Origin of the sequence: Paracidovorax avenae ATCC 19860 (genome assembly GCF_000176855.2) — a bacterium.
GTDB lineage: Bacteria > Pseudomonadota > Gammaproteobacteria > Burkholderiales > Burkholderiaceae_C > Paracidovorax > Paracidovorax avenae.
Genome location: NC_015138.1, coordinates 1 through 223,759, shown reverse-complemented (window position 1 = coordinate 223,759; position 223,759 = coordinate 1). Strand labels below are relative to the sequence as shown.

Below are 223,759 nucleotides of genomic sequence, written 5' to 3'. Positions count from 1 at the left end.
GGGCGACACCGTGCCCGTGCTGCAGCGCACCGGCATCCGCGAGCTCGACCGCATCGTGGACGGCTTCAACAGCTTCGGCGCCCGGCTGCAGGAAGCGCGCGAGCGCCTGCGCGAAGCGCTCGCCCAGCAGCACCGCGACATGCGCCTCACGGCCCTGGGCCGCATGACGGCATCGGTGGCGCACGAGATCCGCAACCCCATCGCCGCCATGCGGCTGAAGGCCGACAACGCGCTGGCGGCGCCCCCCGCCCGCCATGCCGACGCACTGGCCGCCATCGGCACGCAGATCGACCGGCTGGAAGGCCTGGTGCAGAGCCTGCTGACCCTGGTGCAGCCCCTGCAGCTCGAGCCCCACCCGGTGGACCTGTCCGCCTGGCTGCAGGAACGGCTGGACACCGCCCGGGCCGCGGCCGATGCCCGGGGCGTGCGCCTGTCGCTGCGCGGCGACGCGCCGGCCACGGCCGTCTTCGATCCCGTGCACGCGGCGCGCGCCATCGACAACCTGCTGGACAACGCCGTGCGCCATGCGCCGCAGGGAGGCGAAGCCGTGCTCTCGGCCCAGGTGGATGCCGCCCGTTCCCTGTGCGTGATCTCTGTGGAGGACGACGGCCCGGGCGTGCCCGAGGCGTTGCGCGCCCAGCTCTTCGAGCCCTTCGCCACCGGCCGCACCGACGGCAACGGCCTGGGCCTGGCCCTGGCGCGCGAGGTGGCGCTGGCGCACGGGGGCGACCTGCATTACGCGCCGCGCGAAGGCGGCGGCGCCCGCTTCCTCCTGGAGCTGCCATGGCACGCATCCTAGCCGTCGACGACGACGCGGCCTTCCGCGAATCGCTGGTCGAAACCCTGCAGGGCCTGGGGCACGAGGTGCATGAGGCCGCCAGCGGCGACGAAGCGCTGCGGCAGGCCGGGCGCCACCGCTACGCCGCCATCTTCCTGGACCACCGCATGCCCGGCATGGATGGGCTGGAAACCCTTGCCGCGCTCGCCGCCCGCGTGCCCGAACTGCCCCCGGTGGTGGTGCTCACGGCCTACGCCAGCGGCTCCGGCACCATCGAGGCGATGCGCCTGGGCGCCTTCGACCACCTGACCAAGCCGGTGGGCCGTGCCGCGGTGATCGAGGTGCTGGAGCGCGCCCTGCGCTCCCGCGCCGAGGCGGATGCCACCCCGCCCGCCCCCGCCGCACGCGCCGGCACGGACGAGGCGGACGGCGAACTCATCGGCGTGAGCGAAGCCATGCGCGAAGTCCACAAGCGCATCGGGCTGGCTGCCGCGAGCGAGGCACCCGTGCTCGTGCAGGGCGAGACCGGCACGGGCAAGGAACTGGTGGCGCGCGCGCTGCACCGGCACTCGGCCCGCAGCGCCGGCCCGTTCGTGGCGCTCAATTGCGCGGCCATTCCGAAGGAACTGCTGGAAAGCGAGCTGTTCGGCCACGTGAAGGGCGCCTTCACCGGCGCCGCCACCGACCGGCCCGGGTGCTTCCGCGCGGCCGACGGCGGCGTGCTGCTGCTCGACGAGATCGGCGACATGGCGCCGGACGTGCAGGCCAAGCTGCTGCGCGCGCTGCAGGAGGGCGAGGTCACGCCCCTGGGCAGCCACCGGCCGGTGAAGGTCGATGTGCGCGTGGTGGCCGCCACGCACCGCGACCTGGCCGCCGCCGTGCGCGAGGGGCGATTCCGCGAGGACCTGCGCTACCGGCTCGACGTGCTGCAGATCGCGCTGCCCCCGCTGCGCGAGCGGCTGGCCGACATCGTGCCGCTGGCCGAGCACTTCCTGCGCCGCGCCGCGGCGCCGCAGCCGGCCAAGCGCCTGGCGCCGGATGCGGCACGCGCCCTGCTCGCCCACGGCTGGCCTGGCAACGTGCGCGAACTGCGCAACGCCATGGAGCGCGTGCAGGCCCTGCAGCGCGGCCCCGTGGTGGGCGCGGCCGACCTCGACCTGGGCCCGCCCACGGGCTCGGCAACAGCGTCAGGCCCCGCCGACGGCGCCCTGCCGCAGGACTGGCTCGACGTGCCGCTGCCCGAGGCCGTGGAGCGGCTGGAGCGCCGGCTGATCGCCCACGCGCTCGAGCAGGCCCGCGGCAACCGCTCGCTCGCCGCCCGGCGCCTGGGCATCCACCGCCAGCTGCTCTACAGCAAGCTGGCCCAGTACGGAATGGAATGAGACGGATGGAGGCACCAGCGATGTCGGGAATCCGGACAGGGTGTCTTCGCGCCATCCAGGCATGGGCGGCAACCTGCAACGCAAGTCATTGATTCATAAGGCATTCCATGCTGGCACGTCTCTTGAGATACCAGGGCTCCACCACCTGAAGGAGTTCTGCCATGCGACCCAACACCCTGACCCGCGCCGGCCTCGCCGCCCTCCTGCTTGTCTGCGCCGGAGCACAAGCCCAGCCCGCGCCCCCGGCCCCGGGCGCCGTTCCTCCGCCCCCCGTGGCAGGCCAGCCGCCCGGCCCGATCGGCCAGCCCGCCGCCGTGGAGCAGGCCTCGCACAGCGGCGCCGTGCAGCGCTGGCTGCTCAACCCCAACGGCGAGGCCGACGGCCTGCTGCTGCAGGACGGCACGCAGGTGGCCTTCCCGCCGCACCTGTCCGATACCCTGACATCCTGGCTGCGCGCCGGTGATGCCGTGGACGTGGCCGGCTGGCACTATTCCGGCGTGCCCGTGCTGCGCATCAGCGCGATCAGCTCGCAGGGCCGCACCGTCCAGGACACGCCTCCGTCCCCGGGCCAGATGCCCCCTGCCCCGCCGCAGCGCCCGGCCCTGGTCGAGCTGCAGACCGACGGGCGCGTGGCCGCCGTCCTGCTCAACACCCGCGGCGACGCCCATGGCCTGCTGCTCGACAACGGCGTGATCGTCCGCTTCCCGCCGCACGTGGCCGCCTCCATCGGCAACCTGCTGCAGACCGGCGCCACCGTGTCGGCCCGCGGCTGGGGCACGCGCAACGCGCTGGGCACGGCGCTGGAGGCCACGCAGCTGGGCTCCTCCGCCAGCACGCTGCAGGAAGTCTTCCGCGGCCCGGCCGGCGGCCCGCCGCGCATGCCCTGATCCCCTTTCCTTTCACCCCCTCACCCACAGGAAACCCGTATGACCCAACCCCAGGAAACCGTGGAAGTCTGGTCCCTCGAGGGCCGCTTCCAGCACCTGCTCCACAGCCCGCGCGGCGAGGTGGAAGGCGTGCTCATCGACGTGGACGGCGTTACCGCGCAGTTCACCTTCGGCAAGCATGACGAGCGCGCCGTGCGCGCCGCCGAAACCCTGAAGCCCGGCCAGGCCGTCGTGTTCGAAGGCAGCGTGGCGGCGCCCCCGCGGCACGGCGAGGCCGCGCACGAGGTCTATGTCTTCGAGCGGCTCGTGTCGATCGACGGCGAGCCTGCCGCGCCCGAAGAGGCCGTGCGGCGCGCCGAAGGCCGCGTGGCCCGCATCCACCATACGCGCCACGGCGAGCCCAACGGCGTGGTGCTCGACACCGGCGACTTCATCCACCTGCGCCCCGACGGCTATGCGGCGCTGCAGCTGCAGCCCGGCGACGCGGTCGAGGCCAGCGGCCCCGCCCGCCCGCTGCGCGGCGCGCAGGGCCATGTGATCGAGGCCCGCACCGTCAACGGCAAGCCCCTCCCCGCCCAACCCCACCACGGGTGACACCATGACCACCGCCGCGCATCCCGCCATCGCAGACACCGCCCCCTCCCCGCTGTTCGGAGGCCCGGCACCCCAGGAAAAACGGTCTGCCGGCGGGAACGCGCCGGTGGCCGCCGGGGCCTCCCTCACGGCCCTGGCCTGGATGGCGTTCTTCATGTCGGACGTGCGCGACGGGCTCGGTCCTTTCCTCGCCACCTACCTGCAGACCCAGCGCATCGACCAGACCATGATCGGCGTCGTGATGTCGGCCGGTGGCCTGGCCGGCATGCTGGCCACGCCCCTGGCCGGCGCCTGGGCGGACCGCGTCCGTGCCAAGCGGATGCTGGTCGCCATCGCCGCGGTGGCCATCCTGGCCGCGAGCGCGATCGCCTTCGGCACCCGGTCGCCGGGCATGCTGGTGCTGTCGCAGGTGCTCACCGGCGTGGCCGGCGCGCTGCTGGCCGCCGGGCTCGCGGCGCTCACGCTGGGCCTGGCACGCAGCCAGGGCCTGCGCCATCAGACCGGCCGCAACGAGGCCTACAGCCATGCCGGCAACATCGTTTCCGCGCTGGGCGCGGCGGCCTTCGCGCACTGGCTGGGCGCGCCCTGGATGCTGGTCGTCATGACGGCCATGGCCGTGGGCGCCCTGGCCTGCCTGATGGCCATCCGCGACCGCGACATCGACCATGTGGCGGCCCGCGGCGGCGAGCCGGCCCCGGAGGCCGCGCGCATGGACACGGCCCCGGCCGCCCCCGAGGGCTGGCGCGCCTTCCTGTCGCACCGCGCGCTCTGGCTGTTCGGGCTGGCGTGTGCGCTCTTCCACCTGGGCAATGCAGCCATGCTGCCGCTGCTCAACCAGCGGCTGGCGGCCACGGTGCCCGATTCCGCGCCGCTGCTGTGGACCGGCATCGCCATCGTCGTCGCGCAGCTCACCATGGTGCCGGTGGCGCTGTGGGTGTCGCGCAGCCGCCGCCTCGACCTGCAGGTCTTCATCTACATCGCCATCCTGGCGCTGCCCGTGCGCGGCATCCTGGCCTGGGCGATTCCCGATGCCTGGGCCAACATCCCCGTGCAGATCCTCGACGGCCTCGCGGCCGGCGCCCTGGGCGTGGCCACCCCCCTGATGGTGGAGCGCTACGTGCGCGGCAGCGGCCGCTACAACACCGCCCTCGGGCTGGTCATGACCCTGCAGGGCGTCGGTGCCTCGCTGAGCCCGGCCATCGCCAACAGCGTGGTGGGGGCGCAGGGCCACTTCGGGCTGGCCTTCGCCGTGCTCGCGGGCTGCGCGGTGCTGGCGCTGCCGGTCTTCTGGCTCGCACAGCGGCAGGCCGCCCTGCACCCGGCACCGGCCACCGCCTGACGGCGGCGGCCACGGGCCCGCCTCCCCATACTGCCGAGCAGCGCCATAATGGCCGCGTTGCCCACGGCCACGGGCAATACGAGGTCCGCATGCCCTTCCTGCCACGATCGATGCGCCGCTGCGCCCTGCTCCTTCCCCTGGGTGCACTGCTGGCGGCCCTGCTGGCCGCGGGCCCGGCCGGCGCTGCCGCCCCCCTGCCCGAGCCCGACACGCAGGTGCTGCACCTGGCCATCGACGGCCGCGAGGTGGACGTGGCGACCCAGGTCTTCCGCCCCGGCGGGCCCGGCCCCTTTCCCCTGGTGATCTTCTCGCACGGCCGCTCGGCCGATCCCGCCGTGCGCGCCGCGCTGCAATATCCCGTGCCCCTGGGCCACGTGGCCTACTGGCTGCGCCAGGGCGTGGCCGTGGTCGCGCCGATCCGGCCCGGCTACGGCGCCACGGGGGGCCCGGACCGCGAGAATTCCGGCGCCCGCTGGCCGGCCGGCGCCACCGGCTGCACGGGCCTGCCCGATTACGCCCAGGTGGCGGGGCACGCCGCGGCCGCCGTCCAGGCCGTGCACGGCTGGGCCCTGCAGCAACCCTGGGTGCGGCGCGACCGCATCCTGCTCGAAGGTCAGTCCGTGGGCGGCATGGCCACCATCGCCGCGGCAGCGGGCCGCCTGCCCGGCGTGGTCGGCGCGGTCAACTTCTCCGGCGGCGCGGGCGGCAAGCCCGACACCGCCCCCGGCCACAGCTGCCGGCCCGATGTGCTCACCGGGCTCTACCGCCAGCTGGGCACGCAGGTGCGCGTACCCACCCTGTGGCTGTATGCCGAAAACGACCAGTACTGGGGCCCGGACATGCCGCGCCAGTGGTTCGGCGCCTTCCGCGAAGGCGGCGACGATGCGCAGTTCATCGCGGCACCCGCGCTGGAAGGTGCGGACGGGCACAACCTGCTGCGGGTAGGAGGCCGCTACTGGCGGAATCCGCTGAACGGATTCGTCGCGAAAACCGGACTGCTGGCGCCCTGACACTTGCGGGCACTCCGGGCCTGAATGTGGCCGCCGGCGATGCGAATACCCCACACCTTTCCCGGGGCCTCCCTGCCGGATGGACTCGGCACGCCCCTTCGAATTACAAAAAGTCTCCTTTTGTTTCGTTTCGCATTATTCTGAGTCACGTAACGGGGCCGGCTTTCCCGGCGCTGCCTCCCATCGACAACCCTCACCAGAAGCCTGCCATGGACGAAACGAAACGACGCCGCGATCTCTCTCCGAGCGCCCAGCAGGCCCTGCAGGCCATCGGCTGCCGGGCGGACGGCCTGCTGCTCGCCATCTGCGTCCTCGGCGCGATCGTCGCGCTGTGGCTCGGTTTCATGTACGGCCGGCCCGGCACCGCCGCCATCTGGGGCGGCAGCCTGCTGGCGCTGGCCGCATGGGCCTATCTGGCGGTGCGCGGCAGCCTGCTGGGCCGGCTGGCGCTCGTGACGGCCGGCATCGGCATGGTGGCCCTGCACATCCAGCTCAGCCTGGGTGCCACCGAAATGCATTTCGGCGTCTTCGTCTTCCTGGCCTTCGTGCTGGCCTACCGCGACTGGCGGCCCGTCGTCTTCGCGGCAGCGCTGATCGCCGTGCACCATATCGCGTTCGATCGCCTGCAACTGGCCGGGGGCCCGGTGTACTGCCTCACCGAACCCGACTTCGGGCGCATCCTGGTGCACGCCGCGTTCGTGGTCGTGCAGACCGCCGTGGAGGTGGCCATCACCTTCCGCACCCGCGCCGATGCGATCGAATCGGCGGAACTCCAGTACCTCTGCCGCCCCCAGCAGGACGGCCAGCTCTCGCTGGACGTGCGCGGCGTGCCGGTGAACAGCACCGCGGCCCGGGCCCTGCAGGCCGCATTGCTGCGGCTCAACGGGGTGGTGACCGATGTCCACCAGGCTGCTGCGGGCCTGGCGGCGGCGGCGGGCGAGATCGCCACGGGCAACCGCGACCTCAGCCAGCGCACCGAGCGCACCGCGTCCCACCTGCAGGACGCAGCGGCATCGATGGGCCAGCTGGACGGCGCCGTCCAGCACAGCGTGCAGGAGGCCGTGGCGGCCCGCCGGCTGACGCAGGAAGCCACCCAGGTGGCCGAGCACTGCGGCAGCGTGGTGACCGAGGTCGTCGCCACCGTGCAGGACATCCACTCCAGCGCCGGACGCATCGCCGACATCGTGGGCGTGATCGACGGCATCGCCTTCCAGACGAACATCCTGGCGCTGAACGCCGCGGTGGAGGCGGCCCGCGCCGGCGAACAGGGCCGGGGTTTCGCGGTGGTGGCGAGCGAGGTGCGCTCGCTGGCCGGACGCAGCGCCGAAGCCGCCCGCGAAGTCCGCGCGCTGATCGCCGCCTCCGTGGAAAAAGCCGAGCGCGGCAGCCGGCTGGCGACCGATGCCGGCGAACACATGCAGAACGTGGTGGACTGCGCACGCCGCGCCTCCGAAGTGGTGGGCGCCATCAGCACGTCGGTCGAAGGGCAATCGGGCGAACTGGGCCGCGTCAACGCCTCGGTGACCGAACTCGACCACATGACCCAGCAGAACGCGGCGCTGGTGGAGCAATCCTCGGCCGCCGCGGCCAGCCTGCTGGAGCAGGCCGGCCGGCTCAGGAGCGTGGTGGACGGCTTCCAGTTCCAGCCCGAACGCCTGCTCGCTGCAGCACGCTGAATCCATGCCGGACCGCGGTGCCACGGCCCGGCCCGGTCCGGCTCAGGCCCCTTCGATCTGCAGGAACACCCTGCCCTGCTCGATACGCACGGGGTAGGTGCGCAGGCCCTGCGTGAGCGGCGCGCACAGCGCACTGCCGTCGCGCACGTCGAAGCGGCCCTGGTGCAGCGGGCACTCGATCTCGTGCCCCTCCAGGAAGCCGTCGCACAGCCGCGCGTTGCCGTGGGTGCAGAGGTTGTCGGTGGCGAACACCTCACCCTCCACCGAATAGAGCGCCACGTCGCGCCCGGCGACGTTCACGCCCACCACGTCGTCCTGGGGCACGTCGTCCAGCGCGGCGGCTTCGGTCCATGGGGTATCGATGGCGGTCATGGGGTGTCTCCTCGGGTCAGATGGGGTAGATGATGGAATTCAGGATCATTTCGCTGTCGTAGATGCATTCCTTGCGGGCGAAGCGCAGCCCATCGGGCGTGCGCACCACCACATCGAGGTAGCGGCCCACGTTGAACACCGTGGAAGGCTCCGACAGCTTGGTGCGCAGCACGGCGTAGTTCGCCTCGCACTCCCAGCGGCCCTCGCCGGCCGCACGCACACGAGGCGTGCCGATCACGTGGCGCTGGTAGTAGGGGTCGTGGAACAGCGTCTCGCGGATGCCGTAGACGCGGTCCTTCAGCATGCCCTGGCTGTCGAACGACAGCGTGGCCAGCGGCAGGCCGCGCTCGTGGTTCTCGCGCGGCTGCAGGCGGTACACACAGTCCTCGGTGAAGAAGCCCGGCCAGCGGTCCCAGTCGGCGGCATCCAGCGCCGAGGCGTAGTCGGCATAGAGCTGCTGCAGCGCGAAGAAATCGGCGAAGTCGATGGAGGGCGTGCCGGTGGTGCCGGCCGCGATGGCGGTGTTCGTAGTGGTCGTGTCCATGGCATCAGTCCTCCTTCTCCATCACGCCGCGCCAGTACTCGTACATGCCGCGGATCAGCGTCTCGGTCACCATGTGGTCGGTATCGCCCACCCCGTGGCCGCCCAGCTCCACCAGCGCGCGGTGGAACGGCTTCTGCTCGAAGCCCTGCTGCGAAAACTCGATCACCTCGCCGTCGTCGGCGGAGACGAAGCCCGCCGGGCCGAACAGGTTGGACTGGCGCAGGCGGCGCTCGGTCATCTCGTCGGTATCGTCCTCGTAGCCGAAATGCGTCCACACGAAATCGAACGCGTCGTGGCCCACGGGCTGGATGTGGCGCGTGGAGACGCTGTTGACCTGCTGCTGCAGGATCACGCTCGGGAACAGCGTGGTCATCACCGCCGTCGGCCCGCCCCACCAGGGCTCGGGCACGATGTCGAGAAAGCGCGGGTCTTCCAGTTGCATGCCGGCCTTGAAGCTGGAGACGTTGGACACGTCCGACGCCTGCTTCTTCGCCTCGCCGCGCGTGGAGACCATGGCCGCGTGGCGGTGGCGCGCGTCCATCTTCAATTCGGACTTGTTGTCCGCCCGCCAGAGGCCGAAGGTGACGAACCAGGTGTGCAGCAGGCCGGGGTGGTATGGGTCCTTGATGTTCTCCTGCATCAGCTTCCAGTTGCCCGGAATGCGCTGGCGGTTGTAGCCGAGAATCTTCAGCTTGCGCCCGTTGAACATGCGGTCGAAATAGCCCAGGATCACCGGGCCCATGAAGTCCTCCAGCGATTCCACGTCGTGGTCGAACGAGGCGAACACCACCCCGCCGCGCACGGCCACCTTGAGGCGCGTGAGGCTGTGCTCTTCGAGCTTGAAGTCCGCCGGCATGCCGCCGTGCACCTTGCCGTCCTGCTTCACGCCGCGCCGGAACGGCACGCCCTGCAGCGCGCCGTCGAGCTTGTAGTTCCACTGGTGGTAGGGGCAGACGAATTCCTTGCGGTTGCCGTGCCGCTCGCGGCAGAACCGCATGCCGCGGTGCGCGCAGACGTTCTCCACCACGTGCAGCTGCATGTCCTCGCCGCGCGTGAGGATCACCGAGCGCTCGCCGATCGCCGTGCGCTTGAAGTCGCCGGGGTTCGGCACCTCGGCCTCCAGGCCCACGTAGCACCAGTGGCCGCGGTAGAAAAACCGCTCCAGCTCGCGGCGGTAGATCTCCTCGCTGGTATAGGCCGCGAACGGCACGCGGTGGGTGCCAGGGCTCTCCCAGACGGGCTGCAATGGAAAGACGGGGTGGGGCGTACTCATGTCGTTGTCTCCTTGGAATTCGTATCAGGGCGTGCTGGCGTAGAAAGCATCGGCGTACAGGTGCTCGGGGGCGATGCCGCGCTGGCGCGCCAGCAGCGACACGGCCTCCACCATCGGCGGCGATCCGCACAGGTAGGCGCGCCAGCCTTCCAGCGAGGGCCAGTCCTGCGCAATGGCATCGGTCACCAGGCCCGTGCGCTGCCCCGGCGCCGCATCGGCCGCGGCCACCACCGCATGCACCTGCAACTGCGGATGCCGCTGCTGCAGGTCGGCCAGCCACTGCAGGCCATAGACGTCGCGCGCAGACCGCGCGCCGGCATAAACGTGGATCGGATTGGGCATGCCGGCTTCCAGCGCGCCGCGCACGATGGACAGGATCGGCGCCAGCCCCGTGCCGCCCGCCACGCAGAGCATCGGCCCTTCATACTTGCGGCGCAGGTAGGCCGAACCCAGCGGCCCGCTCACGCGCACCGCATCGCCCACGGCCAGCACATTGGCGACGTGGGTAGACACCAGCCCGCCTTCGACCAGCCGCACATGGAATTCGAGTTCGCCGTCATGCGGCAGCCCGGCCATCGAATACGGCCGCACCAGGCCCGGTCCGAACTGCAATTGCGCGTACTGCCCCGGTGAGAAATCCAGCGGCTTGGCCGGCTTCAGAAGCAGGCGGCGGATGTCGTGCGTGAGCGTTTCCACGGCCGTCACCGTGGCCTTGAGTGTGCGGGCGGTGTGGACCACCACCTCGTCGGGCTCGGGGATCTCGATGGTGCAGGACTCGCTCAGCACCGTCTGGCAGGCCATCACGTACTGCGCCTCGCCATCGCCGCCCAGCGGCGGCATGCGCAGCGCCTGGCCGGAATCCAGCACCTCGCCCGCGACCACCTTGCAGCGGCAGGTGCCGCAGCGCCCGGCCATGCAGCTGTACGACACGGGAATCTGGTGCGCGCGCAGCACTTCCAGCAGATTGGCGCCGGGCGCCACGGGCAGGACGCGGCCCAGCGGCTCGATATGCAATTCCATCGGGGACTGTCTCCAGGTTTTCGTTATGACCCCGATCATTCCCGCGAATGACCCATCAGCCAATAGAATGGCATGAATACATCGCATCACTCCGATGAATAAAGGTGCAGCGTGGAACTGGAAGACATCGACCTGAACCTGCTGGTGGTCTTCCAGCAGCTGCTGGTCACGCGCAAGGTGTCGCAGGCCGCCGAGAACCTGGGCCTGACGCAGCCGGCCGTCAGCAATTCCCTGGCGCGGCTGCGGCGCCTGCTGGGCGACGAACTGTTCCTGCGCACGGCCCACGGCATGCAGCCCACGCCCTACGCCGACCAGCTCGCGGAATCCGTGTCGTACGCGCTCGCGATGATCCACGGCGCCCTGAACCACAAGCTGGGGTTCGAGCCCGCCACCAGCCGGCGCGTGTTCAAGGTGGGCATGACGGACATCGGCGAGATCTACTTCCTGCCGCGCCTGCTGGAGCGCCTGGCCCAGGTGGCGCCCGGCGTGCGCCTGACCACTGTGCGCAATTCAGCGACCGACCTGAAAGACGCCATGGAGGCCGGCAAGGTGGACCTGGCCGTGGGCCTGCTGCCGCAATTGAAGGCCGGCTTCTTCCAGCGCCGCCTCTTCCGCCAGCCCTATGTGTGCCTGTTCCGCCAGGACCACCCGCTGCACAAGCGCCGCCGCATCGGGCTGGACGACTTCGCCAAGGCGCAGCACGTGGTCGTCGTCTCCGAAGGCACGGGCCACGGCAAGGTGGACGAACTGCTGGAGCGCATGGGCGTGGCCCGCGACGTGCGCCTCACGGTGCCGCATTTCGTCGCCATCGGCCACATCCTGCAGGCCACCCAGATGGTCGCCACCGTGCCCGAAAAGATGGCCCAGAGCATGGCCGAACCCTTCGGGCTGGCGTATGCGCCCCACCCCGCCAAACTGCCGCATGTGGCGATCAATCTGTTCTGGCACACCAAGTACCACCGGGATCCGGGGAACCAGTGGCTGCGGGGGGTGATGGTGGAGATGTTTGCGGAAGGGGAGTGAGGGAGGCGCGCGGCGGCACCGTCGTTTCGGCCATCGGGATTCGGGAGCTATTGGGGCGCTACTTTTTCCATGAAGCATGGGCGCTTATCAATGTCGCCTATAGGCTGGTAGCTGTCATTCGACAAGGTGGGACTGAGCGGCAACTTCCATCCCTGAAACGTCATCCAACTTCCAAATCTCTACGTCTCGAAGCGGTCCGTCAGGTCGCTGCGCTCCCTGGCGGCTCCTGTTGTGTTGTCACATCTTCAGAGCTTTCATCTGCTTCGTTGGCGAGGGGCAGCATCACTGCCTGACTGCTGCCCAACGTGGTCGTACCACCTGCGGCTTGAAAGTCTTTTCCTCGCGCCGCGTCCACTTGCTGGATAGATGGCTCGACTGGATCCCTCGCCTCACCATCGAATGTGAGATACGGAGGTTGCATACACTTCAACGCACGCAGCTTGATTGCGCGTCGACGCGGCGGTGAACTGGCGAGCCGGTCGGCGGCCTCAACCTCCTCCCCGAGAATCTTGGCGTAGACACGCATGCGTGCCTGCCTGCAGCCCTCAGCAAGGGCGTACGGTATGAAGGTACCGTTGCTCTTGATTGCTATGTCGCATGCAAAGTCCAGCGCGACCTTCAAGAGTCCTTCCTGATTGCAGTGCGGATGGCGAAGGCCCGCTTCGACGATGTGACCCATGAGTTCCGCAAACGCCTTGAACTGAGTGGGGTGCTGCGCTTGCAGTTCGAGGAACTCGAACGCAACAGAAACCGCCGACACGAGCTCTGTGGAACTGGAGGCCAAGTAGTCCTTGAACCGCTGAAGCCCCTCGGTTAACGCGTAGCCTCCTTGCAAGCACATGAACACCAAGTCGTACGAGCCTAGCGAGACAAAGCTGCGATTCCGCAAAAACATCCGAACGACAGCGTAGGTGTATTGCTGGGGCGTCAGCTTCCCTCTTTCTACGGCGTACCGGAGAACCTCCTGCGGCCACACCGACTTGAGCTTCGCCGATGCAAGGCCGAACTGGGCGAGTCGCCCGTCAACGGTGAACAGGGCCGCGTTCTTCTCCGCAGTCAGTAGTAGTGCAGCGAGTTCCTCGTCTTCGAGAACGTCCTGCGCTCGCTCCAGGTCTGCCGGAATCTCTTCCGGACCATAAGCAGGAGCAATCACACAGTGCTGTCGGACCGCGTCAACCATGCTTTGAATGAACGAAGTCTGCCGCTCCCTGTCCTGGTTCGTGTACTCAACAAACCGCATCGTGCCGTTGTCATCAAACATCTGCCCGCCGGAGCGTTCGATCTTCGCCTCTTCGAGTCGAGCTTCGAGAGTTTCAATGGCCTTCGTAGAGATGTAGACGCGAGGTAGCGCCGCCAGCGCGGCAAGACAGTCAAGTGCCGCCAGCTCGGCAACGGTCGCAGCGTCAACAACATACTCGGCGTCATGCCGTTGGAGTAGTTCGACAGCAGCCTCCCGTTGCTCCTTGGTACCCGCGCACACGAACAAGGGAGGCGCGTCAGACGGCCACCCCAAGACTATGTCGACCACGCTTCGCCCGAGCAGCTTGCCCAGAATTCCCAGCGTGATGGGGCTGTCCGCGTAGCCTTGAAGCGCTCGCCGTGAGTGCTCGAATTGCCGCTTCAGCATGGCGTGCACGTGGCTGAAGTCGACGCCTTTTTCTGTTTCCGGGACAGGCACTGACATCACCGGCAGGTTCGAAGCAACGGGCGAGTTGACCCGTGCCTGCGCGATGTGAAGCAGCCTCCGGAAGGTACTTGTCACTCCTTCGACAACGAAGCGCAGTTCGGTTCCGAAGGGTCCGGGTAGAGAGACTTGCTGGCCCACGGCCACGCCCAGTAGGCTGCGGGCTACATCATCGGACGGAGCAAGCATGCCTTCGCGAACTGGGAGTCCCGACAGACCTGCCGGGTCCAGCGAAAGTGTCACCGTTTCGCCCAATTCGTTCTTGAGCGTCACGGCTGTCCCAGGCTGAACTTCCGTCAGTTCCTCTTCCATAAATGGGAGCTCTTGAGGCCCGGCAATGATGGCGATCAAGTAGGCTGATGCTACATCTACATCGTCGAAGTTGCGACGAAACATGCCGTACAGCCGCAGCATGCCGATCTCTTTGCGGCCAAAGCGGAGCTCAAGAGACGCAACCTGAGAAAGGAGTCTTGGTGGCCCGGACAAGTCAGCCGGAACCGACTCAAGCACATGGTGGAATCGGGCCATCTTGCGCATCTTGAGGTCGAGCGCGAGACGTAGCAGCCAGCCGCCGGCCTCCTGGGGGCGCCGCTCGCAATGCAACTCAGCGAGGGGAACCAAAAATTCCCAGTCCGATGCCTGCTGTCCTAGGTCAATTGCGAGACTCAATGCTCGTTCGTCGCTTGTCCAGTTGTCTGGGAACGACAAGATCAGTTCCTTCGCCTTGCGGAGTGCGCCCGTGCGCACATAGCAGCGAAGCAGCCGATTGTGGAGCTCGGAGTGCTTGCCGCGTGGAGCAAGTAGCTCGTACTGACGGGCGGCAAACTCCAGCTTATCCGTGGCGAAGAGCAGGTCCGCGAGCAAGAGTCGCTCTGCCGGACCAGTGTCCTTTGACACCAGGGTGCAGGCCTTCTCAATCGCGGCATCGGCTGCCAACTCGTCTTTACCCGCATGCAGTATTCGGGCGCCGCCACATATGACGGCGAGGCTGTCTGAGTTCGCAACATCCGCTGCCTTGACCTCCTTCACTGCTTGCAGCTTGCCGGTGCCCGAGCGCCAAAGAGCGACCCACCGCATAGCGCTCAGCAAGTGCGGCACCTCTGCCTGCTGGTAGCCCTTTTTCGTCACCAACGCCTGCACGGCCTCGACTAGCTGAACATCACCCACACCTGAAGCATATTCCGCGACCAGTATCAACGCCTCTTCCTCGAGGTCTTCCAGCCACTCCCGACCAAGTTGGCCCAACTCGTCTGAGCGGTCTAGTCGACGATAGGCTTCTAATGCGACGCGCTTCAGCCGAGAGGTCAGCACGCCGGCGTGCCGGGCCTCCTCGATAAGGGCCAGAGTCTCACCAGGCGCACCCAGCACAAGGTAACTGTAGCCAAGATGCTCCAGCGTGTCTTGGACTGAGCCCGGCGATTGCACCGCCCAAACCTGGTCTTTTCGCGGTGTGAGCGCCTCGACTGCCTGCCTAAGCGCGGCGATTTCTGCTTCGCCCACCAGACCATGCGCGACCTTTACGGGGTCGCAGGCAGCAGCCTCGAGTGCCAGCACCAGCGCCGTGTTCCTGACAAAGAACGCAGCGTTCGGTTTGGCCAGTGCTTTAGCGCTCAGCTCGACGGCGCCAGCTAGGTCTCCAGCCTTCTTCCGCGACCACGCAAGGAGCTGCAGCACATCGCAGTCGTCGCGCATCGCGGCCGGTGCATCGGCGAGCGCCAGGGTTTGGCCCTTGACCATCCTGGCATTGGCATGGGCAATCCAGACGTGGACTGATACGGGATACCTTGCGAGTGCCTCCCCCCCTGCGGCCAGTGCCTCGTCAACCTTGTCAGTGAAGAGGAGGCCTCTGACCTTCGCCGCTACGATTTTCTCGTCGTCGGGATACAGCTCGGAGGCGCGAAGGAAGTCAGGGGCAGCAGCAGCGCCGGTCTCCAGATGCCACATGCAGACGCCCCGCTGCACGTACCAGCGTGCCTGCTGGTGAACATCGAAAAGCGACATGTCGGCGCCGATACGCTGCAAGTCTTCAAAGGCATCCTTGAACCTTGCGGCTCGAAGCACGTCGTTGACAGCGTCAAGTTGCGAAGTAATGAACTTGTTGACCGAGTCGGCACGGCCGCTGGGCAGGCCCGTCAAAACTTCCAGCTTGGAGTTGATGCTGAGCAGGTTCGCCTCAATCCCTGAGTTCTGTTCATCTAAGCGGTGAAAGACGGCGCCAGGTGCATTTGGAGCGTAGTCGTTCTGGAGCTTCGAACTGCCGCGAATGTGCCGGCAGAGGTCCTGCCAGAACTCAATCTTGACCGGATACTGCCCATTAGCTACCCTGGCATCGGACAGGTCCTGCACTTCCCGCAAGAGCACCGCATTACTCGTGGCAGTAGTAGCTACGATGAGACGCACGATTGGGGTGTTCGCCTTGTCGGCTTCTGAGACCTCATGCTCTACGTGCTTGAACTTCAGGGCACCGTCTGCGTATTTCTTGCATTGAATGCCTAGCCGGCCTTCTGGTGCATCGATGAACACATCGATGCCGCCTTGTTTCTGACCCCGGCGCCCGTTAGTCTGCGGCAGTGGGTCATTGAAGACAGTCCCGTAAATTCGGGCGCACATGTCTTCGAAGGCCCCGTCGTCAGTGGGTTTCGTGATCTCGAACTGCACGTTGTGCATCTTCCTCCCAGCGGGGTAAAAACTGGTCCAGCCAGGCTCGGTGAGCCAACGGCTAGTGGAATCATACGTATGCAAGCCGCCAGAGTGGTCCGATGCTGCCACCGGCAACACTCCTCGGGATTGAACCTGTTTGGCAGACTTCCTTGATGCGGTCTTTCGCAGGTGCCCGCTCTTAGCTGAGTCCTGTCTTTGGGATGTATAAGGCCAACGGCCGCAATCGCTGCAAAGCAGCCATCGAAACCCCGTTCATAGCAACGAACCCCGCACACCGCGTCCGTTAACAGCACCCACGACCCAGAAAGCAAAAGGACGCATCGGAGCCTCTTCCGATACGCCTTTGTCCAATGTCTTAGCCAAGGCCGAAGCTAACCCCGCCCCAGACTGACCGCTACCGCCCCATCCTACTCCCCCCGAAAAACAATATCCAACGACACCAGCGCATCCCCGCCCCCCCCCCTTGCCTGGCAATGGAAGCGGCGCACGGCCGAGCGCACGGTGCGGTAGTACTCGCTGGGGCTGGCCACCGGGTTCACCTCCACCACCGCGCCGTCCCGCACGCGGAATTCCACCTTCACGGTGCCGGCGATGCCCACGCGCTCGTAGGCGCCGGCCAAGCTGGATTGCAGCGACTGCTGGTAGCCGGGGCAGGCCACGCCGGCCTCCAGCCGGCCGCCCGAGGGGGCGAGCGGGGCCGCAGCGCTGCGGAGGACTCAGAACCTGTAGCTCACCCCCGCCGTCACCACCAGCGGATCCAGCCGCACCTTCGCATGCGCAGGCGCCCCGCCCAGCACCGGCAGCGTGCCCGTCGCGGTCGTCTTGAGCCAGATCTTCTTCGCATCGACGAAGAAGCTCCAGCGCTGGTCGATCGGCACCTCGAAGCCGGCCTGCAGCACCGGGCCCACGCCGTTTTTCACATCCAGGTTCGACACGAAACCATCGCGGGATTCGAGCACCAGGGTGTAGTTGATGCCCGCGCCGATGTAGGGGCGCACGGGGCCGCCTTCCCACAGGTGGCGGCGCACGGAGAGCACGGCGGGGCCGTATTTCACCTTGCCGAGCGTGCCTGCGCCGGCCAGGGTGCCGGTGCCCTTGAGGGCGGTAGTGGGCGGCAGGCCCAGGGCGATTTCGGCGCTCCAGCCCGGGTGGAAGTCATAGATGGCGCCGAAGCCGAGGCTGTTGTTGGCGTCGGCCTTGGCGTCGGCACCGGGCACCAGCTGCCCGCCGGCACGCACTTCGGCCGAGGTGCTGAAACCGATGTGCGCGGCACCGGCGTAGAGGCGCCAGGGGGATGGCGCAGACCAGTCCGTCGATGGCGTGCGCGCTGCAGCGGGCGGTGCGGATTGTTGCTGCTGCGACTGCGTCTGTGCCTGGGCGGGCAGCGCGGCGATGAGGCTGCCGACGGCGGCTGCGGTGGCAAAGGCAGCGGCGGCGCGTGAGTGGCGGGCGATGGCTTGCATGGTGTCGTCTCCTGAATGATGTCCGTGTACTGCTGGTGCGGATCAATCCCGCCCCGCGCGCTCGATGCCCCGCGCGAAGCCTTCGGGATCGGTGAACAGCGCCTCGTGGCTGCCGCCCGCCTCCACGTAGCGGAACAGGCCGAGCCGCTCCGACAGGCGCGGGTGCCAGGGCAGGCTCTGCGGCAGCGCGGTGTCTTCGCGGCAGTTCAGGTACGACTTGCCCAGCGCCAGCGCGGCGGTGGGCTGCGAGAGGGTGATGGGGTCGGTCAGGCAGCGCAGCGGCTGCGGGTGCAGCAACGCATAGGTGGTGCGCGCCAGCTCCGCATCCGCATCGTTGATGAAGCTTTCGCGCCAGACCTCGTAGGGCAGTTGCACCCCACCGCCGTTGGCGGCGGCGATGTTTTCGAACATGGCGCGGTAGTAGGGCGGCGCCATGTCGGCCAGGGATTCGCCGGGCAGCGGCACGAAGGCGTTCACGTACACCAGCCGCCGGATGCGCCCGGGCACGCGATCGGCCGCGCCGGAGAGCAGCATGCCGCCGTAGCTGTGGCCGACCAGGCGCACGTCCTTCAGGTCGTTCGATTCCAGGAACTGCACCAGCCCGTCGATCGCGTCCTGCAGGCCCAGCGGGGCCGTGCCGTCGCCGGGGCGGTTGCCCGGCAGCGTGGGGCAATGCACGGTGTGGCCGCGCGCGCGCAGGTACTTCGCAGTCGCCGCCAGGGTCTCGCCGGTATGCCAGGCGCCGTGGACCAGTACGTAGGTGTCCGCCATGTCGTTGTCTCCTTGTGTGGTGGGAGACCCATGGTGGCCCGGCGGCGGGGCCGCGGATGGCCGCTGCGTGCCAGGCCGGCGGACGGAAGGTGCCAGCCGGCTACCGGATGTCGTTGTACACCGTGGCCCGGGACACGCCCAGGTGCTGGGCCACCGTGTCCATGGAGCGCTTGATCTCCAGGAAGCCTTCGCCCTTGAGCGTCTGCAGCAGTTCGCGCCGCTGCTCGGTGCGCAGCGCGCGGGGCGTGGTGGCGAGCGTCATCGCGAAGCGGTCGATGCGGTCGCGCAGGGCCTCGGCATTGCCCGTGTCGAGCGTCTCCTTGCGGCCGTCTTCGCCGATGGCGGAGAACTGCTCGATCATGGTGGCGATCCCGCGGAAGACCGTCATGTCCACGTTCAGGCACAGCGCGGCGAAGTAGTGCCCTTCGGAGTCCTTGATGCCGATCGAGGTGCTCTTGGCGCGGCGGCCGTCGGCGAACTGGTTGGCGTAGTTGGCCAGCACCTGGGGGTACTGGTCGTCCGCGATGCGGGCCAGGCCCAGTTCCGTCGCGGGATCGCCGACCTGCCGGCCCGACAGGTTGTTGTGGATCGCCAGGATCGCGTGCTTGGGGGATCGCAGGTCGTGCAGCACGACCTCGGTGAAGGGCGCGAACGTCTCTCCCAGCGCGGAGGCGATGTGCTGGACCTGCTCGAGGATGGCCTGCTGCTCCGCGGTGTGCGCCTTCTTTTTCATCTGGACATTTTATCCAGCATTGGTCAGTTGATCGGGCCTCTCTCCTGGAGGCCATGGACAGCTTTTGTCCAAAACCAAACATATTGTCTAGTTTTGGATTTATCATCCAACCCTGACCACAGCGCGCGGCCCGGCTGCGGCACGCCAGCATTGAAAGCAGGAACCCGAGACATGACGACTTCGCTCTACATCGACCCGGCCAGCGGCCGGACCTACCCCCTGGACGTGCCGCGGTGGTGCTCCGACGACCGCAAGCCGCTGCTGATCACGCCGCAGCCCGGCATCTCGCGCGATGACATCGACCGCACGTGCCGCTCGCAGTGGCGCTACCGGGCATCGCTGCCGCTGGACGTCGCGCGCCCGATCTCCATGGGCGAGGGCTGCACGCCCCTCGTGCAGAAGGAATGGGGCGCCCACCGGCCGTACTTCAAGCTGGAATGGTTCCACCCGACCAGCAGCTTCAAGGACCGCGGCACCACGGTGATGCTCTCCGTGCTGCGCCAGCAGGGCGTCGATGCGGTGCTGGAGGACAGCTCGGGCAACGGCGGCGCGTCGGTGTCCGCGTACGGCGCCGCGGGCGGCATGCGCGTCAAGATCCTCGCGCCGGCCTATGCGTCGAAACCGAAGATCGCGCAGATGCGTGCCTACGGGGCGGAGGTGCAACTGGTCGAGGGGCCGCGGCAGGCCTGCGAGGACGAGGCGGTGCGGCAATCGGAGCACATCTTCTATTCGAGCCACAACTGGCAGCCGTTCTTCCTCGAGGGCACGAAGGCGATCGGCTACGAGATCTGGGAAGACCTGAACTTCCGCGCGCCGGACAACATCGTCATGCCGGCCGGCGCCGGCAGCAATGTGCTGGGGTGCTTCATGGCGTTTTCCGAGCTGCTGCGTGCGGGCCAGATCGCGAAGATGCCGCGCCTGTTCGTCTGCCAGCCGCTGAACTGCTCACCGATCGACGCGAGCTTCCAGGCGGGCGTAACGACGCCGGTGGCCCGCGAGGTGCGCAAGACGGTGGCCGAGGGCACGGCGATCACGCACCCCCTGCGGCTGCGGGAGCTCGTCTCGGCGGTGCAGGCCACCGGCGGCGTCACCGTGGCGCTGCAGGAGCAGGCCATCGTCGGCGCGCTCAAGAAAGTGGCGCGCACGGGCCTGCTGCCCGAACTCACGTCTGCCACGGCGATTGCCGGACTCGACCACCTGATCCAGGCCGGTACGGTCCGCGAGAGCGAGGAGACGGTGGTGATCCTGACGGCCACCGGCATCAAGAATGCCGATGCCATCGCGGAGATGTTCGCATGACAGCCTCCACCACCCGAGATGCGCGGCTGCTGCTGCTCACCAGGGACCATGTGGAACAGCTGCTGCAGCCGGAGGGCGTGCTGGCCGCCGTGCGCGAGGCCTTCGTTCTGCACAGCGAGCGGGCAGGCCGGGTGTTCCCGGTGGTGCGCGAGCGCCTGGAGACGGGCGGCATCTTCGGCATCAAGTCCGGCGACGTGCCCTCGCAGGGCCTGCTCGGTTTCAAGGCGGCGGGGTTCTGGCCGTCCAACCGCGCGCTCGGCGGCGAGCCGCACCAGGCCACGATCCTGCTGATCGATCCCGCCACCGGCCGGCCCACCTGCCTGATCGACGGCAACGCGATCACCACGGCGCGCACCGGTGCCGCGGGCGGCCACGGCCTGGCGCTGCTGGCCCGCCCGGACAGCCAGCGGCTGTGCCTGTTCGGGACGGGCGTGCAGGCGGGCGTGCAGCTCACCTACGCCCTGCGGCTGCTGCCGCAGCTGCGGGACGTGCGGTACGTGACGGCCGATGGCCGTCCCGACGCGGCGTTCGAGCAGCGGTTCGCGGGGCAATGCCTGCTGCGCCATTCCACCGACCGCAATGCGGACGTGGCCGCGAGCGACGTGGTGATCACCGCCACGCCGGGCGGCGGCCCGCTTTTCGAGCTGGACGCCGTGCGCCCCGGCACGCACCTGAACTGCGTGGGCGCGGACACCCGCGGCAAGCGGGAGGCACCGCAAGGCCTGCTGGACAAGGCCCGGATCTATGTCGATGACGAGGCCCAGGCGCGCCAGATCGGCGAGATGCAATGGGTGCCCGGGGCCGCATGCACGGAAATCGGCGATGTGCTGCGGGGCAGTGCCTGCGTCGACCGGCAGCCCGAAGACATCACGCTGTTCGACATGACGGGCCTGGCCCTGCAGGACCTCACCGTGGCCCGGCTGGTGCAGCAGCAGGCCGCTGCCGCCGGTCTCGGGTTGCCGGTGGACTGGCCCTGGTGACGGTCCCATTCATGCGGCCCGGGCGCGCTCCTGTGCTGGCGTCCTGCCGCACCACTGCCGGCAGGCGCGCGCGAAATGCGAGGGGTCCAGGAAGCCCGCGCGCCGTCCGATCTCGGCGACGGTCAAATGCCGGTGCGAGGGCGCGTGCAGCATGCGCTGCGCCACGGCCATGCGCTCGCGCATGAGCAGCACCGCGAAGGTGGTCCCTCCCGACGACAGCGCGCGGTGCAGCGTGCGCAGCGACACGCCCACGTCGTCTGCCACGTCGGCGGCGGTGAGGCCGGGCTCGCAGAAGCGCTGCCGCACGCAGTGTTCTATGCGCTGCAGCAGGCCGGGGCGCGGCGGCTCTTCGAGCGCGGCGCCGCAGGCCAGCGACAGCAGGCCGCCCAGGTGCTCGGCCTGCAGCGCGCCCAGGCGTTCCGGCCGCTCGGCGCGCAGCTGACCCACGTAGGCGCTCAGCACCCGGCCCCAGCCGGCGGTGCCGTCCACGCGGCGGCCCAGCCAGCGGTCGGCGGCGGGCAGCCAGGTGTCCAGCCAGCCGATGGGGATCTGGATGGAGACGGTGTCCACTGCGTCCGGGAACTCCAGCAGGTAGCGGCGCCGCGAGTCGATCAGCGCCAGGTCACCCGGCAACAGGCGCGCGGCTCCGGCATCGTCCTGCGCGACATGGCAGGGCACGGCCTCCTTGCAGAGCAGGTAGTAGAAGTTGTCTCCATCGCCGCGGCGGATGGCCTGCTGCGTGCGGCGCACGCGCTGCGCCCCGCCGCTCACGCGGTTGACGCGCAGCCCCCCGCAGGGCATGGAGGTGAGCGTGGCTGAGAACGCGTGGCGCTGGCCGGGCTGCACCTCCATGTCGAGGAAGCAGTCGCAGACGGCGCCGACCCAGTAGTCGGCCCGCTGCGCGGGGGGAACGGAATCGGTGGTCCAGGTGCGAAGGCCGTCGTCCATGGGCTGCCTTTCGTGGGTGCTTGTCTCCAGCCGCGATGCTATGCCGGCCCGGCAGTGGGCGGGCCCGGGCAATCCCTGTCAGGCGCCGCGCCGCACGCGCCCCAGCAGCACCACCGCCACGGCCGCCAGCACCGCCGGCACGGCAGCCACGAGGATGATGGACGACGGCGTCCATGCCGCGGCCAGCAGCGCGCCGCCCGCCAGCGGGCCGACGATGGCGCCGATGCGCCCCACGCCCAGCGCCCAGCCCACGCCGGTGGCGCGGATGTGGGTGGGGTAGATGGCGGCGGCCAGCGCGTTGCAGCCGATCTGCGCCCCCACCACGCCGAATCCGGAGAGTGCGGCGCCCGCCAGCAGGCCCGTGAGGTTCTGCCCGCTGAAGGCGATCAGCGCGATGAAGCCGGCCGATGCTGCATAGGCCGCGCCCAGCACCGTGTAGGCGCTGAAGCGGTCGATCAGCCGTCCCAGCGCGAGCGCGCCCACCACGCCGCCCAGGTTGAGCATGGCGGTGGAGAGGATGGCTTTTTCCAGCGGCAGGCCGGCGCTCTTGAGCAGCGTGGGCAGCCAGTTGACCAGGAAGTACATGACCAGCAGGTTCATGAAGAAGGCCAGCCACAGCAGCACGGTGGTGGGCAGGCGGCCGTGGCGGAACAGCTCGAACACCGAGAAGCCGGACTGCACGCCCGCGGCCTCGCCGCGCAGGCCGGCCATCACCGTGGCCGGGTCTTCGCCGGGGTAGGCGTTCTTCACGATCGGCTCGTAGCGCGCGGGCGCGGCGCCGCTGGCGGCCAGGTAGCGCAGCGATTCGGGCAGCAGCAGCGCGAGCACGGGCAACAGCAGCAGCGGCAGCACGCCGCCCAGCACGAACACCGAGTGCCAGTCGAAATGCGCGATGAGCCAGCTGGAGATCAGCCCGCCCAGCGTGGAGCCCAGCGGAAATCCGCAGAACATCACCGTGACCAGCGTGGCCCGCAGGCGCTGCGGCGCGTATTCGCTGGTGAGCGCGATGATGTTGGGCATGGCCGCGCCCAGGCCCACGCCGGTGATGAAGCGGTAGGCCAGCAGTTCGTTCATGCTCGTCGCCCACGCGGTGAGCAGCGCGAACAGGCCGAAGATGAAGGTGGACAGCAGGATCACCTTCTTGCGGCCCCAGCGGTCAGCCGCCGGGCTCAGCAAAAAGGCGCCGGCCATCAGGCCGAACAGGCCCGCCGCGAAGATGGGGCCGAACTCCGAGGCCTTCAGGCCCCAGTCTTCCGCGATGCGCGGCGCCACGTAGGCGATGGACTGGGTGTCGAAGCCATCGAGCATGGCGACGATGGCGCACAGCAGCGTCACGCGCAGCTGCAGCGGCCCGAAAGCGGCGCGGTCTGCCGCCGGAATGCCGGCGGCCATGGATGGGGTCATTTTTGTCTCGCTCCGTTCTTATGGATGGAAGCCCGGCCTGTGGCCTGGGCCCGTGGGGTGGCGGCCTGTCAACTCATGGCTGGTAGTCCGGCTGCGCCTGCGGCCGCGCCGCGATGAAGGCGGGGTGCTGCTCCGCATGCGCGTGCACTGCCAGCACGCGCGTGTAGGGCGCGAGATCGCAGCCTGCGCGCAGGGCGTTCGCCACCTGCGGCACCAGGCACACGTCGGCCAGCGTGGGCGCGTCGCCGAAGCACCAGGGCCCTTCGCCGCCATGCCGCGCCAGCAACTGCTCCACGGCGGCGAAGCCCTCCGCGGCCCAGTGGGCGTACCAGGCGTCCTTCTGCGCGGCGCTCAGGGCCAGCGGGCCCTGCAGGTATTTCAGGATGCGCAGGTTGTTCACCGGGTGCATGTCGCAGGCGATCACATTCGCCAGCTCCAGCACGCGGGCGCGCAGGCGGGGTTCGAGCGGGACCAGCCGGGGCTCGGGATGGCGCTGCTCCAGGTAGTCCAGGATGGCCATCGATTGGCCCAGCGCGAAATCGCCGTCCACCAGCGTGGGCACCACGCGCGCGGCGTTCAGTTCGGCATAGTCCGCCGCGCGGTGCTCGCCAACGCGGATGTTCACGCCGTGGTAGTCGGCCGGCAGCCCCTTGAGCGCCAGCGCGATGCGCACCCGGTACGAGGTGGAGCTGTTGAAGAAGCTGTAGAGCTGCATGGTGTAGCTATCGCTTCAGACCACGTCCACCGCCAGTTCGCCCAGGCGCTCCACGCCCACCACCATGCGGTCGCCGCGCACCACCGGGCCCACGCCTTCGGGCGTGCCGGTGTAGATCAGGTCGCCGGGCTCCAGGCGGAAATACGTGGAGAGGTCGGCGATGGTTTCGGCCACCGACCAGATCAGGTGCGAGACATCGCTGCGCTGGCGGTCGGCGCCATTCACGGTGAGCCAGAGGCCGGCCTGCTCGAAGTGGCCCACGTCGCTCGCGCGGTGGATCGGGCCGATGGGCGCGGAGGCGTCGAAGGCCTTGCCGATCTCCCAGGGGCGGCCCATCTGGCGCATCTCCATCTGACGGTCGCGGCGGGTCATGTCCAGGCCCACGGCATAGCCCCAGGCGTGCTCCAGCGCCTGCTCGCGCGGGATGTCGCTGCCGGCCTTGCCGATGGCGACGACCAGCTCCGCTTCATAGTGGAAGTTGTCGGTGCGCACCGGATACGGCAGCCGCAGCGTCTCGCCATAGGCCACCGGAATGACCGCATCGGCCGGCTTGCAGAAGAAGAACGGCGGCTCGCGGTCCGGATCGAACCCCATCTCCCGCGCATGGGCCGCGTAGTTGCGCCCCACGCAGTACACGCGGCGCACGGCGAAAGCGTCAGAGCTGCCCACGACAGGCACGGCGACGGTAGGAGGAACAGGAAACACGAAAGCCATGATGGTTTTTCTTTCTAAGGAAATCAGTCGTTCAAAGGGGAAGACGGGTCACGCTCGTGAGCGGTCCACAGAGCCTCTATGGCAAGGCGCCGCATCGCAGACAGTGGCAGCGCCACGGCAAGATGCGGCAACGCCGCCAGGGAGGCTCTGTGGACCGCGCCCCGTCACATGCGGAGTTCGCGGTGGAGGTTGAGGGCTATCTGCACGGGGCGGTCGGAATAGCTGAACAGCACCGCGTCCTGCGTGGCCGCCAATTGCACCGGCACCCACGACGGCGCGACGAAGGTGTCGCGCGGCCCGAACTGGAAGGTGCTGCCGCCGATGCGCGCCGTGCCCTGGCCCTCGACCACGCTGAACACGGTGGCATCGGTGGCGCGGTAGGTGCGCCCCTGGAAGCCCGCGGGCAGGAACTGCAGGAAGGTGGCCATGGTGGGCATGGGCCAGCCGCCGGTGGCGGGGTTCACGTAGCGCAGCTTCACGCCGTCCCAGGCGTCCAGCTCGCCCTGTCGGAAGAGCTGGTCCAGCGCCTCGCGGCTGCGGTCGTAGGGGTAGCTGAAGATCGGCGAGGTCGGGTCCGCCGCGCGGTGGCGCACGGGTGCCATGTTGTGGCCGAAGGTGGCGAAGCTGTGGCCTTCGGCGCGGTTCACCGGCTGCACGGCCTCGGGGTAGTTCTCGGCGAAGCCCGCGTCCAGGTGGCCGATGAGCGGAATGTCCAGGCCGTCCAGCCACACCACGGGCTCGCCGCCCTCGTCCGCCGCGGGGTTGCCGTGGTCGTGCCAGGTCCACGACGGGGTGATGATGAAGTCGCCCGGGTGCATGGTGGTGCGCTCGCCGTTGACGGCCGTATAGGCCCCCTTGCCTTCCACGATGAAGCGCAGCGCCGACTGCGTGTGGCGGTGGCTGGGCGCCACCTCGCCGGGCAGGATCAGCTGCAGGCCCGCGTACAGGGTGGACGTGATGCTGGCGCGGCCTGGCAGGCCGGGGTTCTCCAGGATCAGCACGCGGCGCACCGCCTCTTCGGCGCTGATGAGCTCGCCGGCCTGCATGACCAGCGGGCGCACGTCTTCATAGCGCCAGAAGGCAGGCACGGCCTGCGGGCGCGGCTCGCGCGGCACGAGGCTGTGCAGCGACTCCCACAAAGGCGCCATGCCATGGCGGGCAATGCGGTCGTAGTAGGCCTGGCGTGCGGACGTCTGGGCGCCTTCCGCGGCGGGCCGGGCGAGGGTGGTCGTGTCCATGCGTTGTCTCCTGTATTTGCGGAAATTATTCGGCGCCAGCGATAGTCCGTAAAATCATTTATTGGTCTTATTCATAATCTTTTGGATATACCTCGACACCAAGGACCGCGCCATGGACTGGACCCACCGATTGCGGCTGCGCCAGCTGCAGATGCTCCTGAGCCTCGCGCAGACCGGCAACATGAGCCAGTCGGCCCAGCAGCTGCATACCGCGCAGCCCGCCCTCTCCAAGTGGCTCAAGGAACTGGAGGACGACCTGGGGCTGGTGCTGTTCGAGCGCCATGCGCGCGGCCTGCGCCCCACCCCGCAGGGCGAGGCGCTGATCGCCCATGCCCGCCGCATCGAGGCCCACCTGGACAGCGCCCGCGACGACATGCAGGCCCTGCGCGACGGTGGCAGCGGCCTGGTGGTGGTGGGCACCTCGGGCGCATCCGCCTCCGACGTGGTGCCCATGGCCGTGCTGCGCCTGCTGGAATGGCTGCCGCGCGCGCAGATCCGGCTGGCCGAAAGCACCATGAATGTGCTCATGCAGCAACTGGCCAACGGCGAGCTGGACGTGGTGGTGGGCCGCTCCGCCCCGGAGCTGCACGACACCCACATCCACGCCGAGACGCTCTACATGGAGCCCATCCACCTGGTGGCACGCCCGCAGCACCCGCTGCTGCAGCGCCCGGACAGCCCGCCCGGCTGGCCCGACCTGATGGACTACCGCTGGCTGGTGTGGCCGCGCGGCACGCCCATCCGCAACGCGCTGGAGAACGCGCTCGTCGCCGCCGGCCACGCGCTGCCGCCGGGCAGCGTGGAATCCAACTCCGTCACGCTCAACCTCACCCTGCTGGGCCACAGCGACATGATCGGACTGGCATCGCACCGGGCGGCGCTGCGCTTCTCGCACATGGGCGCGCTGCGCGTGCTGCCGGTGCGGCTGTCGGGCTTCGGCTCGGTATCGATGTACTGGCGCGAGAACACGACCGACCGCACGGCCGTGGCCACCATGCTGCGCGCCTTGCGCGAAGTGTCGTCCTCGCCCGTGTCCTGAAGGCGCGTGCATGCACGGGCGAGTGCGGGCACCATGCGGGTTCTGGCGCACGCCGCCGCATCCCTGTGGAGGAGACACCCATGGCCCAGGCCACCCACGAGGTTTTCAACCAATACGCCGAGCTGGCCGACTACGACCTGCTCGCCACCGACGCCGCGCTGCAGGAGGCGCTGCAGCGCGCGGGCGCCGGCCATGCACTGCCCGCGCTGGGCGAATACGCCCGCCGGCTCGGCAGCGCCGAAACCCAGGCCCTGGCCCAGCTGGCCAACCGCCACACGCCCACGCTGCACCGCTTCGACAGCCGGGGCCGGCGCATCGACCGGGTGGAGTTCCATCCCGCCTGGGACGCGCTCATGGCGCTCTACCGCGGCCAGGGGCTGGTCTCCATGCCTTTCGACAGCGACCGGGCCGGCCGCTGGGCCGCCTGGGCCGCGGGCTTCTACCTGCACGGGCAGGTGGAACAGGGCACGCTCTGCCCCGCCACAATGACGCAGGCCGCGATTCCGCTGCTGCGCAAGGAGCCCGCGCTCTGGGCACAGCTGGGCGACCGGCTCCACAGCCGCACCCATGACCCGCGCGAGCTGCCCGCGCATGAAAAAGCCGGCATCTGGCTGGGCATGGGCATGACGGAAAAACAGGGCGGCTCCGACGTGCGCGCCAACACCACCGTGGCCATGCCCCTGGGCGCAGGCGGGCGCGGCGGCGAATACCGGCTGCGGGGCCACAAGTGGTTCTTCTCCACCCCGCAGAGCGATGCACACCTCGTGGTGGCGCGCACGGGCGAAGGCGGCCCCTTCGCCTGCTTCTACGTGCCGCGCCGCCTTCCGGACGGCACGCTCAACGGCGTGCACGTGCAACGCCTCAAGGACAAGGTGGGCAACCGCAGCAACGCCAGCGGCGAGGTCGAGTTCGACGATGCCTGGGGCGTGCTCATGGGCGAAGAGGGCCGCGGCATTCCCACCATCATCGAGATGGCCACGTATACCCGCCTCAACTGCGTGGCGGGCAGCGCCGCCATCCTGCGGCAGGCCACGGTGCAGGCCATCGCGTACGCGCGCCGGCGCCATGCCTTCGGCAAGGCCCTGGCCGCGCAGCCCCTGATGCGCACCGTGCTCGCCGACCTGGCGCTGGAGAGCGAGGCCGCGCTCGCCCTGCTGATGCGCCTGGCCGAAGCCTTCGAGCGCGACGACGGCGGCACCGCCAGCCCGGCCGACCGCGCCTGGAAGCGCGTGATGACGCCGGCCGCCAAGTTCTGGGTCTGCAAGCGCGGCGTGGAGATGTCGGGCGAGGCGATGGAAGTGTTCGGCGGCAACGGCTACGTGCAGGAGGGCGTGATGGCCCGCCTCTTCCTCGAAGCGCCCGTCAACTCCATCTGGGAGGGGTCGGGCAATGTGATGTGCCTGGACGTGCTGCGGGCGCTGGCCCGCGACCCCGAGGCCGCCCATGCCCTGCTGGAAGAGTTGGCTCCCGCCGCACAGGGCGAACCGCGCATCGCAGTTGCCCTGCGCGAACTGCAGGCGCTGCTGGCCCGGCCCCCGGAAGCCCTCGAGGCCCTGGGCCGCCTGCTGGTGCAGCGGCTGGTGCTGCTGGCCCAGGCCTGCCTGCTGCGCCGGCATGCGCCCGCAGCTGTGGCCGACGCGTTCATCGCCACGCGGCTGAGCGATCCCGGTGCAGGGCGCACTGTCGGAGCGATCGATCTGCGCGCGGCGGAGACCGGGCAGGTCCTGGCGCGAGCTTTCCCGGACTGAGGCCGTCGCAGGTGGCGCCGCGATGCCTAACCCGCCAGCGAGGAAAGGGCGTTCTGGTATCTGCCGAGGACCGCCATCGCTTCCTCCTGCGATGCCGCGCCGGCCGCCAGCAGAGGTAACACCTGATCGGGAATGCCGTGCTGGCGCAAGGCGTCGGCGAACCGCGCCACCGTCTCGCTGCCGCGTGTTTCCGCCACGGCCTGCCGCACCTCTGCCGCGAATGCCAGCGCAGGCGCAGGAATCTGTTCCAGCGAAAGGGTGTAGCCCAAAGCGTTCAGGAACGGCCCTGGCCCCTGGTGGTGCAAGTGGTCGCCCAGTACCCGGGCTGCGGCGGCACGCGTGGCGTCTCCCAGCGTCGGCCCGGTCATCGCCCCCATCAGTTGATCTATCCCCTGGGCTGCCTCGCTGCGCACCCAGCCGGCCGGCGCCACCACCTGTGCACCCGACTGCAGCCGCGCCGTCTGCACCGCCAGCCACAGCGCTGTCGTGCTGGTTGCATCCACCGGCGAGCCCCCATGGAGCCGATGAAGAATCTGGGCCTCCACCGCATTGCGCTGCGCGACGGTCATCGCTTTCACCTGCTGCAATTGCGACTGCGGAGTGGCGCTCAGCAGTTGCCGGGAAAGCTCCGTCTCCGCACGCCGACTGAAAGCATGCGGCAGGGCGCGCCGGGGGCTTTCGGAGCGCGTGCGTGCGGTGGCGGAATCGACCGTGGCCGCCCGGCCACGGATGGCACCGTGCAGGGGCGAGGCCGCATGCCGGGTGGAGCGCCGTGCCGGCGAGGCACCACCGCTCGACGACGGAAGGCAGGCAAGCTCCGGAGGAAGGCTCAGGGTGCGGCGCAGCGACGCGGATGTCGGAATGCTGGATGTCATGGCGTGGCCTCGAGATAGACGATGGCCGCCATGCTGGCAAGCCGCGGTGCAGGGCGGCGGGCCGGCACGAACCGCTTTGCCCCTGTGCGAAGCCCGTGCCTGCTGCACGTGCCTGACAGGCGCTGCGCCGGCCACGGTGGCGGCGCTCACCTCGAGGGCGGGCCCTGACTCCCCTTCGTGCCATCGCGCGGGGCTTCGCGGGCCTTGCCACCGCATGGGCGGCACGGCCCCACCATGGGTGGCAGACCAGCCATCGGCCGCATCGCCGGCGTTCTCCCTGTTCCATGCTCCCCGTCCCTGCACGCACCCTCTCACCTCCAGCACGGCCGGATGCCGCCAGCGCCGTCCCGCCGCAAGGGACACCACGCGGTGCCCGCTCGCCCTCGCCCTCGTCCCGCCAGGCACCAGGTGGCCTGGCCTCCCGTTCTTCACCGCCCGCGCCGGACAGCTCGATGCCCCCCGGCGCCCGTCGCCTTCCGCTTCCACGGCCCATGAACGGCTGCAGGCGATGCTGATGCAACGGGCTGGGGAAACGGTCGATCCGGAGCCCGCAGGGATGGACCAGGACCCGGACACCGACTGGGACTCGGACACGGATTCCGAGGCCAGCTTCGATGTCATCGTGGACGACGGCCCGATCCAGGCCGCGCGCCGGGCACGGATCTCGGGCATCACGCAGGCACTGGCCAGCGCACGCACGCCCGAGGCCCTGGATGCCATGGTGGCCCAGGCCACGGAATTGGCCCGGGCAGCCCAGGGCAGCACACTGCCCACCGGGGAGGAAATATCCCAAGCCCTGCGGCCCACCTACAACCATCGGTCCAATGGCTTCATGCAAGTGAAGCAGGCTTTGGGGCATATCGAGGCCGCCGCAATCGCCTGGGAAGCCGCAGCGGAGCACCATGAGGCCGCGCTGTCCGCACGCGAAATGCTGCTGCCCCACGCAGGCCCCGACCTGCTCGACCAGCAACTCTGGCAGCTGCAGACCGTGGCCTGCCGCCTGCGTGCGCAGGAAACGACCCTGAAGGGACTGCTCCTTCTGCGGCAGGCCCCCTACGCTGGCGCGGCAGGCAAAAGCCGGACACACGAAGAAGCCGCAGCCCGCCTGCGCGAGGCCTGCGGCCTGCGGAGGTACGAAACGCTGGCAGGCCTGCCAGCCGCCGTCCTGGACATCGACGCAGCGCTCCACCAGGAGCTGGCCGGTATCGGCCCGCGGATGAAAGACCTGCTGGATGCGATCGGCCCGGACGGCAAGTTGCCCGGAATCCCGTCGCGCCTGCCCCCGCCGGGCAACGATGCCCGCGAAGCCGGCGCCATCGAGGAAGCCTGGCTCACGGCCTACGCGCACTCCTGCGCCGCGCTGGAAGACGCTGCGCGCGCCTTGCTCGAGGCCTGGTCGCATCCGCCCGATGGCGCCGGCCCCGAGGCTGCCATGAAGGCAAGCGCCCTGACCCACCCCGAAGCCCGGGAAAGCCGCGCCACTTTGCGGCGTGAAGCGGAACTGCACAAAACCATGGCTCCCCTGCTGGCCGGCCTGCAGCCACCGCAGGAAGGTGCCGCCGCACGGAAAGGCACGCGACAGGACACGCAGCCCCAGGCGCCCTGGCGGCAGGCGCTGGAAGCGTTCAGCGAACAGAACCTCGCCCTGCAGCGCGTGGAGAACGCCGGCCGCACGCTCGAGGCCCACACCGCGCCGTGGAGCCCCGAGCAGCACGAGGCCTCGCGCGATGCCATCGGCAGCCTGCAGGCGCGCATTGCCGCCGCGCAAGCGACCGCATCGGACCGGGGCCGGGCAGTGGTCCTGCAATTGCTGGGCCACCTGGCCAGGCAAGGCCTCCACGCAGCGCAGGCAATGCCCCATGGTGACCCGGCCACGGCCCGGCACGCGCTGGCCGGCGCGGCCGAGGCCGCCCGGCATGCCCGGGATGCACTGGAACGATCAGGAATGCATGCGAGCATGGCCCCGCTCACCTTGGAGCGGTGCAGTGCGGTATGCGCCGCCGTCGCCCAGGCATGCGAAGACATGATGCACGCCCCCCGCACGGCGGCGGAGGCGAGAGACCACGCGGCACGCCTGCAGGCCGCCGGACAACAGGCCCGGGCGGCGGCCTGGGGAGACATGGCCCCGGCCATGCACCAGCTGGCATACCTCTGCGGCACGGCCTGCGACGGCGCGCTGCGCAGCGCCGCGGAAATGGACGCGGAGATCGCAGGCCAGGCCCGCGCCCGGAGGGAAAGCGCGCTGCAGGCCGCAGTGGAGGCTGCGTTCCCGACGACGGAGCAGCCACTTCGGCCGGCCGTCGCCACCGGCGATGGGCAGAACCTGCCATCGGTGCCATGGCGACGGCCCGGCGACCTGGTCGGACAGCTGCGCCAGGGGCTGGACGCCGTGCAGCAGGCGCAGTCCATGCTCGGCGAGCACCTCGTCGGCTGGACCGTGGCGCAGCGCCAGGAATCCAGCGGAACCATCGGCGCGCTGCAGGCACGCATCGACACGGCCCGTACCGCCACGCTCGAGACCGCCCTCTCGGCACTGGAACAGTCCTTCGAAAAGATCTGGAGGGCCGCCGTGCCTGTGCTGTCCGCAGATACCGCGCAACAGCCGCTGCCTTCCGGCATCGAACACCTGGCAGCCCAGGCCTTGGCCGCAGCCGGGGAATTCCACCGGTCGCTCCATGGCATCGATGGGCCGGAACTGCCCGAGCGTGCACACATCGCTGCCATCGCCGGGGCATTCGCTGCCTTGTCCACGACCGGCGACGCCCTGCGCATGCCGCTGGACACCCCCGCGCAAGCCCTGGCCCGTGCCGACGCTCTGGACAGGGCGGCCCGGCAGGCCCGTGAAGCCGCTCCTTCCGCCTTCAAGATCCCATTGCAGCATTGGGTGCGCTGGTGCGACGGCCTGCGGACGGATGCCATCAGCTTCGCCCTGCTGCACGGCATGAAGGCCATCGACAGCCTGCGCGAGGCCAGCGAGGCAGACCTCCAGGCCGCAACGTCCCAACTCAGCGACCGGATGCTGTCCATCCATGAACTGGCCTTCGACCTGCCGCTGCATTTCACGAACGATGGGTCGGTCGCGCCATCGGCACAGGCCTCGCCCGCCCCGGCAGTCCCGCCCGAAGACCTGGAGTTGGCAGCGCGCGTGGCAGCCATCGCGCAACGCGCCACCGACCTGCGCGCCACCCTGCTGCCGGTGCTGCCGCCCGGCACCTTGCCGGAGATGGCGCAGGACTACCAGACCTCCCGCAACAGCCTCAGCGAGACGGCCTATGCCGCACGGGTCACCTCCGGCCTGCTGCAGCTCTTCCACGAAGCCTCGCAGGCCATCGCCCAGGCGCCGGCAGACCAGCAGCCGCGGGTCGCACGGCAGTTCGCCAGAAAAGCGCTCACCTATCAGCAGGACGCGGCCGGTGCCCTGGGCGACTACCTGGAGGCCAGCATGCGGCTGTCGTCCCGCAGCGGCCGCCAGGCCGCCATGATCGACGGCGCGAACATCCGCCAGAGCGAACGACTGGTGACCCTGATGCAGCGGAGCCTGGATGGCCTGGGCCACCTCCTGGAGTGCCGGTCGATCGCGATCGGCGTCCACGCCCGGGAGGCCACCCGGCCCCGCGACGTCCGGGATGGCCTGATGACCATCGCAGACCGCTATGAGCGCGCGACCCAGAAAATCGATGACAGCCTGGAGCACATGGCGCAGCGGCTGGACGCGGAGAGCCGGCTCCCGGGCTATGCGGACATCGCGCAGGCCGAGAAGGCGAACATGGAAGGCGCATTCGGCATGCTGATGTGGCGCGGCAAATTCGAAAGCACCATCGTCCAGGCCCAGGTGGCCGCGCACTGGCTCGCCAGGTTCCTGGGCCCGGACGTGCAGCGGCGCACGGCGAAAGACCTGGAAGCCTGCACCGAACTCATCGATTTACTCCACAACGACCTCTCCGAGAAGAACCGGTTCGCCCTCCGCGAACTGCGCGATGACGGCAATGCCCACCTGGTCAGGAAGATGCTCAAGGCGTCGCTGGAGTGCATGCAGCGGCTCAAGGCGTTCGAAGTCACGGTCACCACCCGTGGGCAGGAACTCGCCGCCGCGGCTGCAGCCGCCTCGTCCAGCACGGCACCGCCTCCCGCCAAGACGCGCCACCGCCGCAGGCGCTGAAGGCGCGCCGCAGGGCCGACCGGAATGCCGGCCCCGTGCCTGCCGGCGGCACGCGGTCCGGCACGCGCGACAATGGCGCCCATGCTCACCCTCCCCGACATCCAGGCCGCCGCCGCCCGCCTCCAGGGCCAGGTGCTCGACACCCCCTGCGTCGAATCGCGCACGCTCTCGCAGATCGTGGGCGCGCAGGTGTTCCTCAAGTTCGAGAACCTGCAGTTCACCGCCTCCTTCAAGGAGCGCGGCGCCTGCAACAAGCTGAGCCAGCTTTCGCCCGAGGAGCAGCGGCGCGGCGTCATCGCCATGAGCGCCGGCAACCACGCCCAGGGCGTGGCCTACCATGCGCAGCGCCTGGGCCTCGTGGCCGTGATCGTCATGCCGCGCTTCACGCCCGGCGTGAAGGTGGAGCGCACGCGCGGCTTCAGCGCCGAGGTCGTGCTGCACGGAGACACCCTGGAGGAAGCACGCGCGCATGCCTATGCCCTGGCCGAGGAGCGGGGGCTCACTTTCGTGCATCCCTATGACGATGAAGCCGTCGCCGCGGGCCAGGGCACGGTCGGCCTGGAAATGCTGCAGGCAGTGCCGGACCTGGACTGCCTGGCCATCGCCGTGGGCGGGGGCGGCCTCATCGCCGGCATCGCCACCGCCGCCAAGGCCCTGAAGCCCGGCATCGAGATCATCGGCGTGCAGACCTCGCGCTTCCCGGCCATGGTGAACGCCGTGAAAGGCACGCAGCACCCGCAGGGCACCTCCACCATCGCCGAGGGGATCGCCGTGGGCACGCCCGGCCAGATCACCCGCGAGGTGATCACGCGGCTGGTGGACGACCTGCTGCTCGTGGACGAAGGCGACATCGAGCAGGCGGTGCTGATGCTGCTGGAAATCGAGAAGACCCTCGTCGAGGGCGCCGGAGCCGCCGGCCTGGCGGCGCTGCTGCGGCACCCGGAGCGCTTCCGCGGCAAGCGCGTGGGCCTGGTGCTGTGCGGCGGCAACATCGATCCGCTGCTGCTGGCGGCCATCATCGAGCGCGGCATGGTGCGCTCCGGGCGCCTGGCGCGCGTCAAGGTGAGCGCGCGCGACATACCGGGCGTGCTCGCGCGCATCACTGCCACAGTGGCCGAAGCGGGCGCCAACATCGAGGAAGTCCACCACCAGCGCGCCTTCACCATGCTGGCCGCCCAGAACGTGGAGATCGAACTCGTGCTGCAGACGCGCGGCCGCGAGCATGTGCAGCAGGTGCTGGCCCGCCTGCGCGCAGCGTCCATGGAAGCCGATCTCCTGTGATCCTTCGCCCCGCCGCGCTGTAGGACTGGAGCGGCTTTTGCGGTCAATGCCCACAGAGTCACACGGCGTTGCATCACCGCCGCGTCGTTTTCGGCACACTGCTGCCCCATGCAGAAACCCAAACGACGCCATTTCCTCCGCACCCTCGGCCACGGCGCCGCGCTGGCCACCGCAGGTGGCCTGGGCCTGAACTGGACCCAAGCCTTCGCCGCCCTCAAGCCCCTGGGCGAAGCCCAGCCCTTCGACTTCGCGGCACTCAAGGGCCAGGCCCGCGCCCTGGCGGCCAAGGCCTACGAGCCGCCCAAGGACACCATCCCCCCCTCGGTGTCCAAGCTCGACTGGGACCAGTACCAGTCCATCCAGTTCCGGGGCGACCACGCCCTCTGGGCCGACGAGAAACTGCGCTTCCAGGCCAAGTTCTTCCACCTGGGCCTGTTCTTCAAGAAGCCGGTGCGCATGTTCGAACTGGCCGACGGCAAGGCCCAGGAACTGGCCTACGACCCCGAGATGTTCAACTACGGCAAGAGCGGCCTCAAGCCCGGCGACCTGCCGCCGGACCTGGGCTTCGCGGGCTTCCGGCTCAACTTCCACACCGACCCGGTGCGCGACGTGGCCGCCTTCCTGGGCGCCAGCTACTTCCGTGCCGTGGGCGGCGAATGGCAGTACGGCCTCTCCGCCCGGGGCCTGGCCATCGATACCGGCATGCAGCGCCCGGAGGAATTCCCGGACTTCACCGCCTTCTACCTGGAGCGCCCCGCGCCCGGCTCCAACACCGTCGTCGTGCTGGCCCTGCTGGATTCGCCCAGCATCGCCGGCGCCTACCGCTTCGCGATCACGCCGGGCGACACGCAGGTGATGGAGATCGATGCCGCCCTCTACCCGCGCAAGGCCATCGAGCGCCTGGGGATCGCCCCCTGCACCAGCATGTTCCAGCACGGCGAGAACGACCGCCGCATGGCCAACGACTGGCGCCCCGAGATCCACGACTCCGACGGCCTGCAGATGTGGCGCGGCAACGGCGAATGGGTATGGCGGCCGCTCACGAACCCGCCGGCGCTGCAGTTCAACGCCTTCGCCGACCAGGGCCCGCGCGGCTTCGGCCTCGTGCAGCGCGACCGCAATTTCGACCACTACCAGGACGACGGCGTCTTCTACGAACGCCGGCCCTCGCTGTGGGTGGAGCCGAAGTCCGACTGGGGCGCGGGCTCCATCCAGCTCGTGGAGATCCCCACCATCGACGAGACCTTCGACAACATCGTCGCCTTCTGGAACCCCGACCGCAAGCCGCAGCCCGGCGAGGAACTGCTGATCGGCTACCGCCTGTTCTGGGGCGCCCATCCGCCGGCCCAGTCCCCGCTGGCGCGCTGCGTGGCCACCTGGACGGGCCTGGGCGGCGTGGTCGGCCAGCCGCGCAAGTACTTCTCCTGGCGTTTCGCGGTCGATTTCGCCGGGGAGAACCTCGTGGCGCTGGGCCGCGGCGCCAAGGTCGAGCCCGTGATCACCGCGAGCCGCGGCAAGATCGAGATCACCTCGGCCCGGCCGCAGGACGCCATCCAGGGCTGGCGCGCCATGTTCGACATCAAGCCCGAGGACGACAGCACCGCGCCCATCACCATCCGCATGTTCCTGCGCGGCGAGAACGGCGCGCCGCTCACCGAGACATGGCTCTACCAGTGGGTGCCGCCCGCCCCGGCGGACCGCCGCCTTTCCTGACCGGCCACGCGCCGCCCGGCACGGATACTGAGGTTTTTACCGAGGAAACCGCGGCCCGGGCGCCGCGGGGCTGTGGCTAGAATGGGCCATCCCATCCGCAACCCCGTCCCAAGGAGACTGCCATGGCCCACGACACCACCACCACACCGCACGCAGGAGAGCAGCACGCCCCCGACGGCGTGGAGGCCGTGGTGCCCTACATGCCCATCGTGCTGCCCATCGCGGGCGGCATCCTGATGCTGCTGCTGGCGTTCATCGCCATCTACATGGCCTGAAACCACTCCGGACCGCCCCGCCAGCCGGCCCCGCGCATGCGGGGCTTTTTCTTTTCGCCCCCACCTTTCTTTTTCCACAAGGACCCATCCCATGCGAGCCGGCCACGCCCTCGTCCTCTTCTCCGGTGGCCAGGACTCCACCACCTGCCTGGCCTGGGCGCTCGAGCGCTTCGAACGGGTGGAGACCATCGGCTTCGACTACGGCCAGCGCCACCATGTGGAGCTGGAGGCCCGCACCGCCGTGCTGGCCGCGCTGCGCGAGCGCTTTCCACGGTGGCGCGAGCGATTGGGCGAAGACCACATGGTCGACCTCGCCGTGCTCGGCCAGATCAGCGACACGGCGCTCACCCGCGACACCGCCATCCAGATGACGGAAGCCGGCCTGCCCAACACCTTCGTGCCCGGCCGCAACCTGCTGTTCTTCCAGCTGGCCGCCGCCGTGGGCTACCGGCGCGGGCTGCACACCCTCGTGGGCGGCATGTGCGAGACCGACTTCTCCGGCTACCCCGACTGCCGCGACGACACGCTCAAGGCGCTGCAGGTGGCACTCTCGCTGGGCATGGGCCAGCGCTTCACCATCGAGACGCCGCTCATGTGGATCGACAAGGCCGCCACCTGGGAAATGGCCCGGCAACTCGGCGGCGACGAACTCGTGCGGCTCATCGTGGAAGACACGCACACCTGCTACCACGGTGTGCGCGGCGCCCTGCACGCCTGGGGACACGGCTGCGGCGAATGTCCGGCCTGCGCGCTGCGGCGCGCCGGGTACGAGCGGTGGACCGGGCACGCCACGCAGGGCTGACCATTCGCACCGCCCGAAGGGAAAGTCCATGCCTCACTTCCTTCCGCCCACCTGCCCGCCGACGCCGGGCCTGCTGGCCGGCCGCCTGGCGCTCGTCACGGGTGCGGCCAGCGGCATCGGCCGTGCGGTGGCCGTGGCCTTCGCCCATGCCGGGGCCCGCGTCATCGTGACCGATCTGCAGGCCGGGCGCTGCAAGGACACGCTGCGCGCAGTCCGCGACGCAGGCGCCCAGGGCTGGGCCTGCACACTCGACGTCACCGACGCCCAGGCCTGCCTCGACCTCGCCGCCGAGGTGGCGGAAACCGCCGGTGACGTGGACACGCTCGTCAACAACGCCGGCGTGATCATCCGCGAGGGCATCGACAGCCCGCGCGCGGCGAACAACCTGCGCCGCACGATGGACGTGAACCTGTTCGGCGTGTTCCACACCGTGCATGCCTGGCTGCCTGCGCTGCGGCGCACGCGCGGCTGCATCATCAACGTGGCCTCGGGCGCGGCATTCATTGCGCAGGGCAATGCCCTCGGCTATTCGCCGTCGAAGGCAGCCGTCAGGATGTTCACGCAGACCCTGGCGCTCGACCTGGCGCCCGACGGCATACGCGTCAATGCGCTGGCGCCGGGTGTGATCGAAACCCCGATGACCGAGGCCACGCGTGCCAACCCGGAGCGGCTCGAACACTTCATGCAGCGCATTCCCGCCGGCCGCCTGGGCCAGCCGCACGAACTGGCCGGCCCCGCGGTGTTCCTGGCCTCGGACCTGGCGAGCTTCGTCACCGGAGCGACGCTGCCTGTGGACGGCGGCACGCTGGCCGTTTAGAACAAACATAACCCCATGCATTTTTTGCATGGATTTCCCCCCTGTCTGACAGACAGGAATAGGGGCTATTCATAAAATCGTCATCCCAGCCGACCTGCGGACGACGCAACCGCCCCTGGCGAACCGCCCTTCCCGCGCGTTCGTCCGCCCGCCGACTGAGCCGCAAGACGTTTTCTCAAAGACAGCGCTCAGGATCCAGCGCGGCCTTGCCGCATTCCCGGCCGCTTCCTTTGAAAAACCGTTTTTCAACTTCAGGAAGCCCGCGATGAACGCACCCACCATGCAAGGCCTCGACCTCCAGGCCCCCGCATACGTCAAGAACGCCCGCCTGCTCGCCTGGGTGGCCGACATGGCCGCCCTCTGCAAGCCCGCCAGGATCCACTGGTGCGACGGCTCGCAGGAAGAGTACGACCGCCTCTGCCAGCAACTGGTGGACGCCGGCACCTTCAAGAAGCTCAACCCCGCCAAGCGCCCCGGCAGCTACCTGGCCTGGTCCGACCCGTCGGACGTGGCCCGCGTGGAAGACCGCACCTACATCTGCTGCGAGAAGAAGGAAGACGCCGGCCCCACCAACAACTGGATGGCCCCGGCCGAGATGCGCGCCACGCTGCAGCCCCTGTTCGACGGCTGCATGCAAGGCCGCACGATGTACGTCGTGCCCTTCAGCATGGGCCCGCTGGGTTCGCCCATCGCCCACATCGGCATCGAGCTCTCCGACAGCCCCTACGTGGCCGTCAACATGAAGATCATGACCCGCATGGGCAAGGCGGTGTACGACGTGCTGGGCGTGGAAGGCGACTTCGTGCCCTGCGTGCACACCGTGGGCGCCCCGCTGCAGGCCGGCGAAAAGGACGTGTCCTGGCCCTGCAACAAGACCAAGTACATCGTGCACTACCCCGAGACGCGCGAGATCTGGTCGTACGGCTCCGGCTACGGCGGCAACGCGCTGCTGGGCAAGAAGTGCTTCGCGCTGCGCATCGCCTCCACCATGGGCCGTGACCAGGGCTGGCTGGCAGAGCACATGCTGATCCTGGGCGTCAGCAACCCCGAGGGCAAGAAGTACCACGTGGCCGCCGCCTTCCCCAGCGCCTGCGGCAAGACCAACTTCTCCATGCTGGTGCCCCCGAAGGCCTTCGAAGGCTGGAAGGTCACCACCATCGGCGACGACATCGCCTGGATCAAGCCCCAGGCCGACGGCTCGCTGCGCGCCATCAACCCCGAGGCCGGCTACTTCGGCGTGGCCCCGGGCACCAACTACCACACCAACCCCAACTGCATGGCCAGCCTCGACAAGGACGTGATCTTCACGAACGTCGCGCTGACCGACGACGGCGACGTGTGGTGGGAAGGCATGGAAAAGGACACCGGCAAGCTGCCGGACCACCTGATCGACTGGCAGGGCAAGGACTGGACGCCCCAGATCGCCAAGGAAACCGGCGCCAAGGCCGCCCACCCCAACGCCCGCTTCACCGTGGCCGCCACCAACAACCCGGCGCTGGACCCGGCCTGGGACGATCCGAAGGGCGTGAAGATCGACGCCTTCATCTTCGGTGGCCGCCGCTCCACCACCGTGCCGCTGGTGACCGAGGCCCGCGACTGGCAGGAGGGCGTGTACATGGCCGCCACCATGGGCTCCGAGACCACCGCCGCCGCCTTCGGCGCGCAGGGCGTGGTGCGCCGCGACCCGTTCGCCATGCTGCCCTTCATGGGCTACAACATGAGCGACTACTTCCAGCACTGGCTGGACCTGGGCGAAAAGCTCGCCGCCTCGGGCGCCACGCTGCCGCGCATCTACACGACCAACTGGTTCCGCAAGGATGCCGATGGCAAGTTCGTCTGGCCCGGCTACGGCGAGAACATGCGCGTGCTCAAGTGGATGATCGACCGCATCGAAGGCCGCGCCACCGGCCAGGAAACCGCCTTCGGCGTGGCGCCGCAATACGGCGAGATCAACTGGACGGGCCTGGACTTCTCGGGCGAGCAGTTCGACACCGTGACCCGCATCGACAAGGCCGCCTGGGCCGACGAGCTGAAGCTGCACACCGCGCACTTCGACCAGCTGGCCTACCACCTGCCGGCGCAGATGCTCAAGACCAAGTCCGCACTGGAAGAACGCCTGGGCGCCTGACCCCGCCCGGAGCCCCCGCCCGCCGGGGCGGGCAAGCCCCCTGGAAGCCCCGTACCACGCCCGTGGCCGGGGCTTTTTGCTGCGCAGCCCTACCTGGAAAGTACGGCCGGTTTTGCGCGCCCACGAAAAAGGGCACCTCGCGGTGCCCTGAAAATGTGCCGGGTCGTGGCCCCGGCCGGCCGGTCCGGACGATGGCCCGGAGCCTGATCAGTAGTAGCGGCGGATGTTGTCCACTGCGATACCGTTCATGGCTCGGCTCAGATCGGCCATGATGCGGGCATCGTGCAGGGCGGCATTCCAGGTCTTTTCGTCTTCGGCTTCACGGCGGCGGGCTTCCTTCCAGGCGTGGAAGCCGGCGCGCAGCATGGAAGCAGCACGGCGGACGGGGCCGGCCAGCAGGGCCAGGGCGGCGAAGGCGATCAGCCAGAGCACCATCCAGGCGGTGAGGGTGTGGCCTTCGCTCCAGGTGTCGATGATCTGGTTGGCCACCACCAGCACGGCAGCCACGACGGCGGCCAGGAGCAGCGAGGAGGCGCCGCGTGCGCCGTCGAAGGCGCTCTTCAGGGTGGCGGCGGCCTGTTCGGCACGGGCCACGCCAGGGTGTTCGGTACGGTAGTCGATGTGGACGAAGCTGGTCATGATGTGTTCCCTTTCGGTCGCTTGTGGCGAAGTTGCCGGGCGAATGCAGGTATCTTAGGGTTTACCCCAGGGTTCTTCCACTTTATATTTTGAATTCCAGTCATTCACATCTGTGATGATTAGACGATGGCGCCGATCAATTTCCGCTCGCTCGACCTGAACCTGCTGCGGGTGTTCGACGAAATCATGGCCGAGCGCAACCTCACGCGCGCGGCCGCCAAGCTCGCCATTACCCAGCCGGCGGTCAGCAATGCCCTGCGCCGGCTGCGCGAGGTGCTGGGCGACGACCTCGTGGTGCGCAGCGGCCAGGGCGTGGAGCCGACGCCGCGCGCGCTCGCCCTCTGGCCGCCCGTGCGGCAGGCGCTCGCGCAGCTGCAGCAGTCGCTGGCACCCGGGGCGTTCGACCCCGCCTCGGCCAACTCCACCTTCGTGCTCGCGCTGGCCGACGCCACGGGCGCCACGCTGATCCCCCCGCTCGTGGAGATCGTGGAGCGCGAGGCGCCCGGCGTGTCGCTGCGCGTGGTGCCGCTCACCACGCGCGATCCGCGCGGCCTGCTGGACGACGGCTCGACCGACATGGCCGTGGGCTACTTCCCCGCGGTGATGGCCGACCTCACGGCCCGCGCCCAGACCGACAGCGTGGTCGCCTACGAAAGCCTGCGGCTCTACGACGGCGAGTACGTCTGCGTGATGCGCCAGGACCATCCGCTGGCGGCCGAGCCGCTGACGCTGGACCAGTACTGCGCGGCGCGCCACCTGCTCGTGAGCTTCTCGGGCAAGCCCTACGGCTTCATCGACGAGGCGCTCACCGCCCTCGGCCGCGAGCGGCGCATCGTGCTCACCGTGAACCAGTTCTTCACGGCGGGCCGCGTGGTGGCCACCACCGACCTGCTCACGGTGCTGCCGCGCCACTTCGTGGGGGTGGCGAGCCTGGGCGGCGAACTCGTCTGGCGCGCCCTGCCGATGCCGCTGCCCACGGTGCACGTCGATGCGCTCTGGCACCGCAACAAGGGCCACGACGCCGCCCACCGCTGGCTGCGCGGCGCCATGGCGCGCTCGGCCCTGCACACCACGGCGCGCCCTCCGGCAGCCGCGCCGCCGCCCGCACCGGACAATCCGGGCCCATGAAGATCCAACTGCTGTCCGACCTGCACCTGGAGGCCCATCCCGCGTTCCAGCCGAGCCCCGCCCCGGACGCCGACCTGCTCGTGCTCGCGGGGGACATCGGCTCCTACCAGAGCGGCTCGCGCCTCGCCGACGACGATTTCGGGCTGGCGCGCTTCTCGCCGTTGCCGCAGCATGCGGGCTGGCCCGTGCCGGTGCTGTTCGTGCCCGGCAACCACGAGTACGACATGCAGGATTTCGATGCGGGGCGCGAGCGGCTGCGCGCCACCTGCGACCGGCTGGGCCTGCAGTGGCTCGACCGAGAGACGGTGGTGCTGCAGGGCGTGCGCTTCGTGGGCACCACGCTCTGGAGCGACTTCGACGCGCTGGCCCTGGACAAGAGCGACGGGGGCGCCGACATGGCCCGGCTGCTGCGCCACCGGGACAAGGCCTTCCGCGCCGCCAACTTCTACCTGCGCAAGACCGGAGGCACGCGCGGCGGCGAACCCTTCCTGGCCGAGACGATGCGCGAGGAAGCGCTGCGCTGCCAGGACTGGCTGCGCGGCGCCCTGCAGGCCCCCTTCGACGGACCCACGGTAGCGGTCACCCACTTCGCCCCCAGCCTGCGCAGCGCCGACCCCCGTTACGGGCTGGTGCCCGGCACCGCGGGGTTCTGCAACGCGCTGGACGACCTGCTGCCGCTGGCACGGGTCTGGATGCACGGCCACCTGCATGCCCCCAGCGACTACACCGCCCAGGGCACCCGCCCGGACGGCAGCGCCTGGGCCTGCCGCGTGGTCGCCAACCCGCTCGGCTATGCGGGCAAGGGCGAGCAGGAGACCTTCCAGCCGCATTTCACCGTGACCGTATGATGGCGCCAGGGGGAACCCGCCCCGCCCGCACGCGCACGGCAGCACAAAGATGACCCAGGTCAAGACAACAGGCACAGGCGCGCTTTAGTCTTCCTTCATCCTTTCGTGAAAGCCTTTCCACCATGAAGATCCTCCTGGCCGTCGACGGCAGCGCCTATACCAAGAAGATGCTGGCCTACCTCGCCACGCATGACGAACTGCTCGCCGGCGGCACGCACGACGTGACTGCCATCACCGTGCAGTCGCCGCTGCCGCCCCGGGCCCGTGCCGCACTGGGCAAGGACGTGGTCGAGAAATACTACGCCGACGAAGCCGAGAAGGTCATCGACCCCGTCGCCAAATTCCTCGCCCGCCACGGCATCACCGCCAAGCGCCTCGTGAAGACCGGTCCCGTGGGCGAAACCATCGCCAAGGCCGCCGATGCAGGCAAATTCGACCTGCTGGTCATGGGCTCCCACGGCCACGGCGCGCTGGGCCAGCTCGTCATGGGCTCGGTCAGCACCCAGGTGCTGGCCAGCAGCCGCGTGCCCGTGCTGCTGGTGCGCTGAGCGTCGAAAGCGGCGGAAGCGTCCTCCTTCGCGTTCGCTCCTCCACGCCTGGAGATCAGGGCCCGGCCGGCAGATCTCTCATGATGTACGTGCTGGACACCAATGTGCTGTCCGAGTTACGCAAGGTGCGCCTGGGCAAGGCCGATGCGAACGTGGGGGCCTGGGCGGAAAGCGTCGATGCCGCCGACCTCTTCATATCGGCCATCTCCGTCATGGAACTGGAGCTCGGTGTCCTGTCGATCGAGCGCAGGGACGCTGCCCAGGGAAGGATGCTGCGCTCGTGGCTGGAGCAGCAGGTACTGCCTGAGTTCTCCGAACGCACGCTGCCCGTCGATACCGTCGTGGCCCAGCGTTGCGCCCGGCTGCAGGTGCCTGACAGGCGCGGCGAGCGCGATGCGCTCATCCCTGCGACGGCCATGGTGAACGGCATGGCGGTGGTCACGCGCAACGTGGCGGACTTCCAGCCCACCGGCGTGACCATCGTCAATCCGTGGGAATGGATGCCTGCCTAGACTTCAATCCGTCGAAGCAGGTCTGCACTGCCCAGTCCACGATCTGCTCATCGGTATAGCCGCCCTGCTCCCGCAGCATGGACAGCAGCGGATCGGCGCTGCGGGCGTAGATGGAATAGAGGATCACCTCGGCCGGCAGCACCCGGCTCAGCAGGCCTTGGCCCTGCGCAGCGGTGATCCATTCCATGACCCGGGCGCTCACGCATTGCAGGGCGCTCTGGTAGGCCGCGCATTCCTTGAGGGGCCGCTGCAGGCCCGAGTTGCGGCTGAGCAGCAGCGGCAGCTCGTCGGTGAGCTGCAGGGACAGCAGCCAGCGCAGCAGCCGCTGGAGGCATTCCAGTGGCGGAAGGCCCGGTGGCAGTCCTTCGAGGAACTCGCTCAGGCGCTCGACCGCGCGCGCCATGGCCGTCGCACAGAGGTCTTCCTTGCCGGCGAAATGCTTGTAGAGGCTGGCCTTGGCCACCCCTACCTGGGCAGCGACCTCGTCGAGCGTCATGGCCTCGAAGCCCTTTTCGCCCAGCAACCGGCCTGCGGCGGCGACGATGGCCTGGGCGCGGGCCTCGTGCATCTGTGCCCTGAAGGAGCGGCGGGGTGGCGGGGAAGGCGTATTCATGTACACATCTTAGGGCCTGCGTCAAGGACCCACTGTCACGGCCGAGTTGCAAGTCACGCGGCAGCGAGCGAACGTGCGGCGGTAGCCGTCAGGGCCTCGGTGAGCGAGTCCAGCACCTCGGACTCCAGGTTCCAGCAATGCCAGTAGAGCTGGATCGGCAGGGCGTGGCCGGGCGCGAGGTCCACCAGCGCCCCGCTGGCCAGCGCGGGACGCGCGAGCAATTCGGGCACGACCCCGGCACCCCAGCCGGCGATCACCGCGCGGACCTGGCCCTCCGAGCTGGGCACGAAGAGGTGGTGCAGCGCCACGCGCTTGAGGCCGAACGTGCGCATGATGAATTCCGACTGCATGTCGTCCTTGCGGTTGAACGACAGGAACGGCACATCGCGGAAGTTGTGGGGCGTCAGGCCCTGGGGCAGGTGCCGGGCAGCCAGGCCCGGGGATGCCACCGCCACGTAGCGCATAGCCCCCAGCGGCACGACCTTGCAGCCCCGCAGCGCCTGCTTGAGCGTAGTGACGCAGCCCAGCACCTGGCCCGAGCGCAGCCACTCCTGGGTGAAGTCCTGGTCGTCCACGATGATTTCGATGGGCAGGCGCTGGCGGGCCAGGTCGTGCAGCGCGTCCAGCGCCCAGGTGGCGATGCTGTCGGCATTGATGGCGATGGCGATGCGCTCGTCCTCGCGGGCGCCGCCGGGCGCGCTGGGTGCGAGCTCCTGCAGGTCGCGCTCCAGGTCGGCGCGCAGCAGGCGCAGCTGCTTGGTGTGCTTGAGCAGCAGCTGGCCCGCGCTGGTGGGCTTGAGCGGCCGGCTGCGCACGATCAGCACGGAACCCACCTGCGCCTCCAGCGCCCGCAGGCGCTGCGAGACGGCCGACTGGGTCACGTTCAGGCGCTGCGCCGCGCGCTCGAAGCCCCCCTCTTCCACGATGGCGGCCAGGCATTCCAGGGCGGCGGGATCGAAGGTGCTCATGGCGGTCTGCGCATTAGATGAACTGATGAATTTGGAGGAAGTTTAATTCCTCTTCAAAAAAAACGGGCGCCGCCGCACACTGCGGAGCCATGAAAACCATCGTCCTCGGAGCCGGCATCATCGGCATCAGCACCGCGTGGCACCTGCTCGAGCGCGGACATGAAGTGGTCGTCGTCGATCGCCAGCCCGACGCATCGCTGGAGACCAGCTACGCCAATGCGGCGCAGATCTCGGTGAGCTATTGCGAGCCCTGGGCGAACCGCGAGGCGCCCTGGAAGGCGCTCAAGTGGATGTTCGACAAGGAGGCCCCGCTGCTGTTCCGCCCCCAGCTGGACTGGGACCAGTGGCGCTGGAGCCTGAAGTTCCTCGCTCAGTGCAACGACGCCGCCTTCGCCCGCAACGTGCAGCAGATCGTGGCGCTGGGGGCCTACAGCCATGCCGCGCTCAAGGACATGGTGCGCGCGACCGGCATCGATTACCACCGGCTCGAGCGCGGCATCGCCCACTTCTACACCGACCAGAAATCCTTCGACGCGGCCGGCAAGGCCGTGGACCTGATGCGCCAGTACGGCGTGCAGCGCCGCATCGTGAGCCGCGACGAACTGCTGCAGATCGAGCCGGCGTTCCGCGCCTATGGCGACCGCATCACCGGCGGCACCTACACCAGCACCGACGAGAGCGGCGACGCCCGGGTGTTCACCCAGGCGCTGGCCCGCCGCTGCGCGGAGCGGGGTGCGCAATTCCTCTTCGGGCACGACGTGCTGCGGCTGCAGCGCACCGGCGACGCCATCGACGCCGTCACCGTGCGCTCCCGCGAGCCCGGCTCGGCCACGCAGGAATTGCGCGCCGATGCTTTCGTGGTGGCCTGCGGCTCCTATACGGCGCCGCTGCTGCGCACGGTGGGCGTGGACCTGCCCATCTACCCCGGCAAGGGCTACAGCGCCACGTTCCCGCTGCTCAAGCCCGAGGGCGCGCCGATGGTCTCCACCATCGACGACGGCAAGAAGATCGCGATGAGCCGCCTGGGCAACTTCCTGCGCGTGGCCGGCACGATCGAGCTGGGGGGCTATGACCTCTCCCTGGACAGCCCCGTGGCCCGCGCGCGCTGCCACATGCTCTCGCGCCGCATCGCCGAAATTCTTCCCGGCGTGTGCGACACGCGCACGCCCGAGGAAGGCGGCAATCCGCAGTACTGGACCGGGTTGCGCCCCGCCACGCCGACCAACATCCCGTTCATCGGCCGCACCCGCGTGGGCAGGCTCTGGGTGAATGCGGGGCATGGCACGCTGGGCTGGACGCACGGCGCAGGATCGGGCAAGGCGATGGCCGAGCTGCTGAGCGGCGAGCGGCCCGCGATGGACTTCGGCTTCCTGGGCTTCGGCGCGCAGGGCCGCCAGGCGAGCGGCACCCCCGTCGCCGCCTGACACGGGCAGTTCCCCCGGGGCACGGCTGGCGGACGTGCAGCGCTACCATCTTGCGCATGCCGTCCTCTTCCCACCTTCTCTTCCTGAACGCCTCCACCCGCGAGCCGGGCCATGTCGGCAACACCGAATGGCTGGCCCGGCAGGCCGCGGCCGCGCTGCCCGCGGACACCGCCGTGAACTGGCTGCACCTCGCCCGCCTGGATCTTCCGCCGTTCGTGGACCTGCGCCACACCACCGGCACGTACCCTGCGCCCGAAGGCGATCTGCGCACGCTGCTGGACGCCACGCTCGCGGTCTCCGAAATCGTGTTCGTGTCGCCCGTGTACTGGTTCAGCATTCCTTCGACGCTCAAGACCTACCTGGACCACTGGAGCGCCTGGATGCGCGTGCCGGGCCTGGAGTTCAAGGAGCGCATGGCCGGCAAGGCGCTCAGCCTGGTCACGACCAGCGGCGACCGCGCCAAGGCCCAGCCGATGATCGATTCGGTGCAGCTGTGCGCTCAGTTCCTGGGCATGCGCTTCCGGGGCGCGCTCTGGGGCAAGGGCGGGCCTCCGGGCGCGGTGCAGGCGGATGCGGCGGCCGTGCGGGAGGCCGAGGGCTTCCTGGCGGCGCCGCTCCCCTGAAGAGCCCGGGGCAGATGCCCCCGCCCGCGCCCGAACCTATCGCGCAGGGGTGCCGGCGGCCGGCGTATCGGTGGCGGCGAGGTGGGTATCCATCCACCGCAGCAGGTCCACCCACATCTGGCGCACCTGGCTGTCTTCGGGCATGCGCAATTCGTGCTGCAGCTCGATGGTGACGACGGGCATGCCCTGGCGCACGCTGCCATAGTGGCCGAGCGAGCCCGGGAAGATGCCGAGCTGGTCGAGCCGCAGGCGGCCCAGGCGGCTGGGCGGCGGCAGCGGGCCGTCATAGTCGAGCACGCCATAGGGCGCGTGGATGCTCACCACCAGGTCGGGCCGGAAGCCTTCCATCTGCTCGTGCAGGAAGCGCGACTCGGGCTCGGACAAAGGCTCGGGCCCCGGCCAGCGGCGAGGATCGCGGCGGGTGCGCTTTTCCCAGTACACCGGGGCATCGCGTTCCCAATTCGGCGTGGGGAAGTTGCGGTTCAGGTCCACGCCCCGTGCATTCACGCGCGTCGCCGGGCGGGCCAGCATGCCGTCGGGATTGAGCGCCGGGATGAAGCGCCAGTGCACGCGCTGCCGCAACGCCGGCTGCGGCTGCGCCGCGAAAGCGATCCAGCGCATGGCCAGCGATGCAGACGTAGGCTCGTCGCCGTGGATGGCCCCCAGCACCAGCACGCGCAGCGGCTCCGGTCCCGCGGCCCCGCCCGCCGCAGGAACTGGAGGCACGTCGCGCCAGTAGATCGGCAACCCCTTGCGGGAATGCGCGCCGCTTTCGGACAGGCGCGTGGATTCGCAGAGCGGCCGGTCCACCGTGGGCAGGCGCGGCAGCAGCAGCTTGCAGGCAGCCACCGATTCCGCCGCACCGGGCGGCGGCAAGGGGACGGGGACCTGGGCGGGCGCCAGGGCACGGGGAGCCATCGCGCGGGACGCGGACGCCGCGGCGCCATCGCTGCGGCCTGCAGCGGATGCGGCGCCTCTCCGCGGCAGGGCCGCGCTGGACGCGCCGGACGCACGGGGCGCCACCGGGAAGGCCGCGGTATCTCCGGAACGTTCGGCGGGCGCGCCGAGCACGACCACCGAGTGGTATCCCTCGCTGCGCTCCCCTGTGCCCAGGTGCCCCCGGCCAAGGGCGACCACCGCATCGGAGGCAGTGCCTGCGCCGGCCTGTCCACCGGACTGGAAGGCGCGGGAATCCCAGACGGAGGCGCCGAACAGCGCCAGCGCCAGCGCGGCCGCCGGGGGCAGCAGCCAGGGGGACAGGGGGCCCGGCGGCCGCGGGACGGCTGGCACTCCGGAGGTGCCGTTCGTGCGCGCCGCCATCAGTGGATGGTCCGCGGGGCGGTGGAGCCGAGGAAGTCCAGCAGCGCTCCATCGAAGCCGTCCGGGTCTTCCAGTTGCGGCCAGTGCCCCACGTTCGGCAGGCTCAGGTGACGCGCGTCGGGCAGCACGTGGGCCAGGGCCTGAAGGGCCTCGGCCGGCATGCAGCGGTCCTGGCCCCCGCTCACGAGCAGGGTGGGCATGGAGAGGTGGGCGAGGTCCGCGGCATCGCGCGCGAACGCCGGCAGCAGCTCCAGCGCGCGGCGGAAGGCGGAACGGTGGACCTGTCCCATGGCATGACCGGCCAGGCGCGCGCCTTCGGGCAGCGCCCCGGTACCGGTCTGGCGCGGCACCAGCAGCTCGGCCACGCCCTCCATGGCCTGGCCGTCCTCCAGCGCCGCGACGCGGGGTGCCACCCAGGTGTCCAGGCCTTCGCCGTCCAGGGCCGGGCCGCCCGCGCACAGTACCAGCCGGCCCACGCGGCGGGGCGCCCGCAAGGCGACCTCGACCGCCACCATGGCACCCAGGCCATGGCCGACGAGGGTGGTGCCCTGCATGCACTGCAGGGCATCGAGCAGGGCGATGCAGCTCTGCGCCAGTCCCTTGAAGCTGTAGGGCTCGATGGGCGCGCTGCGGCCGTAGCCCGGCATGTCCCAGGCCACGGCACGGTAGCCGGCGCCTGCGAGGGTCTCGACCTGGGGAGCGAAAGTCAGGTGGCCGCCGTCCGCATCGTGCAACATGAGCACGGTGGGGCCGGCGCCGAGGGTGGTGAAAGTGGGAAGCAGGGCCATGGAAGGGAGGGGCAACGACAACGTGCCCGGTGGGGATTCGGCCCCGGTCGGCGGAGGGGGCGCGGGCACCGGACCATAATAGCCGACCCCTTCCTCCGCCTGGCGCGCGCCGCGCCTTCGCCTTCCGTGACACGTCCCCTGCCCCGGCCCGCGCTGGCCACCCCGCCGAGCTTTTCCCCCCGCGAGTTCCGCGATGCGCTCGGCATGTTCGCCACCGGCGTGACCATCGTCACCGCGCAGGATGCCTCCGGCGGCCTGGTGGGCCTCACGGCCAGTTCGTTCAATTCGGTGTCGCTCGCGCCGCCGCTGGTGCTCTGGAGCCTGGGCCGCACCGCCGGTTCGATGAACGCGCTGGCCGCCGGCTCGCACTATGCGATCAACGTGCTGGCCGCCGACCAGAAGGCACTGGCCGAGCGTTTCGCCAGCCGCGGCGTGGACCGCTTCGCAGGCGTGGCCTACACGTTGGGCGTGGCGGGCGCGCCGCTGATCGAGGGTGCAGTGGCCACGTTCGAATGCTTCAACCGCAGCCGCTACGACGAAGGGGACCACGTCATCTTCGTCGGAGAGGTGGAGCGCTGCGCGCACCGGCCGGGCGTGCCGCCGCTGCTCTACCACGGCGGGCGCTTCTATACGGAGCATCCGCTCTGAGAGGTCCGCGGCCACGGACAGCGGGCCGCGGCCGGCCGCTCAGCGCACGGTGTCGGGCAGCTCGATCTTGACCTCGAGCACCTCGAGGTTGTCCTGGCGCTCCAGCTGCACCTTCAGGTCCTCGGGGCTGATCTTGACGTACTTGGAGATCACGGCGACGAGTTCACGCTGGAGCGCGGGCAGGTAGTCCGGCTCGGCGGCGTTGCGGCCATTGCGCTCGTGCGCGAGGATGATCTGCAGCCGTTCCTTGGCGACGCTGGCGGTCTTCTTCTTTTCGCCGAGCAGGAATGAGAGAAAGGATGCCATGCGTTACCTCCCGCCGAAGATGCGCTTGAAGAAGCCGGGCTTCTGCGCGTCGATGAAGCGCAGGGGCTTGTCCTCGCCCAGGAAGCGCGCCACCACGTCCTTGTAGGCCTCGGACACGTCCGTGCCCTGCAGGTGGACGGCGGGCGTGCCCTGGTTGGACGCCTGCAGCACGCTTTCGGACTCGGGCACGACGCCGATGAGTTCGATGCGCAGGATGTCCTGGATGTCCTCCAGGCTCAGCATCTGCCCGTCCTGCACGCGGCCGGGGTTGTAGCGTGTGATCAGCAGGTGCTCCTTCACGGGCTCCTTGCCTTCGATGGCGCGCTTCGTCTTGCTGCCCAGCATGCCCAGGATGCGGTCGGAGTCGCGCACCGAGGACACCTCGGGGTTGGTCACCAGCAGCGCTTCGTCGGCGAAGTGCATGGCCATGAGCGCGCCGCTCTCGATGCCGGCGGGCGAGTCGCAGACGATGTATTCGAAGTCCATCGCGGCGAGGTCGTTCAGCACCTTCTCGACGCCCTCCTGCGTGAGCGCGTCCTTGTCGCGCGTCTGGCTGGCGGCCAGCACGAACAGGTTCTCGCACTGTTTGTCCTTGATGAGGGCCTGGTTCAGGTTGGCCTCGCCATGGATCACGTTGATGAGGTCATAGACCACGCGGCGCTCGCAGCCCATGATGAGGTCGAGGTTGCGCAGGCCGACGTCGAAGTCGATCACCGCGGTCTTGTGGCCACGCAGCGCGAGGCCCGATGCGAAGCTCGCGCTGGTGGTGGTCTTTCCCACGCCTCCCTTGCCGGAGGTCACGACGACGATTTTGGCCATTTCTGCAAATTCCTTGGGGCGTTGGTCTGGTGTTCTGGGTCAGGCGAGCGGCTCGATGATCAGCTTCTCGCCGTCGAGCCGCACCTGCGCGGGCTTGCCGCGCACGTTGTCGGGCAGTTCGGTGTCGGTGGTGCGGTAGATGCCGGCCACCGAGACGAGCTGAGGTTCCAGGCAGGTGCTGAAGATGCGGGCGGAGGTGTCGCCGCGCGCACCGGCGATGGCCCGGCCGCGCAGCGGCGCATAGACGTGGATGTTGCCGTCGGCGATGACTTCGGCGCCGAAGCTCACGACGGCCATCACCACGAGGTCGGAGCCGCGCGCATAGACCTGCTGGCCCGAGCGCAGCGGTTTGTCCACCACGACGGTGCCGGGCGCGGGAGCGGGCACTTCGCGCACCACCTCGACCTCGCGCACGACTTCGCGGACGACCTCCCGCGCGGGCGCGTCGGCCGCGGCAGGCGGCTGTGCGGTGCGCGCGGGCGGGGCTTCCGGCGCGGCCACGAGTCCGGCGGCGAGCGCGGCCTCCATCTGCGCGGGGCTGCCGCCGCGCACGGCCACGGGCTGTGTGCGGTGCTGGCGCAGCAGGGCCATGAGGGCGGGAAAATCGATGGGCGCAGCCTCTTCGCGCACGGCGGCGAGGTCGATCAGCACTGGATCGTTGTCGAAGAACCCCGGATCCTCCCCGAGGCGCGCGGCCAGGTCGGCAGCGAACGCGTCGGCGTCGGTGGTCCGCAGCGCCACGGCCACCACGGGCAGCTGGGCGCTCTTGAGGTCAAAGCTGGTGCGGGCCTGGCCCACCGTGTCAACGGCCATGGAAGGAAGGAGTGCGAACGACGCGGCTCAAAGCGGCGGAGTTTACCGTTACCGGGACCAGCGCACGTTTCCGCGGGGATTGCGCCGGTGAAACGCGCCGGCCCTCCACGCCATCGCAGAGCGTCCCCAATCAGGGGGCCGCGGAGCAGGCCACGCCAGCAGACGCCGTGGAACCGGCTTCGCCGGGCCACTGGCGTCGTCCCCCTTGGGGGGGAAGGCGCCGAAGGCGACTCAGGGGGGGTCAGAATTTCGGTATGCGGATCCGGCTGATCATGAGCGAGCCCGACACCGCGAACAGCAGCACGAAGGGGTGCAGCGTGAAGCCACCCACCAGCAGCTTGCCGAACCACAGGTTCTCGCGCACGGCGCCGAGCGATGCGGCCAGCGCCATGAGCCCCACGAGCACGATGGACGTGGGGATCGGCGTTCCCTCGAAGTACTTCACCTTGCCCGAGCCTTCGGAGAGCGTTTCCGCCGTGACGTTGTAGCGCGCCAGGCGCGAGACGCCGCAGGCCACGAAGAAGGCCAGGACGATGCGGTCGTAGAGCCCCTGCATGCCGCAGGCGTAGGCGATGATGGCCGGCGCCACGCCGAAGGAGATCACGTCGGCCAGCGAATCCAGCTCGCGGCCCATGGCGGAGGACTTCTGCCGCCAGCGCGCGACGCGGCCGTCGAGCACGTCGAAGACCAGCGCCGCCAATACCAGCGCGGCCGCGAAATACACGTGGCGCACATCGCCCGTCTCCATGAACGTCATGGAGGAGAACAGCGCCCCCACGCCGCACACGGCGTTGCCCAGCGTGAACCAGTCGGCCAGGTGGAACTCGCGGATCATCGAAAAACGCTTGGGGGCTTGCGGGGTCATGGGCGGTCTGTCCTTCCTGGCGATTCCTGCGGATGCTGCGGCGCGGGGCCGTCGGCCGATTATGGGACGGGGCCGGGGCCGGCCTCGTCAGGCATGTCCTACCGGCGAGCGCCCGGAGCCTGCTGGGGCGGCGCGCGCAGGGTTTCCAGGTGGATGCTCGTTTCCGTATTGCGGATGCCCTTGATGAGCCGAATGCGCTCCAGCGCCTGGGCCAGCTCGGCCAGGGAAGCGACCTGCAGTTCGGCCAGCAGATCCCATTGGCCATTGGTGGCGTGCAGGGACAAAACGCTCGGCTCGCCCAGCAGGGAGGCAGTGACGCGGCGCGCGTCGTTGCCCTCGATGGAAATGCTCATCCAGGCCTGCAGCCCGCCGGTCTCGCCCTCCGGCCGCAAGCGCACGGTGTAGCCGACGATGGTTCCCGCGTCCTCCAGCTTGCGGATGCGGTTGGTGACCGTGCCGCGCGACACGCCCAGGCGCGTTGCCAGCGTCGCCACGCTGGCGCGGGCGTTGTGGCGCAGGGCGGCGATGAGTTGCTGGTCGATGTTGTCCATAGTGGCAACAGATGCTGCCATAACGGCAGCTTTCTGCGCAATTGCGGTCAATCCTGGCGATCTGGATTGATGCACGCCTGTGGGAACCTCGTATACCAGCACCGAAGAGGCATGCCATGGACCGCACCCATACCTTCCGCCCCGCCCTGCGCCGCGCCGGCTCCACCGATTTCCTCGATGCGCCGCGTGCCGCCGAACTGGTGGGACGCACGGGCGTCATCGCCTGCCTGCATGCCATCGCCCAGGCCATCGAGGCCGACTTCGCGCGGTGGAACGATTTCGACAAAAGCGCCCGCACGGCCGCCCATTCGCCGCGCGGCGTGATCGAGCTCATGCCCGTGGCCGACACCCGGCCCGGCGGCGGCTATGCCTTCAAGTACGTCAACGGCCACCCGGCCAACACGCAGGACGGGCTGCCCACGGTGATGGCCTTCGGCGCCCTGGCAGACGTGGACACCGGCCTGCCGGTGTTCCTGAGTGAACTCACACTGACCACCGCGCTGCGCACGGCCGCCACCTCGGCCGTGGCCGCCCGGCGGCTGGCCCGGCCGGACAGCCGCAGCATGGCGCTGATCGGCAACGGCTCGCAGGCCGAGTTCCAGGCGCTGGCGTTCTTCGGGCTGCTGGGCGTGCGCGAACTGCGGCTGTACGACACCGACCCCGCGGCCACGCGCAAGCTCGTGCGCAACCTCGGGCCCTATGCCCGCGAGGGACTGCGCTGCGTGCCCTGCGCGAGCGCGCGCGAAGCGGTGCGCGGCGCCGACATCGTGACCACGGCGACGGCCGACAAGACCCGCGCCACGATCGTGCAGGCCGACATGCTGGAGCCGGGCATGCACCTGAACGCCGTGGGCGGCGACTGCCCGGGCAAGACCGAACTGGCGCCGGAGGTGCTGCGGGCCGCCGCGGTCTTCGTGGAATACGAGCCGCAGACCCGCATCGAGGGTGACCTGCAGCAGATGCCGGCGGATTTCCCCGCCACCGAGCTCTGGCGCGTGCTGGCGGGTACGGCGCCGGGGCGCATGTCGCCCGGGCAGGTGACGGCGTTCGATTCGGTGGGCTTCGCGCTGGAGGATTACTCCGCCCTGCGCACCATGCGGGCCCTGGGCCAGGCGGCCGGGCTGCTGGACCGCATCGCCCTGGTACCAGACCTGGCCGACCCGAAGGACCTGTACGCGCAATTGCGGCCCTGGCTGCCCGAGGGCACTGCCGGCGCGGCCGCTTCGGCGCCGCTTGCGCCCACCTTCGTGCACGAGGCGGCCTGATCTCCGACGCCCGCACACCGGGCCCGCACCGCACAATGCCCTCAACAGGAGAGCCGCCCACCATGGACAACGTCCCCTTTCCACGCCCGGTCACGCTGATCGGTGTTCCCACGGATGTCGGCGCCGCACGCCTGGGCGCGGCCATGGGCCCCGACGCATTGCGTGTCGCACAGCTCGGCCCGGCGCTCGAACGGCTGGGCCTGGAGGTGCAGGACCAGGGTAACCTGCACGGCCCACCGAATCCGCGCGGCGAGCGCACGGCCGAGGGCCTGCGCAACCTCGCCGAATGCGAGGCCTGGAACCGGTCCACCCACGATGCGGTGTTCGCCCAGCTGCAGGCCGGGCGCCTGCCGGTGATGCTGGGCGGCGATCACAACCTCGCCATCGGCTCGGTCAGCGCCGTGGCGCGCCACTGCCGGGAGACCGGCAAGCGGCTGCGCGTGCTCTGGCTGGACGCGCATTCCGACAGCAACACGCCGGAGATCTCGCCCAGCGGCAACGTGCACGGCGTGCCGGTGGCCAGCCTCTGCGGGCTGGGCCCGCCCGCGCTCGCAGAGCTCGGTGGCCCCGGGCCGGCACTGCGCGGCGCGCAGATGTGCCAGATCGGGCTGCGCAGCGTGGATGCGGCCGAGAAGCGCATGATCCACGAGCTCGGGCTGGAGGTGTACGACATGCGCGCGATCGACGAACTGGGCATGCGCGAAGTCATGCACCGTGCGCTCGCGGGGCTGGAGGACGACGCCGACGCGCACCTGCACCTGAGCTTCGACGTGGATTTTCTCGATCCGGAGATCGCCCCCGGCACGGGCACCACGGTGCGCGGCGGGCCGAACTACCGCGAGGCCCAGCTGTGCATGGAGATGATCGCGGACACGGGACGCCTCGCCTCGCTCGACATCGTCGAACTCAACCCCGCGCTCGACATCCGCAACCAGACCGCCGAGCTCGTGGTGGACCTGGTGGAAAGCCTGTTCGGCAAGAGCACGCTGGTGCGCACGCCGGCCCCCGCCGGGCGGCGCTAGGCGCGGTTCACGCCTCCGGGGCGGTGGCGATGGCCGCAGTGCGCGCCAAGTGCCTCCGCGCGAAATCCTCGTACCAGGGAAGGCAGCCCGGGTTGGCCATGGCGTCGCGGTTCACCACCTTCTCCAGCGGCTGGCCGAGCAGCAGCTTCTTGATGGGCAGTTCCTGCTTCTTGCCCGTGAGGGTGCGCGGCACCTCGGCCACCTGCACGATCTCGTCGGGCACGAAGCGTGGCGAGAGCGCGGTGCGGATGGCACCCGCGATGCGCTCGCGCAGCGCGTCGTCCAGCACGGCACCTTCGCGCAGCGCCACGAAGAGCGGCATGTGGCTTTCGCGGCCCAGGTATTCCAGGTCCACCACCAGGCTGTCGAGCACCTCGGGCAAGGCCTCCACTGCGCGGTAGAGCTCGCTGGTGCCCATGCGCAGGCCGTGGCGGTTGATGGTGGCGTCGCTACGGCCATAGATCACGCATCGGCCTTCCGGGCCGACACGCAGCCAGTCGCCATGGCGCCAGACCGCGCCCATGGAGGCCGGGCCGTCGCCGCCGCCGGGACGGCGGCCGTGGCCGGGCGGATACATGTCGAAGTAGCTCGCGAGGTAGCGCGGGCCTTGCGGATCGCCGGGCAGTGCCGGCCCCCCCGCCGGTGCATCGCCCCAGAAGTAGAGCGGCATGGAGGGAATGGGCTGCGTGCAGACCAGCTCGCCCACCGCGCCGGTGACGGGCCGGCCCTCCTCGTCCCAGGCTTCGACGGCCGCGCCCAGCATGCGGCACTGCATCTCGCCAGGCACCTGGGGCAGCTCGCGGTGGCCGCCGATGAAGGCACCGCAGAAATCGGTGCCGCCGGAGATGTTGTCCCACCAGACCGGTTCGCCGCCGCCAGCGCCTCCGGCCTGGGCCCGGATGCGCGCGAACTGCGCCGTGCCCCACTCCTGCACCTCCGGAGAGAGCGGCGATCCGGTGGTGCCCAGGGCGCGGATGCGAGACAGGTCGCCGCAGGCCGACAGATCGAGCCCCGCTTTCATGCAGTTGGCATAGAAGGCGGCGCCCGCGCCGAAGAAGGTCACGCCGGTCTCGGCGGCGAAGCGCCAGAGCGTGCCCCAGTCGGGGCGCTCGCGGCTGCCGCCCGGGTTGCCGTCGTAGATCACGCAGGTGGTGCCCGAGAGCAGGCCGCTGGCCTGCGCGTTCCACATCACCCAGCCGGTGGAGCTGTACCAGTGGTAGCGCTCGCCGAAGGAGTTGGGCGCGTGGCTCGGACCGATGTCGTTGTGCAGGCCCTTGAGCAGCAGCGCCACCAGCACCATGCCGCCATGGCCGTGCACGATGGGCTTGGGCAGGCCGGTGGTGCCGCTGGAATACACAATCCAGAGCGGGTGGTCGAACGGCAGCCAGAGCGGCTCGAACGACGCCACCGCGGCATCGTCCCGCGCGGTGGCCTGGGCGTACTCCACGCAGCCGGGGATGGTGCCCGCGGTGCCGAGCTGGTCCACGACGACCACGTGCTCCAGCGTGGGCAGGGCCGCGCGCAGCTCGGCCAGCACGCCGCGGCGGTCGAGGTCGCGGCCGCCGTAGGTCACGCCGTCCACGGCGATCAGCGCCTTGGGCTCGATCTGCCGGAAGCGGTCCAGCACCGCGGCCGTGCCCATGTCGGGCGCGCACACGCTCCAGATGGCGCCCAGGCTGGCCGTGGCCAGCAGGGCCACCATGGCCTCGGGGATGTTGGGCAGGTAGGCCGCGACGCGGTCGCCCGGCCCCACGCCCTGCGCGCGCAGGTGCAGTGCCAGCGCGGCCACCTGCCGGCGCAGTTCGGGCCAGGACATTTCGCGGTGCTCGCCGCGCTCGTTGCGGCTGATGATGGCCGGCTGCCCGGCCGCGTGCGCGGCGTCGGTGTGCCGCAGCGCCTGGTGCGCGTAATTCACCTGGGCACCGGTGAACCATTCGGCACCCGGCATGGCGTTGCGGGCCAGCACGGCCGTGTGCGGCGTGGGTGATTCGAGACCGAAGTAATCCCAGATGCTCTGCCAGAAGGCGTCCAGGTCGGTCACGGACCAGCGCCAGAGGGCGTCGTAGTCGTCGAACTGCAGGCCGCGCGTGTCGCGCAGCCAGTCCTGGTAGAGCCGTATCTGGGGAATGAAGGGAGCGAGCCCTTCGGCGGCCGCATTGCGCGGCGGGGGGGTGGTTGTCTCCATGGCCACGCAGCGTACTGCGTGCGGCCCCGGCGTGTCACCGCCGGGGCGTCCCGGGCTTGACAGGCAGGCGCCCGGGTCAGTCTTCCTTGAGTTCCTTCACGCTGGTGATCGCGTAGCGCTTCTCGCTCAGCTGCCGGGCCGGTTCGGGAATACCGTAGTCGTTCCAGTGCGCGGCGCTCTCGTCCAGCTCGTGGCCCCGCTCCTGGCAGCTCCAGTCGGTGTTGATGGCCTCCTGCGGGATGGGACGGCCTTCGGGAACCACGAGATAGGAATGCTTGCCGTCAGCTTCGGGCCGGCGGTAGATGTCGACGCGCATGGGAGGGATCCTTTGCTGTGGGGAGAGAAGCCCCCACTCTAGCCAACGCTCCGCGGCACTCCCGTAGGAAAAACCCCCCGCCCCAGGCGGGAACGGAGGGAGGTCTCCGAAGCGCGCTTACTTCGCGGCCATGTCGCGCATGCGATCGGCGCGGCCGGCCGGATCGGGATGGGAGGACAGCATTTCGTCGAGTGCGCCGCCCTTTCCGCCGCTCTGGGCCGCCAGCTTGCGGAAGGCCGATTCCATCGCGCTCACCTTGTACTTGTGCTTCTTCATGAAGGCCAGGCCGTAGTCGTCGGCGGCCGTCTCCTGGCTCTGCGAGAACTGGCTGTTGACCAGCTTTTCCCCCAGAGCGCCCAGGTCGCTGTCGGCCAGGGCGCCGACGCCGCCCGCGGCGGAAGCGGCCTTGCGGCCCGCGGAGGCGAGATAGGCGGTGCGCATGGCGGCCATGGAGTGCTGCAGCTTGACGTGGCCGATCTCGTGCCCGATGACGCCCAGCAGTTCCTGGTCGTTCATCATGTCCATCAGGCCGCTGTACACGCGGATCGAGCCGTCGGCCGTCGCGTCGGCGTTGACCTCGCTGGCGAGATAGACCTTGAAGTTGAGCTGCATGCCGTCTTCGTTGACGTGCTTTTTCGTGAGGCGGGCCAGGCGCTGCGCGTACTTGTTGTTGGCCGGCGCGACCTTTTCCGTGCGCTCCTCGTAGGCGCGCAGTTGCTGCGATACGGACTTGAGCTCGGCATCCGACACCGTCACTGCCTTGAACACGTCCGCGGCCGCGCCGATCTTGCTGTCGGTGCTGGAGCCGGTGCCGCCCGAGCCCGCGGCTCCCAGCACGGAGCCGAGCGCGGAGCCGGCGGATGAAGATCCCGTGGAGCCATTGGTGGCGCAGCCGGCCAGGATCAGGGAGAGCGCAAGCGCGCCCAGGCGGAACGTGTTCATGGTTTTATTACCCTCGTTGGAATGATGCGCCGCCCGGAGAGGGCCGGGCGCGGCCCGGGCCCGGCACCGGCGCGAGGCTGCGGCGGTGGGACGGCGGGCGGATTCTCTCCAGGGATGGGGCACCGGGGTGGAGTGGCAGGCGCGCACTTGCATCCATTTGTATTTCACACTTCAAGCGGGTAACACACCGCATTTCCCGGGAACTTTTGGTCATTCCGCCGCGCATGCCCACGCCACAAGAGGCACATCTTGTTGCAAAAAACCGCCGATTCAGAGCGGCAGCGCGAACAGGCGGCCGGACAACGGCGCGTTCGTGAGCATGTCCAGCGCCACGGGCTGGCGCGCGGTCGTCACGAACAGGATGTTGCCGTCCGGCCCGCCGACGGCCACATCGGTCGGACAGGGCACGGGCAGTGCGGCCACGCGGTCGAGCCCGCCGTCCGGCAGGAAGCGCACCACGCTCCAGCCGTCGCGCAGCGCGGTCCACACGCCGCCCTCGGCGTCGAAGGCGAGCCCGCTCACGCGCCCCGAGCCCTTGGGCACGGTGACCAGCCTCCGCACCACGCCGGGGCTGTCCGGGTGCATGTGCAGGATCGCGCCGGTGTCGGGCGCCGTGGCCAGCAGGGCGCCGTCCCCGGCACGCCAGCGCAGGCACTGCAGGGCTTCGGCCAGCCGCCAGAGCACCTCGACGTGCCCCGCGGCGTGCAGGCGCCCAACCGCACTGCCACCCTCGGCGGTCTCCACGGCCACCCAGACGCCGCTGCCGGCGCCATCGGTCCCGCCCAGGCACATGGCCTGGACGGTGGTGCCGTCCGGCCAGGCGGGCCAGGGCTCGGGCTGCGCGGCGCCCGGACGCCAGCGCACGGCCCCCCGCGCCCCGACCAGCGACACATCCTGCGGGCCGTGCACGAGCACGCCGGCAATGGGCTCTTCGCATTCCGCCAGGGCCTGGTCGGTGCCGGCCGGCAGGGCCGCCGCCCCGGTTTCTCGCGCCTCACCCTCCGGGCCAGCCTGCGGCGACCAGGCGCGCAGCGCCGGGGCCAGGCTGTCCGCCCAGTACAGCAGGCCGGCCTCGGTGCACCAGTGGGGGTGGGCACCATGGAACGCCCAGGGCCCCGCCAGGGCGCATGCCACGGTGTCGGCCACCGGGGCGCGGGTGCGCCCGAGCTGGGCACCCACCCGGCGGGCGGCCTCGGCCACTTCCGGCCCGAGCAGTTCCAGCCGCTCGGGCGTGAGGCGCCAGGCCGGGCCGGCCACGCTGAGCGCCCCGCGCACCTGGCCCTGGCCGTCCACGATGGGGGCGCCGACGCAGCGCACGCCGGGCACGATCTCCTCGTCGTCGATGGCGTAGCCGCGCGCCGCCGTCACGCGCAGCTCCGCCTGCAGCCGGCGCCGGTCGGTGATGGTGCGCGGCGTGGCGGCCTTCAGGGAGAGCCCCTTCAGCAGGGTGTCCCGCTCGGGCTCGCGCAGCGCCGAGAGGATGGCCTTGCCCTGGCTGGTGCAATGCACCGGCTTGCGCTGGCCCAGCGCGCTGGAGGAACGCTCGCTGTGCGCCCCGTCGCAGCGCTCGAGCGATACGACTTCCCGGCCGTCGAGGGCCGCGAGGTAGGAGGTTTCACCCGTCAGGTCGCGCAGCGCCCGCAGCTCCAGCGCCGCCGCCGCAGCCAGGTCGGGCATGGCGTAGGCCTGCCGGGCCATCTCGAAGCAGCGCATGCCCAGGCAATAGACCTTGCGCAGCGGATCGCGCCGCAGCAGCCCGCGCGCCACCAGGGCGGCGAGCAGGCGGTAGGCGGTGGTGCGCGGCAGCCCGAAGCGTTCGGCCAGCTCGGCCTGACTCAGTCCATCGGGTGCGGCGCCGACCGCCTCCAGGAGATCGAGGGCCTTTTCAAGGGCCGCGGTGCCTTCGCTGGAAGACGAGGCCATGGTTTGTCTCAGATAGTGGTACTTCCCGCGACTGTAGCGACCCTTCCGGATGCCGGTGTCACAGGTGCTCGCTACGATCTGCCCGGCAGGACGCCGCAGGCCGAACTTCCGCATCGGCTTTCCATCTTTTGAGACAGCCCTGGCCCCCTTTCCCAGGAGACATTCCATGACCACGCCCGACACCCTGCAATCCATCGACGCGCGCACCGGCCAGCCCCAGGGCGATGCCTGGAACGCCTCCACGCCGGCCGCCATCGACTCCGCCGTGGCCGCCGCCGCACAGGCGGCAGACGCCTTCGCCGCCTGCAGCGCCGCCGACCGCGCGGGCCTGCTGCGCGCCCTGGCCGACGCCCTGGAATCGCAGCGCGAGGCCCTGGTGCCCCTCGCCGACCGCGAGACCGCCCTGGGCCCGGTCCGCCTGAACGGCGAGCTGGACCGCACCGCCTTCCAGCTGCGCGGCTTCGCCGCCGAGCTGGAACGGGGGGCAGCGCACGCGGTGGTGGACGACCCCGCGGTGGCCGGCGCTCCGCCGGCCGGCCGGCCGCACCTCACCCGCGTGCGCGTGCCCGTGGGACCGGTCGCCATGTTCTCGGCCAGCAATTTCCCGTTCGCGTTCTCGGTGCTGGGCGGGGACACCGCTTCGGCGCTGGCGGCCGGCTGCCCGGTGGTCGTGAAGGCGCACCCGGCCCATCCGGAGCTGTCCCGCCGGACGGCACACCTCGCGCAGCAGGTCGTGGCGGCGCAGGGCCTGCCCGGAGGGGTCTTCCAGTTCGTGGAGGGCGGATCGGTGGCCACCGGCGTGCAGCTCGTGCAGGCGCCGGCCATCGCCGCCGTGGCCTTCACCGGCTCGTTCAAGGGCGGCACCGCCCTGGCCCGGGTGGCGGCGGAACGCCCCCGGCCGATTCCCTTCTACGGCGAGCTGGGCTCGGTGAATCCCCTCATCGCCCTGCCCGCGGCACTGCAGGCCCAGGGCGCCGCGCTGGCGGAAACCCTGGCCGGCTCGATCTGCCTCGGCGCGGGCCAGTTCTGTACCAGCCCCGGCGTGATCGTGGTCCGCCGGGATGCCTCGGGCGATGCGTTCGTGCAGGCGCTGGCGGACAAGCTCCAGGCGCTCGCGCCGCACGCCATGCTTTCGGCGGGCATCCGTGCGCACTTCGACCACGGGGTGAATGCATGGAGGGCCCACGGCAAGGTCAGGCCGCTGGTGGACGGCACGGCCGCGCCCGGCGCCACGCCGCGCCCCTTCCTGGCAGAGGTGCAGGCGGCGGATTTCATCGCCGACGCTGCGCTGCACGATGAAGTCTTCGGATCCGCCGCGCTGGTGGTGCGCACGGGCTCGGCCCAGGAAACGATCGACGTGTTGCGCGCCGTCGGCGGCTCCCTCACGGTCACGCTCTGGGGTGCGGACGACGACACGGAGGACAACCGCGCACTGGTGCGCGCCGCCACCCAGGTGGCGGGCCGCGTGCTCTTCGCCGGCGTCCCCACCGGCGTGGCCGTCACGGCCGCCCAGCACCATGGCGGCCCCTACCCCGCCAGCACCGCGCCCTTCACCACGTCGGTGGGCTACGCGGCGATGGACCGCTTCCTGCGCCCCGTGGCGCTGCAGGATGCCCCCGGGTGGCTGGCCGCGCGCAACGGCGTTCCCTGCTGAGAGGGAACAGGAGCGGCACCGACAGACGGCCCAAGGCACGGGAGCGGGATCAGGACGGGCCGCTGCCGGCGCGGATGGCTGCATTTCTTCCACACGCCAGGGCCGCGGCAGCCAGCACCACGGCGGGAATGCCGTAGAGCCAGGGCGTCGGAAGCACAGGCAGCCACAATCCGGCGGCCAATGGCCCGAGCCCTGCACCGATATCCCGCCAGACGGACCTGGCCGCCAGGGCACGGACGCGATCGGCCCCGGGATGGCGCATGGCGACGATGGGTGCGAGCAGCGGCAGCTGAAGGGCCCGCAGCAACACGATGGCCGCGGCACAGGTCCACAGCCACCCTGTTCCGAACCCGACCAGGGCCACGGCTGTCATGAGCGAGAAGACGACGAGCAGCCGTTCCGCCCCCCACCGGTCGGCCCAGCGGCCACCAACCGGGCCGAGAACGATCTCGGAGCCATACCGGACGGCCAGCAGCACGGCAGCGGCCGTCAGCGCACTGGAAGGCCACAACGCCTGGCCCAGCACGGTCAGGCCGATGAGAAACAGGCCGTCCAGCGCGAATCCCTCCACGAAAGACCAGGTGTCCAGGGCGTTCGGACGCGACGGCCGGGTGCGCACCCCATCCATGCCCGGGTGGGGCCGGGCGGGAAGCATGCGGGCGGCCCACAAGCCGCCCAGGGCCACGAAGGTCAGTGCGCCCAGGACCCAGCGGGGTCCTGCCAGCTCGCTCAACACGGCGGCCGCCGGCAAGGCGATCACGGGCCCCAGGGCGATGAAGGCGCGCGATCTTCCGGACCGCGCCGATGCACCGGCTGCCGACGAAGTGGCCAGTACCTGCGTGGAGAGGTTCAGCGCAGCGAACGCCATGCCCCAGAGCAATCGCAGCGGCAGCAGCAGCCAGAAGCCGCCGAGGGTGGCATTGCCCAATGCACAGGCGGCAGCCGCTGCGACCGCCAGGGTGCAGACCCTGCGGTCTCCGTACCGGGCATACATGCGTGCGACCCAGCCGTACCCGGCAATGCGCACGAGGCGGTTCGCTGCCAGCAGCATCCCCGCCTCCACCAGCGTGATGCCCCATGCAGCGCCGTGCACGGGAAACAGCAGATACAGCACCACGTCCGAAGGCAGCGTGGTGGCCAGTGCTATGGCAGCGTTTCTGGATTCGCGGTCAGCGGCCTCTGGAGTGGGGAGATCCGCACCTGCCGCTCTGGTCGTTTGCATGGCCCGCATCGTGGGCCCTGCGGAGGGAGGCGACAAACGAGTTTGTTGGGGCCACATGTGTGCAAAAATCTCACACATGACCATGGTGCTCCCCCCTCTCAATGCGGTACGGGCCTTCGTGGCCGCGGCCAGGCACCAGAGTTTTTCGCGGGCGGCGCAGGAACTCCATGTGACCCACGGCGCCGTGAGCCGGCAGATCAAGGGGCTTGAGGACGACCTTGGCGTTGCCCTCTTCGAACGCCGGGTGCGGCAGGTGGTGCTCACGGTGGAAGGCCAGGCTTTCTACGCGCAGGCCGAGGCGGGTCTCGCCCTGATCGGCAATGCGGCCACCGCTCTCCGGGGAGGGGTGGCGAGCCGGGCCGTGCGGATCAACGTGAGGCCGTCGTTCGCTGTGCGCTGGCTGATTCCCAGACTGCCGGACTTCGTGGCCAGGCACCCCGGCATCGAGCCGGAGGTCATCACCAGCATCGCTGCCCCTTCCCACGCCGCAGAGGGATTCGATGTGGCCGTGCGGCGCGGGCTCCAGGGGTGGCCGGCGTCGTTGCAGGTGGCACCGTTCCTGGAAGACGAGGCATTGGCGGTGGCATCGCCGGCCTTGCTGCAGAGCGCCAGCCGCCCTGTCGAATCTCCGCGCGACCTGGCGGCGTTCGTGTGGCTCTGCGCCCGTTCCAGGAAGGGGGATTGGGACGACTGGTGCCGGCAGGCAGGCACAGGCCGGCTGAAGGCCGCCGGGCGGCTGCACCTGGACCACCTGCACCTGATTCTCCAGGCCGCCGTCGATGGACTGGGCGTGGCCATGGCGCCGCGGTCGTTGTGGGGCAACGATCTCCGGCAGAAACGGCTGGTGCCGCTGCTTCCCCGCCACACCCTGCCGCTGGAGCGCTACTACTACGGCATTGCACCGGCTGCCTCCGAAGAAGCCCGCTGCTTCGTGGCGTGGCTGGAGGAAGCGCAGCGGCTCCAGAGCGCTGTCGGCAGCGGCGAACACATCGCTTGATGCACGGCAATGGCAGCCCCGGGCCGCCGCGCCCACAATGGGCAGGCTCCCACTTTTGCGCGCCCTGCGCGTTTCCGCCCGCCATGCCCGAGATGTCCGCGCCTGCTTCCGACCCCGTCTCCCTGCCGCAGCAGGCCACGACGGCAGTCGCGCACGACTGCGACGTCCTGGTCGTGGGCGGCGGCCCCGCCGGCCTTTCGCTCGCAGTCTCGCTGGCGCAGGCCGGTTTCACGGCCACGGTGGTGGAGCGCCAGCCGGATGCCGCGCTGGCCGAACCGGCGCCGGACGGCCGGGAGATCGCGCTCACCCACCCCAGCGCGGACACGCTGCGGCGCCTGGGCTCCTGGCAGCGCCTGCTGCCGCACGAGATCGGGCGCATCCACGCAGCACAGGTGCACGATGGTCCCGTGGGCGGCGCGCAGCCGCTGCGCCTGCAGACCGGGCGAGGCCCGGGCCACCTGGGCTGGATCGTCCCCAACCACGCCCTGCGGCGCACGGCGCACGCCGCGGCCCTGGCCACGCCGGGCGTACGGCTGCTGGCCGGCCGGCAGGTGGCTCACGTGGCCGTGTCGCAGGACGCGGCGGAACTGGAATGCGCGCCTGCCGGCGACGGACCGGATGGCGCCGCGCCCCTGCGGCTGCGCGCGCGCCTGCTGGTGGCGGCGGACAGCCGCTTCTCCGGCACGCGGCGGCAACTCGGGATCGGCGCGGCGAGCACCGATTTCGGGCGCACGGTCATCGTCTGCCGCATGCACCACGCGCTGGCGGGGGACGGCATCGCGCACGAGTGCTTCGGCTATGCCCGCACGCTGGCCATCCTGCCGCTGCCACCCGACCCGGGCACGGGCGAACCCCTGTGCTCGGTGGTGGTCACCACCCGCACCGACGACGCTGCCGCGCTGCTCGCGTTGCCACCGGCCGATTTCGCCGCCCAGGTGCAGGCCCAGTTCGGCGACCGCCTCGGCGCGATGCGCCTGGCTGGCGAACGCCATGCCTATCCGCTGGTGGCCGTCTATGCACGGCGCTTCAGCGGGCACCGCTGCGCGTTGCTGGGCGATGCCGCCGTGGGCATGCATCCGGTGACCGCGCATGGCTACAACCTGGGCCTCGCGGGCGTGGAGCGGCTCACCGCCGCGCTGGCGCATGCGCACGACATGGGCCGCGACATCGGTGATGCCCATCTGCTGGAACGGCACTACGCCCGGGCGCACCACCGCCATGCCTGGCCGCTGTACGAGGGCACGAATGCCATCGTGCGGCTCTACACCGATGACCGCCCCCTGCCGCGCCTGCTGCGGCGCGTGGTGCTGCAGGGCGCCCGCCGGCTCGCCCCCGTGCAGGCGGCGATCGTGGGGCAGTTGATGGGAACGGCGCCCGAGGCCGGCGCCCGGGCACCCGGCCCCGCGGGGCACTGAACTTTCCCGCTTCGGCGGACTCCGCCATGCCGCCCTCGCGCGGCATTTCGCGTGCGGCGGCGGCATGGCACGGCCTTTTGTCACGAGGACCGGCTACCCTATGCGCCCTTTCCGTTTCCGCACACCATGAAAAACCAAGCGTCCCGCGAATTCTTTCCACGCCAGGTCGTGGATGCCGGCCCCAACCGCTGGGACTGGGCCCTGCTGCCGCTGGTGCTGGCGGGCGTGGTGCTGCTGGCGTATGGCGCGGCGCAGATGGCCCGGCCCTTCGAGATGGGCGACGTGATCCCGCTCTCGCTGGACCCCTGGCAGCTGCCGTATTACCTGCTGCGCACCACGCTGCGCATGTTCATCGCGCTGGGCGCATCGCTCATCTTCGCCTGCGTGTTCGCGGTGCTGGCGGCCAAGTACCGGCTGGCCGAGCGGGTGCTGGTGCCCCTGCTGGACATCCTGCAGTCCATTCCCATCCTGGGATTCCTGTCCATCACCGTGACAGGCTTCATCGCCCTCTTCCCGGGCAGCCTGCTGGGCGTGGAATGCGCGGCCATCTTCGCCATCTTCACCTCGCAGGCGTGGAACATGGCGTTCAGCCTGTACCAGTCGCTGCGCACCGTGCCGGCGGAGCTGCAGGAGGCCGCGCGGGTGTTCCAGCTCTCGGGCTGGCAGCGCTTCTGGCGGCTGGAACTGCCCTTCGCGATGCCCGGCCTGCTGTGGAACATGATGATGTCGATGTCCGGCGGCTGGTTCTTCGTGGTGGCCTCGGAGGCGATTTCCGTCTCGCACCAGGACATCAAGCTGCCCGGCGTGGGCTCGTACATCGCCATGGCCATCGAGGCGCGCGACCTGCCGGCGATCGGCTGGGCCATCGCCTGCATGCTGGTGGCCATCCTGCTGTACGACCAACTGCTCTTCCGCCCGCTGGTCGCCTGGGCCGACAAGTTCCGCTTCGAGGAAGGCAGCTCCGATGCGGCCCCCCGCTCCTGGCTGCTGGACTGGCTGCGCCGCGCCCGCGCCACGCAGACCGTCGCCGGCTGGTGCCAGCGGCAGCTGGGCCGCACGCTCACGCTGTTCAAGCGCAGCCACGACGGCACCTCGATCCGCGCCCGCCCACCCGCGCCCTCGGCCCGCGCCGAAAGGGTATGGGACGCGGTGCTGGCCGCGGGGGTGCTCTTCGCCATCGCGCGGCTGGTGCAGTTCGTCCACACGGAGGTGGGCTGGCACGAGGTGGTGCACGTGTTCACCCTGGGCGGCTACACCCTGGTGCGCGTGATGGTGCTGATCGCGCTGGCGGCCGTGGTGTGGGTGCCCATCGGCGTGTGGATCGGCATGAATCCGCGCTGGGCGGGCCGGCTGCAGGCGGTGGCGCAGTTCCTGGCCGCCTTCCCGGCCAACCTGTTCTTTCCCGTGGCCGTGATGCTGGTGGTGCACTGGAAGCTGAACCCGGACGTGTGGCTGTCGCCCCTGATGATCCTGGGCACGCAGTGGTACATCCTCTTCAACGTGATCGCGGGTGCCTCCAGCATCCCCAACGAACTGCGCCTGGCCGCGCAGAACCTGGGCCTGTCGGGCTGGCTCAAGTGGAAGCGCTACCTGCTGCCCGCCGTGTTCCCCAGCTTCGTGACCGGCGCCATCACCGCCAGCGGCGGCTCGTGGAACGCCAGCATCGTGGCCGAGTACGTGACATGGGGCGACACCACGCTGCAGGCCCGGGGCCTGGGCAGCTATATCGCGCAGATGACGGCCACCGGCGACTTCCCGCGCATCGCGCTGGGCATCGGCGCGATGGTGGTCTTCGTGATGGGGCTGAACCACTTCCTGTGGCGACGCCTCTACCGTCTCGCAGAAGACCGCATGCATTTCTGACCCGCCCCGAACGCTGAACCCAACGCACCGCTGCCATGACGCAATCCATCATCGAACTCCACGGCGTGGGCAAGACCTTCCGCTCTTCCGACGGCCGCGAGCGCCCCGTGCTGCAGAACGTCGATTTCACGCTGCGCGAGGGCGAGATCGTCGCCCTGCTGGGGCAGTCCGGCTCGGGCAAGAGCACGCTGCTGCGCATCATGGCGGGCCTGGTGCCGGCCGACGAGGGCGACGTGCGCTACCGTGGCCAGCCGCTGCACGGGCCGGCGCGCGCGATCAGCATGGTGTTCCAGTCGTTCGCGCTCTTTCCCTGGCTGACGGTGCAGCAGAACGTGGAACTGGGCCTGGAGGCGCGCGGCGTGCCGCAGGCCGAGCGCGCCGCGCGGGCCGAGGCCGCCATCGAACTCATCGGGCTGGCGGGCTTCGAAGGGGCGCTGCCGCGCGAGCTCTCGGGCGGCATGCGCCAGCGCGTGGGCATCGCCCGCGCCCTGGTCACCCAGCCCGACGTGCTGCTGATGGACGAGGCCTTTTCCGCGCTGGACGTGCTGACCGGCGAGCGCCTGCGCGAGGACATCCTGCAGCTGTGGCGCAGCGGCAGCATGCCCACCAAGGCCATGCTGGTGGTCTCGCACAACATCGAGGAGGCCGTGATGATGGCCGACCGCGTGCTGATCTTCGCCAGCGATCCGGGCCGCATCCGCTGCCAGCTGTCGATCCAGCTGCCGCGCCCCCGCGATCCGGACAGCCACCACGTGCGCGCGCTGATCGACGAGGTCTATGCGCTCATGACGGCCGGCGCCACGCGCCACGCGTCCACGGCCGGTGGTGCGGCGGCCGAGCCGGCGCCGGCCACGCTCACCGATCGCCTGCCCGCCGCCGACGTGGCGCGCATGGACGGCCTGCTGGAACTGCTGGCCGAGCCCCCCTTCGACGGCCGCGCCGACCTGCCCCGGCTGGCGGAGGAAACCAGCCTCACCGACGCCGAACTGCTGCCGGTGGCCCATGCGGTGTCCCAGCTGGGCCTGGCGGCGCTGGCGAGCGGCGACCTGCAGATCACCCCGCTCGGGCGGCGCTATGTGGAAGGAGCCCACGGCCTGCGGCAGCAAATCTTCGGCCAGCAATTGCTGGCCCATGTGCCGCTGGTAGCGCACATCCGCCACAGCCTGGAGCAGGAGCCGGCGGGCGAACTGCCGGACGCCCCCTTCCTGCGCCTGCTGAGCGAGCAGCTCGACGCCCAGGAGGCCGAGAGCGTGCTGCGCACGGCCATCACCTGGGCGCGGCATGGCGAGGTGTTCGAGTACGACTTCCGCACCGGAGTGATGCGGCTGCCTACAGGGGAAGAGTCCCCCCCCTGAGTCGCCTTCGGCGCCTTCCCCCCAGGGGGACGACGCTGGTGGCCCGGCAAAGCCGGTTCCACGGCGTCTGCTGGCATGGCCTGCTCCGCGGCCCTCTGACCGGAGGTACCACCGGCTTCAGCGTAGCGCTCAAGAGCCAGTGCTTGCCAGTTCCTGAATGGCAGCCACGCCAGGCGGCGTGGATTGGACGGACCTCGCCTGGGCGGATCGATCCGGTATCGCGCCGACGGTAGGCGCAGGGTGGCCGGACGCGGCAAGGCGCACGGGAGGCCTCCCGCTGCCGGCCGGCGCGGGGTGGCCGTACAGGAGGCGCCGGATGGAGATGACGCGGCTGAGCATGGTCGATGGTCTCCGGTCGGTCAGGAAGCGGCGGGCGCCGCGGCATCGCGCCACCAGGGTTGGGTGGCGGCGGGGGAGCGGATGTCCACGCGCTCGCCCATGGCGGGCGTCAGCAGCGGCACGCCGCATGCGGCGGCCAGCGCGCCGATGCGCTCGAAGGGCTCGGTCCAGGCATGGAAGGACAGGTCGAACGTGCCGTTGTGGATGGGCAGGCAGTGGCGCCCCCGCACATCCAGGTGCGCCTGCAGGCTCTGCTCGGGCTGCATGTGCACGTCGGGCCAGTCGGTGTTGTAGGCGCCGGTTTCCATCAGCGTCAGGTTGAACGGGCCGTAGCGCTCGCCGATGGCGCGGAAGCCGTCGAAGTAGCCGGAATCACCGCTGAAGAAGACCCGGGTGCTGCCCGCGATCAGCACCCACGATGCCCAGAGCGTGCGGTTGCCGTCGGACAGGCCCCGCCCCGAGAAATGCTGCGCCGGCGTGCAGACCAGCTGCACGCCGGCGAAGGTGGTGCCCTGCCACCAGTCGAACTGCCGCACCTTGTCTGCCGGCACGCCCCAGCCCACCAGGCGGTCGCCCACGCCCAGCGGGGCCATGAACTGCTCCACCTTCGGCACCAGCGCGAGGATGGCCGCACGGTCCAGGTGGTCGTAGTGGTCATGCGAGAGCACCACGCCCCGCAGCGGCGGCAGGTCTTCGATCCGCAGGGGCGGCGCGTGGAAGCGCCGGGGCCCTGCGAACGGCACGGGAGAGGCGCGCTCCGAGAACACCGGGTCCGTCAGCCAGAAGCCGCCCTGCAGCTTCAGCAGCACCGTGGAATGGCCCAGCCGCCACAGCGACATGTCGGGCGCGGACAGCAGCGCCTCCCGCGTGAGCGCCCGCACCGGCACGGGGCGGTCGGGCACCGTATCTGCCGGCTTGCCGAATGCCATGCGCAGCATGACCTGCAGGCCTTTGAGCCAGCCCATGCGGCGAGGCCGGGCCGCGTTGCGAAATCGGCCGTCGGCCGATGCCGGAAGCCGCAGGGGGGACGGTTCGATCGGGGCGGCGTGGCTGTAGGCGGAAGGACGGGCCATGGCAGTGGAGGAAGAATGGGAAAAAGACGCACTACGAAGTGCACTGCACAGTGTAGTGTTGTTCCGGGAAAAGTAAACCGTGCGGTGTAAAATTTCCGTATGACAGCTACCGACGTGCTCCCCCGCCTGACCGACCGCAAGCGCGAAGCCATCGTGCAGGCGGCCATCGCGGAGTTCCGCGAAAGCGGTTTCTCCGGCACCAGCATGGACCGCGTGGCCGCCGCCGCCGGTGTATCGAAACGCACGGTCTACAACCATTTCCCCAGCAAGGACGAGCTGTTCTCCGCCATCCTCGACCAGCTGTGGAACCGCAGCCACGCGCTGCCCGACCTGCGCCACGACGCCGGCCGGCCGCTGCGGCAGCAGCTGCTGGAGCTGATCGGCGGCAAGATGCAGCTCTTCAACGATCCGAGCTTCATGGACCTCTCTCGCGTGGTGATGGCCGAGATGCTGCACACGCCCGGACGCGCCAAGGCGATGGCCGAGCGCCTGTCCTCGAGGGAAGAAGGCCTGCCCGCCTGGATACGCGACGCGCAGGAGGCGGGCCGCCTGCGCGCCGATGCCGATCCGCTGTATGCCGCGCACCTGCTCATGGGCCAGCTCAAGACCCATGCCTTCTGGCCGCAACTCCTGCTCGGCCAGCCGCCGCTGGACGCGGATCAACAGGCCCAGGTGCTGGCCGACGCGGTGGACATGTTCCTGGGTTTCTACGCCCGCGGCTGAGGCGGCGGCGCGGGGCCCAGCACGCGGCGCGCCGCCTCCATCGCACTGCGGGCCAGGCGCTCCAGCCGCGGCGGCTGCTGCCGCCAGCCGTGCCAGAACAGGGCGAGATCGATGGCGGCGTCCGGCAGCACATCCACCAGTTCCCCCCGTTCCACGGCCCCCGGAATCTGCAGCTCGGGCACCATGCCGTAGCCCAGCCCGCAGCGCACCGCGGCCACGAAAGGCTCGGATGCCGGCACGTAGTGGCTGGGGCATGCACTGGCCTGCAGGCCGAAGGCCTGGCGCAGGACCTGTGCCTGCAGGGCATCCTTGCGGTTGAAGACCACGACCGGCGCCCGGCGCGCCGAGGAGCGCGTGATGCCGCGCGGGAACCACTGCGCCGCGAACGCGGGCGACGCCACCAGCCGATAGCGCATCGTTCCCAGCGGTTCGGCCACGCAGCCGCGCATGGCCTCCGGCTGCACGGAAACGCAGGCATGCACCAGCCCGGCCTCCAGCAGCGCATGCGTGTGCTCCTGGTCGTCCACCATCAACTCCAGGGCGATGCGCTCGCGCTGCAGGGCGGGCGCCAGCGACGGCAGGAGCCAGGTGGCCAGCGAATCCGCATTCACGGCCAGCGCGACGGGAGAAAACGCCGCATCCCCGCCATCACCGGCCAGGTCCGCCAGCAACTCACGCTCCATGGCCCGCGCGCGCTGCAGGTGCTGCAGCAGTTGCCGCCCGGCCCGCGTGGCGCGGCAGGGGCGGCCACGCACCAGCAGCGGCTGGCCGAGACGGGTTTCCAGCGCACGCACCCGCAGCGACACCGCCGAGGGCGTCAGGTGCAGCGCGCCGGCGGCCTGCTCGAAACTGCCGGCCTCGGCCACGGCGAGGAAGGCTTCACACTGTCTTGAATCGAGGTTCATGGCGGCTTGGGACGGCTTTATTGAGGAATTCTCGGCCTGGCCGATGAATAAGCAAGTCTGGCTCAATTTTGGCAATACGCCCGCAGAATTCCGGCATGTGGTGGACAACTTCCTTCCTGCAGGGCCTGGGTACCGGCGCGGGCCTCATCATCGCGATCGGGGCGCAGAACGTGCACGTGCTGCGCACGGGCCTGCAGCGCCGGCACGTGGCGCTCACGGCATGGACCTGCATCGCCGTCGATGCCGTGGCAATCGCTGCCGGCGTGGCGGGCATGGGCCTGCTGATCCAGGGGCAGCCCCTGCTGATCGGCGCGGCCCGCTGGGGCGGTACGGCCTTTCTCGCCTGGTACGGCCTGGCTGCGGCGCGGCGTGCCCTGCGGGGCGGCGCCCGGGTGGCGGACGGCGCAGGCCGGGACGGCATCGGCCCGGCCCGGCGCACGGGCACGCGGCAGGCCCTTGCCGCCGTGCTGGCGGTGTCGCTGCTCAATCCGCACATGTATCTGGATACGGTCGTGCTGCTCGGCGCGCTGGGCGGACAACGGCCGCCACCCGAGCGCGCGGCGTTCGCGGCCGGGGCGATCGCCGCCTCCACCGCATGGTTCCTCTCGCTGGGCTTCGGGGCCCGGCTCCTGTCGCCCTGGTTCGCCCGGCCTTCGGCCTGGCGCGCGCTCGACGCCTTCGTGGCGGCCGTGATGCTGTCTCTGGCCGCCTTCCTCGCCTTCACGCCCCTCCCCTCCGCACCATGACCCGTCCCCGCATCACCCTCGCCCCCCTCCCCTCGCGCTACGCGGTGGCGCGCCTCGCACCCTCGTCGGCATTCCCGGACTGGGCGGACGGCGATGGCTTCGTCTCGGTCACGCGCACCTCCGAGGAGCTGTCGGTGGTCTGCCTGCAGGAGCGGGTGCCCGCCCACGTGCAGGCCGAGCGGGACTGGAAGGCGTTCCGTTTCGTCGGCCCGTTCGCCTTCGGCGCCACGGGGATCGTGCTGTCGGTGATACAGCCGCTTTCGGAAGCGGGCATCGGCGTGTTCGTGGTCTCGACCTTCGACGGCGACCACCTCCTGCTGCAGGAGCGTGATGCCGCCGCCGGCCAGGCCCTGCTGCTGGCAGCGGGCCATACCGTCCTGCGGGAAACCTGAGCCCCCGGCTGCGGCGCGGCCCGGCGTGCCTTACGCTCCGGGCCACGCCCTTCGTTTGCCGGCCCCGGCCGTTTTCAGCCCATGCCTCTTTCCCCCTATCTCGACGCCACGCCCACGACGGACGAAGGCGTGTTCATCCATGCCTCGGCCCAGGTGATCGGCGACGTGCACCTGGGGCGGGACGCCTCCGTCTGGTGCAACGCCGTGCTGCGCGGCGACGTGCACCGCATCTCCGTGGGCGAGGGCTCCAACGTGCAGGACCTGAGCATGGGCCATGTGTCCCACCGCCACCCGGGCAAGCCGGACGGCTCGCCCCTGGTCATCGGCAGCCACGTGACCATCGGACACTCGGCCATCCTGCACGGCTGCCGCATCGGCGACGAGTGCCTCATCGGCATGGGCAGCATCGTGATGGACGATGCGGTCATCGGCGACCAGGTGATGCTCGGCGCCGGCAGCCTGGTGCCGCCGGGCAAGATGCTGGAGCACGGCTCTCTCTACATCGGCCGGCCCGCCGTGCGCCAGCGTGCGTTGACTCCGCAGGAGATCGCCTACCTGCGCTACTCCGCGGAACACTACATCCGGGTCAAGAACAATTACCTGGCCACGCCGCCACGGGGCTGAGCGCTCGACAGGCCCATGCGGATCATCTAACCTCCGCCCCGCATGACACCCCTCCTCGAGCAACTGTCCGGCTCGGTCTCCACGGCGCGCACCCTGGAGGACCTCACGCGCCCGCTGCTGGAGATGCTGTCGATGGTGACGGGGCTGGAATCCACCTACCTGACGTCCATCGACGAGGCACAAGGCACCCTCCGGATCCTGCACGCGCGCAATTCCGGCACGCTGCAGATCCCCGAAGGCCTGGTCACCTCCTGGGACCAGACGCCCTGCAAGCGGGCGCTGGACGAGGGCCTGCGCTACGCCAGCGACATTTCGAGCCGCTGGGCGGACCTGGCGGCCGTGCGCGACCTGGGCCTGCGGGCCTATGCCAGCATGCCCGTGCGCACTGCGGACGGCCGGCTGTGCGGCACGCTGTGCGCGGCCAGCACGCGGGCCCGGCCGTCCACGCCCGAAACCGAGCACATCCTCACCCTCTTCGCCCACCTGATCGGCCAGCAGATCGAACGCGAGCGGCTGATCGGGGAACTGGTCTGCGCCAACGAACGGCTGGCCCGATACGCCGCGACCGACGCACTGACGGGACTGCAGAACCGCCGGGCGCTCATCGAGTCGCTCACGCGGCTGCTGTCGCAGGGCCGGCGCCGGCACGTGGAGGTGCTGGTGGCCTTCATCGACCTGGACCGCTTCAAGTCGATCAACGACCGCCACGGGCACGAGGTGGGCGACCAGTTCCTGGTGGCCATCGCGCAGCGGCTGCGGGCGGTGCTGCGCGAGGAAGACGTGGTGGCCCGCATGGGGGGTGACGAATTCGTCGTGGCAGCCCTCGGCACGCAAGCCGGAGATGCGGTGCACTGCCCGCAGGAGTCCTTCCGAGAGCGCGTCGCCCAGGCCACGCAGGGACGATTCGTCCTTCCGGACGCCACGCTCGATTACGAAGGTGCCAGCGTGGGCGCCATCGCCGTGCCGCCGGAGCAGCCGCTCACGGCCGAGCAGGCCCTGGACCGGGCCGACCGGCAGATGTACGAGGTCAAGCAGGCCCGGCGGCTGGCACGGCAGGCCCCGGTACCGGCCGGTGAAGGACCGGCCCCCGGCCCCTGAGCCCCGACCTCCACCACCCGGTGGAGATGCCGCAGTGCCCCCTGGCCGGCACGCCGCGCGGCACGCCGGGATAATCGGGGCCCCCTGTCCCACGTTTTCCATGCCCGATTCCGCCTGCCGTGTTCTGGCCGTCATCCCGCCGATGACGCAGCTCAACACGCCCTACCCCTCCACCGCCTACCTCACGGGCTTTTTGCGCTCGCGCGGCATCGCGGCCTTCCAGGAAGACCTGGCGCTGGCCCTGGTGCTGCGCCTGCTCTCGCCCGAAGGACTGAAGGAGGTGGCAGAGCGGGTGCAGGCGATTCCCCCGAAGCGGCGCAGCCCCGCCGTGCAGTCCTTCGCCAGCCAGCAGGACCGGTATCTGGCCACCATCGGCCCGGCCATCGCGTTCCTGCAGGGGCGGGACAGCACGCTGGCGCACCGCGTCGCCGGGCGCCACTACCTGCCCGAAGGGCCGCGCTTCGCCTCGCTCGATGTCTATGTCGATGACGAAGGCGGCGATCCGCTGGGCTGGGCCTTCGGCGCCCTGGGCCTGCAGGACAAGGCCAAGCACCTGGCCACGCTCTACCTGAACGACCTGGCCGACGTGCTGCGCGATGCGGTGGACGAACGCTTCGAGTTCGTACGCTATGCCGAATCGCTGGCCGGCAGCCAGCCCACCTTCGACCCGCTGGCCGATGCCCTGGGCGCCCCTCCCACGCTGGTGGACGACCTGCTCGCACAGCTCACGCACGAGGCCATCGGGCGCCACCAGCCCACGGTGGTGCTGCTCTCGGTGCCGTTCCCGGGCTCGGTCTATGCGGCCTTCCGCATCGCCCAGGCCATCAAGGCGCGGCATCCGCACATCGCCACCGTGCTGGGCGGCGGCTTCGTGAACACCGAGCTGCGCGAGCTGTCCGATCCGCGCGTGTTCGACTTCTTCGACTACGTCACGCTCGATGCCGGCGAGCGCCCGCTGCTGGCGCTGCTGGAACACCTGGAAGGCCGCCGCGGCAGGCAGCGCCTCGTTCGCACTTTCGTGCGCGATGATGCCGGCGCGGTGCAGTACGTGAACATGATGGAAGCCGACGTCGCCTTCGCCGAGGTCGGCACCCCCACCTGGGACGGCCTGCCGCTGGACCGCTACCTGTCGCTGCTGGACATGCTCAACCCCATGCACCGGCTCTGGAGCGACGGCCGCTGGAACAAGCTCACCGTGGCGCATGGCTGCTACTGGAAGAAGTGCAGCTTCTGCGATGTGGGCCTGGACTACATCGGCCGCTACGAAGGCGCCAGCGCCCAGGTGCTGGCCGACCGCATCCAGGCCATCGTCGCCGAAACCGGACAGACGGGCTTCCACTTCGTGGACGAGGCCGCGCCCCCGAAGGCGCTCAAGGCGCTGGCCACCGAACTCATCGAGCGCAATGCCGGCATCAGCTGGTGGGGCAACGTGCGCTTCGAGAAGACCTTCACGCCCGAGCTGGCCGGGCTGCTGGCCGATTCGGGCTGCATCGCCATCTCCGGCGGGCTGGAGGTGGCGTCGGACCGGCTGCTGCAGCTGATGAAGAAAGGCGTCTCCGTGGACCAGGTGGCGCGCGTGACCCGCGCCTTCAGCGACGCCGGCATCCTTGTGCACGCCTACCTGATGTACGGTTTCCCCACCCAGACCGTGCAGGACACGGTGGACGCGCTGGAATACGTGCGCCAGCTGTTCGCCAACGGCTGCATCCAGAGCGGCTTCTTCCACCGCTTCGCCTGCACCGTGCATTCGCCCGTGGGGAAGAATCCGGCGGAATATGGCGTGACGCTCGCCCCCTTGCCGCCCGGCGGCTTCGCGAAGAACGACGTGGCCTTCATCGATCCGACGGGGGTGGACCATGATGCGCTGGGCGCGGGGTTGAAGAAGGCGATCTACAACTACATGCACGGCATCGGGCTGGAAGAGGACGTGCGAACGTGGTTCCCGTTCCACGTCCCGAAAACCACCGTGAACCGGCGCCGGATCGAGCGCGCGCTAGCTGGCAGCCAGGCCTGATTCCATCGTTCCGGCCGATGCGCACACACGTCAGGTGCGCCCATTGCCCCGGAAGCTGCGGGCCCACTGCAATGGCGCCCTGCAGACCGTTGCGTTTTGTCACATACTCCCGGAATGTCATGGCTCCGCGCGAAAATGCGTGTCTGCGCCGGTTTCCACCTGGCCGAGTCCCCGCCCCGAACTGAAAGTTCCCCTATGCAATTCCTCCGCCGTCTCACCCTGGGATACCGGCTGGCCCTGGGCTTCGGCCTGCTGCTGCTGCTGCTGGCCATCGTCACCGGAATGGGCATTGCCCGCATGTCTTCGCTCGACCACACGTCACAGCAGCTCACGTCCGAGTACTACGCCAAGGCGAGTGCCAGCCAGCGCATGAGCTACCTGGTGCTGGACATCGCCCGCGCCGCACGGAACATCATCATCCTGGAGGATGAGGCGCAGATGGCGAGCAACAAGGCCGTCATCGACAAAAGTACCGCCGAGTTCGCCGACACGATCGCCCGGCTGCGGCAGATGGAAACATCGCCCGCAACCCGCAGCCTGATCGACACCACCGAAGCATCGAGCAAGGAATACCTGGCGTTCACCGCCGACGTGACCAGGCTGGGGCTCAGCAACCAGAACATCGAAGGGCAGAAACTGCTTTTCGGCCCGCGCTACAAGATCCAGGGCGAACTGCTCGGCCACCTGGCACAGCTCGTGAAGCAGTACGAAGGCGAAATGCAGCAGGCCAGCGTTCAGGCCCATGCCACTTTCGTGCAGTCCGCCACCATCCTCGGCGTGGTCGCCGTGATCGCCGTGCTGGTGGGCGTGGTGGGCGCCATCCTGATCACGCGTTCCATCACCGGGCCGATGTCCCAGGCCGTGGGCCTGGCCCAGGCCGTGGCCGAGGGCGACCTGACCCGCACGATGGACGATACCGGCCGCGACGAGGCCGCCCTGCTGCTGCACTCCCTGCAGACCATGAACGGAAACCTCACGCGCGTGGTGCACCAGATCCGGCAGGCGAGCGACTCCATCGCCACCGGCTCCTCGCAGATCGCCAGCGGCAACGCAGACCTCTCCCAGCGCACCGAGTCGCAGGCCTCCAGCCTGCAGCAGACGGCTGCCTCCATGGAGGAAATGAGCGCCACCATCCGCCAGAACGCGGATACGGCACGCACGGCCAGCCAGCTCGCCTCCACCGCCAGCCAGGCCGCGAGCCGGGGCGGCGATGTCATGGGCCAGGTGGTCGCGACCATGCAGGACATCTCGGGCAGCTCCAACAAGATCGCCGACATCATCGGCGTGATCGACGGCATCGCCTTCCAGACCAACATCCTGGCGCTGAACGCGGCCGTGGAAGCCGCCCGTGCCGGTGAACAGGGCCGCGGCTTCGCGGTCGTGGCCAGCGAAGTGCGCGCGCTCGCGGGGCGCAGCGCCGAGGCGGCCAAGGAAATCAAGAACCTCATCGGCCAGAGCGTGGAGAAGGTCGGCACGGGCACGCGCCTGGTGGACGAAGCCGGCGCCACCATGTCCGACATCGTGCAGCAGGTGCAGCGCGTGAGCGACCTGATCGCCGAGATCGACGCCGCCACGCGCGAGCAGAGCGAGGGCATCGGCCAGGTGAATTCGGCCGTGTCCCAGCTCGACCAGGCCACGCAGCAGAACGCCGCGCTGGTGGAGGAATCCGCCGCCGCAGCCGGCAGCCTGCAGCAGCAGGCCGTGCGCCTGACCGAGGCGGTGGGCGTGTTCCGGCTCTCGGGCATGGCCGAGCGCGCTGCGCCTGCGCCAGCCCCCGTCCACGCCGCTGCTGCCACGCCCCAGGCCATTCCGGCACGCCCGGCAGCACGGCCTGCACCGGCCGCCTCCCCGGCCCTGGGTGCCCGCAAGGCACCGGCTGCGCAACTGGGCAGCACGCCTGCGCCCCCGGCCAGGCCCGCACAGCCGGTGCAGCGCGCGTCCAAGGCGCCCGCCGGCCCGGCCGCGGCGGCGCCCAAGGCACCGGCCCTGCCGGCAGCGGCACCCAAGCCCGCCGCGAAGCCGGCCGCACACAGCAACGCCGACGACGACTGGACCACGTTCTGAGTTCCCCCTGGACCAGCCAGCGATGATGGGGCGCCTTCGGGCGCCCTTTCTTTTTTCTAGTCCGGATCCCGCCGTACCGGCGGCAGGCGGCGTGGTGCCGGCGGCTCCTGCCTGTCTTCTCCGCCGAAGATGCGCCGCACGGTTTCGCCGATGCGCGCGCCCAGGGCCGTGCCCACGCCGGGGGCAACCACCGTGCCCACCGCGGCGCCAGCCAGTGCGGCGGGCGGCAGGCTGAGCGTGGGGTCCTTCACCGTGCCGCCGAATTCCAGCGGTACGCCCACGACGCCATCCACCAGGTCCACCGCCACGTGGCCGCTCACGCGCTGGTTCTGGACCACGGCATCGCCGGTGGCGGTAAGCACCCCGGAAGTCGCCTTCAGGTCGCTGTAGCGCACGATGGTGCCGCCGGCATCGGCCTCGGTGCGCACGATGCCCGTCAGGCTGTCGAGTTGTGTCGTGCCGCCCTTGTCGCTGCCGGCGCTGCGGATGGCGGCCTCGAGGTCGAAGGTCAACAGTTTCGCCCGGGCCACCGTGAAGGACGTGCGCGTCTGGAGCGCCCGCATCGCTGCGGCCGGGTCGTCGCCTTCGGCGATCAGGTCGGTATGACCGCTGGCCTGGCCCGACACGATCGATCGACGCTCGAAGGCATCCATGACCCCCACCACATCCACCCCGGAGAAATCGAGCGAGCCGGTCACCCGGTAACGCTCGCCGAATTCCTGCAGCCGCAGTTCGCCGCGCTCGGTGCGCCCGCCGGCCGTCACGTCGGCGCGCCAGCGGTCTTCGCTGCCCTCGCGTTCGATGGCCAGGCGCGCGGGCGGCGACGCGCCCTCGCGCTCCAGCAGCCCGTGCGCGGGCCGCCATGCGGCCCCGAAATCCACGGAGCCGCCGTAGGCCAGGTCGCGCCCCTGCCGGCCGATCCAGCGCACGCCCTGCCATTCGGCGCGCTCCACCGGCACCTCGGCGAGCGTGAAGGGCCCGAAGCTGGCCGGGCCGTCCTGCCCGGCATCGCGCACCTTGAACTGCGAGAGCGACAGTTGCGGAACGGCCGCGCCCTCCAGCCGCAGCCGCGCCAGGGCGAGCCGCAGGCGCAGCAGGTCGGACCAGCGCGCATCGGCCACGATGCGGTCCGCCGAGACGGGTGCCTCCTGCTCGGTGTGCACGCCGTGCAGCACCAACCGGGGCGAGGGCAGCAGATGCCATTCGAGCCGGTCCACCACCACGGGCACGCCCAGCAGATCGCCAGCGCCGTCACCGGCGCGCCGGGCGAGTTCCTCGTCGGACGGCAGCCACCACCACAGCGCGGCTCCCGCCGCCAGCACGATGACGCCCGCGACGGCCACGCCGCCCAGCGTCCATCGCAGGGCCCGGCCCCAGGCCGGACGGGCGCCGGGGCGCGGGCCGCCGCCCGGTGCGGCCCGGGCAGCGGGCACAGGGGCGTCGGCCGGAGCGGCGGACGAAGGGGAAGAGGAGGACGTGGGCACGCTGCGCGATCCAGATGGCAGGTCACCTTACCGCAGCCATTGCGTGGCACGGGTCGTCCCATTCCTACGCCCGCGTGGGCGGGCGTCGCCAGCGCCTACACTCGCCACGCTTCCCTGCCCGCCCGGAACACCAGCACGCCAGCCCCCAACGTCCAAGGAGTCCATCACCGTGTCCACCCCCTCTTCTTCGTACTTCACCCGCTGGCGGCTGGCGTCGCCCGCCGAGGGCGCCGTGGTCGCCCCCGACGAGCGCCTGCCCTGGGGGCAGACCGCCGCCATGGGCGTGCAGCACGTGATCGCCATGTTCGGGGCCACCGTGCTCGCACCCATCCTCATGGGCTTCGATCCCAACGTGGCCATCCTGATGAGCGGCCTGGGCACGCTGATCTTCTTCCTGGTTACGGGCGGCCGCGTGCCGAGCTACCTGGGTTCGAGCTTCGCCTTCATCGGGGTGGTGATCGCCGCCACGGGCTACACCGGCCCGGGCCCGAACGCCAACATGGCCCTGGCGCTGGGCGGCATCATCGCCTGCGGCCTGCTCTACACCGTGATCGGCGCCATCGTGCAGGCCGTGGGCACGGGCTGGATCGAGCGCTGCATGCCGCCCGTGGTGACGGGTGCGGTGGTCGCGGTGATCGGGCTCAACCTCGCGCAGGTGCCCATCAAGAACATGGCGGCCAACAATTTCGAGAGCTGGATGCAGGCCGCCACCTTCGTGTGCGTGGGCCTGGTCGCCGTGCTCACGCGCGGCATGCTGCAGCGGCTGCTCATCCTCGTGGGCCTGATCGCCGCCAGCGTGCTGTACGCGCTGCTCACCAACGGCCTGGGCCTGGGCAAGCCGATGGACCTCTCCGGCGTGCTGGCCGCGCCCTGGCTGGGCCTGCCGCACTTCGCCGCGCCTGCCTTCAGTGCGCCGGCCATGCTGCTGATCGCGCCCGTGGCCGTCATTCTGGTGGCCGAGAACCTCGGCCACGTGAAGGCCGTCACCGCCATGACCGGCCGCAACCTCGACCGCTACATGGGCCGCGCCTTCATCGGCGACGGCATCGCCACCATGGCGAGCGGCGCGGTGGGCGGCACGGGCGTGACCACGTATGCCGAGAACATCGGCGTGATGGCCGCCACCAAGATCTACTCCACCGCCGTGTTCCTCGTGGCCGGCCTGATCGCGCTGGTGCTGGGCTTCTCGCCGAAGTTCGGCGCGCTGATCCAGGCGATCCCGCTGCCGGTGATGGGCGGTGTCTCGATCGTGGTGTTCGGCCTCATCGCCGTGGCCGGCGCCAAGATCTGGGTGGACAACCGCGTGGACTTCTCCGACAACAAGAACCTCATCGTGGCGGCGATCACGCTGATCATCGGCACGGGCGATTTCACGCTGAAGTTCGGCGACTTCGCGCTGGGCGGCATCGGTACCGCCACCTTCGGGGCGATCGGGCTCTACGCGCTGCTGAACCTGCGGCGCGGCCGCTGATCCGGGCCTGCAGCCGCTCAGCGCTTCAGCAGCGACCAGACCAGATCCACCCCGGCCGAGAGCAGGTCGAACCCCTCGGAGGCGGAGGATGAGGTGAACGCCTCGCGCTGGCGTTCCCGGCGCTCCCGTTCACGCTCGCGTTCCATCGCGATGAGCGCGTCGGCCAGGGCCTCGGGCCGGGCGGGCTCGGATACCGCCTGCGCGGCGCGGGCATGGCGCTCCTGCGCCTTGTCCACCGCCCGCGGATCGAGCAGCGACAGGGCCGAGCGGCAGTACGGGCATGCATGGTCGTTGCGGATATCCACCGCGCCGCCGCAGGCCGTGCACGCGATGGTGCCCACACGCTCGGCCAGGGCATCGATTTCCAGCGGCGAGAGGTGGCGCACGAAGCCCTTCTCCACCATGAAGGAGCCGAAGGTGCTGAACCGGCCGTGGCGCGCCGCGCAGCGGTAGGTGCGGTAGCGCCCGCCCTGGCCCAGGTCGAACCCCGGCTCCAGCGCCTTCGCGCAGCGCGGGCACTGCATGCGATCGGCGAGCGGGCGGTGCGCGTCGCCGCGGTGCCGGTGCAGCAGCTCGAACAGCTCCAGCACCGCGCCCGGCGCGAGCCGCGTGTTTTCCCGCGGATCGAACCACAGGCCCTGGCAGGCGAAGCACAGGTCGATGTGCAGGTCTCCGCCGTCGCGCGCGGCGAAGCGGTGGTTCTCGGCGGGCTGGCGGCAGGAGGGGCAGGGGCTGGGCGAGGGCATCGCGGTGCATGTTACGGCACGGCCGGTCCGTCCTCGCACCCCGACCCGGCCTCGCGCCGACCGGTGCCTGCACGCCCGCTGCCGCGCACGCAATGTCGGCCGCGTCACGCTGCGGTGCCCCGGGCCGCCCGGCCTGCAGCTCGGCCGTGCCAGGACGCTAAGATTTTTGCATCCGCCTCCTCCCGGCTTTCCACGCGGCCTCGCGCCCGGCTCTTCCATGTCTTCCTTCGATACTTCCCGCATCCAATGCCCCGTCCTGCGGGACAAGCTCATGACGGCCGAGCAGGCCGCCGCCCTGATCCCGAACGGCGCGCGCGTCGGCATGAGCGGCTTCACCGGCGCCGGCTACCCCAAGGCGATCCCGCCTGCGCTCGCCGCCCGCATCGAGACGCTGCACGCCGCAGGCGAACCCTTCAGCATCGGCCTGTGGACAGGCGCCTCCACGGCTCCGGAGCTCGACGGCGCGCTCGCCAAGGTGGGCGGCGTGAACATGCGCATGCCCTACCAGTCCGACCCGACCTGCCGCGCGCAGATCAACGCGGGCAAGATGCAGTACGTGGACGCCCACCTGTCCCACGTGGCGCCCTACGTCTGGTTCGGCTTCTGGGGCCGGCTCGACGTGGCCGTGATCGAGGTGGCCGGCGTGCTGCCCGACGGGCGGCTGATCCCGTCGTCCTCCGTGGGCAACAACAAGACCTGGCTCGACCAGGCCGACAGGATCATCCTGGAAGTGAACGCCTGGCAGCCCGAAGGGCTGGACGGCATGCACGACATCTACTACGGCACCGACCTGCCACCCAACCGCGTGCCGATCCCGCTGGTGCACCCCGGCGACCGCATCGGCGAGCCCTACCTGCGCTGCGACCCGGCCAAGGTGGTGGCCGTGGTGCCCACCCATTCGCCCGACCGCAACTCCGTCTTCAACCCGCCGGACGATACCTCGCAGCGCATCGCGGGCCACATCATCGAGTTCCTGCAACACGAAGTGCGGCACGGCCGGCTGCCGCCCACGCTGCTGCCGCTGCAGTCGGGCGTGGGCAACATCGCCAACGCCGTGCTGGCAGGGCTGGACGCCGGCCCCTTCCAGCACCTCACGGCCTACACCGAGGTGCTGCAGGACGGCATGCTGGACATGCTGCGCTCCGGCACGCTGGACAGCGCCTCGGCCACCGCCCTGTCGCTGAGCCCTGCGGCCACCGAGGAGTTCACGCGCAACATCGGCTTCTACCGCGAACGCATCGTGCTGCGCCCGCAGGAGATCAGCAATCACCCCGAGCTGATCCGCCGGCTGGGCCTCATCTCGATGAACGGCATGATCGAGGCCGACATCTACGGCAACGTGAACTCCACGCACGTGATGGGCTCGTCGATCATGAACGGCATCGGCGGCTCGGGCGACTACGCGCGCAACGCCTACCTTTCGATCTTCATGACGCCCTCGCTCGCCAAGGGCGGCAGCATCTCGTGCATCGTGCCCATGGCCTCGCACGTGGACCACACCGAGCACGATGTGCAGATCCTCGTCACCGAGCAGGGCCTGGCGGACCTGCGCGGCCTCTCGCCCTCGCAGCGCTCGGAGGTGGTGATCGAACGCTGTGCGCACCCCGACTTCCGCCCTGCCCTGCACGACTACGTGGCACGGGCCCGCGCGAGCGGCTGCGGCCTGCACACGCCGCACCTGCTGGGCGAGGCGCTGTCGTGGCACGAGCGCTACCTGCGCACCGGCACCATGCGCGCCTGAAAGGACACGGACGGTCCGGCGGGCCCGGGGCGCCCTGTCCCGGGCGGGCCTGCAGGAAAAGCCGGCGCCTCCCATAATCACCGGATCGCACCTGAAGGAGACATCGCCCATGCCGATCTGGAAGCAGCCCATCGACCTGCACAACCTGAACCACCCGGCCACGCCGAACGCGGTGACCCACCTGGGCATCGAGTTCATCGAGATCGGCGACGATTTCCTGCGTGCCCGCGTGCCGGTGGACGAGCGCACCAAGCAGCCCTTCGGCCTGCTGCATGGCGGCGTGAGCGTGGTGCTGGCCGAGACGCTGGGTTCCGTGGGGGCGTTCTACGCCTCGCCCGAGGGATGCCGCGCGGTGGGCCTGGACATCAACGCCAACCACCTGCGATCCGCCACCGAGGGCTGGGTGACCGGCACCGCCCGTCCCATCCACATCGGACGCACCACGCACGTGTGGCAGATCGACATGGCCAACGAGGCTGGCGACCTCACCTGCGTCTCGCGCCTGACCATGGCGATCCTCGCGCCGCGCTGATCAGTCCGCCCGGCCTTCGCGGCAGGCGACGGACTCCGTCGCCGCAGCCCACACCCCCAGGCGGAAATCCGCGTCCACCGTGTCCACTACGCGGTGTAATGCCATCGCGCTGTCCAGCCGCGCATGCGCCGCATCGCCGCCGAGGGCGCATCCATCGATCGGCCGGCGCCAGTGGCATGCCGCGACCACGCCTTCGGGCGCAAGCGAGGCGCGCACGCGCTGCGCCAGGCGGTCGATGCCGGCGGGGGCCAGGTAGTACACGAACTCACTGAGAACAATCAGGTCGAAGGCGCCTTCAGGCCATTCGTCCGGCACCCACATGCGCCGCAGCGTCACGTGGGGATGCGAACCCAGGCGCTGGCCGGCGATGGACAACGCCCCCGCGGCGCCGTCGGTGGCGAGCAGCCGGCCGCAGCGCGGGGCCAGGTCGGCCGTGAGCATGCCCGAGGCACAGCCGGGCTCGAAGGCGCGGGCATAGTGCTCGTGGGGCAGCGCCGCCAGCAGCATGCGGCGCTTGCGGGCTTCATACCAGCTGCCGTCGAAGTGCCAGGGATCGTCGCTGCCAGCGTACATCGCCTCGAAATGCTGCAACGGGACCGCGCCTCCATCCGCGCAAGGAAGGACATCCGACGGCATGGTCATGCCCCCGGAAGGAAGAAGTATTCGAGCGGCCAGCGGGCACGCTCCAGGATCGCGCCGTCCAGCACGGGCGCCAGGCCCTGGCCGCGCTCGGAAAGCTGCGACCGGTGGCGTGCGAGCGCCGCCTGCTTGGCCGCCGCGGCCCCGGCCGGGGGTTGGAAGGCACAGAGCCGGTGCCACGGTACCTTCGGATGCTCCGGCTCCGCCCAGTGCCACATCCACACGGGCGCCTCCCACAGCAGTGCGCCGGCCCTGCGCGCCGCGCCGGCGGCAGCCAGGCCGCAGGCCTCGTGGTCCGGGTGCCCGTCGAGGCACCACGTGGTCACTACGGCATCGTCCGGGCGCAACAGCGTGCCCAATGCCTGCTCGAGATCACCAACGCGCTCCTGGAGAGCGCCGTCCGGCAGGCCGAGCAGCAGCAGGTCGGCCGTGCCGGCGCCCAGCGCATCCAGGCCCTCCACGCGCTCCCGGCGGCGCATGGCGGCGGTATCCGGTGCGGACCAGCCCGGTACGTCGCGGTGGCTGGCTTCGCCGTCGGTCACGCCGATGATCAGGACATCGCCACCCCGGCGGGCATGGGCGTGCACCAGCATGCCGCAGGCCAGCAGTTCGTCGTCGGGATGCGGCGCCAGCACCACGAGGCGCTGGGCAGCGCCGACCATGGCCGAGACGGGCATGCAGGCGCCGCTGCGGCGGGACAGCTGCTCCTGCCAAGCCTGTGACGTGCAGCGCGGGCGGCCGATATCGATCTGCCGTTCGACCGCGCGGTCTGCCGTCAGATCGACCATGGTGCCTCCTGCGACTGCGCCAGGCATTCGCCCATGGCGGCATCGTCGCGTTCCGCATGGCTCTGGCGGATGAAGACCGGCAGGTCCGCCGCCCTGCGCGCGAATCCGGCATCGCGGCACCAGGGCGTGGCCCCCAGTGCCCGGCCCACCTCGTCGAGCACGCACCGCGCGCCCGCCTCCGCCGCCTGCCGCACCCGCAGGGCCGCCAGCCGCGCGTCGCCTCGTGGATGCGCGTCGATCCAGCCGGCCGCCTCGCGCAGCAGCGCCGCCGAGCCGGCCAGCACCCGATCCACCCTGCCCAGGGCCGCGAGCCGGAAGGCCGTGCGCTGCGCCTCGGGAGCCTGCGCGACGGCCGCGTGCAGCGCGCGCGCCAGGGCCACCGCACCGCCATGCCAGCACGCCGCGACGCCAGCGCCACCGTGCCAGAACCCGGGCCGCCGCAGATAGTCGCCCACCGCGCCCACGGGAACGGCCGCAACGCCGTCGAACAGCACATCGACGCTGGCGCTGGCGGCCATGCCCACGGCATGCCAGTCGTCGCCGGAGAACGACACGCCCGGCTGTCGCATGTCCACCGCCACGAGCTGCGGCCCCTGGCCGCCGGGATGCCAGGCAGTCAGCAATCCGTGGCTCACATGCTGCGCGCCCGAGCACCAGGCCTTGCGTCCGCGCAGGAGCACCGACCCATCCGGGCCGGCATGCACGGTCGTGCGTGCGCCGGGCGCCTCCGCGGCCCAGGTGCCCCATGTCGATGCAGGGGTGCTGCCCGCGATGCCCGCCGCAGCGCCCAGTTCGCGCAGGATGGCGAGCGCGTCGGTATGGCCTTCGTAGAGTTTCACGAGCGGGAGGTCGTGCGCAGCCACCTCGCCCAGCGCGCGCCAGCGGTCCGCCGTAGCGCCCCCACCGGGCGCCGGAAGGTCCGCGCAGCCCGCATCCACCAATGTCCGCAGGCCGTCCGCCGGACCGGTATCCGTGCCGAGGCCTGCCAGCACGGATCGCAGCGTGGGCAGCAGCGCCGCGCCGTGTCCGGGATCGCGCATGGTCATGCCACGCCTCCCGCAGCGGCCGAAGCCATGGCCGCCGGCCCCGACAGGCCCGCGAGGCCTGCCAGGTAGGCGCCGAAGCCGTCCGGCGCGCGCCAGCGGCGCCGTGCGCTGGTCACCACGCGCGGCAGGTCGGTCCACGCGATGGAGGCGCCCGCCGCCTCGAGCGCGCGTACCAGGGCCACGTCCTCGCCCGTGCACAGCTCGGGAAAGCCCCCGGCCTGCACATAGGCGCCCGACGCCACGCCGAGGTTGGCGCCATGGATGTGCCGGTGTCCCGGTGCGTCGGAATAGGCGGCCAGGTAGCGCTGCTGCACATCACCGGAATACCCGGTCCAGTCGCGCACTTCGACGGTGCCGCAGACGACGTCGCTCGCCATGGCCAGCTGGCTGGCGATCCAGTCGGGGGCCACGGTGCTGTCGGCATCGGTGAAGCCCAGCCAGCGGGCGCCCGCATCCAGGGCCGCGCGGGCGCCTGCCGCGCGGGCCGCGCCCACGTTGCGGCGCTCCAGCGCCAGCGCCGTCACCCTGTGGCGCCTCGCGATATCGGCCGAGCGGTCGGAACAGGCGTCGAGCGCGACCACGATCTCCACGCCCTCGCCACGCAGCCGGGGATGGGCCGCGGCCACGCGCAGGGCGCGAAGGCACTCGTCGAGGCATTCCTCCTCGTCATGGACCGGAACGACGATGCCGATCATCGCGGCCACCTCGCGGCACACGGGCCGGGCACTGCTCTGTCCGTACTGCCGGGCTGCCGGCGGCCCGCCTTTTCACCGCACTCCATCGATGTCCTGCTTTCCTTTTGTTGCCAGAGGAAAGTAATGCATGGGTTCTCCCATCAGCCGTAGGAGAACAGGCCCATCTGCGGAGCGCTGCCGGCTATCCGGCGTCGGGACCTTCGTCCTGCGCGGCAGCGCGCGCCATGCGGTCGCTGCGCCAGTACACGTCGTCGCCCCCTTCCATGCGGTTGAGCACGCGGGCGAGCACGAAGAACAGGTCGGACAGGCGGTTCAGGTACTGCCGGGGTGCGGGCCGCAGGCCCTCGGCCTCGCCCAGGGCCACCACGGCGCGCTCCGCACGGCGCGCCACGGTGCGGCAGATATGCGCCTGCGACGCGGCACGCGTGCCGGCGGGCAGGATGAACTCCTGCAGGCGCGGCAGCGTGGCGTTGTAGCGCGCCAGGGCCGCGTCCAATTGCGCGAGGGCACCCTCCTTGAGCAGCTCGAAGCCCGGGATGGAAAGTTCGCCGCCCAGGTCGAACAACTGGTGCTGCACGTCGCCCAGCAGCGTGCGCACGTCCTCCGGCAGCGGCTCGCAGAGCAGCAGGCCGATGTGGGAGTTGAGCTCGTCCACGTCGCCCATGGCGTGCGGCCGGGCGCTGTGCTTGGAGACGCGGGAGTTGTCGCCCAGGCCGGTGCGCCCGTCGTCGCCCGTGCGCGTGGCAATCTGTGTCAATCGGTTGCCCATGGGAGCCTTCCGGAGGGATTGGGGAGAAGAGGCGCCATTTTCCGTTACATCCCGGGCGCGAATGTGTACTCGGGCAACAGCGGGCAAAAGCGCTGGCATGGCAGGGCATGCTGCGGTGGAATGAAGGCCTGTTCAACTTCTACGGAGCCTGACATCCATGCCAGCTACGCAGCAACGACGACCCACCCTCTCCTTCGATGCCCGCAGCGTGATGCTCTTCGCGGCCATCGCCGTGGGAAGCGCCGCGGCGCATGCACAGACCTCCCCCACCACGCCCTCGGCGGGAACGCACTCCACGCCATCGCATTCCGGCGCCACCTCCATGGGCGCCCAGGGCCTCTCCGCTGCGGGCAGCAACCGCGCCACCTTCGGGGGCACCTCTCCCACCATGTCGGCCAGCGCCTCGTTCGACCGTGCGGACGCCGACAAGGACGGAAAGCTGAGCGCCCAGGAGGCCGCTCGCCTGCCCGCCATCAGCCAGCATTTCAAGGAACTGGACACCAACCATGACGGTGCCCTGTCCCGTACCGAATTCGAGGCAGGCGCCAAATCCTGACGGCCCGCCTCCAGCGTCCTGCTGACGTTCTGTGATTGCGCAACTACCACGAGAACTCCAGCGGATTACATCTCCCCGACCCGACCCGCATGGCAGGAGGCATGCGGGTTTCGGTGCGTCTGGATATGCTCGACGCTTTGTCGCTTGGTCACGAGAGTTGTCGTGAAGCGCACTTACGAAGTTCCCGCCATATGAAGAACAGCGTTACCGCCCGAGCGCTCCGGCACGCAGGCACCTATGGCTTGGCCGCGCTCGTTACAGGGCTGCTGCTTACGCCGCTGTCTTACCTGGCCATCGGCATGCTCGGTGAATTTTCTGCGGCATTCGCCCTTCTCTTCGTTCCACCGTTGATCGCCTGCGAGGGGTTCCTGCTCCACCAACTGCTGTCACGCGCACCGGATGGGGGACTTTCGAAAGCAAAAGCCGCCGCGGCGATGGCGTCGTGGGCCTATGTCGCGTTCTTCGCGGTGGTCATCTCCGGCGCGAGGCTGCAGGTCGGCTGGGCTCGGCTCGGCGGGTGGTGCATGCTGTGGCTGGTCTGCAGCGCTCTGGCATATCCGATGCTCGCACTCTGGTGTCGCAATGCCTCGCTGGTGCGACGCACTGCGGGCTGGAGGCATGCGCCGTGGGTATTCCTGTGCGTCTTCTCGATGGCCGCCGGGATGTGTCTGCACTATCTGGTCACACCCCAGCGGTTTCCCTGAACCGCCCCCTGCCTTCCAAGGGGGACACGCCGCCAGCAGACAGGGTGCCTAGAATGGATCTTCCCCAGGAGACACCCGCCATGAACGCCCCCACCGCCACCGCCCACCTGTTGCCCGAGATCCGACTGCGCCCCGTGCCGCAGGCCTTCATGGATGCGCTGCAGGCGCGATTCGGCACCCAGTGCTCTCTGGCCCAGGCGGTGCGCGAGCAGCACGGACGCGATGAAGGCTCGATGCAGGCGCCGCCGCCCTCGGCCGTGGTCTTCGCCGAGAGCACGCAGGACGTGGCCGATGCCGTGCGCCTGGCCGCGCAGCACGACGTTCCCGTCATTCCGTATGGCGCGGGCTCGTCGCTCGAAGGCCACCTGCTCGCCATCCAGGGCGGCATCAGCATCGACGTCTCGCGCATGAACCGCCTGCTGAGCGTGGACGCCGACGACCTCACCGTGACCGTGCAGCCCGGCATCACGCGCAAGCAGCTCAACGAGGCCATCAAGGACACGGGCCTGTTCTTCCCGATCGATCCGGGCGCGGACGCCAGTATCGGCGGCATGGCCGCCACGCGCGCCAGCGGCACCAACGCCGTGCGCTACGGCACCATGCGCGAGAACGTGCTCGCGCTCGAAGTGGTGACGGCATCGGGCGAGACCATTCGCACCGGCACCCGCGCCAAGAAAAGCGCCGCCGGCTACGACCTGACGCGCCTGCTGGTGGGCAGCGAAGGCACGCTGGGCGTCATCACCGAAGTCACGCTGCGCCTCTACCCATTGCCCGAGGCCGTGAGCGCCGCCATCTGCTCCTTTCCGAGCATCGAGGCCGCCGTGCGTACCGTCATCCAGACCATCCAGCTGGGCGTGCCCATTGCCCGCGTGGAACTGATCGACGCCAACACCGTGCGCATGGTCAACGCCCACAGCAAGCTCGGCCTGCGCGAGGAACCGATGCTGCTGATGGAGTTCCACGGATCGCCCGCCGGCGTGCAGGAACAGGCCGAGACGGTGCAGTCCATCGCACAGGACTGGAACGGCAACGCCTTCGAATGGGCCACCACGCCCGAAGAGCGCACGCGCCTCTGGACCGCGCGGCACAACGCGTATTTCGCGGCCGTGCAGAGTCGCCCCGGCTGCCGCGCGATCAGCACCGACACCTGCGTGCCCATCAGCCGCCTGGCCGACTGCCTGCTCGACTCCGTGACCGAGGCCGACGCCAGCGGCATCCCTTACTTCCTCGTCGGCCACGTGGGCGATGGCAACTTCCACTTCGGCTACCTGATCGACCCGGACAGCGACGACGAGCGCATGGTGGCCGAACGGCTCAACCACCAGCTCGTCGCCCGGGCCCTGGCCATGGGCGGCACCTGCACGGGCGAGCACGGCGTGGGCATCCACAAGATGGGTTTCCTGCTGGACGAGACCGGGCCGGGAGCCGTGGGGATGATGCGGGCGATCAAGCAGGCGCTGGACCCGAAGAACATCCTGAATCCGGGCAAGATTTTCGAGATGTGACCAGCCAGAAGCGCATCGCCCTATGCTTTTCGCCGTCCTCTTCACTGACAGGCCCGACCAGGGTGACGTGCGGGCCGCACATCTTCAGGCGCACATTGCTTGGTTGGAGCAGCACAAGGAAATCATTCCGGTCGGGGGCTCGCTGCGACAGGAGATGGGGCAGACGCCGAAAGGCGGATTGTGGGTGGCCGAGGCTGATTCGAAAGAGCAGATCGAAGAGCTGTTGAAGTCGGATCCCTTCTTCATTGCCGGGCTCAGGCAGAGCCATGAAATCCTGCATTGGTGCAAGGCCAATGCCGATCGCAAGGCGCTTATCTGATGTCGGTGCGCTTCGAAGGCGCCATCCACGCCTGGAACGACGAACGCGACTTCGGCTTCATTCAGCCCACGCAAGGCGGGCCTCGGCCGGCATAAGCGCCACCGGCAGACGCTGTGGCCGCTTGGCCTGTACCACCTCTTCCAACCAAAGCAGCTCCATCCCTAAAACTTGCTTGTACAAATACAGGATCGCCGCCTTGGCTTGGTTCTGGTGGATGCCGATAGCTGTCTTTCCACCGCCAAATGGCTCAGGAACGCTTCGACCTAGCCCGCGCCCCTATCCTGCGGATGGCGTTTGCCGTGAAAGAGAATGAAATGGAGCGACGCGCCCAGTCGATATAAGCTTGTTCGGTGCGAATGCTGTAGTGCCGCGTCGAAGATTGATGCGCATTCGCTCCAGCAGCTTGGGCTGACGAGCTTCAGCGAGCGATTCAGACTCTGGAACCAGAAAGGGTTCATCCGGGAAATTCCAGGTTTACCTAAACAGGTTGGCGCTAGGGTTTGCCTGGGGATGCAACGAAGAGTGTTGTGTTGGCCGACTACGGTTGGTAGGATCAGCGTCGTCTAAATCTGTTTAGGCCACACAGTTGACCCACTGATTTTTAAAGGGAGAGAGAAGCATGTCGTCGTATTCCAATGAATCCGTCCTCAAAGAAATCGTGCCGTCCAAAACATGGTGGACGACGATTTACAACCCCGCTGACACAGTACCCGTCTCTGGCATCTATCGTTGCTTGGGATGCAATCGGGAGATCACCTCGAATGAGAGCGACCATTTTCCTCCACAGAACCACCACCAGCACACGTCGGCGCAAGGAAAGATTCGTTGGAAGCTGAATGTGCGTACCAACACAACAGGCGAGCTGTAGGCAGGCGCGCTACCGACAGGACTAGCGCAAACGTGCAATGCAAGTCTTGCTTCTATTCTAGGTAGTAGCCTAACTGGCTGGTCAAGCGGACGCCAACAAGGGCCATGCCTACTCCATTATCATGGCTCTTACTAGTGCCCTATGTACCTTCGGCGCTCCGGCGCCGCTTACCTTAGGCGTTAGCCGCTTCGTATTCCGTTTTATGCAGTCCCGCATTTTCTCCAGCGCCGCGCCCTCGCCCCAGGTTGCATCTTTGGGCTTTAGGTTCTGTGCCAAGTGTCCCCTGACTGCGTTGCGCCAGTTTTCAGCCTTCTTGGCCTCTGGCGCTTATAAATGTATCGCTAGCGGCTATCATTCTTGCAGCGCTTCGCCGCTTCCTTGGCGCAGTGTTTTTCTTGGGCTGCGCCCGTCTTTAATTCTGCGCGCTCCCTTTTGGCCTTATGGTCTAACATTTCGGTCAATCCGACCCGCCTTCGGCAGTCGGCCTACCTCCGCCGTTAGTTTGCACATGCCTCAATACCCATCAAACATCACTTCAGCCCTCAGTGATAGCGCATCTGACTTTATAGAAATCGTATGGCCAGCAATTTCACCGCACATTGGAGGCGGAAGACTACTGCCTGTTGAAGCAGTTTCTCCTGAAGATTTTGCAAGTGAGCTCGACCTTATGGCAGGTATTGATGCTTGGCAAATTGTTAAAAACAATCAAGGTATGAGAGGTATAGCAAGCCGCGTTCAGTGGGGAAGTAACTATCAATCTTTCTCTATACGTTATTCAACCCCAACGGGAGCGGAAACCGAATATCAAAAAAGACTGCGAGCTATAAAAAATCCAAATGAAGGATATCTCTCGCCGCACATGACAATACAAGCCTTCCTAGACAGTAAAAAGGGTGAACTACTGGCAGTAGCTGCTATTCCCACAAGGCATTTAATTGAGCAGGCAGAACGTTTAATTGGCTGGGGGCAAATAAAGGGGGGTGAAGACTCTCGATATGGCATAAGAAAATCCCCTGATGGCCGAGAATTTATTTATCTTTCATGGCAATATATAAATAATAGCCAAATCAAAGATCATCTTATTTGGTTGATAAAAAACTAACCTGTCGCTCAAGCCGTCCCGCCGCCGCCGGCGGTTGGCTTATCTTGTTCGTTAGGGAAGGTCTGCAAAACCCCGCCGCTGACTGGCGCGTAAAGTGAGCCGCAGGCAAGATGGCGAGCATTGGCTCCATGCTGCTTACCAAGAGAACTTTTGCGTAAATGGCAGGGCGCACTCGCAACACATCGGACAGGTCCGTGAAATCACCACTTTTCTGTTTTTCTCCCTCGATTGTTGGAAGTCAGCTCTCTGCAGAAGAAATTAACCCCCATGGAAGGCCAGTCGGTCCAGCCAGCCGGATACCATGCACAGCTCCACCGCCTTGCGATATGACACCGACCGGTCACCACGCCATGCTGCTGCCACACGACGATGCCATGCAATTCATCAAGGCATATGAAGCCGTCCTTATTCAGGTCCTGATCAACGAAGGCAAGGAGCCGACAAGGAGCGTGATCAAGGATCTCGCCAAAGCCAGAAACTTGGTGAAGGCCGACATGGGTCGTCTTCACCGAGCCATGGCAATGGTGAAGTCCACGGGTGACGGGTTGGTACCGCAGATCGAGAACGCGCTCCCGACAGTGCGCGCCGGGCGATGGTTCTACCTGCGGAGTACGACCCGGTATGCACTCATGCTGGATGCCGATTTGAAGAATGCATACGCCGTGAAAGGCCTGACCACGCCACTGCATGAGCTGCTGGGCGGCACGACCGTGGTGGTCGAGATGGCAATCTTTGAATTCAAAGGCGAATTCGTGTGCGACGGGATCATTGCTGATCCGGTGTACATCGGGCCAGGCATTCGCGCCGACCTGAACGCCACCTACGCCACCATCAAGGCCGAGGGGCGCTTTCACAGGCGCTGTGCTGGCTGACGAGAACGAACCTTCACATGCCTGGACAGCGAGGCCGGAGGTAAGCGCGCCGCAAGCATGCGGTTGGCCGCATGGAAAGTGAGCCCAGGCGCCGTTTATGGCGATGCAAAGCTTTGGGTACTGCTCACCATCCATGTCTCGGAACAGAATGGCCTGCGCTTGCCGACCCGAACGGCAGAGCAAAAACTACAGGGAGGGAAACCCATGCATCTTCACGCACCCCAGGCGGCATTCCTCGTGGGCCTGCTGGCCTACCAGGCCATCCGCATCGTCTATCAGCGCCGCGCACGCGCTGCCGGCCCGTCCAGGGCGAGCTATTCCAGCCGCCAGGACAAGGCGCTGATCGCGCTGGTGGCGATCGGGCAGATGGTGCTGCCGCTGGCGTACATCTTCACGCCCTGGCTCGATGGAGCCTCGCATGATGTAGCCCCCGACGTGCTGCCGTATGCCGGTGCGCTGGTCTGGGCCGCGGGCCTGTGGCTGTTCTGGCGCGCCCACGCGGAGCTGGGCACGTGGTGGTCGATCACGCTGGAGATCCGGCACGACCACCAGCTGGTCCAGCGTGGCGTGTACCGCGTGGTGCGGCATCCGATGTATGCCGCGTTCCTGCTGTTCGGCGTGGCGCAGGCCCTGCTGCTGCCCAATGCCATCGCGGGGCCTGCGGCCCTGGTCGCGGTGGCGATTCTCTGCATCGTGCGCATCCCCCGCGAGGAGGCCATGATGTGCGACGTGTTCGGGCAGGCGTACCGCGACTACATGCGGAGCACGGGCGCGGTCATTCCGCGGCTGGTGCCACGGCGCCGCATCGCCTGACCGCAGCCCCCTTCCGGATACCCGTACGTCACCACGCATGCACACGACCCGCTCTCCCGACGGCACGCACCGCGCAGCCCTGCACTTCGAGGGCGAGATCCGCTTCGGCCCGGAGTATTTCCGGCTGGCCATCGATGGCCGCGAGGTGCCGCACCGGATCTTCGGCAAGCCGCTGTGCTGGTCTCCCGATGCGCGCGTGGTCGTGGCCCAGGAGTGGCTCACCACCGACTATGGCGAGGGCCCAGTCACCTGCGCCGCGCTGATCGATGTGCAGGCCTGGGCGATCGCCCGGCTGGAGGTGGCGGTGAAGGGGTTCGCGGAGGACTTCCGGTTCGACGCCCAGACGCTGCGTTATCGCTTGCGCTTTCCTGCCATGGGCGAGGTGTTCGATGTGGCGGTGGAGACGGATGCGGTGCATGCGTGGACGGGCATCGATGTGCAGCCCCGGACGCAGGCGCCGGATCCGCCTCACCCTCTAAGACCTCTCTAAGTCTGCAGTCCTAGGATGAAACCGTCGTTGAAAGCCCTGGCGATTTCACTGTCGCGAGGTGCGGACGACACGGTACCGGCATGCCGCCGCCGATGCGGCCCATGCACCGGAGCCCATCATCATTCGATCGAGGAGTGACACCATGAGAGTTCTTGCCCGCCTGTCCGTCCTGACCCTTTCTTCCCTGGCCGCCGCCGCGGCCATGGCGCAGACGCCGAGCCCCGCGGCACCATCGGCAGCGGCCACGAACCCGGCGGCCGCCACGGCACCGGCGCCGGCAGCGAAGGCCCGCAAGCCGCTGGTGAAGACCACGTGCTCCGACTATGTCGGCATGGACGAAACGATCAAGCCCAAGTTCATCTACTACGCCGTGGGCCACACGCAGGGCGGCAAGAAGGAAGCGGTGTTCGAGGAGGACGCCATCGAGAAGATCAAGCCCGAGCTGGACCAGTACTGCTCGGTGCACCTGACGAAGTCCGCCTATGCGAAGGTGATGGCCAGCAGCATGGCGTCCGAGGGGACTGCGGCGCACGGGCATTCGAAGGCCAAGTGACGGGGTGGTCGCGGCGGGGCTTCCTGCCCTGCCACCGGCTGCCATGCGATAGTGGCGCCTCCAAAGCCACAACCAACCGGCGGCAAGCAGCCTGCCGCCGATGCACTCCATGGCACTCGTGGAACGCCACACGGATATTGCCGCGCCCGCCGATGTCGTCTATCGCGTGTCGCAGGACTATGCAGTCCGCTATGACTGGGATCCTTTTCCGGAGAACATTGCCGTGGTCTCCGGCCCTCCGGGCGGCCCATCGGTCGGCACCCGGGTCCACATCCGCTCCAGGCTGGGCATGGACATGCTGGTCGAATTCGTCCAGGTGATGCCGCCCCACCGGGCGGCCGTGAAGATGGTCGATGGCCCCTGGTTCCTGGCTCGGTTCGCGGGTTCCTGGATATTCCAGGAGATCAACCCGCACGCCACCACGGCGCGCTTCCGCTACACCATCGTCGCGCGGCCCGCGGTGCTGCGCTTCGTGATCGAGACCGCTGCTGCGTGGTATTTTTCACGCGTGGTCGAGAAGCGGCTGGCAGGCCTCAAGGCGTACTGCGAGCGCGATGGGCGAACACCGGCATGAAGGGGCAATGCATGGTGGGAAACAGTTTGACCGGGGTATCGACAACAGGCACCTGCGTGCTGGGAATCGCCGCAGGCCTGTATGGCGCATGGTAGGTTTCCTGGCTCGCGCACGCCCTGTATCTGGAAAGAGCCGGCAGCTTCGATGCACTCAATACGGTGATGCTCGCGAGCTTTCTGATGGCCGCAGCGGTGCTGTGCCCGTTGTTCTGTGGGTTGTTGCTGAAAGTCTTGCGACGCTGGACAGCGCGGAGGAAGGCAAGCCGCCGAGGCGGTGGTGGTCCGGCCCGGGCATGCCTGGCCCCACCGCGGAGAACATCAGTGCATCGTCTGCACGGTGAAATTTCTCAGAATGTGCCCGTTGGGATGCTTGTAGCGGTTGCCCAGGCTCTGCAGCAAGTCCTCCACGCTGCGTGAAGAGGCCTCCAACTCTCCGTAGTTCGGATCGAAGAGCGTCGTTCGACCCGCCGATGCCGATGTCGCAACGGTGTGGGCCATTCCATCCGTGAAATACAGTCCAAGCAGGTGCCGCGTCCCATTGCGGGAAATCGCGCGAGCCACGTCGGCCAACGCATGGGGCCGGTAGCTTTCCTGGCTGCCTGCAGGGCGCAGGCCCGTCGCGCGCAGCATGTCGTTCTGCGACCTCAGGTCGGCATCGATGGCATTCATTCCCTGCACACGCAGGGCATCCTTACCCTGCTGGTATTGCTGCTGCTGCCATGCCGCCTGGGCGTGGCTTTGGGTGCCTTGCGCAAGGGCAGCCATGCGATCGGAAGGGCTTCGCTCAGTTCGAAGAAGCCATTGCGCGACGAGACCAACGCAAATACCGTCCCTGTTGGCCTGCTCCAGTTCGGCTGTCCGGTAATTGAACAGGGACGTGCTGTGCCGCGGCGGGGATTCGATGCCGGAACTGGAACTGGATGCACTGGACGTCGGGCTGGTGGCGCTGGAGTAGCTGGGGGAACCAGGGTGCGCAGGGTTCTTGCCGGCGCAGGCGCCTTTCCTGTCGGGCCAGGCGGGCGGCAGGGATGCGCGGGGCGCGAACATTTGCACAGAGAGCGAAGGCTGCGGCACACGTCCTGGAGCAGGCGGCTGGCAGCCGGCTCCATGCGCATGCGAGCCACGGCGCCCTGATGGAGAGGCTGGGCGGTGGGGCCCGGTGGCCGTCCCTCCATGGGACAGCGTGTGCGAAGTGGTTCTCTGGATACGATTTTCCATGGGTTTTTTAATTTTCCAAAAACCGCGATTCCAGACAAATCCCGGCAACAGCGCCTGTCCAGTGCGAAGCCATGGGGCCGAATGAGAAAGAAATACCCGAGCCGTGCAATAGTGGAGCAACGACACACTCCACCCGGCGAAGAAGAGCGGGAGACTCCCATGAAATGCTTCGTACACCATGACTCGGATGCCGTCGGCACCTGCCGCGCCTGCAACAAGGGACTGTGCCCGGCCTGCGCGACCGACCTGGGCCATTCCATCTGCTGCGCTGGCGAGTGCGAGACCAAGGCCCGCACGCTGCATTCGCAGGTGCAGCAGAGCGCAGTCGTGCTCACGGCGCAGCGGCGCAACCGGTTCCTCGCGCCCATCTTCTTCATCGGGGCCGGGGCCATCTTCATCGTGTTTTCCAGCCAGGGGCGCGGGCCATGGCCCAGCTTCGCGGATGCGATCGGCCTGGGGTTCATCGTGTTCGGGATCATCCTGGGCTTCGTCAGCCAGCGCTACGCGCGGGAACTGGAACGCAAGGCCTGACGGCCAGGCAGATCACGCGGACCGGTTCCACCCTCCCAGCGCCACCTTCGCGGCCAGCCACGCGATCAGCGTGCACAGCGCTGCCAGCGCCGCGGTGAACACCAGCTGGATGGCGAACGGACCCGGCGCGGCGCTCCAGTCGTAGTGCCGCGCCCCACCCGCCCGGGGGTGAACGACGAGGTGGCCGGTCTGCACGGCGCCGGCGACCTGCCACGCCAGCCAGGCCGCGAACAGGGCTGCCAGCGCGGCGCCTGCGGCCGCCATGCAGCGGCCGGGCAGGCGCAGCCGGGGCGTGTCCACGGGGGGTTCGGCCACTTTCGGCAGGCTGCGCACCTGCCGCCTGAGGGCGGCCGACCGCGGCGGGAGCGGTTCCCCCTCCAGCGCCACGGGTACGCCCAGGAATCCACCGGCCGCGCGGGCCGCTGCGTCCAGGCGAGAGGCGGCGCCGGCCCGGGGCAGGACCACCCAGGCCAGCACGCGGGGGCCGCCGTGCACGCAGCGCAGGACCAGTTCTTCGCGCCGCAGCCCTCCGCGGCCATGCGGGACGCGGCGCAGCCAGATGGCGTCGATGTGCGAGAGGATGACGCCCATGTCGCGCACGCTGGGCGCTCCCCGGAAATGGCGCAGGGCTTCGCCGGTACCCTCCAGGCGGGACAGCCGGGCTTCGCGGCTGCGTGGCGCGAAACGCAAGAGGGCGACGCCTGCGCCGCAGAGCAGCACGCCCCACAGGGCCAGCACCGCCACGGCCCACGGAGCTTCCGACGCGAGGCGTGCACGGGCCTGCGGATCACCCACCCACAGCGCCGCCACGATCCAGGGAAGTGCCGCCAGCAGGCCTCCGGCCAGCAGCATGGCTGCCGCCCGCAGGCGCGGCCGCACGCAGATGCGCAGGCACTCCCCGCCGTGCAGCTGTTCGATCAGCACGCCCGGCAATGCGCGGCGCCCCCTCTGGATGCGGATGCGGTGGAGCGGCCGCTCATGCCGCGGCCATGCGCTGCGCGCGCGCCCGGGCCGCGACGCCGATGCCCACGACGCCCGCCGAGGCCACGCCCAGCACCAGGGCAGCGGCCGAGCCGTAGAAGATGCCCGAGGTCATGCCCGCGTCCAGCATGGCGCCGAACACCGGCGCGGCCACGCAGAAGCCGAGATCCAGGCCCGAGTACACCGTGCCATAGACGCGGCCGGTGGCGCCGGGGGGCGCGGCGCGCTTGATGAGCATGTCGCGCGAGGGGCCGGCCAGGCCGGTGCCCACGCCCGCCAGCGCCACGAAGACCATGGCGGCCATGCCCGGCAGCAGGCCGGTGCCCGCGGCGACCAGCAGCACGGCCGTGGCCAGCAGGCAGACGGTGATGGTGCGCTCCAGCCGGGCCACGCGGCCGGCCAGGAAGCCGCCGACCACCATGCCGGCGGCACCGCACAGCATGTAGCCGGTGACGACCATGGACGTGACGGACAGCGGCAGGCCGTACATCTTCTGCAGCGTGGGACCGGCGAAGCTCTGGATGACGCTCAGCGAGCAGGTGGTCCAGAAGAAGAACGAGAAGCACAGCCACACGGAGGGCAGCCTCAGGAAGGCCATGGGGTGTTCGGCCGGGGCACCGGCTGGCGCGGCGGCCGCACCGGGCTTGCCTGCGGCGGGTGCGGCCGTGCCCCGGCGGTCGTCGAGCGCGTCGCGGTTCAGGACCATGATGGACAGGATGACCAGCGCCAGCAGGCCGCCGCAGAGACAGGCCGCCCGCCACGAGCCGGTGGCCGCGGTGATGCCGGCCATGAAGACGGGCGCGGTGGCCCAGCCCAGGTTGCCGGAGATGCCGTGCACCGAGAAGCCGTGGCCCAGGCGCTGGGGCGACACGCGCTTGTTGAGGATGGTGAAGTCCACCGGATGGAAGGGGGCGTTGCCCAGGCCCGCCAGCGCCGCGGCCGCCATCAGCCCGGCATAGCCGGTGGCGATGCTGGCCACGAGGCCGGAGAGGACGAAGCTCGACAGCGCGAAGAACATCACCGGACGCGCGCCGACCCGGTCCACGATGAAGCCCGACAGCGCCTGGCCCAAGCCGGAGATCACGAAGAACACCGACACCAGCAGGCCCAGCTCGGAATAGCTGTAGCCGAACTCCGCGATGAGGAACGGGAACAGCGGCGGCAGCAGCAGGTGGAAGAAGTGCGAGGAGCCGTGCGCCAGGCCGATGAGGCCGATGGTGCGGGCGTCTTCGCGCAGCGTGGCGTGAGCGGTCGCCGCGGCGGGCGCATGGGTCGATGTCATGCCGGTGATCTTAGGCAGGCGGTGCGCGTCTGAATTACGATAGTCTGCCAATCGCTGTCGAGAACATGCCAAACTCCCCCAAGCCGCCGGCCACCGTGCCTGCCGGGCGCACCGCACCGCCCCTGCCACGCGCCCCACAGCGGCGCATGGTGGCTTTCGTGCCCTCGCTCACGCCGCACCTCTTCGTGCCCAGCGCAGCACGGCCGATGCGCGCCAAGCACCGCCAGCTGAAGGCCGGTACGCAGGTGATGCCGCACTGCCACCCCTGGGCGCAGGTGGCCGTATCGACCACGGGCGTGATCCGCCTGACGGTGGCCGAAGGCACCTACACCGTGCCGCCGTCGCGCGCGGTGTGGATCCCCCCGGGCGTGGAGCATGCGGTGACCGTGGTGGAAGACGCGGACATGCGCACGCTGTACCTGCACCAGGCGCGCGGGCGCTGCGGCCCGGGCGTGGCCCGCGCCGAAGAGCCGCATTGGCGCCAGTGCCGCGTGCTGGAGATGTCCGAGCTGCTGCGCGCGCTGGTGTGCGAGATGCCCACCGGGAGCGACGACGCGCCCCCGCTTGCGCCGGAGGTCCTGCGCCGCGAACGCCTTCTGAGTGCTCTGATCCGCGAAGAACTGTGCAGCGCCAGCGCCGTGCGCCTGGGCGTGCAGCTGCCGCGCGACAAGCGCCTGCGCCATCTGTGCGAGGCAGTACTGGCCGACCCCACGCGCCACGAGAAGCTGGCGGACTGGGCGCGCGACACCGGTGCCAGTCCGCGCACGGTGGCACGGCTCTTCCGGCAGGACCTGTCCACCACCTTCACGCAGTGGCGCCAGCAGGTGCTGCTGGCCCAGGCCGTGGCGCTGGCGGCGGGGCGCCGGCCCGTGAACCAGATCGCCGCAGAACTGGGCTACAGCAGCCCCAGCGCCTTCAGCGCCATGGTGCGGCGCGCGGTGGGCGTGCCGCCGGCGCGGTTCCTGGGCCTGCAGGCATGAGCCGCGCCCCCTCGAGCCACCCGGCGCGGTGGCTGCGCCGGGTGCGGCATTGCAGGGGCGCGCCAATGCCGGTATGGTGCCTGCGCATGAACGCACCCACTCCACCCTCTCCCGATGCGCGCTTCCACAGCTACCAGCCGCGCCAGGGCCACCGGCTGCCCCACGACCCCTTCAACGCCATCGTGGGGCCGCGCCCCATCGGATGGATCAGCACGCAGAGCGCGGCGGGCGTGCGCAATCTCGCGCCCTACAGCTTCTTCAATGCGTTCAACTACGTGCCGCCCATCGTGGGCTTCGCCAGCATCGGCGCGAAGGACACGCTGGCCAATGTGCAGGCCACGGGCGAGTTCGTGTGGAACCTCGCCACCCGCGACCTGGCCGAGGCCATGAACCAGAGCTGCGCGGCCGTGCCGCCCGAGGTGGACGAGTTCGTGCTGGCAGGGCTCACGCCCCTGGCCTCCGAGCGCGTCGCGCCGCCGCGCGTGGCCGAAAGCCCCGTGACCTTCGAATGCCGGTGCACGCAGATCCTGCAGCTGCAGGGCGCGGACGGGGTGCAGGTGCCCACCTGGCTGGTGCTGGGCGAGGTGGTGACGATCCACATCGACACGGCGCTGCTGAAGGACGGGGTGTACGACACGGCGAGCGCCGGGCACATCCTGCGCGCGGGGGGGCCCGCGGACTATTTCTCGGTGGGCCCGGAGCAGAAGTTCAAGATGTACCGGCCGCGGTGAGGCCGGAGTAACGCGGCAGCGCTTATGCTCATGCATGGCAGCGTTGACGTATTCCACTGCCGGGCAACCGCCCCGCTGCCGCCACGGTGCCCGCGCAGGACCCTTCCGGAAAGAACCGACACCATGAACGCCACCCGACTCGTCGCCCTTGCCCTCATCGTGGCCGGCGCGCTCGGCCTCGCCTATGGAGGCTTCAGCTATACCAAGGACACCACGGTGGTGAAGCTGGGGCCGCTGGAGATCTCCGCCAAGGAGCAGGAGCGCGTCAACGTCCCGCTGTGGCTGGGCATCGGCGCCATCGCCGTGGGCGGACTGCTGCTGGCGGTGGGCGGCCGGAAGTAGGGCCAGCCTTGCATGGGCACGCTCCGCCGGAGATTTCCCTTTCTCGCCCGCCATTGGTTCGGTGCGCTGTGCACGCTCCTGGGCCTGGCGCCCCTCGTGCTCCTGCTGGCCTGGTGGCCGCTGGCCACGCTGCTGGAGTGCTCCGGCAACGAGGGCTCGGGCATGCACTGCGCCGCCGCGCCGGGGCTTTCCGACATGGCGTACACGCTGTTCATGGTGGGTGCCTGGGGTTCGATGTTCACGCTGCCGGCGGCGCTGTCGCTGTACCTGGTCGGGGCAGCCTTGCGCTGGCTGCTGCGTGGGCCTGGCGCATCCCGGTGACGCGCCGCGATCGTCACCACGGAGACCCCGGATGATTCTCGAAGCAGCCCCCCTGCAGGTGCGAGCCGGCCAGGAAGCGGCGTTCGAAGCCGCCTTCCTGCAGGCACAGCGCATCATCGCGTCCATGCCGGGCTACCGGTCGCACCGGCTCGAGCGCTGCATCGAACGGACGGGCGAATACCTGCTGCTGGTGGAGTGGGACACGCTGGCAGCCCACGAGCAGGGTTTTCGCGGCTCGCCGCAGTACCAGGAATGGAAGCGGCTGCTGCACCACTTCTACGAGCCGTTTCCCGTCGTGTCGCACTATGCGGCGGTCGATGGAGCCTCGTCCCCTGTGTCCTGACCCTCGCCGCGCAGCGGCAGCGCGATGCCCGACGCGGCGAACACCTCGCGCACCACGCCCAGCGCATTGAGCGCGGCCGGGAAGCCGGCATAGACGGCCATCTGCATCACCACCTCGACGATCTCGGCCGGGGTGCATCCCACGTGCAGCGCGGCATGCACGTGCACGCGCAGCTGCGGCAGGGCATGCCCCATGGCGCACAGGGCCGCCACGGTGGCCAGTTCGCGTTCGCGCAGGCCCAGCGCGGGCCGGGCGTAGATGTCGCCGAAGGGGAATTCCACCAACAGGCGCGCGAAATCCGGGAAGGACTGTGCCAGTTGCTCCACCACGGCCAGGCCGGCGGGGCCGTCCACCTGGGCGAGCATGCGGGTGCCGCGCTCGTGGCGCGCGCTGCCGGTACCGGGAGGCGTGGCCAGGGGATGGGTCGATGGGGATGCGTGCCGCATGCAGGGTTCCTTTCGGGGGGTTCGGTTGGGGGTCGTCCGCGAATGTAGGCAGCTTGCGGAATGCTGGGAATGACCGTTTCGGTGATACCTTTTCGGTATGTCTTCCAAGCTCGATTCCCGCTCGCTCGCCCTCTTCCTGGCCGTGGCCGACGCCCTGAGCTTCCGCCAGGCGGCGGAGGCACTGCATCTGTCGCAGCCTCCCCTGAGCCGCGCGATCCGCGATCTGGAGTCGCGGCTGGGCATGCCGCTCTTCGACCGCCACGCCCGCGGCGCGAGCCTCACCGAGGCCGGGCGCCGGCTGCTGCCCTACGCACGCGGCGTGGCCGATCTGCTGCGGCAGGCGGAGGCCGCCTTCCAGGGCGCCGCCGTGCCTGCCACGCTGCGGCTGGGCCTGACCAGCGCGGCCGAGCCGGCCTGGTTCCGCGGGCTGGCGGACCGTGCGCAGGCGCTGCAGCCCGGAGTGCGCGTGGAGGTTTTCTCGGACACGTCGCCACGCCTGGTGCGGCAGCTGCGCGCAGGCCGGCTCGATGCCGCCTTCATCGCGCTGCCCACCGATGTGCGCGGGCTCGATGTGCTGGAGATCGACCGCCTGCCCATGGTGGTGGCGCTGCCCTCCGCGCACCCGCTGGCGCGGCGCCGGATGCTGCGGCTGTCCGACCTGGCGCAGCAGCCTGTCTTCTGGTTCGAACGCGCCCGGCAGCCCGCGTTCTACGACCATTGCCAGCAGGTGTTCGAGCGGCACCGCTTCGCCCCGCCCAAGCTCCGCGAGCCGGCGGACCACCACGTCCTGCTGGCCGAGGTGGCGGCCGGCCGGGGCATGGCACTGCTGGCCAGTTCCTTTACCGGGCTGCGGCGCGCTGGCGTGGCCTACCGGCGCCTGGCCGAGGGCGATGCGCTGGCCCTCGGCATCGGTCTCGTCACGCCGTCCGGCCAGACTGCGCTGCGCGCGCTGCTGTCCAGGGCCGGTGGCGTGATGCGGACATCGCACGCCGGACATCGAGATGTTGCCCAGCGGATGGCGGGCCGTACGGAAACCGATCTGATCGTCCCGGGGTGCGTAGCCTCGAATGAGTGCGGCCTGGGATGAGCTTCGCGACTCCTTCCATAGCGTCACTCGTACTGGAGTTGACCCGGTTCCGTGGACACATCATTCCTGCCGGTCGCAGCGATGCGACTTCAACGAAGTCTTCGCCCCTCAGAGGAAGTTTCCGCCGTCGTCGTCGAAGGCCGGGCCGCTGTCGTCGGGCAACCAGCCTGCGTCGCGGCTGTCGTCGTTGCCGCGGTTGTCGTAGAAATTCTCGTTGGTGATGTTCTGCACCACGGTTTCCTGCGGCAGCAGCGCGCCGCCGCCCAGCAGGCCATTGCCCACGGCGCTGCCGCGGTTGCCCAGCAGGTGTTCCAGCCCGTTGAACAGGAACATGCCGCCGGCCACACCGGCCGCCGTGCTGGCGGCGGTGCCCAGAAAGCCCGGCCCTGCAGGGGCGGCCGCAGCCGGCGCGCTGGCGTTGCCGAACAGGCGGTCGCGCCAGCCCGGAGCGGGTGCCGGCTGCGCGTAGCCCGCCGGGGGGGCTTGCGGCGGCATGGACGTGGGTTGCGCTGCGGCGGGGCCCGGGCTGTAGGCCTGCGACGGGGCGCGGCCGAAGCCCGGCTCCAGGTCGGCGCCGATGAAGCTGCGATTGCTGTCTGCGGCCTGCTTCAGCCGTGCGACTTCTTCCTGTGCGTGCGCGAGGCCGCGCTCGAGCAGCAGGCAGCGCTGCACCAGCAGGTAGAGCGCGTCGGGCTGCGCGGCCAGCGCTTGGTGGATGCGGCTGTCGGCCTCACTGTCCTTGGCTGCCGGGCCGGCGTGGACCAGGCGTTGCAGCAGGTCGTCGAGCAGCGGGCGTTCGTTCGGGGTCATCGTCACATTCCTTTGCCCGGGGGATGAAGGGTATGCGCATCTGATCCCGTGCCCATTGGCGAGTTCCCGGCGCTGGCGCGCATGGTCGACGAAGGCACGCAAATCCGCCGGCCTCGACCTGCACGGCGTGCTGGGCAATGACGGTGCACCCGGACAGCACCAGGCAACGGATGGCGCGGTAGCCCTATGCGCCCGTAGGCCCCTGGTGGAACACGAGCTCTTCCACCGGCTGCCCGCCCACCAGATGCTGCTCGATGATGCGGTCCATGTTGTCGGGCGTGACGTCGTAGTACCAGGTGCCGTCGGGCTGCACGCACATCACCGGGCCGCCTTTGCAGGCGGCGAAGCAGCTCACGCGGCTGCGCTTGACGCGCAACTCGCCGTCGTTCAGGCCGGCGGCCTTGAACTTCTCGCCCAGGCTGTCGAACAGCGCCTGGGCCTGGCCCTCCTGCGCGCAGCGGGGGCCGGTGCAGATGAGGAGGTGGCGGCGGTAGCTGCCGATCTTGGGCTTGACGGCCACGCGCACGCCTTCGGATGCGGCGGTTGCAGTGGCGGTGCTTTCAGGGGTGTCGGTGCTCATGCCTCTTCCTCGGTCGTCGCGGCCTCGGCGATCACAAGTGGTTGTGCCAGCGTGTCGCGGATGTAGTCGGCCGGCAGGCGGTGGCGCAGGGCCAGCGCTTCGATGCTTTCGCCGGCGGCGTGGTCCAGCTGCAGGTTTTCCAGCCAGCCGTTCAGGCCGGTGGAGAGCGAGCGGCCGGGCCGCTCGCCCGCGCGCGTGGCACCGCCGCCTTCCACGTCGTATTTGTTGGCATAGCCGCGCGGCGTGACCATGAGGCCGTGCTGCACGATGGTGTTGCTGTTGCCGATCAGCACGGTGCTCAGCATGCCGATGTCGGCATCGCACATGGTGGCCAGGGTGGCGAATTCGATGCGCTCGCGGCGGCGGTAGGCGCTCTTGACGATGGCCACGGGGGTGTCGGGGCTGCGGTGGCGCAGGAAGAGGCGTTGGGCTTCCTCGATCTGGCGCGTGCGGCGGCCGCTCTTGGGGTTGTAGAGCGCGACCACGAAGTCGGCCATGGCTGCGGCATCCAGCCGGCGCGCGATGGTGGGCCAGGGCGTGAGCAGGTCCGAGAGCGAGATGGCGCAGAAGTCGTGCGTGAGCGGCGCGCCCACGCGGGCCGCGCAGCTGTTGAGGGCCGATGCGCCGGGCACGATCTCGACCTCGATGCCGCCGGGCTCGACCACGCCGTTTTCGTCGAAGGCGGGCGGCGTCCAGCCGGCCTGGAACAGCACCTCGAACGTGGGGCCGGCCATGCCGTACACGCCCGCATCGCCCGAGGAGATGAGTGCGACCTTCTTGCCCTCGCGGGCGCGGGCCAGCGATTCGATGGCGCGGTCGAGTTCTTCGGTCATCGACTTGCGGATGATCTCCTTGCCCTCGATGAGATCGGCCACGAGCTTGATGTAGGTGACGTAGCCGATGATGGTGTCGGCCTCGGCGATGGCGGCGCGGGCGCGCGCGGTCATGTGGTCGGTGCTGCCGGGGCCGATGCCCACGAGCATGATCTTTCCTGCGGACATGTGCGTGTCGTCTCTTTCGGATGGAGGTCAGGCCGCCGGTGCGGCGGCATGGGGCGCGGCGACGCGCTGCAGCGTGCGCTCGTCGATGCAGGCGGCGAGCCAGCGGCGGCCGCGCAGGCGGGCAGCGGCGACGGTGATGCCGATGGTGAGCAGCGGCTCCACGGCCACGAGGCTCAGGTACGACGCGGCGAACAGCGCCCAGTCGGCCACGGGGGCCGCGTCGCTGCTGATGGAGAGCCAGAAGCCGACCATGAGCGTGACGCCCGCGTAGTACACGGCATCGAGCTTGAGCACGTTGGCCACGCTGATGCGCTGCATGCGCTTGCCCAGGCCGTGGTGCACGGCGAACAGCGGCACGGCCAGGCTCAGGAAGTTGATGGCGAGGTGCGCCAGGTCCTGCGGCTCGAAAACCAGGGCCTGCGCGAGCAGCCCCAGGCCGAAGCCGAACAGCGTGGGGATGAAGCCGAACAGCAGGTAGATCGGCATGGCGCCGACGAAGTGCAGCTCCGACGGCCCCACGGGCATGTGCCAGACCTGCATCAGCACGCTGAAGAAGAACGCGGCCAGCAGCGTGCGCAGCCAGGCCGTGGGGCTCTTGAGCAGGGGCAGCGCGTGCGCGCCCAGCAGCGCCGTGGCGGCGACGGAGGCATAGGCGATCTTGTCCTGCGAGAGGATGCCGATTTCGATATGCATGGTGGACCTTTCAGAGGTTGGGAGAGGAAATAGCCGAGGCACGCGCGGTGGCGGAATGCGATGCGCTGCCTCAGCCGCCGGAATCGGAGGTGCCCTGCGAGGCAGGCGGAATGCGGGCGATGGACACGGTAGCGTTGCGCCCGTCAGGCCCGCGCAGGCGGTGCTTTTCGACGAGCAGCGCCGACGCATCGGCCGCACCCGCGGCCAGCAGCGCGGCGGCTTCGCTGACCGAGGGCGTGCCCATGTAGCGCAGCACCGTCTCCGACGGGTTGGGCACGGGCACGGTAGCCAGCCGCGCGGCGGCGTACCAGCGCAGCGGCCAGCCGTGGCGGGCGGCCAGCGAGAGGAAGGCGGCTTCGTCCCGCTTGGCCTCGATGCTGGCGGCCACGGCCACCTGGTCGATCCGGGCGCCGGCCTGGGCGAGCGCTTCGCGCAGGCAGGCCTCGACCGTGGCCTCGGGCGTGCCGCGGTCGCAGCCCAGGCCGATGGCCAGGCGAACGCAGGAGCCGGTGGCCACGTCCTGAGACGCTGCGGCCCTGGCGATGGCGGTGGCGGCAGCGGAGATCACGCGGTGGCCTTGTCCGCGTCCTGCGGCGGGCGATAGACCACCAGACGTTCGTGCCACGCGGCCCAGCGCTCGGGTACGACCTCGTCGTGCGTGATCCACAGCACGGCCTTGAAGCGGTCGGGATCGACGCCGCTCCAGTCGCCGAGGCAGGTGATGTTGGCGGGCAGCGGCGTGGGCCGGTTCCACCAGTGCGGGCTGCCGGCTTCCTGCACCACGGCGATGGGCTCGCCGTTGACCACGTGCGCCGAGACGCGCGTGATGTTGATCTTGGGCGCCTCCACGCGCCAGCCCAGGTGGCGGCCGAGGATATCGACGGGAATGGTCTTGCCCACGTCGGACGCGGTGGTGAGCACGGGCGTGGCGCCGATCAGCGCGGCGATGCGCTCGCTCCATTCGTTGGCGCCGCCCACGTGGCCCGAGAGCACGGGGATGACGAACTGGCCGGCATCGTCCACCACCGTCACGCCGGGATCTTCGTCCTTGGACTTGAGCACCGGGGCGATCAGGCGCACCACGGCGCCCAGCGAGACGAAGAAGACCAGCTGGTCGTACTGTGCGAAGAGCGGCGCGATCTCGTCGCGCAGCGCGCCTTCGTAGGCGCGCACGGTGTTGGGCAGGCCATCGAAGGCAGCGGCGAATTTGGCGGCGGTGCAGACATGGGCCTGGGGCACGTCGCGCGCCAGTTGCGCGGCCTGGGCGGCGCCGTGGCGGGTGATGGCGACGAGGCACACGCGCACCTCGGCGGCGGGCTGCGCGGGGGCGGAGAGCACCACGTCGGGGGTGGCAGGGGTATTCATTCGGCAAGCTCCGGTTCGTCGGATGTCGGAAGGCCCGCAGCAGAGGCTGCGGGCGAGGTCTTTTTCAGGCAGCCCTTGATGCGCTCGCCCCGGATACGGTGCGGGTTTTTCACCACCATGAGCGAGAGGTAGCTGACCTTGGTGCCGCGCAGTGCGGGCAGATGAGCACCGGCCACGCAGCGCTCGTCGGGTGCGCCCACGCGCTCGATGAACTGGGTGTGGGGCAGCAGCTCGCGCCGTTCCAGCCAGTCGATGAGGTCGTCCATGAGCGGCTTGACCTTCATCAGCACCAGGGTGTCGAAGTCGGGCAGCAGGCGGTCCACCGCGCTCACGCCGTAGGCGGCGGGCACGATGGCGATGGTGTCGTCCTGCTCGGCCAGCGGCATGCCGCGCGTGGCGCAGGCCGCCGTGAAGGCGTTCACGCCGGCGATCACGGGCGCCTCGATGCGCGCGTCCAGCGCCCGCACGGTGCGCGCCAGGTGGCCGAAGGTGGCGTAGGTGCTGGCGTCGCCTTCCACGAGGAAGAGCACGTCCTGTCCGGCCTGCAGCCAGGGCAGCACGGTGTCTGCGGCGCGCATCCAGGCCCGGGCGAGCTTGTCGCCGTCGTGCGTCATCGGGAACAGCAGGGTCTGGTGCACGGCGGGCGGCGTGAGGCCGGCGCGCTGCACGATGTCGAAGGCGTAGCTGGGTGTCTTGGTGCTGCGCGCGGGATAGGTCCAGACCGCGTCGGTGCGCTGCAGTTGCGCCCAGGCAGCGCGGGTGATGAGGCCGGGGTCGCCAGGGCCCAGGGACACGCCGATGAGGCGGCCCAGGGGGCCTTGCGTGGACGGCGCGTGCTTGTCCTGCGGCTGCGGGCGCGGGCGCGGCGCGCTCGTGATGGTGGCGTGTTCGGTGGTCATGCGCCCTACTCCACGGCCGGCGCCGCAGCCCCGGCACCGCCCGCCTGCGCGCAGACGATCCACACCGGGTTCTCGGCCGCCATGCGGTGCATGTGCAGGATGGGCTTGCTGCGCGCGGCCTGCAACTGCAGCACGTCCCAGGCGGCGCCGGCGGCCTGCAGCGCCTGGGTGGCAGCGGCGAGGTTTTCCAGCGTGACGAAGTTCATCACCAGCCAGCCGCCGGGGCGCAAGCGCTTGAGGCACAGCGCAATCAGCTCGGCCAGCTCGCCGCCCGAGCCGCCAATGAAGACGGCGTCCGGGTCGGGCCAGGCATCGAGCCCTTCGGGCGCCTTGCCGTGCACCAGCGTGTGGTTGGAGACGCCGAAATCGCGCGCGTTGCGGCGCGCGATCTCCACGTCGCCCTCGTTCTTCTCCATGGCCCAGACGTGGCCCTGGGGGCACAGGCGCGCGGCCTCCAGCCCCACCGAGCCGCTGCCGGCGCCGATGTCCCACACGCGGCTGGCGGCGCGCAGTTGCATGCGGGCCAGCGAGACGGCGCGCACTTCCTGCTTGGTGATCAAGCCCTTGTCGGGCTGGCGCTGGTGATACGCCGCATCGGGCAGGCCGAAGCGCACCGCGTCGGGCCGCTGGCGCGTGCGCACCAGCAGCACCACGTTGGGGTCGGCGAACTGCTGCGCGGCGGCATGGGCCGGCGCCATGTCGGCCCAGACGCGCTCGTCGGGCGTGCAGAGGCGCTCGGCCACGCTGATCTGGAAGTCGTCGCCCAGCCCTTCGGCCACCAGCAGGCGGGCGATGCGCGCGGGCGTGTTGTCGGGGCTGGTGAGCACGGCCAGGCGGTCGTGCTGGCGCACGGCCTGGGCCAGGGCGTAGAGGCCGTGCGCGGGCGCGGCGCCCACGGTCCATTCGCCGGCATCCTTCGCATGCACGGAGACGATGCGCGCGTCCTGCCAGGCCAGGCCCAGGCGGGCGCAGGCGAGCTGCAGGGTGGAGACGTTGGGCATCACCTCCAGCGCCTGGATGCACAGGCGCGAGGCCAGGTAGCTCGCGATGCCGTGGCAGAGCGGGTCGCCCGTGGCCAGCACCACGCAGGACTGGTGGGCGGCGCGCGCCTCCGCGATCCAGCCGGGCACGGACGAGAGGCAGCCGGTCAGGTCGCGGCGCACGGCCTGCGGGGCGATGTCGTCTTCCAGCAGCGCCAGCGTGCGCGTGCCGCCGATCACCAGGTCGGCCCGGCGCAGCAGTGCGAGCGCGGTGGCGCTGAGGCTGGCGGCGCCGTCGTCCAGCACGCCGATCACGCGGCAGGGCTGGGGGTCTTTTTCGAGCAGGTTCGTGGTCGTCATCGTCAGGATGTCGCCTTCAGGCGGTGGTGGCCGGCCCGGAGGCGGCCTCGGTGATCTTGCTGCCGTCGAAATCGCAGACCAGCACGGTGAGGTGGAAGCGGTCGCCGTAGCGGTCGGGCGCCGTCAGCGTCTGCACCACGGCCTGCGCGAGCGCATGGTGGAAGGGCTCGCCCAGGCCCAGGGCCTGCATGCGTTCGGCGCCGAAGCGCGCGGTTTCGGCGGCGGCGATCTCGGCGCAGACCTCGGGCGGCGCGCCCACGCGGGCAGCGAGTTCGGCCAGCAATTGCGTATCGACCTCGGCGCGGTTGGCGTGGGTGATGGTCTCGCCCTGGGCGATCTTCGTGAGCTTGCCCACCATGCCGCCGATGACCACCTCGCGCAGGCCCTGGGCCACGGCCTCGTCGAGCGCATAGCGCAGGAAGTCGCCCATCTGCACGAAGCAGGCGGCGGGCAGTTCGGGCCGCTCCTTCATCGCGAACTGTTCGGTGCGCCCGCCGGTGGTCAGCACCACCACGCCGTGGCCCAGCGTGGCGGCCACCTGCACGCCCTGCACCACGCTGGCGCGGTAGGCAGAGGTGGAATAGGGCTTGACGATGCCGGTGGTGCCCAGGATGGAGATGCCGCCCAAAATCCCCAAGCGCGCGTTCAGCGTCTTCTTGGCCATCTCCACGCCCTGGGGCACGGAGATGGTCACTTCCAGCCCTGCATGCGCAAGCAGCGGGCCGCCCACGGCACGCACGTTGTCTTCGATGTTGCGGCGGGGCACGGGGTTGATGGCCGGGCCGCCCACTTCCAGGCCCAGGCCGGCCATGGTGACCGTGCCTACGCCGAAGCCGCCGCACAGCACGACCTCGCCCGCGCGGCCGGGCAGCAGGCGCACGTCGGCGGTAAGGTGGGCCTTGTCGGTGCAGTCGGGGTCGTCGCCCGCGTCCTTGATGACCATGGCGTGCGCAACTTGGCTACCTTCGCAGATTCCGTCGTTCACCGCGAAGCGCACCACGTCGCCGTTGGGCAGCAGGCAGTCCACCGCGTCGGGCACTGCGCCTTCGACCAGGCCCAGCACGGCGGCGCGCGCGGCGGCGGCGGAGCAGGCCCCGGTGGTGAAGCCGGTGCGCGTGCCGCGGCGGACGGTCTTTTCCATCATGGCGGGGTCAGCCTCCGGCAGCGCTCGCGGTGGACTGTTGCTGTTGCTTCTGCCGCGCCTCGGCCAGCGCCAGAAGCGCATGCAGCGCGGCCACCACCAGGGTGGAGCCGCCCTTGCGGCCGCGGATCACGATCCAGGGCACCTCTGTCACGTCGGCCATCAGGTCCTTGGATTCGGCGGCGGAGACGAAGCCCACCGGCATGCCCACCACCAGCGCGGGGCGCACGCCCTCCTCGCGGATCAGGCGCACGAGCTCGATGAGCGCCGTGGGCGCGTTGCCGATGCCCACCACGGCCCCCTGCAGCAGCCCCTGCCGGTGCGCCTTGCGCATGGCCTGCACGGCGCGCGTGGTGTCTTCGGCCTGGGCCCGGGCGATCACGTCGGCGTCGCTGATGAACTGGTGCGTGCGCATGCCGAAGTGCGCCAGGCGCGGCTGCGACAGGCCCGAGCAGATCATCTCCACGTCGGCCACCACGGGCGCGCCGCCGCGCAGCATCGCGGCGATGCCGGCCTCCACCGCATCGGGATGAAAATCGGTCAGGCCGTTGAATTCGAAGTCGGCATTGGCGTGGATCATGCGGCGCACGATGGGCCACTGCTGCGCCGTGTAGGCGTGCGGGCCGGCTTCGGCGTCGATGATGGCGAAGCTGTCGTGCTCGATGGCCTGGCCGGCGCGCGTGAGCTGCTCGGTGACGGTGTTCACCGTGCTCATGCGGCGGCTCCGGCAGGCTGGGGCGCGGCGAGGCCGTGGTGGGCATGAGCATGGCCATGGGAATGGGAATGCCCGTGGTCATGGCTGTGTCCATGGCCGTGCTCGCCATGCCCGTGAGCGTGCCCATGGTCATCCGCTTGTGCGTGTGCGTGCTCGGCGCCCCCCGCAGCGATGGCAGCGGGCGCATGGGCATGCGTGTGCTCGTGGCTGTGGCCGTGCCCCAGGTCGTGCGCGATCTCTCGGTACTTGCAGCCATCGCACGGCAGGCGGCTGTCGGGCAGGCCGGCCTGCAGGTCGGCCACGCGCTGCTCCAGCAATTCGAAGATCTCGCGCTCCATGCCGAAGTGGCCGGACTGCGCGAAGCGCAACTGCGGGTACTGCACGCGCAGGTGCTCCACCTGCCGACCGATGCGCTGCATCAGCGTGCCGGTGTAGAGGTAGTAGGGCAGCACCACGATCTGCTTCATGCCCAGCAGCGCCTGGCGCTGCACCACGCGCTCCAGGCGCGGCCAGGTGATGCCGGTGAAGGCGATCTCGACCAGTTCGTGGTGGCTGTCTTCCTGCAGCCAGCGGGCCATCTTGGCGACGTCGCCGTTGGCCTGCCGGTCGGACGAGCCCCGGCCCAGCAGCACCACGCCGGTGGTGGTGGGGTCGGGCATGTCCAGCGCCTGCATGCAGCGGCGCAGCTGGCGCTGCAGGATCGCGAGGATGGGCTCGCAGGCCGTGAGGTGAGGGCCGTAGAGGAATTCGACGCCCGGGCAGTGTTCGCGCGCATGCTCGATGGACTCGGGGATCTCCATCTTCACGTGGCCGGCCGCGTTCAGGATGAGCGGCAACACCAGCACGCGGCGGCTGCCTTTCGCTGCCATCAGCAGGCCGTCGTGCAGCCCGGGCGGCGCGAATTCGATGAAGCAGACCTCGATGCGCCAGCCGGGCTGGCGCTCGCGCCACTGGCGCACGAAGGCATGGATCTCGTCGTTGCCCGCGGGCTCGCGCGAGCCGTGGCCGACCAGCAGCACGGTGGTGTCGGCCTGCGCGAGTGCGGGAGCGGTGCCGGCGGCGGGGCCGTGGTGCGGATCGACGCCATGACCGTGGCCGTGTTCGTGGGAGTGCCCGTGGGCATGCGGAGCGTGGAGGTGCGTCATCGTTGGGGTTCCGGCGGAATGGTGGCGGCTTGCGGGCCGGCGGTGGATGCGTCATCCGCGCGCCGGAAGCGGTGGGTGAAGCCCGGGTCGTAGAGCTTGGATTTGGCGAGTTCGGGCCAGTGGCGCGCGCCCAGGGTGGGGCTGGCGATGATCATGGCCTGGCTCACCACCTGGGCCTCGCGGCAGCGCTCGCGCACGTCCGCCACGGTGCAGCGCACGATGCGCTCCTCGCCGGGCCAGGAGGCCTTGTGCACCACGAGCAGCGGCGCGTCGTCGGGCCAGCCGGCTTCGCGCAGCCCGGCCTGCACCTTGTGCAGCAGGGTGATCGACAGGAAGATGCAGAGCGTGCAGCGGTGCCGCGCCAGCTCGGCGAGCGATTCGCCGGGCGGCATGGGCGTGCGGCCCTCCACGCGCGTGAACACCACGGTCTGCGTGACCTCGGGCAGCGTGAAGCTCTCCACCGCCGCGGCGGCCGAGGCCATGGCCGACGAAACGCCCGGCACCACGCGCACCGGCACGCCCGCGGCATCGAGCGGCTGCACGAGTTCGACCAGCGCGCCGTACAACGCCGGATCGCCCGTCTGCAGGCGCACCACCGTGCGGTGCTTCTGCGCCTGCAGCACGAGCCACGCGGCCATCTGGTCCAGCGTCATGGATTTGCTGTCGGCGATGGTGCAGCCCGGGGGCGCCCAGCGCGTGGCGGCTTCGTCCACGAGCGAGCCGGCGAACAGGATGGCCCCGGCGCGTTCGACCAGGGAGCGGCCCTTGACGGTGATGAGGTCCGGATCGCCGGGCCCGGCACCGACGAACCAGACGGTGCCCGGTCCCGGGACGGCGGTATCGCAGGCTCCGTTGGCCTGCGCCGAAGAATCTGGCATGGGAAGCGACGACAAAGATGCGCCCGCCGCGGCAGGCGCGCCCGCACCCTGCCTCCCCGCAGGGTCCGTGAAATGGAGCATGCGCGCCAAGGCGCGCGCTCCCCCGTCGGCCGGTATCCGGGCTGGCGGCGCGGCAGTTCGTGCCGGACTCCCCGGGCCCTTCCCGGATGCCGCAAAGGCATTCCAGTGGACGTCGTTCCAGGGGCCGAAGGCGCCTGGCCTGAGCCCATGCGCCTTCCATCGCTGACCGTTGCGGGGGCAGCCCAGGCCGGGGCCGTCATCCGTGGCGGAGCGGCCCTTCCTGGTTCCCGTTTAACTGCGCGGCCGGAAACGGCCGCGCGAGCACCAACGGGCGGAAGTATAGGGGGAGCGCGCCGGCATGGCCCGCTCAGGACGTTTCAGAACGATTCAGGTGCCCGCCCCCGGGCCGGCCGGGATTTGCCCCAAGAATGGGCCAGGCGTTCGCGCCGAACACAACGGCCACCCGGCCGCCACACATGGAGAGAGGGAACCCGACATGCGACATCCGCACACCATCCGAGGCGCCTGGCTGGCGCTTTCCGCTGCCGCCGTGCTGGCCGGCACGGGCTGCAGCACGCACCGCACGGACCACGAGGCCCCGGCCGCACCGGCACCCGCGTGCGCCAGCGGCACCACCGCCACGTTCGGCAACGGCGCGTCCGCGTGCGGAAGCCAGGCCTCGGTCACGCCCGCGGGCGGATCGCCCGTGGCGGTGAACACCTACCTGGGCATCAAGTACGCCAAGGCGGGCCGGTTTCAGCCGCCCCAGTTGTATGCACCCAACGGCAGCAACGTGCCGCAGACGGCGCCCGGTGCCTTCTGCCCGCAGCCCAACAGCATCGTCTTCCGCAACCAGAGCGAAGACTGCCTCTACCTGAACGTCTTCACGCCGCAGTCGGCCCTCGGGGCGTCCCGGCCGCTGCCGGTGCTGTTCTTCATCCACGGCGGTGCGTTCGTGGAAGGCAGCGGCTACCAGCCGTCTCCCAACGGCAACGTCTTCGACGGCTCCTACCTCGCCGCCACGGGCAACATGGTGGTGGTGACCATCAACTACCGGCTGGGCGCGCTGGGGTTCCTGGCGCTCGGCCATGTCGATAAGAGTGTCGATCCGAGCGGCACGCTCCAGGGCAACTTCGGCATTCTCGACCAGCAGCAGGCCATGCAATGGGTGCAGCAGTACATCCGCGCATTCGGCGGCGACCCCACCCGCGTCACCGTCGCGGGCGAGAGCGCGGGCGCGATGTCCACCGGGCTGCACCTGTTCGCCGCGCCGGGCAGCGCGAAGCTCTTCCAGGCCGCGATCATGGAGAGCAATCCGGTGGGGTCCGTGTACCGCACACCGGCCAAGGCCCACGAGTTGGGCGAACTCTTCCGGGTCTCGCTCTGCCTGCACATGAAGGATTGCCTGAAACGCGAACCCATCCTGAAAAATGCCACGTTCCAGGAAATTATCGATACCCAGTCACTGAAAGCGCCGCCATCGGAGGACAAGGCCGGCGCCCCGGCCAGGATGCAGACCACGGTGCCGCCCCTGGTCGCCCTGCTGGGCGAAGCCGCCCCGCAGGTCCAGGACGGCCTGCCCTGGTCGCCGACCCTGGACGGCACGGTCATCGCCGGGCAGCCCCTGGCCGGCTACGCGACCACGTCCACCGGGCCCATGCCCGCGAAGCCGTTCGTCTTCGGCATCAACCGGGACGAGGGGGTCGTCTTCGCCGACATGGCCTATCTCAAAATGGGCGACTTGCTGCTTCCGGCATTAGTCAACGAAGTGGTTCTCGGCTGGGTCTGGGGCAATGACCGCACCAAGATCACCGGCTACACCGTAAAAGGCGCCACCCCCTACAAGGCCCCCGCCGCCTTGGCGCCCGATTACATGCCCAACCGCTCGGCCGTGACGATGTCGAACATCATCAACGACTTTGCCTTCCGCTGCGGCAACCTCGCCATGGCGGGCCGCGGGGCCGCAGCCAACGCGAAGGCCAGCCCCGCGCTGCCGGCATTCGGCTACCTGTTCGCGCAGGCGCCGATCTTCAACCTGTACAGGACGGGCCCGCAGCGCACGCCCGTCCCGGCCTGCCAGCCGGATGCCGGCAACGTCTGCCACGCCAACGAAATACCCTACGTATTCAATACCATCGGGCAACTGGACGCGCAGCGACCCGTCCCTCGCGCGGACCAGGCACTGTCGCAGGCCATGGCGGCCGCCTGGGCGAGCTTCGTGAACAACCCGTCCAACCCCGCACCCTGGGCCGCGTCCGGCAACCTGCCGACGCGCTGGACGCCCTACGCAGGCCTGTCATCGCCCCTGACGCAATGGAACACGGCCGGCGACAGCAGCGTCAGCGCATCCCAGCTCGACCAGGGCGCGAACTGCTCCGCCCTCTGGAACACGATCGCGCCCATCGCGGGGAACTGAGCCGGAGGCCCGGCCCGCAGCGGCCGGGCAGCAGCGGGGCGGCGGGAACCCGCCGTCCCTGCCGCGCGTCAGCGCGAGAGCGCGTCGGTCGTGGCGGAGTCCAGGCGGCCCGTCACCGGCAGGCCCTTGTCCTTCTGGAAGGCCCGCAGCCCGTTCGTCGTCTTCGGGCCCATGCCGCCGTCCGGCGCGCCCACGTCGTAGCCCAGCGCATTGAGCCGTGCCTGCGCCTCGCGCACCGACATCGACGCGCCCGCCTTCGTCTGCGACGGAGCCGCGCCGCCGTCCACGCCCAGCCGGCCGCCGCCGCCCAGGCCCTGACCCTGGACCTTCTGCGCCTTGTAGTTGCGCAGCGCCATGACCATCTGGTTGTACGCGTCCATGAACGCGGCCGTCAGCACCTTGCCCTGCGAGGTGTTCTGGTAGCCGCCCAGGTTGCCGCCCGCCGAACTGCCGAAGATGCTGCCGAAGCCCGCGAAATCGCTCTTGGAGGCACTGCCCTCCGACACCGACACCTGCACGCCCGAGCGGTTGTCCACCAGCGTCAGCATGGCGCTGGCCTCGCGTGTCTTCAGCGATCCACCGAGCTGGCCCAGCGCCTGGCCGCGCCCGCCGCCGATGAGCGCGCCCAGCGCACCGCCGATGCCGCCCGCGTCGTTGTTGGAGAAGACGATCTCCGGCGACAGGCCATAGTCCGAAGCCACCATCTGCCCCTGGCCGAAACTGCTGCCGCCGCGCATCTCGCCCGACTGCATCAGTGCGCGCTCACGGTTCATCGCGCCCATGCCGGTCACGCTGCGCTCGACCACCACGAAGCAGTTGGACTGCTGGATCATCAGGCGCAGCAGGTTGGACGTCGGCGGCAGGCGGTATTCGTTGCGCAGGATGGTGTACCAGCCCGCATCCTGGTTCTCCACCAGCGACACCGTGCCCAGCGGCGAGGAGCAGCGCTCGAGCTGCGTGTTCGCGTTCGCCGACGACTCCCCGGCCGCGGCGCCCGTGGCCACCGTCTTGGATTCCGCGCTGCCCATGCGCATGTTCGTGGTTTCGCAGCCCGCCAGCAGGGCGGCGGACAGTGCCGCAGCCAGCAGGGTGAAGGTCTTCTGAGACATGGGAGGAATTCCTTTATGGAATGGCTACAGGGGAATGTGAGGGGGTTCTGGCGCCGCAGCGGGGCGGCCGCGCCGGATCATAGCGCCGCGGCCTGCGGGCGGACAGGGGGGAGGCCGGCCACCCGGTAGATCCATACCGGGTGGCCGGCCTCGGGCCGCAGCACGACCTCCGGCACGGCCCCGGGCACCTCGAAGGCCAGGCTGACCAGCCATGCGTCCGCCGCCATCTCGGCGCGGGCCTTGGCCGCGGCCCGGGCCATGCTTTCGGGGCGCTGGAACAGATAGACCATGCGGTAGCCCCCCCACCCGGCACGCCAGATGTCGCCGCGCCGCACCCGGGCCCACGGGCAGCGCAGTGCGCACAGGCAGCGCAGCGGCCAGCTCCATTCCAGCCCTTCCAGGCGGGCATCGGGATAGGCCCTGCGCAGGGCGCGCAACCCGTGGCCCAGTCCGCAGCCGGCGTCCAGCACGGCAGCGGTGCCGGGAAGCGGTACGGCCCGGGCCAGCCCGTCGAGGGCGCGCGCCGGCGTGGGAAAGAGCGGCGCGTCGCGCCAGGCATGCAGCGGATAGACCAGCAGCAGCACCGCCAGCGGCGCGAGCCAGGCCCACGCAGGCAGAGAGGTGGCACCCGCGGCCAGGAACGAGAGCGGGAACCCCAGCGCGATCAGGCACTGCCGCCAGCGGGTGCGGCCCTGGAAGCTGGCCGCTGCCCCGATGGCGCAGCCTGCCAGCCAGGCCGCCCACCATGGCACGCTGGCGGCCCCGCGCAGCAGCAGGAAGGCAAGCCATGCGGCGGCCCAGGCCAGGAGGGCGGGAAGGGGCCAGGGCAGCGGCGGGAAGCGCATGACGTGTTCTGACAGCGAAAGTCCTGCGGACAGCCCGCAGCCCCTGCAGTGTAGAGAGGCGCGGGACCGCCCATCGGCCGTCCGACCAGCCCCTCCTACAATCCTCCGTTCCATTTTTTCGTATCAGCCGCGATCCGGGACCTTCGCCCGGCTCCTTCGAAGAATCTCCCTACCGACCAGGCCCCTCACCAGTGCGTTCGCCTTTCGATCCATCGCCATCCGCCGACACGCCGCCCCTCGTGGTGGACCTCGACGGCACGCTGCTGCTCACCGACATGCTGCACGAGACCTCGCTCCAGCTGGTGCGCGACGCCCCCTGGAAGGCGGCGGTGCTGCCGCTGTGGCTGGCCGCGGGCAAGGCGGCGCTCAAGCGCCGCATCGCCAGCCAGGTCGATGTCGCGGTGGCCCACCTGCCCTACAACCAGCCGCTGGTGGCCTGGCTGCGCGAGCAGCATGCCGCGGGGCGGCGCATCGTGCTGTGCACGGCATCCGACCAGGCGCTGGCCGACGCGATCGCCGCCCACCTCGGCTGCTTCGATGCGGTCATGGCCAGCGACGGTGCCACCAATCTCGCGGGCCCGGCGAAGGCCGCGGCCCTCGTGCGGACGTTCGGCGAGCGCGGCTTCGACTACGCGGGCAACTCGCGCACCGACCTGCCCGTATGGCAGGCCGCCCGCGCGGCCATCGTGGTCAACGCACCGGCCTCCGTGGCACGCCGTGCCGAAGCCCTGGGCAACGTGCAGCGCAGCTTTCCCCCGGCCGCGGCCGGCGCGGCCGCATGGCGCAAGGCGCTGCGCCTGCACCAGTGGATGAAGAACCTGCTGCTGTTCGTTCCGCTGATGGCGGCCCACCGCGTGGGCGACGGCGCGGCCTGGATGCAGCTCTTCGTGGCCTTCCTGGCGTTCGGGCTGTGCGCCTCCTCGGTCTATCTGGCCAACGACCTGCTCGACCTCGAAAGCGACCGCCAGCATCCCCGCAAGCGGCTGCGGCCGTTCGCCGCGGGCACGCTGCCGGCATGGCAGGGCGTGGCGCTCGTCCCCGTGCTCGCCGGCGCGAGCCTGTGGCTGGCCTGGGCCACGGGGCCGGCCTTCCTCGGCTGGCTGCTGGTGTATTTCGTGACCACCTGGGCGTACTCTCTGGTGCTCAAGCGCTGGGCGCTGGTGGACTGCGTGGCGCTCGCCGTGCTCTACACCCTGCGCGTCGTGGCGGGGGCGGCGGCCGTCGCGCAGCCGCTCTCGTTCTGGCTGATCGCCTCCTCGGGGTTCCTCTTCCTGTCGCTCGCCTTCGTGAAGCGCTATGCGGAACTGCTGGTGCAGCAGGCCGCCGGCAAGACCCAGGCGCACGGACGCGGCTACCTCACGTCCGACGCCCCCATCGTGCAGAGCCTGGGCGTGGCGTCCGGCTACACGGCCGTGGTGGTGCTGGCGCTCTATCTCAACAGCGACACGGTGCTCACCATGTACCGCACGCCCGGCCTGATCTGGATCGCGGTGCCGGCGCTGGCCTTCTGGGTGAGCTGGATGTGGCTGCAGGCCGCCCGCGGCCAGATGCACGACGATCCGCTCGTCTTCGCGTTCAAGGACCGCGCCAGCCTGGTGGCCGGCGCGGTGTTCGTGGCGGCACTGGCCGCCGCTGCCGCGGGGCTGGGGTGGCCGTGGTAGCGGTGCACTCCTGGGGCCGGCTGCGGGCGGCCGAGCATGCGTTGCGCCCGCTGGCGGAGCATCCCCCTGCGCGGTTGCCGCTTTCGGCCGGCCAGCACGGCCTGGCCCATGGCATGGGCCGCAGCTACGGCGACGTGTGCCTGAACCCGGGCGGCACGCTCTGGGCGACGCGCGGGCAGGACCGCTTCATCGCCTGGGACGAGGCCACGGGCGAGCTGACCTGCGAAGCCGGCGTGCTGCTGCGCGACATCCAGCGCACCTTCATCCCGCGCGGCTGGATGCTGCCCGTCACGCCCGGCACGCAGTTCGCCACCGTGGGCGGCGCCATCGCCAACGATGTCCACGGCAAGAACCACCACGTCCATGGCAGCTTCGGCGACCATGTGCTGTCGCTGCACCTGCTGCGCACCGACGGCCTGCTGGTGCGCTGCGGGCCCGACCTGCGGCCCGACTGGTTCTGCGCCACGGTCGGCGGGCTGGGCCTGACGGGCGTGGTCACGCAGGCCACGCTGCGGTTGCGCAGGGTGGCCGGGCCGTGGCTCGATACCGAAACGCAGCCGTACGGCAGCCTGCGGGAGTTCTTCGCCCTCGCGGACGCCTCGGAAGCCGGATGGGAATACACGGTCTCGTGGATCGACTGCCTTGCCGGGGCCGATGCGCGGGGCATCTTCATGCGCGGCAACCACGTGCCCGGCCCGGTGGCGCAGCCGCCCGCCGAGCCCCGGGGCGGCAAGCGCACCGTGCCGTTCGTCCCACCAATCTCACTGGTCAACCGCTGGAGCCTGCGGCCTTTCAACACCGCCTACTACCACCTGCACAAGCAGCGGGCGGGCCGGGCGCTGCAGCATTACGAACCCTTTTTCTACCCGCTGGACAACCTGCTGGAGTGGAATCGCATCTACGGCCGCCGGGGCTTCTACCAGTACCAGTGCGCGGTGCCCCGCGAGGGCGGCGAGGACGCCGTGGCCGCGCTGCTGCGCGAGATCGCCGCATCGGGACAGGGCTCGTTCCTGGGAGTGCTCAAGACCTTCGGGCAGCGCATGCCCCTGGGCATGCTGAGCTTTCCCATGCCGGGCGTCACCCTGGCCCTCGATTTCCCCAACCTGGGCGATCCGACGCTGCGGCTCTTCGACCGCCTCGATGCCGTGGTGGCCTCGGCGGGCGGCCGCCTCTATGCGGCCAAGGACGCACGCATGCCGCGCACGCTGTTCGAGGCCGGCTATCCACGGCTGCCTGAATTCCTGCCCTACCGCGATCCCCGCATCCGCTCCGCCATGTCGCTGCGGCTGCTCGGCGACTGACCGCCGGGGCATTCCACGCCCTTTCCTCTTTTTTCCGCCCGCTCTGCCAACGGTACCAACCCACAGCCCGCCATGCCCGATACATCCTCTCCCCGCACCATCGCCATCGTGGGCGCCACCTCGGCCATCGCGCACCAGTGCGCCCGGCTCTGGCTGGCCGCCGGCGGGGTGGACCGGCTGGTGCTCATCGGGCGCGACGGCGCCCGCCTGCCCTCGGTGGCGGCCGACCTGCAGGTGCGCCAGCCCGGCACGCGCATCGAGACCATCGCGGCCGACATGCTGCAGCCCGAGGCGATCGCCGGCACGGTGCGCGGCATCTGCGCCGACGGGGTGCCCGACCTCGTGCTCATCGCGCACGGCAACCTGCCCGACCAGCCGGCCTGCGAGGCCGACCTCGCGGCGGCGCGGCAGGCGCTGGAAGTGAACGGTATTTCCCCCGCGCTCTGGGCCGAGGCTTTCGCCGGCGCGCAGCAGTCCCGCGGGCACGGGCGCATCGGCATCATCGGCTCGGTGGCCGGCGACCGCGGCCGCCAGTCCAACTACGTCTATGGCGCGGCGAAGGGGCTGGTGGAGCGCTATGCCCAGGGCCTGCAGCACCGCCTCGCGGGCACGGGGGTGCGCGTGACCCTCGTCAAGCCCGGCCCCACCGACACCCCGATGACCGCGCACCTCAAGGCCCAGGGCGCACGCCTTGCCACCCCCGAGGAAGTGGCCGGCGCCATCGTGCGCGGCATGGCGCGCGGCGCAGCGGTGGTCTATGCCCCGGCGAAGTGGGCGCTCATCATGCTCGTGATCCGCCACCTGCCCCGCGCCGTGTTCCACCGCATGAAGATCTGACATTGCCACAGATGACCCACGACGAGACCCGTCTCTCCTCTCCCCCCGCCCGGCAAACCTGGCGGCAGCGCATGCCGTTCGCGCTGCTGATGGTTTTCGCCGCCATCTACGCGCTTGCCACGGCGGTCTCCGCCTGGCGCACCTTCACGCCGGTCCCGATCTGGGACACGTGGGGCGCAGCGCTGGAGTTCTATATCGATGTGCGCCATGGTGTCGGCTGGGACGCCTGGTGGCGCCAGGCCAACGAGCACCGGCTGGTGCTGCCCAAGGCGCTGTTCTGGATGGAATACACCTGGTTCGGCGGCCAGCAGGTCTTCCTGATCACTATGAACTACGTGCTCGTCGGCTGCGGCCTGGCGGTGTTCGCGGCCTTCCTGCGGGACCGCCTGCCCGCCCTGTCCGGCAGGTCGTGGTTTTTCGGCGCGACGCTGCTGGCCATATGGCTGTTTTCCTGGGTGCAGAAGGAAAACCTGGCCTGGGCCAACCAGGGCCAGTTCTTCCTGGCGCAGGTGCTGCCGCTGGTGGGCTTCTACTGCCTCTACCGCGCCGCGTGCGCGCCGATGGCGCGCGGATGGTTTCCTGCCGCCAGCCTGATCGGCGTGCTCAGCGTGGGGACCATGGCCAACGGCGTCATGGCCCTGCCCATGATGGTGCTCTACGCCGCCGTCGCGCGGCTCGGCCGCCGGCGCACGCTCATCCTGGCCGTGCTCACCGCCATCTGCGCGGGCGCCTATGCAGTGGGCTATACCTCCCCTTCCGACCACGGGGGCGTGTTCTCCAAGCTGCGGGACCGTCCGCTGGACATGCTCTCCTACACCCTGGCCTACCTCGGCGCCCCCTTCCAGCATTTCGTGCTGAAGCAGCATTCGCTGTCGTGGGCTCCGCTGAGTCAGGCCTTCGGGGTGCTTTTCGTGCTGCTGACCCTGGCGCCGCTGCCGCGCGTGCTGCGCGATCCCCGCGCGCACCGGCTGGACCTGGCCCTGCTGACCTTCGTCGTGTACATCGGCGGCCTCGCCTTCGCGACCAGTGGCGGGCGCGTGCAGTTCGGCATCGAAAGCGCGCTGTCGAGCCGCTACACCACGCCGACCGTGATGGCATGGGCCGCCCTGGCGATCCTGTACGCACCGCGCCTGGTCGCGCTGCGCGGCGCGGCGCGTGTGGCCATGCACGTGCTGCTCGTCGCATGGCTGGCGCAGATGCTCATCGTGCAGACGCGCGACGCGGAGCGCAAGGAAGAGCAGCACATGCGCATGACCGGGGCGCTGGCACTGCAGATGGGCGTGCACGACAAGCGGCGCATCGGCATGCTGATCTGGAACGACGATTACGGCGCGCAACTCGCCCGCGGGGCCACGGCCATCCGCGCAGGCATCTTCGGCCGCCCCGTCATGGTGGAGGCCACCCACGCGGTGGGCGAGCATGCCGAGACCCTGCCCCCGCGCTGCCACGCCTTCGTGGACCAGGTGGAGACGCTGCCCGGCGAGCCCCGCTTCGTGCGCGTGCAGGGCGGGCTGCTGCCCGAGCCCGAGCGCACACCCTTCGAGGCCGTGCGCCTCGTCGGCGCCGACGGCACGGTGGTCGGCTACGGCGTGCCCGACCGCTGGCGCAAGCGCACGCCGCCCGCGCATGCGCCGGGCCCCTTCGGGCGCTACCTCATGTTCACGGCCTACCTCCAGGTACCGGCGTCGGGGCAACTGCCCTCCGCCGTCACGCTGCAGGCGCCCGGCACGCCCTGCTCGGCCGCGCTGGTGCTGACGCCTCCCGTGCCGGCCTCCTGACATGGCGCCGTCCTTCCACGCTTTTCCGACCCCGATGCATCCCCCCTCTTCCATGCAGCAGCACACCACCAAGATCGTCCTGCCCGGCGGCGCCGGCCTCGTCGGCCAGAATCTCGTCGCGCACCTCAAGCTCCATGGCTACGCGAACCTCGTCGTGCTCGACAAGCACGCCGCCAACCTGGAGATCCTGCGCCGCATGCACCCGGACATCGTCGCCGAGCTGGCCGATCTCGCCGAGCCCGGCGACTGGGAGCGGCACTTCGAGGGCGCCGACGCGGTGGTGATGCTGCAGGCGCAGATCGGCGCGCCGCAGGCCGAGCCGTTCGTGCGCAACAACCTCACTTCGACGCAACGCATCCTGGCACTCATCCAGCAGCACCGCATTCCCCACACCGTGCACATCAGCTCCTCGGTCGTGGAGTCGGTCGCGAAGGACCACTACACCGACACCAAGCGCGCGCAGGAAGAGATGGTGCTGGCCAGCGGCATTCCCTGCGTGGTGCTGCGGCCCACGCTGATGTTCGGCTGGTTCGACCGCAAGCACCTGGGCTGGCTCTCGCGCTTCATGCGCAAGGTGCCGGTGTTCCCGATTCCCGGCAGCGGCCGCTACATGCGCCAGCCGCTCTACGCGGCCGACTTCTGCCGCATCATCGTGCGCTGCATCGAGGAGCGCCGCGTGGGCGGCGTCTTCAACATCACGGGGCTGGAGAAGGTGGATTACATCGACATCATCCGCACCATCAAGGCTGCCACGGGCGCGAAGGCCGCCATCGTGAAGATCCCCTACGGGCTCTTCTACCTGCTGCTGAAAATCTGGGCACTCTTCGACCGCGACCCGCCCTTCACCGCCGACCAGCTCAAGGCCCTCGTGGCGCACGACGAGTTCGAGGTGATCGACTGGCCCGGCATCTTCGGCGTGCGCGCCACGCCCTTCGCCGAGGCCATCCACGAAACCTTCCACCATCCGGAGTACAGCCGCGTGGTGCTGGAGTTCTGATGAACGCCGCCGCTTCCTCTTCCGCCACGTCCGCGGCCGACTTCGCCATGGCCCGCGGCCAGCGCATCGCCGTGCTCGGCGCCGGCCCCATGGGCCTGGCCGTGGCCTACCAGCTCGCGCGCGACGGCCACCGGCCCGTGGTGTTCGAAGCCGACGACCGCGTGGGCGGCATGACCGCGATGTTCGATTTCGACGGCCTGCCGATCGAGCGCTACTACCACTTCCACTGCACCTCGGACCACGCCTTCCTGCAGGTGCTGGACGAACTGGGCCTGGCCGACAAGATGCGCTGGCGCGCCACGCGCATGGGCTACTGGTTCCAGAAGCGCCTGCAGGCCTGGGGCAACCCGGTGGCGCTGCTGCGCTTCCAGGGCCTGGGGCTGGTGGCCAAGTTCCGCTACGGCCTGCACGCGTTCCTCTCCACCAAGCGCGACGACTGGAAGCCGCTCGACGGCGTCGAGGCCACGGGCTGGATCCGCCGCTGGGTGGGCGCGGAGGCCTACGAGGTGCTCTGGCGGCGCCTCTTCGAGTACAAGTTCTACGAGCACACGGGCAACCTGTCGGCCGCCTGGATCTGGAGCCGCATCCGCCGCATCGGCCGCTCGCGCTACAGCCTCATGCAGGAGAAGCTCGGCCACCTGGAGGGCGGCTCCGCCACGCTGCTGGACGGCATGGCCGCGGACATCCGCGCGCACGGCGGCGAGATCCGCCTGTCCACGCCCGTGACGAAGGTGCGCATGGAGGCGGGCCGCGTGCAGGGCGTGGAGACGGCGCAGGGCTTCGAGGCCTTCGACAAGGTGATCAGCACCGTGCCGCTGCCCTTCGTGCCGCGCCTGATGCCCGATCTGCCGCAGGATGTGCTCACGCGCTTCGCGGCGCTGAAGAACATCGCCGTGGTCTGCGTGATCGCCAAGCTGCGCAAGCCCCTCACGGAGAATTTCTGGCTCAACGTGAACGATCCGGACATGGACATCCCGGGCCTGGTGGAATACAGCAACCTGCGCCCGCTGCCGGAATCCATCGTCTACGTGCCGTTCTACATGCCCGGCGAGCACCCCAAGTACGCCGAGCCCGACCAGGCCTTCCTGGACAAGGTGCGCCGCTACCTGCGCACCATCAATCCCGCGCTGCAGGACGATGACTTCCTCGCGATGCGCGCGAGCCGCTACCGCTACGCGCAGCCGATCTGCCCGCCCAACTACCTGGAGAGCCTGCCGCCCGTGCAATTGCCGGTGCAGGGCCTGTGGGTGGCCGATACGTCCTACTACTACCCCGAGGACCGCGGCATTTCCGAGAGCATCGGTTTCGGCCGCCGCATGGCGCGCGACGCAGCCCAGGCTGCCGAAGGCCCCCGCCCGTGATCGAAGCCTTCCGCTCCAGGCAGTTCCTGGCCTTCCTGGTGACGGGCGGGGTGGCGGCACTCGCCAACTTCGGCTCGCGCATCGCGTTCAGCCACTGGATGCCGTTCTCCGCCGCCGTGATCGCGGCTTACTGCGTGGGCATGTGCACGGCCTTCCTGCTGGCGCGCGCCTTCGTCTTCAAGGCGAGCACGCAGTCCACGCACAAGTCGGCGATGTTCTTCGTGCTGGTGAACCTGCTGGCCGTGGCGCAGACCTGGGCCGTGAGCATGGCCCTGCTGAAATGGGTGCTGCCCGCGCTCGGCATCACGGCCTTCGCGCCCGAGATCGCGCACGCGGTGGGCGTGGTGGTGCCGGTGTTCACGAGCTACCTGGGCCACAAGCGCTGGTCCTTCGCCGAAACGCCGGTACGGCCCGGCACTCCGGACTGACCCACCGGCGCCATGAACCCGCGCACCGCCGTCACCGCCGCCCTGGCCTGCACGGCCGCCTACGTGGCGGCCCTGGTGTGGGCCGACGCCCGCAACCAGGTCTTCGCGCAGCTGCCGCGCGTGGCGGCGTGGATGCCCGGCCTGGCGGCCGTGGCATTCGCCTCCTACGGCCTGCGCTATGCGCGCTGGCACTGGCTCCTGCGCCGCGCGGGACATGGCGTGCCGGCCATGCCGGGGTTCGCGGGCTACCTGGCAGGCTTCGCCTTCACCGCCACGCCGGGCAAGGTGGGCGAGCTGGTGCGCGCCCGCTACTTCACGCGCTGGGGCGTGCCGGCATCCCGCACGCTATCGGCTTTCGTCTATGAACGGGCCCTCGACCTGCTCGCGGTGGCGCTGCTGGCCGCGCTGGCCGTGCCCTCCGGCCGCCTGTTCGGCATCGTGCTGGCTTTCGTGACCGGACTGATCGGCGCGGTCGCCGCGGTGGCGGCCCGGCCCCGCTGGCTGCTGCGCCTGGCCGCGCGCATGCGGGCCATGGGATGGCGCCGCTTGGCGCGCACCGGCCGCATGCTCGCGCTCGGCCTGGCAGGCTGCCGCCTCTGGCTCACCCCCCGCGACATGGCGGTCTCGTTCGGACTGGGCCTGGCCGCCTGGACAATCACCGCGGCATCGTTCGCCTGGCTGCTGCAGGGCCTGGACATCGCGATGCCGCTGCGCGCGGCGCTGTCCACCTACCCCACGGCCATGCTGGCCGGCGCGGCATCGATGCTGCCGGGCGGCATCGGCACCACCGAGGCCACCATCGTCGCCCTGCTGGCGCTGCATGCCGTGCCGCTGGGCACCGCAACGCTCGCGGCCGTGGGCATCCGCTTCGCCACGCTGTGGGTGGCCGTGGCCTGCGGCTTCGCCGCCATCGGCTGGCTGGAGCGGCACGCGCCGGGCGGCAGCCCGCGGGCGCAGCGCCCCTGAGCCGCCGCAGGATGGCACCGGGACCCCGGGGAAACCCGTACCGGACGCCCCGGCCGATAGCCAGCTGACGCAAGAATCCGGCGGCAGGCCCCTCTATGCTGGCCCTGCGCGTCGCCTGGGGGCCGGGGCACCGGCCGCCCCGCACCCTGGACGGCACAAGGAACATACGGCAGAGTGGCGCAACGTCCGCCTTCGCCCAGGAGACACCGATGACCACCGTGAACGACCCGTCCGTGCCCCGCCCCTGCAGCAGCGGCGATCGCATCATGTGGCTCACGCACGAACGCATCTTCTACGCGGGACTGCTGGGTGCTCCGGTCATGCACGACAAGGGCGCCATCACCGTGTACGTCGCCATCGAGGGGCGCCTGCGCGTGCGCTTCCAGGGTGGGGAATGGCAGGCCGCCGAGGTCGTCGTCGTGCAGCCCTATGTCCCGCACGAGATCGCCAGCGAAGGCCGCCATGTGATCGACCTGCTGATCGAGCCAGAAACCGTGGATGCCTCCCGCCTGTCACCCTGGCTGCGGGCCTGCGGCGCCGTGCATGTCCCGGGGTTCGCCGCCCACGTGCGCGCCACGCACCAGCGGCTGGCTGCGGGCGCCGGCACGCAGCCCCTGCAGCCGGCCGACTTCGACGCCGTCTTCTTCGGCCAACCCCTGCCCGGGCGCATGCTGGACACGCGCATCGCCGGCGTGTTCGACGGGCTGCGCAGCGATCCGTCCACCATGGATGCGGCCGAACAGTGCGCAGCGCAGGCAGGCCTGTCCTTCTCGCGCTTCCTGCACCTGTTCAAGGAACAGGCGGGGGCCCCGTTCCGGTCCGTGCGCACGTGGAAGCGCGCCCGGGCCCTGCTGCAGCACGTGAACAGCGACAGCAACCTGGTGTACGTGGCGCTGAACATCGGCTATCCGGATTCCACGCACTTCAGCCACTCGATCCGCAGGACCTACGGGCTGAAGCCCAGGGACATCTTCGCCGGCTCGCGCAAGCTGCGCGTGATCGCCCAGCCGGTCATGCATCCGTCGCTCGCCGCTGGCTGAGCGCGCCGCGGCCAGCCAGTCCGCGCAAGACCGGCGCCCACGCACCGGCGAGCATGTGCGCATGAACGATGAAATCCATGGCCAACCCGCGGCGTCCCCACCTGCGGTCCAGGGCAGCGCTCCCGCAGGCCGTGCGGCCCAGGCCGCTCCCATGGGCGGGCTGTGCGCCGACCTGCTGGCCGAGTACCACGCACTGGCCGGCCTCTGCCAGACCCTGTCGCCGCAGCAATGGCACACCGCCACCGATTTCCACGGCTGGACGCCCTGGGACGAAGTGGCGCATCTGCTGTTCTTCGACGAGGCCGCGCTGCTGGCGTTGGAGGATGGCGCCGCCTTCGAAGCCGACAAGGCCGCGCTCACGGAGCGGCTGGGCCGCGGGGAAGCCATCAGCGCCATCGCCCGGGAGCGCCATGGAGCGCTCGACGGCGCGGCCCTCCTCGCCCGCTGGCGGCAGCGCCACGGAGCGCTGGTGGCCGCGCTGGCCGCCATGGACGCCAGGGCGCGGCTGCCCTGGTACGGGCCCGCCATGAGCGCCCGCTCCTTCGCCACCGCCCGGCTGATGGAGACCTGGGCCCACGGCCAGGACATCCGCGACCTGGTGGGCGGCGAGCATCCCGCCGGGCCGGGCCTGCGCCACATCGCCCACCTCGGCGTATCCACGTTCGGCTGGAGCTTCGCCAATCGCGGCCTGGCCATGCCGCATCCCGTTCCGTTCGTGGACCTCACCGCGCCCGGCGGAGAACGCTGGACCTGGGGCGAACCTTCCAGCGAACACTGGGTGCGCGGTCCCGCCCTCGATTTCGTGCTGCTCGTGACCCAGCGGCGCCACCGCGCGGATACCCGGCTGCAATGGGCCGGCGACCCGGCAGAGCAGTGGACCCGGCTGGCCCAGTGTTTCGCGGGCGAGCCCGCGGACGGCCCCTCCCCCGGCGAGCGTGTCTCCCGACGCTGACACACCCGGCGGCGCCGAAGGCCTCGCGCTCACGCTGGACCTGGCGCCGCGCATCGCTCCCCTGCTCGAACGCCGCATCGCAGGCCTGGGCGAGCATGCGCCGGCCGATCTGTCGTTCGGCAACCTGTGGCTCTTCCGGCATGCGCACCAATGGCGGTGGCACGGCGGCGCCTGGCCCTGCGTCGCCGGCCGCGCCTACGATGGGCAGCGGCTGGCCGTGCCGCTGTTCGATGTCCGCGAGGCGCCGCGCGGCGTGCTGCACGACCTGGCGCTGCGCCATGGCGGGCTGTTTCCCCTGTGCAGGCACGAGGCCGAGGCACTCGGCCGGTCCGGATGGGAACTGTCGGCCGAGCGCGCCGATGCCGACTACCTCTATCCGGCCGGGCAGTTCCGTGGCTACCGCGGCCCCGCCCTGCACAACAAAGCCAACCTGGTGGCACAGCTGCACGCCGCGCACACGCTGCATGCGGAACCCTACCGGCCCACGCTGCAGCCGCACGCGCTGGCCGTGCTGCAGGGATGGCTGCACGACAAGGGCAAGGCCGCGGGCGACGCCGACGACGCCCCCTGCCGCGAGGCCCTGGCCGGCGTGCCGGAACTGCGGCTCGAAGGCTTCATGCACTGGGCCGATGGCGAGCCCGCGGGCTTCCTGCTCGCGGAACCGTTGCAGCCCGGCGTCTGGGTGGTGCGCTTCGCCAAGGGCCTGGTGCGCTTCAAGGGCATCACGCAGCACATGTTCCGCCACTTCGCCGAGCGCCCGGACGCGCGCGTGGACTGGCTCAACTTCGAACAGGACCTGGGCCTGGCCAATTTCCGCCAGACCAAGCTGAGCTACCGGCCGGCCCTGCTGCTGCCCAAGTGGCGGCTGCTGCCCGGCACTCCGGCCTGATCCTCCGGCAGGGTGCGATGCCGCAGCGGCACAGCCACTCGGCGCAAGACCCCGAAAGCCGCCATGCCTACGCTGCAGGCACCGTCGCATGCAGTTGCGACACCCGAGCACAGGTCGCCATGCCCCAGATCGAATCCACCCTTTCCCCCACCAGCGCGGACCATGCCGCCAACCGAGAGCACATGCTCGGGCTCATCGGGCGCCTGCGCGCCTTCGAGCAGCGCACGCAGGCCCGGTCGGCCGCCTCGCGCGAACGCTTCGACAAGCGCCGGCAGCTGTTGCCGCGCGAACGCCTTTCGCTGCTGCTGGACCCGGGTGCGCCGTTCCTGGAACTCGCCACGCTCGCGGGCCTGGGCCTGGACACGCCCGACCTCGACACGAGCGTGCCCGGCGGGGGGGTGATCGGCGGCATCGGCTTCATCAACGGGATACGCTGCATGGTGGTCGCATCCGACTCCGGCATCGATGCCGGCGCGCTGCAGCCCATGGGGCTGGACAAGCAGCTGCGCATCCAGGAGATCGCCCTCGACAACAAGCTGCCCTATGTGCAGCTGGTCGAAAGCGCGGGAGCGAACCTCATGCAGTACCGCGTGGAGGAGTTCGTGCGGGGCGGCAACCTGTTCCGCAACCTGGCGCGCCTGTCCGCCGCCGGCCTGCCGGTGCTGACGGTGACGCACGGCTCCTCCACCGCGGGCGGCGCCTACCAGACCGGCCTGGCCGACTACATCATCCTGGTGCGCGACCGCTCCCGCGCCTTCCTCGCCGGCCCGCCGCTGCTGAAGGCCGCCACCGGCGAGGTGGCCACCGAGGAAGAACTCGGCGGCGCGCTCATGCACACGTCGGTCTCCGGGCTGGGCGACTACCTCGCCGAGGACGACCGGGACGCCCTGCGCATCGCGCGCGAGATCCTGGGCCAGATCGACTGGCACCACGGCACGGCCCCCGAAGCCGCGCGCAGCTTCCAGCCGCCGCGCTACGACGCCGAGGAACTGCTGGGCATCATGCCTGCCGACGCCAAGCGGCCGGTGGACATGAAGCAGGTCATCGCCCGCATCGCCGATGGCTCCGAGTTCCTGGAGTTCAGCGAGAACTACGGCAGCGCCACGGTCTGCGGCCACTTCCGGATCGAAGGCCGGCCCGTGGGAGTCATCACCAACAACGGCCCGATCGACCCGGCCGGCGCCGCCAAGGCCACGCACTTCATCCAGGCCTGCTGCCAGTCGCGCACGCCCATCCTCTACCTGCACAACACGACGGGCTTCATGGTGGGCCGTGCGTACGAGGAAGCCGGCATCATCAAGCACGGCTCCAAGATGATCCAGGCCGTGGCGGGCGCCACCGTGCCGCAGATCACCCTCTACTGCGGCGCCTCCTATGGCGCAGGCAACTACGCCATGTGCGGCCGCGGCTTCCATCCGCGGTTCTGCTTCAGCTGGCCGAACGCCCGGACCGCCGTGATGGGCGGCGAGCAGGCCGCCGGGACCATGCGCATCGTCGCGGAGGCCGGCATGCGCCGCAAAGGCGCGATCGACGAAGCAAAGCTGGACCACATGTCCCGGCGCATCGTGGACCGCTTCGACAGCCAGATGAGCGTGTTCACCACGAGCGCGCACCTGCTCGACGACGGGGTCATCGACCCGCGGGACACCCGCGCCGTGCTGGCCGAAGTGCTGGCGGTCTGCCGCGAGGCCGAAGGGCGCAGCCCCCGGCCCATGCAGTTCTCCGTGGCGCGCCCCTGAGGCGTTCTGCGCAGCGACCGATGCATCCACTACCTCTTTCGTCCGCCATGCAACCGATGACACCCTTTTCCAGAATCCTGGTCGCCAACCGCGGTGAAATCGCCCTGCGCGTGATGCGCAGCGCACGGGCCCTGGGCTACCGCACGGTGGCCGTGTATTCCACCGCCGACGCCCGGTCCGAACATGTGCGCGCCGCCGACCAGGCCGTGTGCATCGGCGGGCCGCTGCCCGCGCAGTCCTACCTGCGCATCCCCGCCCTCATCGAGGCCGCCCGCGCCAGCGGCGCCGACGCCGTGCACCCGGGCTACGGCTTCCTCGCCGAGAACGCGGATTTCGCCGAAGCCTGCCGCGCCGCGGGCCTGGTCTTCGTCGGCCCCTCCCCCGAGGCGATCCGCGCCATGGGCGACAAGGCCGGCGCCAAGCGGCTCATGATGGATGCCGGCATTCCCTGCATTCCGGGCTACCAGGGCAGCGACCAGGACAGCGGGCGCCTCGCCGACGAAGCCGCCCGCATCGGCTACCCCGTGATGATCAAGGCCACGGCCGGCGGGGGCGGCCGCGGCATGCGCCTGGTGCGGTCGGCGGAGGAATTCCCCGATCTGCTGCGCAGCGCCCGGTCGGAAGCCAGGAACGCGTTCGGGGACGACACCGTGATCCTCGAGCGCGCGATCGTCGAGCCCCGCCATGTCGAGATCCAGGTCTTCGCCGACCGCCACGGCCAAGCGGTGCACCTGGGCGAGCGCGACTGCTCGGTGCAGCGCCGCCACCAGAAGGTGATCGAGGAAGCGCCCTCGCCTGCGGTAACGCCCGGGTTGCGCGCGCGCATGGGCGCCACCGCGGTGCAGGCCGCACGGGCGATCGGCTACGAGGGCGCCGGCACGCTGGAGTTCCTGCTCGACCGCGAGGGCCATTACTACTTCATGGAGATGAACACGCGGCTGCAGGTCGAGCACCCGGTCACCGAGGCCATCACCGGTCTGGACCTGGTGGAATGGCAGCTGCGCGTGGCCGCCGGGGAGCCGCTGCCGCTGGCGCAGGAGGCGATCGGCTTTTCGGGCCACGCCATCGAAGTGCGCCTGTGTGCCGAGGATGTTCCCGCGGGCTTCATGCCGCAAAGCGGCCTGCTGCGGCGCTGGCAGGTGCCCGAAGGCCTGCGCGTGGAGCACGGCCTGCATTCGGGGGCAGAGATACCGCCCTATTACGACTCCATGGTGGCCAAGCTGGTCGCGCACGGCCGCACCCGCGAGGAGGCCCGCAGGCGCCTGCTGCAGGGCGTGCAGGACACGGTGGCGCTGGGCGTGCGCACCAACCAGGCCTTTCTCGCGCGCTGCCTGGCCCATCCGGTGTTCGCCGAAGGGGGCACCACGACCGCCTTCATCGCGCAGCAGGAAGCCACGCTGATCCCCGAGGACGCCCAGGCCACGGCGCGCGCGGCGCTGATCGGCGCCTGGCTGCTGCATGCCACGGACAGGCTCGGTGGGCAGGGCGCTGCGGGCGGGAAACTGGCGCACGGCCTGCCGCTGGGCCTGCGCTTCACGCTTGATGGCGCCGGGCACGCCGTCAGCGTGTCGCAGCGGGGGCCGCACGTTTTCGCCCTGGACGTCCAGGGCACCGTGCAGGAACTGGAACAGGTCGCGCTCGATGGGCACCGCGCGCGTTTCATCCTGGGCGGTGTCATGGACAGTGTCGCCTTCGACCGCGACGGCGCCAGCCTGTGGTTCCACCATGCCGGGCGCACCCACGTGCTGGAGGACCGCACGCGCGTTGCACACGCACAGCGCGGCCAGGCCGGCGGCGACGGCCGCGTGCGCGCCTCGATGAACGGCCGCGTGGTGGCCCTGCTGGCGGCCGTGGGCGACGCGGTATCACCAGGCCAGCCCCTGCTGACGCTGGAAGCCATGAAGATGGAGCACGTGCACCACGCGCCCGTGCGGGGCACGGTCACCGCCGTGCTGGTGGGCCTGGGCGAGCAGATCGAATCGCGCCGGGTCGTGATCGAGATCCAGCCCGAGGCGCAGGAAGAAGGGGCCGCGGCATGAACGCAGTGGCAGGCACCGGCGGCGAAGTCCTGCTCGAACAGCGGGACGCGGTGTTCTGGATCACCATCCACCGCGAGGACAAGCGCAATGCCCTGAATGCGGGCGTGATCGCCGGCCTGCGCGAAGGACTGCGGCAGGCGCACGCCCTGCCCGCGGTGCGGGCGATCGTGCTCACGGCGGCGGGCGAGAGGGCCTTCTGCGCAGGGGGCGACCTGCAGCCCGGCCAGGGCTTCGCATTCGATCTCTCGCGCCCCAACGGCGACTATGCGGACCTGCTGCGCGAAGCCCGCGGCGCCACGCTGCCGATCGTGGCCCGCGTGAACGGCGCCTGCATGGCCGGCGGCATGGGCCTGCTGTGCATGGCCGACATGGCCGTGGCCGCGGACCATGCGGTGTTCGGCCTGCCCGAGGTGAAGATCGGCCTGTTCCCGGTGCAGGTGCTCAGCCTGCTGCAGGAGCTGGTGGCCCCCCGCACGGTACGCGAATGGGCGCTCACCGGCGAGCCCTTCACCGCCGAAGAGGCCCGGCAGGCCGGCCTGGTCAACCACGTGGTGGCCGCGGCCGACCTGGATGCCAAGACCCGATGGCTGGTCGATCGGCTGGCCGACAAATCCCCCACGGCGATCCGGCGCGGAAAGTACGCGATGCGCGCGATGGCCGCCATGCCCTTCGACCAGGCGATCGCCTATGCGGAGGGCCAGATCGTGCTCATGCCGATGACCGAAGACGCGCGCGAGGGCATGGCCGCCTTCAACGCGAAACGCAAGCCCCGGTGGACCGGGCGCTGACCGGCGTGCATCCGCCGCGCCGTGCAGCCATTCGGCGCAAGACGGCACGCGCGGCAGAGACCACCATCCCCTCAGACGCACCATCGCCATGAACACACTCCGAGACAAAACCCTCTTCATCACCGGCGCCAGCCGGGGCATCGGCAAGGCCATCGCCCTGCGCGCCGCGCGCGACGGCGCCCGCGTGGTGATCGCGGCCAAGACCACCGAGCCCGATCCCCGTCTGCCGGGCACCATCCACAGCGCGGCCGTGGAGATCGAAGCCGCGGGCGGGCAGGTGCTGCCCCTGGCGGTGGATGTCCGCGACGAGGGGCAGGTGCGAGCCGCCGTGGAACAGGCGGTCGATCGCTTCGGCGGCATCGACGTCCTCGTCAACAACGCCAGCGCGATCCATCCCCAGGGAGTGCTCGGCACGCCGCTCAAGCGCTACGACCTGATGATGGACGTGAACGTGCGCGGCAGCTTCGCCTGCACCCAGGCCTGCCTTCCTCACCTGCTGAAGGCGCGCAACCCGCACATCCTCAGCCTGTCGCCGCCCATCAACCTGCGTCCGCACTGGCTCGGCATCCATCCCGCGTACACGCTCTCCAAATACGGCATGAGCCTGCTCGCGCTGGGCGTGGCGGAGGAATTCCGCGCCGCGGGCGTCGCGGCCAACACGCTCTGGCCGCGCACCCTCATCGCCACCGCGGCGCTCCACATCGCGGCACCGGGCCAGGCCGGGCGCGCGCGCCGGCCCGAGATCATGGCCGACGCCGCCCACTGGATCCTCACGCAGGACAGCCGGCAGGTGAGCGGCCGCAGCTTCCTCGACGAAGAGGTGCTGCGCGGCATGGGCCACACCGATTTCAGCGGCTACCTCGCCCACCCGGGCACCGAGCCGGAACTCGACTACTTCGTGGAGGCCTGAGCCATGGCGGAGCACAAGCCGGCCAACAAGGTGGTCCGGATCGGGGGGGCCTCGGGCTTCTGGGGCGACAGCCGCACCGGGGCGCCGCAATTGGTGGCCTCGGGCCTGATCGACTACCTGGTGTTCGACTTCCTGGCCGAAACCACCATGGCCCTGCTGGCCGCGGCGCGCGCGAAAAAGCCCGACATGGGCTATGCCACCGACTTCGTCGATACCGCGATGCGCGACGTACTGCCCGAAGTCCTGCGGCGCGGCATCAAGGTCATCGCCAATGCGGGCGGCATCCACCCGCGGGGCTGCGCCGACGCATTGCGGGCGCTGGCGGCCTCGATGGGCCTGTCGCCACGCATCGCCGTGGTCGAGGGCGACGATGTCAGCGCCCAGCTGGGGGCGCTGCGCAGTGCCGGTGTGCGCGACATGTTCACCGGCGAAGCGCTGCCCGCACAGGTGCTCAGCGCCAACGCCTACCTCGGCGCCTTCCCCGTGGCGCGGGCGCTGGCCGCGGGCGCCGACATCGTGATCACCGGCCGCGGCGTGGACAGCGCGGTCACCCTGGGCGCGCTGATCCACGAATTCGGCTGGACACCGCAGGACCTCGACGCGCTGGCCGGCGGAAGCCTGGCGGGGCACATCATCGAATGCGGCTGCCAGGCGACGGGCGGCCTGTTCACCGACTGGCGGCGCGTGCCCGGCTGGGCCCACATCGGCTACCCCATCATCGACTGCCATCCCGACGGCAGCTTCGAACTCGGCAAGGCGCCGGGCACGGGCGGCCTGATCGACCGCGCCTGCGTCATCGAGCAAATGCTCTACGAGATCGGAGACCCGTCCGCCTACCTGCTGCCGGACGTCAGCTGCGACTTCCGCCAGGTCGAGGTCGAGCAGCGGGGCCCGGAGCGTGTGCGCGTGAGCGGCGCGCGGGGCCGGGCGCCGAACGGCAGCTACAAGGTGTCCGCGACGCAGCTGGACGGATACCGCTGCGCCGGCATGATGGTGATCGTGGGCATCGATGCCGCGGCCAAGGCCCGGCGCACCGGCGAGGCCATCGTCGAGCGCACGCGCGGCCTGCTGCGGCAGGCCGGCATGCCCGACTACAGCCGGGTGCAGATCGAGCTCTTCGGCAACGAATCGCTGTACGGCGCCCACGCGCGCACGGCCGCTTCGCGCGAGGTCATGGTGCGCGTGGTGGTCGATCACCCGCAGAAGCAGGCGCTGGAGATCTTCGCGCGCGAGATCGCTCCCTCGGGCACGTCATGGTCCCCGGGAACCACCATGCCTTCGGGCGGCCGGCCATCGCCCACGCCGCTGATCAAGCCCTTCTCGTTCCTGATCGACAAGGCGCGCGTGCCGGTGAGCGTGCACCTGGACGGCCGCCCCTGCGCGGAGGCCTGGCTGCCCTCCCCGCCCCCGGGCCCGGCAGCAGCCCCTCCGCTGCCCGCGCCTGCGGCATGGAGCGATCCCGCCGGCGAACCCCAGCAGGAAGTGCCGCTGGTACGCCTGGCCTGGGCGCGCAGCGGCGACAAGGGCAACCTCTCCAACATCGGCGTCATCGCGCGCCGCCCCGAGTGGCTGCCCCTGCTCTGGGCACGCCTGACGCCCGAGGCCGTGGGGCGCTATTTCGCGCACCTCGTGCAGGGACGCGTGGAGCGCTTCCACCTGCCGGGCACGCATTCGCTGAATCTGCTGCTGCACGACGCGCTCGCGGGCGGCGGCCCCGCATCCGCGCGCTTCGACCCGCTCGGCAAGGGCCACGCGCAGGTGCTGCTCGACATGCCGATCCGGGTGCCGGCATCGCTGGCCGCGCAACTGCCCCCGCAAGACCTGGAGCCAGGCACTGCCGCCGCGACGACACACAACGGAGACCACCATGAGCGACCCTGGACGGAATGACCTCAGCCTGCTGGACGCCCTCCAGCGGCACCTGCAGAACCGGCCCGACCGGGTGGCCTGCCGCTGGGGCGCGAGGACCTGGACGTTCCGCCAGGTAGAGGAAGACACCAACCGCATCGCCAATGCGCTGGCGGAGCAAGGCATCGGCCCGGGGGACCGCGTGGCGTGCATGACCCGGCACCACGTTCCCTTCATCCTGCTCGCGCTGGCCGCGATGAAAGCCGGCGCCGTCTGCATGCCGGTGAACTGGCGCCTGGCACCGGCCGAGGCCGAATACATCATCGCCCACGGCTGCAGCCGGCTGCTGATGGTGGATGCCGCCTTCGCGGCGCCCTACCTGCCCGGAGGCAGCGTGGCGCTGCCGGCGGATTGCACCGTGGTCTGCACCGACGGCGCCGTGCCCGGCGCGCCCGCGTTCGATGCCTGGCACGCGCCGCACGCGCGTGGGTTCCGGGCCATGGCGCCGCAGGCCGGCGACAGCGCCATGCAGATCTACACCTCGGGCACCACGGGGCTGCCCAAGGGCGCCGTGCTCTCGCACCGGGGCCTGCTGTCGGCCGTCCGCGCGGTGGTGGACGAATGGCACTTCGGGGCCGACGGCGTGCTCGGCAATCCCCTGCCGACCTTCCACGTCGCCGGCATCCTCATGCTGCTGCTCACGCTCCATACCGGCGGCACCACCGTGGCCTGCTCGGACTTCGAGCCCGATGGCTTCATCGCCAGCCTGGCCGAAAACCGGGTCACGCATGCCTTCCTGGTGCCGGCCATGCTGCTGTTCATGCTGCAGTCGCCCGCCGCCCGGACCACCGACTTCAGCGCCCTCGAACTCATCGCCTACGGCGGCTCCCCGGTCTCCGAAACGCTGCTGCAGCAGGCCATGGACACGTTCCGGTGCGACTTCCTGCAGGTGTACGGGCTGACCGAAGTCTCCGGCCCGGCGACCTTCCTCTCGCAGGCGGACCACCGCCGCGCGGCCACCGAGCCGCAACTGCTGCGCTCCGCGGGCAGGCCGGTCGGGCAATGCCGGCTGCGCATCGTCGATCCCGTCTCCCTGCAGGACCTGCCCGAAGGCCAGACCGGCGAGATATGGCTGGAGTCCGTGCGCAACCTCAAGGAATACTGGCGCGACGAAGCAGCCACGCAGCGCGCCTTCCCCGAGGGCCGCGGCGAGCGCGGCGGGTGGCTGCGCACCGGCGACGGCGGCTACCTCCAGGACGGCTACCTCTACATCCACGACCGCATCAAGGACATGGTGATCTCCGGCGGCGAGAACATCTACCCGGCGGAGATCGAGAACCTCCTGGCGCAACACCCCGCCGTGGCCGACGGGGCCGTCGTCGGCGTGCCCGATGCCACCTGGGGCGAGGCGGTGAAGGCCTGCGTGGTGCTCCGGCCCGGCGCGCAGGCCAGCGAACGCGAGATCATCGACTGGATGCGCGAACGCCTCGCGCACTACAAATGCCCCAGGAGCGTGGACTTCCTCGAGGCCCTGCCCCGCAACCCCAGCGGCAAGATCCTCAAGCGCGTGCTGCGTGCGCCCTACTGGAAGGACCAGCAGCGTTCGGTGGCCTGATCACGCGCGTCCGGACCGGAGCCGGGCGGCCACGGGCGCCGGCCTCCAGGATGGCCCTGCAAGCCCCCGGAGCTCGCGGGGCACCCACCAGGGATCAGCTTTCGCCGCGCAGGCGCTCTATGAGGCCATTGAGGGCCTCCAGCGAGCCGAACTGGATCGCCAGCTCGCCGACCTCCTCGGTGCGGCCGCCGCGCTTCACGCGCTTCTTCACCCGCACCTCCACTTCCGCCATCAGCAGGTCGGAGAGTTCCTCCTCCACCCGCTTGAGGTCGCGCGACTTGCCTTCCTTGCGCGCCTTCTGCGGCGCCAGGCTGAATTCCGCGCCGATCTTCTTCACCAGCCCCTCGGCCTCGCGCACCGACAGCTTGCGCGCCGCGATCTGGTTGCCCGCCGTGATCTGCGCGGCGCGGTCCAGCGACAGCAGCGCACGGGCGTGGCCCATGTCGATGTCGCCCGCCATGAGCATGGTCTGCACCGGCTCGGCGAGGTTCAACAGGCGCAACAGATTGCTCGCGGCGCTGCGCGAGCGGCCCACGGCCTGCGCGGCCTGCTCGTGCGTCAGGCCGAACTCCTTCACCAGGCGCGCCAGGCCCTGGGCCTCTTCGAGCGGGTTCAAGTCCTCGCGCTGGATGTTCTCGATCAGCGCCATCGCCGCGGCGGATTCATCGGGCACCTCGCGCACCAGCACCGGCACCTCGGCCAGCCCCGCGATGCGCGCGGCCCGGAAGCGCCGCTCCCCGGCGATGATCTCGTAGCGGCCCGCGTTCTCGCCCTGCGCCAGCCGGCGCACCAGGATGGGCTGCATGATGCCCTGGGCCTTGATGCTCTCGGCCAGCTCGTAGAGCGCGCCTTCGTCCATGCGGGTGCGGGGCTGGTAGATGCCGGGCACCATGTCGTCGAGCGGCAGGGTGGACGGGGCGCCGGGGGCGGCGGCGGAGGCGCTTGCTTCAGCGCCGGGGGCCGCTTCCGCGACCTTGGGGCCGAGCAGCGCTTCGAGGCCGCGTCCGAGGCCCTTGGGTTTCTTGGTTGCCATGCGATGTGATCCGAAAGGAATGATGTGGAATTCAGCGGGCCGCGCCGGCCGCCGCATTGCGGCGACCCCGGGCCCAGCCCAGCAGCAGCTTGCGCTGCCCCCAGAAAAGCACGGTCAGGGCTGCCAGCACCCAGGCCCAGTTCGACGGCGCGAAGCCCGGCTGCCCGTAGCGCACCGGCAGGCCCGTGGCCTCGGCCAGCAGCGCAGTCTCCGCGACGGCGAGGACCGCCGCGGCGACCGTCGCCCCCGCGCGCAGCCCCAGCGGAACGTCCGACGCCATGCCGGCAGCGGCACGGCGGTGGCGTGCAAGCCGCACGCAAATGCCGATGCCGGCAAGGCCCATCACCATCGCGAGCGCCACCTTGCCCATCGCCAGGGCGACGGGAACGGACAACAGGGCCCCCCCTCCAGCAAAAGCCTGCACCCCTTCCAGCAGCACCGTTCCGATGCGCGCCCGGCGGCCATCAGCCCGCCACTCCTTGCTCACGCCTGCTCCAGCCAGGAGGCGAGCAGCGCGTGCCCCTCGTCCCAGTCGCCCAGCCCCGAGTCGGCATTCAGATGGCCGCGCTCCCCCGCATCCACGAAGCGCGCATGCCAGTCCGAGGCCATCGCCCGGGCGCGCTCCAGGGAACAATAGGGATCGTCGTGGCTGCCCACGAGCACCGACGGGAACGGCAGCGCAGCGCGCGCGATGGGCGACCAGCCGGGCAGCAGCGCCGCGATGTCGGGCCGCTCCACGTCGCCGGGGCCCACCAGCAGGGCGCCGCGCACCTTGCCGGCATGCCGCGTATGGGCGGCCCACCAGGCCGTGAGGATGCAGCCCAGGCTGTGTGCCACCAGCACCACGGGCCGCGGCGCATCGCCCACCACGTCCTCCAGCCGCGCCGACCAGTCGCCGCGCAGCGGGCGCATCCAGTCGTGCTGCTCCACGCGGCGGTAACCGTAGCGGTGCTCCCAGCGGCTCTGCCAGTGGTCGGGGCCGGAATTCTGCCAGCCCGGCAGGATGAGCACATCGTCAGGATTCATGCTATTCATTTGATAGCAACCGATCACATGCGCTTGACGCGCTTGACCATCTCGCGCGCGAAGTCCACGAACGCCTGGCTGCCCTTGGCGCCCGGGTCGAACACCACGCCCGGCAGGCCGTAGCTGGGCGCCTCCGCCAGGCGCACATTGCGGGGGATCACGGTGTCGAACACCTTGTCGCCGAAGTGGTCCTTGAGCTGTTCGCTGACCTGGCTCTGCAGCGTGATGCGCGGATCGAACATCACCCGCAGCAGCCCGATGATCTGCAGGTCCTTGTTCAGGTTGGCATGCACCTGCTTGATGGTGTTGACGAGATCGGTGAGGCCCTCGAGCGCGAAATACTCGCACTGCATCGGCACGATCACGCCGTGCGCGCAGCACAGGCCGTTGAGCGTCAGCATCGAGAGACTCGGCGGGCAGTCGATGAGGATGAAATCGAAATCCTTGTCCACCACCGCCAGGGCGCTCTTGAGGCGCCGCTCGCGCTGCTCCAGGGCCACCAGCTCCACCTCGGCGCCCGCCAGTTCGCGGTTAGCGCCCAGCACGCGGTAGCCGCACTGCTCAGACAGCACCGCGGCCTCCTGCACGGAAGCCGATTCCAGCAGCACGTCATAGACGGTGAGTTCGAGCGCGCGCTTGTCCACCCCCGAACCCATGGTGGCATTGCCCTGGGGGTCGAGATCCACCAGCAGCACGCGCTGGCCCACCTTGGCGAGGCCCGCGGCGAGGTTGACGGAGGTGGTCGTCTTGCCGACGCCGCCTTTCTGGTTGGCAATGCAAAAAATCTTGGCCATGGAAATGGAAGGAATGGGGCCTTGCAGCCAATAGGTGGAAAGGTCAGCGGGCCACGGCCAGCTTGATGCCGAAGCCGATCAGGAACGTGCCCGCCAGACGCTCCAGCGCGCGGCCCAGCGCAGGCCGTGCACGCATGCGCTCGGCCATGCGGTGCGTCAGCAGCACCACGCCCAGCCCGTAGAGAAACGAGAGCACCGCGATCGTGGCGGCCATCACGCCGAAGGTCAACAGGCCGCGGTGGCGGGCCGGATCGACGAACAGCGGAAAGAACGCCATGTAGAACATGATGGCCTTGGGGTTGAGCAGTGTGATGAGCGCGGCCTGGCGGAAGTAGTGCCGGGGCTGGATGGCGATGACCGGCGCCGAACCGGGCCGGGCCAGCAGCATGCGCGCCCCCATCCAGGCCAGATAGGCGGCACCCAGCCACTGCACCGCATGGAAGACCGCCGGCACCGCGGAAAGCATCGCGGCCACGCCGGCCACCGCCATCCACAGCAGCACCTGGTCACCCGCGATGACGCCCAGGGTGGCCGCCATGCCTGCACGCACGCCGCCCTTGCCGGTGGAGGTGACAAGCGCCAGATTGCCCGGGCCGGGAATGGCCAGGAACAACAGGATGGCGGCGACGAATGCGCCGTAGTCCGCAATGCCAAACATCAGCACCCCCGAAAATTGGAAGCGGGAGTTTAAGGCAGGGCTGCGCCGCCCACGCCATCCTCGCCGGCTTCCGCGCTCTTGCGTGGCCGCATCCAGACAATGCAACGCTCCGCATCGAGGCCCGGCACCGCCAGTTGTTCCACGTGGAACACTTCCGCGACCGCAGGCAGCCCGGCGATTTCATCGGATGGGTCGCGACCCTTCATTGCCAGCCAGACGCCGTTCGCGGCGATGGCCGACTGCGACCAGGCCACGAAATCCGGCAGCGAGGCGAACGCCCGGCAGCTCACCACATCGAAGGGGCCCGCCAGGGTTTCCACACGTGCATGGATGCCCCGCAGATTGCGCAGCCGCAGCGACACGGCGGCCTGCTGGATGAAGGCGGCTTTCTTCGCCACGGTATCCACGCAACTCACATCCAGCGATGGGCAGCAGATGGCGAACACCACGCCCGGAAGGCCGCCCCCCGAGCCGACATCCAGCAGGCGCAGCCTGGCACCCTCGCCTGCACTGCCCGGCAGCCCCTGCACCGCCTTGAGATGGCGCTGCAACGGAGCCACCGCCGCCAGGCTGTCGAGCAGGTGGTGCGTGAGCATCTCCTGCGGATCGCGCACCGCCGTCAGGTTATAGACCTGGTTCCACTTCTGCAGCAGGGCCAGGAACTCCAGCAGTTGCGCCAACTGGGTTTCCGACAGATCCAGGCCCAGGGTCTCAGCCCCCGCGCGCAAAGGCGCCGACAGCACGCTGCCGGCCACCGTCACGCGGCCACCTCGTCCGCCTGCGGGGCCGTGAAGCCCCGGAAGCCGCCCTTCTTCAGGTGCACCAGCAACAGCGATACCGCGGCCGGTGTCACTCCGGAAATCCGCGAGGCCTGCCCCAGCGTCTCGGGCCGGTGCTTCTGCAGCTTCTGCCGCACCTCGATCGACAGCGCCGCCACCTGCATGTAGTCCAGCTCCTGGGGCAACTGCAGGTTCTCGTAATGCGAGGCGCGCTGCACCTCGTCCTTCTGGCGGTCGATGTAGCCCGCGTATTTGGCTGCGATCTCCACCTGCTCGATCACCGGCGCGCTCAGTTCACCGAGTGTTTCACGTGAAACAGCGGTGCTGGCGTACTTGCCGCCATCCATTCCCGTCAGGGCTTCATAGGTGACATCCGGCCGGCGCAGCAGGTCGAACAGGTTGTATTCGTGCTCGATGGATTTGCCCAGCACCCGGGCCGACTCCTCGGCAGGCAGGTTGCGTGGGTTCACCCAGGTGGACTTGAGGCGCTCGGTTTCGCGCGCCACCGCGTCGCGCTTGCGGCTGAAGGCATCCCAGCGTGCATCGTCCACCAGGCCCATGCGGCGCCCTGCTTCGGTCAGCCGCATGTCCGCGTTGTCCTCCCGCAGCTGCAGCCGGAACTCGGCCCGGCTGGTGAACATGCGATAGGGCTCGGTCACGCCCTTGGTGATGAGGTCGTCCACCAGCACGCCCAGGTAGGCCTCGTCGCGGCGCGGCAGCCAGGCGGACTCGCCCCGGCACTGCAGCGCAGCGTTGATGCCCGCGAACAGGCCCTGCGCGGCTGCCTCTTCATAGCCCGTCGTGCCGTTGATCTGCCCGGCGAAGAACAGCCCCTGGATCTGGCGTGTCTCGAAGCTGCTCTTGAGCGATCGCGGGTCGAAGTAGTCGTATTCGATGGCGTAGCCGGGGCGCAGGATGTGGGCGTTCTCCAGGCCGCGCATGGAGCGCACCAGGTCGTACTGCACATCGAAGGGCAGGCTGGTGGAAATGCCGTTGGGATAGAACTCGTGCGTGGTCAGCCCCTCGGGCTCCAGGAAGATCTGATGGCTGTCCTTGTCGGCAAAGCGGTTGATCTTGTCTTCCACGCTCGGGCAATAGCGCGGCCCCACGCCTTCGATCTTGCCGGTGAACATGGGGCTGCGGTCGAAGCCCGACCGGATGATCTCGTGCGTCCGCTCGTTGGTGTGCGTGATCCAGCACGGCACCTGGCGCGGGTGCATCGCCGTGTTGCCCATGAAGCTGAATACCGGGAGGGTGCCTTCGTTCACGCCACCGGGCATGCCGTCACCGGGCTGTTCCTCGCACTGGCTGAAATCGATGCTGCGGCCGTCGATGCGCGGCGGCGTGCCGGTCTTGAGCCGGCCCTGGGGCAGTTGCAATTCCTTCAGGCGCGCGCTGAGCGACACGGCGGGCGGGTCTCCTGCCCGGCCGGCGGAGTAGTTGTTCAGGCCGACATGGATCTTGCCGTCCAGGAAGGTGCCCGCAGTCAGCACCACGGTGCGCGACCGGAACCGGATGCCCACCTGCGTGACCGCGCCCACCACGCGGTCGCCCTCCACCATCAGGTCGTCCACGGCCTGCTGGAAAAGCCACAGGTTGGGCTGGTTCTCCAGCATGCGGCGGATGGCGGCCTTGTACAGGATGCGGTCCGCCTGCGCGCGCGTGGCACGCACGGCCGGCCCCTTGGAGCTGTTGAGGATGCGGAACTGGATGCCGCCTTCGTCCGTCGCCAGCGCCATGGCACCGCCCAACGCGTCCACCTCCTTCACGAGGTGACCCTTGCCGATGCCCCCGATGCTGGGGTTGCAGCTCATCTGGCCCAGCGTCTCGATATTGTGGGTGAGCAGCAGTGTCCTGCTGCCCATGCGGGCCGCAGCCAAGGCGGCTTCGGTGCCGGCATGGCCTCCGCCGACGACGATGACATCAAATTCCTGGGGGTACAACATGCAAACTGCTCCGGGGACCTCGAACGAGGGGGCGGCCCGTTACCGATAAAGAGAGCGCACACCGGGCCGCCGGCGCGCACCTTGACCCTTCTGGCACCGGCAGCAGGCCAGCAGGCCGGCACCACCGAATCCGGGTCAACGGATGGGTGAATGGGGAAAGGCAGGGATTTTCCCACTTCGGCCCTGCGCGCGCCACCCTCGGGCGGAACGCCCTGGGTGCAGGCGGGGGTGTCAGCCCCCTGTGTTTCACGTGGAACATCGCTTGCAGGATTCCTGTCCCGGCGGTGTGTTGCAATGCGTGCCATGTCAAAAATCCTCGTCTTCGCGGGCAGCACCCGCCAGCAATCCCTCAACCGCCGGCTGGCGCGCGCCGCCGCCGGCATCGCCCGCAGCGCGGGCGCGGACACCACGCTGCTGGAGCTGTCGGACTTCGACATCCCGCTCTACAACGCGGACCTCGAGGCCCAGGGCACCCCGGCCGACGTGGTGCGGCTCAAGGAGATCCTGCATGCCCACGCAGGGTGGATCGTGTGCTCGCCCGAGTACAACGGCAGCTACACCGCGCTGCTCAAGAACACCATCGACTGGGCCTCCAGTCCGGTAGCGGGCCACCCGGTGTGGGGCGACGGCACCCTGCCCTTCCGTGGCAAGGTGGTGGGCATGCTGAGCGCATCGCCCGGCGGCCTGGGTGGCCTGCGGTCGCAAAGCCACCTGGCGCCCCTGCTCATCAACCTGGAATGCTGGCTGGCGCCCCAGGCCTTTGCCCTCGGCCATGCGGGCAATGCCTTCGATGCGCAGGACGGCTTCGTGGACGCCGCGCACCACGGCCGTGTGCGCGCCGTCGTGGATCAGGTGCTCTGGGCCGCCGGCCGCCTGGGTGCCTGACCGCCCATGGCCCTGGCATGCCAGCCGGGATGCGGTGCCTGCTGCATCGCCCCCTCCATCACGAGCCCCATCCCCGGCATGCCCTCCGGCAAGCCTGCCGGGGTGCCCTGCGCGCAGCTCGACAGCCAGATGCGCTGCCGGATCTTCGGCAGCGCCGAGCGGCCAGCGGTCTGCGCGTCCCTGAGGCCTTCCAACGACATGTGCGGCCCCGACAGGGAGCACGCCATGGCCTGGCTCGGCCGGCTGGAAGCCTACACCCGGCCCGCGTGACGGGCGGAGTGACCGCCGGCGTGACGGCTCGCAGGCCGACAGCATGAATTCCCGCTTCGCTATAGCATGGCGGGCTTGTTCCACTGCCTTCAGAACCTGACCATGAAGCTCTACTACAGTCCTGGTGCCTGCTCGCTGTCCCCGCACATCGCCCTGCACGAGGCCGGCCTGGCCTTCACCCCCGTGCTCGCGAGCACGAAGAGCCACAAGCTCCAGGACGGGACCGACTTCTACACCATCAACCCCCTCGGCTATGTGCCGGTACTGGAGCTCGACGATGGCACCCGCCTGCGCGAAGGCCCCGCCATCGTGCAATACATCGCAGACCAGGCACCCCACAAGAACCTGGCGCCCGCCAACGGCACGCTGGCGCGCTACCGCCTCCAGGAGTGGCTGAACTTCATCGGCACGGAGTTGCACAAGGGCCACAGCCCGCTGTTCCAGGCCAACACGCCCGATGCGTACAAGCCCATCGTGCGCGAGAAGCTGCTGTCGCGCTTCCAGTGGCTGGACGAACAGCTCGCCGGCAAGGAATGGCTGATGGGCGAGCATTTCTCCGTGGCAGATGGCTACCTGTTCACCGTGAGCGGCTGGGGCAAGCACGTGGGCGTGGACCATTCCGGCCTGCCGAACCTGCAGGCCTATCTGGCACGCGTGGGCGCCCGCCCGGCCGTGCAGGCCGCCCTCAAGGCAGAGGGCCTGCAGAAGTAAGCCGCCAAGCCTTCTCCAGGCTGCCAGAAACAGGATGGGCCCGCGTTCAGGCCCGTCCCTTCCAGGGCACTGCGCGGGCCTCGACCCAGCGCATGCCCAGATCGAACGTCCAGGCCACCAGGCCGATCACCAGGATGCCGGCCACCACGAGGTCGGTGCGCAGGAAGTTCGAGGCATTGAGCACCACCTGCCCGATGCCCACCGTCGCTGCCACCATTTCCGCGGCCACCAGCGTCGTCCAGCCGAAACCGATGGCGATGCGCAGCCCCACCAGGATCTCGGGCAGTGCCGCCGGCACGATCACGTGCCGCACCAGCTGCCAGCGGTTCGCTCCCAGCGACAGCGCGGCATGGATCTGCTCCACGCTCGCGCTGCGCACCCCGGCACGTGCCGCCAGCGCGATGGGCGCGAAGCAGGCCAGATAGATCAGCAGGATCTTGGCCGTTTCGTCGATGCCGAACCAGATCACGATGAGCGGCAGGTAGGCCAGCGGCGGCAGCGGCCGGTAGAACTCGATGGGTGGATCGAACACGCCGCGCGCCACGCGGCTCACGCCCATGGCGATGCCCACTGGCACCGCCGTGACGGCCGCGAGCGCGAATGCGCCGAAGACCCGAATGGTGCTCCACTGCAGGTGCCGCCACAGCGGCTCCCCGCCCTGGATGTTGCCCTCCCAGGCGTCATGCAGTGCCCGCAGCACGGCCTCCGGCGCGGGCAGGAAGAGCGGCTTGACCCACTGATGCTGCGTGGCAAGCCACCAGAGCAGCGCCAGCGCGGCGACGCAGGCCACGCTCAGGCCGCGGCTCGGCCCCTGGCCCGGCAGGCGGTATGGCGCCACGGCGCGCAGGGATGGTGACGGCGACGGCGCAGCCCGCGCGGGTGCCTGGGTTGAAGCGGGCCCGCTCTCTCGCCGCGGCTGAGCAGCCAAACTATGGGGCGATGGCATCAAGGCTTCATCCGGCATGGACATGCTCCGGCAGCCGGGCTGCGGGTGACGAGGGCAAGGGCGGCGCCACTTCATCCAGCACGCGCTCGCGCCAGCCGATGAACGCGGGGCTGGACTTCACGGCCCGGGCGGGCGGGCCTGCCAGGAACCGTCGGTTGAAATCCAGCGCATGCTGCCGCGCGATGCGGCCGGGGCGCGGCGTCATCACGATCAGGCGCGAGGCCAGGAACAGCGCCTCTTCCACGTCGTGGGTGATGAAGAAGATCGTCTTGCCGGTGTTTTGCCAGAGCCGCAGCACCAACTCCTGCAGCGATTCGCGCGTGAAGGCATCGAGCGCACTGAAAGGCTCGTCCATCAGCAGCACCTGCGGGTCGCTGGCCAGCGCACGGGCAATGCCCACGCGTTGCTGCATCCCGCCCGAGAGCTGCCAGACGGGCGACTGTGCGAAGCCTTCCAGCCCCACCTGCGCCAGCCGTTCACCGGCCAGCCGCAGGCGTGTTCCACGTGAAACACCGCGCAGCCGCAGGCCCAGCGCCACGTTGTCGATCACGTTCAGCCAGGGCATGAGGGCGTGCTTCTGGAAGACCACGCCGCGCTCGGCACCCGGCCCCATCACCGGATGACCATCCAGCACGACGGTTCCGGCGGAGGGCTCGGTGAAACCGGCCATGCAATTCAGCAGCGTGGTCTTGCCACAGCCGGAGGCCCCGAGCGCCACGACCAGTTCACCCGCGGCGATGTCGAGATCGACGCCCTGCAGCGCCGGGTGATCGGTGCCGTCGTAGCGCACGCTCACGCCGCGCAGGGACAATGCGCCGCCACCGGCGCGGCCCGCATGGCTGCCCGCGGCGTTCGCGCCCTGCTCAGCGTGCACGCTGCACCCACGTGGGATTCACGCCCACCGAGTAATCGGGCAGCACGGACTGCACCGTCCCCTGCTCCTTCAGGAAGGCCGCCGTCGCGGCCAGCGACTTCGCCACGCCGGAATCCTTGGCCCCGCCCAGCCACTGGGTGGCGGCCTGCTCGGCCGGCGGCACGAACGCATAGAGCGCAAGGCTCGCCGGCACCGCCTGGGCTTCGGCGCCGGACCATTTGGCGATCGACTTCACGGGGGCGGCATCCGCCGTCCAGGCTGCCTTGTTCGCGGTGTAGGCCTTGTCGGCATCGGCCAGCACCTGCACGAACTGCGTGAGGAAGGCATCGTGCGTGCGCGCGAACTCCTTGTTCACGGCCAGCGCGTCGAACGTGGCCTTGCCGGTCCTGGCCGCGATCTGGCCGGAGGTGACGAGCACCTTGCCGCTCTGCTTGACCTTGGCGAGCACCGGGTCCCAGACGAAGGTGGCATCGATGTCGCCACGCTCCCAGGCGGCCAGGATCTCCGGTGGCCGCAGGTTCACGATGCGCACGGTCCTGGGGTCGATGCCCGCATCCTGCAGCGCCACCAGCGCATGGAAGTGGGTGGTGGAAACGAAAGGCAGGCCGATCTTCCTGCCCTTCAGGTCGGCCAGCGAGTTCACGCCGGAGCCGTTGCGCGCGACCAGCGCCTCCGCATCGTTGATGTTGTCCAGCACCCAGAAGACCTCGATCGGCACGCCCTGCGACAACGCCGCCGCGAAGGGGGACGAGCCCGCCTCGCCGATCTGGATGGCGCCCGAGGCGAGCGCGCGCACCACCTCGGCCCCGCTGCCCAGCTTGCGGTAGGTCACCTGGTAGCCGGTGCGGCGCTCGACCTCCTTCGTCTCCTGCGCATGGCGCCAGGGCACGACCATGTCCTGGTAGCCGATCACCACCTCCTTCTTCTCCTGCGCCATGGCGGCGGTGCCGCACAGGAGGCTGCCCGCCAGCAACAAGGCCGTGCGCTTCAGGGCACGGCGGCGGGTGGATGGTGTGCTCTGGCCCGGCTGGATCGGCATCTGGATAACCCCTTTGTTGGATCGCGATGGAGGAAAAGAAGAACCCGACCGTGGCCAGGCCCGATCATCGTAGGGAGGGCCTTTCCGGCGGCGAAGCGCCGTTTGCGCGCATGTTCATGCGGAAAACGGATAAGCAGGTTGCTGCGATTTCGCTAGCACGACTCGCATATCCCGTCGCGGCGCAGTCCCACTGCAGGAAAAGCGCAAACGCGGTAACGTCGCTCCCTGCCGTGGAGGGCCCACCCGGGCCTTTCCCGCCCCCACTTTTTCGAAAGAGGTATCCCCTTGTCCCATACGCTTTTCGATCCCGTCCAGGCCGGCGACCTGCAGCTCGCCAACCGCATCGCCATGGCGCCGCTCACGCGCAACCGCTCGCCGAATGCGGTGCCCAAGGACATTACCGCCACCTACTACGCCCAGCGCGCCACCGCCGGCCTGCTGATCACCGAGGCCACGGCCATCAGCCACCAGGGCCAGGGCTATGCGGACGTGCCGGGCCTGTACAGCACCGAACAGCTCGATGGATGGAAAAAGGTCACCGCAGCGGTCCATGAGCGCGGCGGCAGGATCGTGACCCAGCTCTGGCACGTGGGCCGCATTTCCCACAATGACCTGCAGCCCGACGGCGGCGCCCCCGTGGCCCCCTCCGCCATCGCCGCCAAGTCCAAGACCTACCTGATCGACAAGGCCACCGGCCAGGGCCATTTCGCGGCCACGTCCGAACCCCGTGCGCTGGATGCCGAAGAGCTGCCCGGCATCGTGCACGACTACGCCGCCGCCGCGCGCAACGCGGTGGAGACGGCCGGATTCGACGGCGTCGAGATCCACGGCGCCAACGGCTACCTGCTGGACCAGTTCCTCAAGACCGGCGCCAACCGGCGCACCGACGACTACGGCGGCAGCATCGAGAACCGCGCGCGCCTGCTGCTCGAAGCCACGCGCGCCGTGGTGGACGCGATCGGCGGCGGCAAGGTGGGCATCCGACTCTCGCCCGTCACGCCGGCCAACGACATCGTCGATGCCGATCCGCAGCCGCTGTTCGACTACGTGATCCGCCAGCTCGCACCGCTGGGCCTGGCCTACGTGCACGTGATCGAAGGCTCCACCGGCGGCCCGCGCGAGCTGGAAGACCGTCCGTTCGACTACGAAGCCCTGAAGACCGCCTACCGCGAGGCCGGCGGCAAAGGCGCCTGGATGGTCAACAACGCCTATGACCGTGCGTTGGCGATGGAAGCGGTGGCCAGTGGCCGCGCCGACATCGTCGCCTTCGGCAAGGCCTTCATCTCCAACCCCGACCTGGTCGAGCGGCTGCGCCAGGACGCACCGCTCAACCCCTGGGACTCCAAGACCTTCTACGGCGGCGGCGAGAAGGGCTACACCGACTACCCGACGCTCGGCGAATCGGCGAAAGGCTGAAGGGAGCCTCCCGGCCGCCACGCCCCCGGGTGGCGGCCGGGTGTCCGCGCCCGGTGCCCCTGCGGCTGCGAAGGCATGCTGAAGGCCCGGCCCGGGAAAGGCCCTGGAAGGCCCCTGGCGCCCCGAACGCTGCAAATGAAGGGCAGGACATGGCCAATGCCGCACAGGCCCCGAAAATGCGGTGAAATCGGGCCATGATCACCTGTACCCTGCGCTACGTCATCGATCCCTACAAGCTCGCCGAATTCGAGCACTACGGACGGCTCTGGATTCCGCTTGTGGAGAAGTTCGGCGGACGCCACCACGGCTACTTCCTGCCCTCGGAAGGCGCCAACAACATCGCGCTGGCGATGTTCACCTTCCCTTCGCTCGCCGCCTACGAAACCTACCGCCAGCAGTCGATGCAGGACGCCGAATGCCTCGCGGCCTTCCGGTACGCGGAAGAGACCCGCTGCATCCTGAGCTACGAACGCAGCTTCTTCCGGCCGGTGTTCGGCGAATAAGCGGCCCAGGCGGACTGAGCGGCATCAATCCTGAGCCAGGGGCGCGAACACCAGCCCCACCCGCAGGCCCTGTCCGTCCGGGCCCGTGCCCAGCACCAGGCGCGCGCCCAGCAGTTCCGCATAGCGCGCCACGATCGCCAGGCCCAATCCCGCGCCCTGCCCCAGGCGCTCGCCCTCGCGGCCCTGGGCCCAGCGCTGCATCAGGTCGGTACGCAGCCCTTGTGCAATGCCGGGGCCGTTGTCCACCACCGACAGCACCACGCCATCGCCGCCATCCGCCCCGTCCTGCGCTATCTCCACGGTGATGCGCGGGGTGACACCTTCCTGCACCGGGCGGCCGTAGCGCAGGGCGTTGTCGATCAGGTTGCCCAGCACCCCATCGATCAGCACGGTCTGCCCCTGCACCACCACGGGCAGGTCCAGCCCGCGCGCGCCCAGGTCCACGCCCGCCGCGTCGGCACGCGGCAGGAAGCGCAGCACGGCATCCCGCGCCAGATCGTCCAGCGCCACGGGCTGCCGCGGCATGGCGCCGCGCACCTCGTCGGCCAGCGCCAGGGCCAGCAACTGGTCCACCAGATGGCTGGCGCGGGCCTCGCTGGCGGCCACGCCGGCGAGCTGTTCATGCCACACGGCGGGGTCCTTGTGGGCCAGGCCATAGGCGGCGAGCGCCCGGATGCCCGCCAGCGGCGTGCGCAGCTCGTGCGCCACGTTGCCGGCGAATTCCCGCTGCGCCCGCACGCCCTCCGCCACGCGGGCCAGCAGGCCGTTCACGGCGGCGCCCAGATGCTGCAGATCGCGCGTGGAGGCCTGCACCGGCACCGGCTCGAGGCCCCGCGCATCACGGCCCGCCAGTTCCTCCTGGAAGGCCGCCAGGGGCTGCAGGTCCGCCTGGATGGCGCGCCGCAGCCAGAACGCCAGCGCGCCCAGCAGCAGCACCTGCGACACCACGGAATACAACAGCACGCTGCGCAGCATGGCGCTGCGCGCATGCACCGTCTGCGCGGTGATGACCTCGAAGGCCTGCGGCTCGCTCACCCGCACCCGCACGGCCCGCAGCGCCCGCCCGCGATAGCTGATGTCGGAGAAACGATAGGCCTCGTCGCGCGGCGGCGGCACGGGCAGGCTGGCATTGCCCGAGAGCATCGACCCGTCGGGCAGCAGCACGGCGAAATACACCGTCTCCACCTGGTCGAACAGCACCGACTTGAGCTCGCGCGAACTGAGCGCCAGGTCCAGCGCCCCTCCCTTGATCCGCACGTTGGCTGCGATGGCATAGGCGTCGTCCAGCAGCGCCCGGTCGAAGGCGCGCTGAGTGAAGCCGTTGGCCACCAGCACCGAAATGGCCGTGCCCGCGAACCAGGTGAGCGCCAGCGGCACCAGCACATGGCGCAGCAGGCGCGCACGCAGCGAGGGCGGCGGCCTCTGCGGCAGGGGCGCGGCAGGCACGTCGCCGCTCATGCCTCTCCTTCCGCCGCCGGGGCGTCGGCCGCCTCGAGCATGTAGCCCAGTCCGCGCAGCGTACGGATGCCTGCGCCGCTGCCCTGCAGCTTCTTGCGCAGGCGAGAGATGAAGGCTTCCAGCGCGTTGTCGCCCAGCATGTCGTCGAAGTCGGACAGCTTGTCCGACAGGCTGCGCTTGCTCACCACCCGCCCGGGCGGGGTCATCAGCTCCCACAGCACCTCGAACTCGCGCGCAGGCAACTCGAAGGGCTGGCCATGCAGGGTGAAGCGGCGTGCCCGCCGGTCCAGCACCAGCGTACCGGCGCTGGTGCGGTCGTCCGTGCCCTGCGTGCGCCGCACCAGGGCGCGCAGCCGGGCCTCCACCTCGGCCAGGTCGAAGGGCTTGCCCAGGTAGTCGTCGGCCCCCGCATCCAGGCCGGCGATGCGCTCCTCGGTGCGGTCGCGGGCGGTGAGCACCAGCACCGGCGTGCGGTCGCCCCGCGCGCGGGCGGCGCGCAGCACGGCCAGGCCGCTGCCCACCGGGCTGGCCTGGGCGGCGTCCTGCGGCAGGTTCAGGTCCAGCAGCACCGCGTCGAAAGGCTGCACCTTCCAGAAATGGTCGGCCTCGGCCAGCGTGGCGGCCACGTCCACGCGGTGGCCGGCGTCGGCCAGGCTGCGCTGCATCACGCCGCGCAGCACGGCATCGTCTTCGACTACGAGTATCCGCATGGGCGCTGCACCATAAAAGGATCAGAAAGGGAAAAGCCAAGACCGGGCGGCGGACCGCACCGTGGCGCACAAGCCGCATTGTGTCGTGCCCCGGGCCCGGCGGCACGCCAGGTCAGGCCGTGGTCAGGCTCGCGCGCCGATAAACAGGGCATGCGTTCCACTCCCCCCTCCCTTTCCCTGCGCAGCGGCACCGCGCTGCGGATAGCGGCCGGCCTCCTGGCCTGCGGCGGCGCCTGGCTGGCCGGGCCGCACCCCGCCCACGCCCAGGCCACGGCGGCCATGCCCGCACCCTCGCAGCCCGTCCCCGCGCCTGCCATGGCGGCCGCCCCACGCGGCACCGGCTGGACGCTGTCCCAGGCCCTGGCCGCCGCCCGCGACAACAGCGACGTCAACCAGGCCCGGCAGGAACTGGCAGGCGCGCGCGCCGATGTGCTCAGCGCCGACCATGCGCCCCTGCCCTCCCTGACCACCAAGGCCAGCTCCATCGACCTGCAGCACGGACCCGGGCCGGGCAACGTGTTCACGCGCAAGCGCATCGACAAGTCCGTCGGCATCGACTGGACCTGGGAGCGCGGCGACAAGCGTGCGTTGCGCAAAAAGGCGGCCGAGAGCACGGCCAACGCCGCGGAAGCCGACGTGGAAGACACGCAGGTCCAGCAGCTGCAGGCGGCCCTCTCGGCCTACTACGACCTGCTGGCCGCGCAGGACCGCCTGGCCGAGGTCGCCGCCATCGAGCGCAGCCTGGCCGACGTGGCCGGCATGGCGGACCGCCGCGTGAAGGCGGGCGATCTCTCGGTGCAGGACGCCTCGCGCACCCGCATCGAGGCCGATCGCGCCCGGGCCGACACCCGTGCGGCCGAGCAGGCCCGCGACGACGCCGCCCTGGCGCTGGCCCAGGTCACGGGCAGCACCGGCAGCCGCCTGCAGGCCGTGAACACGCCCTGGCCCGCCCTGGCCGGCGATCCGCCCGCCACCGACACCGACCTGGCCGCCTGGGCCGAAACCCGCGCCGACGTGCGCGCCGCACTGGCCCGTGCACAGGCGGCCCAGGCCGCACTGGACGGTGCCAACGCGCTGCGCAAGTCCGACTGGACGGTGGGCGCCTCCATCGACCATTTCCCCGGCACCTCCACCCGGCAGGTCGAACTGCGCGTGCAGATCCCGCTGCAGTGGGGCTACCAGTACCAGGGCGAGATCGGCCGCGCCCAGGCCGACTACGCCAAGGCGCAGGACGCGCTGGACAACACGCGCCGGCTCGCCCTGCTGGACCTGCAGCGCCTGCGCCAGACGCAGGAGAGCGCCGCCCGCCGCGCCGCCGACTACGACCAGGGCGTGCTGCCCCGCGCACGCCAGGTGGCCGACAGCGCCGAACTGGCCTATCGCAAGGGCGCCATCGCCCTCACCGACCTGCTGGATGCCCAGCGCACCCTGCGCGCCACGCTGCTGGACGCGCTGGCCGCCCGCGCCGACTACGCCAAGGCACGCGGCGCATGGCTGCTGCGCACCCGCCCGCAGTTGCTCACCGGCACGCCCTGACCCCGGCCTGAACGCCACGCCACCGCCCGGCCTTCCCGCTTTCCACCGCATTCCTTTCCGGACCTCCCGACCATGATGGCTCCCCTCTTCTCCCTTCCCGCGCGGCGCCCTTCCGCGCGCGGCCTGCTGGCCCTGGCCGCGCTCGGCGCCGCCTGCGCGCTGCTGCCCGGCTGCGGCAAGTCCGGCGCGGAAACCGCCGCCACCCCGCCCGAACCCTCCCCGCCCGTCATGCAGGCCGGCCAGCTGCGCTTTCCGTCCGGCCATCCGCAACTCGCCCTGCTGGGCACCGTGGAGGCCCGTGCCGCCAAGGACGTGGCCGTGGACCTGCCCGCCCGCCTGGTCTGGAACGAAGAGCGCACCCAGCGCATCTATCCCGCCTTCGCCGGCCGCGTGACCGCCATCCAGGCCGACCTGGGCCAGACGGTCAAGGCCGGCGCGCCGCTCGCGCTGCTGGCTTCGCCCGACTTCGGCCAGGCCCAGGCCGACACCGCCAAGGCCCAGGCAGGGCAGTCGCTGGCGCAGCAATCGCTCAAGCGCCAGCGCGAGCTGTTCGAGGCCGGCATCATCGCCCGCAAGGACCTGGAGCAGGCCGAGGCCGACGCCGCCGGCGCCCAGGCCGAGGTGGCCCGCGCGGCGGCCCGCACGCGCCTCTACGGCAGCGCCAGCGGCGTGAACCAGCAACTGGCCCTCTCCACCGGCATCGGCGGCGTGGTGGTCGAACGCAACCTCAACCCCGGCCAGGAAGTGCGGCCCGACCAGTCCGGTCCGGCCCTCTTCGTGGTGACCGACCCGACCTCCCTCTGGGTGCAGATCGACGCGCGCGAAACCGACCTCTCCTCGCTGCGCCCCGGCGACCCGATCACGCTGCAGGTGCCGGCCTACCCCGGCGCCACCTTCACCGGCAAGGTCACGGCCACCGCCGATGCGATCGACCCCGGCACGCGCACGATCAAGGTGCGGGGCGTGGTGCCCAACGCAGACCGCCGCCTGAAGGCCGAGATGCTGGCCACCGCCCGCGTGCAGGAAAGCCGCGCCGGCGGCGTGGTGGTGCCTGCCAGCGCCATCGTGCTGGACGGCACGCAGCACATGGTCTTCGTGCGCCGCGAGTCCGGCGTGTTCGAGCCGCGCAAGGTCGAACTCGCCCATGAAGGCCCGGCCGAGGTGCTCGTCTCCACCGGCCTGCAGCCCGGCGAAGCCGTGGTGAACCAGAACGCACTGCTGCTGGCGCGCCAGTTCCAGTCCATGGCCGAAGACGCCGCCACCGCGAAGAAAGAGACCCCATGAAGCGTCTCATCCACTACGCGCTGCACCAGCCCCTGTTCATCGTCCTGGGCGTGCTGCTGTTCGCGCTCGCGGGCGTGATCGCCTTCAAGAACCTGTCGGTGGAAGCCTTCCCGGATGTCACCGACACCCAGGTCACCGTGATCGCGCTCTTCCCCGGCCGCGCGCCCGAAGAGGTCGAGAAGCAGGTCACGCTGCCCATCGAGACCGCCCTGGCCGGCCTGCCCAACTCCATCCGCGTGTTCTCCCACACGCAGTTCGGGCTCTCGTTCACCGTGGTCACGTACGACGACGCGGCCAACGTGAACATCGTGCGCCAGCAGGTGGCAGAGCGGCTTTCGACCGTCGATCTGCCGCAGGGCGTGCAGGCCGAGATCGCGCCCAACGCCACGCCGGTGGGCGAGATCATGCGCTACCGCCTCAAGGGCGACGGCCTCACCACCACCGAGATCCGCACCATCGAGGACTGGACGGTGGAGCGCGCGCTGCGCCAGGTGCCCGGCGTGGCCGACGTGGTGGCCATGGGCGGCGCCATCAAGCAGTACGAAGTGCAGCCCGACATGGACAAGCTGCGCGCGTACAAGGTGAGCTTCCAGAACCTGCTGGACGTGCTGGGCCGCGGCAACGCCAATGCCGGCGGCAGCTACGTGGCCCAGGGCGCGCAGCAGTACACCATCCGCGGACTGGGCCTGCTGCGCTCGGCCGAGGACATCGGCCGCATCGTCGTCGCCTCGCGCGGCGGCACGCCCGTGCTGATCCGCGACATCGCCCAGGTGCGCATCGGCGCCGTGCCGCAGCTCGGCGTGGTGGGCCAGGACCAGGACGACGACATCGTCACCGGCATCGTGGTGATGCGCAAAGGCGAGAACCCGAGCGTGGTGCTCAAGGGCGTGAAGGACAAGATCGCCCAGCTGAACCAGCGCGGCCTGCCGCCGGGCGTGCAGATCGTGCCGTTCTACGACCGCACCTGGCTGATGGACAAGACCCTCACCACCGTCTTCCACAACCTGGTGGAAGGCGCGCTGCTGGTCTCGCTGGTGCTCTACATCTTCCTGTCGAACCTGCGCGCCAGCCTGGCCGTGGTGGTCATCATCCCGCTCGCCCTGCTCTCCACCTTCATGGGCCTGAAGATCATGGGCGTGCCGGCCAACCTGCTGAGCCTGGGCGCGATGGACTTCGGCATCATCGTGGACGGCGCGGTGATCGTGATCGAGAACATCATGCACCGCCTGGCCGAGCGCGGCGAGGACATGGACGACCGCGACCGGCGCGACACCATCATCGAGGCCGCGGGCGAGGTCGGCCGGCCCACGCTGTTCTCGATGCTCATCATCATCGCGGCGCACATTCCCATCTTCGCGCTGCAGCGCCACGAGGGCCGCATCTTCCAGCCCATGGCGCTGTCGGTCACCACCGCCCTCATCGGCTCGCTGATCTTCTCGCTCACGCTGGTGCCCCTGCTGGCCTACTGGCTGCTGCGCCGCAAGCTGCCGCACGGCGACAACCGCGTGGTCACCCGCGCCAAGAGCCTGTACGCACCGGTGCTCGACTGGGCCCTGGAGCGCCGCCGCACGGTGGTCATCATCGCCCTGGCCGTGTTCGGCGTGGCCATGGTGGCGGCCTCGCGCCTGGGCTCGGAATTCCTGCCCGAGCTCGACGAAGGCACCACCTGGGTGAATTTCAGCCTCTCGCCCAACGTCTCCACCGCCGAGGCCTCGCGCATCCTGCGCATGGCGCGCAAGGCGCTGCTCTCGGTACCCGAGGTGCGCACCACCGTCTCCAAGGCCGGCCAGCCCGAGGACGGCACCGACCCCAAGACCATCTCCATGGCCGAGATCTTCGTGGACATGAAACCCGAGGACCAATGGCGCCCCGGCATGACCCGCGCGAAGATCACCGAGGAAATGGGCCGCGCCCTCTCGGCCATCCCCGGCATCGACCCGGCCTTTTCGCAGCCCATCCGCGACAACGTGCTCGAATCGATCTCGCAGATCAAGGGCCAGATCGTGATCAAGCTGGCCGGCGACGACCTGGTGGAGATGAAGCGCATCACGGAAGAGATCGCCCGCGAGGTCAAGCAGGTGCAGGGCGTGGCCCGCGCCGAGATCGACCGCGAAGGCCAGGTGCCGCAGCTGCTGATCGACATCGACCGCGACCGCGCCGCGCGCTACGGCCTGAACGTGAGCGACATCCAGGACGTGATCGAGGCGGCTCTCGCCGGCAAGGCCGCCACCAACCTGTGGGAAGGCGAGCGCAAGTTCGCCGTGGCCGTGCGCCTGCCGTCGGACGAGCGCACCATCGCCAACCTGCCGCGCACGCCCATCGCCACGCCGGACGGCGGCTACGTGCAGCTGGGAGACGTCGCGAAGATCCGCGAAAGCTCGGGCGCCATGAACATCGCCCGCGAGGCCGGCCGCCGCACCACGGCCATCGGCATCTTCATCGCCGGGCGCGACATGGGCTCCGTCGTGGCCGACATGAAGGCCCGCGTCGAGAAAAACGTGAAGGTCCCGGACAACTACCAGGTCAACTGGTCGGGCGAATTCGAGAACCAGGAACGCGCCATGAAGCGCCTCTCGGTGGTGGTGCCCATCTCGCTGCTGCTGATCTTCGTGCTGCTGTTCGACGCCTTCAAGTCGGTCAAGATGGCCTCGCTGATCCTGCTGAACGTGCCCCTGGCGCTCATCGGCGGCTTCGTGGCGCTCTGGGCCTTCGGCATCCCGCTCTCGGTGTCGGCCGCCATCGGCTTCATCGCGCTCTCGGGGCAGGCCGTGCTCAACGGCGTGGTGATGCTCTCGGTGTTCCAGCAACTGCAGGCCGGCGGCGCCAGCGTGGTCGAGGCCGTGCGCCAGGGCTCCATGCAGCGCCTGCGCACCGTGCTCATGACCGCCCTGCTCGCCATGCTGGGCCTGCTGCCCATGGCCCTCTCGCACGAGATCGGCTCGGAAACGCAGCGCCCCCTGGCCATCGTGGTGATCGGCGGACTCGTGACGGCCACGCTGCTCACGCTGGTGGTGCTGCCGGCGCTGTATGTGGCGTGGTTCGGGCCGAAGAAGGGGCAGGAGCCCGGCGTGCCGGCATAAGACCAGTCACTGGCATGGAAGGCCTGTCGCGCGGATTGTGGCGTCCGCGGGGCAGGCCTTTTTTCTTGCCGCTGAAAAGTGGTTGCCAAGGGGGCCAAGTTCCCCAGATCTGGCTGAGAGTTCGACTTGATCTGCCTCGCAGCTTATGCGATGCATGAATGGGAGTTACGTGATTTCACGCTGCGTTCACGTTACCGTCGGCCTTCCTTGGATGCCCCCGTGCACGTGAACCAGAAGTTCACAGCATGGCATTGGAAGGTCCTGCAATCTCTATGAATCGGAGGGCTCGGAGAATGGTGACATTTGCACAACTATGGAAAAATCATCCGAATGTTATGGGGGATGCACCCTTGCTTGACAAAGCCGTTTATGAAAATCAATGTGCCATTAATATGTCGGCAGCGCTCATAAGGGCCGGTGTGGACATGAGAACCTATCGTGGTACTTGGTCATGGCAAAAAGACCGTCCCAAATATGCCATCAGAGCGGAAGAGCTTGCCAATTGGCTTGCAGCTGGGGCGTCTCGCTTGCCAGCGAAGCTGACGAAATACAATGGCGAAGAGGCCTCAGATGCCTTTGAAAAAGTTGATCATAAAAAGGGAATCATCTTTTTTAAAGACTATTACGGTCCAGGAATGACGGGTGATCATATCGATCTATACAATGGAAACAGAATGACAGAAGTTTCTTCCTGGTTCCGTATTCATGCAAAAATATCCTGGAGTGGTGTCTGGAGCAACTTCAGGGAGGCGAAATCGATCTGGTTCTGGGAACTGCCATGAAACGATTTTTATATTCATTATTTGGTGCACTTATCGGAAGTCTCATTTCTTATTTTTTGGCAGACATATTTACCCGTTGGTATGGTCCACGTTATATCAAATCCGATTCCGATATCAATGAGATATATGTTATTTGCCTAGCATTCATGGCGCTCTGCTTCGTCATCGGTGCAATAGTTGGATTTCGCCGGGGGCGAAAATCATCCTGACTACACGATCAATCAACGATATCGTCGTCGTGGAAAATTTTCAAAAGCTTGTTGCCGCTCTCGGATTCTTGTTTTCTATGAACGCGATTGCAGTTTCGTCGGGTTCCCAAGATCGGGATATCAAATCACGCGAGGAATGCAGCGCCCATTCCCAAGCCGGAATGCGTGATTGCCTTGCAAAAAAGGCATCAAACAGCAAGGATGATTTACGCCAAGCAAGGAATAACGCAATCAGCATCCTGTCGAAGTGGGATGAGGATGCCCAATATGCTGGCCGAGCCAAGGCCGAACTGGATGCATCCGATAAGGATTTCGAGAAATACCGTGATGCACACTGCAAATTCCGGGCATCCCTGAGCGGAGGAGGCGCCGGTAATTCTCACGAAATCCAGCGCTTGGCATGCATTGCAGAACTCAACACCACCCGGGCGCGCCAACTGCGCGACGCCGTGGCAGACCTGCCTCTGAAATAGTCGAGTTCAGCACGCCCTGAGAAACGCCTGGGGGAAACCGCTCCGTTCGACAGGCCGAGGCGAGGAGCAAAATCGCTCCCGCCCCGCCTCCCATCCATCAAGCCGACAGCAAAGCCGTCCGGCCACCCGCCGGCAGCACCGCCGCATCGCCATAGGCGCCGGAACCGGGGGTGGCCGCCGCATGGCCCGCCACCGCCGCATCGTCCAGGTGGAACTGCTGCACCACCTGCGACAGGCGCGCAGCCTGCTCGCGCAGCGATTCCGCGGCGGCGGCGGACTGCTCCACCAGTGCGGCGTTCTGCTGGGTCATGCGGTCGATCTCGCCCACGGAACCGTTGACCTGCCCGATGCCGGAAGACTGCTCGGCGGCGGCGGAGTTGATCTCGCCGATGATGTCCGAGACGCGCTGCACGCTCTCCACGATCTCCTTCATGGCGGAGCCCGCATCCTCCACGTGGCGCACGCCGCCGTTCACGGCGGTCACGCTCGAGCTGATGAGTCCCTTGATCTCGCTGGCCGCCTGGGCGCTGCGCTGCGCGAGGCTGCGCACCTCGCCGGCCACCACGGCGAAGCCCCGGCCCTGCTCGCCGGCCCGGGCGGCCTCCACGGCCGCATTCAGCGCCAGGATGTTGGTCTGGAAGGCGATGGAGTCGATCAGCCCGATGATGTCGCCGATCTTGCGGCTGGAGGCCGAGATCTCGTGCATGCTGGCCACCGCCTGCTCCACCACGGCGCCGCCCCGCGTGGCGATGCCCGATGCGGAGGCGACGAGTTGGTTGGCCACCTGCGAGGACGATGCCGTCTGCTGCACCGTGGATGTGAGCTGCGACAGCGAGGCCACCGCCTCCTGCGCGTTGCTGGCAGTCTGCTCCGTGCGCGAGGACAGGTCCTGGTTGCCCGAGGCGATCTCCTGGCTGGCCGTGGCGATGCTGCCGCTCGCATCGCGCACCTGCGACACCAGTGCGCCCAGCCCCTGCTGCATGCCCTGTAGCGAGCGCTGCAGGTCAGCCACCTCGTCGCGGCCCTCCACGTGCATGCGCTGCGACAGGTCGCCGCCGGCGATGGCCTGGGCCATGCGGCGCGCCTCCACCAGCGGGCGGCAGATGGAATTCATGTTCAGCAGCGTGAGCGGCACCACCACCACCACGGTGATCACCACCGCCAGCGCGAACAGCCACTTGGTCTGCTCGGACACGGACTGCTGGCGCGCGGTTACCTCCGCCACTTCCTTGCGCAGTTCGCTGTCCAGCTGGGTGAGCAGCTTGTCGGCCTCGGCAAATTCCGCCACGGCCTTGGTGCTCATGCGGTTGGCGATGGTGGCGCTGTCATAGCCGCCAGCCTCGAGCTGGCGCGCGACGCTCGCGAACTGGGTGCGGTAGGCATCGAGCCGCTTCACGATGTCGGTGGCCAGCTGGTTGTCCTTGTCCTGCCCGCCGTCCTGGAAGCGCGCGGCGGCCTTCTTGGCACGGTCCAGGCTTTCCAGCCAGGCCGCGTGCGACTTCTGCACGCCCTCGGGCTTCTCGTACTGGATGATCATGTCCTTCTCGTGCTGGCGGATGTTGCCCATCTCGCCGCGCAGCTCGGCCATGGCGCTGACTTCCGAGAAGGAATGGCCGATGAATTCCTCGCTCATCGCGTGGATGCGGAACATGCCCAGCATGCCCGCACCGCCGAGCAGGCCCAGCAGACACAGTACGACACCGATGGCCCCGAGCATGCGGACACGGATGGTGAACCCGCGCATGAGCGAATCGAATTTCATGATTGCCTTCCTCTAATCCCCCCAGCACGTCGATGCGGGCCGGCTATGAATGAAACAAAACGTAGCAAAGCGATCACCGAGCGTAACCGAAGCAATTGCAATTCTCAAAGACGCCAGCGCTTCAACAGCAAGGCATTTGCCAGCACGCTCACCGAACTGAGCGCCATGGCCGCACCTGCCACCACCGGGCTGAGGTAGCCCAGCGCGGCCAGAGGAATGCCCGCAGCGTTGTACACGAACGCCCAGAAGAGGTTCTGCCTTATCTTGACCACCGTGCGCCGGGATATGTCGATGGCGGCCGCCACCAGCGCCGGATCCCCACGCATGAGCGTGATGCCGGCCGCATGCATGGCCACGTCGGTGCCGTTGCCCATGGCGATGCCCACGTCGGCCGCGGCCAGCGCGGGCGCGTCGTTGACCCCGTCTCCCACCATGGCCACGACATGCCGGCCCGGCCCCTCCGGGGCCTGCCCACCGCCGCGTTGGAGTTGCGCAACGCGCTCGGCCTTGCCGCCCGGCAGCACTTCGGCCACGACCTCGCCCGCTTCGGGCCGCAGGCCCAGTTGCCGTGCCATCGCCTCGGCGGCCCCGCGGTTGTCGCCCGACAGCATGACCACCCGCAGCCCCCGCGACCGCAAAGCTTCGATCGCCGCGGCCGCACCGGACTTGGGCTCATCCCCGAACGCCAGCACGGCACGCACCGCATGCCCGCCGTCCGGCAACTGTTCGGCCAGCGCGGACACCGTGGCACCGCCGTCCTGCAGCGCACGCGCGCGCTCGGCCAGCGGTTGGGGCACCACGGCACCCAGCGCGGCCATCCAGCGCAGGCTGCCCATGCGCCACAGTGCGCCCCCGGTCCGGCCCTCCACTCCCTGGCCCGGAACCGCACCCGCATCTGCCGCCGCCTCGGGCAGCGCCAGCCCCCGCTCGCGCGCGGCCTGCAGCGTGGCATGCGCCAGCGGATGCCCGCTGCCCGCCTGCAGCGCAGCCGCGGTCGCCAGCAGCCCCTGCGCGTCCTGCCCGGGCGCCGCATCGAACGTCTGCAGGCGGGGGCGGCCCAGTGTCAGGGTGCCCGTTTTATCGAAAGCGACGGTGTCCACGCCGTGCGCCGCCTCGAGTGCCTCCGCATCCTTGATGAGGATGCCGTGCCGCGCGGCCACGCCCGTGCCCGCCATGATCGCGGCCGGCGTGGCCAGGCCCAGCGCGCAAGGGCAGGCAATCACCAGCACGGCCACGGCGTGGATCAGCGCGGTCTCCAGGCCCGCGCCCCAGGCCAGCCAGCCCAGCAGCGTGCACAGCGCCAGCACCAGCACGGCCGGCACGAACACGGCGGAGACGCGGTCCACCAGCCGCTGGATCGGTGCCTTGGCGGCCTGCGCCTCCTCCACCAGGCGGATGATGCGCGCCAGCACCGTCTCCGCACCCACGGCCGTCACCCGCACCACCACGCGGCCATCGCCGTTCACCGATCCGCCCGTCACCGGGTCGTCCGGGCCCCGCGCCACCGGCAGCGGCTCGCCGGTCAGCATGGATTCGTCCACCTGCGTGTGCCCCTCGATCACCGTGCCGTCCACCGGCAGGCGTTCGCCGGGGCGCACGGCGATGCGGTCCCCTGCCATCAGCTCGGCCACGGGCACGTCCACCTCACCGTCCGGTCCGATCCAGTGCGCGGCGTCCGGCCGCAGCGCATGCAGTGCGCGGATCGCCGCCGTGGTCTGCCGCTTGGCGCGGGCCTCCAGCCACTTGCCCAGCAGCACCAGGGTGATCACCACGGCCGAGGCCTCGAAGTACAGGTGCGGCGCATGCCCCGCCCCGTGCCCGGACGCGAGCCAGAGCCACAGCGACAGGCCGTAGGCCGCGCTGGTACCGATGGCCACGAGCAGGTCCATGTTGCCGGCGCGCGCACGCAGCGCATGCCAGCCCGCGCGGTAGAAACGCGAGCCCAGCACGAACTGCACGGGCGTGGCGAGCAGCCACTGCAGCCAGGCCGGCGGCATCCAGTCCCGCCCCGCCAGGCCGCCGAGCATGGGCAGCACCAGAGGGAGCGACAGCGCGATGCCTGCCGCCACCGGCCCGAAGCCGGCCCAGGGCGAGGCCGCATCCGGCGGCTCAGGCGCATCCGCCGCGCGCGGCTCGTAGCCCGCATGGCGCACGGCGCGGCGCAGCAGGCCATCCATGGCGTCGGCCTCGCCACCATCCCGCGCACCGTAGACGATGTGCGCACGCTCGGTCGCGAGGTTGACCTCGGCACTGCGCACGCCGGGCACCTTGCGCAGCGCACGCTCCACGCGGCCAGAGCAACTCGCGCAGGTCATGCCGCCGATGCCCAGGTCCAGGGACCGCTCCGCCAGTGCGGCAGCCGGGCCATCGGGAGAGAAGGAAGCAGAGGAAGATGAATCAGCCATGCCGGCACGTTAACCCCTGACATCATGGCAAGGTCAAGACCCCGCGGGGCGCAGCCGATGCTTGACTCTGCCACCATGTCAGGGTTCATCATTCCGGCATCCATCCACTGCCATCCGAAAAGGAGTTCGCCATGCAACACAGCTTCCAGGTCCAGGGCATGACCTGCGGCCACTGCGAGCGCGCCGTCGTGCACGCCGTCCGCCAGGTCGACACCGACGCCACCGTGCAGGTCGACCTGCCCACCGGCCGTGTCGTGGTGGACAGCGACCGCCCCCGCGAGGCGCTGGCCGCCGCCATCACCGAAGAGGGCTACACGGTCGCGGCATGAGCGCGCAGGCGACGATGCATCGCCGGCCCCGGCCTGCCGGCACGCGGTCCGGTGCCGCCAACGCAGCGACCCCGGAGGCGGGAACAGCGACTCCAGTGGCCGCAACGCCCGTGCCCATCGGCACCGCCGCCGCGCGGGCGGGCGTCTCGCAGCGCATGGTCCGCCACTACGAGGCCCTCGGCCTGCTGCGCGGCGTGGCCCGCACGGACGGTGGCTACCGCCAGTACGGCGAACGAGATATCCATACCCTGCGCTTCATCCGCCGCGCGCGCGACCTGGGCTTCTCGATGGAAGAGATCGCCGCCCTGCTCGGCCTCTGGCAGGACCAGCGCCGCGCCAGCCGCGAGGTCAAGCGCATCGCCCAGGCCCACATCGACGACCTGGGCCGCCGCATCGAGTCCATGCAGGCCATGCAGCGCTCGCTGCAGCAGCTGGTGGGCTGCTGCCAGGGGGATGGGCGGCCGGATTGCCCGATCCTGGATGACTTGGCGGGGGCTTCTGAAGGCTGAAACGCAGAGCAGGCAAACTTTGACCCAGAGAGGTATGGAACATCCGTACCTCCAAAATTCATCCTTTCAGGTCAACGACTTATAAAACCCGCAGGGTTTAAGAGTTTCGCTCGTCCCAAGGTTCTTGCGTCCCATGCGATGACGCCTTGGCGCCAGTCCGTGCGAGACCGCAGGCCTACGATGGCGGCATGGATCGCTGCCCGGAACCTGATGGCAACAGGCCTCCGGGCATTCGATCTTTCCGCTTTTCTTTCTTCGAAGGATCACCAGCCATGCCCTCCCGCGACATCCTCATCGCCTCCATCGCCCGCACCGCCATCGGCACCTTCGGCGGCTCGCTCAAGGACATCCCCAACACCCAGCTCGCCACCACTGCCGTGCACGCGGCCATCGAGCGCAGCGGGATCGCGGCCGATGCGGTCGGCCACGTGGTGATGGGCAACGTGATCCCCACCGACACGAAGGACGCCTACCTCTCGCGCGTGGCCGCCATCGATGCGGGCTGCCCGGTGGAGACGCCCGCCTTCAACGTCAACCGCCTGTGCGGCTCGGGCCTGCAGGCCATCGTGTCGGCGGCGCAGGCGATCGCGCTGGGCGACTGCGACGTGGCCATCGGCGGCGGCAGCGAATCGATGAGCCGGGGCCCCTACTTCGACACCGCCGCCCGCTGGGGCGCACGCATGGGCGATGCGAAGAGCATCGACTACATGCTGGGCATCCTGCACGACCCGTGGCAGAAGATGCACATGGGCATCACCGCTGAAAACGTGGCCGAGCGCTACCGCATCGGCCGCGAGGCGCAGGACCGGCTGGCGGCAGAAAGCCAGCGCCGCGCGGCCGCCGCCATCGAGGCGGGCTACTTCAAGGAGCAGATCGTTCCGGTGGAAATCCCCGGCCGCAAGGGCACGACCACGCTGTTCGACACCGACGAGCACGTGCGTGGAGGCACCACGGTCGAGGTGCTGGCCGGCATGAAGCCCGCGTTCAAGAAGGACGGGGGCACGGTCACCGCGGGCAACGCCTCGGGCATCAACGACGGCGCGGCCGCCGTGGTGCTGGTGGCGGGCGACCGCGCGGCCGCGCTGGGTGCCAGGCCGCTGGCGCGCCTGGTCGGCTACGCGCATGCCGGCGTGGACCCGGCCTACATGGGCATCGGCCCGGTGCCCGCCACGCGCGCGGTGCTGCAGCGTACGGGCCTGTCGGTGCAGGACATGGACGTGATCGAGGCCAACGAAGCCTTCGCCGCCCAAGCCTGTGCGGTGATCCAGGAGCTGGGCCTGGACCCAGCCAAGGTGAACCCGAACGGCTCGGGCATCTCGCTCGGCCATCCCGTGGGTGCCACGGGCGCCATCATTACTACCAAGGCCATCGCCGAGCTGCACCGCACGGGCGGCCGCTATGCGCTGGTCACGATGTGCATCGGCGGCGGCCAGGGCATCGCGGCCATTTTCGAGCGCATTTGAAACGATTGGAAACAGCGCCGGCAAGTACGGCAGCCTGCCCACGGGCAACCATGCAGCGTTCTTCATCTCGCAGGATCCCGGCGGCATCTGGATCATGGACCAATGGCTGAGCGACACGCAAAAGCCCAAGGTGTCCATGCGCTACGTGCGGCCCAAGCCCCACCGCAAGAACGGCGATTTCGCCGACCCGAGCAACAACGCCGCCGCGTATTCCGTCATCGAATGATGAAGGCACGCAGGAAGAACGACACCGGGATCTCTATGACGCACCCAGCATCCGCATCTGCCTTTCACACTCCGGCCGGCCGGTCGGTAGCCCTGGCCCTTTTGCTCATGGCAGCCACCGGCACCGCGCCGGCGTCGGCGTCCACGCTGGAATGCCCCGCCACGGTCCGGCTCGACGCCCCGAAGGCCAGCGCCTCGGGCGTGCCTGCAGGCACCGAGATCGTGCTGGACGCAAGCCCGCTGCGCCTGACCGGCTACAACTTTTTCGACGGCCCGCCCGCCCAGGGTGCGGCACTGGTGCCCACGTCGGACAAGCCGGCCAAGGGCGCGAAGGGTGGCAAGGGCGAATCCACCGCCACGTGGGTGTTCGAGGGCGACTACCCGCAAGGCAAGTTCGCCTCGTGCGACTACGCAGGCGGCACGGTGCGCCTGGTGCAGCGCATGGACGATGCGGCGAAGCGCTGCGTGGCCATGTCCCGCACCGCCGGGAATCCATCGGTGCTGCAGGTGCGGTTCCGGTGCGAGTGACTTTTATTTGTAGAACGCTTCCACCGTCCCCTTGAGCGTGAGGAGCAGCGGCCGGCCCTTGCGGTCCACCGTCTTGCCGGCCGGCACCTTGATCCAGCCTTCGCTCACGCAATACTCTTCCACGTCGAAGCGCTCCTTGCCGTTGAAGCGGATGCCGATGTCGTGCTCGAACACGGCGGGCACGTGGAACTTGCTGCGCGGGTCGATGGAGAGGTGGTCGGGGAGTTCGGGGCGTTGCACTGCGTCGGTCACGGGATGAGGCTCTCTGGCTGAAGCGAAAAGGAAAGAAGCCCGGATTCTCCTGCAATTGGCCGGCCCATCCGCCCGGCTACCCCGTCGCCCCGCCTGTGTCCGTCAGCGCAGCATCGCGTACCCCACCGCGATCGCGGCGGCCAGCCCCACGGCGTCGGCGAACAACGCGCAGGCCAGGGCATGGCGCGTGTGCTTCACGCCCACGCTGCCGAAGTACACCGCCAGCACGTAGAAAGTGGTCTCGGCGGAGCCCTGCATGACCGCAGCGAGGCGCCCGGCGAACGAGTCCACGCCGTGCGCCTGCATCACGTCGATCATCAGCCCGCGCGCGCCCGCGCCGGACAGCACCCGCATCAGCCCCACTGGCAGGGCCGGCAGGAAATCCGTGTTCCAGCCGAGCGCCGCCACGCCCGCGCCGACGGCCGCGAGCAGCGCGTCCATGCAACCGGCCGCGCGGAAGACGCCGATGGCCACCAGGATCGCCACCAGGTAAGGCACGATCTGCACGGCCACGCCGAAGCCTTCCTTGGCGCCGTCGATGAAGGCGTCGTACACGTTGATGCGGCGCACCGCCCCGGCCAGGATGAAGAGCATCACGATACCGAGGATCACCGCCGCGCCGAGGGTGCCCGCGATGCGGGACGCCTGCTCGGCCGGCAACCGGCCCAGCGCCCATACGGCCGCCCCCAGCAGCCCGGACACGGCCGCCAGCGGCAGCAGCAGCCGGGGTCGCCAGAGCGGCAGCCGCTGGCACAGGCCCACGGCCAGCACGCCCGCGATCAGCGCGATGAAGGTGACCAGCAGCGTAGGCAGGAAGATATCCGCCGCGTTGAAGCCCGCGCCCAGCCCCTGCTGCACCGCGACGCTCTGGCGGATCGCGATCACCGACGTGGGAATCAGCGTGAGCCCGGCCGTGTTCATGACCACGAACATGATCTGCGCATCGCTGGCCGTGTCGCGGGGGCCCGTGTGCAGCGACTGCAGCTCGCGCATGGCGGTAAGCCCGAGCGGGGTGGCGGCGTTGTCCAGGCCCAGCAGGTTGGCCGAGAAATTCATGGTCATCGCGCCCTGCGCCGGATGGCCCTGCGGCACCCCGGGAAAGAGGCGCCGCAGCAGCGGGCCGGCCGCGCGCGCGAGCAATTCCACCATGCCGGCGCGCTCGCCCACGCGCATCAGGCCCAGCCAGAGCGCCATCGCGCCGGCCAGGCCCAGCGAGATCTCGAAGCCTGAGCGCGCAGCCGTGAACATCGCGGCCAGCAGCGCCTGGAAGACATCCGCGTCGCCCAAGGCCCAGCGCGCGGCGGCGGTCACGAACGCGATGGTGAAAAAGCCGATCCAGACCCAGTTGAGCGCCATGGGGGGCGATGGTAGCCGCGGCGCGCAGGTCCCGGACCGTGCTGCCCGGTCAGAACGGTGCGTCGTCGTCCGCGTCCGCCGTGGCAGCGGCCGGTGCGGCAGCAGCATCGCCTGCCTCGGCTTGGCGCTCGCCCGGTGCCGGCGCCGGGCCGTCCAGGCCCGTGCGGCCCTCCCCGCCCAGCGCCTCGATCAGGTCGGGGATCAACTTGGCGAGTTCGCCCGTGGCGATCGCCACGTCGGTGTCGAAGCCCGAATCGTCCTGGCCGCGGCCCTCGAACACCGTGTCGAGGAACGACACCTTCTTGATCTGCAGCCCCTCGGTCAGCACGAAGGCGACGCGGTCGTCCCAGCTCATCGCGAGCTTGGTGGGCAGCTTGCCGGCGGCGATGTGCTCGCGGATCTCGTCGATGTCCAGCGGGTGGCGCGCATAGCGGACCACGGCCTTGGATTCGTCGGCGCTCTTGAGCTCACACTCGCGGTCCACGCTGAAACCCACCGGGGGCTCCTGCTCCTTGAGCCAGTGGGCCATGGCCGCCTGCGGCGAGGTCTGCGTATCGAGCAGGGAGACCGACAGGCCCGGCAGCGCTTCCACCAGCAGCGAGACGACTTCATCGGCCCGGCCCTGGCTGCCCGTGTCGAGCACCAGCAGGCGCGCCTCGGTGTCGATCCAGACCCACATCGACCCCTGCTTGGTGAAGGCCATCGGCAGCAGGTCGAGCTTGGCCTCTTCCTTGAGTTCGCGGGTTTCTTTCTTGCCCGGCTTGCGGCCGGTTTCCTTCTCGATGCGAGCGGCCTTGTCCTTGACCTTGCGCGCCAGGACCGATCCCGGGAGCATCTTGGACTCGGTCATGAAACGCAGGATCCACTGGCCGCCCACGGATTCGGCGAGCGCGCCGTGGGCCTCGCCCCGGGGCGGCACCCAGCCCACGGATTTCTCCTGGGTGGCGCCGCACTCCACGAACGGGGTACGGGCCAGGGCTTCCTCGAGCTGGGACAGTTCCGCATGCCACTCGGCGATGCGGTAGATGATCATGTTCTTGAACACGGAATTCCTTGTGTGCGATATCGCCCTGCGGCGGGCGCGCCGGCCGCGGTGCCGGCGAAAGGGCGCCATTGTCGTTGCTGCGCGCCCCGGCGGGGTCACAGAACCTTGGCACAACTTTACACAGCCACACGCCCCCCTCATGGCGGGGATACACGGGCGCCCGACACTGGCTTCCAACCGCCGCACCGCACCGGTCGCGACGGCAACGCCCCTCCAGGGGACCTGAAAGGACATCGCCATGACCGCAATTTTCCTGCAACGACGCTTCGCCACCGCAGCCACGGCCGCCGCACTGACGGCCCTGCTGGCGGCTCCCTCCTTCGCGCAGCAGCCCCCTCCGCCGGCCGCGCCCCCCACGGCCGGAGCTGAACGCCCGCACCGCATGCCCACCCCCGAGGAGCGTGAAGCCCGCATGGCCAAGCGCGCAGAAGCCCTCCGGCAGAAGCTGCAGCTCACGCCGGCCCAGCAACCGGCATGGGATGCCTTCACCGCGGCCATGCGTCCGCAGGGCTCGCGCCCGGACATGTCCGGAATGGCGCAGCTGACCACGCCGGAACGCATCGACCGCATGCGGGCACTGCGCGCCCAGCACAACGCCGAGGCGGACCGCCGCGACGAGGCCACGAAAACCTTCTACGCCGCGCTGACTCCCGCGCAGCAGAAGGTGTTCGACGAGGAAAGCCGGCGCATGCACGGCCGGGACGGCATGCGCGGAAAGGACGGCAAGCCGGGCGCCCATGGCGGCATGCGCCACGGCGCAGCCCCGGCGCCCGCCGCGCCCGCCCCCCAGTGACCAGCCCCCGCCGCACATGCGGCGGCCACCTACAGCGGACTTCCCGGCCCCTGTCCTACAGTGGGTTACGCCGATTGTGTAACCTCACGGTCGCGACATAACTGGGAATTCGCAAAATGCACCATTCATTCATGAAGCGCCTCGTGGCCCCTCTGGCGGCCCGGGGCGCTTTTTTCATTCTGGCGGCCGCTGCCGCGGCCGGCGTCCACGCACAAACGGCGGGCAGCGAGGGACCCTCGGTGTATGTGCAGGGAGGCTGGGCGGAGCACCAGACCGACTCCGCCACGGTGGGCGTCACCCTGCCGTGGACATCCTGGCGCAGCGAACTCTGGGGCAGCGAAGTACGCGGCTACTGGGACATCTACGCCAGCCGGTGGTCCTACGACAGTGTGGACGGCGGCTCCAGCCACGCCACCCTCGCCGGCATCACGCCCACTTTCCGGCTGCGGCCCGACAACGGCCGCTCGCCGTGGTTCCTGGAAGGCGGGGTCGGCATCACCTACATGGACAAGCGCTACCACACGCCCCACAAGGAATTCAGCACCCGCTACAACTTCGCATCCCACCTGGGCCTGGGCTACAGCCTGGGAGCCCAGCGCCAGCACGAGATCGCGATCCGCGTGCAGCATCTCTCCAATGCAGGCATCAAGCGCCCCAACCCCGGAGAGAACTTCGTCCAGCTCCGGTACGCATACCACTTCTGACGGAACGCCCTCCCCCACCTTCCGAAGCCCCGCCCTGCGGGGCTTTTTCATTGGCGCGAACCGGCTGGGGCGGGCTGCCGACCAAGGGATGTGCATAAAGCTGGGGACAATTTCAGGCACATCTCCGGGTTATCCACCGCCGCAGGCCGGCAGCCGAAGTTGTTGTCTGGCGGCGCCCGCGTTCACCCGCGTCCAGGCCACAGGCTTGTGGAGGTCCCAAGTGCTTGCCAGCATTGGGGAAACAAGGCTTGTCCACAACGGGGCTGCTCCCTTACTACTATTCCTATGGTTTTATAAAAGCTTTCAAGGAATAACAAGGAACATCCTCCGGGGCCATGGCAAAGGCCTGAGGCCGCTCCAAGCCGCTGACCTGCGCGCTGGACCGGCGCCGGTCCGGGCGCAGGGCCTTTCTTGCCTGATCGGGCCAGCCTCCGACCGGCAACGTTAGCTCGGCCCTGCCAAGCCTTTTTCAGCGGATCGATCCACACGCGCACATCCGCAGCACGGACAGAGCGTCCGCGGCCGCACGACCCCGAGCAAAAAGCCGGAATGGGCACAACCTGGCCCCTTTCCGGGCCTTGGCAAGACTGCCCGCACCGGATTCCGGGACAAACCTGGGGACATCTTTCGCACAAGTGCCGGCTTATCCACAGCGGAAGCAGTCCAGCGGCATTTGTCCCCGACGGAGCGACAGCGGCAACCCTGCCCCACCCACATGGTTGCCGGCAAGGCAAGTGCCTTGTCGCGCAACGGAAAATTCCGGTTGTCCACAGCTGCGGCCCGGCCTTACTACTACGACTATGTTTTTATAAAGACATACAAGGAAGAACAAGGAACAACCGGGGCCGGGCTGTTCCGGAACCGCTCCAGCGGATCGAGGGCTTGTTCATGCCCCGCCGGGGCCCGGGAGGCATGCCTCACGCCGTCCATGCCCAGGAACGGGCATGGAAAGGCCGCAGGTGGGCCTTCAGGAGGAAAGTAGTAGGGGGGCTGCCGCGCAGGCTTGTCGCGGGCTTGTAGGGCCTCTGGCGGCAGGGAAAGTGGGACTGGATGGAATGTCCGTCCCGTGCGTGCCGGCGATGCGTGCACGCCTGCCGCGCGTCAGCGCGGGGAAAGCTTTTGGACCAGGAAGTCTTCCAGGGCGGTTTCAGGCAGCGGCCGGCTGAAGAAATAGCCCTGGTAGGCACGGCAGCCCGCCTGTTCCAGGCGGCTGCGCTGCTCGGCCGTTTCCACGCCTTCGGCGATGACGTCCAGGCCCAGGCTGCGCGAGAGCGCGATGATCGTGTCCACGATGGCGGCGTCGTTCGGATCGGCGAGCAGGTCGCGCACGAAGCTCTGGTCGATCTTCAACTGGTCCAGCGGCATGCGCTTGAGGTAGCTCAGCGAGGAATACCCCGTTCCGAAGTCGTCCAGCGAAAACCCCACCCCATGGGACCGCAGCGCGGCCATGGTGGCGATGGTGGTTTCCATGTCCTCGACGAAAAGGCTCTCGGTCAGCTCCAGCTTCAGGCGCGATGCCGGCGCACCCGTCGCGGTGATGGCGCGCACCACGTCCTCCACGAAAGCCTCGTGGTGGAACTGGCGCGAACTCACGTTCACCGCCATGCTGAGGTGCCCGCGCCCTGGCACGTGCCGCCAGCGTGCCAGCTGGGCGCAGGCCGTGTGCAGCACCCAGCGGCCCAGGGGCAGCACCAGGCCGGTTTCCTCGGCCAGCGGAATGAATTCCCCCGGGGACACCATGCCGCGCTGCGGATGCGGCCAGCGCACGAGCGCCTCCACACCGGTCACCCCGCCCCGGTGGTCGATCTGGGGCTGGTAATGCAGCATGAACTGCTCCCGCGCCAGCGCGGTGCGCAGGTCGTTCTCCAGTTCCGCGCGGGCGGTGACCACGGCCTGCATGCCCGGGTCGAAGAACCGCAGCGTATTGCGCCCCGCGGTCTTCGCCTGGTACATGGCGAGGTCGGCCTGCTTGAGCAACTCGCCCACCGTCGATGCCCGGCCGTCGCCGAACGGCGCCACGCCGATGCTGGGCGTGCTGCGGTAGTGGTAGCCCTGCAGCACGTACGGCGTGGCCAGCACGGCCAGGATCTTCTCGCCCACGGTGCGGGCGCTCAGCGCCAGGTCGTCGGGATGGGGGCTGAGCCCTTCGATCATCACCACGAATTCGTCGCCGCCCAGCCGGGCAACGGTGTCCACGGAACGCACGCAGGTGTTCAGGCGGGCAGCCACCTGCTGCAGGAGCACGTCGCCCTGGTCGTGGCCCAGGGTGTCGTTGAGGGTCTTGAAGTTGTCCAGGTCGATGAAGAGCAGGGCCCCTCCCTGCCGGCGCCGCTGTGCCGTGGCCAGGGCGTGCCGCATGCGGTCCATCAGCAGCATGCGGTTGGGCAGCCCGGTCAGCGAATCGTAGAACGCCAGCCGCTGGATCTCCCGCTCCGTGGCCTTGCGCTGGCCGATGTCGGTATTGATGGCCAGGATGGAGTCCGGCTGTCCCTGCTCGCCCTGCACCAGCGTCCAGCGGCCCTCCACGTCCAGGCGCCGCCCGTCCCGGTGGAACTGGACGATTTCCCCTGCCCATTCGCCCTGCTCCTGCGTGGCCTGGGTCGCGCGGAGGAATTCCTGCGTGTCCTGGTATAGCAGCGTGGCGATGGACTGGCCCATCGCCTCCTCGCGTGTCCAGCCGTAGAGCCGCTCGGCACCTTCGTTCCAGAACGTGATGTGGTGGTCCAGGTCGCGCACGATGATGGCGTCGCGCGCCTTGTCCAGCAGCGAGGCCTGTCGGCGGATGTGTGCGTCCGATGCCTGGCGGGCCATCTCTGCCGCCGCCCGCGCCGCGAAAATGCGCAGCGTGGAGATCACCATGCCGGGCTGCTGCAGCGGCTCCCGGAAGACCACGAACACGAAACCGATGGGCTGCCCTTCCGCGCTGCGCAGTTGCAGGCCCACATATGCCTGGGCACCGAGCCGTGCCACCGGCGAATCCGGATAGAGTTCGGCGATGCCTTCCGGGATCACGCATTCGGCCTCGTTCACCAGGCGCAGGCTGGGCGTGCCTTCCAGGGGGTATTCGGCATTCGGCTGGACCATCCCTTCTTCCACGCGTGACAGCGTCACTGCGCGCGGCACCCGCCCCCCCGGCTGCGGAAGCAGCCGCGTGACGCAGCCGCCCTGGGCGCCCAGGGCATCGCACATGTGGCTGGCCAGTTGCCGGAAGAATTGCGTTCCGGTACTGGCAGACACGGCGGCCGCGGCCTTGAGCACCACTGCCTGCAGGCGCTGCTGGTCCTGCCGCGTGCGCAGGCTGCCCAGGCCGAAGGCGATGTCGTTGGCGAGCTGCTGGAGCAGTTCGGCCTCCTCCGCTCCGGTTTCCAGCACCTCTTCCGGATAGAGCGTGAGCAGGCCGAAGACCTGTTCGGCATCGCGCAGCGGCAGGCTGATGACCGCGGGCAGTCCCATCTGGCGCAACGGCTGGGCCCACAGGTCGGCATCCGGTGCCTGCCGCAGGTCGTGGACGATCACCGGACGCCCGCTGCGCAGCGCCTCGCCCGACGGACCGGGGCTGTGCGGCGTCCAGGGCGCGTCGGGCGTGCCGGCCGGGCGCAGGGTTTCCACGCCCACCGTCGTCAGGCCGGACCAGGCCACGGGCTCGATGCTCTGTCGTTCGGTGCCGTTCCAGTGGCGCACCATGCCCACCCAGGCGCTGCGGTAGCCGCCCACCTCCCGGGCGATGCGGCACACCTCGGACAGCAGGGCCGTCTCTCCCGTGGCGCGCACCAGGGCTTCGTTGCATGCACTCAGCAGCCGCTGCACGGTGCCCACGCGCGCGAGCTCGCGTTCCACGCGCATGCGCTGCGTCACATCCGTGGCGAGCACCTGGCGCGCCGCCCTGCCGTTGAAGGTGATGTCGCCCGCGTACACCTCCATGTCGATGTGCGTGCCATCCTTCTTGCGATGGCGGCGGTGCACCGCGTCGCGGCGCACGCCGGTCGGCAGGGCCCGTGCCTCCACCTCCCGCCGCGAGCGTTCCTCCTCGGGCCAGAGCTGGGCGGTCGTCATGCGCAGCAGTTCGGCTTCCGTGTAGCCGTAGTGGCGCACCATGGCACGGTTCACAGCGAGAATGCGCAGGCTGCCGCGCTCATAGACCCACATCGGCTGCGGATGTGCGTCGAAGAGCGAGCGGTACTGCAGTTCCGAGGCGCTCAGCTGCGCGGCATAGCTGCGCAGCTGCAGCACGGCGCCCAGCGATTCGGCGAGGATCTGCACATAGGCCACCTGGCGCTGGGAGAAGGTGAACACCGGATCGGCATTCACCTTGAGCATGCCCAGCACCGTGTCACCGGCGCGCAGCGGCGCGGCGATGAACGACAGCAGGCCGTGCTGGCCCTCGTCGGTGGCGAACTGCGCGTGCTGCTGCGAGCCATCGCTGTGCAGCACCATCTGCTCGGCTTCCAGCTGCTGCCAGAGCGGGTACCCGAGCATCGGGCGGGATTCGTCCAGTGGCGCGGCCCGCGGCCCCGTGCTCGCGCGCACGCGCAGCCGGTCGCCCTCGCGCAGCACGACCATGGCGCCCTGCCCGTCCGCCAGGTCCATCGCGGTGCGGGCCGCCAGCAGCAGGACTTCCTCCACGGGCAGGTCGAGCGCGCTCATGCGCTGCTGCACGCGCACCAGTTCCGCATGCGCGCCGGCATCGCGCTGGGCCTGCAGGGCGCTCTGCTTCTGGGCGCTGATGTCGGTCATCCCGCCGACCATGCGCAGGCCCTGCCCCTGGGCATCGCGGATCACGAAGCCGCGGTCGCGGATCCACGCATAGGTACCGTCCTGCCTGCGGAAGCGGTATTCGTCCATCCAGTGCAGGGCGTCGCCTTCGATGGCGGCATGGATGCTCTCGAGCACGCGGTCGCTGTCCTCGGGATGCAGCCGCTGCGTCCAGGACGTGCTGTCGTGCGGCAGCGTATGCAGCGGAACGCCGAAGAGAACTTCCATCCCCTCGTTCCACCACATCGAATCATCGGTCAGGTTCCAGTCCCAGATCGCGTCGGCGGTGGCCCGTGCCACGAGATGGAAACGCTCTTCCGAAAGCGCCCGTTCCTGCGCGCGCTGCGCCATGCCGCGGCGCTGGCGGCGCAGTTCCAGGAGGGCCATCGCCTGGCTCGCGATCGCGACCAGCGCCTCGCGCTGGCTCTCTTCCAGGTGCCGCGGGGCCGCATCCAGGATCACGACGGCGCCCAGCGTCAGGCCATCGGCGGTGCTGATCGGCATGCAGGCCGCCATGCGCATGCGCGATGGCCCCTGTACCAGGGGATGGCTGCGCAATACCGGATCGGCCGATGCATCCTTGACCTGCACCAGCCGGCCCCCGAGGGCGAGCCTGCACAGGACATGGGCGCCCGCCAGGTTCTGCAGCGTGCCGAGTTCCATGCCCGCGCTGGACTTGAACCATTCGCAGTCCTTGCCCACGAAGCCGATGGCGGCGACAGCGGCCCCGCACAAATGGGCCGCCAGGCGGGCGAGTTGATCAAAGGTGTCTTCGGCCGGCGTCTCGAGAATGGCGCAGGCGTGCAATGCGTCCAGGCGCCGGCGGTCCGGGTCCGTTCGCGCAACCATGGTCAGCGCTCCAGGAGACGCGGGGAAGTCCGGCGCTCTGGAGCGTGCGGCATCGGAAGCGGGAGCGGCTGCACCTGCATGGTGTGGGCGTGGTGGGATGGGAGGGGACGCGTTGCCGGATCCGCCCGCCGGAGCGGCAGACGGCCCGGCCTGCATGTTTCCGAATGCTACACCCTGGCAACCGTCCGGAGGCCGGACTGGGGTAGCCATTCCGTGCAGAAAACAACAGCCGCGCCCTCCAAGGCGGCCCGGGGCGGCAGCGGATCAGCGATGGCTGCGGCGCGACCGTACGGCGGCCGCGAGGCCTTCGAGCACCGGCACCGTCTGGTCGAAGCCGAGGCAGGCGTCCGTCACCGACACGCCGGCCTCCAGGGGCTGCCCGGGCACGATGTCCTGGCGGCCTTCCCGCAGGTGGCTTTCGATCATCACGCCGGTGATGCGGCCATCCCCGGCCGCGACCTGCGCCGCCACGTCGGCCGCCACCTCGATCTGGCGGCGGTACTGCTTGCTGCTGTTGGCGTGCGAGACATCGATCATCACCTGCTCTCGCAGGCCCGCGCCGCGCAGCAGGGCGCAGGCCGCGTCCACGTCGGCCGCGCCGTAGTTCGGCTGGCGGCCGCCGCGCAGGATCACATGGCAGTCCCGGTTGCCGCGCGTCTCGAAAATGGCCGCCTGGCCCATCTTGGTCATGCCCATGAAGGCGTGCGGCGCCTGCGCGGCAAGGATGGCGTCGGAGGCCACCTTCACGCCGCCATCCGTGCCGTTCTTGAACCCCACGGGGCAGGACAGGCCGCTGGCCAGCTGGCGGTGGCTCTGGCTTTCCGTGGTGCGCGCACCGATCGCGCCCCAGCTCACCAGGTCGCTGATGAACTGCGGCGAGAGCAGGTCGAGGAATTCCGTCCCCACGGGCAGGCCGAGCGCCAGCACGTCCAGCAGCAGCCTGCGCGCCATTTCCAGGCCTTCGTTGATCGCGAAGCTGCCATCCAGGTGCGGATCATTGATGTAGCCCTTCCAGCCCACCGTGGTGCGGGGCTTCTCGAAATACACCCGCATCACCACCACCAGCTCCGTCGACAGCCGGTCGGCCTGTGCCTTGAGCGCCTTCGCGTACTCCATGGCCTGGCCGTGGTCGTGGATGGAGCACGGCCCCACCACGACGACGAGCCGGTCGTCCTCGCCGTGCAGCACCCGCGAAAGCGCGGCGCGGCTGGATTCCACCAGGGCCTGGGCATCGTCCGAAGCGGGCAGCCACTCCTGCAGCAGCGCGGGAGTGATCAATGGCCGCACCGCCTTGATGCGCGTGTCGTCGATGCGGGTGGTGTCGTGCGTGCCGGGCAGCGGCGCGGCGCGGTGGACATGCGAAGCGGGGCCTGCGGCACCGGCTTCCGGGGAAAAGGTACGGTTCATGGGGCGCGATTGTCGCGCGCCCGGCCAGGGACACCTTGTCCCAGGTCGTGTCTCACGGCCTGCGGAACGCGATGGCCTGCCGCGACCAGTAGCCCGAACTGAAGCGGTCCAGCCGCACCGTGCCGCCCGTGGACGGCGCATGCACGAAGCGCCCCCCCTCCACCACGATGCCCGCGTGGGTGGGCCTGCCGGAGCCGAAGATCACCAGGTCGCCGGTGCGTTCGTCGCCGGCCGGCACGGGAGCGCCGAAATCGCTGAGCTGCGCCACCGTCCGCGGCGGAGCGACCCCGGCGAGGCTGCGGTACACATAGCCGATGAGCCCGCTGCAGTCGAAACCGCCTTCCGGGGTGTTGCCGCCGTAGCGGTACGGCGTGCCCACGAGACCCATCGCGTGGATCGCGATGTCGTTCGACTGTTCCGGTGTCAGGCGTGAATACGCCGGGGTCGCTCCGCGCCCGCCGCGGTGCGGCGACGTGCCGCAAGCGGACAGCAGCAGCGCGGCGGCGATCAGCACGGTCCTGCGGGCGGGCCCCGATGCGGAAATCCCGATGGCATGGCTGGGCTTGTTCTGCATGGCGCCGCAGATTAACCCAAGCATGGACCGGCCACCGTTTCGGAAGGTTTTTCTCCTGGAAGCGGTGGCTGGGGCCGGGGCGTCAGAAATCAGTGCCGGCGGGCTCGCGCACCGCGGGCGCCTGGGCTGCTGCACCGCGCCGCGCGATCAGCCGGTTGGCCACCGCCACCACGGCCTGCACCGATGCATTGACGATGCTGTGGTCCAGCCCGACGCCGAAGGTGGCGCCCGGCACGCCCTCGAGTGCGGCCTCGACGATGGCCAGGGCCTGGGCGCCCGCGCCGGCGCCCGTGGCGCGTTCCTCGTAATGGTCCACGCGCATCGGCAGGCCGAGCGCATCCACCGTCGCGTCGATCGGCCCGTTGCCGCGCCCCTGCAGCGTCTGGCGCACGCCGTCGATGGTCACGTCCAGCGCGATGCCCTGCCCGTCTTCATCGAGGCGCTGGCCGTGCAGCGTGAGCGCGCCGGGCGTGCCCTGCGCGGGCGCCGCGATGTAGGTCTGCGAGAACAGGCTCCAGAGAGCATCGCCGTCCATCTCGCCCTCGCTCGTGTCCGTGGCGCGCTGCACCACGGCACTGAACTCCACCTGCAGGCGGCGCGGCATCACCACGCCGCGCTCGCGCTCCAGCAGGAAGGCGATGCCGCCCTTGCCCGACTGGCTGTTCACGCGGATCACGCTGTCGTAGGTGCGGCCGAGGTCCGCCGGATCGATCGGGAGGTAGGGCACTTCCCAGAGGCCCGCCGGGTCCTGGGCCGCGAAGCCCTTCTTGATCGCGTCCTGGTGCGAGCCCGAGAACGCGGTGAAGACGAGGTCGCCCGCATAGGGATGGCGCGGATGCACCGGCAGCGACGTGCATTCCTCGGCCACGCGCGCCACGTGCGTGATGTCGGAGAAGTCGAGGTTCGGGTGCACACCCTGCGTGTACATGTTGAGCGCGAGCGTCACGATGTCCACGTTGCCGCAGCGCTCGCCGTTGCCGAACAGGCAGCCTTCCACGCGGTCGGCGCCGGCCATCATCGCCAGCTCGGCCGCGGCCACGCCCGTGCCGCGGTCGTTGTGCGGGTGCACGGAAAGCACGATGTGCTCACGCGGAGCGAGGCGGCGGTGCATCCATTCGATCTGGTCTGCGAACACGTTCGGCGTGGCGTTCTCCACCGTGGTCGGCAGGTTGATGATGATGGGCCGGCCCGGGCCGGCGTTCCAGGCCGTGATCGCCGTCTGGCAGGCACGCAGCGACACCTCGGGCTCGGTGGCGCTGAACGTCTCGGGGGAATACTGCAGCGTCCAGGCCGTGGCGGGTTGTGCATCGGTGAGGCGCTTGATGAGCGACACGTGGTGCTCGATGAATGCCATCACCTGCGACACGTTCATGCCGAACACGATGCGGCGCCAGGCCGGGGCCGTGGCGTTGTAGAGGTGCACGATGGCGCGCGGCGCGCCCTGCAGGGCCTGTACCGTGCGCTCGATCAGGTCCTCGCGCGACTGGGTCATGACCATGATGGTCACGTCGTCGGGAATGCGGTTTTCCTCGATGAGGCGGCGTACGAAGTCGAAATCCGTCTGCGAAGCGGCCGGAAAGCCCACCTCGATCTCCTTGAAGCCGATGCGCACGAGTTCCTCGAAAAGCCGCATCTTGCGCTCGCCGTTCATCGGCTCGAAGAGCGCCTGGTTGCCGTCGCGCAGGTCGGTGGAGAGCCAGATCGGCGCCCGCGTGATGGAACGGGACGGCCAGGTGCGGTCCGGCAGGGAGGCGATGGCGGTGGGTTGGTACTTGGTGGCGGGCTTGGCGATCATCATGATGGGCTCCACGAAACGGTATCGCGCCGGGCCGGCATCGCCGCGAGGGCAAGGTGGACGGCAACGGCCGCCACGGCGCGATCAAATCAACGAAAGGAAAAGACGGAGCGACATTCCCTGCAGCCCTCCACGCGGGTGGAGGCTGGTTCGTGGGCCGGGGTCAGGGGAAGGTCGGTGTTGCGCGGACTGGCGGCACGGGGCCGGATCAGCGGGCAACGGGGATGGCGAACGCAGGCAGACCCCGGCCAGGCACTAGGCCTAGAGCTAGGGTGGATAGGATGCGGCTGCGTTGCATGGTGTGCGGGATTGAGCGTTCATGCTAGCACAGGCATCGCGCAGCAGTAAAGCCCGTGCAGGAAACTCGGTGGCCCGGCGCATGCCCGGGACGTCAGCCGGCTCCCGATGCGGGACGGCCCTGCCCTGCCGGTCCGCCAGTGTCCGCTGGCGTATCTCCGAGCGCCAGCAGTTGCCGCACCAGATGGGGCGACAGCTTGGATGGCCGGCGTGCCGGCTCGAACAGCCACATGTCGTAGAGCGGGAAAGATTCCTGCAGCGCCAGCGGCACCAGGGCGCGAGCTTCCGCTCCCAGCAGCGCGGGATGCGGCACCACCGCCAGCAGGTCGCACTGCGCCACCAGCCGCAGCATGCTTGCAAAGTCCGGGCAGTGCGCGGCCACGCGCGGCGGTCGCATCCGGCGCACGCGGTAGGCTTCCGCCAGCACGTCCACGGGCCCGCTCACGCTGGGTTCCACGCGCGCCCAGGCCGCACCCCGCAGTGCCTCCAGCGACCGGGCGCCGGCCAGCGGGTGGCCGCGCCGCGCGTAGGCCTGCGGGCGCAGCGCGTACAGCCGCTGCTGCACCACGCCGTGGTGCGCGAATCCCCGGGGGCGTGGCGCGATGGCGCAATCGACCGTGCCTTCCACGAGATTCGCCAGCAGGCGGCCTTCATCGGCGCAGACCATTTCCAGCGAGCGGCGGGGACGGCCTTCGCACCAGCCTGCGTACAGCAGCGGGCCGCACACCAGCGCGGCCGATGGCGTCAGGCCGGCACGCAGCACCCGCGGGTTGCCTGAGGCCGGACCTGCCCCGCCGGGAACCAGGGCATCGATGCCCTCGGCCAGGGAACGCGATTCCGCGGCCACCCGCAGCGCCAGCTCCGTGGGCACGCGGCGGCGGCCTTCACGCACCAGCAGCGGCGCGTCGAACCGGGCCTGCAGCATGCGCATGCCGTGGCTGACGGCCGGCTGGGAGACGCCGCAGGCGCGTGCCGCGGCAGCGAACGAGCCGTGCTCGATGAGCGCGCGAAGGTAGGCAAGGTGGGGCAGATACATCAACGCCATTTATATATCCGGCACGGCAGCGCTTGCCTGTGCGGCGGCGGAGGGAGATGCTGCGGGACGCATGTCCTTTCTCGATTGCTTCTTTCGCCCAGCAAAGGCCCTCCGATGACCCAGCTCCAGCTTGCCACCGTGAAAACCTACCTCTCCCGCCTGCATGCGGGAGACACCGAAGGCCTGATCGCCTGTTTCGAAAGCGAGGGCCTCGTGCATTCGCCGTTCCTGGGGACCATGCGGGCCCGCGAATTCTTCAGGAAGCTCGCCGCATCCTCGGCCGCCAGCGTGATCACGCCGATCGACCTGCTGGTCTCAGCCGAGCCCGAGGCGGGCCTGGTGCGCGTGGCCGCCTACTTCCGGTACGACTGGACGCTGAACGACGGCCGGATCGTCCATTTCACCTGCGTGGACATCTTTCGTTTTACCGAAGGCAGCGCCGAAATCCAGGAGATGCACATCGTCTACGACACGCACCCCCTGCGTGAACAGGTGGGCGACAAATATGCGCCCGATCCGGCGTGAACGCCGGCCGGCTCCTGCGTGCCGTCCCTTTCCTCCCGCCACGCCATGGCCCCGGTTTCCGGGGTCTTTTTTCTTCCCTTCCCCATTTTTCGCAGTGTTTTCGACGGAATTTTTTCCAGGTTCTGCAAGTAAGCAACCCCCTCTTCGGATGGGTTGAACTTCCTGTACTCATACAAAGGATATTTGTATTAGTACATTAAAATGAATGTATGAAGACAATGAATTTCGATGGATCGTCGGCATCGGAAATTGCGGACAGCATCGCAGCCCACCTGCGCTCCGGAGCGCTGTCGTGCGGGGATGCGCTGCCCGCAGTGCGTGTGCTGGCCTTGCAGCTGGGCGTGAATCCGAACACCGTGGCCGCTGCCTATGCGCGCCTGCGCGACGCCGGCCGGCTGGTGACCGATGGCCGCCGCGGCACGCGCGTGGCCCCGGCCCGCCCCGCGGTGGCCGAGGCGGTGGCGCTGCCCACCGGGCTGCGTGATCTCGCTGGCGGCCGTGGGGATCGTGCCCTTCTGCCGCAGCTTCCCTCCAACGACTGGCAGAACCTGCAACTGGATGCAGGCCCTGGCTATGACGGGCCCACCGAAGTACCGATCTGGCGCGAAATGGCGCTGGAGTGGCTGGACAGCCAGGGGCTGCCCCACGAGGCCACGGGCGTTTTTTCGGGCACGCTGGATGCCGTGGAAGCCGCCCTGCGCCACCATGCGCGCCCTGGCGACCGCGTCGCGGTCGAAGATCCCTGCTGGCCCCCGATGGCCGCGCTGCTGCATGCGTTGCGGCTCAAGGCGGTACCCCTGCCGGTGGATGCACAGGGCGTGCAGGTGCCATCTGCCGAATGCCTGGACGGCTGCGCCGCCCTGGTGCTTACGCCGCGCGCCCACAATCCCACCGGCTGCGCGATCTCCGAGGCGCGGTGGAAGGCCCTGCGCCGTGCCCTGCAAGGCCATCCCCACCTGCTGTGCATCCTGGACGACCACTGGGGGCCCCTCAGCCAGGAGCCGCTGGCCCCGGCGGCCGCCCTGCCCCCGCTCTGGCTCTACGTCCTTTCGGTGGGCAAGTTCCTCGGTCCGGACGTGCGCGTGGCGCTCGCGGCGGGCACACCGGGGCTCATCGATGCCATGCGTGCGCAGCAGGCCGCAGGTGCGCGATGGGTCAGCCGGCTGCTCCAGGCACTGGCTGCCCGGCTCTGGCGGGAAGCGCTGCGCTCGGGCCAGCTCGCCCAGGCAGCCCAGGCCTATGCGCGGCGGCGGCAGGCGCTGGAGTTCGCCTTGCGGTCGCAACCGGCAGATCCGGTGGCCACCGCGGCCACGGCCGGCGAGGGCCTGCACCTGTGGATTCCGGTGCGCGACGAAAGCGCCGTGCTGTCCGCGCTGGCGGCCCGGGGCTGGGCGGTGCAGGCGGGGGCGCCTTTCCGCATCGCCAGCGGCCCGGCGGTACGCATCAGCCTGGGTGATCTCGCAGGTCCGGAAGTCGGGCCCCTGGCGCGCGATCTGGCCGATGCCCTGGCGCCCGTTGCGGCCAGGGCGGTGTTTTGACAGGTGGTGCCGTGCGGGAGCCGGCGCAGGCCTTCAGGGAAGCGAAGCCGCCGGCTCGCAGTGGCCTGTGTCCCGCCACAGGTCTCCACCCATGGCATGCCGCGCGAGCAGCTTGTCCATTCCCTTGCGTGCGCAACGCTGCAGCGATGCGAGCAGCGCATGGCCGGGATCGGCGATGCCGTAGCGGGTGCGCAGGTCATGCTGCATGCGCCCCAGCAGCGCCGCAGCCATTTCCGCATCCGCCAGCGCACGGTGGGCGCGGGCAGCGGGCGGCAGGCCCAGGTGCGCGACGATGCGGCCCAATTGATGGCTCGTCGCTTCGGGATACAGGCGCCGGGACAGCAACACCGTGCAGGCGAAGGCATGGGGCGAGGGCAGATCCGCACGGGCCAGTTCCGCCGCCCAGAAGCGGCTGTCGAACGAAGCGTTGTGCGCCACCATGGGCGCATCGCCCACGAAGCGCGCGGCCTCGCGCATCACCGACTCGGCCGGGGGCGCGGTGTCCAGCATGGCGGGCGTGATGCCCGTGAGCTGGACGATGAACGGGGGCAGCCAGGCCCCGGTCTTCATGAGGCTCTGGAACCGGTCCACGGGCCGGCCCTCTTCCATGAGCACGATGGCCACCTCGGTGGCCCGCGCGCCCTGCGAGGGCGTCATGCCGGTGGTTTCGAAATCGATGACGGCGATGCGGGAAGAAGGCATGGGGCGATTGTCGCCCTTCCGGTTTCCCGACCAGGGTGGGGCTGTCAGCCCGCCCCGCGGCCGCCGCCCCCGGTGGAGGGGCCGCCACCGCCCTGGCGCGACTGCACCTGGTTGCCGCTGCCCACGTGCGCATCGCGGTCGTGGCGGCTCTGCGGCGTGCGCTGGCTTTCGTTGCGCTGCGTGGGTTCCTGGTGGCCTTGCTGGTTGTGGTCGTTCTCGACCTTGCCCGTGCCGGGCTGCTGCTTGTCGGACATGGTGTGTCTCCTTCCAGTGTTTTCAGGGAACGGAAAAACGGCAGCGCGAAAGGCACCGCCGCGGGCGGCGGGCCGGCAGGTCAGGACAGCGACAGTTCCCTGTGCTCTCCCATGTTCGGCGGGTTGCCGGTGACGGCCGCCTTGGCCATCTTGAAGAGCTGGGTCATCTTGCTCTCCTTTACGTCCCAGTACTCGGCGTGCTGGATGCGGATCACCAGCAGCGCCAGGTTGGGGTCGTCGATCCCCTGCGGGAACCAGGCCTTGGCCGCGGGCGACCACAGCGCCTCCTTGCGGGCCTTGTCCTCGATGAAGCCGGCCGTGCCGGACAGGGACACGTAACTGTCCTTCTCGGGGTTGGCGTAGGTCACATTCACTTGGGCATCGGCCTTAAGGCGCTGCGCGAGCTCGCCGTCGTGCGGGATGAAGAAGTACAGCTCCGAGTGCTCGTCGATGTCCTTGTTCTGCGTGGTCAGCGGATGCGCATGCAGCTGTCCCGTGGCGGAACGGTGCGTGAGCATGCCGAAGCGGATGTCCTTGATCAGCTTCCAGAGCGTGGTCTGGGGGGAATCCTGGGTCATGGGAGAGCCTCCGGTGGGGTGCGTGGCCGGGCGCGCGGCGGCCCGGTGTGGAAAACCCACTGTAGGCCGCATGCAGTCCTGCCAGGGTCGGCCCTGCCGCCGCCTGGCTGTCGGGTGCGTCCGACACCGCGGCGCCTGTTCACCAGCGCCCTGATGCCGCAAGGAGTGCGCCAGGGCGCGCTACGCCGCAGTGCGGCGCTGCAGCGTGAAGGGCGGCAGGCCCTTGAGCAGCCGCTGGCCGTAGGCCGTGCGCACCAGGCGCTTGTCGTAGCAATAGACGTGGGCGCGGTCTTCCTCGGTGCGGATGGCGCGTCCCACCCACTGCGCGAGCCGGATGGCCGTGGCGGGCACCACGAGTTCGCTGAACGGGTCGCGCCCCGCACCGCGCAGCCACTCGGCGCGCGCCTCGCCCACCGGGTCGTCCGGCGGCGCGAAGGGCAGCTTGGTGATGAAGAGCGATTCGCAGAGCGCCCCGGGCAGGTCCAGCCCCTCGCCGAAGGATTGCATGCCGAAGATGATCGACGGCTCGCCCGTCGCCACGCGCTCGCGGTGCCGTGCCAGCAGCTGGGAACGCGGCATGTGCGTCTGCACCAGCACCGTGCTGCGCATGGCGGTGGGCAGCGCATCCACGGCCTGCCGCATCTGGTCTCGGGAGGTGAACAGCACCAGCGCGCCGGCCTCGACCATGGCCAGGTCGCTCAGCAGCGCGTCCACCATTTCGGCGGTGTAGTCGGCCGCCTGCCGTGGATCGGCCTGCGTCTCGGTGGCGACGAGCGTACCCTGCAGCGCGTAGTCGAAGGGGCTGGGCACCTCCAGGGTGGTCACCGCGTCGTCGCCGTGCAGGCCGGCCTCGCGCAGGAAGAAATCGAACTGACCGCAGCTCGTGAGCGTGGCCGAGGTGAGCACGGCCCCGCGCACCGCCGACCACAGGTGGTTGCGCAGCGTATTGCCCGGCAGCACCGGACTGGCATGTGCCTTGACGACGATGAAATCGCCATCCACCGCCAGAGTGAACCACTTGGCTGCCGGAACGGCCCCCTCCGGAGCGTCCTGCAGCAGCAACTGGGCGGTATCGTGCACACCCTCCAGGCGCGGCGCGAGCGCGCCGATCTGCGCATAGAGCGTGGACAGGCGCCGCGCTTCGTCGGGCTTGTCGCGCATTTCCGAGCGCAGCGCCTTGGCGATGGCGCGCAGCGCGTCGAGAAAGCCCGCCGCATGGTGCGCCACCTGGCTGAAAGGCTCCACCAGCGTTGCCGGTAGCGCGCCGCCCGCAACGCGTGCGCGCGTGGGCGCCGCGGCCGCGGGAACGCGGGAGGACTGGGCGGATGCGGTACGCCCTCCGCCCCAGGCGGGCCGCGGCGCGCGCAACTCGTCACCGTACACGTCCATGACCAGGCGCGCCGCATCCTGCAGCGCGGTGCGCAGCCGGGCGGAGTGGTTGGGGATGTCCGCCACTTCCTCGACTTCCATCAGCGTGCCGATGCGCAGCGCGCGGCTCGCGAGCTTGTCGATCCAGGTCAGCCGGCTCAGGTCCGCCTCGCACGCGAACTGGTCGAGCGCGGTGGAGGGCAGATGGTGGGCTTCATCCACCACGAGCAGGCAGTTGTCCAGCTCGGGCAGCAGCCGTGCGCCGAGCGAGGACAGCAGCAGGTCGTGGTTGGCCACGATCACCTGCGCGGCCACCAGGGCCTTGCGACGGTCGTAGTAGGTGCACTGGCTGAAGGCCGGGCAATGCTTGCCGGTGCAGGAACTGGCCTCCGCCGCCACCGGGCTCCAGACCTCGGGCTCGGGCGGGGACTCGAGCGTGTCGCGGTCGCCGTCCCACGCGCCGCGTGCGAGCACGTCGGCCATGGTGGCGTAGAACTTCATGCGCGCCTCGGTCTCGTGGCGCGGGCGCGCGGCGCGGGCCGCCGCCTCTTCCTCGGCGAACAGGTCGTCCTCGGGCCCCTCGTCGCCCGATTCGCCCGTACCGGCCAGGCGCTCGAGCTTGAGCTTGCACACATAGCGGCCGCGCCCCTTGGCGAGCGCGAACTGGAACGGCTGCGGCATGCGGGCGGCGAGCGCCGGCAGGTCCTTCTGCACCAGCTGCTCCTGCAGCGCCACGGTGGCCGTGGAAATCAGCACGCGCGTGCCGCGCGCCAGCGCCATCGCGATCGCCGGCACGCTGTAGGCCAGCGATTTGCCCACGCCCGTTCCGGCCTGCACCACCGCAATGGAACGCGCAGGCGGCGGTGGCGCGCTGTCGCCGTCGTCGGCTTCCACCTTGCCGAGCTGCGCCCGCGCGAACGTGTGCGCCACCTGCTCGGCCATGCGCCGCTGCCCGCCGCGGCTGCGGAATCCCTCGGTGGCCTGCACCACCGCATCGAAAGACTGCAGGGCCTGTGCGGCCCACTCCTGTTGAGACATACAGTGGTAGTGTACCGGCCAGGCCAGGGCGCGGCGGACTACAGACGGGGCGCGGCACGCTTTCTAGCATCAGGCGAACACACACGAACTGCCTGCAAGCTGCCACTTCCGGCGGCGCCCCATAAGGAGATTCCCCATGTCGCAAGCCCCCCGTTCCCCCGACCAGCAAGGGGCCGATCCCACGGCTTCTGCCCGCGTGCCCCAGCGGGTCGAGCGCCGCGTAGATACCACCCAGAAGCACCCTGCCCCGGATGCCGAGCAGCAGGACCTGAACAGCCCCGAGGCGCGCCTGCCCCACGAACGCGACCAGGCCGTGGACATGACGGACGGCAAGCCGGATCCGGAGATGAAGCAGGCCCACGACGACCTGGAGCGCGGCCTCAAGGACACGGACCGCGGCGCCCCGGCCCACGAGGCCTACCAGAAGCAGAAGCGCTGAGCCAGCCTGCACCCTGGTGCGCCTGGTGCGCCTGGTGCGCCTGGTGTGGCCTGCCGGCCGTCAGTGAAGGCTTTCGACCCGAAGGTGTGATGGCGTTCCCTGGCACCAGTCCGCCTGCGCGGCACGCTGGAGGACATCGCGAACGGCACCGTCCCGTGCGGGCCGAGTGAGAGCCAGCAACTGGGCCTGGCTGCTGCCGGGGCCCTGGGGACGCCAGGCATCGAGCCGCTCCACTGCGACACCGGCCTGCGCCAGCCACTGCGCCAGAGCGGCCGGCGCCATGCCCTCCGTACCCTCGCGCAGGGGTATGCGCATGTAGTGCCGGGTCACCACGTCGTCCATGCGCAGCACGGGGCGATCCACCAGTGCCGCGCCTGGCACGCCCAGCGGCGGCACCGTGCAGCGAATGGGGCCGCCGGCCTGCGCTACCGTCTGGCCGGCCAGGTCCACCAGATCGGCGACCACGGCGGAGGCGGTCGGCTCCGCCCCCGCCCCGGCGCCATAGTGCAGCGCGATGCCCTGCGCATCCCCGCACAGCATGACGGCGTTCATCGCCCCTTCCACCTGCGCGAGCAGGTGCGTGGCGGGCACCAGCGCGGGATGCACCCGCAGCTCCACCGATTCCCCCTGCCTCCGCGCGATGCCCAGCAGCTTCACGGCATGGCCCCAGTCCCGCGCTACGGCCATGTCCAGCGCGTCCACGCCGCGGATGCCTTCCACATGGGCACGGTCGAAACGGACCGGCATGCCGAAGGCGTTGGCGGCCAGCAAGGCGGTTTTGTGGGCGGCATCGATACCGTCCACGTCGAAGGTGGGATCGGCCTCCGCATAGCCCAGGGCCTGGGCTTCCGCCAGCGCATCGCCGAATGCCAGGCCGGCCTGGCGCATGCGGCTCAGGATGTAGTTGCTGGTGCCGTTCACGATGCCGGCCAGCCATTCCACGCGGTTCGCCGCGGCACCTTCGCGCAGCGCCTTCACGATCGGGATGCCGCCGGCCACGGCCGCTTCATAGGCGAGCGGCACGCCGCGCGACTCCGCCTGGGCGAACAGCGCGTTGCCATGCACCGCCAGCAGCGCCTTGTTGGCCGTGACCACGGGCTTGCCGAGGCCGATGGCCGCCGACACCCATCCGCGCGGGGCATCCGTGCCCCCGGCCACCTCGAGCAGCACATCGATGCCGGGGTGCGTGGCCAGCGCCAGCGGATCGCCGGTGAGCTCCACGCGGTCGGCCGCTTCGCCGAGCACGCGCTTGGCGCGTGCCAGGTCGCGGGCCGCCACTGCCACGATCTCGATGCCCCGGCCCGCGCGGGCCGCGATCTGCGCCTGGTTGCGGGCCAGCACCTGCCAGGTGCCCAGGCCTACCGTGCCGATGCCGATCATGCCCACGCGCAGCGGGCGCAGGCCCGCACCGCTGGCGGGGGCGGCGGCAGGAAGGGGACGCCATTGGGGGTCGTTGAACATCGGGTCACTCTCTTTCTCTCGAACGAAGGGCGCTATGGCCCGGAAACGAAAAACCCGGCGGTCGGGCCGGGTTCGTTCGAGGAGGGAATGACACCAGGCGACCGTCGGAACGGCCACCCAGCGCGCAGGCTAGGCAGCCGCGGTGGTAATGGTGATCATCGTCATTCGCACGCAGCCGGCCGCTGCCGCCGCCACGGGGGCGCGGAACAGGGGGCTGGGGGTGCGTGCGAACGACATGGCGGTGCAGTGTACAGGAATGCCGGATTGTCACCGCGGCCCGGTGCGCTCCATCCGGATGGCATCGAAGGGGCAATGCACGGCGCACAGGGCGCAGCCCGTGCAACCCGCCGGGTCGTGCAGCACCGACCGCTTGGGGCCCCATGGCGGAAGCGGCGCGCCTTCCCGGCCAGGGCCGCCCTCCGTGCCCAGTGACAGCACGTGCGGTGCGCAGACCGCCACGCACCGGCCGCAGCCCGTGCAGCGGCCGGGATCGATGGCGGGCAGGGCTTTCGGTACGGAGGGTGACATGGAGCGGCTGGCAAGGCGATGGCACGGCCAAGGGCGCGGCGTGCTACCGCCGATGATGCCAGCGCGGCCTGTCAGCCCACGAGCTGCGCGTCCAGCGTGATCTCCGGCACCGAGGCAAGCGCTTTCGACAACGGGCAGTTGGCCTTGGCGCCGGCCGCGATCTCCTGGAACTTCGCATCGTCGATGCCCGGCACTTTGGCCTTGAGCGTGAGCGCGATGCGGTCGATCTTGAAACCTTCGCCTTCCTTGGCGAGGCGCACCTTGGCGGTGGTGTCGAGCGTTTCCGTGGCGATGCCGGCCTTCTCGCAGGCGAATGCGAACGCCATGGTGAAGCAGGCGGCATGCGCCGCGCCGACGATTTCTTCCGGATTGGTGCCCGTGCGGTCGTCGCCGAAGCGGCTGCCGAAGCCGTACGGGTAGCTTTTCAGGGCGCCGGTTTCGGTGCTGATCTGGCCCTGGCCAGTCTTGCCGGCGCCTTGCCAATGGACGGAAGCGGTTTTCTCGGACATGCGGACTCCTTTTGCAGTGGGATGGGACAAACCGCCATCACAGCATGGCTCGCGCTGCCGCCGCGTGGGCGCAGGGAGCGCCCGCGGCCCCGTCCGCGTCCTACAGTTCAGTTCAATTCTTCCGTGGAGTGCGCGTGGGCCGAACTCAGCGCTGCCGTATACCGCCGCCCTGTCCCTGCGCGGCCGAGCCGTAGGCGCACCAGCCGGGACGCGGGCTCTTCTTCTGCGGATGCAGCCGGCAGGTGTCCGGACGCACCTCGTACACCGTGCAGCGCCGCGTGGCCGCATCCAGGAAGTGGCAATCCCCGCTGGCGCGCCGCGCCATGGTGAACACCACGTTCTTGTGGTTGAAATGGTCGATGAGCCGCGCCTTCTGCAGCCGTTTCGCGATGTGCCGCGGCTCCTCGTGCTCGGCCTCGAACGCATCCACCAGCCCCAGCCGCACCAGGTCGGACAGCTGCACTTCGAGCGGCATCGTGCAGCAGTTGGCCGCGCAGGTCGCACACAGGCCCGCGCGGTAGCGGGTCCAGGTGGCGGGGTTGTCGACGTTGACGATGGAAATCGGGGAGCGCATGGCGGGGCGGTATCGGCAGGCAGGCGATTGTCGTTCACCCTAGCGCGGCTGTGCGCGAACCGTCCAGTGGTTACCTGCCCCTTCCACCACAAACCGTACCGGCAGGAAGCGTTCGATCACGGCGAAGTGCGTGGTCGCGTGGGCGGTCAGCTCCGTGCAGGTGTAGGTGGCCTCGCGCTGGCGTTGCCATACGGCCAGGGCCAGCGGGAGCGCCCACTGGTCTGCCAGGAAGGGGCCCAGCGCCGCGTCGCTTGCCAGGTAGGCCTGCACGTCGCGGGCCAGTTCCCCTGCCACCTCCTCCGCGCTGGTGCCCTTCACGCCGAACTGTGTGAAAACCTCGGTGACGTGCCCGTACGGCAGCGTGGCCATCAGCGCATTGCCTGGCCCCTCGTGCTGGCGGGAAGGCGCCAGGCGCAATTGCTCCCGGCTCCAGCCCAGCTCCGCGCCCAGGTGCTCCAGCTCGCGCCGGGCAACCGCCCGCGGCAGCGCAGGGGCCAGGCATTCCGCGCAGTGCGGCATCGCGGTGCCGCGCTGCCGCAGGTCGAATGGCTGCAGCCGGTCCGCGCCGGGGGTGATGTGCGCCTCGATGTGGCCGCCTCCCGCCGGATAGAAGCCCAGCCGGTGCAGCATGAGTTCCGCCGGGGCCCCCAGGCGGCGTAGCAGCGGGGCATAGCTGCGCTCCAGGAAATGGAACGGCGGCGCCATGGGGTTGTGCGTACCGCCGTGCAATTGCACCCGGCTGGGCGCATCGGCCATCAGCAGCGCCGGCCACACCGTCTGCAGCACCAGCGTGCAGCTGCCCGCCGATCCGACATGGAATGCATAGTCGCCCGCCCGCACCGGGCCGGGAACGAAGCGCAGTGACGGGGAGTTCAGCTCCGCCCCCTGGACCTCGGCGCCGCAGATCTGCGCCGCGGCCGCCACGCAGGCCAGATGCTGCCGCATCAGGCCCGGCTTGGGCCGGCCGGCGCGGATGCGCTGCAGCTCGAAAGGCTGGCCCGTGCACATGGACAGGGCCAGCGAGGCCCGCAATATCTGTCCGCCGCCTTCCCCGGCAGAGCCATCGATGTCGATCATGGTGTTGTTCTTCTTTCTGGTCGTTCTTTTTCATGCCGGCGGATCGAAATGCCGCACGGCTTCCTGCAGGTAGCGGTCGAGCTGCGGGCGCAGGCTGGCTTTCGGCGTGGCCTCGGGCACGTGGGCCATCGCTTCGGCCAGTTCCTGCTCGATGAACGCGTGGATGCCCGGCCAGCGCGGGCTCGTCGCCGATTCGCCGGCACGCATCTTCACGGCCAGCAGTGCGTTCAGTTCCTCGAGCACGGCTGGATCCGACAGCGTGCGCGCCGCCAGTTCGGCGAAGCGCATCGGGGGAACGCCGCGCCCCTCGCGGATCCAGCGCGCGGCCAGCAGGGGGCGCAGCACATAGAGGTACTTCTTGTACCGCACCGTCTCGCCGTACAGGTGCTCGCGCAGGTTCCTTTTGGCCATCGACACGTAGTGGTGGTAGCCCCGCACCGCTGAAAATCCATCTTCGGCCAGTGCACGCAGGCGCTCCGTCCAGGGATCGGCCTGCCGGTAGAGGATGGGCGAGCGCAGCCACTCGAGCAGCGTCGGGTTGGAGTCGGCCAGCAGCCCCAGCGCCTTGCGCAGCTCCCAGCCGCAGATGTCCAGCTCGCCGCTGATGGGCTGCTCGATAACGTCGCGGCCCGCGTCCACGGTCAGGTACCAGGGTAGCCGGTGCACATAGACGAAGCGCACGTCGTAGTCGCTGTCGGGCGATGCGAAACCCCATCCACGGCTTCCGGACTCGCAGGCGAACAGCACCGCCACTTGGCGGCGGCTCGCGATCACCGACAGTTGCTCCAGCACCGTGGCCCGCATCGCATCCGACACGGGGTGGGCGCTCAGAACGGTTGCTTCCTGCATGGTCCTTTTCCCTTCATTGCTCTCAACCCTTCACGCAGACCACCTGCTTGAGCGTGTGCACCACCTCGACCAGGTCCTGTTGCGCCGCCATGACGGCGTCGATGTCCTTGTAGGCCATCGGGATCTCGTCGATCACGTCGGCATCCTTACGGCACTCGACCCCCGCCGTCGCCCGGGCATGGTCCTCGACTGTGAACTGCTTCTTCGCCTTGGTGCGGCTCATCACGCGGCCGGCGCCGTGGCTGCAGCTCTCGAAACTCTCCGGATTGCCCAGGCCGCGCACGATGTAGCTGCGCGCGCCCATGCTGCCCGGGATGATCCCCATCTGCCCGCGCCGCGCGCTCACCGCGCCCTTGCGGGTCACGAACACGTCCTGCCCGAAATGCCGCTCCTGCTGCACATAGTTGTGGTGGCAGTTCACCGCCTCCACGTGCGCCTCGAACGGCTTCGGGATCGCCTTGCGCACCGTGGCGATCAACCGGTCCATCATCACTTCGCGGTTCTTCATCGCGAACTTCTGCGCCCAGGAAACGCCCCGCACGTAGTCCCCGAAATACCGCGCCCCTTCCTCGAAATAGGCTAGGTCCTTGTCGGGCAGGTTGCGCTGGTGGAGTTCCGCGTCCTTCTTCGCCAGTTCGATGAAATGCGTGCCGATGGCATTGCCCACGCCACGCGAGCCGGAATGCAGCATGAACCACACGAAGCCGGCCTCGTCCAGGCAGACCTCGATGAAGTGGTTGCCCGTGCCCAGCGTGCCCAGGTGCTTGCGGTTGTTCGTGTTCTTCAGCCGCGGGTGCAGTTCGCACAGCGCCTCGAACTCGTCGGCCAGCGTGGCCCATGCCCGGTCCACGGCTTCGGGCGGCTGCTCCCAGCTGCCCGGATCGCGGCCGCGGTGGCGCGGAGCCGATCCGTGCGGCACCGCCTGCTCGATGGCCGAGCGCAGCGGGCCCAGGTTGTCCGGCAGGTCCTCGGCGCGCAGCGTGGTCTTCGCGGCCATCATGCCGCAGCCGATGTCCACGCCCACGGCGGCCGGGATGATGGCCTTGAGGGTCGGGATCACCGAGCCCACGGTGGCGCCGATGCCCAGATGCACGTCCGGCATCGCCGCGATGTGCTTGAAGACGATCGGCAGGCGTGCCGCGTTCGCCAGCTGCTGGCGGGCCTCGTCTTCCACGGGCACGCCCTGCGTCCACATCTTCACCGGCACGCCGCCGGGCACTTCCTGCAGTTGATAGTTCGTCTTCGACATGTTGTTCTTCTCCATGAAATAGGTTGCGGCGACGAGGGTCGATGAGAAATTGTCTTCCGCCATCCATCGCTGGACCGGGGTTCGAACCCGGACGCCCCATGGAAATGATCCACGGGGACCGCGGCAAGCGCCGCGTGCGTCTACCTGTATTCCCATCCGCATTCACCGCGAAAAAAGGGATGCTCCGCTGCGACAAGGGGTGGTGAAACAATCGTGCTCTATCCACTGAGCTACGGCACCCGGGGGGGCGCCGGCGGGAATCGAACCCGCGACCACGAGCGTGACAGGCTGTAGTTCCACCTGCATTCGCAGCAAGGCATCGCAAAAAACGTGTGACCAGGCGGCTGCCCCGGGCGACGAAGGGTGCAAGAGCGGCCGACGGGGTTTCCGTTGCGGGCTTGCAGGCCCGCGTGGCCAAAAGGTGCTGTACTCCTGCAGGCATTCGCCCGGGACATCCTCCAACTTCCATCGCCGCTGCGCTACTGCGCGGCCAGCGGCATCTTCTCTATCTCTCCGACCCAGTGCTCCGCATCCAGGGTGCCGGCGGCGAAGTGGCCCACCATCCCGAACACGGCGTCGGAGAATCCCCCGACGTTCAGGATGTCGCTGCGCTCGGCGGCCTGCGTCGTCGCATTCGGCTGGATGTCGATGCATACCAGCCGCGCCTGCGGGTTGCGCTTCTTCAGCGCCTCCCACTCGAGCATCGTCCGCGTCGCGCCATGGCGCCGTGCGTCCACCCAGGACTCGTTGTCCGACACCAGGATCACCAGATCCACGGCAGCGCGCTCACGGTTCAGCAGGGCCAGCGGCGCACTGCAGTTCGTTCCACCGCCACCGATGGCGGCCAGCGCCTGCGCGTTGGTCATCACCGAGCCGCGGGCATTGAGCCGCAGCTTCACCACCTCCTGCTCGAACGGCAGCACGCGGGCCTGCGGGTTGCGACGCAGCACCGCGGCAGCCACCAGCGCAGCCACATCGATGCACCGCACGCGGGACGTCGCAGTCCCCCGGTAGCCCGTCACGGGCGAACCCATCGAACCCGACACATCGGGGCACACCACCACCCGGCCCTGGAAGGCCGGCACGTGGGCCAGCGACAGCTCCATCGCGTCCTGCAGTGCATCGCGCACCGCCTCGGGCACCGCGTCGCCTGCCGCCTTGAAGGCGGACAGCAACTGGTACGGCATCACCCGCGCCTTCGCCACCGCCTGCGGGTCAGCCAGCTTCGCGGCCACCGCCTCGGCCATGCCGGGCAGCCCGAACACGCCATGCCGCGCAAAGGTGTTCAGGTTCTGGCGCACCATCTGCCACGAACCCGCCCGGGCGATTTGCGCCCACTGCGCCGGGCCCAGCTCCAGTGTGGTCAGCATCTGGAACGGAACGTCCGGCACGTCGGTCGCCAGGCCCTGGGCGCTTTCGCGCTTGAAGCGCTCGAACGCCTGGGTGATGGGCGGCAGCGCCGCTTCATCCACCGGCTTGCCGAGCAGCCAGGCGAACCACGCCGCACGCCAGGCCTCGGCCGGCTTGGGATGGACCATCTTCACCACGTCGGCCAGCGAAGGCGTGTTGCCCACGGCGGCATTCAGCAGCTGCTTCTCGGAAGCCGCCAGCAGCCATTGCTGGACCAGCTTCTTCGGCCGCGTACCCAGCGACTTGCGGCCCACGGCCCCGCTGCGCACGATCTGCACGAAATTGCGCAGCATCTTGCCGTTGTCCACCACCCGGCCGAACACCTGGCCCAGCAGGGCCACGTCGCGCACCGCGAGGTGCGCGGCCAGCAGGGCGGGCATGTCCTTCATGTGTCCGGATTCGCGGGCATACAGCGCCGTCCTGGCGAGGAAAGAGGGCTCCAGCGCGCGGGCCAGCGCCGTTACCTGGTCGAGCTGGTCCTGCGCATCCGCATAGAAGGTGCGGCTCAGGCAACCCGTGGCGGCCAGTTGCGCGAGCTGGTGCCGCGGGCCGAAGGCGTAGGCGGGCGCCTGGGCCGCATTGCACGCCGTGGCTTCCGGCAGCAGGCGTGCCTTGAGCGTCTGGAAGAGTTGCGTGTTGACCATGATGACCTCTCGTATGCGTTGCGTTTCTTCGTAAGTGCCTTCTTCTTTGCAACGCGCGTGCCAACCCGGATGCCAATAGAAGCGAGATTCCATAACCCGTTGATCGGAAAAAGAAAAATCCTCCTGGACCGGCTTCTGCATCAAACTCACGGCAATCAAAAATCACCCAAAACTAGAATGTGAGCTAAGTCGTCTATCCAGAAAGCTATGCCCAAGCGCAACGTCGTCATCGGTTTCATCGGCACCCAGCTCGATTCCGGCCTGGGAGCGGGGCGCTGGGCCAAGTGGCGGCCCACGGTATCGCTCGTGCAGCACGAGGACATGCTGGTGGACCGCATGGAGTTGCTTTACGCCACCAAGTACGCGGCGCTGGCGCAGACCGTGGTGCGCGACATCGCCGGCATTTCACCGCAGACCACCGTGAACCTCGTGCCCATGGACGTGGCGGACCCGTGGGACTTCGGCGAGATGTACGCCGCCCTCTACGACTGGGTGCGCGGGTACCACTTCGACCCTGCCAGGGAGCAGTACTGGGCACACATCACCACCGGCACGCACGTCGCGCAGATCTGCATGTTCCTGATGGTGGAGTCGCGCTTCATTCCCGGCGTACTGCTGCAGACCGCCCCGCCCCGCAAGCAGGAGAGCGGCCACCCCGGCAGCTATGCGCTGATCGACCTGGATCTCTCCCGCTACGACGCGCTGGCCCAGCGCTTCAGCCAGGCCCAGGCGGACGCACGGGAATTCCTCAAGAGCGGTATCGCCACGCGCAATGCGCGCTTCAACGCCCTCATCGACGAAATCGAACGCGTGGCCGTGCGATCGCAGGCGCCCATCCTGCTCACGGGCCCCACGGGCGCCGGCAAATCGCACCTGGCCCGGCGCATGTTCGAACTCAAGAAATCCCGTCACCAGGTGCAGGGCGAGTTCGTGGAAGTGAATTGCGCCACGCTGCGCGGCGATGGCGCGGCCTCCACCCTGTTCGGGCACCGCAAGGGCGCCTTCACCGGCGCGGCGGCCGACCGCGCCGGCCTGCTGCGCACCGCGCACGACGGCGTGCTGTTCCTGGACGAGATCGGTGAACTGGGCCTGGACGAACAGGCCATGCTGCTCAAGGCCGTGGAGGAAAAGCGCTTCTTCCCCATGGGCAGCGACAAGGAAGTGGCCAGCAACTTCCAGCTCATCGCAGGCACCAACCGCGACCTGCGCATCGACGTGGCCGAAGGGCGCTTCCGCGAAGACCTGTTCGCCCGCATCAACCTCTGGTCCTACGTGCTGCCCGGCCTCGCCCGGCGCCCCGAGGACATCGAGCCCAACGTGGACCACCTGCTGGCGCGCGTGGCCGAGGAAGCCGGCCGTGCCGTGCGCTTCAGCGCCGAGGCCAAGGCCCGCTACCTGCAGTTCGCGCGGTCGCCGGAGGCCCCGTGGAACGGGAATTTCCGCGACCTCTCGGCCAGCGTGACCCGCATGGCGACCCTGGCGGACGGGGGGCGGATTTCCACTGCCCTGGTCGATGCGGAGATCCAGCGGTTGCGGTGGCTCTGGCAGCCTGCGGGGCAGTTGCGCCATGCACGGGCGGGGGATTCAGCCGGGACCACCGGGGGCGATGGTGAGGGCCCGTATGCCGGCCTGGATCAGGAGCTGGACCGCCTGTTGGCCGCGGACATGGCCCGCACGCTGGACCTGTTCGATCGCCTGCAGCTGGAAGCCGTCGTGCGCGTCTGCAGGGAGTGCGCGACGCTGTCGGAGGCGGGACGGCGGCTGTTCGACCAGTCGCGTACGCAGCGGTCGGTGGTCAATGATGCGGATCGGTTGCGGAAGTATTTGCTGAAGTTTGGGTTGGGGTGGGAGGCGGTGCGGGGGTAGGGTGCGGGCGCATCGCCTCCCATTAGACTCTGGATAACAACGCCGCATCGCGCTCATCCTGCCGCTATTGAGTCCAGATTGATGTGAGCAACGTTTGCATAACAACGACAGGGAGGGAACCAATGACCCATACGCTTACCGCCAAAGAGCAGTCGCTCGCCAAAATCTTCAGCGACGACTACGTTTTCAGCATTCCCGGCTACCAGCGACCGTACTCCTGGGGGCGCGACCAAGCGCAGGAGTTGCTGGACGACTTGCTGGGCGCGCTGGCCTCTGCTCCGGCGCGAGTCAGCGATGCTGCCCCCTACTTTTTGGGCAGCATTGTTCTCATCAAGGCAGAGGCAACGCCTGATGCGACGGTCGTGGATGGTCAGCAACGCCTGACGACACTGACGCTGCTGCTGTCGGTCATTCGATCTCTGGTGAGCGACGACGAGGTGCAAAAGGACATCACGGCCTGCATATACGAGAAGGGCAGCTTGGTGAAGGGCACGCAGGCCCGCTATCGCCTGCTGCTGCGCGAGCGTGACCGAGACTTCTTCCGCCAGTATGTGCAGCACGAGAACGGCCTGCAAGCGCTGGCCCAGTTCAATACCGTGTTGCCCGATGCGCAAGCACGTTTGCGAGCCAACGCCCAGGTGTTCACAGACGGGCTTTCCAAGCTGGAACAGCCTGACTTGGTACGGCTGGTGCAATACGTCATCACCCGTTGCTACCTGGTGACTGTGGCCACGCCCGACCTGGATTCCGCCTACCGCATCTTCGGCGTGCTCAACAGCCGCGGGCTTGACCTGAGTGCTACCGACATCCTCAAGGCTGAAATCATCGGCGGCATTGAAACTGGATTGCGTGACGCCTATACGAAGAAGTGGGAAGACGAAGAAGAGGCTCTGGGACGTGACGAGTTCGGTGATCTTTTCAGCCACATCCGCATGGTCTATCGCAAGACCAAGCCACAGGGCACGTTGTTGAAAGAGTTCAAAGATCACGTGTTGCCAGCGCAGCAGCCGCGCAGCTTCGTGGACGAAGTATTGCTGCCCATGGCCCAGGCCTTTGCTGAACTGCGCGATGCGGACTATGCCAGCACGCACCATGCCGAGCAGGTGAATGAATATCTGCGCTGGCTGAACCGGCTGGAGTTCAAAGACTGGGTGCCGCCGGCGCTGAGCTTTTTCGTTCGGTATCGGCAGCAACCCGATGCGGTGCTGAACTTCTTCTGTGACCTGGAGCGGCTGGCTTATTCGATGCTCGTACGCAAGTCCAGCACCAATGATCGCATTGAGCGCTTTTCGGCATTGACGACCTCCGTTGAGCGAAGCGCTGACCTATCGGAAGCCACATCGCCACTGCAGCTTTCGCCTGAAGAACAGTACCAGACTTATTCGGCGTTGAGTGGCCCGCTGTACGAAACGCATTCGTCTCGCGCGATCGCCCTATTGCTGCTGCGCCTGGATCGCCTCCTGTCCGACGGCAGCGCCAGCTATCAACATGAAGTGGTGTCGGTCGAGCACGTAATGCCACAGCAGCCGGCTCCCAACAGCCAGTGGGCCGCCTGGGTACCTGACAAGGCCCTCCATCAGCTGTGGGTGCACCGTCTGGGCAATCTGGCCTTGCTGAGCCGCAAGAAGAACAGCTCCGCGAGCAATCGTGATTTCACGTGGAAGAAATCTGCTTATTTCACCAAGGGTGGCAGTACGGCTTTCGCGTTGACCACGCAGGTGCTTCAAGTTGAGGAATGGACCGAGTGTGCGATGCAGCGGCGCCAAGACGCCATGCTGGCCCGACTGGAATTGCATTGGCGCCTGCAGGAACGCAAGAGCAGGGCCGATTTGGCCGAAGCACTACTCGCTGAGTTGGAGGCCATCGACAACGTTGTCGTGTTTGAGTTGGAAAGCTCACGCCATGGTATTACGGCGACGGCCCATGAGGATGGCGAGGCATTCGTCGTGCTGGCGGGTTCGCAAGCCAAGCGGGATTGGCCTGGTCAACCGCATTCCTATCAGCAGTTGCGTGAGGCGCTGTGCGCTTCCGGCGCGCTGAAGCCCTCCGAGGACCAGACACATTGGGTCTTTGCTGCAGACACTCCGTTCAAAAGTCCGAGCGCTGCCTCGGCGACGGTCTTGGGGCGCACGGACAACGGACGCAATACGTGGCGGCTGAAGGGCACCTCCATCACCTACGCGGCTTGGCAAGACAACCTGCCCAAGAGCCAGCCGGCGACAGGGCGGGCAGAGTTATAGAAACCCATATAAACGCTCAGGGGATCTAAGGTCCATCAAATAGAGGCAGGAATGCACAGAATGAAGTCAGTCCGGCTCAATAGTCACCCATAGCGACAGTAGGGAGTTCGCCACTATGACCGTATGGTTGGCTCCCCCAACGTCAAGCGCTGCTTAGAGGGTAGTGAGCCTAGATCAAGTTGCCAAATGCTGCGCTCTCCAGCGCTTCATGCTGCCGCCGCCAGTCGGGCATCTGCTGCGCCACCATTGCCCAAAACGCCCGGGTGTGACTTTTCTCCACGGTGTGGCACAGCTCGTGTACGACCACATAATCCTGCACGCTGACCGGCAGTTCCATCACCCGCGGGTGGAACTCCAGCACATTGTCTGCGTTGCAACTGGCCCAGCGGCTCTGAAAGTGACGAATGCGAGCGCCTCTTGCATGTAAGCCGGACTGCCGCTCCCAGTGCCGCACGCGCGCCAGCAGCTTCTCGTGCGCCCGGTCCCGGTAGAAAGCATTGAGCAGCGGCGCCAGTGCCTCCGAGCTGATGCTGCGCCCGGCCGGGTTCTCGATGACGAAGCGCGACGCGGTGAAATGCAGCGTGGCGTGCGCCAGCTTCGGTGTATGGCGCACCTCGGTGAAGTAAGTGCGCCCGCAGTAGCGCAGCCGGCTGCCAGTGACGATCTGCTCTTCAGCCGCTGGCGCTTCGACCAGCGCCCGCTTCTCGCGAATCCAGCGCGCGCGCTGTCGCACCAGGGCCTCCTGCGCTTCTAGCCCGACCGCCGGCCCGCGCAGCAGCACCGGCCGGCCACGTTCCACGGTCACGTAGTGCCGCTTGAGCGTGGCATCGGCCTTGAAGCGCCACTCGATGGTCGTCTGACCGTACTGCAGGCGTGGCATGGCTCAGTTCTTCAGCAGGATGTCGAGGATGCGGGCCGCGTGCTCACGCGCTACTCCGCGTTCCCAGCCGGCCAGCGGCATCAGCAGCTTGCGCAGCAGGTCGCGCATCTCGGGGTGAAGGTCCAGCATCTGCTTCCAGTTGCTGGCCGCCAGCGTCTGGCTCAGATGGGGGTCTTCAAAGAGCTTGGTCGTGGCCGCGCGCGCCGTGTCCTCGCCCAGCAGGACGGCCAAGTAGCGGAACACTGCCGAGTGCGCCGGCGTCTCAAAGCCCGTCTTGTCCTTGTCCGCTACGCGCTGGCCGAAAAGCTCCAGCTGCTCCAGGAACTGCGCTTGGCTGATGCGGCCGGCTTTCTCCTCCTCCAGCAGCTTCTCCAGCTCCTCGGCCAGCTTGTCAAAGAAGGCCGGGTCCTTGTCGCGGCCGGTGACGATGGTGTGCTTGAGCTGGTTCTTCATCACCAGCGCTTGGCTGCCCGGGCTGGCCAGCTGCTTGAGCCGCGCCATGTCGCTGGCATCCAGGATGGACACCTCGCGCCCCAGCAGGCTCTTGGCCGGGCTGGCGGCGATGTACTCGTCCAGCAGCCGTTGCAACAGGGCAGATTCCAGCTGGGTGATGCGCTCGCGGTAGGTGGCGTCCGGCAGCTTGTCGCGCAGCATCAGCCGGATTTCAGCGAACAGCTTGAAGTAGGGCTTGAAGGGCAGGCCGCGCACATCGGGCAGGATGATGTCGATGCTGCGGTTGAACTGCTTGGCCAGTGCCAGGAAGTCCTCCACCGCATCCAGCCGGCTGGCCGGGTCCAGGAAGCGCTCCGCATCGTCCTTGTAGGCCTCGCGCTCGCTGACCGGGTCGTGCTGCTTGGGCAACAGCTTCAGCAGCCGCTCCAGCGTGCTCTGCAGCTTGGGCAGCTCGGTCTCCACGCCTTGCCATACCTGTGCCGGCTGCACCTCGCCACCGTAGAGCTTGAGCGCCTGGTCCAAGTGCTCCACCACGCCGTGGTAGTCCACGATGTAGCCGGCGTTCTTGCCCGGCAGCGTGCGGTTCACCCGTGCAATTGCCTGCAGCAGCGTGTGTTCCTTGAGGGGCTTGTCCAGGTACATAGTGCTGACGACGGGCGCATCCCAGCCGGTCAACAGCATGTCGGACACGATGATGAGCCCCACGTTGTTCGCATGCGGCTGGCCGTCCTGGCCCTTGCTTTCGTCGCCATAGGGCAGCGGGAAGAGCTTGCTGACGAAGTGGCTGATCTGCTCGGCCGGCAGGGCCACCGGCTGCTTGCCCGCCTTCAGCTCATCGCGGATGCGCTCCTCGATGCTCTGCACCTTGGTGACCGGCAGCCTGTACTCGGCCGCCTCTTCCTCCACCGTTGCACCGGTCCGCGTGCCGGTGATGCCCGCCAGGGAGATGACCACCTGGCTCTGGAAGGTCGGCAGCCCCTGCGCAGCGCGCTGAGTCATCAAGTCATCGAGCAGGTCCTTGTATCGCACGGCCATGTCGCGGCCGTTGCACACGAGCATGGCCTTCAGGCCCTTGGCCTGGACGTGGCTGACGAAGTGATCCACCAGGTGCGCCGCAACCTGCTCCATGCGGTCACCCGCGTGGCGCCAGCGGGCCAGCAGCGCCTTCTTCAGGGTTTGCTGGTGCGTCTCGGGCGCCTGTGCGAACTGCTCGTTGAAGGCCTCGTCCAGCTTGGCATCGGCAGCCAGCTTGACCCAGGCGTCCTGGTACTTGATGGGCAACGTGGCGCCGTCGGCCACCGCCTCGTGCAGCCGGTACTCGTCGATGTAGGTGTCGCCCCCGAACTCGGCCAGCGTGTGCTTGTCGTCGTTCAGCAGCGGCGTGCCGGTGAAGGCGATGAACTTGGCGTTGGGCAGGCTGGCGCGCATGAAGGCGGCCAGGAAGTCGTACTGGCTGCGGTGGGCCTCGTCCACCAGCACGTAGAAGTTGGACTTGGCGCTCAGCACGCGGAAGCTGATCTTCTCGCGCTTCAGCTCCACCCACTTCGGGTCCAACAGCACGCCGTCGGCGTCGTGCAGGCGGAAGTTCTCGTTGCGCTCCTCCAGCATGAAGAAGTCCTTGCCCACGCGCACGCGTCGGTGCCGCGTGGCCTGCAAGACCTCGTCCGTTTCTTCGGGATCGCCGTCGGTGCCGTCCTCAGCCCGGGCGTCAGGCTCGTCCCCTTCTTGGAACTTCTGCACCGTGCTCGTGAACACGCTGCCGTAGTCATTGCCCAGCATCCTCACCAGTCCGGCCACCGACACGGCCTGGATGGCGCGGATGCCCACCGCGTGGAAGGTGTCGAAGATTTGCCTGTCCAGGTCACGCCGGTCGGTCAGCACCAGCACCGTGGGGTTGGCCAGACCGGTGCTGTCGGCCCGCAGCAGGCGGGCCAGCAGCGCCATGGTCAGCGACTTGCCGCTGCCCTGCGTGTGCCAGATCACGCCGCTCAGCGGCGTGGCGCCGGTCAGCCGCCGCACCGTCTTGCGCACGGCGCGCCACTGCTGGTAGCGCGGCAGCTTCTTCACCGTCTTGCCGTCGCGAGTCTCGAACAGCACGAAGTGCGCCACCAGCTCCACAAAGCGGCCGGGCTCGAACAGCGCCCACAGCAGCTGCTCCTGCTCGGCGGGCTCACTGCCCAGCAGGGCTGCCACCTCGGCCAGCTCGGTGGCTTCCAGCCGGTAGCGGGCGTAGAAGGCCGGCTTGGTGAGTATGGCGCCGTACAGGCCCTGACGGCGGTTTAGCCCCACGCACACCTGGTTGAACACGAACTGCGCCGCAAAGCTGCGCTGGTAGCCGTCTAGCTGGGCCAGCGCCTCGTCCAGTCGATGGTGGCTGGCCTTGCACTCGATGATGGCCAGCGGCAGGCCGTTGACGAACAGCAGCAGATCGGGCCGGAACAGCTCGCCATCCGCATTGCGGCCCACGTACTGGTCCACCACATGGAAGTCGTTGCTGCTCGCGTCGGTGGCATCCAGAAAGCGCACGCTGCGCGGCTGGCCAGCCAGGTCCTTCACCTGGATGTCCGAGCGGTGCAGCACCTGCTGCCACACCGCCTGGTTGGCCGCCAGCAGCTCGTCGTTGGCGCGCTTGCGCAGCTCGATCAACGCCGCATCCACGCCGCCGGGCGCGTCGGCCAGCCAGGGGTTCAGCGCCAGCAGCCGCGGGCGCAGCACGTCTTCCAGCACCGGGGCCAGGTGGCGATGCTCCACCTTCACCGCGGCGTCGGACAGGTGGGTGTAGCCCAGCCGCACCAGCCAATCCAGGGCCGGCGTTTCCACGCCGGTTTTCTCGGGGACCTGGCTCATGTGTGCGCTCCACAGGCCAAGGCGATCAGCCTTTTGTTCATGTTTGATCCTCCCTGCGGCTGCGGTAGCAAACCACCGTGCCGGTTGTCGTTGTCGTGCCAGCGCCTGTTTTGGGCGCCGGGGCCGGCTTCTTCATGACCTCGAACTCGTCGCTCTCATACAGCACCTGCCGCCAACTGCTACAGCCGTAGCGTTTTGGCGTCTGGTCTGGGTGTTGCCGGTTGATCCAGGCGATGGCGGCGTTTAGCTCCGTCCATCGCGCCTGGCTGCCCGAGGGTGCCAGCGCCTGCTCCGCCTCGCGCAGGCTGCTAACGACGCCGCTGACAGGCCAGTTCGCCTGACCGTCTGGCGCAATGCCGTCGATCAACATGTCCTTGAAGGCATCGCTGTTCATGAAGGACGCAGCCAGGGCTCTGGCGTTGTCCATATGCTCGGCCCAGGTGCGCAGCGTCTGGTAGTGCCGGTCGATGGTGGCCCGGCTGGCGTCCAGGTAGGCTACGGCCGCCTCGCAGCGGTCGAGCTGCGCTAGGTCATAGCGCTCCAGAAGGTGGTGCACCAGCTCGTTGCGCAGGTCCACCAGTTCCTTCAGCTCGGTCGTGATGGCGTCATGGCGCTTGGCGCTCATCGTCATGCGCTGCTGGAAGCTGAACCAGAGCTTGTCGCCAGGAGCCTTGTCGTCGGCCACCGCCGTCGGGGAGGACCCGTCTTCCGCAAGCAGGTAGCCGCCCGTGAACAGGCTCACCAGACCGCCCAATGTGGTCCTGTGAACGCTCGCCACCCGGGCGTCGCGCAAGACCTGCAGCTGGGCGGGCTCGCCTGCCAGATCGGTGTTCGCCACCATGGCCTTCAGCAGCCGCTCGTACTGCTGCAAGCGCCAGATACAGCCGCCCAGCTTGTGCTGCACGGCGCGCTGCAGCTCGGCCAGACTGGGCCTGTCGTTGGTTGGCGAGGCGGCAGCGTCCATCGTGGGTCAGGCGGCGATGTCGGCGTCGACCTTGACTCGCCATTCGCCGGTCAGGAGCTTTTGCATCAGGCCGCTCTTTAGGTCACGGTAGAGCTCATGCTTTGCCTGAAGAACGGCAATCTTTGCCTCGACGCACTCCAACACTTCATTGATAGCGTTTTGCTCAGCCAAGGGCGGGAGTGGGATATTCATGTCAGCCAATGCTGCCAAACCCAGCGTCTTGTTTCTGCCGGCCCCTCCCGGCGAGGCAAGGCCGATTGAGGCTAGGCCTGCCGGTGTGACGAGATAACGCGCAACAAAGTGAACGTTGGCAATTTCTGGATCGACCTTGCAGGTGATGTAGCGGTGTGAACCGTAGCGGCCGTCGTCCTCTGGGCTGGCAACAGCCACAGCGCCTTCCCAAGCGAAGACGTTCGACAGCAGAAGGTCGCCCGCCTTGATGAGGAACAGGCGCTTGCTGCCCACCTGTTCGCCAGTCAGGGCAGGTTTGTGAAACGTACCTTTGCCGAAGGAGCGCAGGCCAAGCTCTGGGTAGCTTTTGCTAGGCTGGACATCGACTTCGCGCCGCACTAGCGGGGCGAAATCGCCCATCCGCCCCATCCGCCATGACTTGGGATACTCGGCCGAACCGACCTTCACGAATGCGGTATGTCTCGTCCATCGGCCATCGGCGCTCTTGCTCCCGATGCCTTTGCTGAACAAGGTCTGGATGAGGCCCTGCTTGATGGTCTGGGTTACTTCGATCTGGCGCGCAATCACGTCCAGCTTGTCGTCCGCTGCCGTTAGTATGGCGGCGATCCCCTTTTGCTCGAGTACCGGAGGCAGCGCGATGGGGTAAGCGCGCAGGAATTCGGCAGGTACGCGCTTCTGTCCGGCCGAGCCGACCATGTTCCGCTCACCCTTCGTGCGAAACGCTTCTGTGCGGGTATGTAGGTGCAGGAAAGCAGGGAAGGCGATTTCTTGACGAGCACGTATGACATGGAACTCAGTGCTACCGAAGCCCACGCCGTTCAGCAGACCGGCAACATGGGCACCCTTCCCATTCTCGAAGCAAGGGGTGATCTTGGCCACCAGCACATCGTCGTCAATGAATGACGTGAATCCTTTGGCGACGTCGCTGTAACTCCGGGTCTGACGGGTGCGGATGCGGCCATCTTCTGAAACGTCACCCATCGCCAAGAAGGAAACTACAGCCTCGTCTGACTCGGGATAGGTTCGGGGGGGATTGACCTGAGCAAGCTCTCCCATGTTTGACCATCGCCACCCAACAGGAAGTCCCTCGGCCTTCGGTGTGACTTGCTCTGCCGTGCCCATCGACTTCATGCGCCCGCCTCCAGTAACCCCAACTCAGCCAGATAGCCGTTCAACCGCGCATCAATCTGGGCCTCTTCTCCGGCTAATGCTGCCAGTTGCGCCAGGGTGGCCGCCACATCCACGGTCTCCTCACTCTCCCCGTTGTCGATGTATCGCGCAATGTTGAGGTTGCCGTCATTGCTGCGAATCTCGTCCAGCGAGACCACGCGGCAGTAGTTCTCCACCTCGGTCTGCCGCTCAAAGGCGGCCTTGTGCGTGCGGACGATGCGTTCGACGTCCTTGGGGCGTAGGCTGTTCTGGGCTTTGCCTTCCAGGTACTCGCGGCTGGCGTCGATGATGATGACCTTGCCCCTGAGTCCGACAGGCTTGCGCTTGTTCAGGACCAGCACGCACGCCGGGATGCCAGTGTTGTAGAACAGCGCGGGCGGAAGGCCGACGATGGCCTCGATGAGGTCGCCCGGTTGTCCGCCACTGGCGGCATCGGTGCCGAAGAGCAAGCCCTCGCGAATCTTGCCCTCCTCGCCGCCCCGGAACAGCACGCCGTGCGGCAGGATGATGCCCATGCGGCCGTCGGCCTTCAGGCTGGCCAGCATGTGCTGGGCAAAGGCCAGGTCAGCATAGCCGCGTGGCGGCACACCGTAGCTGAAGCGGCCGAAGGGGTCGCTGACGGTCTTGTAGTTGGGCGTCTTTGGCTTCCTGTTGTTATCTGCGCCGCCTTCGCTGTCCTGCGCGGCCTCGGCTTCAAGCTCTAGCGGCGTCCACCAGGCCTTGGCGGAAAAAGGTGGGTTAGCGATGACGCGGTCGAAGGTCTTGAGATAGCCGCCTTCCAGATGCCTGGGCTCCACAAGGGTGTCACCACGGTCGATCTGGGCCCGCATGTTGTGCAGGTAAAGGTTGAGCTTGGCGATGGCCCAGGTGCCCAGGTTCTTCTCCTGGCCGTAGAGCAAAGCGTTGGGTTGGCCCAATAGCGTGCCTTTGGGCAGCTTGGCGATGTGATGGGCGCTTTCCACCAGCATGCCGCCGCTGCCGCAGGTGGGGTCATAGACGCTGTGGCCGGGCTGTGGGTCGATGAGCTCCACTACAAGTTGCACCACGGCCTTGGGCGTGTAGAACTCGCCGCCCTTCTTGCCGGCGTCGTCGGCGAACTGCTTGATGAGGTACTCGTAGGCATCGCCCAGCATGTCGGCCTTGTAGAGGTCGGCATTGCCCAGCCGGTACTGGTTGAAGTGGCGCAGCAGGCGCTGCAGCGTGGCGTCCGACAGCACGCGCTTGTCGCCGTACTGCGTGGCGGTCAGCACATGTTGCAGCTCGGTGTTGTTGGCCTCGATGTCGGCGAAGGCCTTGTCCAGCGCCTCGCCAATGTTCTCGGTACGCGCGATCAGGTGAGACCAACGAGCCTCAGGGGGGAAGTCTCCCCACTTGTCCAAAACTTCGACGGTGGCGTCCAGCAGGCTGAGACCTTCTACTTGCTGCAACTGCTTCACTCTTTCCTCAAACACGTCGTTGAAGCGCTTGAGGAAGAGCAGGCCGAAGATGTAGTTCTTGAAGTCCGACGAGTCGATGGAGCCACGCAGGATGTTGGCAGACTCCCAGAGCCAGGATTCGAGGGTGTCGAGGGTAAGGGACATTGGCGTACGGTTCTTATAGGTCTTGTCAAGGAAGAGGAAGGTTCTGTCGGTAGAGGTCCAGGGCGCCCGGCTGCAGCAGCTTTTCGGCGTCTTGATAGCTTGTGCCGTCCTTCACCATGCTGGCGACTTCAGGCGACAACCAATGAAGCAAGTCCATCACGCGGTCGTGCTGCAGCTTCAAGCGCTGGACGGCTTCTCCAGGAGTTCGGGGCGCCGGGGCTGCCAAGGCCACAGGTCGACGCTGGCGCGGCCGTGATTCCTCGTAGAGCGCACCTTGCTTCCAGATCGGCTCGTGATGAGCAATGCGGTTCCGCAAGTACCTGCACAAGTCCAGGCGAGCGAAAAGCGCATCTCGATGCGCCTGAGCGCGCCAATAGGCGGCAGTGTTCTGTCGATGGCCAGGGACGACCTCGATCAGGATGTCGCCCCAGGCCAGCCGGGTGCCACGAACGTCCTGCGAGACATCCAACAGTGCTGGCCAGAAGCCTAGGGTCTGCTTGGCAACTACGTCGTCGGGAGCAGGTGCGGGCCTGCGAAGCTGGCCAGTTGTGCTGTGAGTGACCTTGCGAACGCTGTCGCGAGAGTGAGAAGACAGGTTTAGGTGGTGGTACCAGTCTCGAGACGGTCCGGCGGCGCCTGTACCGTAGCGTTGGCTGAGCGCTCGATGAAAGCGATTGCGCATCGTCACCTCAACCCACTTCAGGTTGCGATTCAAGGCTGCGCAGACATCTTCGTGCCACAGATAGACACCGAGGAGTTCCTCGTCAGTCTGAGGCTGAAAGAACTTCCGATAGCTGCTGAGACGAGGGGCTGAGATGGCTGCAATCAGCGCAGGGACATCGGCGGAGGTAGGCATGGGTGCGTGTTCTTCTTGTTTGCTATAATTACGTCGTAGGCGCTTGGGCAACACAGGCTGACAGCTCTCTCTTCGGACGGACGTCACCCTCCAAGTCGCAAAAGAGGAGGCGGCCGCGTAAGCGGCCGTTTTCCTTTGTGTCACCCACGGCTCATCTCCTGGATGAGGCTGGCAAACCGGCTCTCCAAATCTTCCAGCTCGGCTCGGAGCTGTGAGCGCTCCGCACGAAGTGCCTCCAGATCCACCTGACAGACCGGCTCCACGGCCTCCACATAGCGAGCCACGTTGAGGTTGCAGTCGTTCTGGAGGATGTCTTCCAACGACACTAAGCGGGCGTAGCCCTCAACATCCGCCCTGGCCACATAGGTGGCCTCGATCTGAGCGAGGTCTTCATCGCGTAGCCGGTTTTGGGTTTTTCCGTGCTCAAACTGGCGGCTGGCCTTGATGAAGAGCACTCGCCTGTCACTCTTGTCCTTACGCAGCACCAGAAGTGCAATCGGCAGGGGCGTGTTTGGAAGCAGCTTGGTTGGCAGTGCGATCACTGCGTCTACGAGGCCTTCTTCCAGCAATTGCCTGCGAATCTGTAGCTCCGCACCGCTGCGGAAGAGGACACCGTGGGAGACCACCACTGCCATGCGGCCACGACCGGGCTTGAGGGTCTCCACCATGTGGCTGAGAAAGGCATAGTCAGCAGTCCCACGTGGAGGAATCCCTCGCCGATAGCGGCCATAGAGGTCGTTTGCTGCCGCCTCCTGCCCCCAGTCCTTCACATTGAAAGGAGGGTTCGAGACCACCACGTCAAACTCTCGAAGCCTGCCGTCGGCCACCAAGCGCGGGTCTTTGAGGGTGTCTCCCCATTCCAGTTGAGCAGTTAGCTCCCCATGCACAAGCATGTTGATTTTCGCCAGCGCCCATGTGCTGCCGTTCTTCTCTTGGCCAAACAGTTGACAGCCCTCATAGCCAGAGCGAGCGCGCGCGAAGGCGCTGCAGGCCAACAACAAGGTGCCGGAACCGCAGCAAGGATCACCAACGCTTTCCCCAGCTTCGGGCTGGAGGATTTGGGCAATTAGCCGGGAAACCTGGGGCGGAGTGAAGAACTCGGCACCGCGCCTTCCACTCGCTGCGGCAACTTCGCTGATAAGCGTTTCGCAAGCAAAAGCGACGGACTCGGCAGCGTTTTCGTCCCGGTAGTCGAACTCCAGACCGCCGAACTGATCTAGCCAGTCGGAGAGGATGCGTTGCCTTTGCTCGGGGTTCCCCAGTGCAGCGGAATCGAAGCTGACGTCATGAAAGACGCCTTGGAGCAGCGGGTGCCGGTCTTCCAGATTGGCGAGTGCTTGGTCGATACGCTTCCCGAGGTCGGCCATGTGACCGGAGTTGGTCAGTACAGCGAAAAGCTGTCGCTGGCTCGTCTTCCCATTCAGCGCGATGCCGTACCCTGCGTCTCTGGCATCACGATCAGAGAAGTACTTCAGCACAAGCAGAGCCAAAAGATGGCCTAGGAAAGTACCAACGTCAGCACTGCTCCGGACCGCGTCAAAGCACCTTCGGAGTGCACTGCGGATCGCATACTGCTGTTGAGCGTCAAGCATTGGCGCCTCCACGATGCCGGAGCTGGCTGGCGAGTTGAGTGACCTCGATGCCCTCCAGTTCAGTCAGCCGACGGCGGATGGTCGCAATCCGTCGAGCCAGTCGGTCAATCTCGGCAATACGCTGCTGTTGGGGCAACTCGGGCGTATCCACCTCCAGTGACAGCAGGGCGGTTTTGGTCAGCGCCTTGATAGTGGTTCCAGTTAGCAAAAGCGACAGCTTCGCCTGCGTGACTGGGAGGTTGAGATGCCAGACCAAGTAGCCGGCGTCCAAGTCAACCGCTGGCCGAATGACATTTAGCTGTCCGACCGGCAGCACAGGCTCACTCGCGCCGTTGAAGAGCCAAGCCTTGTAGTAGTCCCCTCGTGACGGGATGACCACATCACCCGGTTGGAGGCAATGCTCTACATACTTCTCTGCGACCACTACCCGCGGGAGTTCATGCCAGCTCGATGGGGTTGAAGAGACGACATCGCGGATAGCGAGCACGCGCACATTGCCTTCAGGACTTTCCTGAAGGGGCTGGTCTCGAAAGACCACTGCAGTGTGGATTTGGGCCAGTGCCGCGAGAGGGAGGGACATAGAAACAAATAGATATTTGCTGGCATTGTAGCGCATAAAAGGCACTTCACACGCAAATATCTATTTGTTAGTTGAAGCGCTCCCTGCGCTTACACCTCAAGACAAGCCCTTCGCGCAGCTCAATCAAAAGCAAGGGCCCCATAGCTTTCGCAGCTTATGGGGCCCTTTTTCGCACCTTATGGGGCGCTCTACAGTCACTCACACATCAATATTCCCCGCCCTCAACGCATTCGTCTCAATGAAGTCCCTTCGCGGCTCCACCTCATCGCCCATCAGCATCGTGAACACCCGGTCCGCCTCGATCGCGTCCTCGATCTGCACGCGCAGCAGGCGGCGCACTTCGGGGTCCATGGTCGTTTCCCACAGCTGCTCGGGGTTCATCTCGCCCAGGCCCTTGTAGCGCTGGCGGCTGGTGGTGCGTTCGGCTTCCTTGATGAGCCAGGCCATGGCCTGGCGGAAGTCGCCGACTTTTTCCTCGCGCTGGCGTTCGCCCTCGCCGCGCAGCACCTTGGCGCCCTCGCCGAGCAGGCCGCGGAAGGTGTGGGCGGCTTCGGCCAGGGCGGCGTAGTCGGCGCCGTGCACGAAATCCTGCGTGATGACGCTGCTCTTGATGTTGCCGTGGTGGCGGCGGCTGATGCGCAGCACGGGCTTGTCGGTGCGGGCGTCGAATTCGCCGGCCACTTCGGCGGGCACGCCGGTGGTGGTCAGTTCGCGCAGCTTGGCCTGCAGGGCGACGGCGCTGGCCTCGGCGTCTTCCACGGTGTCCAGGTTGAGCGCGACGCCGTCGGCGATCGCGCGCAGGGCCTCGCGGTCCATGAAGGCGGAGAGGCGCTCGATGACGGCCTCGGCCACCTGGTGCTTCTGCGCCAGGGTGCCGAGGGTTTCACCATCGAGCGTGCGGGCCTGTTCGCCGCCGGTGGTCACGCTGGCGTCGCGCAGGGCCACGCGCAGCAGGAAGGTGTCGAGCGCGGGGCCGTCCTTCAGGTAGAGCTCTTCCTTGCCGTTCTTCACCTTGTAGAGCGGCGGCTGGGCGATGTAGATGTGGCCGCGCTCGACCAGTTCGGGCATCTGGCGGTAGAAGAAGGTGAGCAGGAGGGTGCGGATGTGCGCGCCGTCCACGTCGGCATCGGTCATGATGATGATGCGGTGGTAGCGCAGCTTGTCCACGTTGAAATCGTCCGCGCCGCTCTTGCCGGTGCCGTCCGCGCTGGCCTTGCCGATGCCGGTGCCCAGGGCGGTGATGAGCGTGAGGATTTCGTTGGAGGTGAGCAGCTTCTCGTAGCGCGCCTTCTCCACGTTCAGGATCTTGCCGCGCAGCGGCAGGATGGCCTGGAACTTCCGGTCACGGCCCTGCTTGGCGGAGCCGCCGGCGGAGTCGCCCTCGACGATGTAGATCTCGCTCATCGCCGGGTCTTTCTCCTGGCAGTCGGCGAGCTTGCCGGGCAGGCCCATGCCGTCGAGCACGCCCTTGCGGCGCGTCATTTCGCGGGCCTTGCGCGCGGCCTCGCGGGCGCGGGCGGCTTCCACGATCTTGCCGCAGAGGATCTTGGCGTCGTTGGGGCGCTCTTCCAGGTAGTCGGTGAGGGCCTTCGCGACGATGTCTTCCACGGGCGCGCGCACCTCGCTGGAGACGAGCTTGTCCTTGGTCTGGCTGCTGAATTTGGGCTCGGGCACCTTCACGGAGAGCACGCAGCACAGGCCTTCGCGCATGTCGTCGCCGCTCACCTCGACCTTGGCCTTCTTGGCCATCTCGTTCTGCTCGATGTACTTGCCGATGACGCGCGTCATGGCGGCGCGCAGGCCGGTCAGGTGGGTGCCGCCGTCGCGCTGCGGGATGTTGTTGGTGAAGCAGAGCACGGATTCGTTGAAGCCGTCGTTCCACTGCATGGCCACTTCCACGCCGATCTCGGTGCCGGGGATGCCGCCGTAGGTCTCCGCGGGGCGGCTGCCCGTGGCGTGGAAGGCGTTGGGGTGCAACACCTTCTTGCTGGCGTTGATGAACTGCACGAAGCCCATCACGCCGCCAGCGCCGGAGAAGTCGTCTTCCTTGCCGGTGCGCTCGTCCTTCAGGCGGATGCGCACGCCGTTGTTCAGGAACGAGAGCTCGCGCAGGCGCTTGGCGAGGATCTCGTAGTGGAAGTCGTTGTTCTCCTTGAAGATCTCGGTGTCGGGCAGGAAGTGCACTTCGGTGCCGCGCTTGTCGGTCTCGCCGGTCACGCGCATGGGCGAGACCTCGACGCCGTTCACCGTCTCGAGGATGCGGTTCTGCACGAAGCCCTGGCTGAACTCCAGCAGGTGCACCTTGCCGTCGCGGCGGACGGTGAGGCGCAGCATCTTGCTGAGCGCGTTCACGCACGAGACGCCCACGCCGTGCAGGCCACCCGAGACCTTGTAGCTGTTCTGGTTGAATTTGCCGCCCGCGTGCAGTTCGGTGAGGGCGATCTCGGCGGCCGAGCGCTTGGGCTCGTGCTTGTCGTCCATCTTCACGCCGGTGGGAATGCCGCGGCCGTTGTCCACCACGCTGATGGAGTTGTCGGAGTGGATGGTGACGACAATGTCGTCGCAGTGGCCAGCCAGCGCTTCGTCGATGGAGTTGTCCACCACTTCGAAGACGAGGTGGTGCAGGCCCGTGCCGTCCGACGTGTCGCCGATGTACATGCCGGGGCGCTTGCGCACGGCCTCCAGGCCTTCCAGGATCTGGATCGCGCCTTCGCCGTAGCCGTCGCTGGGCGCGGCGGCCTGGGCGGGCACGGAAGCGGGGGCTGCGACGGACTGCGCTTGGCTGTCGCCCGTGGGAAGGGTGGGCTCGGGCAGGGTGTTCTCAGCGGTCATGGAAGGCCTTGGGGTCCGGGGAAGCCGCGTGCGGCTTCCGGTGGGGTCGAAAGAAAGTCAGGGGACCGGTACGTCAGATGCGCATGGGCATCACGACGTACTTGAAGTTGTCGTTGTCGGGGATGGTCATCAGCGCGGAGCTGTTGCCGTCGGAGAGGTCCACCTTCACCATGTCCTGGCCCATGTTCGCGAGCGCGTCGATGAGGTAGGTGACGTTGAAGCCGATCTCGATGGTGTCGCCGCCGTAGTCGATGTCGAGCTCGTCCACGGCCTCTTCCTGCTCGGCGTTGTTGGACGCCACGCGCAGGGTGCCGGGTTCGATGTTCAGGCGCACGCCCTTGAACTTGTCGCTGGTCATGATGGCCGTGCGCTGCAGGCTGGCCAGCAGGGGCGCGCGGCCCAGGGTGACGCTGTTCTTGTGGTTCTTGGGGATGACGCGGTTGTAGTCGGGGAACTTGCCTTCGACCAGCTTCGTGACGAACTCCATGCCGCCGAAGGTGAACTTCGCCTGGTTGTTGGCGAACTGCATCTCGATGTGGGGCTGGTTCTCGCCGCCGGCGTCCGACAGCAGGCGCTGCAGCTCCAGCACGGTCTTGCGCGGCAGGATGACTTCCTGCTTGGGCACTTCCACGTCCAGCGTGGCGCTCGCGAAGGCCAGGCGGTGGCCGTCGGTGGCGACCAGGCTCAGCGTGTTGCCCTCTGCCACGAACAGGATGCCGTTGAGGTAGTAGCGGATGTCCTGCACCGCCATGGCGAACGACACCTGGCCGAGCAGGTCCTTCAGCACCTTCTGCGGCACGCTGAAGACGGGGCCGAAGGCGGCGGATTCCTGCACCAGGGGGAAGTCTTCCGCCGGCAGCGACTGCAGGGTGAAGCGGCTCTTGCCGCCCTTGAGCACCAGCTTGGACTGCTGCGACTCCAGGCTCACCGTCTGGTCGGCGGGCATGGTCTTCAGGATGTCGATCAGCTTGCGCGCGCCCACCGTGGTGGTGAAGTCGCCCGTGTCGCCGCCGAGCTCGGCGGTGGTGCGGATCTGGATTTCCAGGTCGCTGGTGGTGAGCTGCAGGGCATTGCCGGTCTTGCGGATCAGCACGTTGGCCAGGATGGGCAGCGTGTGCCGGCGCTCGACGATGCCCGCGACCGATTGCAGTACCGCGAGAACCTTGTCTTGTGTTGCCTTCAGGACGATCATGTCTTCAACCCCTAGTGATTTGTGCGACGGTGCCGGGCCGCCCGGCGGCCGCGTGGGCGATGCCTTTGCCGGCACCCCTCGGCCAACCTGGCATTTTGCCCGGGAACCGGGGCATTTCCTGGGCGCGGGCGGGCTTCACCGTGGTCTTGCGGGCCGCTTTCAGCCCTTGAGCGTCTGCTCCAGCACGTGCAGCTGCTGGTTCAGCTCGGTCAGTTGCTGCCGTTCGCCTGCGATCTTGCGCACCGCGTGCAGCACCGTCGTGTGGTCGCGCCCCCCGAAAAGCTCGCCGATCTCCGGCAGGCTCTTCTGCGTGAGTTCCTTGGCGAGGTACATGGCGATCTGGCGCGGCCGGGCGATGGAGGCCGGGCGCTTCTTGCTGTACATGTCCGCCACCTTGATCTTGTAGTAGTCGGCGACGGTCTTCTGGATGTTCTCCACGCTGATCTGCCGGTTCTGGATGGACAGCAGATCGCGCAGCGCCTCGCGGGCGAGCTGGATGGAGACTTCCTTCTGGTTGAAGCGCGAATAGGCCAGGATCTTGCGCAGCGCGCCTTCGAGTTCGCGCACGTTGGAGCGCACGTTCTTGGCGACGAAGAAGGCGACTTCCTCGGGCATCTCGGCGCTCTCGGCCCGGGCCTTGTTGATCAGGATGGCCACGCGCATCTCGAGCTCGGGCGGCTCGATCGTGACGGTGAGGCCGGAGTCGAAGCGCGAGACAAGCCGCTCGTGGATGTTCGCAAGGCCCTTCGGATAGGTGTCCGAGGTCATCACGATGTGGCTCTTCTTGGCCAGCAGCGCCTCGAAGGCGTTGAAGAACTCCTCCTGCGTGCGGTCCTTGTTGGCGAAGAACTGCACGTCGTCGATCAGCAGCAGGTCGAGCGAGTGGTAGTGGGCCTTGAACTCGTCGAAGGTGCGGCGCTGGTAGGCCTTAACCACATCCGAGACGAACTGTTCGGCATGGATGTAGAGAACTTTGGCGTCGGGCTTGTCCTGCAGCAGGCGGTTGCCCACGGCATGCACCAGGTGGGTCTTGCCCAGGCCCACGCCGCCGTAGATGAAGAGCGGGTTGTACAGGTGCCCGGGCGAGCCCGCGACGTGCATGGCGGCGGACCGCGCCATGCGGTTGGCCGTGCCCTCCACCAGGGTCTCGAAGGTGAGTGCGGGGTTGAGGCGCGAGCGGAACGGCGCGGCCGCGGGTTCGTCCGCCGGGGTGGAGCCGATGGGCGTCTCGGCGGGTGCCGTGGGCTGCTGCACCACGGGGCGAACCACCGTACGGGTAACGCTTTCCCGCTGAGCGAGCGCTAACTCCAGCGTGACCGGCTGGCCGTACAGGCCCTCGAGCAGCGCGGTGATGCGGCCCGCGTACTGGGCGCGGATCCAGTCGAGCTTGAAGCGGTTGGCCACCAGCAGGGTGACCTTGGAGAAGTCGGGGGCGACCTGGGCGACGAGCGGCTTGATCCAGGTGTTGAACTGCTGTTCGGGCAGGTCCTGCGCGAGCTGCTCGACACAGGCTTGCCACAGCCCCTGGCCGGGATCGGCGTCGGTGTCGAAGTCGGGGCTGCGGGAGGGTTCCTCGGTCATGAAGGCGGGATCTTTTTGTGGATAGGAGGAACGGATCAGGGCCTGGGATTGTAGCTTTTCAAGGGGTTATCCACAAGCTGGGCGGGGTGTCCGCGGGCCTGCTATAACCGTGCACCCGCCGGGCATCAGAAGCCCGAGCATTGCCACTTGCCGCCAAGCCTGTGATAA

203 protein-coding genes, 1 pseudogene and 1 riboswitch (1 of these 205 cut by a window edge) are annotated in these 223,759 nt (G+C 69.1%); of the genes and pseudogenes, 102 read left to right on the top strand and 102 right to left on the bottom strand.

Translation table 11 applies throughout. From position 1 onward, the window contains the following. The 7 genes from ACAV_RS01000 to ACAV_RS00970 form a co-directional block, all read left to right on the top strand. Positions 1 to 799: the 3' portion of a sensor histidine kinase gene (locus ACAV_RS01000; RefSeq protein ID WP_041828477.1), read on the top strand. It extends 692 nt beyond the left edge of the window; the window shows 799 of its 1,491 coding nt (coding positions 693-1,491); its start codon lies off the left edge, out of view; the stop codon is at positions 797 to 799. After that, the gene (locus tag ACAV_RS00995) at positions 784 to 2,160 is read left to right on the top strand and encodes a sigma-54-dependent transcriptional regulator (RefSeq protein WP_013592717.1); all 1,377 of its coding nucleotides are present in this window, start codon (positions 784 to 786) and stop codon (positions 2,158 to 2,160) included. Before ACAV_RS01000 ends, ACAV_RS00995 begins: the two co-directional genes overlap by 16 nt. 161 nt (positions 2,161 to 2,321) lie before the next feature. Further along, positions 2,322 to 3,047 carry a hypothetical protein gene (locus ACAV_RS00990; protein ID WP_013592716.1) on the top strand — a complete coding sequence of 242 codons (726 nt, stop codon included), beginning with the start codon at positions 2,322 to 2,324 and terminating at the stop codon, positions 3,045 to 3,047. 39 nt (positions 3,048 to 3,086) lie between these two features. Continuing rightward, positions 3,087 to 3,641: a hypothetical protein gene (locus ACAV_RS00985; RefSeq protein ID WP_013592715.1), complete on the top strand. Its 555-nt coding sequence runs from the start codon at positions 3,087 to 3,089 to the stop codon at positions 3,639 to 3,641. Positions 3,642 to 3,645: 4 nt separating this feature from the next. Then, complete coding sequence (locus tag ACAV_RS00980; protein WP_013592714.1) at positions 3,646 to 4,980, top strand: MFS transporter; 1,335 nt, start codon at positions 3,646 to 3,648, stop codon at positions 4,978 to 4,980. Positions 4,981 to 5,069: 89 nt separating this feature from the next. Beyond that, positions 5,070 to 5,990 (top strand): dienelactone hydrolase family protein, encoded by a 921-nt coding sequence (locus tag ACAV_RS00975; protein ID WP_013592713.1) that lies wholly within the window; start codon positions 5,070 to 5,072, stop codon positions 5,988 to 5,990. Positions 5,991 to 6,199: 209 nt separating this feature from the next. Continuing rightward, entirely contained in the window at positions 6,200 to 7,666 is a 1,467-nt protein-coding gene (locus ACAV_RS00970; protein ID WP_013592712.1) for a methyl-accepting chemotaxis protein, read from the top strand. A 42-nt stretch (positions 7,667 to 7,708) separates the two neighbouring features. Here ACAV_RS00970 and ACAV_RS00965 read toward each other — a convergent pair whose 3' ends face one another. From ACAV_RS00965 to ACAV_RS00950, 4 genes are read right to left on the bottom strand one after another with little or no spacing between them, the layout of a single operon-like run. Continuing rightward, positions 7,709 to 8,038 (bottom strand): non-heme iron oxygenase ferredoxin subunit, encoded by a 330-nt coding sequence (locus ACAV_RS00965; RefSeq protein WP_013592711.1) that lies wholly within the window; start codon positions 8,036 to 8,038, stop codon positions 7,709 to 7,711. A gap of 16 nt (positions 8,039 to 8,054) precedes the next feature. Continuing rightward, complete coding sequence (locus ACAV_RS00960; RefSeq protein ID WP_013592710.1) at positions 8,055 to 8,582, bottom strand: aromatic-ring-hydroxylating dioxygenase subunit beta; 528 nt, start codon at positions 8,580 to 8,582, stop codon at positions 8,055 to 8,057. Between the two features lie 4 nt (positions 8,583 to 8,586). Further along, positions 8,587 to 9,855, bottom strand: a complete 1,269-nt coding sequence (locus ACAV_RS00955; protein ID WP_013592709.1) for an aromatic ring-hydroxylating dioxygenase subunit alpha — start codon at positions 9,853 to 9,855, stop codon at positions 8,587 to 8,589. Between the two features lie 24 nt (positions 9,856 to 9,879). Further along, positions 9,880 to 10,875 carry a 2Fe-2S iron-sulfur cluster-binding protein gene (locus ACAV_RS00950; protein WP_013592708.1) on the bottom strand — a complete coding sequence of 332 codons (996 nt, stop codon included), beginning with the start codon at positions 10,873 to 10,875 and terminating at the stop codon, positions 9,880 to 9,882. Positions 10,876 to 10,986: 111 nt separating this feature from the next. Between ACAV_RS00950 and ACAV_RS00945 the strand changes: the two genes are divergently transcribed. Beyond that, the gene (locus ACAV_RS00945) at positions 10,987 to 11,898 is read left to right on the top strand and encodes a LysR family transcriptional regulator (protein WP_013592707.1); all 912 of its coding nucleotides are present in this window, start codon (positions 10,987 to 10,989) and stop codon (positions 11,896 to 11,898) included. A 199-nt stretch (positions 11,899 to 12,097) separates the two neighbouring features. On the opposite strand, the gene ACAV_RS00940 is transcribed toward ACAV_RS00945, so the two are convergent. The 5 genes from ACAV_RS00940 to ACAV_RS00920 form a co-directional block, all read right to left on the bottom strand. Continuing rightward, positions 12,098 to 16,240: a PIN domain-containing protein gene (locus ACAV_RS00940; RefSeq protein WP_157768703.1), complete on the bottom strand. Its 4,143-nt coding sequence runs from the start codon at positions 16,238 to 16,240 to the stop codon at positions 12,098 to 12,100. 410 nt (positions 16,241 to 16,650) lie between these two features. After that, the gene (locus tag ACAV_RS00935) at positions 16,651 to 16,902 is read right to left on the bottom strand and encodes an energy transducer TonB (protein WP_013592705.1); all 252 of its coding nucleotides are present in this window, start codon (positions 16,900 to 16,902) and stop codon (positions 16,651 to 16,653) included. Between the two features lie 57 nt (positions 16,903 to 16,959). Beyond that, on the bottom strand, positions 16,960 to 17,706 hold the full coding sequence (locus ACAV_RS00930; RefSeq protein WP_013592704.1) for an OmpW/AlkL family protein: 747 nt from the start codon (positions 17,704 to 17,706) through the stop codon (positions 16,960 to 16,962). A 42-nt stretch (positions 17,707 to 17,748) separates the two neighbouring features. Continuing rightward, positions 17,749 to 18,477, bottom strand: coding sequence for an alpha/beta fold hydrolase (locus ACAV_RS00925; protein WP_013592703.1), 729 nt, complete (start codon positions 18,475 to 18,477; stop codon positions 17,749 to 17,751). Between the two features lie 100 nt (positions 18,478 to 18,577). Then, a complete protein-coding gene (locus ACAV_RS00920; RefSeq protein WP_013592702.1) occupies positions 18,578 to 19,210 on the bottom strand; it encodes a helix-turn-helix transcriptional regulator in 633 nt (210 codons plus the stop codon). Between the two features lie 171 nt (positions 19,211 to 19,381). On the opposite strand from ACAV_RS00920, the gene ACAV_RS00915 reads away from it, so the two are divergent. After that, entirely contained in the window at positions 19,382 to 20,509 is a 1,128-nt protein-coding gene (locus tag ACAV_RS00915; protein WP_013592701.1) for a threonine synthase, read from the top strand. Continuing rightward, entirely contained in the window at positions 20,506 to 21,489 is a 984-nt protein-coding gene (locus ACAV_RS00910; protein WP_013592700.1) for an ornithine cyclodeaminase family protein, read from the top strand. Before ACAV_RS00915 ends, ACAV_RS00910 begins: the two co-directional genes overlap by 4 nt. Before the next feature lie 9 nt (positions 21,490 to 21,498). On the opposite strand, the gene ACAV_RS00905 is transcribed toward ACAV_RS00910, so the two are convergent. The 5 genes from ACAV_RS00905 to gtdA form a co-directional block, all read right to left on the bottom strand. Continuing rightward, positions 21,499 to 22,437, bottom strand: coding sequence for an AraC-like ligand-binding domain-containing protein (locus tag ACAV_RS00905; RefSeq protein ID WP_013592699.1), 939 nt, complete (start codon positions 22,435 to 22,437; stop codon positions 21,499 to 21,501). Between the two features lie 78 nt (positions 22,438 to 22,515). Continuing rightward, on the bottom strand, positions 22,516 to 23,841 hold the full coding sequence (locus tag ACAV_RS00900) for an MFS transporter (protein ID WP_013592698.1): 1,326 nt from the start codon (positions 23,839 to 23,841) through the stop codon (positions 22,516 to 22,518). Positions 23,842 to 23,914: 73 nt separating this feature from the next. Continuing rightward, positions 23,915 to 24,556, bottom strand: coding sequence for a maleylacetoacetate isomerase (maiA, locus tag ACAV_RS00895; RefSeq protein WP_013592697.1), 642 nt, complete (start codon positions 24,554 to 24,556; stop codon positions 23,915 to 23,917). Between the two features lie 15 nt (positions 24,557 to 24,571). Next, positions 24,572 to 25,270: a fumarylacetoacetate hydrolase family protein gene (locus ACAV_RS00890; protein WP_013592696.1), complete on the bottom strand. Its 699-nt coding sequence runs from the start codon at positions 25,268 to 25,270 to the stop codon at positions 24,572 to 24,574. Positions 25,271 to 25,434: 164 nt separating this feature from the next. After that, positions 25,435 to 26,508 (bottom strand): gentisate 1,2-dioxygenase, encoded by a 1,074-nt coding sequence (gtdA, locus tag ACAV_RS00885; RefSeq protein WP_013592695.1) that lies wholly within the window; start codon positions 26,506 to 26,508, stop codon positions 25,435 to 25,437. Between the two features lie 112 nt (positions 26,509 to 26,620). Here gtdA and ACAV_RS00880 point away from each other — a divergent pair, with 112 nt between their 5' ends. Beyond that, positions 26,621 to 27,547, top strand: coding sequence for a LysR family transcriptional regulator (locus ACAV_RS00880; protein ID WP_013592694.1), 927 nt, complete (start codon positions 26,621 to 26,623; stop codon positions 27,545 to 27,547). 80 nt (positions 27,548 to 27,627) lie between these two features. After that, a complete protein-coding gene (locus ACAV_RS00875; protein ID WP_013592693.1) occupies positions 27,628 to 29,295 on the top strand; it encodes an acyl-CoA dehydrogenase family protein in 1,668 nt (555 codons plus the stop codon). A 26-nt stretch (positions 29,296 to 29,321) separates the two neighbouring features. Here the strand turns inward: ACAV_RS00875 and ACAV_RS00870 are convergent, their stop codons facing one another. Beyond that, positions 29,322 to 30,170, bottom strand: coding sequence for a hypothetical protein (locus ACAV_RS00870; RefSeq protein WP_013592692.1), 849 nt, complete (start codon positions 30,168 to 30,170; stop codon positions 29,322 to 29,324). Positions 30,171 to 30,684: 514 nt separating this feature from the next. On the opposite strand from ACAV_RS00870, the gene ACAV_RS00865 reads away from it, so the two are divergent. From ACAV_RS00865 to ACAV_RS00840, 7 genes are all read left to right on the top strand, one after another. After that, the gene (locus ACAV_RS00865; protein ID WP_244875515.1) at positions 30,685 to 34,329 is read left to right on the top strand and encodes a hypothetical protein; all 3,645 of its coding nucleotides are present in this window, start codon (positions 30,685 to 30,687) and stop codon (positions 34,327 to 34,329) included. 81 nt (positions 34,330 to 34,410) lie between these two features. After that, on the top strand, positions 34,411 to 35,610 hold the full coding sequence (locus tag ACAV_RS00860; RefSeq protein WP_013592690.1) for a threonine ammonia-lyase: 1,200 nt from the start codon (positions 34,411 to 34,413) through the stop codon (positions 35,608 to 35,610). A gap of 108 nt (positions 35,611 to 35,718) precedes the next feature. Beyond that, entirely contained in the window at positions 35,719 to 37,323 is a 1,605-nt protein-coding gene (locus ACAV_RS00855) for an OpgD/OpgG family glucan biosynthesis protein (RefSeq protein WP_013592689.1), read from the top strand. A gap of 122 nt (positions 37,324 to 37,445) precedes the next feature. After that, positions 37,446 to 37,598 (top strand): hypothetical protein, encoded by a 153-nt coding sequence (locus ACAV_RS24860; RefSeq protein WP_013592688.1) that lies wholly within the window; start codon positions 37,446 to 37,448, stop codon positions 37,596 to 37,598. Positions 37,599 to 37,689: 91 nt separating this feature from the next. Further along, positions 37,690 to 38,400 carry a 7-cyano-7-deazaguanine synthase QueC gene (gene queC, locus ACAV_RS00850; RefSeq protein WP_013592687.1) on the top strand — a complete coding sequence of 237 codons (711 nt, stop codon included), beginning with the start codon at positions 37,690 to 37,692 and terminating at the stop codon, positions 38,398 to 38,400. A 28-nt stretch (positions 38,401 to 38,428) separates the two neighbouring features. Next, on the top strand, positions 38,429 to 39,217 hold the full coding sequence (locus ACAV_RS00845; protein WP_013592686.1) for an SDR family NAD(P)-dependent oxidoreductase: 789 nt from the start codon (positions 38,429 to 38,431) through the stop codon (positions 39,215 to 39,217). A 265-nt stretch (positions 39,218 to 39,482) separates the two neighbouring features. Beyond that, complete coding sequence (locus ACAV_RS00840; RefSeq protein WP_013592685.1) at positions 39,483 to 41,345, top strand: phosphoenolpyruvate carboxykinase (GTP); 1,863 nt, start codon at positions 39,483 to 39,485, stop codon at positions 41,343 to 41,345. Between the two features lie 207 nt (positions 41,346 to 41,552). On the opposite strand, the gene ACAV_RS00835 is transcribed toward ACAV_RS00840, so the two are convergent. Next, positions 41,553 to 41,984 carry a hypothetical protein gene (locus tag ACAV_RS00835; protein ID WP_013592684.1) on the bottom strand — a complete coding sequence of 144 codons (432 nt, stop codon included), beginning with the start codon at positions 41,982 to 41,984 and terminating at the stop codon, positions 41,553 to 41,555. 126 nt (positions 41,985 to 42,110) lie between these two features. On the opposite strand from ACAV_RS00835, the gene ACAV_RS00830 reads away from it, so the two are divergent. The 4 genes from ACAV_RS00830 to ACAV_RS00815 all read left to right on the top strand — a co-directional run bounded on the left by ACAV_RS00830 (position 42,111) and on the right by ACAV_RS00815 (position 45,020). Further along, positions 42,111 to 43,112 (top strand): LysR family transcriptional regulator, encoded by a 1,002-nt coding sequence (locus tag ACAV_RS00830; RefSeq protein ID WP_013592683.1) that lies wholly within the window; start codon positions 42,111 to 42,113, stop codon positions 43,110 to 43,112. Continuing rightward, a complete protein-coding gene (locus ACAV_RS00825) occupies positions 43,109 to 43,960 on the top strand; it encodes a metallophosphoesterase (protein WP_013592682.1) in 852 nt (283 codons plus the stop codon). The genes ACAV_RS00830 and ACAV_RS00825 overlap by 4 nt, the downstream gene beginning before the upstream one ends. A gap of 122 nt (positions 43,961 to 44,082) precedes the next feature. Then, the gene (locus ACAV_RS00820; RefSeq protein WP_013592681.1) at positions 44,083 to 44,508 is read left to right on the top strand and encodes a universal stress protein; all 426 of its coding nucleotides are present in this window, start codon (positions 44,083 to 44,085) and stop codon (positions 44,506 to 44,508) included. 80 nt (positions 44,509 to 44,588) lie between these two features. After that, entirely contained in the window at positions 44,589 to 45,020 is a 432-nt protein-coding gene (locus tag ACAV_RS00815; RefSeq protein WP_013592680.1) for a type II toxin-antitoxin system VapC family toxin, read from the top strand. Here ACAV_RS00815 and ACAV_RS00810 read toward each other — a convergent pair. Together ACAV_RS00810 and ACAV_RS00805 are read right to left on the bottom strand one after the other, a co-directional pair. Further along, positions 44,992 to 45,588 carry a TetR/AcrR family transcriptional regulator gene (locus ACAV_RS00810; protein ID WP_013592679.1) on the bottom strand — a complete coding sequence of 199 codons (597 nt, stop codon included), beginning with the start codon at positions 45,586 to 45,588 and terminating at the stop codon, positions 44,992 to 44,994. The two genes, ACAV_RS00815 and ACAV_RS00810, sit on opposite strands and share 29 nt — an antisense overlap. 98 nt (positions 45,589 to 45,686) lie before the next feature. After that, positions 45,687 to 46,601, bottom strand: coding sequence for a LysR family transcriptional regulator ArgP (locus ACAV_RS00805; RefSeq protein WP_013592678.1), 915 nt, complete (start codon positions 46,599 to 46,601; stop codon positions 45,687 to 45,689). 89 nt (positions 46,602 to 46,690) lie between these two features. Between ACAV_RS00805 and ACAV_RS00800 the strand changes: the two genes are divergently transcribed. Next, complete coding sequence (locus tag ACAV_RS00800; RefSeq protein ID WP_013592677.1) at positions 46,691 to 48,025, top strand: D-amino acid dehydrogenase; 1,335 nt, start codon at positions 46,691 to 46,693, stop codon at positions 48,023 to 48,025. Positions 48,026 to 48,081: 56 nt separating this feature from the next. Beyond that, entirely contained in the window at positions 48,082 to 48,648 is a 567-nt protein-coding gene (locus tag ACAV_RS00795; RefSeq protein WP_013592676.1) for a flavodoxin family protein, read from the top strand. Positions 48,649 to 48,684: 36 nt separating this feature from the next. Here the strand turns inward: ACAV_RS00795 and ACAV_RS00790 are convergent, their stop codons facing one another. Further along, entirely contained in the window at positions 48,685 to 49,968 is a 1,284-nt protein-coding gene (locus ACAV_RS00790) for a M14 family zinc carboxypeptidase (RefSeq protein WP_013592675.1), read from the bottom strand. After that, positions 49,968 to 50,756, bottom strand: coding sequence for an alpha/beta fold hydrolase (locus ACAV_RS00785; protein ID WP_013592674.1), 789 nt, complete (start codon positions 50,754 to 50,756; stop codon positions 49,968 to 49,970). Before ACAV_RS00785 ends, ACAV_RS00790 begins: the two co-directional genes overlap by 1 nt. A gap of 126 nt (positions 50,757 to 50,882) precedes the next feature. Here ACAV_RS00785 and ACAV_RS00780 point away from each other — a divergent pair, with 126 nt between their 5' ends. Then, positions 50,883 to 51,404, top strand: coding sequence for a flavin reductase family protein (locus ACAV_RS00780; RefSeq protein ID WP_013592673.1), 522 nt, complete (start codon positions 50,883 to 50,885; stop codon positions 51,402 to 51,404). Positions 51,405 to 51,443: 39 nt separating this feature from the next. Here the strand turns inward: ACAV_RS00780 and minE are convergent, their stop codons facing one another. The 5 genes from minE to ACAV_RS00755 all read right to left on the bottom strand — a co-directional run bounded on the left by minE (position 51,444) and on the right by ACAV_RS00755 (position 54,758). After that, positions 51,444 to 51,710 carry a cell division topological specificity factor MinE gene (minE, locus tag ACAV_RS00775; RefSeq protein WP_013592672.1) on the bottom strand — a complete coding sequence of 89 codons (267 nt, stop codon included), beginning with the start codon at positions 51,708 to 51,710 and terminating at the stop codon, positions 51,444 to 51,446. A gap of 3 nt (positions 51,711 to 51,713) precedes the next feature. Beyond that, positions 51,714 to 52,529 carry a septum site-determining protein MinD gene (gene minD / locus ACAV_RS00770; RefSeq protein ID WP_013592671.1) on the bottom strand — a complete coding sequence of 272 codons (816 nt, stop codon included), beginning with the start codon at positions 52,527 to 52,529 and terminating at the stop codon, positions 51,714 to 51,716. Positions 52,530 to 52,568: 39 nt separating this feature from the next. Beyond that, a complete protein-coding gene (gene minC / locus ACAV_RS00765; protein ID WP_013592670.1) occupies positions 52,569 to 53,342 on the bottom strand; it encodes a septum site-determining protein MinC in 774 nt (257 codons plus the stop codon). A gap of 241 nt (positions 53,343 to 53,583) precedes the next feature. Next, positions 53,584 to 54,207 (bottom strand): CDP-diacylglycerol--serine O-phosphatidyltransferase, encoded by a 624-nt coding sequence (gene pssA, locus ACAV_RS00760; RefSeq protein WP_011793313.1) that lies wholly within the window; start codon positions 54,205 to 54,207, stop codon positions 53,584 to 53,586. Positions 54,208 to 54,305: 98 nt separating this feature from the next. Then, complete coding sequence (locus tag ACAV_RS00755; protein WP_013592669.1) at positions 54,306 to 54,758, bottom strand: Lrp/AsnC family transcriptional regulator; 453 nt, start codon at positions 54,756 to 54,758, stop codon at positions 54,306 to 54,308. 116 nt (positions 54,759 to 54,874) lie between these two features. On the opposite strand from ACAV_RS00755, the gene ocd reads away from it, so the two are divergent. Beyond that, positions 54,875 to 56,023, top strand: coding sequence for an ornithine cyclodeaminase (gene ocd / locus ACAV_RS00750; protein WP_013592668.1), 1,149 nt, complete (start codon positions 54,875 to 54,877; stop codon positions 56,021 to 56,023). A gap of 62 nt (positions 56,024 to 56,085) precedes the next feature. Then, positions 56,086 to 57,045, top strand: coding sequence for an arginase (rocF, locus tag ACAV_RS00745; RefSeq protein WP_013592667.1), 960 nt, complete (start codon positions 56,086 to 56,088; stop codon positions 57,043 to 57,045). Positions 57,046 to 57,052: 7 nt separating this feature from the next. Here rocF and ACAV_RS00740 read toward each other — a convergent pair whose 3' ends face one another. From ACAV_RS00740 to ACAV_RS00725, 4 genes are all read right to left on the bottom strand, one after another. Next, positions 57,053 to 59,230 carry an acetoacetate--CoA ligase gene (locus tag ACAV_RS00740; RefSeq protein ID WP_013592666.1) on the bottom strand — a complete coding sequence of 726 codons (2,178 nt, stop codon included), beginning with the start codon at positions 59,228 to 59,230 and terminating at the stop codon, positions 57,053 to 57,055. Between the two features lie 76 nt (positions 59,231 to 59,306). Further along, a complete protein-coding gene (locus ACAV_RS00735; RefSeq protein ID WP_013592665.1) occupies positions 59,307 to 59,546 on the bottom strand; it encodes a DUF6139 family protein in 240 nt (79 codons plus the stop codon). A gap of 117 nt (positions 59,547 to 59,663) precedes the next feature. After that, complete coding sequence (locus ACAV_RS00730; RefSeq protein WP_013592664.1) at positions 59,664 to 60,488, bottom strand: M48 family metallopeptidase; 825 nt, start codon at positions 60,486 to 60,488, stop codon at positions 59,664 to 59,666. A 270-nt stretch (positions 60,489 to 60,758) separates the two neighbouring features. Next, positions 60,759 to 62,411, bottom strand: coding sequence for an IclR family transcriptional regulator domain-containing protein (locus tag ACAV_RS00725; RefSeq protein ID WP_041828468.1), 1,653 nt, complete (start codon positions 62,409 to 62,411; stop codon positions 60,759 to 60,761). 166 nt (positions 62,412 to 62,577) lie between these two features. Between ACAV_RS00725 and ACAV_RS00720 the strand changes: the two genes are divergently transcribed. After that, positions 62,578 to 64,065, top strand: coding sequence for an aldehyde dehydrogenase (NADP(+)) (locus ACAV_RS00720; protein WP_013592662.1), 1,488 nt, complete (start codon positions 62,578 to 62,580; stop codon positions 64,063 to 64,065). A 49-nt stretch (positions 64,066 to 64,114) separates the two neighbouring features. On the opposite strand, the gene ACAV_RS00715 is transcribed toward ACAV_RS00720, so the two are convergent. Beyond that, on the bottom strand, positions 64,115 to 65,296 hold the full coding sequence (locus tag ACAV_RS00715) for an MFS transporter (protein ID WP_013592661.1): 1,182 nt from the start codon (positions 65,294 to 65,296) through the stop codon (positions 64,115 to 64,117). A 73-nt stretch (positions 65,297 to 65,369) separates the two neighbouring features. Here ACAV_RS00715 and ACAV_RS00710 point away from each other — a divergent pair, with 73 nt between their 5' ends. The 4 genes from ACAV_RS00710 to ACAV_RS00695 all read left to right on the top strand — a co-directional run bounded on the left by ACAV_RS00710 (position 65,370) and on the right by ACAV_RS00695 (position 70,917). After that, positions 65,370 to 66,284 carry a LysR substrate-binding domain-containing protein gene (locus ACAV_RS00710; RefSeq protein WP_013592660.1) on the top strand — a complete coding sequence of 305 codons (915 nt, stop codon included), beginning with the start codon at positions 65,370 to 65,372 and terminating at the stop codon, positions 66,282 to 66,284. Between the two features lie 92 nt (positions 66,285 to 66,376). Next, positions 66,377 to 67,699, top strand: coding sequence for a 5-demethoxyubiquinol-8 5-hydroxylase UbiM (ubiM, locus tag ACAV_RS00705; protein WP_041828899.1), 1,323 nt, complete (start codon positions 66,377 to 66,379; stop codon positions 67,697 to 67,699). A gap of 126 nt (positions 67,700 to 67,825) precedes the next feature. After that, positions 67,826 to 69,562 (top strand): ABC transporter permease, encoded by a 1,737-nt coding sequence (locus ACAV_RS00700; RefSeq protein WP_013592658.1) that lies wholly within the window; start codon positions 67,826 to 67,828, stop codon positions 69,560 to 69,562. 35 nt (positions 69,563 to 69,597) lie between these two features. Continuing rightward, positions 69,598 to 70,917 (top strand): ABC transporter ATP-binding protein, encoded by a 1,320-nt coding sequence (locus tag ACAV_RS00695; protein ID WP_013592657.1) that lies wholly within the window; start codon positions 69,598 to 69,600, stop codon positions 70,915 to 70,917. 359 nt (positions 70,918 to 71,276) lie between these two features. On the opposite strand, the gene ACAV_RS00690 is transcribed toward ACAV_RS00695, so the two are convergent. Continuing rightward, positions 71,277 to 72,329: an MBL fold metallo-hydrolase gene (locus tag ACAV_RS00690; RefSeq protein WP_013592656.1), complete on the bottom strand. Its 1,053-nt coding sequence runs from the start codon at positions 72,327 to 72,329 to the stop codon at positions 71,277 to 71,279. Between the two features lie 99 nt (positions 72,330 to 72,428). Between ACAV_RS00690 and ACAV_RS00685 the strand changes: the two genes are divergently transcribed. Then, entirely contained in the window at positions 72,429 to 73,052 is a 624-nt protein-coding gene (locus tag ACAV_RS00685; RefSeq protein ID WP_013592655.1) for a TetR/AcrR family transcriptional regulator, read from the top strand. Here ACAV_RS00685 and ACAV_RS00680 read toward each other — a convergent pair. Continuing rightward, positions 73,037 to 73,957: a LysR family transcriptional regulator ArgP gene (locus tag ACAV_RS00680; RefSeq protein ID WP_013592654.1), complete on the bottom strand. Its 921-nt coding sequence runs from the start codon at positions 73,955 to 73,957 to the stop codon at positions 73,037 to 73,039. The two genes, ACAV_RS00685 and ACAV_RS00680, sit on opposite strands and share 16 nt — an antisense overlap. Positions 73,958 to 74,052: 95 nt before the next feature. Here ACAV_RS00680 and ACAV_RS00675 point away from each other — a divergent pair, with 95 nt between their 5' ends. From ACAV_RS00675 to ACAV_RS00650, 6 genes are all read left to right on the top strand, one after another. Next, positions 74,053 to 74,703, top strand: a complete 651-nt coding sequence (locus ACAV_RS00675; protein ID WP_013592653.1) for a LysE/ArgO family amino acid transporter — start codon at positions 74,053 to 74,055, stop codon at positions 74,701 to 74,703. After that, positions 74,700 to 75,095 carry an ACT domain-containing protein gene (locus ACAV_RS00670; protein ID WP_013592652.1) on the top strand — a complete coding sequence of 132 codons (396 nt, stop codon included), beginning with the start codon at positions 74,700 to 74,702 and terminating at the stop codon, positions 75,093 to 75,095. Before ACAV_RS00675 ends, ACAV_RS00670 begins: the two co-directional genes overlap by 4 nt. A gap of 81 nt (positions 75,096 to 75,176) precedes the next feature. Continuing rightward, positions 75,177 to 75,719 (top strand): gamma carbonic anhydrase family protein, encoded by a 543-nt coding sequence (locus ACAV_RS00665; protein ID WP_013592651.1) that lies wholly within the window; start codon positions 75,177 to 75,179, stop codon positions 75,717 to 75,719. A gap of 42 nt (positions 75,720 to 75,761) precedes the next feature. Next, the gene (locus ACAV_RS00660) at positions 75,762 to 76,817 is read left to right on the top strand and encodes a GGDEF domain-containing protein (RefSeq protein WP_013592650.1); all 1,056 of its coding nucleotides are present in this window, start codon (positions 75,762 to 75,764) and stop codon (positions 76,815 to 76,817) included. A 100-nt stretch (positions 76,818 to 76,917) separates the two neighbouring features. Beyond that, on the top strand, positions 76,918 to 78,831 hold the full coding sequence (locus ACAV_RS00655; protein ID WP_013592649.1) for a B12-binding domain-containing radical SAM protein: 1,914 nt from the start codon (positions 76,918 to 76,920) through the stop codon (positions 78,829 to 78,831). A gap of 195 nt (positions 78,832 to 79,026) precedes the next feature. Beyond that, positions 79,027 to 80,895 carry a methyl-accepting chemotaxis protein gene (locus ACAV_RS00650; RefSeq protein ID WP_013592648.1) on the top strand — a complete coding sequence of 623 codons (1,869 nt, stop codon included), beginning with the start codon at positions 79,027 to 79,029 and terminating at the stop codon, positions 80,893 to 80,895. Positions 80,896 to 80,951: 56 nt separating this feature from the next. Here ACAV_RS00650 and ACAV_RS00645 read toward each other — a convergent pair whose 3' ends face one another. After that, positions 80,952 to 82,379, bottom strand: a complete 1,428-nt coding sequence (locus ACAV_RS00645) for an AsmA family protein (RefSeq protein ID WP_244875514.1) — start codon at positions 82,377 to 82,379, stop codon at positions 80,952 to 80,954. A gap of 169 nt (positions 82,380 to 82,548) precedes the next feature. Between ACAV_RS00645 and ACAV_RS00640 the strand changes: the two genes are divergently transcribed. Beyond that, a complete protein-coding gene (locus ACAV_RS00640; RefSeq protein ID WP_013592646.1) occupies positions 82,549 to 83,850 on the top strand; it encodes a solute carrier family 23 protein in 1,302 nt (433 codons plus the stop codon). Between the two features lie 17 nt (positions 83,851 to 83,867). Here the strand turns inward: ACAV_RS00640 and ACAV_RS00635 are convergent, their stop codons facing one another. Continuing rightward, the gene (locus ACAV_RS00635; protein WP_013592645.1) at positions 83,868 to 84,596 is read right to left on the bottom strand and encodes a TFIIB-type zinc ribbon-containing protein; all 729 of its coding nucleotides are present in this window, start codon (positions 84,594 to 84,596) and stop codon (positions 83,868 to 83,870) included. Between the two features lie 217 nt (positions 84,597 to 84,813). Here ACAV_RS00635 and scpC point away from each other — a divergent pair, with 217 nt between their 5' ends. Beyond that, on the top strand, positions 84,814 to 86,337 hold the full coding sequence (gene scpC / locus ACAV_RS00630; protein ID WP_013592644.1) for a succinyl-CoA:acetate CoA-transferase ScpC: 1,524 nt from the start codon (positions 84,814 to 84,816) through the stop codon (positions 86,335 to 86,337). 109 nt (positions 86,338 to 86,446) lie between these two features. Further along, positions 86,447 to 86,869, top strand: a complete 423-nt coding sequence (locus ACAV_RS00625; RefSeq protein WP_013592643.1) for a hotdog fold thioesterase — start codon at positions 86,447 to 86,449, stop codon at positions 86,867 to 86,869. Here the strand turns inward: ACAV_RS00625 and ACAV_RS00620 are convergent, their stop codons facing one another. From ACAV_RS00620 to ACAV_RS00600, 5 genes are all read right to left on the bottom strand, one after another. Then, a complete protein-coding gene (locus tag ACAV_RS00620; RefSeq protein WP_013592642.1) occupies positions 86,870 to 87,511 on the bottom strand; it encodes an SAM-dependent methyltransferase in 642 nt (213 codons plus the stop codon). It lies immediately after the preceding gene. Then, complete coding sequence (locus ACAV_RS00615; protein WP_013592641.1) at positions 87,508 to 88,296, bottom strand: PIG-L deacetylase family protein; 789 nt, start codon at positions 88,294 to 88,296, stop codon at positions 87,508 to 87,510. The genes ACAV_RS00620 and ACAV_RS00615 overlap by 4 nt, the downstream gene beginning before the upstream one ends. Then, on the bottom strand, positions 88,284 to 89,342 hold the full coding sequence (locus tag ACAV_RS00610; RefSeq protein ID WP_013592640.1) for an acyl-CoA dehydrogenase family protein: 1,059 nt from the start codon (positions 89,340 to 89,342) through the stop codon (positions 88,284 to 88,286). Before ACAV_RS00610 ends, ACAV_RS00615 begins: the two co-directional genes overlap by 13 nt. Beyond that, positions 89,339 to 90,037, bottom strand: a complete 699-nt coding sequence (locus tag ACAV_RS00605; protein WP_013592639.1) for a glycosyltransferase family 2 protein — start codon at positions 90,035 to 90,037, stop codon at positions 89,339 to 89,341. Before ACAV_RS00605 ends, ACAV_RS00610 begins: the two co-directional genes overlap by 4 nt. Positions 90,038 to 90,218: 181 nt before the next feature. Continuing rightward, positions 90,219 to 90,806, bottom strand: coding sequence for a cob(I)yrinic acid a,c-diamide adenosyltransferase (locus ACAV_RS00600; RefSeq protein ID WP_013592638.1), 588 nt, complete (start codon positions 90,804 to 90,806; stop codon positions 90,219 to 90,221). Between the two features lie 157 nt (positions 90,807 to 90,963). Between ACAV_RS00600 and ACAV_RS00595 the strand changes: the two genes are divergently transcribed. The 12 genes and pseudogenes from ACAV_RS00595 (at position 90,964) to ACAV_RS00555 (ending at position 99,162) form a co-directional block, all read left to right on the top strand. Continuing rightward, positions 90,964 to 91,362, top strand: coding sequence for an EF-hand domain-containing protein (locus ACAV_RS00595; RefSeq protein ID WP_013592637.1), 399 nt, complete (start codon positions 90,964 to 90,966; stop codon positions 91,360 to 91,362). A gap of 191 nt (positions 91,363 to 91,553) precedes the next feature. Beyond that, positions 91,554 to 92,066 (top strand): hypothetical protein, encoded by a 513-nt coding sequence (locus ACAV_RS00590; protein WP_013592636.1) that lies wholly within the window; start codon positions 91,554 to 91,556, stop codon positions 92,064 to 92,066. A gap of 80 nt (positions 92,067 to 92,146) precedes the next feature. Continuing rightward, positions 92,147 to 93,571 (top strand): FAD-binding oxidoreductase, encoded by a 1,425-nt coding sequence (locus ACAV_RS00585; protein WP_013592635.1) that lies wholly within the window; start codon positions 92,147 to 92,149, stop codon positions 93,569 to 93,571. Between the two features lie 22 nt (positions 93,572 to 93,593). Then, positions 93,594 to 93,890 (top strand): YciI family protein, encoded by a 297-nt coding sequence (locus ACAV_RS00580; protein WP_013592634.1) that lies wholly within the window; start codon positions 93,594 to 93,596, stop codon positions 93,888 to 93,890. Between the two features lie 619 nt (positions 93,891 to 94,509). After that, a complete protein-coding gene (locus ACAV_RS23930; protein WP_013592632.1) occupies positions 94,510 to 94,758 on the top strand; it encodes a hypothetical protein in 249 nt (82 codons plus the stop codon). 121 nt (positions 94,759 to 94,879) lie between these two features. Beyond that, positions 94,880 to 95,259: pseudogene (locus tag ACAV_RS25220) on the top strand (DUF1010 domain-containing protein). A gap of 7 nt (positions 95,260 to 95,266) precedes the next feature. Next, the gene (locus tag ACAV_RS24400; protein WP_157768701.1) at positions 95,267 to 95,860 is read left to right on the top strand and encodes a hypothetical protein; all 594 of its coding nucleotides are present in this window, start codon (positions 95,267 to 95,269) and stop codon (positions 95,858 to 95,860) included. A gap of 374 nt (positions 95,861 to 96,234) precedes the next feature. Then, complete coding sequence (locus ACAV_RS00575) at positions 96,235 to 96,732, top strand: hypothetical protein (RefSeq protein WP_244875513.1); 498 nt, start codon at positions 96,235 to 96,237, stop codon at positions 96,730 to 96,732. A 204-nt stretch (positions 96,733 to 96,936) separates the two neighbouring features. Continuing rightward, entirely contained in the window at positions 96,937 to 97,545 is a 609-nt protein-coding gene (locus ACAV_RS00570) for a protein-S-isoprenylcysteine O-methyltransferase (RefSeq protein WP_013592629.1), read from the top strand. 37 nt (positions 97,546 to 97,582) lie between these two features. Then, the gene (locus ACAV_RS00565; protein ID WP_013592628.1) at positions 97,583 to 98,035 is read left to right on the top strand and encodes a hypothetical protein; all 453 of its coding nucleotides are present in this window, start codon (positions 97,583 to 97,585) and stop codon (positions 98,033 to 98,035) included. Positions 98,036 to 98,177: 142 nt separating this feature from the next. Beyond that, entirely contained in the window at positions 98,178 to 98,588 is a 411-nt protein-coding gene (locus tag ACAV_RS00560) for an HdeA/HdeB family chaperone (protein ID WP_013592627.1), read from the top strand. Positions 98,589 to 98,697: 109 nt separating this feature from the next. Beyond that, complete coding sequence (locus ACAV_RS00555) at positions 98,698 to 99,162, top strand: type II toxin-antitoxin system RatA family toxin (RefSeq protein ID WP_244875512.1); 465 nt, start codon at positions 98,698 to 98,700, stop codon at positions 99,160 to 99,162. A 317-nt stretch (positions 99,163 to 99,479) separates the two neighbouring features. Here the strand turns inward: ACAV_RS00555 and ACAV_RS00550 are convergent, their stop codons facing one another. Next, positions 99,480 to 100,010: a YopT-type cysteine protease domain-containing protein gene (locus ACAV_RS00550; RefSeq protein ID WP_231502405.1), complete on the bottom strand. Its 531-nt coding sequence runs from the start codon at positions 100,008 to 100,010 to the stop codon at positions 99,480 to 99,482. 528 nt (positions 100,011 to 100,538) lie between these two features. Between ACAV_RS00550 and ACAV_RS00545 the strand changes: the two genes are divergently transcribed. Continuing rightward, positions 100,539 to 100,910, top strand: a complete 372-nt coding sequence (locus tag ACAV_RS00545) for a hypothetical protein (protein ID WP_013592624.1) — start codon at positions 100,539 to 100,541, stop codon at positions 100,908 to 100,910. Positions 100,911 to 100,922: 12 nt separating this feature from the next. Here the strand turns inward: ACAV_RS00545 and ACAV_RS00540 are convergent, their stop codons facing one another. Both ACAV_RS00540 and ACAV_RS00535 read right to left on the bottom strand, forming a co-directional pair. Beyond that, entirely contained in the window at positions 100,923 to 101,834 is a 912-nt protein-coding gene (locus ACAV_RS00540; RefSeq protein ID WP_225981614.1) for a hypothetical protein, read from the bottom strand. 52 nt (positions 101,835 to 101,886) lie between these two features. Then, positions 101,887 to 103,173, bottom strand: a complete 1,287-nt coding sequence (locus ACAV_RS00535; RefSeq protein ID WP_013592622.1) for an MFS transporter — start codon at positions 103,171 to 103,173, stop codon at positions 101,887 to 101,889. Between the two features lie 65 nt (positions 103,174 to 103,238). Between ACAV_RS00535 and ACAV_RS00530 the strand changes: the two genes are divergently transcribed. The 5 genes from ACAV_RS00530 (at position 103,239) to ACAV_RS00510 (ending at position 105,890) form a co-directional block, all read left to right on the top strand. Continuing rightward, a complete protein-coding gene (locus ACAV_RS00530; protein WP_013592621.1) occupies positions 103,239 to 104,153 on the top strand; it encodes an AraC family transcriptional regulator in 915 nt (304 codons plus the stop codon). A 65-nt stretch (positions 104,154 to 104,218) separates the two neighbouring features. Next, positions 104,219 to 104,884 (top strand): flavin reductase family protein, encoded by a 666-nt coding sequence (locus ACAV_RS00525; protein ID WP_013592620.1) that lies wholly within the window; start codon positions 104,219 to 104,221, stop codon positions 104,882 to 104,884. 123 nt (positions 104,885 to 105,007) lie between these two features. Continuing rightward, positions 105,008 to 105,226 carry a hypothetical protein gene (locus ACAV_RS00520; protein ID WP_013592619.1) on the top strand — a complete coding sequence of 73 codons (219 nt, stop codon included), beginning with the start codon at positions 105,008 to 105,010 and terminating at the stop codon, positions 105,224 to 105,226. A gap of 12 nt (positions 105,227 to 105,238) precedes the next feature. Continuing rightward, a complete protein-coding gene (locus ACAV_RS00515) occupies positions 105,239 to 105,547 on the top strand; it encodes a hypothetical protein (RefSeq protein ID WP_013592618.1) in 309 nt (102 codons plus the stop codon). Positions 105,548 to 105,578: 31 nt separating this feature from the next. Next, positions 105,579 to 105,890: an antibiotic biosynthesis monooxygenase family protein gene (locus tag ACAV_RS00510; protein WP_013592617.1), complete on the top strand. Its 312-nt coding sequence runs from the start codon at positions 105,579 to 105,581 to the stop codon at positions 105,888 to 105,890. Here the strand turns inward: ACAV_RS00510 and ACAV_RS00505 are convergent. Continuing rightward, a complete protein-coding gene (locus ACAV_RS00505; RefSeq protein WP_013592616.1) occupies positions 105,851 to 106,336 on the bottom strand; it encodes a carboxymuconolactone decarboxylase family protein in 486 nt (161 codons plus the stop codon). The genes ACAV_RS00510 and ACAV_RS00505 overlap by 40 nt on opposite strands. 97 nt (positions 106,337 to 106,433) lie before the next feature. Between ACAV_RS00505 and ACAV_RS00500 the strand changes: the two genes are divergently transcribed. Further along, positions 106,434 to 107,423: a LysR family transcriptional regulator gene (locus tag ACAV_RS00500; RefSeq protein ID WP_013592615.1), complete on the top strand. Its 990-nt coding sequence runs from the start codon at positions 106,434 to 106,436 to the stop codon at positions 107,421 to 107,423. Positions 107,424 to 107,531: 108 nt separating this feature from the next. Here ACAV_RS00500 and ACAV_RS00495 read toward each other — a convergent pair whose 3' ends face one another. From ACAV_RS00495 to cobM, 12 genes are all read right to left on the bottom strand, one after another. Beyond that, positions 107,532 to 108,233, bottom strand: coding sequence for a DUF2076 domain-containing protein (locus tag ACAV_RS00495; RefSeq protein ID WP_013592614.1), 702 nt, complete (start codon positions 108,231 to 108,233; stop codon positions 107,532 to 107,534). Positions 108,234 to 108,417: 184 nt separating this feature from the next. After that, on the bottom strand, positions 108,418 to 108,813 hold the full coding sequence (locus tag ACAV_RS00490) for a (2Fe-2S) ferredoxin domain-containing protein (RefSeq protein WP_013592613.1): 396 nt from the start codon (positions 108,811 to 108,813) through the stop codon (positions 108,418 to 108,420). Beyond that, entirely contained in the window at positions 108,810 to 109,814 is a 1,005-nt protein-coding gene (cobJ, locus tag ACAV_RS00485) for a precorrin-3B C(17)-methyltransferase (protein WP_013592612.1), read from the bottom strand. The genes ACAV_RS00490 and cobJ overlap by 4 nt, the downstream gene beginning before the upstream one ends. 27 nt (positions 109,815 to 109,841) lie before the next feature. Continuing rightward, on the bottom strand, positions 109,842 to 110,507 hold the full coding sequence (locus ACAV_RS00480) for an energy-coupling factor ABC transporter permease (protein ID WP_013592611.1): 666 nt from the start codon (positions 110,505 to 110,507) through the stop codon (positions 109,842 to 109,844). 70 nt (positions 110,508 to 110,577) lie between these two features. Further along, positions 110,578 to 111,075, bottom strand: a complete 498-nt coding sequence (locus ACAV_RS00475) for a cobalamin biosynthesis protein (protein ID WP_013592610.1) — start codon at positions 111,073 to 111,075, stop codon at positions 110,578 to 110,580. Further along, complete coding sequence (locus ACAV_RS00470; RefSeq protein WP_013592609.1) at positions 111,072 to 111,872, bottom strand: cobalamin biosynthesis central domain-containing protein; 801 nt, start codon at positions 111,870 to 111,872, stop codon at positions 111,072 to 111,074. The genes ACAV_RS00475 and ACAV_RS00470 overlap by 4 nt, the downstream gene beginning before the upstream one ends. Beyond that, positions 111,869 to 112,771 carry a precorrin-2 C(20)-methyltransferase gene (cobI, locus tag ACAV_RS00465; protein WP_013592608.1) on the bottom strand — a complete coding sequence of 301 codons (903 nt, stop codon included), beginning with the start codon at positions 112,769 to 112,771 and terminating at the stop codon, positions 111,869 to 111,871. Before cobI ends, ACAV_RS00470 begins: the two co-directional genes overlap by 4 nt. 5 nt (positions 112,772 to 112,776) lie before the next feature. After that, entirely contained in the window at positions 112,777 to 114,111 is a 1,335-nt protein-coding gene (locus tag ACAV_RS00460) for a bifunctional cobalt-precorrin-7 (C(5))-methyltransferase/cobalt-precorrin-6B (C(15))-methyltransferase (RefSeq protein ID WP_013592607.1), read from the bottom strand. A 16-nt stretch (positions 114,112 to 114,127) separates the two neighbouring features. Further along, positions 114,128 to 115,255 carry a cobalt-precorrin-5B (C(1))-methyltransferase gene (locus ACAV_RS00455; RefSeq protein WP_013592606.1) on the bottom strand — a complete coding sequence of 376 codons (1,128 nt, stop codon included), beginning with the start codon at positions 115,253 to 115,255 and terminating at the stop codon, positions 114,128 to 114,130. Positions 115,256 to 115,262: 7 nt separating this feature from the next. Beyond that, positions 115,263 to 115,967 (bottom strand): precorrin-8X methylmutase, encoded by a 705-nt coding sequence (locus ACAV_RS00450; RefSeq protein ID WP_013592605.1) that lies wholly within the window; start codon positions 115,965 to 115,967, stop codon positions 115,263 to 115,265. Then, positions 115,964 to 117,112: a sirohydrochlorin chelatase gene (locus tag ACAV_RS00445; RefSeq protein WP_013592604.1), complete on the bottom strand. Its 1,149-nt coding sequence runs from the start codon at positions 117,110 to 117,112 to the stop codon at positions 115,964 to 115,966. Before ACAV_RS00445 ends, ACAV_RS00450 begins: the two co-directional genes overlap by 4 nt. Beyond that, on the bottom strand, positions 117,109 to 117,990 hold the full coding sequence (cobM, locus tag ACAV_RS00440) for a precorrin-4 C(11)-methyltransferase (protein ID WP_013592603.1): 882 nt from the start codon (positions 117,988 to 117,990) through the stop codon (positions 117,109 to 117,111). Before cobM ends, ACAV_RS00445 begins: the two co-directional genes overlap by 4 nt. 91 nt (positions 117,991 to 118,081) lie before the next feature. Then, a riboswitch (cobalamin riboswitch) is annotated at positions 118,082 to 118,355 on the bottom strand. Positions 118,356 to 118,507: 152 nt separating this feature from the next. Here cobM and ACAV_RS00435 point away from each other — a divergent pair. Then, positions 118,508 to 120,427 (top strand): carboxylesterase family protein, encoded by a 1,920-nt coding sequence (locus tag ACAV_RS00435; protein WP_013592602.1) that lies wholly within the window; start codon positions 118,508 to 118,510, stop codon positions 120,425 to 120,427. 68 nt (positions 120,428 to 120,495) lie between these two features. On the opposite strand, the gene ACAV_RS00430 is transcribed toward ACAV_RS00435, so the two are convergent. Further along, positions 120,496 to 121,536, bottom strand: coding sequence for a peptidoglycan-binding protein (locus ACAV_RS00430; RefSeq protein WP_013592601.1), 1,041 nt, complete (start codon positions 121,534 to 121,536; stop codon positions 120,496 to 120,498). Positions 121,537 to 121,613: 77 nt separating this feature from the next. Continuing rightward, a complete protein-coding gene (locus ACAV_RS00425) occupies positions 121,614 to 122,381 on the bottom strand; it encodes a class I SAM-dependent methyltransferase (RefSeq protein WP_013592600.1) in 768 nt (255 codons plus the stop codon). A 191-nt stretch (positions 122,382 to 122,572) separates the two neighbouring features. Between ACAV_RS00425 and ACAV_RS00420 the strand changes: the two genes are divergently transcribed. The 17 genes from ACAV_RS00420 to ACAV_RS00340 all read left to right on the top strand — a co-directional run bounded on the left by ACAV_RS00420 (position 122,573) and on the right by ACAV_RS00340 (position 143,530). After that, positions 122,573 to 124,042, top strand: a complete 1,470-nt coding sequence (locus ACAV_RS00420) for a UbiA family prenyltransferase (protein WP_013592599.1) — start codon at positions 122,573 to 122,575, stop codon at positions 124,040 to 124,042. Then, positions 124,036 to 125,343, top strand: coding sequence for an FAD-binding oxidoreductase (locus ACAV_RS00415; RefSeq protein ID WP_013592598.1), 1,308 nt, complete (start codon positions 124,036 to 124,038; stop codon positions 125,341 to 125,343). Before ACAV_RS00420 ends, ACAV_RS00415 begins: the two co-directional genes overlap by 7 nt. 72 nt (positions 125,344 to 125,415) lie before the next feature. Beyond that, on the top strand, positions 125,416 to 126,180 hold the full coding sequence (locus ACAV_RS00410; protein ID WP_013592597.1) for an SDR family NAD(P)-dependent oxidoreductase: 765 nt from the start codon (positions 125,416 to 125,418) through the stop codon (positions 126,178 to 126,180). 11 nt (positions 126,181 to 126,191) lie between these two features. Then, positions 126,192 to 127,958: a hypothetical protein gene (locus ACAV_RS00405; protein ID WP_013592596.1), complete on the top strand. Its 1,767-nt coding sequence runs from the start codon at positions 126,192 to 126,194 to the stop codon at positions 127,956 to 127,958. 52 nt (positions 127,959 to 128,010) lie between these two features. Next, the gene (locus ACAV_RS00400) at positions 128,011 to 128,955 is read left to right on the top strand and encodes an NAD-dependent epimerase/dehydratase family protein (protein WP_013592595.1); all 945 of its coding nucleotides are present in this window, start codon (positions 128,011 to 128,013) and stop codon (positions 128,953 to 128,955) included. Further along, a complete protein-coding gene (locus ACAV_RS00395; RefSeq protein WP_013592594.1) occupies positions 128,955 to 130,316 on the top strand; it encodes an NAD(P)/FAD-dependent oxidoreductase in 1,362 nt (453 codons plus the stop codon). Before ACAV_RS00400 ends, ACAV_RS00395 begins: the two co-directional genes overlap by 1 nt. Beyond that, positions 130,313 to 130,744: a GtrA family protein gene (locus ACAV_RS00390; protein ID WP_013592593.1), complete on the top strand. Its 432-nt coding sequence runs from the start codon at positions 130,313 to 130,315 to the stop codon at positions 130,742 to 130,744. Before ACAV_RS00395 ends, ACAV_RS00390 begins: the two co-directional genes overlap by 4 nt. A 12-nt stretch (positions 130,745 to 130,756) precedes the next feature. After that, positions 130,757 to 131,710 carry a lysylphosphatidylglycerol synthase transmembrane domain-containing protein gene (locus tag ACAV_RS00385; protein ID WP_013592592.1) on the top strand — a complete coding sequence of 318 codons (954 nt, stop codon included), beginning with the start codon at positions 130,757 to 130,759 and terminating at the stop codon, positions 131,708 to 131,710. A 209-nt stretch (positions 131,711 to 131,919) separates the two neighbouring features. Then, a complete protein-coding gene (locus ACAV_RS00380; RefSeq protein ID WP_013592591.1) occupies positions 131,920 to 132,750 on the top strand; it encodes a helix-turn-helix transcriptional regulator in 831 nt (276 codons plus the stop codon). A 61-nt stretch (positions 132,751 to 132,811) separates the two neighbouring features. Beyond that, positions 132,812 to 133,702, top strand: coding sequence for a TIGR03084 family metal-binding protein (locus tag ACAV_RS00375; RefSeq protein WP_225981616.1), 891 nt, complete (start codon positions 132,812 to 132,814; stop codon positions 133,700 to 133,702). Continuing rightward, the gene (locus ACAV_RS00370) at positions 133,686 to 134,591 is read left to right on the top strand and encodes a phosphatidylglycerol lysyltransferase domain-containing protein (protein ID WP_013592589.1); all 906 of its coding nucleotides are present in this window, start codon (positions 133,686 to 133,688) and stop codon (positions 134,589 to 134,591) included. The genes ACAV_RS00375 and ACAV_RS00370 overlap by 17 nt, the downstream gene beginning before the upstream one ends. 119 nt (positions 134,592 to 134,710) lie before the next feature. Then, positions 134,711 to 136,330 carry an acyl-CoA carboxylase subunit beta gene (locus ACAV_RS00365; protein WP_013592588.1) on the top strand — a complete coding sequence of 540 codons (1,620 nt, stop codon included), beginning with the start codon at positions 134,711 to 134,713 and terminating at the stop codon, positions 136,328 to 136,330. Between the two features lie 47 nt (positions 136,331 to 136,377). Then, positions 136,378 to 138,369, top strand: a complete 1,992-nt coding sequence (locus ACAV_RS00360) for an acetyl/propionyl/methylcrotonyl-CoA carboxylase subunit alpha (RefSeq protein WP_013592587.1) — start codon at positions 136,378 to 136,380, stop codon at positions 138,367 to 138,369. Next, entirely contained in the window at positions 138,366 to 139,157 is a 792-nt protein-coding gene (locus tag ACAV_RS00355) for an enoyl-CoA hydratase/isomerase family protein (protein WP_013592586.1), read from the top strand. The genes ACAV_RS00360 and ACAV_RS00355 overlap by 4 nt, the downstream gene beginning before the upstream one ends. Positions 139,158 to 139,245: 88 nt before the next feature. After that, positions 139,246 to 140,067: an SDR family oxidoreductase gene (locus ACAV_RS00350; protein ID WP_013592585.1), complete on the top strand. Its 822-nt coding sequence runs from the start codon at positions 139,246 to 139,248 to the stop codon at positions 140,065 to 140,067. 3 nt (positions 140,068 to 140,070) lie between these two features. Further along, the gene (locus ACAV_RS00345) at positions 140,071 to 141,957 is read left to right on the top strand and encodes an acyclic terpene utilization AtuA family protein (protein WP_013592584.1); all 1,887 of its coding nucleotides are present in this window, start codon (positions 140,071 to 140,073) and stop codon (positions 141,955 to 141,957) included. Next, complete coding sequence (locus ACAV_RS00340) at positions 141,935 to 143,530, top strand: long-chain-fatty-acid--CoA ligase (RefSeq protein WP_013592583.1); 1,596 nt, start codon at positions 141,935 to 141,937, stop codon at positions 143,528 to 143,530. The genes ACAV_RS00345 and ACAV_RS00340 overlap by 23 nt, the downstream gene beginning before the upstream one ends. 94 nt (positions 143,531 to 143,624) lie before the next feature. Here the strand turns inward: ACAV_RS00340 and ACAV_RS00335 are convergent, their stop codons facing one another. The 7 genes from ACAV_RS00335 to mnmG form a co-directional block, all read right to left on the bottom strand. Then, a complete protein-coding gene (locus ACAV_RS00335) occupies positions 143,625 to 144,563 on the bottom strand; it encodes a ParB/RepB/Spo0J family partition protein (RefSeq protein ID WP_013592582.1) in 939 nt (312 codons plus the stop codon). A 31-nt stretch (positions 144,564 to 144,594) separates the two neighbouring features. Further along, positions 144,595 to 144,957 carry a hypothetical protein gene (locus ACAV_RS00330; protein WP_244875511.1) on the bottom strand — a complete coding sequence of 121 codons (363 nt, stop codon included), beginning with the start codon at positions 144,955 to 144,957 and terminating at the stop codon, positions 144,595 to 144,597. Positions 144,958 to 145,046: 89 nt separating this feature from the next. Beyond that, the gene (locus tag ACAV_RS00325; RefSeq protein ID WP_013592580.1) at positions 145,047 to 145,589 is read right to left on the bottom strand and encodes an RBBP9/YdeN family alpha/beta hydrolase; all 543 of its coding nucleotides are present in this window, start codon (positions 145,587 to 145,589) and stop codon (positions 145,047 to 145,049) included. 23 nt (positions 145,590 to 145,612) lie between these two features. Then, the gene (locus ACAV_RS00320; protein ID WP_013592579.1) at positions 145,613 to 146,383 is read right to left on the bottom strand and encodes a ParA family protein; all 771 of its coding nucleotides are present in this window, start codon (positions 146,381 to 146,383) and stop codon (positions 145,613 to 145,615) included. Positions 146,384 to 146,426: 43 nt separating this feature from the next. Beyond that, complete coding sequence (locus tag ACAV_RS00315; RefSeq protein WP_013592578.1) at positions 146,427 to 147,041, bottom strand: LysE family transporter; 615 nt, start codon at positions 147,039 to 147,041, stop codon at positions 146,427 to 146,429. A gap of 29 nt (positions 147,042 to 147,070) precedes the next feature. Next, positions 147,071 to 147,802: a 16S rRNA (guanine(527)-N(7))-methyltransferase RsmG gene (gene rsmG, locus ACAV_RS00310; RefSeq protein ID WP_013592577.1), complete on the bottom strand. Its 732-nt coding sequence runs from the start codon at positions 147,800 to 147,802 to the stop codon at positions 147,071 to 147,073. After that, complete coding sequence (gene mnmG / locus ACAV_RS00305) at positions 147,799 to 149,766, bottom strand: tRNA uridine-5-carboxymethylaminomethyl(34) synthesis enzyme MnmG (RefSeq protein WP_013592576.1); 1,968 nt, start codon at positions 149,764 to 149,766, stop codon at positions 147,799 to 147,801. The genes rsmG and mnmG overlap by 4 nt, the downstream gene beginning before the upstream one ends. Before the next feature lie 303 nt (positions 149,767 to 150,069). On the opposite strand from mnmG, the gene ACAV_RS00300 reads away from it, so the two are divergent. From ACAV_RS00300 to gstA, 3 genes are all read left to right on the top strand, one after another. Beyond that, positions 150,070 to 150,651: an NADPH-dependent FMN reductase gene (locus ACAV_RS00300; RefSeq protein WP_041828886.1), complete on the top strand. Its 582-nt coding sequence runs from the start codon at positions 150,070 to 150,072 to the stop codon at positions 150,649 to 150,651. 6 nt (positions 150,652 to 150,657) lie between these two features. Beyond that, on the top strand, positions 150,658 to 150,921 hold the full coding sequence (locus tag ACAV_RS23925) for a YkgJ family cysteine cluster protein (protein ID WP_013592574.1): 264 nt from the start codon (positions 150,658 to 150,660) through the stop codon (positions 150,919 to 150,921). Between the two features lie 102 nt (positions 150,922 to 151,023). After that, positions 151,024 to 151,632, top strand: a complete 609-nt coding sequence (gene gstA, locus ACAV_RS00290) for a glutathione transferase GstA (RefSeq protein ID WP_041828884.1) — start codon at positions 151,024 to 151,026, stop codon at positions 151,630 to 151,632. 46 nt (positions 151,633 to 151,678) lie between these two features. Here the strand turns inward: gstA and ACAV_RS00285 are convergent, their stop codons facing one another. From ACAV_RS00285 to tauA, 3 genes are read right to left on the bottom strand one after another with little or no spacing between them, the layout of a single operon-like run. After that, positions 151,679 to 152,578 carry an ABC transporter permease subunit gene (locus tag ACAV_RS00285; protein ID WP_049791209.1) on the bottom strand — a complete coding sequence of 300 codons (900 nt, stop codon included), beginning with the start codon at positions 152,576 to 152,578 and terminating at the stop codon, positions 151,679 to 151,681. Between the two features lie 7 nt (positions 152,579 to 152,585). After that, positions 152,586 to 153,389, bottom strand: a complete 804-nt coding sequence (locus tag ACAV_RS00280; protein WP_049791208.1) for a taurine ABC transporter ATP-binding protein — start codon at positions 153,387 to 153,389, stop codon at positions 152,586 to 152,588. A 52-nt stretch (positions 153,390 to 153,441) separates the two neighbouring features. Continuing rightward, positions 153,442 to 154,389, bottom strand: coding sequence for a taurine ABC transporter substrate-binding protein (tauA, locus tag ACAV_RS00275; RefSeq protein ID WP_244875570.1), 948 nt, complete (start codon positions 154,387 to 154,389; stop codon positions 153,442 to 153,444). Between the two features lie 387 nt (positions 154,390 to 154,776). Between tauA and ACAV_RS00270 the strand changes: the two genes are divergently transcribed. Next, positions 154,777 to 155,907 carry an alkene reductase gene (locus ACAV_RS00270; RefSeq protein ID WP_013592569.1) on the top strand — a complete coding sequence of 377 codons (1,131 nt, stop codon included), beginning with the start codon at positions 154,777 to 154,779 and terminating at the stop codon, positions 155,905 to 155,907. A gap of 194 nt (positions 155,908 to 156,101) precedes the next feature. Further along, complete coding sequence (locus ACAV_RS00265; RefSeq protein WP_013592568.1) at positions 156,102 to 156,410, top strand: NIPSNAP family protein; 309 nt, start codon at positions 156,102 to 156,104, stop codon at positions 156,408 to 156,410. A gap of 24 nt (positions 156,411 to 156,434) precedes the next feature. Here ACAV_RS00265 and ACAV_RS00260 read toward each other — a convergent pair whose 3' ends face one another. Further along, a complete protein-coding gene (locus tag ACAV_RS00260) occupies positions 156,435 to 157,868 on the bottom strand; it encodes a sensor histidine kinase (RefSeq protein WP_013592567.1) in 1,434 nt (477 codons plus the stop codon). Then, complete coding sequence (locus ACAV_RS00255; RefSeq protein WP_013592566.1) at positions 157,865 to 158,578, bottom strand: response regulator transcription factor; 714 nt, start codon at positions 158,576 to 158,578, stop codon at positions 157,865 to 157,867. Before ACAV_RS00255 ends, ACAV_RS00260 begins: the two co-directional genes overlap by 4 nt. Positions 158,579 to 158,728: 150 nt before the next feature. Between ACAV_RS00255 and ACAV_RS00250 the strand changes: the two genes are divergently transcribed. The 5 genes from ACAV_RS00250 (at position 158,729) to ACAV_RS23915 (ending at position 165,942) form a co-directional block, all read left to right on the top strand. Beyond that, a complete protein-coding gene (locus ACAV_RS00250) occupies positions 158,729 to 160,114 on the top strand; it encodes a TolC family protein (protein ID WP_013592565.1) in 1,386 nt (461 codons plus the stop codon). A gap of 72 nt (positions 160,115 to 160,186) precedes the next feature. Then, entirely contained in the window at positions 160,187 to 161,398 is a 1,212-nt protein-coding gene (locus ACAV_RS00245) for an efflux RND transporter periplasmic adaptor subunit (protein WP_013592564.1), read from the top strand. Further along, positions 161,395 to 164,478, top strand: a complete 3,084-nt coding sequence (locus ACAV_RS00240) for an efflux RND transporter permease subunit (RefSeq protein WP_013592563.1) — start codon at positions 161,395 to 161,397, stop codon at positions 164,476 to 164,478. The genes ACAV_RS00245 and ACAV_RS00240 overlap by 4 nt, the downstream gene beginning before the upstream one ends. Positions 164,479 to 164,771: 293 nt before the next feature. Next, entirely contained in the window at positions 164,772 to 165,260 is a 489-nt protein-coding gene (locus tag ACAV_RS23920; protein WP_013592562.1) for a type VI secretion system amidase effector protein Tae4, read from the top strand. Positions 165,261 to 165,546: 286 nt separating this feature from the next. Then, positions 165,547 to 165,942 carry a lysozyme inhibitor LprI family protein gene (locus ACAV_RS23915; RefSeq protein ID WP_081463096.1) on the top strand — a complete coding sequence of 132 codons (396 nt, stop codon included), beginning with the start codon at positions 165,547 to 165,549 and terminating at the stop codon, positions 165,940 to 165,942. Positions 165,943 to 166,039: 97 nt separating this feature from the next. Here the strand turns inward: ACAV_RS23915 and ACAV_RS00235 are convergent, their stop codons facing one another. Together ACAV_RS00235 and ACAV_RS00230 are read right to left on the bottom strand one after the other, a co-directional pair. Further along, positions 166,040 to 167,704, bottom strand: coding sequence for a methyl-accepting chemotaxis protein (locus ACAV_RS00235; RefSeq protein WP_013592560.1), 1,665 nt, complete (start codon positions 167,702 to 167,704; stop codon positions 166,040 to 166,042). A gap of 104 nt (positions 167,705 to 167,808) precedes the next feature. Beyond that, positions 167,809 to 170,109, bottom strand: coding sequence for a heavy metal translocating P-type ATPase (locus ACAV_RS00230; RefSeq protein ID WP_013592559.1), 2,301 nt, complete (start codon positions 170,107 to 170,109; stop codon positions 167,809 to 167,811). Between the two features lie 131 nt (positions 170,110 to 170,240). Here ACAV_RS00230 and ACAV_RS00225 point away from each other — a divergent pair, with 131 nt between their 5' ends. The 5 genes from ACAV_RS00225 (at position 170,241) to ACAV_RS00205 (ending at position 173,163) form a co-directional block, all read left to right on the top strand. Beyond that, entirely contained in the window at positions 170,241 to 170,438 is a 198-nt protein-coding gene (locus tag ACAV_RS00225) for a heavy-metal-associated domain-containing protein (RefSeq protein WP_013592558.1), read from the top strand. Next, positions 170,435 to 170,947, top strand: coding sequence for a Cu(I)-responsive transcriptional regulator (locus ACAV_RS00220; protein WP_013592557.1), 513 nt, complete (start codon positions 170,435 to 170,437; stop codon positions 170,945 to 170,947). Before ACAV_RS00225 ends, ACAV_RS00220 begins: the two co-directional genes overlap by 4 nt. 272 nt (positions 170,948 to 171,219) lie before the next feature. After that, entirely contained in the window at positions 171,220 to 172,410 is a 1,191-nt protein-coding gene (locus ACAV_RS00215) for an acetyl-CoA C-acyltransferase family protein (RefSeq protein WP_013592556.1), read from the top strand. Further along, on the top strand, positions 172,346 to 172,636 hold the full coding sequence (locus ACAV_RS00210) for a BPSL0067 family protein (RefSeq protein ID WP_244875509.1): 291 nt from the start codon (positions 172,346 to 172,348) through the stop codon (positions 172,634 to 172,636). Before ACAV_RS00215 ends, ACAV_RS00210 begins: the two co-directional genes overlap by 65 nt. Further along, positions 172,633 to 173,163 carry an STY0301 family protein gene (locus ACAV_RS00205; protein ID WP_013592555.1) on the top strand — a complete coding sequence of 177 codons (531 nt, stop codon included), beginning with the start codon at positions 172,633 to 172,635 and terminating at the stop codon, positions 173,161 to 173,163. Before ACAV_RS00210 ends, ACAV_RS00205 begins: the two co-directional genes overlap by 4 nt. A 3-nt stretch (positions 173,164 to 173,166) precedes the next feature. Here ACAV_RS00205 and ACAV_RS00200 read toward each other — a convergent pair whose 3' ends face one another. The 3 genes from ACAV_RS00200 to ACAV_RS00190 form a co-directional block, all read right to left on the bottom strand. Next, on the bottom strand, positions 173,167 to 173,415 hold the full coding sequence (locus ACAV_RS00200; protein WP_013592554.1) for a DUF3297 family protein: 249 nt from the start codon (positions 173,413 to 173,415) through the stop codon (positions 173,167 to 173,169). 102 nt (positions 173,416 to 173,517) lie between these two features. After that, complete coding sequence (locus ACAV_RS00195; RefSeq protein WP_013592553.1) at positions 173,518 to 174,771, bottom strand: nucleoside recognition domain-containing protein; 1,254 nt, start codon at positions 174,769 to 174,771, stop codon at positions 173,518 to 173,520. A gap of 49 nt (positions 174,772 to 174,820) precedes the next feature. Then, positions 174,821 to 175,816, bottom strand: a complete 996-nt coding sequence (locus tag ACAV_RS00190) for a recombination-associated protein RdgC (protein ID WP_041828458.1) — start codon at positions 175,814 to 175,816, stop codon at positions 174,821 to 174,823. Between the two features lie 238 nt (positions 175,817 to 176,054). Between ACAV_RS00190 and ACAV_RS00185 the strand changes: the two genes are divergently transcribed. Together ACAV_RS00185 and ACAV_RS00180 are read left to right on the top strand one after the other, a co-directional pair. After that, positions 176,055 to 176,609 carry a Spy/CpxP family protein refolding chaperone gene (locus tag ACAV_RS00185; protein ID WP_013592551.1) on the top strand — a complete coding sequence of 185 codons (555 nt, stop codon included), beginning with the start codon at positions 176,055 to 176,057 and terminating at the stop codon, positions 176,607 to 176,609. A 116-nt stretch (positions 176,610 to 176,725) separates the two neighbouring features. Further along, complete coding sequence (locus ACAV_RS00180) at positions 176,726 to 177,313, top strand: acyloxyacyl hydrolase (protein ID WP_013592550.1); 588 nt, start codon at positions 176,726 to 176,728, stop codon at positions 177,311 to 177,313. Positions 177,314 to 178,414: 1,101 nt separating this feature from the next. On the opposite strand, the gene ACAV_RS00175 is transcribed toward ACAV_RS00180, so the two are convergent. The 5 genes from ACAV_RS00175 to ACAV_RS00155 all read right to left on the bottom strand — a co-directional run bounded on the left by ACAV_RS00175 (position 178,415) and on the right by ACAV_RS00155 (position 188,023). Then, positions 178,415 to 182,914: an EAL domain-containing protein gene (locus ACAV_RS00175; protein WP_013592549.1), complete on the bottom strand. Its 4,500-nt coding sequence runs from the start codon at positions 182,912 to 182,914 to the stop codon at positions 178,415 to 178,417. Positions 182,915 to 183,178: 264 nt separating this feature from the next. Next, positions 183,179 to 184,321: a 3-deoxy-7-phosphoheptulonate synthase gene (locus ACAV_RS00170; RefSeq protein ID WP_013592548.1), complete on the bottom strand. Its 1,143-nt coding sequence runs from the start codon at positions 184,319 to 184,321 to the stop codon at positions 183,179 to 183,181. 52 nt (positions 184,322 to 184,373) lie between these two features. Continuing rightward, the gene (locus ACAV_RS00165) at positions 184,374 to 184,895 is read right to left on the bottom strand and encodes a C40 family peptidase (protein WP_049791025.1); all 522 of its coding nucleotides are present in this window, start codon (positions 184,893 to 184,895) and stop codon (positions 184,374 to 184,376) included. A gap of 82 nt (positions 184,896 to 184,977) precedes the next feature. Then, positions 184,978 to 186,690 carry a 2-isopropylmalate synthase gene (gene leuA, locus ACAV_RS00160; protein ID WP_041828875.1) on the bottom strand — a complete coding sequence of 571 codons (1,713 nt, stop codon included), beginning with the start codon at positions 186,688 to 186,690 and terminating at the stop codon, positions 184,978 to 184,980. Positions 186,691 to 187,081: 391 nt separating this feature from the next. Then, the gene (locus ACAV_RS00155; protein ID WP_157768814.1) at positions 187,082 to 188,023 is read right to left on the bottom strand and encodes a LysR family transcriptional regulator; all 942 of its coding nucleotides are present in this window, start codon (positions 188,021 to 188,023) and stop codon (positions 187,082 to 187,084) included. A gap of 114 nt (positions 188,024 to 188,137) precedes the next feature. Between ACAV_RS00155 and ACAV_RS00150 the strand changes: the two genes are divergently transcribed. Together ACAV_RS00150 and ACAV_RS00145 are read left to right on the top strand one after the other, a co-directional pair. After that, positions 188,138 to 188,548, top strand: a complete 411-nt coding sequence (locus ACAV_RS00150) for a nuclear transport factor 2 family protein (RefSeq protein ID WP_013592544.1) — start codon at positions 188,138 to 188,140, stop codon at positions 188,546 to 188,548. A gap of 209 nt (positions 188,549 to 188,757) precedes the next feature. After that, positions 188,758 to 190,086: an aminotransferase class I/II-fold pyridoxal phosphate-dependent enzyme gene (locus tag ACAV_RS00145; RefSeq protein WP_041828456.1), complete on the top strand. Its 1,329-nt coding sequence runs from the start codon at positions 188,758 to 188,760 to the stop codon at positions 190,084 to 190,086. A gap of 33 nt (positions 190,087 to 190,119) precedes the next feature. Here ACAV_RS00145 and ACAV_RS00140 read toward each other — a convergent pair whose 3' ends face one another. From ACAV_RS00140 to dinG, 4 genes are all read right to left on the bottom strand, one after another. Beyond that, positions 190,120 to 190,788, bottom strand: coding sequence for a 3'-5' exonuclease (locus ACAV_RS00140; RefSeq protein ID WP_013592542.1), 669 nt, complete (start codon positions 190,786 to 190,788; stop codon positions 190,120 to 190,122). 44 nt (positions 190,789 to 190,832) lie between these two features. Further along, positions 190,833 to 191,042 (bottom strand): hypothetical protein, encoded by a 210-nt coding sequence (locus ACAV_RS00135; protein WP_013592541.1) that lies wholly within the window; start codon positions 191,040 to 191,042, stop codon positions 190,833 to 190,835. 80 nt (positions 191,043 to 191,122) lie between these two features. Beyond that, complete coding sequence (locus tag ACAV_RS00130; RefSeq protein ID WP_013592540.1) at positions 191,123 to 191,620, bottom strand: pyridoxamine 5'-phosphate oxidase family protein; 498 nt, start codon at positions 191,618 to 191,620, stop codon at positions 191,123 to 191,125. A gap of 180 nt (positions 191,621 to 191,800) precedes the next feature. Further along, the gene (dinG, locus tag ACAV_RS00125; protein WP_013592539.1) at positions 191,801 to 194,026 is read right to left on the bottom strand and encodes an ATP-dependent DNA helicase DinG; all 2,226 of its coding nucleotides are present in this window, start codon (positions 194,024 to 194,026) and stop codon (positions 191,801 to 191,803) included. 136 nt (positions 194,027 to 194,162) lie between these two features. Between dinG and ACAV_RS00120 the strand changes: the two genes are divergently transcribed. Continuing rightward, positions 194,163 to 194,465, top strand: a complete 303-nt coding sequence (locus ACAV_RS00120; protein ID WP_013592538.1) for a hypothetical protein — start codon at positions 194,163 to 194,165, stop codon at positions 194,463 to 194,465. Between the two features lie 60 nt (positions 194,466 to 194,525). Here ACAV_RS00120 and ACAV_RS00115 read toward each other — a convergent pair whose 3' ends face one another. The 8 genes from ACAV_RS00115 to ACAV_RS00080 form a co-directional block, all read right to left on the bottom strand. Next, positions 194,526 to 195,926 carry a homoserine dehydrogenase gene (locus ACAV_RS00115; RefSeq protein ID WP_013592537.1) on the bottom strand — a complete coding sequence of 467 codons (1,401 nt, stop codon included), beginning with the start codon at positions 195,924 to 195,926 and terminating at the stop codon, positions 194,526 to 194,528. Between the two features lie 267 nt (positions 195,927 to 196,193). Further along, positions 196,194 to 196,454, bottom strand: a complete 261-nt coding sequence (locus tag ACAV_RS00110) for an ATP-binding protein (RefSeq protein WP_013592536.1) — start codon at positions 196,452 to 196,454, stop codon at positions 196,194 to 196,196. A gap of 71 nt (positions 196,455 to 196,525) precedes the next feature. Next, positions 196,526 to 196,963, bottom strand: coding sequence for an OsmC family protein (locus ACAV_RS00105; protein WP_013592535.1), 438 nt, complete (start codon positions 196,961 to 196,963; stop codon positions 196,526 to 196,528). Between the two features lie 145 nt (positions 196,964 to 197,108). Then, positions 197,109 to 197,537 carry a YkgJ family cysteine cluster protein gene (locus ACAV_RS00100; protein ID WP_013592534.1) on the bottom strand — a complete coding sequence of 143 codons (429 nt, stop codon included), beginning with the start codon at positions 197,535 to 197,537 and terminating at the stop codon, positions 197,109 to 197,111. Positions 197,538 to 197,576: 39 nt separating this feature from the next. Continuing rightward, a complete protein-coding gene (rtcA, locus tag ACAV_RS00095; RefSeq protein ID WP_013592533.1) occupies positions 197,577 to 198,614 on the bottom strand; it encodes an RNA 3'-terminal phosphate cyclase in 1,038 nt (345 codons plus the stop codon). Positions 198,615 to 198,644: 30 nt separating this feature from the next. Beyond that, the gene (locus ACAV_RS00090; RefSeq protein ID WP_013592532.1) at positions 198,645 to 199,463 is read right to left on the bottom strand and encodes a nucleotidyltransferase domain-containing protein; all 819 of its coding nucleotides are present in this window, start codon (positions 199,461 to 199,463) and stop codon (positions 198,645 to 198,647) included. A gap of 22 nt (positions 199,464 to 199,485) precedes the next feature. After that, positions 199,486 to 200,712, bottom strand: a complete 1,227-nt coding sequence (locus tag ACAV_RS00085; RefSeq protein ID WP_041828873.1) for an RtcB family protein — start codon at positions 200,710 to 200,712, stop codon at positions 199,486 to 199,488. Between the two features lie 479 nt (positions 200,713 to 201,191). Next, positions 201,192 to 202,766 (bottom strand): vWA domain-containing protein, encoded by a 1,575-nt coding sequence (locus ACAV_RS00080; RefSeq protein ID WP_013592530.1) that lies wholly within the window; start codon positions 202,764 to 202,766, stop codon positions 201,192 to 201,194. Positions 202,767 to 202,973: 207 nt separating this feature from the next. Here ACAV_RS00080 and rtcR point away from each other — a divergent pair, with 207 nt between their 5' ends. Both rtcR and ACAV_RS00070 read left to right on the top strand, forming a co-directional pair. After that, a complete protein-coding gene (rtcR, locus tag ACAV_RS00075) occupies positions 202,974 to 204,632 on the top strand; it encodes an RNA repair transcriptional activator RtcR (protein WP_013592529.1) in 1,659 nt (552 codons plus the stop codon). Positions 204,633 to 204,754: 122 nt separating this feature from the next. Further along, positions 204,755 to 206,872: a DUF4357 domain-containing protein gene (locus ACAV_RS00070; protein ID WP_013592528.1), complete on the top strand. Its 2,118-nt coding sequence runs from the start codon at positions 204,755 to 204,757 to the stop codon at positions 206,870 to 206,872. 169 nt (positions 206,873 to 207,041) lie between these two features. Here ACAV_RS00070 and ACAV_RS00065 read toward each other — a convergent pair whose 3' ends face one another. The 11 genes from ACAV_RS00065 to dnaA form a co-directional block, all read right to left on the bottom strand. Then, on the bottom strand, positions 207,042 to 207,752 hold the full coding sequence (locus tag ACAV_RS00065; protein WP_013592527.1) for a M48 family metallopeptidase: 711 nt from the start codon (positions 207,750 to 207,752) through the stop codon (positions 207,042 to 207,044). Between the two features lie 3 nt (positions 207,753 to 207,755). Next, positions 207,756 to 211,052, bottom strand: a complete 3,297-nt coding sequence (locus ACAV_RS00060) for a type I restriction endonuclease subunit R (protein WP_013592526.1) — start codon at positions 211,050 to 211,052, stop codon at positions 207,756 to 207,758. A gap of 37 nt (positions 211,053 to 211,089) precedes the next feature. Next, entirely contained in the window at positions 211,090 to 212,016 is a 927-nt protein-coding gene (locus ACAV_RS00055) for an OST-HTH/LOTUS domain-containing protein (RefSeq protein WP_013592525.1), read from the bottom strand. Between the two features lie 6 nt (positions 212,017 to 212,022). After that, entirely contained in the window at positions 212,023 to 213,339 is a 1,317-nt protein-coding gene (locus ACAV_RS23765) for a restriction endonuclease subunit S (protein WP_013592524.1), read from the bottom strand. Further along, positions 213,336 to 214,958, bottom strand: a complete 1,623-nt coding sequence (locus ACAV_RS00040) for a type I restriction-modification system subunit M (RefSeq protein ID WP_013592523.1) — start codon at positions 214,956 to 214,958, stop codon at positions 213,336 to 213,338. The genes ACAV_RS23765 and ACAV_RS00040 overlap by 4 nt, the downstream gene beginning before the upstream one ends. Positions 214,959 to 214,983: 25 nt before the next feature. After that, entirely contained in the window at positions 214,984 to 215,814 is an 831-nt protein-coding gene (locus ACAV_RS24395) for an Abi family protein (protein WP_013592522.1), read from the bottom strand. 140 nt (positions 215,815 to 215,954) lie between these two features. Continuing rightward, the gene (locus tag ACAV_RS00030) at positions 215,955 to 217,406 is read right to left on the bottom strand and encodes an N-6 DNA methylase (protein ID WP_013592521.1); all 1,452 of its coding nucleotides are present in this window, start codon (positions 217,404 to 217,406) and stop codon (positions 215,955 to 215,957) included. Further along, a complete protein-coding gene (locus tag ACAV_RS00025; protein ID WP_174270265.1) occupies positions 217,399 to 218,022 on the bottom strand; it encodes a restriction endonuclease subunit S in 624 nt (207 codons plus the stop codon). Before ACAV_RS00025 ends, ACAV_RS00030 begins: the two co-directional genes overlap by 8 nt. A gap of 162 nt (positions 218,023 to 218,184) precedes the next feature. Next, a complete protein-coding gene (gene gyrB / locus ACAV_RS00020) occupies positions 218,185 to 220,818 on the bottom strand; it encodes a DNA topoisomerase (ATP-hydrolyzing) subunit B (RefSeq protein ID WP_013592519.1) in 2,634 nt (877 codons plus the stop codon). 73 nt (positions 220,819 to 220,891) lie between these two features. Further along, a complete protein-coding gene (dnaN, locus tag ACAV_RS00015) occupies positions 220,892 to 222,010 on the bottom strand; it encodes a DNA polymerase III subunit beta (protein ID WP_013592518.1) in 1,119 nt (372 codons plus the stop codon). A gap of 159 nt (positions 222,011 to 222,169) precedes the next feature. Next, positions 222,170 to 223,591: a chromosomal replication initiator protein DnaA gene (dnaA, locus tag ACAV_RS00010; protein WP_013592517.1), complete on the bottom strand. Its 1,422-nt coding sequence runs from the start codon at positions 223,589 to 223,591 to the stop codon at positions 222,170 to 222,172. Between the last annotated feature and the right edge of the window lie 168 nt (positions 223,592 to 223,759).

What these genes read in the sequence shown, in the direction of transcription:
- cobI (WP_013592608.1), bottom strand. Translation starts at nt 112,771, where the DNA reads ATGACCACCGAACACGCCACCATCACGAGCGCGCCGCGCCCGCGCCCG.
- ACAV_RS00590 (WP_013592636.1), top strand. Translation starts at nt 91,554, where the DNA reads ATGAAGAACAGCGTTACCGCCCGAGCGCTCCGGCACGCAGGCACCTAT.
- ACAV_RS00360 (WP_013592587.1), top strand. Translation starts at nt 136,378, where the DNA reads ATGCAACCGATGACACCCTTTTCCAGAATCCTGGTCGCCAACCGCGGT.
- ACAV_RS23915 (WP_081463096.1), top strand. Translation starts at nt 165,547, where the DNA reads ATGAACGCGATTGCAGTTTCGTCGGGTTCCCAAGATCGGGATATCAAA.
- dinG (WP_013592539.1), bottom strand. Translation starts at nt 194,026, where the DNA reads ATGTCTCAACAGGAGTGGGCCGCACAGGCCCTGCAGTCTTTCGATGCG.
- ACAV_RS00165 (WP_049791025.1), bottom strand. Translation starts at nt 184,895, where the DNA reads ATGCAGAACAAGCCCAGCCATGCCATCGGGATTTCCGCATCGGGGCCC.
- ACAV_RS00025 (WP_174270265.1), bottom strand. Translation starts at nt 218,022, where the DNA reads ATGCGCTACAATGCCAGCAAATATCTATTTGTTTCTATGTCCCTCCCT.
- rtcR (WP_013592529.1), top strand. Translation starts at nt 202,974, where the DNA reads ATGCCCAAGCGCAACGTCGTCATCGGTTTCATCGGCACCCAGCTCGAT.
- ACAV_RS00400 (WP_013592595.1), top strand. Translation starts at nt 128,011, where the DNA reads ATGCAGCAGCACACCACCAAGATCGTCCTGCCCGGCGGCGCCGGCCTC.
- ACAV_RS00845 (WP_013592686.1), top strand. Translation starts at nt 38,429, where the DNA reads ATGCCTCACTTCCTTCCGCCCACCTGCCCGCCGACGCCGGGCCTGCTG.
- ACAV_RS00445 (WP_013592604.1), bottom strand. Translation starts at nt 117,112, where the DNA reads ATGACGCACCTCCACGCTCCGCATGCCCACGGGCACTCCCACGAACAC.
- ACAV_RS00380 (WP_013592591.1), top strand. Translation starts at nt 131,920, where the DNA reads ATGACCACCGTGAACGACCCGTCCGTGCCCCGCCCCTGCAGCAGCGGC.
- ACAV_RS00860 (WP_013592690.1), top strand. Translation starts at nt 34,411, where the DNA reads ATGCTCACCCTCCCCGACATCCAGGCCGCCGCCGCCCGCCTCCAGGGC.
- ACAV_RS00110 (WP_013592536.1), bottom strand. Translation starts at nt 196,454, where the DNA reads ATGTCACCCTCCGTACCGAAAGCCCTGCCCGCCATCGATCCCGGCCGC.
- tauA (WP_244875570.1), bottom strand. Translation starts at nt 154,389, where the DNA reads ATGGCGCAGGAGAAGAAGGAGGTGGTGATCGGCTACCAGGACATGGTC.
- ACAV_RS24395 (WP_013592522.1), bottom strand. Translation starts at nt 215,814, where the DNA reads ATGCCTACCTCCGCCGATGTCCCTGCGCTGATTGCAGCCATCTCAGCC.
- ACAV_RS00115 (WP_013592537.1), bottom strand. Translation starts at nt 195,926, where the DNA reads ATGTTCAACGACCCCCAATGGCGTCCCCTTCCTGCCGCCGCCCCCGCC.
- ACAV_RS00890 (WP_013592696.1), bottom strand. Translation starts at nt 25,270, where the DNA reads ATGGCTTTCGTGTTTCCTGTTCCTCCTACCGTCGCCGTGCCTGTCGTG.
- ACAV_RS00805 (WP_013592678.1), bottom strand. Translation starts at nt 46,601, where the DNA reads ATGAGCACCTTCGATCCCGCCGCCCTGGAATGCCTGGCCGCCATCGTG.
- ACAV_RS00555 (WP_244875512.1), top strand. Translation starts at nt 98,698, where the DNA reads ATGGCACTCGTGGAACGCCACACGGATATTGCCGCGCCCGCCGATGTC.
- ACAV_RS00740 (WP_013592666.1), bottom strand. Translation starts at nt 59,230, where the DNA reads ATGGAGACAACCACCCCCCCGCCGCGCAATGCGGCCGCCGAAGGGCTC.
- ACAV_RS00120 (WP_013592538.1), top strand. Translation starts at nt 194,163, where the DNA reads ATGTCGCAAGCCCCCCGTTCCCCCGACCAGCAAGGGGCCGATCCCACG.
- ACAV_RS00700 (WP_013592658.1), top strand. Translation starts at nt 67,826, where the DNA reads ATGAAAAACCAAGCGTCCCGCGAATTCTTTCCACGCCAGGTCGTGGAT.
- ACAV_RS00375 (WP_225981616.1), top strand. Translation starts at nt 132,812, where the DNA reads ATGAACGATGAAATCCATGGCCAACCCGCGGCGTCCCCACCTGCGGTC.
- ACAV_RS00635 (WP_013592645.1), bottom strand. Translation starts at nt 84,596, where the DNA reads ATGCCCTCGCCCAGCCCCTGCCCCTCCTGCCGCCAGCCCGCCGAGAAC.
- ACAV_RS00955 (WP_013592709.1), bottom strand. Translation starts at nt 9,855, where the DNA reads ATGAGTACGCCCCACCCCGTCTTTCCATTGCAGCCCGTCTGGGAGAGC.
- ACAV_RS00300 (WP_041828886.1), top strand. Translation starts at nt 150,070, where the DNA reads ATGTCAAAAATCCTCGTCTTCGCGGGCAGCACCCGCCAGCAATCCCTC.
- ACAV_RS00525 (WP_013592620.1), top strand. Translation starts at nt 104,219, where the DNA reads ATGCCGGTATGGTGCCTGCGCATGAACGCACCCACTCCACCCTCTCCC.
- ACAV_RS00320 (WP_013592579.1), bottom strand. Translation starts at nt 146,383, where the DNA reads ATGGCCAAGATTTTTTGCATTGCCAACCAGAAAGGCGGCGTCGGCAAG.
- ACAV_RS00215 (WP_013592556.1), top strand. Translation starts at nt 171,220, where the DNA reads ATGCCCTCCCGCGACATCCTCATCGCCTCCATCGCCCGCACCGCCATC.
- maiA (WP_013592697.1), bottom strand. Translation starts at nt 24,556, where the DNA reads ATGCAGCTCTACAGCTTCTTCAACAGCTCCACCTCGTACCGGGTGCGC.
- ACAV_RS00030 (WP_013592521.1), bottom strand. Translation starts at nt 217,406, where the DNA reads ATGCTTGACGCTCAACAGCAGTATGCGATCCGCAGTGCACTCCGAAGG.
- ACAV_RS00980 (WP_013592714.1), top strand. Translation starts at nt 3,646, where the DNA reads ATGACCACCGCCGCGCATCCCGCCATCGCAGACACCGCCCCCTCCCCG.
- ACAV_RS23920 (WP_013592562.1), top strand. Translation starts at nt 164,772, where the DNA reads ATGGTGACATTTGCACAACTATGGAAAAATCATCCGAATGTTATGGGG.
- ACAV_RS00625 (WP_013592643.1), top strand. Translation starts at nt 86,447, where the DNA reads ATGCCGATCTGGAAGCAGCCCATCGACCTGCACAACCTGAACCACCCG.
- ACAV_RS00735 (WP_013592665.1), bottom strand. Translation starts at nt 59,546, where the DNA reads ATGCGCGTCGACATCTACCGCCGGCCCGAAGCTGACGGCAAGCATTCC.
- ACAV_RS23925 (WP_013592574.1), top strand. Translation starts at nt 150,658, where the DNA reads ATGGCCCTGGCATGCCAGCCGGGATGCGGTGCCTGCTGCATCGCCCCC.
- ACAV_RS00325 (WP_013592580.1), bottom strand. Translation starts at nt 145,589, where the DNA reads ATGAATCCTGACGATGTGCTCATCCTGCCGGGCTGGCAGAATTCCGGC.
- minC (WP_013592670.1), bottom strand. Translation starts at nt 53,342, where the DNA reads ATGGCCGTTGACACGGTGGGCCAGGCCCGCACCAGCTTTGACCTCAAG.
- ACAV_RS00470 (WP_013592609.1), bottom strand. Translation starts at nt 111,872, where the DNA reads ATGAATACCCCTGCCACCCCCGACGTGGTGCTCTCCGCCCCCGCGCAG.
- ACAV_RS00565 (WP_013592628.1), top strand. Translation starts at nt 97,583, where the DNA reads ATGCACACGACCCGCTCTCCCGACGGCACGCACCGCGCAGCCCTGCAC.
- ACAV_RS00675 (WP_013592653.1), top strand. Translation starts at nt 74,053, where the DNA reads ATGTGGTGGACAACTTCCTTCCTGCAGGGCCTGGGTACCGGCGCGGGC.
- ACAV_RS00910 (WP_013592700.1), top strand. Translation starts at nt 20,506, where the DNA reads ATGACAGCCTCCACCACCCGAGATGCGCGGCTGCTGCTGCTCACCAGG.
- ACAV_RS00195 (WP_013592553.1), bottom strand. Translation starts at nt 174,771, where the DNA reads ATGGCGCTCAACTGGGTCTGGATCGGCTTTTTCACCATCGCGTTCGTG.
- ACAV_RS00490 (WP_013592613.1), bottom strand. Translation starts at nt 108,813, where the DNA reads ATGAGCACCGACACCCCTGAAAGCACCGCCACTGCAACCGCCGCATCC.
- ACAV_RS00060 (WP_013592526.1), bottom strand. Translation starts at nt 211,052, where the DNA reads ATGAGCCAGGTCCCCGAGAAAACCGGCGTGGAAACGCCGGCCCTGGAT.
- ACAV_RS00085 (WP_041828873.1), bottom strand. Translation starts at nt 200,712, where the DNA reads ATGTCGAAGACGAACTATCAACTGCAGGAAGTGCCCGGCGGCGTGCCG.
- ACAV_RS00185 (WP_013592551.1), top strand. Translation starts at nt 176,055, where the DNA reads ATGACCGCAATTTTCCTGCAACGACGCTTCGCCACCGCAGCCACGGCC.
- ACAV_RS00260 (WP_013592567.1), bottom strand. Translation starts at nt 157,868, where the DNA reads ATGAGCGGCGACGTGCCTGCCGCGCCCCTGCCGCAGAGGCCGCCGCCC.
- ACAV_RS00450 (WP_013592605.1), bottom strand. Translation starts at nt 115,967, where the DNA reads ATGAGCACGGTGAACACCGTCACCGAGCAGCTCACGCGCGCCGGCCAG.
- ACAV_RS00410 (WP_013592597.1), top strand. Translation starts at nt 125,416, where the DNA reads ATGCCCGATACATCCTCTCCCCGCACCATCGCCATCGTGGGCGCCACC.
- ACAV_RS00655 (WP_013592649.1), top strand. Translation starts at nt 76,918, where the DNA reads ATGCCCGATTCCGCCTGCCGTGTTCTGGCCGTCATCCCGCCGATGACG.
- gstA (WP_041828884.1), top strand. Translation starts at nt 151,024, where the DNA reads ATGAAGCTCTACTACAGTCCTGGTGCCTGCTCGCTGTCCCCGCACATC.
- ACAV_RS00145 (WP_041828456.1), top strand. Translation starts at nt 188,758, where the DNA reads ATGAAGACAATGAATTTCGATGGATCGTCGGCATCGGAAATTGCGGAC.
- ACAV_RS00730 (WP_013592664.1), bottom strand. Translation starts at nt 60,488, where the DNA reads ATGAACACGTTCCGCCTGGGCGCGCTTGCGCTCTCCCTGATCCTGGCC.
- ACAV_RS00180 (WP_013592550.1), top strand. Translation starts at nt 176,726, where the DNA reads ATGCACCATTCATTCATGAAGCGCCTCGTGGCCCCTCTGGCGGCCCGG.
- dnaN (WP_013592518.1), bottom strand. Translation starts at nt 222,010, where the DNA reads ATGATCGTCCTGAAGGCAACACAAGACAAGGTTCTCGCGGTACTGCAA.
- ACAV_RS00790 (WP_013592675.1), bottom strand. Translation starts at nt 49,968, where the DNA reads ATGGCGGCGCGCACGAACGGCACCTCCGGAGTGCCAGCCGTCCCGCGG.
- ACAV_RS00405 (WP_013592596.1), top strand. Translation starts at nt 126,192, where the DNA reads ATGACCCACGACGAGACCCGTCTCTCCTCTCCCCCCGCCCGGCAAACC.
- ACAV_RS00975 (WP_013592713.1), top strand. Translation starts at nt 5,070, where the DNA reads ATGCCCTTCCTGCCACGATCGATGCGCCGCTGCGCCCTGCTCCTTCCC.
- ACAV_RS00430 (WP_013592601.1), bottom strand. Translation starts at nt 121,536, where the DNA reads ATGTCTCAGAAGACCTTCACCCTGCTGGCTGCGGCACTGTCCGCCGCC.
- ACAV_RS00385 (WP_013592592.1), top strand. Translation starts at nt 130,757, where the DNA reads ATGAACCCGCGCACCGCCGTCACCGCCGCCCTGGCCTGCACGGCCGCC.
- ACAV_RS00495 (WP_013592614.1), bottom strand. Translation starts at nt 108,233, where the DNA reads ATGACCCCGAACGAACGCCCGCTGCTCGACGACCTGCTGCAACGCCTG.
- ACAV_RS23765 (WP_013592524.1), bottom strand. Translation starts at nt 213,339, where the DNA reads ATGAAGTCGATGGGCACGGCAGAGCAAGTCACACCGAAGGCCGAGGGA.
- ACAV_RS00820 (WP_013592681.1), top strand. Translation starts at nt 44,083, where the DNA reads ATGAAGATCCTCCTGGCCGTCGACGGCAGCGCCTATACCAAGAAGATG.
- ACAV_RS00695 (WP_013592657.1), top strand. Translation starts at nt 69,598, where the DNA reads ATGACGCAATCCATCATCGAACTCCACGGCGTGGGCAAGACCTTCCGC.
- ACAV_RS00535 (WP_013592622.1), bottom strand. Translation starts at nt 103,173, where the DNA reads ATGACATCGACCCATGCGCCCGCCGCGGCGACCGCTCACGCCACGCTG.
- ACAV_RS00605 (WP_013592639.1), bottom strand. Translation starts at nt 90,037, where the DNA reads ATGATCGGCATCGTCGTTCCGGTCCATGACGAGGAGGAATGCCTCGAC.
- ACAV_RS00995 (WP_013592717.1), top strand. Translation starts at nt 784, where the DNA reads ATGGCACGCATCCTAGCCGTCGACGACGACGCGGCCTTCCGCGAATCG.
- ACAV_RS00170 (WP_013592548.1), bottom strand. Translation starts at nt 184,321, where the DNA reads ATGAACCGTACCTTTTCCCCGGAAGCCGGTGCCGCAGGCCCCGCTTCG.
- ACAV_RS23930 (WP_013592632.1), top strand. Translation starts at nt 94,510, where the DNA reads ATGTCGTCGTATTCCAATGAATCCGTCCTCAAAGAAATCGTGCCGTCC.
- ACAV_RS00815 (WP_013592680.1), top strand. Translation starts at nt 44,589, where the DNA reads ATGATGTACGTGCTGGACACCAATGTGCTGTCCGAGTTACGCAAGGTG.
- ACAV_RS00685 (WP_013592655.1), top strand. Translation starts at nt 72,429, where the DNA reads ATGACAGCTACCGACGTGCTCCCCCGCCTGACCGACCGCAAGCGCGAA.
- ACAV_RS00580 (WP_013592634.1), top strand. Translation starts at nt 93,594, where the DNA reads ATGCTTTTCGCCGTCCTCTTCACTGACAGGCCCGACCAGGGTGACGTG.
- ACAV_RS00670 (WP_013592652.1), top strand. Translation starts at nt 74,700, where the DNA reads ATGACCCGTCCCCGCATCACCCTCGCCCCCCTCCCCTCGCGCTACGCG.
- ACAV_RS00130 (WP_013592540.1), bottom strand. Translation starts at nt 191,620, where the DNA reads ATGACCCAGGATTCCCCCCAGACCACGCTCTGGAAGCTGATCAAGGAC.
- rocF (WP_013592667.1), top strand. Translation starts at nt 56,086, where the DNA reads ATGGACAACGTCCCCTTTCCACGCCCGGTCACGCTGATCGGTGTTCCC.
- mnmG (WP_013592576.1), bottom strand. Translation starts at nt 149,766, where the DNA reads ATGTTGTACCCCCAGGAATTTGATGTCATCGTCGTCGGCGGAGGCCAT.
- ACAV_RS00520 (WP_013592619.1), top strand. Translation starts at nt 105,008, where the DNA reads ATGAACGCCACCCGACTCGTCGCCCTTGCCCTCATCGTGGCCGGCGCG.
- ACAV_RS00505 (WP_013592616.1), bottom strand. Translation starts at nt 106,336, where the DNA reads ATGCGGCACGCATCCCCATCGACCCATCCCCTGGCCACGCCTCCCGGT.
- ACAV_RS00960 (WP_013592710.1), bottom strand. Translation starts at nt 8,582, where the DNA reads ATGGACACGACCACTACGAACACCGCCATCGCGGCCGGCACCACCGGC.
- ACAV_RS00500 (WP_013592615.1), top strand. Translation starts at nt 106,434, where the DNA reads ATGTCTTCCAAGCTCGATTCCCGCTCGCTCGCCCTCTTCCTGGCCGTG.
- rtcA (WP_013592533.1), bottom strand. Translation starts at nt 198,614, where the DNA reads ATGATCGACATCGATGGCTCTGCCGGGGAAGGCGGCGGACAGATATTG.
- ACAV_RS00100 (WP_013592534.1), bottom strand. Translation starts at nt 197,537, where the DNA reads ATGCGCTCCCCGATTTCCATCGTCAACGTCGACAACCCCGCCACCTGG.
- ACAV_RS00230 (WP_013592559.1), bottom strand. Translation starts at nt 170,109, where the DNA reads ATGGCTGATTCATCTTCCTCTGCTTCCTTCTCTCCCGATGGCCCGGCT.
- ACAV_RS00460 (WP_013592607.1), bottom strand. Translation starts at nt 114,111, where the DNA reads ATGACGACCACGAACCTGCTCGAAAAAGACCCCCAGCCCTGCCGCGTG.
- ACAV_RS00795 (WP_013592676.1), top strand. Translation starts at nt 48,082, where the DNA reads ATGCCGTCCTCTTCCCACCTTCTCTTCCTGAACGCCTCCACCCGCGAG.
- ACAV_RS00690 (WP_013592656.1), bottom strand. Translation starts at nt 72,329, where the DNA reads ATGGCCCGTCCTTCCGCCTACAGCCACGCCGCCCCGATCGAACCGTCC.
- ACAV_RS00175 (WP_013592549.1), bottom strand. Translation starts at nt 182,914, where the DNA reads ATGGTTGCGCGAACGGACCCGGACCGCCGGCGCCTGGACGCATTGCAC.
- ACAV_RS00530 (WP_013592621.1), top strand. Translation starts at nt 103,239, where the DNA reads ATGCCAAACTCCCCCAAGCCGCCGGCCACCGTGCCTGCCGGGCGCACC.
- ACAV_RS00560 (WP_013592627.1), top strand. Translation starts at nt 98,178, where the DNA reads ATGAGAGTTCTTGCCCGCCTGTCCGTCCTGACCCTTTCTTCCCTGGCC.
- ACAV_RS00335 (WP_013592582.1), bottom strand. Translation starts at nt 144,563, where the DNA reads ATGGCAACCAAGAAACCCAAGGGCCTCGGACGCGGCCTCGAAGCGCTG.
- ACAV_RS00080 (WP_013592530.1), bottom strand. Translation starts at nt 202,766, where the DNA reads ATGGTCAACACGCAACTCTTCCAGACGCTCAAGGCACGCCTGCTGCCG.
- ACAV_RS00620 (WP_013592642.1), bottom strand. Translation starts at nt 87,511, where the DNA reads ATGACCATGCCGTCGGATGTCCTTCCTTGCGCGGATGGAGGCGCGGTC.
- ACAV_RS00220 (WP_013592557.1), top strand. Translation starts at nt 170,435, where the DNA reads ATGAGCGCGCAGGCGACGATGCATCGCCGGCCCCGGCCTGCCGGCACG.
- ACAV_RS00800 (WP_013592677.1), top strand. Translation starts at nt 46,691, where the DNA reads ATGAAAACCATCGTCCTCGGAGCCGGCATCATCGGCATCAGCACCGCG.
- ACAV_RS00585 (WP_013592635.1), top strand. Translation starts at nt 92,147, where the DNA reads ATGAACGCCCCCACCGCCACCGCCCACCTGTTGCCCGAGATCCGACTG.
- ACAV_RS00715 (WP_013592661.1), bottom strand. Translation starts at nt 65,296, where the DNA reads ATGCGGGCCATGCAAACGACCAGAGCGGCAGGTGCGGATCTCCCCACT.
- ACAV_RS00225 (WP_013592558.1), top strand. Translation starts at nt 170,241, where the DNA reads ATGCAACACAGCTTCCAGGTCCAGGGCATGACCTGCGGCCACTGCGAG.
- minD (WP_013592671.1), bottom strand. Translation starts at nt 52,529, where the DNA reads ATGGCCAAAATCGTCGTCGTGACCTCCGGCAAGGGAGGCGTGGGAAAG.
- ACAV_RS00965 (WP_013592711.1), bottom strand. Translation starts at nt 8,038, where the DNA reads ATGACCGCCATCGATACCCCATGGACCGAAGCCGCCGCGCTGGACGAC.
- ACAV_RS00755 (WP_013592669.1), bottom strand. Translation starts at nt 54,758, where the DNA reads ATGGACAACATCGACCAGCAACTCATCGCCGCCCTGCGCCACAACGCC.
- ocd (WP_013592668.1), top strand. Translation starts at nt 54,875, where the DNA reads ATGGACCGCACCCATACCTTCCGCCCCGCCCTGCGCCGCGCCGGCTCC.
- pssA (WP_011793313.1), bottom strand. Translation starts at nt 54,207, where the DNA reads ATGACCCCGCAAGCCCCCAAGCGTTTTTCGATGATCCGCGAGTTCCAC.
- ACAV_RS00395 (WP_013592594.1), top strand. Translation starts at nt 128,955, where the DNA reads ATGAACGCCGCCGCTTCCTCTTCCGCCACGTCCGCGGCCGACTTCGCC.
- ACAV_RS00925 (WP_013592703.1), bottom strand. Translation starts at nt 18,477, where the DNA reads ATGGCGGACACCTACGTACTGGTCCACGGCGCCTGGCATACCGGCGAG.
- ubiM (WP_041828899.1), top strand. Translation starts at nt 66,377, where the DNA reads ATGTCCGCGCCTGCTTCCGACCCCGTCTCCCTGCCGCAGCAGGCCACG.
- minE (WP_013592672.1), bottom strand. Translation starts at nt 51,710, where the DNA reads ATGGCATCCTTTCTCTCATTCCTGCTCGGCGAAAAGAAGAAGACCGCC.
- ACAV_RS00365 (WP_013592588.1), top strand. Translation starts at nt 134,711, where the DNA reads ATGCCCCAGATCGAATCCACCCTTTCCCCCACCAGCGCGGACCATGCC.
- ACAV_RS00905 (WP_013592699.1), bottom strand. Translation starts at nt 22,437, where the DNA reads ATGGACGACGGCCTTCGCACCTGGACCACCGATTCCGTTCCCCCCGCG.
- ACAV_RS00235 (WP_013592560.1), bottom strand. Translation starts at nt 167,704, where the DNA reads ATGAAATTCGATTCGCTCATGCGCGGGTTCACCATCCGTGTCCGCATG.
- ACAV_RS00725 (WP_041828468.1), bottom strand. Translation starts at nt 62,411, where the DNA reads ATGGCCTCGTCTTCCAGCGAAGGCACCGCGGCCCTTGAAAAGGCCCTC.
- ACAV_RS00810 (WP_013592679.1), bottom strand. Translation starts at nt 45,588, where the DNA reads ATGCACGAGGCCCGCGCCCAGGCCATCGTCGCCGCCGCAGGCCGGTTG.
- scpC (WP_013592644.1), top strand. Translation starts at nt 84,814, where the DNA reads ATGTCTTCCTTCGATACTTCCCGCATCCAATGCCCCGTCCTGCGGGAC.
- ACAV_RS00825 (WP_013592682.1), top strand. Translation starts at nt 43,109, where the DNA reads ATGAAGATCCAACTGCTGTCCGACCTGCACCTGGAGGCCCATCCCGCG.
- ACAV_RS00240 (WP_013592563.1), top strand. Translation starts at nt 161,395, where the DNA reads ATGAAGCGTCTCATCCACTACGCGCTGCACCAGCCCCTGTTCATCGTC.
- ACAV_RS00985 (WP_013592715.1), top strand. Translation starts at nt 3,087, where the DNA reads ATGACCCAACCCCAGGAAACCGTGGAAGTCTGGTCCCTCGAGGGCCGC.
- ACAV_RS00515 (WP_013592618.1), top strand. Translation starts at nt 105,239, where the DNA reads ATGGGCACGCTCCGCCGGAGATTTCCCTTTCTCGCCCGCCATTGGTTC.
- ACAV_RS00265 (WP_013592568.1), top strand. Translation starts at nt 156,102, where the DNA reads ATGATCACCTGTACCCTGCGCTACGTCATCGATCCCTACAAGCTCGCC.
- ACAV_RS00840 (WP_013592685.1), top strand. Translation starts at nt 39,483, where the DNA reads ATGAACGCACCCACCATGCAAGGCCTCGACCTCCAGGCCCCCGCATAC.
- ACAV_RS00870 (WP_013592692.1), bottom strand. Translation starts at nt 30,170, where the DNA reads ATGACATCCAGCATTCCGACATCCGCGTCGCTGCGCCGCACCCTGAGC.
- gyrB (WP_013592519.1), bottom strand. Translation starts at nt 220,818, where the DNA reads ATGACCGCTGAGAACACCCTGCCCGAGCCCACCCTTCCCACGGGCGAC.
- ACAV_RS00875 (WP_013592693.1), top strand. Translation starts at nt 27,628, where the DNA reads ATGGCCCAGGCCACCCACGAGGTTTTCAACCAATACGCCGAGCTGGCC.
- ACAV_RS00255 (WP_013592566.1), bottom strand. Translation starts at nt 158,578, where the DNA reads ATGCGGATACTCGTAGTCGAAGACGATGCCGTGCTGCGCGGCGTGATG.
- ACAV_RS00720 (WP_013592662.1), top strand. Translation starts at nt 62,578, where the DNA reads ATGACCACGCCCGACACCCTGCAATCCATCGACGCGCGCACCGGCCAG.
- ACAV_RS00830 (WP_013592683.1), top strand. Translation starts at nt 42,111, where the DNA reads ATGGCGCCGATCAATTTCCGCTCGCTCGACCTGAACCTGCTGCGGGTG.
- ACAV_RS00040 (WP_013592523.1), bottom strand. Translation starts at nt 214,958, where the DNA reads ATGTCCCTTACCCTCGACACCCTCGAATCCTGGCTCTGGGAGTCTGCC.
- ACAV_RS00710 (WP_013592660.1), top strand. Translation starts at nt 65,370, where the DNA reads ATGGTGCTCCCCCCTCTCAATGCGGTACGGGCCTTCGTGGCCGCGGCC.
- ACAV_RS00880 (WP_013592694.1), top strand. Translation starts at nt 26,621, where the DNA reads ATGGACTGGACCCACCGATTGCGGCTGCGCCAGCTGCAGATGCTCCTG.
- ACAV_RS00355 (WP_013592586.1), top strand. Translation starts at nt 138,366, where the DNA reads ATGAACGCAGTGGCAGGCACCGGCGGCGAAGTCCTGCTCGAACAGCGG.
- ACAV_RS00600 (WP_013592638.1), bottom strand. Translation starts at nt 90,806, where the DNA reads ATGGGCAACCGATTGACACAGATTGCCACGCGCACGGGCGACGACGGG.
- ACAV_RS00315 (WP_013592578.1), bottom strand. Translation starts at nt 147,041, where the DNA reads ATGTTTGGCATTGCGGACTACGGCGCATTCGTCGCCGCCATCCTGTTG.
- ACAV_RS00150 (WP_013592544.1), top strand. Translation starts at nt 188,138, where the DNA reads ATGACCCAGCTCCAGCTTGCCACCGTGAAAACCTACCTCTCCCGCCTG.
- ACAV_RS00660 (WP_013592650.1), top strand. Translation starts at nt 75,762, where the DNA reads ATGACACCCCTCCTCGAGCAACTGTCCGGCTCGGTCTCCACGGCGCGC.
- ACAV_RS00455 (WP_013592606.1), bottom strand. Translation starts at nt 115,255, where the DNA reads ATGATGGAAAAGACCGTCCGCCGCGGCACGCGCACCGGCTTCACCACC.
- ACAV_RS00055 (WP_013592525.1), bottom strand. Translation starts at nt 212,016, where the DNA reads ATGGACGCTGCCGCCTCGCCAACCAACGACAGGCCCAGTCTGGCCGAG.
- ACAV_RS00785 (WP_013592674.1), bottom strand. Translation starts at nt 50,756, where the DNA reads ATGGCCCTGCTTCCCACTTTCACCACCCTCGGCGCCGGCCCCACCGTG.
- ACAV_RS00575 (WP_244875513.1), top strand. Translation starts at nt 96,235, where the DNA reads ATGCAATTCATCAAGGCATATGAAGCCGTCCTTATTCAGGTCCTGATC.
- ACAV_RS00570 (WP_013592629.1), top strand. Translation starts at nt 96,937, where the DNA reads ATGCATCTTCACGCACCCCAGGCGGCATTCCTCGTGGGCCTGCTGGCC.
- ACAV_RS24860 (WP_013592688.1), top strand. Translation starts at nt 37,446, where the DNA reads ATGGCCCACGACACCACCACCACACCGCACGCAGGAGAGCAGCACGCC.
- ACAV_RS00345 (WP_013592584.1), top strand. Translation starts at nt 140,071, where the DNA reads ATGGCGGAGCACAAGCCGGCCAACAAGGTGGTCCGGATCGGGGGGGCC.
- ACAV_RS00480 (WP_013592611.1), bottom strand. Translation starts at nt 110,507, where the DNA reads ATGCATATCGAAATCGGCATCCTCTCGCAGGACAAGATCGCCTATGCC.
- ACAV_RS00070 (WP_013592528.1), top strand. Translation starts at nt 204,755, where the DNA reads ATGACCCATACGCTTACCGCCAAAGAGCAGTCGCTCGCCAAAATCTTC.
- ACAV_RS00665 (WP_013592651.1), top strand. Translation starts at nt 75,177, where the DNA reads ATGCCTCTTTCCCCCTATCTCGACGCCACGCCCACGACGGACGAAGGC.
- ACAV_RS00950 (WP_013592708.1), bottom strand. Translation starts at nt 10,875, where the DNA reads ATGGAATTGCATATCGAGCCGCTGGGCCGCGTCCTGCCCGTGGCGCCC.
- ACAV_RS00340 (WP_013592583.1), top strand. Translation starts at nt 141,935, where the DNA reads ATGAGCGACCCTGGACGGAATGACCTCAGCCTGCTGGACGCCCTCCAG.
- leuA (WP_041828875.1), bottom strand. Translation starts at nt 186,690, where the DNA reads ATGATCGCCAAGCCCGCCACCAAGTACCAACCCACCGCCATCGCCTCC.
- ACAV_RS00915 (WP_013592701.1), top strand. Translation starts at nt 19,382, where the DNA reads ATGACGACTTCGCTCTACATCGACCCGGCCAGCGGCCGGACCTACCCC.
- ACAV_RS00435 (WP_013592602.1), top strand. Translation starts at nt 118,508, where the DNA reads ATGCGACATCCGCACACCATCCGAGGCGCCTGGCTGGCGCTTTCCGCT.
- ACAV_RS00930 (WP_013592704.1), bottom strand. Translation starts at nt 17,706, where the DNA reads ATGCAAGCCATCGCCCGCCACTCACGCGCCGCCGCTGCCTTTGCCACC.
- ACAV_RS00105 (WP_013592535.1), bottom strand. Translation starts at nt 196,963, where the DNA reads ATGTCCGAGAAAACCGCTTCCGTCCATTGGCAAGGCGCCGGCAAGACT.
- ACAV_RS00210 (WP_244875509.1), top strand. Translation starts at nt 172,346, where the DNA reads ATGCGCTGGTCACGATGTGCATCGGCGGCGGCCAGGGCATCGCGGCCA.
- ACAV_RS00135 (WP_013592541.1), bottom strand. Translation starts at nt 191,042, where the DNA reads ATGTCCGACAAGCAGCAGCCCGGCACGGGCAAGGTCGAGAACGACCAC.
- ACAV_RS00650 (WP_013592648.1), top strand. Translation starts at nt 79,027, where the DNA reads ATGCAATTCCTCCGCCGTCTCACCCTGGGATACCGGCTGGCCCTGGGC.
- ACAV_RS00155 (WP_157768814.1), bottom strand. Translation starts at nt 188,023, where the DNA reads ATGTATCTGCCCCACCTTGCCTACCTTCGCGCGCTCATCGAGCACGGC.
- dnaA (WP_013592517.1), bottom strand. Translation starts at nt 223,591, where the DNA reads ATGACCGAGGAACCCTCCCGCAGCCCCGACTTCGACACCGACGCCGAT.
- ACAV_RS00065 (WP_013592527.1), bottom strand. Translation starts at nt 207,752, where the DNA reads ATGCCACGCCTGCAGTACGGTCAGACGACCATCGAGTGGCGCTTCAAG.
- ACAV_RS00285 (WP_049791209.1), bottom strand. Translation starts at nt 152,578, where the DNA reads ATGCCATCGCCCCATAGTTTGGCTGCTCAGCCGCGGCGAGAGAGCGGG.
- ACAV_RS00865 (WP_244875515.1), top strand. Translation starts at nt 30,685, where the DNA reads ATGCAACGGGCTGGGGAAACGGTCGATCCGGAGCCCGCAGGGATGGAC.
- ACAV_RS00855 (WP_013592689.1), top strand. Translation starts at nt 35,719, where the DNA reads ATGCAGAAACCCAAACGACGCCATTTCCTCCGCACCCTCGGCCACGGC.
- queC (WP_013592687.1), top strand. Translation starts at nt 37,690, where the DNA reads ATGCGAGCCGGCCACGCCCTCGTCCTCTTCTCCGGTGGCCAGGACTCC.
- ACAV_RS00615 (WP_013592641.1), bottom strand. Translation starts at nt 88,296, where the DNA reads ATGGTCGATCTGACGGCAGACCGCGCGGTCGAACGGCAGATCGATATC.
- ACAV_RS00510 (WP_013592617.1), top strand. Translation starts at nt 105,579, where the DNA reads ATGATTCTCGAAGCAGCCCCCCTGCAGGTGCGAGCCGGCCAGGAAGCG.
- ACAV_RS00900 (WP_013592698.1), bottom strand. Translation starts at nt 23,841, where the DNA reads ATGACCCCATCCATGGCCGCCGGCATTCCGGCGGCAGACCGCGCCGCT.
- ACAV_RS00245 (WP_013592564.1), top strand. Translation starts at nt 160,187, where the DNA reads ATGATGGCTCCCCTCTTCTCCCTTCCCGCGCGGCGCCCTTCCGCGCGC.
- ACAV_RS00990 (WP_013592716.1), top strand. Translation starts at nt 2,322, where the DNA reads ATGCGACCCAACACCCTGACCCGCGCCGGCCTCGCCGCCCTCCTGCTT.
- ACAV_RS00610 (WP_013592640.1), bottom strand. Translation starts at nt 89,342, where the DNA reads ATGACCATGCGCGATCCCGGACACGGCGCGGCGCTGCTGCCCACGCTG.
- cobM (WP_013592603.1), bottom strand. Translation starts at nt 117,990, where the DNA reads ATGCCAGATTCTTCGGCGCAGGCCAACGGAGCCTGCGATACCGCCGTC.
- ACAV_RS00920 (WP_013592702.1), bottom strand. Translation starts at nt 19,210, where the DNA reads ATGAAAAAGAAGGCGCACACCGCGGAGCAGCAGGCCATCCTCGAGCAG.
- ACAV_RS00835 (WP_013592684.1), bottom strand. Translation starts at nt 41,984, where the DNA reads ATGACCAGCTTCGTCCACATCGACTACCGTACCGAACACCCTGGCGTG.
- gtdA (WP_013592695.1), bottom strand. Translation starts at nt 26,508, where the DNA reads ATGGACACGACCACCCTCGCCCGGCCCGCCGCGGAAGGCGCCCAGACG.
- ACAV_RS00545 (WP_013592624.1), top strand. Translation starts at nt 100,539, where the DNA reads ATGAAATGCTTCGTACACCATGACTCGGATGCCGTCGGCACCTGCCGC.
- ACAV_RS00425 (WP_013592600.1), bottom strand. Translation starts at nt 122,381, where the DNA reads ATGCGCTTCCCGCCGCTGCCCTGGCCCCTTCCCGCCCTCCTGGCCTGG.
- ACAV_RS00350 (WP_013592585.1), top strand. Translation starts at nt 139,246, where the DNA reads ATGAACACACTCCGAGACAAAACCCTCTTCATCACCGGCGCCAGCCGG.
- ACAV_RS24400 (WP_157768701.1), top strand. Translation starts at nt 95,267, where the DNA reads ATGCCTCAATACCCATCAAACATCACTTCAGCCCTCAGTGATAGCGCA.
- ACAV_RS00205 (WP_013592555.1), top strand. Translation starts at nt 172,633, where the DNA reads ATGATGAAGGCACGCAGGAAGAACGACACCGGGATCTCTATGACGCAC.
- ACAV_RS00140 (WP_013592542.1), bottom strand. Translation starts at nt 190,788, where the DNA reads ATGCCTTCTTCCCGCATCGCCGTCATCGATTTCGAAACCACCGGCATG.
- ACAV_RS00970 (WP_013592712.1), top strand. Translation starts at nt 6,200, where the DNA reads ATGGACGAAACGAAACGACGCCGCGATCTCTCTCCGAGCGCCCAGCAG.
- ACAV_RS00250 (WP_013592565.1), top strand. Translation starts at nt 158,729, where the DNA reads ATGCGTTCCACTCCCCCCTCCCTTTCCCTGCGCAGCGGCACCGCGCTG.
- ACAV_RS00680 (WP_013592654.1), bottom strand. Translation starts at nt 73,957, where the DNA reads ATGAACCTCGATTCAAGACAGTGTGAAGCCTTCCTCGCCGTGGCCGAG.
- ACAV_RS00090 (WP_013592532.1), bottom strand. Translation starts at nt 199,463, where the DNA reads ATGCAGGAAGCAACCGTTCTGAGCGCCCACCCCGTGTCGGATGCGATG.
- cobJ (WP_013592612.1), bottom strand. Translation starts at nt 109,814, where the DNA reads ATGTCCGCAGGAAAGATCATGCTCGTGGGCATCGGCCCCGGCAGCACC.
- ACAV_RS00595 (WP_013592637.1), top strand. Translation starts at nt 90,964, where the DNA reads ATGCCAGCTACGCAGCAACGACGACCCACCCTCTCCTTCGATGCCCGC.